The organism is Phaeacidiphilus oryzae TH49 (assembly GCF_000744815.1).
GTDB lineage: Bacteria > Actinomycetota > Actinomycetes > Streptomycetales > Streptomycetaceae > Phaeacidiphilus > Phaeacidiphilus oryzae.
Window position 1 is genome coordinate 5,481,000 of sequence record NZ_JQMQ01000005.1, and the last position, 229,525, is coordinate 5,710,524.

Sequence of the window (229,525 nt, forward strand, 5' to 3'; positions counted from 1 at the left end):
GGCGGGGGAGTTCCAGTCCTCGCCGAGGAGGGAGGCGATGCGGTCGAGGCGCTGCACGACGGTGTTCACATGGACGTGGAGCTCGTCCTTGGCCCGGACCAGGCTCGTCCCGCACTCGAAGTACGCCTCCAGCGTCCGGACCAGCTCCGTGCCCCGCCGCTCGTCGTAGTCCAGCAGCGGCCCCAGCGCCGAGCGCACGAAGCCGGCCGCCCTGGCCGGGCTCTGCCCGTCGCCCAGCAGCACGCCGAGGAAGCCCAGCTCCCCGGCGCACGCGCCGTCTCCCGCGCGCCCCAGCGCCTCCAGCGCGCCCGCGCAGCGCGCGGCCTCCTCGTACGCCGCCGCCAGCGCCGCCGGGCCGGAGGCAGGTTCGGCCGCCGCACCGACCGTGACCGGCGCCCCGGCCTGCGCGGCCAGCCGCTCGGCCGCCCGCCGGGCCGCCTCGCCGGGGGCGACCCCGCGCTCCGGCGGGAGGAGCAGCACCACGTCGCCGCCGTGCCGGGCGCTGATCCCGCCCCGCCGGCCGAAGAGGTACTGGACCGCGGCGGCGGCCAGACCGGCCCGCGCCTCGTCGGGGCAGCGCGCGGCCAGCACCAGCTGCGGCCGCTCCAGCTCGACGCCGAGCCGCCGGGCCCGCTCGACCAGCCCGGCCGGGTCCCGGCCCGGATCGGTCAGCAGGTCGGAGAGCAGCTCCCCGCGGACCCTGTTCTCGGCCTCCGCGACCGAGCGGCGGACCAGGAGGAGCAGGCCGGTGACCATCCCGGCCCGCTCGAAGAGCCGCCGGTCCGCGCCGGCCAGCTCCGGCCGGCCGCGCAGCGCCAGCGAGCCGAGCAGCTCCTGCCCGGCCGTCACCGCGCAGACCCAGCCGCCCCCGCAGGGCACGGACCGGCCGGCCCGCCGCGACTCGGCGACCGCCGCGGCCACCGCGGCCGGGTCCCAGCCTGCCGCCGAGCCGACCGCCGAGCCGGCGTTCCCGCACCGGGCCAGCGTCCGCCCCTCCGGGCCGTGGACGGAGATCGGGCCGCCCAGCAGCCCGGCCACCGCCGCCGCCAGCTCGGGCAGCTCGCCGCCGCCCAGCACCAGGTCGGTCAGCCGGTCGTGGGACTCCTCGGCCCGCTGGACGTCGGCGGCGTGCTCGCGGATCACCCCGTGCGCCTCGGCCAGCTCGGCGTAGGCGGCCCGGGTGGCCTCGGCGACCCGGGCCGAGTCGATGGCGATCGCGGCGTGCGCGGCCAGCGAGTTGAGCAGCGCCACCTCGTCCGGCGAGAAGTGCCGGGGGCTGCGGTCGGCCGCGAAGAGGACGCCGATCACCTGTCCGGAACCGGAGCTCGCGCCGAGGAGCAGCGGCACGCCGAGGATCGCGATCAGCCCCTCGTCCAGCACCCCGGCGTCGATCAGCCGGGTGTGGTGGAAGCGGGCGTCGTGCCGGTAGTCCCGGGTGGCGTACGGGCGGGCGGTCTGCGCGACCAGCCCGCCGAGCCCCTCGCCGAGGTTGAGGTGGAGGGTCTGGAAGAGCGCGGAGACCGAGCCGTCGGTCACCCGCATATAGGTGTCCCCGGCCTCCTCGTCCGGCATCGTGAGATACGCGGTGTCGGTGCCGAGGAGCGCCCGGGCGCGGCGGACGATGGCCTTGAGGACGGCGTCCAGGTCGCGCTGGGCGGCGAGGTCCCCCGCGGTCTCGAAGAGGGCGGTCAGCTCGGCCTCCCGCCGCCGGTGCTGGCGGAGGGTGCGGTGGACGGCGAGGGCGAGCCGGCCGGCCTCGTCGATCCGTCCGGCGCCCGCCGGCCCGGCGGAGGCCTCGGCGGCCGCCCTGGCCTCGGCCACGGCCGCGGCCAGGTCCTCCGCGGGCGCCCCGCCCGCCAGCAGCTCCAGCAGCCGGAACGCCCCCTCGGCCGGGGCCCGCCGGCCGCGGGGCCGACGGGGCCGGCATGGCCGGTGCGGCCGGCGGGAGCGCGCGGTCGGGCGGCGGCGCCGTGCCGACGCGCGCCGGCGCGGAGCGGGCCGGCACCGCACGGCGCGCGCCCGCCGCGGCGGCCGGGTGGGGGGCGTCACGGTTCATCAAGCGGTCATGCTGTCAGCCGACGACCGGCTGGGGGAAGGGTCGGTGATGTCCTGGGCGTCCGGGAGCTCGGCCAGGTCGACCTCGCGGGTCTCCCGGGCGAACAGCATGGCGATCACCGTCAGCACCGCCGAGAGGCAGACGTAGAGGGCGATCGGCGTCGCGCTGCCGTAGCCCTCCAGCAGCGCCACCGCGATCAGCGGGGCCGGGGCGCCGGCCGCCACCGAGGCGAACTGGGCGCCGATCGACGAGCCCGAGTACCGCACCCGGGTCCCGAACAGCTCGGAGAAGAAGGCCGCCTGCGGGGCGTACATCGCGCTGTGGAAGACCAGGCCGACGGTCACCGCCAGGACGAGCAGAGGGAAGGACTTCACGTCCAGCAGCCCGAAGAAGGCCCAGGCCCAGATGCCGGTGCAGACCGCGCCGACCAGGTAGACCGGCTTGCGGCCGACCCGGTCGGAGAGCGCGCCGAAGAGCGGGATCAGGCAGAACTGCACGGCGGAGCCGATCAGCACCGCGTTCAGCGCGGTCTGCTTGGCCAGGCCGAGGTGGTCGACGCAGTAGGTCAGGGTGAAGGCGGTGATCACGTAGTAGGAGATGTTCTCCGCCATCCGCGCGCCCATCGCGACCAGCAGGTCGCGCCACTGCCCGCGGACCACGGTGAGGAGCGGCGAGCGCTCGGCGGCGGCCCGTCCGGCGGCCTTCCGCTCCGCCTGCCGGGCCTCGGCGCGGGCCTGCGCCTCGCGGAACATCGGGGTCTCCTCGACGGAGAGCCGGATCCACAGCCCGATGCCCAGCAGCACCGCGGAGACCAGGAAGGGGATCCGCCAGCCCCAGGCGGCGAAGGCGGAGTCCGACTGGACCGAGGTCATCAGCGAGAGCATGCCGACCGCGAGGAGGTTGCCCGCCGGGGCGCCGCCCTGCGGCCAGGAGGCCCAGAAGCCGCGCCGCTTCGGGTCCCCGTACTCGGAGACCAGCAGCACCGCACCGCCCCACTCGCCGCCCAGTGCGAAGCCCTGGACCAGCCGGAGGACGGTCAGCAGGATCGGCGCGGCCACACCGATCGTCGCGTACCCGGGCACACAGCCGATCAGTGCGGACGAGGCGCCCATCATCACCAGGCTGAGCACCAGCAGCTTCTTGCGGCCGAGCCGGTCGCCGAAGTGGCCGAAGACCAGGGCGCCGATCGGGCGGGCGGCGAAACCGATGGCGTAGGTGAGGAAGGAGAGGAGGGTGCCGGTCAGCGGGTCGCTGTCGGGGAAGAAGGTCTTGCCGAAGACCAGTGCGGCGGCCGAGCCGTAGAGGAAGTAGTCGTACCACTCGATGGTGGTGCCGATCAGGCTCGCTGCGACCACGCGGGCGAGCGAGGCGTCGCCGGATCTGCTGTCCGGCGGGGTGGCTGCGGATGTCGCTGACATGACGTCACTGTCCTTGTCGGGTGGTCGGGTGGTCGGGTGGTCGGGTTGTGGGTTGGTCGGTTGAGCGGTTGGTCGGTTGAGCGGGTGGTCGGGTGATCAGGTGGTATGGCTGTCTGATGGTCGTGCTGTCGGATGGTCTGCTTGTCGGGCTCCGGGCTCCGGGTTTCTGGTTCCGCCCTCCGTGGGCGCGGGGTGCTCAGCCCGCCGTCCAGCCGCCGTCCAGGGGGAGTGAGACGCCGGTGAGGTGGGCGGAGGCCGGTCCGCAGAGCCACACGGCGGCCTCGGCCACCTCCTCCGGCTCGATCAGCCGCTTGACCGCGGTGCGCTGGAGGAGGATCCGCGGCGCGACCTCGTCCCGCGGGATGCCGTGCACCTCGGCCTGCTCGTCGAGCTGTGCCTCGACCAGCGGGGTGCGGACATAGCCGGGGTTGACGCAGTTGCTGGTCACCCCGTGCGCCGCCGCCTCCAGCGCGACCACCTTGCTGAGGCCCTCCAGGGCGTGCTTGGCGGTGACGTAGGCGGCCTTGAACGGGCTGGCCCGGAGACCGTGGACGGACGAGATGTTGACGATCCGCCCCCAGCCGCGCTCGTACATGTGCGGCAGCGAGCCGCGGATGATCAGGAACGGTGCCTCCACCATCACCCGCTGGATCAGCGAGAACCGCTCCGGCGGGAAGTCCTGCACCGGCGCGATGTGCTGCAGGCCGGCGCAGTTCACCACGATGTCGTTGTCGGTGGGCAGCCCGGCCACCTCGTCCGGGTCGGAGAGGTCGGCGACGTGCGCGCTGCCGCCGGTGAGCTCGGCGACCTCCTTCGCGCCCTCGGCGGAGCGGTCGACCACCCGCACGGCGGCGCCGGCCGCGGCCAGGGCCAGCGCGCAGGCCCGCCCGATCCCGCTCGCGCCGCCGGTCACCAGCGCGGTGCGGCCGGCCGGCGGCGGAGGCGGTGCGGGCTCGGGGGAGTGGGGGCCGGGGCGGCCGGCCGGGGAGGATGCGGGACTCGTCATGGGCGGACAGGCTAGGAAGCCCCGATCCCGCCGCCCATGTGCGCCGCATACACGGAACGGGCGCCGGGGGTGTGCCGGCCGCCCACAGGCGGGCGGCGACCGGCTGTCGTGCGGCTGTCGTGCGGTTGTCGTGCGGCTGGGGTCCGGCTGTCGGCCACGGTCGTCCGACGACCCCCGGGCCGGCCCCCGGACGATCCGCTCGGATGATCGAACGGCTCGTCACTTTCCCCACGTGGGTACCGAGTCGGGGCCTCGGGTGTCACCCGTTCGGACGATTGCTGAGCGTGATTCGGTCGCGACCGCCGAATGCTCGCTACATTCGCGCCGTTCCTAACAGGGCGTCGCCGCTGTACCGGTCAGGGCCTCAGAGGTGCGTCGGGCGGCGCCTGGAAGGTGTGACGCCTCATGCCCCAGCGGCCAGTAAGCGACCGAACGCCGATCGAAGCCCGCCTCGACCGATCACAGACGGTCGACGGGCGGCTCGGCGTGCCCCGCGGAGGTGAACCGCAGTCCGGCGGCTCTCATCCGCCGGCCGCGGCCTCCCCGCTTCCCGGTCCGGCGGCGGCCTCCGGGGCCGGCGGGTCCCCACCCCGCCCGTCGCCCTCCTCGCCGTCTGGGTCCGGGTCCGCGTCCACCGCCGCGACCACGGCCTCGACCACCGCCACGGCGTCGCCCTCCGGCCCCTCGGCGACCACCGCGGCGGCACCCTCAACGGCGCCGGCCGGCGCGGCGACCGCGGTGTCCGCACCGCCCGCCGTCACCGACCGGCGCCCCGCCGAGCGCGCGCACAACCAGCGGCTGGCCGCGCTGATCGAGGAGGCCGGCTTCTCCCACGCCGGACTGGCCCGCCGGGTCGACCAGCTGGGCATCGAGCACGGCCTCGACCTGAGGTACGACAAGACCTCGGTCACCCGCTGGCTGCGCGGACAGCAGCCGCGGGGTGCGACCCCGGCGCTGATCGCCGAGGTCTTCACCCGGCGCCTCGGCCGCCGGCTCACCGCCCAGGATCTCGGTCTGGACGCCTGCGCCCCGGTCTACGCGGGGCTCGAGTTCGCCGAGACCCCGGCCGAGGCCGTGGACATCGTCAGCAGCATGTGGCGGAAGGACACCGGCGCCCACAGCGAGCTGCGCCGGATCGCCTTCACCCCGGCCGGCCTGGTCGTCCCCAGCCGGGACTGGCTGATCGGCCGCAGCGACGAGCGGGTCGCCCGGGAGACCCCGCAGGACTTCGGCGCCCCGCCGCCCCCGCCCGGAGCTGCCGGCGCGGGCGGCGGCGCCGTGAGCGCCCCGCGGGTCGGTCTGGCCGGCGGGGTGCGCGCCGCGGGCGGGGGCGCGCTGCGTCCTCCGGGCGCCGGAATCCCGTCCCAGGGGCGTCGTGCGGGCGGCCCGGGGGCGGTGCTGGGCGAGACGGTGACGGCCGCGCCTGTGCCGGCGGTCGCCGGCATCCCGCGCGGGCTGCAGCGGGTCGGCCGCGGCGACGTCTCGGCGGTGCGCGCGGTCGGCGACCTCTTCCGGGCGCTGGACAACGCGTACGGCGGCGGGCACGCCCGGCAGGCGCTCATCCGCTATCTGGAGAGCGAGGCCGAGCCGATGCTCCGGGGCCGCTACGGCGAGGCGATCGGCCGCTCACTCTTCGGCGCGGTCGCCGACCTCACCCGGCTGGCCGGCTGGACCTCGTACGACATCGGCGCCCACGGGCTGGCCCAGCGCTACTTCGTCCAGTCGCTGCGGCTCGCGCAGGCCGCCAACGACCGTCTCTACGGCGGGTATGTGCTGATCACCATGAGCCGGCAGGCGGTCTACCTCGGCCACGGCCGGGAGGCCGTCCAGCTGGCCCGGGTCGCCCAGCAGGGCGTCGGCACCACGGCGCCGGCGCCGGTGCAGGCGCTGCTCCACGCGGCCGAGGCGCGCGGGCACAGCGTGCTGGGGGACGCCCGCTCCTGTACGACCGCGCTGGTACGGGCCGAGCGGACGCTGCAGTCGGCCCGGCCGGGGGACGAACTGCCGGGCTGGGCCCGGTTCTTCGACGAGGCCCAGCTGGCGGACGAGTTCGCCCACTGCTACCGCGATCTGCAGCAGTGGCGCTCGGCGGCGCAGCACGCGGAGCGCTCGCTGCGGCTCCGCCAGCCGGGCTACGCGCGGAGCAAGGTCTTCTGCCGGATCGTGCTGGCGACGGCCCGGCTGGGGATGGGCGAGGTCGACGAGGCGTGCGCGTCGGCGATGGAGGCGCTGCGGGTCGCCACCGAGATGCGCTCCACCCGCACCATCGAGTACCTCCGCGACTACGCCCGCCGGCTGGCCCCCTACCGGGGCAACACCGCTGCGCGGTCCTTCGAGGAGGCGGCGCATGCGGCGGGGGTGATCTAGCGGCGGGGGTGGTCCAGCGGCCGCGGGGGCCCGGGGGTCAGGCCGCCTCCGTTGCGGGGAAGCCCAGGTCGCGGCGGACCGCCGCGGCCGCGCGGAGGGCTGAGTCCAGCGCGCCCGCGACCGTACCGGAGTCGCGGTGCGCGCCGCACGCGTAGAGGCCGCTCAGCAGGCGGACCGGGCGGCCGAAGTGGTGCGGCGGGGTCATCACCGCTACGGCCTCCGGGACCTGGCGCAGCGTCAGGAACTCCCAGCCGGAGGCGGCGCGCCCGTACATCGCCGCCAGCCGCCGCCGCACGGCCGGCTCCAGCTCGGCGCCGGCCTCGCCCAGCACGGTGGTCGCCACCAGCGCCCGCCCGTCCCGTGCGTACCGCGCCGAGACATCGCTCAGCACCAGGGAGTGCGCCACCGGCGAGGACGCCTCCCCGTCCAGCACCAGCAGCGGCTCGCCGCCCAGCGGTGAGGCCGGTGCCGCGTGGTAGTACGTCGTCACCGGGCGGAACGCCGGCTCGTGGAGGCCCGGCAGCAGCCGCACCGCGTCCCGCGCGCCGGTGGCCACCACCACCGCCCGGCAGGCGATCCGGCCGTGCCGCTCGGTCTCCACGCCGTCCGCGGCCACCGCGGTCACCCGCACGCCGGTGCGGACCGCGCCCGGCGGCAGATCCTCGGCCAACTGCTCGGGTATCGCGGCGAGTCCGCGGCTGGGGAGGCAGAGGGCGCCCCGCGCGTAGCGCCGCAGCGCGAGGTCGGCGCTGCGGCTGCTGCCGGCCAGGGCAGGGTCGGAGAGCAGCGCGACCAGCAGCGGTCGCAGGAATCCGTCCACCGTGCGGTCCGGCAGCCCGCGTCCGGCCAGCGCGGACGCGGCGCTGGTCTCCGGACGGGCGAGCAGCCGCTCCACCGGGGTGGCGGCGAGCCGCGCCAGCTGCGCGCTCAGCCGGGCCTTGTCCAGCGGGCCGCCGATCGGTGTGCGGGCGGCGCCGAGCGCCTCCCGCGGGCGCAGCTGCCGTCCGACCCGGTAGCGCCGCCCGTCGGCGGCGACCAGTACCCCCGGCGCGAAGGGCCGGAGTTCCAGCGGGGCGAGCCGCACCGGCGGGCCGAGTTCCGGCAGCGAGCCGTCGACCAGCAGGGCGCCGTTCTCCAGCCGGAAGCCGTCGACTTCGGGCGCGGCCATCCGGCCGCCGATCCGCCGGCTCGCCTCCAGCACGTCGACGACCAGTCCGGCGTGTGCCAGCTGGCGTGCGGCGGCCAGTCCGGCGGCGCCGGCGCCGACCACCACCACGTCGGGGTGCGGCCGGTGCCTGCGGGCGTGGTGCGGCTCCGGGGTCCGTGGCTCGGGGGTCCGCGGCTCGTGCCGGTGCGGCTCGTGCTGGTACGGCTCGTGCTGGTACGGCTCGTGCGTGCGCGTTGCGGGCACGGGTCTCCCTCCCTCGACCCGGCGCGTTCCGTCCCCGCACCGGGGAGTTCCCGTTCACGCCCTACGAAAGGGCTCTCTGAGCCTCTCTGATGCCCGGTCGGTGCGGCGGTCAGACAACCGATTGGGGATGCGATTCGTGGGTGATGACACTCTGTTCGGCCCGGAGTCCGTTCGGGGCGCGGCTGACTGCATGGGGTAGTGACTTCAGGTCCATGCGCCCATCACATGCGCTCGTGCGCCCATGCTGCGCCCGGTCAGCGGCCGAGCGCCGCCCGGATCGCCGACTCCGGCGAGGTGTCCGCGAAGCGGAATCCCGCTTCGGCGAGCCGCCGCGGCAGCACCCGGTGCGAGCCGATCACCTCGACCGCCATCTCACCCAGCGCCAGCTTCAGGGCCGGCCCCGGCACGGCGAAGAGGGTCGGCCGCCCCAGCACCCGGCCCAGCGCCTTGGTCAGCTCGCCGTTGGTCACCGGCGCGGGGCCGGTGAGATTCACCGGGCCCTCCATCGCCTCGTTCTCGACCAGGAAGCGCAGCGCCGCGATCTCGTCCCGCAGCGAGATCCACGACCAGTACTGCCGCCCGTCGCCCAGCCTCCCGCCCAGACCCGCCTTGAAGAGCGGGAAGAGCCGGCCGAACGCGCCCCCGCGCTCGGACACCACGAGTCCGGTACGCGGGTGCACCACCCGCACCCCGACCTCCGCGGCGGGGGCCGCGGACTCCTCCCACTCCACGCACACCCGGGCCAGGAAGTCCCGTCCGGGCGGCGAGAGTTCGTCGATCTCCCGGTCACCGGTCTGGCCGTACCAGCCGACCGCGGAGGCCGAGACCAGCACCCGCGGCGGGGTCTCCAGCTGCGCGCAGGCCTCGGCGAGCGCCGAGGTGCCGAGGACCCGGCTGTCCCGGATCTCCCGCTTGTAGGACTCCGTCCAGCGGCGGTCGCCCACGCCGGCACCGGCCAGGTGGACCACCGCCTCGACGCCGGCCAGCCCGGCGGTGTCCACCCACTGGCGGTTCGGGTCCCAGCCCGACTCGGTGCTGCCGTCCGCCCGGGGGCCCGGACGGACCTCCCGGCGGACGAGCCGCACCACCTCGTGCCCGTCCGCGAGGAGGGAGCGGACGAGGGCCGATCCGATCAGCCCACTGGACCCGGTGATCGCGAAGCGCATGCGGCCATCATCGCAGTCCCGCGCCCCGGATCGCGGTAGGGCCTCGCGGCTAACTCGCGCCGGTCCCGGCCAGCCACTGCTGGGCCAGCCGCGGGTTGGCGTCGAGGAACTTCTTCGCCGCCGCGTCGTCGGACATCTTGTCCACCGCGATCCACTTGGCCACGGTGTTCTGGTCGGCGTTGGTCCACTGGAAGTTCTTGATCAGCTTGTAGGCAGGCCCGCCGGCCGAGGCGAACTTGCTCGACACGATCTTGTCCAGGTCGTACGCCGGGTAGTCGCAGGCGACCTTGGACGGCACGGCGTCGCAACCCGGCGTGTACTTCGGCAGGTTCACCTTCACCAGCGGCACCTCGTTCAGGAACCACTGCGGTGAGTAGAAGTAGGCCAGCAGCGGCTTGTGCTGCGCCTGCGCCGTCCGGAAGGACTCGATCAGCGCGGTCTCGCTGCCGCCCTCGACCACCTTGTAGTCCAGGTGGAGGTTGGTGACCAGGGCGGCGTCGTTGGTGACGTACGAGGGGTCGCCGTCGAGCAGCTGGCCCTTGCCGCCCGACTCCGAGGTGACGAAGAGGTGGGAGTACTTGTCGAGGTTGTGCCAGTCGGTGATGCCGGGATAGGCCTTGGCCATCCACGGCGGCAGGTACCAGCCGATGACGCCCTGGAGGCCGTCCGGGCCCAGCTCCTGAGCGGCGTGCTGGTCGGTGATGAACTGCTTCTTCAGGGCGTCGTGGCCCCAGTTCTCCAGGATCGCGTCCACCTGGCCGGTGGCGAAGCCCTGCCAGGAGACCTGCTCGGTGATGTGCTTGATCTGGACGTCGCAGCCGAGCCTGGTCTTCGCCAGGTACGAGACGACGGCGACGTCGGCCTCGTAGCCGACCCAGGGGTTGTCGGCGAGGTTCACCGTGCCGCAGGCGGCCTTGCCGCTGCCGCTGCCGCCGGCGGCGGTGGTGGACCCCACCTTCGCCCCACTGCAGCCGGCCGCCGCCAGCGCGAGAGCTCCGCCGATGGCCGCGACGGCGACTGCCCGCCCTCTTCGCGCTATCCGCATGCTGTTCCTTTCGTCGTGTCGTCCTGCCTCGGGCCGCTGCCTCGGGGCGTCCTGCCTCGGGGGGCCGCCTGCCTCGGCCCGCGCCCCCGACGTGGCCCCTCGGGCCCGCTGCCGGGGCTCACCCGCGCCCCCGCGCCCGCCGCGCCCTGGGTGATGCGGTCGAGGGTGATGCCCAGCAGGACGACGGCGACGCCCGCTGCCAGCCCCTTGCCGAAGAGGCTGAGCTGGGAGAAGCCCGCGACCACGTCGTAGCCCAGCGCGCCCCCGCCGACCAGGCCGCCGACCACCACCATCGACAGCACGTAGATCAGCCCCTGGTTGACCGCAAGGGCGACGGTCCGCAGCGACATCGGCAGCTGCACCTTGGTGACGATCTGCCAGGGGCTGGAGCCGGAGGACAGCGCCGCCTCCACCGTCTCCGCCGGGACTCCCCGCACCCCGTCCGCAATGATCTTGATGGCCACCGGCGCCGCGTACAGCACCGCCGCGATCACCCCGGTGAACCGAGTCGCCGCGAACAGCGCGATGAACGGCACCAGGTAGACGAACGGCGGCATCACCTGCGCCGCGTCCAGCACCGGGCGCAGTACCCGGTCGGTGCGCCGGCTGCGGCCCATCCAGACCCCGAAGACGAGTCCCAGGACCACCACCGCCACCGTGGCCAGCAGCGTCGCCGCCAAAGTGTCCATCGCGTCCTGCCAGACCCCGCTGCCGATGATCAGGCCCAGGCAGACCACCGAGGTCACCGCCGCCCAGGCGCCGCCCACCAGCAGTGCGATGGCCGCGACGGCGCAGCAGGTCAGCCACCACGGCGAGTCGTCGAGCAGCGACTGCAGCGGGTCGATCCCGGCCGCGCTGACGAAGTCCTTGACCGCCCCGGTCGCTCCGGAGAGGTTGCCCTGCACCCAGCCCGTCACCGAGTCGGCGGCGTGGACGATCGGTGTGCCGAGGTCCACCCCGCCGGGGAACCGGGCCAGCTCCAGATAGGTGTACGAGAGGTAGACGCAGACGAGGGTGGCCACCGCCCCCGCGCCGACCAGTGCCCGCCGCGCGATCCGCGTACGCGCCCAGGCCGGTCCCCTCGCGGGGCCGCCGGCCCCCTCGCCCCGGGCCGCCCCCGCCCGCACGCTCGCCGCTGTGGTCACCCGGTCCAGCACCACCGCGAGCACCACGATCGCCAGGCCCGCGTTGAACGCCGTTCCGACGTCCAGCGACTCCAGAGCCTGGACCACTGTCTGCCCCAGCCCTGGCGCGGCGACCAGTGCCGCGATGGTCACCATCGAGAGAGCCGCCATGATGGTCTGGTTGACGCCGATCACCACCGTCCGGGCGGCCATCGGCAGCAGCACCTTGCGCAGCACCTGCCAGCGGGTGGAGCCCAGCGACTCGGCCGCCTCCCGGGTCTCCACCGGCACCGAGCGGATGCCGTGCGCGGTCAGCCGGATCACCGGCGGCATCGCGTAGATCAGGGTGGCGATCGTCCCGGTGGCCGGTCCGATCAGGAAGAACAGGGTGAGTGGGGCCAGGTAGACGAAGGTCGGCATGGTCTGCATGAAGTCGAGCACCGGGGTGACCACCCGCTCGAACCGCCGGTCCAGTCCCGCCCACACTCCCAGCGGGATCCCGACGACCAGGCAGATCAGCACCGACGCCGAGGTCAGTGCCAGGGTGTCCATGGCCGGCTGCCAGAGCCCCTGGAGGCCGATGAGGACCAGCCCGCCGACGCACAGCAGAGCCACCCGCAGGTTCCCCGCCACCCAGGAGACGAAGCCGCCCACCGCGACCACACCGAGCCAGCCCACCAGTGGCAGCGGACGGCCCAGTGCCGGTTGGGAGACCAGCGCCTGGAAGAAGGTCACCAACTGGCCGACGCCGGTCCGGACGCCGTTGAGGAAGTAGACGAAGAACGGGTTGGAGTCGCGGGTGTCGCTGATGCCGCTGTTGAAGTCGTTGATGTCGTTGTGGAGTGAGGTGGTGTCGGCGGTGGCGAGGGAGAGGGTGTCGTGGCCGTGCAGCAGCACGAAGAGCACCAGCCAGAGGAGTACTACGGCGGCCAGGGCGCCCAGTGTGTATCGCCTCCGCCGCTCCCGTCCCGGCACGCCCCGCAGCCACGCGGGCTGCCACGGCGCCGCCTCGGCGGCCCCGCCCGCCGTGGCCGTCACACCGGGTGACGCTGTGCCGCTGGGCGACGCTGGGCCGCTGGGCATTGCGGTGCCGCCGGGTGACGCGGTGCCGCCGGCCGACGCCGAGCCGTCGGGCATTGCGGTGCCGTCGGCCGACGCTGAGCCGCTGGCCGACGCCGAGCCGCCGGGCGACGCGGTGCCGCTGGCCGACGCCGAGCCGCCGGGTGAGGCCGAGCCGCCGGGTGACGCGGTGCCGCTGGCCGACGCCGAGCCGCCGGCCGACGCCGAGCCGCCGGCCGACGCAGTGCCGCCGGCCGACGCCGAGCCGCCGGGCGACGCCGAGCCGCTCACGCCGCCTCGCTCTCGCGTCCGGCGTGGTCGGCTCCGGCCAGCACGGCCAGCATCTCCTCCTCGCCGACCACCCCGAGCAGCTCCCCGCCCGCGGTCACCCGCACCGGCCGCCCGCCGGAGGCCAGCACGGGCCGGACGGCCTCCCGGATCACCGTGTCCGGCCCCAACTCCGGCCCGTCCAACGGGTCTTCGGGGACGGCCGGACGCATGATCCAGCGCAGGGTGAGGACGTCGGCCCGGGAGACGTCCCGGACGAAGTCCCGCACGTACTCGTCGGCTGGCGCGCCCACCAGCTCGTCGCCGGTGCCGATCTGCACCGCCGCGCCGTCCCGCATGATCAGGATCCGGTCACCCAGCTTCAGCGCCTCGGACAGGTCGTGGGTGATGAAGACCATGGTCTTGCCGACCTCCCGGTGCAGCCGGATCACCTCGTTCTGCATGTCCCGGCGGATCAGCGGGTCCAGCGCGGAGAACGGCTCGTCGAAGTAGAGCACCTCGGGGTCCGAGGCCAACGCCCGTGCCAGGCCGACGCGTTGCTGCATCCCCCCGGAGAGCTGATGCGGATACGACTGCTCGTTGCCGGCCAGCCCGACCAGCTCGGTCACCTCCGCGGCCCGGGCCAGCCGCTGCTTCTTCGGCGTCCCCCGCACCTCCAGCCCGTACGCCACGTTCTCCAGCACCCGCCGGTGCGGCAGCAGGCCGAAGTGCTGGAAGACCATGGAGAACCGGGTGCGCCGCAGCTCGCGCAGCGCGCGCTCGTCCTTGCCGAGGACGTCCTCGCCCTGGAAGCGCACCTCGCCGGCGGTCGGCTCGACCAGCCGGGTCAGGCAGCGCACCAGGGTGGACTTCCCGGAGCCGGAGAGGCCCATCACCACGAAGACCTCGCCGGCCGCCACCTCGAAGCCGATCTCCCGGACCGCCGCCACGCACCCGGTCCTGGCCCGCAGACCGGCCTGGTCCAGTGCGCTCAACTCCGGGGTGCGGGGGACCCGTTCGGCCCGCGGGCCGAAGACCTTCCAGAGATTCCGCACCGTGATCACGGGAACCGACACCAGCCGCACCCCTCTGCTCGTACCTGCTTCGCGCCGCCGACGGCTTGATCGCGCTGTTCCGAGGTAGATCGGGGGTTTCCGGTCCGCGTGCCAGGATTGGCCCCAGCCGGGACGACGTCAACAGGGCCGGTGTTCCGATCGCGTGGAGATCGCGTCTCCTCGCGCGGGGTTAGCATCCGCCCATGGACACCACCCCAGCCCCGCCGGCCTCCCTCGCTATCCGCCTCTCCCGCCCGGAGGACGGCCCGGCGTTGGCCGAGCTGGACCGCCGCAGCTGGTCCCCGGTCAGCGACGTCGGCCCCCGCCGGGAAGCCGGCGCGCCCTTCTTCGACGAGGGCCACCGCCCGGAGGACTATCTGGTCGCCGAGGAGGCCGGGGAGCCGGTGGGCTGGATCCGGGTGGTGCCGCCGACGCCGTTGGCCAGCAACGCCCATGTGCGGGCGATCCACGGCCTGGTGGTGGTCCAGCGGGCCCGCCGCGCCGGGATCGGCCGGCGGCTGGTCGAGGCGGCCTGCGCGCATGCGCGCGGCCAGGGAGCGCGCCGGATCACCCTCCACGTTCTCGCCCACAACCTCGCCGCCCGGCGGCTCTACGAGTCCTGCGGCTTCGCCGTCGAGGGCGTCCAGCCCGAGGAGTTCCTGCTGGACGGTCGCTATGTGGACGACGTGCTGATGGGCCGGCGGCTGCTCTGAGCGGCGCCGTGACGCGGTGTCAGGCGTTCGCGTCCCCGCCGTAGCGGTCCCACAGGCGAGGGAAACGTTCCGCCATCAGGGTCGGATTCTCGAAGTCGAAGGCGGTGCCCTCCGGGTCGGCGGGCTCGGCGCCCAGGCCGAGGTCGGGCAGCGGACCACCGGTCAGGGTCTCGTACGCCTCGTCGGCGGCGTAGCCCAACTCCTCGGCGTCGCCGTCCTGCTCCTCGTCGAAGTCGGGGACCAGCTCGGCCAGCTCGTCGGGGTCGGCGAGGGCGCCCTCGAAGACCTCCCGGCCCTGGCCGATCAGCCAGCAGCGGAACCACTCGAAGGCGTCGTCGTCCGCGGCGCCGAGCAGCAGGTGCGCCGCGCCCCACAGGTCCCAGCGGTAGGCGCGGCGGAAGCGCGCGTCGAAGAGGCGCGCGAAGTCGACGACGTCGTCCGGCTCGCACTGGACGAGGCGGTCGACAAGCAGGTCGGCGTGGTCGACGGGGTCCCCCTCGGCGCGGTCCCGGGTCTCGTCGATGATCTGCCAGAAGTCCGTCTCGTACATCACGCGGTCAAGCGTGCAACGTCGGGCGGTCGCGCGCGAGTCAAATCGCTACGGCGGGCAGGTGATTTCCCCGTGGCCCTTCCCGCACCGGCGACGAGGCGGGTGGGTGGTGGGCTGGGAGCCGAAATCCGGCGCCCCGCGAGTTGCGCAGCAACTCAAGGGGCGCGGGGAACTGCGCGCCCAGCCCACCACCCACCCGCAGACGCCGACGGGGGCCCGGGGCCCTCCCCGGAAGGTGGGGAAGGCAACGGGCGCGGCGGGCGGAGAAACCGAACGGCGCCCCACCCCCCGCGAGGGATGGAACGCCGTCTGACGGCCGGTCAGCCGGCCCTCCCGGCCGAGGCCGGGATCGCTCAGAGCCCGAGGTCGCCCTCGAACGCGCCCTCCTCAAGGCGGGCCTTGAGCGCGCCCAGGAAGCGCGCCGCGTCCGCCCCGTCCACGATCCGGTGGTCGTAGGACAGCGCCAGGTACACCATGTCCCGGACCGCGATCGTCTCGCCCAGCTCCGGCGAGGAGACCACGACCGGCCGCTTCACCGTGGCGCCGATGCCCAGGATGGCCACCTGCGGCGGGGTGAAGATCGGGGTGTCGAAGAGCGCCCCGCGCGAACCGGTGTTGGTGACGGTGAAGGTGCCGCCGGACAGCTCGTCCGGCTTGACCTTGTTGTCCCGGGTGCGCGCGGCCAGGTCCGCGGTCTTCTTCGCGATGCCGGCGATGTTGAGGTCGCCCGCCTCGTGGATGACCGGGACCATCAGGCCCTTCTCGGTGTCCACCGCGATGCCGATGTTCTCGACGCCGTGGTAGGTGATGGTGCCCTCGGCCTCGTTGATCGAGGCGTTGATCACCGGGTGGGCCTTCAGCGCCTCGGCGGCGGCCTTGACGAAGAACGGCATCGGCGACAGCTTGACGCCCTCGCGCGCCTGGAAGTCGTTCTTCGCCTTGGCCCGCAGCCGCATGATGTTGGTGACGTCGACCTCGACGACCGTGGTCAGCTGGGCCGTGGTCTGCATCGCCTTGAGCATGTTGTCGGCGATGACCTTGCGCATGCGGGTCATCTTGACGGTCTGCCCGCGCAGCGGGGAGGCCGCGGCGACCGTGGTCGGGGCCTTCGGCGCGCCGGAGGCGGCCGAGGAACCGGCCGGAGCGGCCGACTTGGCGGCCTCGGCGGCGGCGATCACGTCCTGCTTGCGGATCCGCCCGCCGACGCCGGTGCCCTGCACGGCGCCCAGGTCGACGCCCTGCTCGGCGGCGAGCTTGCGCACCAGCGGGGTCACGTACGGACCCTCCTCGGCCGGAGCCTTCGGCGCGGCCGGCGCGGCCGGGGCCGAGGGCGCGGCCGGAGCCGGCGCGGGCGCCGGAGCGGCAGCCGCCGGAGCCGGAGCGGCCGGAGCGGGAGCGGCGGCCGGGGCCGGAGCCTGGGCGGCCGGAGCAGCCGGAGCGGCGGGCGCCGGGGTCGGCTCGGCGGCGGGCGCCGGCGCCGGGGTCGGCTCGGCGGCGGGCGCCGGCGCGGCCGGGGCCGCGGCAGCCGCCGGAGCGGCACCCGGAGCACCGATCACCGCGAGCTGGGCGCCCACCTCGACGGTCTCGTCCTCGGCCACGCTGATCTTCAGCAGCACGCCGCCGACCGGGGCCGGGATCTCGGTGTCCACCTTGTCGGTGGAGACCTCGAGCAGCGGCTCGTCGGCCTCGACGGTGTCGCCCTCGGCCTTGAGCCAGCGGGTGACGGTGCCCTCGGTCACGGACTCGCCCAGGGCGGGCAGCAGCACCGGGGTGCCGGAGGCCTCGCCACCGGACTGGGCCGGAGCCGCCGGCGCCGCCGGGGCGGCGGGGGCCTCGGCGGCCGGAGCGGCGGCCGGAGCCGGCTCGGCGGCAGGAGCCGGGGCGGCGGGGGCCTCGGCGGCCGGGGCCTCGGCAGCGGCAGCGGCCGGCGCCGGGGAGGCGGCCGGGGCGCCGGAGCCGTCGTCGATGATCGCGAGCTCGGCGCCGACCTCCACCGTCTCGTCCTCGGAGACCTTGATGGAGGCCAGGATGCCGGAGGCCGGGGCCGGGATCTCGGTGTCCACCTTGTCGGTCGACACCTCCAGCAGCGGCTCGTCGGCCTCGACGCGCTCACCCTCGGCCTTGAGCCAGCGGGTGACGGTGCCCTCGGACACGCTCTCGCCGAGCGCGGGCAGTGTTACTGAGACCGCCATGGTTTCAGTTGCTCCTTGTTGATGCGTGCGGGTTGATGGTTGCGTGTCCTGCGCGATCAGTCGTGCGCGTGCAGCGGCTTGCCGGCCAGGGCCAGGTGGGCCTCGCCGAGTGCCTCGGACTGGGTGGGGTGGGCGTGGATCAGCTGGGCGACCTCGGCGGGCAGGGCCTCCCAGTTGTAGATCAGCTGGGCCTCGCCCACCTGCTCTCCCATCCGCTCGCCGACCATGTGCACACCGACCACGGCGCCGTCCTTGACCTGGACGAGCTTGATCTCGCCGGCGGTCTTGAGGATCTTGCTCTTGCCGTTGCCGGCCAGGTTGTACTTCTGGACGACGATCTTGTCGTCGCCGTAGAGCTCCTTGGCCTTGGCCTCGGTGACGCCGACCGACGCTACCTCGGGGTTGCAGTAGGTCACCCGCGGCACGCCGTCGTAGTCGATCGGCACGGTCTGCAGCCCGGCCAGGCGCTCCGCGACCAGGATGCCCTCGGCGAAGCCGACGTGCGCGAGCTGGAGGGTCGGGACCAGGTCGCCGACGGCGGAGATGGTCGGGACGTTGGTCCGCATGTACTCGTCGACGAGGACGTAGCCGCGGTCCATCGCGACGCCGGCCTCCTCGTAGCCCAGGCCCTGCGAGACCGGGCCGCGGCCGACGGCGACGAGCAGCAGCTCGGCCTCGATCTGCTTGCCGTTCTCCAGCGAGGCGCGGACGCCGTTCTCGGTGTAATCCACACCGGAGAAGCGGGCGCCGAGCTCGAACTTGATGCCGCGCTTGCGGAAGGCGCGCTCCAGCAGCTTGGAGGAGTTCTCGTCCTCGAGCGGGGCGAGGTGGGGAAGGGCCTCGACGATGGTGACGTCCACGCCGAAGGACTTCCAGGCGGAGGCGAACTCGACGCCGATCACGCCGCCGCCCAGGATGATCGCGGACTGCGGCACGCGGTCCAGCACCAGGGCGTGGTCGGAGGAGACGACCCGGTTGCCGTCGATGGTCAGGCCCGGCAGGGACTTCGGCACGGAGCCGGTCGCCAGCAGGATGTGGCGGCCCTCGACGCGCTCGCCGTTGACGTCCACCGAGGTCGCGGAGGAGAGCCGGCCCTCGCCCTGGATGTAGGTCACCTTGCGGGAGGCGACCAGGCCCTGCAGGCCCTTGTACAGGCCGGAGACGACGCCGTCCTTGTACTTGTGGACGCCGTTGATGTCGATGCCCTGGAAGGCGGCCTGGACGCCGAACTCGGCGGCCTCACGGGTCTGGTCCGCGACCTCGCCCGCGTGCAGCAGCGCCTTGGTGGGGATGCAGCCGCGGTGCAGGCAGGTGCCTCCCAGCTTGTCCTTCTCGATCAGGGCGACGTTCAGCCCGAGCTGAGCGCCGCGGAGGGCCGCGGCATAGCCGCCGCTCCCGCCTCCGAGAATGACCAAGTCGAAAACGGTGCCGGCGTCGTTCGCCACGTCACGTCCTCCATAGCTGGGTGCGTATGCCCGGCGGATCCCTACCGGGTACTCATGCCGGAAACCCATCTTCGCACCTACCGCTGCCGCGGTTCGTCCCCGGCCCCCCAATGTGATCGATCAGTCAACCAGACGGTCCGCTCCGGGGCCAATCCTGCTGCGCAGGAGGGGCGTCAACGGAGGGTTCGCCGGCGGCTGCGGGCCCGTAGCGGGCTGGACGCGCAGTTCCCCGCGCCCCTGATGCGCAGGCCCTTCGGGCCGCGACTCCGGGGGCGCCCCGGGAGTTGCGAAGCAACTCAAGGGGAGCGGGGAACTGCGCGCCCAGCCGTCCGCCGACCCGCAGCCGCCGACGCACAGTTCCCCGCGCCCCGATCACGCGCAAAGCGTCAGAGCGACAGCTCGCCCTCCGCGGCGGCAGCCGCGAGGCCGACCAGCGTGCGCACCGCGCTGCCCGTGCCGCCCTTCGGGGTGTAGCCCCAGGCGCCGGACTCGTTGAAGGCCGGGCCGGCGATGTCCAGGTGCGCCCAGGTGATGCCCTCGGCGACGAACTCCTGGAGGAAGAGGCCCGCGGAGAGCCCGCCGCCCATCCGCCCGCCGACGTTGGCCAGGTCCGCCACCGGGGACTTCATCCCCTCCAGCAGGTCGGCCGGGAGCGGCATCGGCCAGCTCTCCTCGCCGCCGTCGGCGGCCAGCTCGTGCAGCTGCTCGCGGAACGCGTCCGAGTTGGACATGATCCCGAAGGTGCGCGGGCCGAGCGCCACCATCATCGCGCCGGTCAGGGTGGCCACGTCGACGATGACGTCCGGCTGCTCCTCGCCGGCCTTGACGATCGCGTCGGCCATCACCAGGCGGCCCTCGGCGTCGGTGTTGAGCACCTCGACGGTCTTCCCGCCGTACATCCGCAGGATGTCGCCGGGGCGGGTGGCCGAGCCGGACGGCATGTTCTCGGCGAGCGCCAGCCAGCCGGTGACGTTCACCTGGAGGCCGAGCCGGGCCGCCGAGGAGACCGCGGACAGCACGGCGGCGGCGCCGGACATGTCGCACTTCATGGTCTCGTTGTGGCCGGCCGGCTTCAGCGAGATGCCGCCCGAGTCGTAGGTGATGCCCTTGCCGACCAGTGCGACGGTCCGCTTGGCCTTGGGGTGGGTGTAGGCGACGCGGACCAGCCGCGGCGGGTTCTGAGAGCCCTGCCCGACGCCCATCAGCCCGCCGAAGCCGCCCTTGGTGAGCGCCTTCTCGTCCAGCACCTCGACCTTGAGGCCGTGCGCCTTGCCGACAGACTGCGCGGTGGCGGCGAAGGCCTTCGGGTTCAGGTCGTTGGAGGGGATGTTGATCAGGTCGCGGGCGCGGTTGATCTCCTCGCCCAGGACGACGGCGCGGTCCACGGCGGCCCGGGCCGCCTTGTCGCCGCGCTTGGTGCCGGCCACGGCGATCTCGCCGAGGGGGCCCTTGCCGCCGTCGCCGTTCTTCGGCTCGGCCTTGTACTCGTCGAAGGAGTAGGCGCCCAGCAGCGCGCCCAGGACGACCGCCTCGACCGAGTCGGGGTCGCCGGCGGGCAGCGCGAACGCGGCCTTCTTGGTGCCGGCCAGGGTACGGGCGGCGACACCGGCGGCGCGGCGCAGCGCCTCGGCCGGGTAGACGCCGTCCTCCGCGTCGTCGGCACCGCCCAGGCCGACCGCGAGCACCAGCGGGGCCTTCAGACCGGCGGCCGGGGCGGGCAGCTTGACCGCGTCGCCCTCGGCGCCGGTCGCGCCCAGAGTCTTCAGCACATCGGCGAGCTTCCCGCCGAACGCCTCGTCGACCGTCTCGGCGCCAGGCGCCAGGACGAGGCCCTTCGGGCCCTTGGCCACGGCCACGACGACGGCGTCCGCGCGCAGCGCGGCCGCGGTGGAGGTACTCAGAGAGACAGCAGTCACGGAAACGTCGTCCTGTTCTTTATGGGGTGTGTGCGGGTCCTCCGGCAGGGTGGGCCGGGCCCCGTCGGAGTCCGGCGGTGTCCGGTCGCTCCGCGCTCCGCGCAACTCTAATCCGGGTGTCCGGGGAAATTCTGCGCGACCCCGATCTGAGTACTCGTCAGATCGTTGCCGAAGGCCATCTGACAGGCGCGTATCCGGGCACCCCTGAGCAGGGTGTCAGCCCGTTTCCTGAGGTCAGGAGAGGCCGGCCAGCACGGCCGCGACCAGCGCCGCCGTCGCCGAGGTCTCCACCAGGGCGCCGAGGACGTCGCCGGTGATGCCGCCGAACCTGCGGACGCAGCGGCGGAGCAGAAGACCGGCGCAGGCCGGGCCGGCGAGCGCGGCCGCTCCCAGCGCGAGCGCCCCGCGGGTGCTCCCCGTCCCGTAGCCGAGCGTGGCCAGCGCGGCGGCGCAGAGGAGGGTCGCGGCCGCGGCGGCGGCCGGGCGGACGGTGCCGGCCACGGCGGCGCCCAGCCCCTCGGGGCGGGCGGAGGGTACGAAGGAGGCGCAGCCCCAGGCGAGGGCGGCCCGCCCGGCGACCGCGGCCAGCAGCACCGCGGCGGCCCCGCGCGCGGTCCCGCCGGCGCTGAACTCCTGCTGCACGGCCGCGATCTGACCGCCCATCAGCAGAATCAGCGACAGTACGCCGAACGGGCCGATGTCCGAGGCCTTCATGATCCGCAGGGCGTCCTCGGCGGGCTTGCCGGAGCCGAGCCCGTCCGCGGTGTCCGCGAGTCCGTCCAGATGCAGCCCGCGGGTGAGCGCCGCGGGCACGGCCACCGCCGCGACCGCGGCCAGGGTGGCGGCCCCGGAGAGCGCGAAGATCCCGGCCCCGACGGCGGCGGCGAGGAGGCCGACGGCGAGCCCCGCGAGCGGCGCCAGCAGCATCGCCCGCCCCGCCGCGGGACGGTCCCAGCGGGTGACCCGCACCCGGAAGACGGTCAGCGTGCCGAAGGCGAAACGGAGGCCGTCCGAAAGGCTCGCCCGGGGCTGTTCGCTCACGGAGCGAGCGGCAGCTCGGCCAGCAGGCTGGAGGCGGCCGTCAGCAGGGGCAGCGACATCAGCGCGCCGGCGCCGCCGCCCACCCGGACGGTCTGCGCCTGCAGCGGCTCCAGGTTGAGCCGCTCGTACGCCTTGGCCTGGGCCGGCTCGCCGCTGCTCTGGCCCGCCCGCCACCACTCCGGCGCGCGGAACGCGATCCGCTGCCCGACCAGCGCGCAGGCCGCCGAGACGACCCCGTCCAGAAGCACGGGCAGCCGGCGCACCGCGGCCTGCAGCAGAAAGCCGGTGATCGCCGCGAAGTCCGCGCCGCCGACCGCGGCCAGCAGTTCCAGCGGCTCGCCGAGCAGCGGCCGGGCCCGGCGCATGGAGTCGCGCACGGCGGCGCACTTCACCATCCACACGTTGTCGTCGATCCCGGAGCCGCGACCGGTCACCGATGCCGCGTCCAGCCCGCAGAGCGCGCCGATCAGCGCCGCCGCCACGGTCGTCGAGCCGACCCCGAGGTCGCCGAGGAGCACCAGGTCGGTGCCGGAGTCGGCCTCCTCGTCGGCCAGCCGCATCCCCAGCCGGAAGGCCGCCTCGGCCTCCTCCCGGGTGAGGGCGTCCTCGACGTCGGTACGGCCGGAGCCGCGCCGGACCCGGTCCCGGGAGACGCCGTTCGGCAGCTCCTCCTCCAGATCGACGGCCACGTCGACGACCCGGAGCGAGGCGCCGAACCGGCGGGCGAGGACGGACACCGCCGCCTCCCCGTCCAGCACCGAGCGCACCAGGCGCCCGGTGGCGTCCGGTGCCAGCGCCGATACGCCGAGCCGCGCGACGCCGTGGTCGGCGGCGAAGACCAGCACCTTGGCCCGGTCGATCGGGCGCGGCGGCACCTGGCCCTGTACGGCGGCCAGCCAGGAGCCCAGCTTCTCCAGCTGCCCGAGGCCGGCGCGCGGCCCTTCGAGTGCGGCCCAGCGCTCGTCGGCGGCCTGGCGGTACTCGTCCTCGGGCCGGACCACCAGCGTCGAGAACTCGTCGAGATCGAGAGTCGTGTCCATCGCCCGGAAGGCTATCGCGGCGCACCCGGGCCGCGGAGCGGCAGTACCTGCCCGGCGACCACCAGCAGCACCTGCTCGCTCGCGCCGGCGACCGCCGCGTTCAGCCGGCCGAGCTCGTCGCGGAAGCGGCGGCCGGCGGCGGTCGCCGGCACCACCCCGCTGCCCACCTCGTTGCTCACCCCGACCAGCTCGCGCGGGGACGCCGCCCAGGCCTCCACCAGGGCCCGGGTGCGGGCGCGCAGGGCGTCCCGCGCCCCGCCGCGGTACCAGGCCTCGTCGTCCCAGGCGCCGACCTCGTCCATGACGGCGGTCAGCCACAGCGAGAGGCAGTCCACCAGGACCGGCGCCGGATCGGTGCGGTCGCCGAGCAGCGGCTCGAGGGCGCAGGTCTCGGCGGTGCGCCAGGGCGCCGGGCGGCGCTCGCGGTGGAGGGCGATCCGGCGGGCCCACTCCTCGTCACCCTCCCGGGTGCCGCCGGTGGCCACGTAGAGGACGTCCTGACGATCCGTCAGCATCCGCTCGGCGGTGGCGGATTTGCCCGAGCGCGCGCCCCCGAGCAGCAGCGTCCGCCGGGGTGCGGCCGGCGCCTGCGCCCGCTTCCGCCCGAGCTCGACGCCGAACCGGCGGGTGCCGCTCGGAAGTTGCTCCCAGAAGATCCTCATGACCGCATTCTCGCTGGTAGCCTCCGGGACATGGTGTGGACGTGGCGGTACGAGAAGGCCGACGGCTCTCCGGCGGAGGTGTCCGACGGCGCTGAGGAGTTCCCCACCCAGGGGGACGCGGAGTCCTGGCTCGGCGAGTCCTGGAAGCAGCTCCTGGAGAACGGGGTTGACCAGGTGGTCCTCCTGGAGGACAGCACGAAGATCTACGGTCCGATGCCCCTGGCCGCCGCCGACGGCGACGAGGACGAGGGTGGGGACGGGGACGGGGCCTGAGCTTTCCGCGCTCTCTGTGCCCGCGCGCAGGGTGCCGCGGTCGGCAGCGGCACCGCTGCGCGCGGGCCGCGCGGTTCCCCGCGCCCCCTACGAGCCCTCAGGGCTGATCGGGGAGGCCCGCGACTCCGTCAGGGGCGGGTCTTCGGAGACATCGAGCCGGTGAGGGCCGGGTCCGTCAGGGCCACCGGGGAGAGGATCTCGTCGACCCGGGCGATCAGCTCGGCGTCCAGGCGGACGCCGGCCGCGCCGGCGTTCTCGGCGACCTGCTCCGGGCGCGAGGCGCCGACGATCGCCGCCGACACGTTCGGGTTCCGCAGCACCCAGGCCACCGCCAGCTGCGGCATGGTCAGCCCCGCCTCCTTCGCCAGCGGCACCAGCTGCTGCACCCGCTCCAGCACGTCGTCCCGCAGGAAGCGCTCCACCGCGCCCGCCCCGCCGTTCGGGTCGGTGGCCCGGCTCCCGGCCGGCGCCGGCCGCCCCGGCAGGTACTTGCCGGTCAGCACGCCCTGCGCGATCGGCGACCAGACGATCTGCCCGATCCCGAGCTCCTCGCAGGCCGGCACGACCTCGGCCTCGATCACCCGGTACAGCGCCGAGTACTGGGGCTGGTTGGAGACCAGCTGCACCCGCAGCTCCCGCGCGAGGGCGTGCGCCGCCCGGATCTCCTCGGCCGTCCACTCGGAGACCCCGATGTACAGCGCCTTACCGGCCCGGACCACGTCGGCGAAGGCCTCCATGGTCTCTTCCAGCGGCGTCTCGTGGTCGAAGCGGTGCGCCTGGTACAGGTCGACGTAGTCGGTCTGCAGCCGCTTCAGCGAGGCGTCGATCGAGGTCATGATGTGCTTGCGGCTGAGGCCCCGGTCGTTGCGGCCCTGCCCGGTCGGCCAGAAGACCTTGGTGAAGATCTCCAGGCCGTCCCGCCGTTCGTGCTTCAGCGCCCGGCCGAGCACCGACTCGGCGCGGGTGCCGGCGTAGACGTCGGCGGTGTCGAAGGTGGTGATGCCCTGGTCGAGGGCGGCATGCACGCACGCGGCGGCGATGTCCTCCTCGATCTGCGAGCCGTGGGTGAGCCAGTTGCCGTAGGCGATCTCGCTGATCATCAGGCCGCTGCGGCCGAGGTGACGGAACTCCATGCGGCCGACGCTACCCATCCGGGACCGGAAGATCACGCCTCCGGCGGCCCCGTTCTCCCGGGCCGCCCGAAGGCTACGGCTTCTGGCCGCGCTTCACCTGCGGCTTCGGCAGCCGCAGCCGGCGCATCTGAAGCGTCCGCATCAGGGCGTAGCCGACCGCGCCGCGGAACTCGCCGGGGCCCTTGTCCGGGAACTTGGCGCGCAGCGCCTTGCGCAGCCGGAAGCCGATGAAGGCCGACTGCAGCACGATCACGACGATCATCAGCAGCCACAGCAGCAGGGTGATCGACTGGAGTCCCGGCGCCCGCATCACGCTCAGCAGGAGGATGATCACCGCGAGCGGCAGGAACCACTCGGCGACGGTGAACCGCGAGTCCACGTAGTCCCGGCAGAACCGGCGCACCGGGCCCTTGTCCCGCGGCGGCAGCGCCCGCTCCTCGCCGTTCATCATGGCGAGGCGCTGCTTCTCCCGCTCGGTGCGGGCGCGGGTGCGCTGGTCCCGCGCCGCCTCCTTCCCGGACTTGGCGGTGTAGGCGGCCCGGGTGCGGCGGCTGGCCTCGGCCTCGCTGCGCTTCGGCGTCGGCCTCCCCTTGGGCGCCTGGGGGTCGCGGACAGGCTTATCGGCCTCGTCGGCCACGGCGGTGGCGGAGGAGGCATCCTCGGAACGGCGTCGGAACACGGGTAAAGAGTACGTGCTCGCGGGGGCGAAACCCCAGGGGGTCGGCTGGGTGGGCTATGCGGACGTCCGGTGCTCCGCCCTGGGGCCGAGGGCCCTGGGGGCCGGATCGATCGCGCGGATGACGCCGCTGCCCTCCGGGATGTAGCAGGCTTGTTCCCGGCAGGGTCGCTGCCGTGGATGGTCTGCGCCCCGTAGTCTGAGCAGTACAGCAACCGGCACGCCGGAGAAGGGGGCGCGCGAGGCCCATGGGCGACGGAATCATGAAGCGGATGGGAATGATCTTCCGCGCCAAGGCGAACAAGGCCTTGGACCGCGCGGAGGACCCGCGCGAGACACTCGACTACTCCTACCAGAAGCAGTTGGAACTGCTGCAGAAGGTCCGCCGGGGAGTGGCCGATGTGGCGACCTCGCGCAAGCGTCTGGAACTGCAGCTCACCCAGCTCCAGCAGCAGTCCTCCAAGCTGGAGGACCAGGGGCGCAAGGCGCTCTCGCTCGGCCGCGAGGACCTGGCGCGGGAGGCCCTGACCCGGCGTTCCGGGATCCAGGAGCAGATCAACGATCTGCAGACGCAGTACCAGGCCCTGCAGGGCGAGGAGGAGAAGCTCACCCTCGCCTCCCAGCGGCTGCAGGCCAAGGTGGACGCCTTCCGCACCAAGAAGGAGACCATCAAGGCCACCTACACGGCCGCCCAGGCCCAGACGCAGATCTCGGAGTCCTTCTCCGGCATCTCGGAGGAGATGGGGGACGTCGGCCTGGCCATCCAGCGCGCGGAGGACAAGACCGCGCAGATGCAGGCCCGCGCGGGCGCGATCGACGAACTGCTCGCCTCCGGCGCGCTGGACGACCCGACGGGGATGCGCAAGGACGACATCACCGCCGAGCTGGACCGGCTGGCCGGCGGCAGCGACGTCGAGCTGGAGCTCCAGCGGATGAAGGCCGAGCTGTCCGGCGGCCCCTCCGAGGAGCGGCAGGCGCTGGAGAAGGGCACCGAGGGCGCCGGGAGCGGCAACGGGAACGGCAACGGCGCGGCGCAGGCCTCGCAGGCGCAGAGCCAGTCGCCGGCCCCGTCGCAGGAGCCCCAGGACCAGCCGCGTTACGACAAGTGAGGGAGACTCCGATGATCGTCCGGATCATGGGGGAGGGGCAGTTCGAGATCCCCGAGTCCCTCGTCGAGGGGCTGAACAAGCTCGACGACGCGGTGTTCGCGGCGGTCGAGTCCGGCGACGAGGCGGCCTTCCGGTCGAACCTCACCGCGCTGCTGGCGGCGGTCCGGTCCGGCGGCGAGCCGGTGCCGGCGGAGACCCTGGTCCCCTCGGACGCGAGCCTGCCGTACGAGGAGGCCACCCTCGAGGAGGTACGCGCGCTGCTGCGGGACGACGGGCTGATCCCCGGCTGAGCGAGCAGCGAGCAGCGGGCGCGGACCTGAGCGAGCAGCGAGCGCGGAGCTGAGCGAGCGGACCTGAGCGGCCGCGGTACGGACGGCGGAGGGCCACCCGGATTCCCGGGCGGCCCTCCGCCGTCTCCGCTCGCTCCGCCGTCCGGCTACGGCAGCGCCAGCATCCGGTCCAGCGCGGCCCGCGCGTACTTCTCGGTCTCCGGGTCGACGGTGATCACGTTCGGCACCCGTCCGGCGACCAGCTCCTCCAGGGCCCAGACCAGGTGCGGCAGGTCGATCCGGTTCATGGTGGAGCAGTAGCAGACCGTGCGGTCGAGGAAGACGATCTCCTTGTCCGGGTGCTGCCTGGCCACCCGCCGGACCAGGTTGAGCTCCGTGCCGACGGCCCACTTGCTGCCGGGCTCGGCGGCGTCCAGCGCCTTGATGATGTACTCCGTCGAGCCGACCTGGTCGGCCGCGGCCACCACCTCGTGCCGGCACTCCGGGTGCACCAGGACATTGACGCCCGGGATCCGCTCGCGCACCTCGTTGACCGACTCCAGGGTGAACCTTCCGTGCACGGAGCAGTGTCCGCGCCACAGAATCATCCGCGCGTCCCGCAGTTGCTCCGCCGTCAGGCCGCCGTTCGGCTTGTGCGGGTTGTAGACCACGCAGTCGTCGAGCGAGAGGCCCAGCTCGCGGACGGCGGTGTTGCGGCCCAGGTGCTGGTCGGGGAGGAAGAGCACCTTGGTCTGCGGACCGCGCTGCTCGAAGGCCCACTCCAGGGCCCGCCTGGCGTTGGAGGAGGTGCAGATGGTGCCGCCGTGCCGGCCGGTGAAGGCCTTGATGTCGGCGGAGGAGTTCATGTACGACACCGGCACCACGCTGTCGGCGATCCCGGCGTCGCTGAGGGCGTCCCAGCACTCCGCGACCTGCTCGGCGGTGGCCATGTCGGCCATCGAGCAGCCGGCGGCGAGGTCCGGCAGGACGACCCGCTGGGCGTCGGTGGTGAGGATGTCCGCGCTCTCGGCCATGAAGTGGACGCCGCAGAAGACGATGTACTCGGCCTCCGGCTTGTCGGCGGCGTCCCGGGCCAGCTTGAAGGAGTCGCCGGTGACGTCGGCGAACTGGATGACCTCGTCACGCTGGTAGTGGTGGCCGAGGATGAAGACCCGGTCGCCGAGCTGCTCCTTGGCGGCGCGGGCGCGGGCCACGAGCTCCGGATCGGAGGCGGGCGGCAGTTCGCCCGGGCACTCCACGCCGCGCTCGGTGGCCGGATCGGCGGTCGGCTGCGGGCCGCCGAGCAGGAGCAGGGCCAGCGGCGTCGGCGACGGCTCGTTGAAAGTGGTGGACACGGGCGGTTGCCCCCTTTTCGTCTAACTGACGCAATGTATGATAGCCGCTTCGCGTCAGTCTGACGACTGCGGGCTGCGTCACACCGGCGGGGAAGGGATCCGTGGACGAGATCGATCGCACGCTGCTCGAGCTCCTGGGCAGGGACGGGCGGGCTTCGTACGCCACCATCGGAGCGCGGCTGAACCTCTCCGCCACGGCGGTGAAGCGGCGGGTCGACCGGCTGCGGGAGAAGGGCGTGGTGCGCGGGTTCACCGTGGTGCTCGACCCCTCGGCGCTGGACTGGCGGACGGAGGCGTTCGTCGAGGTGTACTGCCGGGAGCGGACGCCGCCGGAGGAGATCCTGGCGACCCTGCGGCAGTTCCCCGAGGTGGTGGCGGCGTGGACGGTCACCGGCGACGCGGATGCGCTGGTGCATGTGCGGGCGGCGGACGTCCGGCAGGTGGAGTCCGTCATCGAGCGGATCCGCCGCTCGCCCGGCGTGCAGCGCTCCCGCAGCCAGATCGCCCTCACCCGTCTGATCGGGTGACCCCCCGGGGCGCACGGATCGTGCGTGCGGGGGCGGGAACGCGCACGAACGCTGCGTGGGGCTGCGCGTTCCGACGGAGTGCGGCGCGGCCACGCTGCCTAGTGTTCGCGGTGTGACAGCGCGAATGCATCAGTACGACGGTGAACTGGTCGATCTCGTCTTCAAGTACATGCGGGACCGGCTGCAGTACGACCCGGTCCCGCTGGACCACCCCGGTGACGGGGAGGTCCTCCGCGGCGCCCTGGACGGGCTGCTCAACGAGCGCGGAAACGATCCCGCGCAGGTGCTGAAGCTCTACGACCACGAGCTCTCGCGGGCGGTGATCTCCTGCGACAGCCCGCGCTACCTCTCCTTCGTGCCCTGCGCGCCGACCAAGGCCGCGCTGCTCTTCGACATGATCGTGTCCTGCGCCTCGCTGCAGGGGATCTCCTGGCTGGAGGCGGCCGGCGCGATCGCCGCCGAGAACCAGGTGCTGCGGCTGATCGCGGACCGGGCCGGGCTGCCGAAGACGGCCGGCGGGGTGTTCGTCTCCGGCGGGTCGGCGGCGAACCTGTCGGCGCTGGTGGTCGCCAGGGACACCGCCCGGCGCCGGCTCGGCGCCGGCCCCGGCGCGCGGCTGCGGATCGCCGTCTCGGACCAGACCCACTCCTCGGTGACCAATACGCTGAACATCATCGGCGTGGAGAAACTGCTGGTCAGGACCGAGAACCATCGGCTCACCGGCGCCGCGCTGCGAGCCGCGCTGGAGGCCGACCCGGACCCCTCCTCGGTGATCGGCGTGGTCGCCACCGCCGGCACCACCAACGCCGGCATCGTCGACGACCTGGCGGGCATCGCCGAGGTCGCCGAGGAGTACCGGCTCTGGTTCCACGTGGACGGCGCCTACGGCGGGGCCGGGCTGTTCGCCCCGACGGTGCGGGCGAAGTACGCCGGTGTCGAGCGCGCCGACTCTTTCGTGGTGGACCCGCACAAGTGGCTCTTCGCGCCCTTCGACTGCGCGGCCCTCCTCTACCGCGAGCCGCGCCTGGCCAAGGCGGTGCACACCCAGGACGCCTCCTACCTGGACGTCCTCCACGTGGAGGGCGAGGAGTGGAACCCCACCGACTACGCCTACCACCTCACCCGTCGGGCGCGCGGGCTGCCGCTGTGGTTCTCGCTGGCGGTGCACGGCGTCGGCGCCTACACCGAGGCGATCGAGACCGGGCTGCGGCTGGCCCGCGAGACCGCCGAGCTGATCCGCGCCGACGAGCGGCTGGAACTTGTCCGCGACCCGGAGCTGTCGGCGGTGGTCTTCCGCCGCAGGGGCTGGGCGGCCGAGGACTACCACGCCTGGTCGCGCCGGCTGCTCGCGGACCAGACCGGCTTCGTCACGCCGACCGGCTGGGAGGGCGAGACGGTCGCCCGGTTCGCCTTCCTCCACCCCGGGACCACCCTGGAGATGGTGCGGGAGATCCTGGCGACGATGGGCTGATCCGGTTTCAGGGTTTGAGGGTTTTAGGGTCAGTCTGACGAGAACGGGGGGGCGTCAGAGGTAGGCGCCGCTGGGGAGGTACGGGGCCGGCGGGCGCATCCCCCGCAGGGCGAGGTAGCCGCGGTTGCCGACGGTGAGGCCGGCCGCCAGGCCGACGTCCACCGCCCAGTCCTGCTCGGCGGTGAGGTGCTCGACCAGCGCCTCCTCGCCCGGCGGGGTGCGGGAGAGCGCCTCGATCAGCAGCCGTGCGGCCAGCCGCCGAGAGGTCGCGGCCAGCAGGTCGATCCGTCCGCCGGTGCGGTAGCAGTAGCCGCTCCCGGAGAGGGTGTCCACCAGCAGCAGCTCGTCGGCGGCCGCCAGCAGCCGGACGTGGTCGGGGCCGTGCGCCCCGCCGCGGGTCCTGCGGTCGACCGAGTCCAGCAGGTGCTGGTGCTCGATGTCGCCGAGGTGGACGGGGGTCGGCCCGGGGTCCGGCAGCGAGGCGGCGTCGACCGCGCCGGTCAGCCGCATCATCGGATGCAGCCGGAAGCCGGCCCCGTGGTAGCGGCGGGCGGCCCGGGGATCGGCCGAGGAGACGATGATCCCGCGCAGGCAGCCTCTGCCGTACGCGCGCACCTGGTCCAGCAGCATCCTGCCCGCCCCCTTGCCCTGCGCCTCGGGGACGACGGCCAGCAGGGAGAGGCCCCACAGGCTCTCCCGCCGGAGCGCCAGCGCGACGCCGACCGGCTCCCCGTCGTCCCGCTCGGCCAGCCAGCAGCCGTGCGGGTCGGTGTGGACGAGGTGGCGGAGGCGGGCGTCGTTCCGCCGGATCTGGGCAGGGGTCATCGGCGGGGGCGGCGGCTCGCCGCGCTCGGCGGCCAGGGCGGTGAACGCCCGGGTCTTGATCTGGCGGACGGTCAGGGCGTCCGCGGCGGAGGCGTGGATCGGACGCAGGAACATCGCTCCATCGTCGCTCCGCGAGGGCCGACCGGGAGGCGCTTTTCGAGTCGGTGATGTGCGAGCATGAAGCGGACACCGAAACGGACACCGTCAGCCGGCCGATCCCGGAATACATCCGGGGCGCCGCAGGTTTCCGCTGGCGGCAGAGCAGTACGTTGTCAAACCCGGGAGTTAGCAGATGACCGTCCAGGACGAGACCACCACCGACGGCGGGGTCATCCTCACCGACACCGCGGCGGAGAAGGTCAAGAGCCTGCTGGAGCAGGAGGGTCGCGAGGACCTGGCGCTGCGAGTCGCCGTCCAGCCCGGTGGTTGCTCCGGCCTTCGCTACCAGCTCTTCTTCGACGAGCGCGCGCTCGACGGAGACGTGGTCAAGGACTTCGGCGGCGTCCGCGTCGTGGTCGACCGGATGAGCGCCCCGTACCTGGGTGGGGCCACGATCGACTTCGTGGACACCATCGAGAAGCAGGGCTTCACCATCGACAACCCGAACGCGACCGGCTCCTGCGCCTGCGGCGACTCCTTCAGCTGAGCCGCGAGCGCCGGAGGTGATCCGGCGCACCACGCGTACACGGAACGGACGCACGGCCGTCCGCGGACCGGGAGACCGGTCGGCGGACGGCCGTGCGCGTCTGTGCGGGGTCCTCGGGGGTCGGTGGGCTCGTGGGCTCCCGTGGGCTCCCGCGGGCTCTACTGGGCGACCGGGCCGTGGGTGGCCTTGCCGCCGACCTTGGGACTGCCCGTCGCCGGGTGGGTGGGCAGCCGCTTGCCGTTCGAGAGGTCGACGACGGCGCGGGAGCCGAGCGGGGCGTGGAGGGTGGCGGCCAGGCTCTGCATCCGCTCCAGGGTCGGGCACATCTGACCGGCCGGGGGCGCCTTGGTCACCGATACGGTGATCCGGACCTGGCCGGAATGCGACTCGTCGGCGTGCAGTCCGTAGCTCTCGCAGACGCCGGCGACGAAGTAGACCGTGATCTTGTCCCCGGACGCCTGGTACGAGCCGGCGTTGAGGGGGTGCCCGACCGGATAGGCCGAGGAGGACGTGCCGCGCGGCGGGCCGCCGGGCTGGAGCGTCGGGCCGCCGGTGGGGGAGGGGCTCGCGGGGGTGCTCGCGCCGCTGTCCGCGGACCCGCCGCCGGAGCCCGGGGAGACCACCTTGGTGCCGGTGCTTGCGCAGCCGGCGGCCGTGGCGGCGAGGCCGGCGATGACGAGGCCGGAGAGCGCTGCGCCGAGCAGTCGCCGCGCGCCCGGGCCGCGCCGCCGGACGCCGCCGGCGGGGCTGCTGTGGCTGCTGTGGCTGTTGGGGGGTGCCTGTTCGGTCACCGGTGCCGCCTCCGTACTGATGCGTGGTGCTGTGTGCCGGAACGGCGATGGGACGCGGAACGGCCGGCTTCGGTTCCCCCCTCGGCGGTCAGCCGCCGTACTCGGGCATCCGGGCGATCAGGTCGGCCGTGCGGGCCGGGACGCGGAAGCCGCGGCGCGGGCGTTCCGGGCGCTCCGGGCGCTCCTCCGACGGCTCCTCCTCGGAGGGGCGGCCGCCGGGCAGCGGCGGCCAGTGCCGGCCGAGCCGGCGGGAGGAGCGGACCAGGCCCTCCAGGGTGTCCGGATCCGCCTCGCCGAGGAGGTAGGACGGCACGTGCACGGGGTTGTCCTTGGGCATCATGGCCGGCTCCTGGTGTACCGGTGGGCGCGGACGGGCAGCGGTGGTCGCGCGGGTGCGCGCCGCATACCTCCGCATACGTCCGACCGTAGAACGGCGGAGGGCGGCGATCCAGCGGTACCCGCAGGTAGTTCGGGTGATGTGGCGCGGCGGGGAGTTGACGCCGGGTCGGGACGGGGATCCGGTGGCGGCGCCGAGGGGCCGCCGGGGGACCGGTAGCGTGGGGTTCCGCTGGGCCGGATCGCCGGCGCCCGGCCCCGAGACCCTCGACTCGAACGCTCGATTCGAACCACTCGACCCGACCGCAAGGAGAACCCGTCGTGCGCATCGCCGTCACCGGCTCCATCGCCACCGACCACCTGATGAGCTTCCCCGGCCGGTTCACCGACCAGCTCGTCGCCGACCAGCTGCACACCGTCTCGCTCTCCTTCCTGGTCGACGAGCTGGAGGTACGCCGGGGCGGTGTGGCGCCGAACATCTGCTTCGGGATGGGCCTCCTCGGGCTGACCCCGGCGCTGGTCGGCGCGGCCGGCTCGGACTTCGACGAGTACCGGGCGTGGCTGGAGCGGCACCGGGTGGACACCCGCTCGGTGCACATCTCGGAGCTGAAGCACACCGCGCGGTTCGTCTGCACCACGGACTCCCAGCAGAACCAGATCGCCTCCTTCTACGCCGGGGCGATGGCCGAGGCGCGGAACATCGAACTGCGGCCGGTGGCCGAGCGGTTGGGCGGCCTCGACCTGGTGCTGATCGGGGCCGACGACCCGGAGGCGATGGTCCGGCACACCGAGGAGTGCCGGGGGCTCGGCTACCCGTTCGCCGCTGACCCCTCGCAGCAGGTGGCCCGGCTGGAGGGGGAGCAGATCCGGGACCTGGTGGACGGCGCCGCGTACCTCTTCTCCAACGAGTACGAGAAGGCGCTGATCGAGTCGAAGACCGGGTGGAGCGACGAGGAGATCCTCACCCGGGTCGGCGTCCGGGTCACCACGCTGGGCGCGAAGGGCGCCCGGATCGAGCGCAAGGGCGAGCCGCAGATCCTGGTGCCGGTCCCGCAGGAGAAGGCGAAGGTCGACCCGACCGGAGTCGGCGACGCCTTCCGGGCCGGCTTCGTGGCCGGCCTCTCCTGGGAGCTGGATCTGGAGCGGGCGGCGCAGGTGGGTTCGATGATGGCCACCCTGGTGATCGAGACCCTCGGCACCCAGGAGTACGAGCTGGGCGCGGGCCGCTTCCTGGAGCGTTTCGCCCTGGCGTACGGGGAGGACGCGGCCGAGGAGATCCGGGGGCGGATCGCCTGATCCGGCGAATCCTCGGGCGTCGATTCCTGACGCGCCCTCAGACGGGCTAATTCCGGGCTCGTCCTATGCCATGACAGTCATATTTTGAGCAGTTTGTGCAGTCATCTGCGCATTCGCTCGGCCCTGCCGATGTCCAAGCGTCCGGCTACGGGAGGAATGTCATGGCACGAGTCCGCATGGGCCTGGCCGTCGGTGCGGGGGCGGTGGTGCTGGCCGCGGTGCCGGCCGTCGCGGCGGCGGCGCCGGCCGCGCCCTCCGTCCCCGTCGCCCCGGTCGCCCCGGTGAGCGGAATCACCGTCGACCCCGGCGTGGGCTATCCGGGTGGTTCGGTCGACCTGCGGACCTTCGCCGACTGCGGAGGTGGCACCGGGACGGTCCTCTCGGACGCCCTGGCGGCGCCGGCCCGGCTGGCGCCGGCGGCCGACGGAGGGCTCTTCGTGTCGGCGCGGATCGCCCCCTCGGCGGAGGTCGGGCGGCACCGGCTGGTCGAGGTGTGCGGGGAGACCCCGGTCGCCGTCGGCGAGCTGACGGTCCGTTCGCTGGGCGCCGTCCATGCGGGCGGCGGGTATCTGGCGATGCACCCGCAGGCGCGGCAGACGGCCGCCCGGACCGCGGCGTCGGTGTCGTCGGTGTCGTCCGTGTCGTCCGTGTCCAATGACGGGTTCGGCGTCGGGGACGGGGTGGGAGCCCCGCCCGGTGCCGGCGGCGGTGGTGCGAGCGAGGCCGGGGGATCGGCGGACACCCGGGCTGCGGCCGAGGTCGTGGTCGCCGGGGCGGTACTGGCCGCCATCGGCGGGCTGGGCCGGCTGCTCCGCAGGGCGGGGGGTCTCGGTGCGCGCTGACGGCGAGGTGGAGGTCGAGGCCGCGACGGACGCGGGGGCGGCCGGCAAGGCGGCGGTCGGAGAGGCGACGAAGGGCCGTGGGCGGCCTGCGCGGCCCGGAGGGCCCGCTCGGGCTGGTCGGCCCCGGCGATCCGGTCGATCCGGGCGGTCGCTGAGGGCGTTGCGGGCGGCGCAGGTGGCGGGGGCGGACGTGGCCGCACCGCCGGTGGGCGGCTCCAGGGCCCGGCGGGCCTCCGGTTTCGCGGGGCGGGTGCGGCCGCGGGTGCTCCGCGCGCTGCGGCGGCTGCGCAGCGCCCGGGCCCGCAGGCGGCTGGCCAGGAGGCTGCTCGGCGGGGTCTCCGGTGCGGTGCTCGGCGCCGCGCTGCTGGGGACCGCCCATGGCGGGGGCGCCCAGCCGGCGCGGCCCGCCGAGGGCCTGGCGACCGGCGCGCCCGCCGCGGCGGCGCGTACCACCAGTACGGACGCGGTCGGGATGGCGCGGGCCGCCGGGATGCTGGGCTCCGCCGGCGGCCGGCCCGCGGCCCCCGCCGGGCCCGAGCCGCAGCAGCGCCCCCCGGCGGCGGCTTCGCGGGGAAGCGTGCAGCCGCTGCCCGCCTCCACGCCGGTGTCGCTCGCCGTTCCGGCGATCAGGCTGCGGGCGCCGTTGCTGGCGCTGGGGCTGGACAAGACCGGGGCGGTGGAGACGCCGCCGTACGACATGCCGGGGACGGCGGCCTGGTTCCGGGACTCGCCGGCGCCGGGGTCGGCCGGGGCCGCGGTGCTGGTCGGCCATGTGGACACCCCCACCGGGCCGGCGGTGTTCTGGAACCTGGCCGCGCTGCGGGCCGGCGCGCGGATCGAGGTCACCAGGCTGGACGGCAGGGTGGCGGTCTTCACGGTGGAGCGGGTGCGCTCCTACTCCAAGGCGGCCTTCCCCGCCAAGGAGGTGTACTCCGGCTCCGGGCCGGCCGACCGGGCCGAGCTGCGGCTGATCACCTGCGGCGGCGCGTTCGACCGCAAGCGGGCGGAGTACACCGGGAACGTCGTCGTCTACGCGCGGCTGAGCGCGGTGCGCTGACGGCGGTCAGGAGCGGCGGCGGACCGCGTAACCGGTACCGGCCGGGAGGCCGTGCTCAGGACCGGGGGACTCGCCCAGGTACTCCTGCCCGCGCATCTCGCACCAGGCCGGGACATCCAGACGGGCGGCCTCGTCGTCCGAGACGACGAGGATGGTGCCGCCGACCGGTACGTCGGTGAGGTGCTTGGCGAGTTCGATGATCGGGACCGGGCAACGGCGGCCGAGGGTGTCCAGGACCAGCTGCTCCTGGAGTGCCGGTGCGGACGCGGCCGGGGCGTCAGGGGCCAGGTGGGCCCGGACGGAGGCGACGGCCTTCGGGAGCACCTCCAGGAAGCGGTCGACCTCCGACTCGGGCGTCCCCGGCGGGAGGGAGAGGCGGAGGTTGCCCTCGGTCAGCACGCCCATCGCGGCCAGCACATGGCTGGGCGTCAGGGTCGAGGAGGTGCAGGAGGAGCCGGAGGAGAGGGCGAAGCCCGACCGGTCCAGCTCGGTCAGCAGCGCCTCGCCGTCCACATAGAGGCAGGAGAAGGTGACCAGGTGGGGGAGGCGGGCGTCCGGATCGGCCGGCCCGAGGACCGAGACGTCGGGGACGAGCTCGGGGACGCGGGCCCGGAGGCGGTCGGTGAGCGCGCGGAGGCGGGCGTTCTCGGCGGCGGCCTCGGCGCGGACCGCGCGGAGGGCGACGGCGGCGGCGGTGATCGCGGGGATGTCCGGAAAGCCCGGGATGCCGGGGGTGTTGGCGGAGCTCCCGTGGACGCGCTCGTCCGGGGGGAGCGGGCTGCGGTAGCGGGTGCCCTTGCGGACGGCGAGGACGCCGATCCCGGGCGGTCCGCCCCATTTGTGGGCACTCGCGGCGAGGAGTGACCAGCCGTCAGGGGTGGGGAGGCGCCCGGCGGTCTGGGCGGCGTCGACCAGGAGGGGGAGGCCGCGCTCGGCGCAGGCCGCCGCCGCGTCGGCGACCGGCTGGAGGGTGCCGACCTCGTGGTTGGCGGACTGGAGGCAGGCCAGCGCGGTGTCCTCGCGGAGGGCGGCGGCGAAGTCCTCGGGGGAGACGCGGGCGTGGCGGTCGACGGGGACGGAGGTGATGTCGGCGTCGGCGTCGGCGGACGCGGCGGCGTGGAGGACCGCGGAGTGCTCGACGGCCGAGTGGACGAGGTGGCGGCCGACGCGCCGGCGGGCGGCGAGGGTGCCGAGGACGCCGAGGTGGAGGGAGTGGGTCCCGGAGGTGGTGAAGGCGAGCTCGTCGGGACGGGCGCCGAGTTCGGCGGCGAGGGACTCTCGGGCGGCGTCCAGCAGTTGCCTGGCCTGGCGGCCGGCGCGGTAGAGGCGGGCGGGGTCGGCCCAGCCCTCGTCGGCGGCGGCGAGGTAGGCCTCGCGGGCGAGGGGGTGGAGCGGGACGGCGGAGGCGGCGTCGAAGTATCCGCGCGGCGGGACGAGCATGAGTCCTCACGGTAGCGGTCTCTTCGCTTGCCCCGGCCCCCGCGTAGTTGCGCGGCAACTCAAGGGGCGCGGGGAACTGCGCGGCTGGCGCCGCAGTCTGCCGCACTCGGCAGCGGGGTTCGGGTTGCAACCCTCCCCCACGCCTTAAGGGCGCGGGGGGACCCCCATGCCGTTGCCGGGTGCGGCGCCGTGGTGGGCTGGTCGCGCAGTTCCCCGCGCCCCTGACTTGCGCCTGCGGCGCTGCGCTCGGGGCGCCGGCGCCGCCGGGGTGGAGCCCGCAGGGCTAATCCAGGGGCGCGGGGAACTGCGCGGCTCGCCGCTAACGGTTCGCACTCGGCAGCGGGGGCCGGGTTGCAACCCGTTGGCCGTCGCCGGGTGCGGCGCCGTAGTGGGCTGGCCGCGCAGTTCCCCGCGCCCCTTGCTTGCGCCTGCGGCGCTGACGGGCCGTCAGGGCGGTGTCCGGTGTGGGGGGCGCGTAAAGGCCGCGGGGGTCGGTCTGAGATAGTCGGCGGTGCTGTCGACGTGGCGTCAGGAAGCCTTGTCGGGAGGGGGAGATGGGATCGCGCGAAAGGCCGCTTTGGCCAGCGTGACCTGGGAATCCACCCGATCGGGGGCCATCCGGGGGCCCGTTCGGCGCGTTAGCCGGACCTGCCCGCGAGAGCCCTGAGGGGCTGGAGTAGGGTTTGGGCCGCATAAACATCCAAACCGAGCCCGTGACCGGGCCGCCGGATCGTCCGGAGGCCGCGTTCGCGGGCGAGACTTCGGGAAGGCGCTACGTGAGTCCCAACGGCTCCGGCCGCTCGCCGCGGCGCACGAGGCGGAAGCTGCTTTCAGCGCTGACACTGGGCCTCGTCCTTGCGACCGCCACCGGCTGTTCGTCCCAGGACCTGCCCAGGCTCGGCCTGCCGACCCCCGTCACCACGACGGGGCCGATCGTCCTCCACCTCTGGCAGGGATCCTGGATCGCCGCGCTGATCGTCGGCGTGATCGTCTGGGGCCTGATCCTGTGGAGTGTGTTCTTCCACCGGCGCAGCCGCTCGGGGGTCGAGGTACCTCCGCAGTTCCGGTACAACCTCCCCCTCGAGGCGCTGTACACGGCTGTTCCGATCGTCATCGTCTCGGTGCTGTTCTACTTCACCGCGCGGGACGAGAACACGATGCTCAAGGTGTCGAAGCACCCTGACCACATCGTCAACGTGGTGGGCTTCCAGTGGAGCTGGGCGTTCAACTACGAGCACTCGGTGACCAACACCACCATGAACACCGTGTCCAAGGACCAGAGCGGTGCCTACGACGTCGGCACCCCGGGCACGCCGCCGACCCTGTGGCTGCCCGAGGGCCAGTCCACGGAGTTCCAGCTGACCTCCCGCGACGTCATCCATGACTTCTGGCCCATCAACTTCATGATGAAGATGGACGTCATCCCGGGCATGGTCAACAAGTTCCAGGTGACGCCCACCCACTACGGGACCTTCCGCGGCAAGTGCGCGGAGCTCTGCGGCGTCGCCCACTCGCGGATGCTCTTCAACGTCAAGGTGGTGACCCCGGCTCAGTACGAGGCGCACCTCAAGGAGTTGAGGGCCAAGGGCCAGGGCGGTGCGGTGCTCTCCGGCATCACGACCACGGGAAGTGACAACGCAAAGTGACCATCCTCAACGAGCCTCTCGGGGCCGCCGGAGGAGCCGGGACATCCGCTGACAGCGGGGGTAGCACCGGCACCGTGAAGCGGCGCTCACCCGGGGCACAGATCATCAAGTGGCTGACCACCACTGACCACAAGACCATCGGCACACTCTACCTGGCGACCTCGTTCGCCTTCTTCCTGATCGGCGGCATCCTCGCCCTGGTCATGCGTGCCGAGCTGGCCCGGCCCGGGCTGCAGATCCTCACGGACGAGCAGTTCAACCAGGCCTTCACCATGCACGGCACGATCATGCTGCTGATGTTCGCGACCCCGCTCTTCTCCGGGTTCACGAACTGGATCATGCCGCTGCAGATCGGCGCCCCCGACGTCGCCTTCCCGCGGCTGAACATGCTGGCCTACTGGCTGTACCTGTTCGGCTCGATCATCGCGGTCGGCGGCTTCGTCACCCCGCAGGGCGCGGCCGACTTCGGCTGGTTCGCGTACTCCCCGCTGTCGGACGCGGTGCGCTCGCCCAGCGTCGGCGCCGACATGTGGATCCTCGGTCTGGCCATGTCCGGCTTCGGCACCATCATGGGTGCGGTCAACTTCATCACCACCATCATCTGCATGCGCGCCCCCGGCATGACGATGTTCCGGATGCCGATCTTCGTCTGGAACGTGCTGCTGACCTCGGTGCTGGTGCTCTTCGCCTTCCCGGTGCTGGCCGCCGCGCTGCTCGCGCTGGAGGCGGACAGAAAGTTCGGGGCGCACGTATTCGACGCCGCCAACGGCGGAGCGATCCTCTGGCAGCACCTCTTCTGGTTCTTCGGCCATCCAGAGGTGTACATCATCGCGCTGCCGTTCTTCGGGATCATCTCCGAGATCATCCCGGTGTTCAGCCGCAAGCCGATGTTCGGCTACTCCGGCCTGATCGCGGCGACGATCGGCATCGCCGGCCTGTCCGTGACCGTGTGGGCCCACCACATGTACGTCACCGGCGCCGTCCTGCTGCCGTTCTTCTCCTTCATGACCTTCCTGATCGCGGTACCGACCGGTGTGAAGTTCTTCAACTGGATCGGCACGATGTGGAAGGGGTCCCTGAGCTTCGAGACACCGATGCTATGGACGGTCGGCTTCCTGATCACCTTCGTCTTCGGTGGTCTGACGGGTGTCCTGCTGGCCGCCCCGCCGATCGACTTCCACGTCTCGGACTCGTACTTCGTGGTGGCGCACTTCCACTACGTGGTCTTCGGCACCGTGGTCTTCGCGATGTTCGCGGGCTTCCACTTCTGGTGGCCCAAGATGACCGGGAAGATGCTGGACGAGCGGCTCGGCAAGATCACCTTCTGGACGCTGTTCATCGGCTTCCACACCACCTTCCTGGTGCAGCACTGGCTGGGCGCCGAGGGCATGCCGCGCCGTTACGCGGACTACCTGGCGAGTGACGGCTTCACCACCCTGAACACCGTCTCCACCATCGGCTCCTTCCTGCTGGGCGCGTCGATCCTGCCGTTCCTCTACAACGTCTGGAAGACCGCCAAGTACGGCAAGAAGGTCACCGAGGACGACCCGTGGGGCTGGGGCCGTTCGCTGGAGTGGGCGACCTCCTGCCCGCCGCCGCGGCACAACTTCACCTCGCTGCCCCGGATCCGCTCCGAATCCCCGGCCTTCGACCTCCACCACCCGGAGATCGCCGCGGCCGAGAACTACGAGCACTTCCTGCAGCACGCCGAGGCCGACCAGGCCGACGCCGTCTCCGCCGGCAACTCGACCTCGGAGGAGAACGACCGATGAGGGCACAGGGCAAGATCTTCGCCGGGTTCGCCATCTTCGTTCTGGGGATCGCGATCTGGTACGGCCTGTGGTCGAAGGACCCGACCGGCACCACCGCGCTCTTCCTGGCCTTCGGGCTGTGCGCGTTCATCGGGTTCTACCTGCTCTTCACCGCCCGCCGGGTGGACACCGGCGCCGGGGACAACCCCGACGCCGAGGTCTCCGACGACGCCGGTGAGATCGGGTTCTTCAGCCCGCACAGCTGGCAGCCCCTGATGCTCGGGGTCGGCGGATCCTTCGCCTTCCTCGGCCTGATCTTCGGCTGGTGGCTGATGTACTTCGCCGCCCCGATCATCGCCGTCGGGCTCTTCGGCTGGGTCTTCGAGTACTACCGCGGAGAGAACCAGCGCTACTGACCTACGGGCAGTAGGCGGTAAGCAGTAAGCAGGCAGCAGCTACGGACAGAGCGGCCGGGCCGCGCGTCCTGAGCGATCGTCAGAGGATCGCCAGGGCCGCGGCCCGGCCGCTTCTCTCATCCGTTCTCCCGGTGGAAGCCACTCTCGTGGGTCAATCCAGGGCTTTTCGGCTGGGGGCCGGAGTGCCGTCTTCCATACGCTATGTGACAGTCCGTCGAATCATCAGAAATCGGACTCCAGTCACCAGTCACTCGGGAGGCGCATGGTGGCCAGGCAGCACCAGGACTCGATCCGCCGAAGGCGGCTCACCGCACTGGCCGTGGGCACGGCCCTGGCCTGCACGGCGCTGCCCGCCCTCAGCGCCTGCTCCGGAGGCGGAGGCGGTGACGCCGCGGCCGGCTCGGTCTCGATCAGCCCGGAGCAGGGCGGCCAGGTGGACGCGAGCAGCCCGGTGGTGGTGAGCGCCACCGGCGGCGGCCACCTCTCGGACGTCACCGTCTACGACGCGGACGGCGCCCGGGTGCCGGGCGAGCTGGCGTCGGACGACAAGAGCTGGCGCACCACCGAGCCGCTGGGCGCCGGGCGGAAGTACACCGTCCAGGTCCTCAGCGATGGCGGCGGCAGCGGCTTCTCCAGCTCGGTACGGACGTTCACCACCAAGAGCGCGTCCAATCTCCTCACCGCCCAGCTGGGGCCCGCGGACGGGGCCGTGTACGGCGTCGGCGAGCCCATCACGGCCACCCTGAGCGCGCCGGTGCACGACCCGGAGGCGCGGAAGGAGGTGGAGAGCGGACTGGTCGTCAAGTCCAACCCCTCGGTCACCGGGGGCTGGTACTGGGTGGACGACCGGACGCTGCACTTCCGCCCGCAGGGCTACTGGCCGGCGCACGCGGCGATCAGCGCCTCCTTCGACCTCCACGGGCGGCGGATCGGCCCGCCCTCGTCGAAGCTGTACGCGGGCTCGCCCACGAAGATCGCCTTCCGTACCGGGGACTCGATGGTCTCGGTGACGGACGTGGCCTCCGACTACATGAAGATCTACCGGAACGGGAACGTGATCCGCACCCTTCCGGTGACCACCGGCAAGGCCGGGTTCAGGACCAGGGGCGGGATCAAGGTGGTCCTGGAGCAGGCGCCCGAGGTGTTCATGAACTCCGAGACGGTGGGGATCGCGGCCGGCAGCTCCAACGCGTACCACATGAACGTCTACTGGGACACGAGGGTGACGTGGAGCGGGGAGTACGTCCACGCGGCGCCGTGGTCGGAGGGCTCGCAGGGGGTGGCGAACGTCAGCCACGGGTGCACGGGGATGTCCACGGAGAACGCGCGCTGGTTCTACGAGAACTTCCGCAAGGGGGACGTGGTGCAGGTCGTCCATGCGGACGGCAAGCAGATGGAGCCGTTCGGCAACGGCTTCGGCGACTGGAACCTCAGCTGGTCGCAGTGGCGGTCCGGGAGCGCGCTGGGGCGGCCGGTGGTGACCGCGACGGATGTGGACGGCGGAAGCGGCGCTTCGGCGCAGCAGGTGGGCTACCTGCGACCGCAGGCGTCGTAGCAGCCCCGCCCCGGAAGTCGGCCCGAAGGGCCACTTCAGGGGCGCGGGGAACTGCGCGCCCAGCGTGAAACGGCGCCGCACACGGCAGCGACCACCGGGTTGCAACTCGGTCACCGTTGCCGTGTGCGGCGCCGCTTTCCGCTGGGCGCGCAGTTCCCCGCGCCCCTTGATTCGCTGCGCGAATCCGGGGCGAACAGCCGGGCCCGGTGCCCCCCGAGGGGGGAACCGGGCCCTTGTGGCGAGCTACGCGCGCTTCGCGCGTCAGTGGTGGCCGTGGCCGGAGGTGATCTCCGCGTGCTCCTCTGCGGTCGGCTTGGGGATCTGGCCGGTCTCGCCGAAGTACCCGCGGGACAGCTTCGCCCGCAGCTTCTGACTGGCCGTCACCTTGCGCTTGACGCCGTTCTCGTCCACCGCCGCCGGCAGCTCGGCGGGCTTCAGCTGCTCGTGCGCGGTGAGGGTGTGGAGGTCCGCCTGGTCCAGCGGGGCGTGCACCTCGATGAACTCACCGTGCGGCAGGCGCTTGATGACGCCGGACTCGCGGCCGTGGAGGACCTTCTCCTTGTCCCGCCGCTGGAGGCCGAGGCACCAGCGCTTGGTCACCATGAAGACGATGACCGGCAGGACGAAGAAGCCGATCCGGCTGACCCAGGTGATCGCGTTGATCGACAGGTGGAAGTGGGTGGCGAAGAGGTCGTTGCCACCCGCGACCAGCAGCAGGATGTACTCGGCGGCCCAGGCGGCGCCGATGCCGGTGCGGACCGGGGCGTTGCGCGGGCGGTCCAGGATGTGGTGCTCGCGCTTGTCGCCGGTGATCCAGCCCTCGATGAAGGGGTAGACACCGATCGCGACCATCACAAGACCGAAGACCACCAGCGGGATGAAGACGCCCAACTCCCAGGTGTGGCCCCAGGTGTGGAGCTCCCAGCCCGGCATGATGCGGATCAGGCCCTCGGAGAAGCCCATGTACCAGTCGGGCTGCGCGTCGGTGGACACCTGGTCCGGCCGGTAGGGGCCGAACATCCAGATCGGGTTGACCGTGGCGACCGCGGAGACCGCCGCGATGACGCCGAAGACCAGGAAGAAGAAGCCGCCCGCCTTCGCCATGTAGACCGGCATCAGCGGCATGCCGACGACGTTCTTCTCGCTCTTGCCGGGGCCCGCCCACTGGGTGTGCTTGTGGTAGAAGACCAGGATCAGGTGGGCCACCAGCAGGCCCAGCATGATGCCCGGGATCAGCAGCACGTGGATGGTGAAGAACCTCGGGATGATGTCCGTGCCGGGGAACTGGCCGCCGTACAGGAACATCTGGATGTACGTGCCGACGATCGGCACGGACAGGATCGCGCCCTCCATGAAGCGGATACCCGTACCGGACAGCAGGTCGTCCGGGAGGGAGTAGCCCATGAAGCCGTCGAACATGCCGAGGAACAGCAGCAGGAAGCCGAACAGCCAGTTGATCTCACGCGGCTTGCGGAACGCACCGGTGAAGAAGATGCGCATCATGTGGACGACCATGGCCGCCACGAAGACGATCGCCGCCCAGTGGTGGATCTGGCGGATCAGCAGGCCGCCGCGGACATCGAAGCTGATGTCCATCGCCGACTTGAAGGCCTCCGACATCCGGATGCCGTCCAGCGGGGTGTAGGAGCCGTGGTAGACGACCTCACCCATGCTGGGGTTGAAGAACAGCGTCAGGTAGACGCCGGTCAGGATGATGATGATGAAGCTGTAGAGGCAGATCTCGCCCAGCATGAAGGACCAGTGGTCCGGGAAGATCTTCCGCAGGTTGGACTTGGCCAGGGTGTAGATCCCCAGCCGGCCGTCCAGCCAGTCCGCCGCCTTCTCGCCCGGCGAGGCCGGCTTCGTGGGGGCCGCTGCCGACGAAGAGCCGTTCGTGGCGGCAGCACCGTGTGTCCCGTGTGTCGTGGTCATGCGCTGCGCTCCCAGTAACCGGGGCCGACGGGCTTGCTGAAGTCCCCGAGCGCCTCCAGGTAGCCCTGGTCGTTCACCGCGATCCGCAGCTGCGGCAGCGGGTGGCCGGCCGGGCCGAAGATCACCTTGCCGCCGTCCGAGAGGTCGAACGTCGACTGGTGGCACGGGCAGAGGACGTGGTGGGTCTGCTGCTCGTAGAGGCTGATCGGGCAACCCACGTGGGTGCAGATCTTGGAGTAGGCGAGGACGCCCTGGTAGCCCCAGTCAGCGGTCTGACGGGACTTGATGTCCTCCGGCTGGATCCGGACGAGCATCAGGGCGGCCTTGGCCATGACCTCCTGGAAGTCCTCCTGGTCCTCCTCCACGCCCTGCGGCTTGGCGAAGGTCAGGGAACCGGTCTCGATGTCCGAGGCCTTGATCGGCTCGTCGGTGTTCATGTTGACCAGCAGCTTGCCGCGGCTCCAGGCGGTCTGCTCGAGCTTCTTCTCGGGCAGCGGGCCCAGGTCGCGGAAGAGGAAGAGCGCGCTCAGCGGCAGCAGGCCCATCGCACCGATCATGGTGTTCCGGATCAGCTTGCGGCGGCCGAAGCCGCTCTCCTCGGCGCCCTGCTTGAAGTCCGCGAAGACCTTCGCGCGGACGTCCTCGGGGGCCTCGATCGGGTGCCGCTCGGAGGGGTGCTCCTCGTCGGACATCAGGGTGCGGGCCCAGTGGACCGCGCCCGCGCCGATGCAGAACAGCGCCACGCCCAGGGTCAGACCCAGCGTGAAGTTCATCGCGAGGACGTGGCCGAACGGCCAGACGTAGATGATCTTCGAGTTGCCGAGCGTCGCGTATGCGACCAGGAAGGCGATGGTCGCCAGCATGGAGATGACGAAGAGGAACGCCACCTGGCGCTCGGCCCGACGGGCCGCACGCTCATCGATGTCGGTGCGGCGGGGCTCGTGAGGGGGCAGACCCGGGTCGGCGAACGGGTCGTCGCTCACCGCGACGCCGTCGCCGTGTGGCTCTACGGCCTCAGGCAGGTTGTCTTCAGACATGTTGTCCTGGCTACTCATGACTTCTTGGCCTTGGTGGTCCGGGCGGCGATCCAGATGGCGACGCCGATCAGCGCGCCCAGAGCGAAGATCCAGCCGAACAGGCCCTCGGTCACGGGGCCGAGCCGTCCCAGGCTCAGACCGCCGTAGTTGGGGTTGTCGGTGGACGTGGTGTGCTCGACGAAAGCGATGATCTGCTGCTTCTGCTTCTGCGGCATCGTGCTGTCCGGGAAGGACGGCATGTTCTGCGGCCCGGTCAGCATCGCCTCGTACATGTGCTTGGGGCTGACGCCCTTGAGGGACGGCGCGAACTTGCCTCCGCTCAGCGCACCGCCCTCACCGGCGAAGTTGTGGCACTGCGCGCAGTTGGTGCGGAACAGCTCTCCGCCCTGGGAGACCGCCTGCGGGTCCGTCGTCGTGTAGTCCGACTTGGACGGGATGGACGGACCGGGGCCGAGGGAGGCCACGTAGGCCGCCATCTGGTCGATCTCGGCCTGGGAGTAGATGTTCTTCTTCTTCTCCACCTGCGGGCCGGGCTGCTGCGCCGGCATGCGGCCGGTGCCGACCTGGAAGTCCACCGCCGCGGAGCCGACGCCGACCAGGCTGGGCCCGTCGCTGCTGCCCTGTCCGTTCAGGCCGTGGCAGCTCGAGCAGCCGGTCGCGAAGAGCTTCTTGCCCTGCTCGATCGCGAGTGACTGCGAGGAGGTGTCTGCCTGAGCCGAGCCGGCGGGCGCGAAAGCGGCATACAGCCCCCCGGTGGCCGCGAGCGCGAAGAGTAGGACGACGAGCGCCGCCAGTGGGTGGCGCCGTCGTGCGGAGAGCTTTTTCACGGATTAACCCCGGTTGAGGATCTGAGCGTCTGGTGTCTGGGTGACCGTCAGGTCGGTCGGTCGGGACCGCCCGCGGTCGCCGGGGGACGGTCCAATCGGCCCGCTGCCTACTTGATGAGGTAGATCGTCGCGAAGAGTCCGATCCAGACCACATCGACGAAGTGCCAGTAGTAAGAGACCACGATCGCGGCCGTGGCCTGCTCATGCGTGAAGCGCTTCGCCGCGTAGGTCCGGGCGAGGAGGAGCAGGAAGGCGATCAGACCACCTGTCACGTGCAGCCCGTGGAACCCGGTGGTCAGGTAGAAGACCGATCCGAACGGGTCCGAGGACAGCGAGATGCCGTCCTTCTTCACCAGGTCCGTGTACTCGTAGATCTGACCGCCGATGAAGATCGCGCCCATCATGAAGGTGACGATGAACCAGGCGCGCAGCTTCTTCACGTCGCCGCGCTCGGCGGCGAAGACACCCATCTGGCAGGTGAGTGAAGAGAGCACCAGGATCGTCGTGTTCACCGACGCGAACGGCACATCGAGATGTTGATTGTGCTCGTGCCAAAACGCCGTGCCGGTCACCGATCGGAGCGTGAAGTACATCGCGAAGAGGGCCGCGAAGAACATCAGCTCGGAAGCCAGCCAGACGATGGTTCCGACGCTGACGAGGTTCGGCCGGTTGACCGACCCGTGTGCGTGCCCGGTTTCTACTGCAGTTGCTGTCGCCACGACCGACATTATGTCGGTCCCTTATTCCGCCTTCACGCCGGGGGTCCTTCCCGGGTGTGTCCCGGGTGTGGCGTACCCTCCGGCCACCGCTCCGCCGCCGGTCGTCGGCCCGGAGGCCGCTCAGGGCCCGGGGCGGGCCAGGAAGCTGACGCCCCTTCAGGTTTCCGGAGGGCCTGTCAGGGCGTCCTGGAGGGCGCTCGGGGCCGGGGGCCGGGCGCGACGCGCCGGGGGAGCGCCGGGCTCACCGTACCGGCCGTCCCTCTAAATGATGAAGAGATGCCGCCGTACGCGCCAGGACTGACGCCGCGTCGGAGATCGGCGTAGCATCGCTCGGCAGTGCAGGTGCAGGGTGCGACCGCCGTCACACTGGGCGAGCGGGGGCACACGAGTCACAGACCCCAGGGGGTTGTCCGCATGGCAGCTGCGTCCGGCGCGAGCGCGGGGATGCCCGCGCAGGCCACCGTCCTCGTGTACAGCGACGACCGGAACACCCGTGAGCAGGTCCGGCTGGCCCTGGGGCGCCGCTCCGCGGCCGGGGGCGCGGGCGGAGTCGAGTTCCGCTATATCGAGTGCGCCACCGTGCCGGCCGTCCTCCGCTCCATGGACCTCCACGCCAAGGGCGAAGTGCCGGTGCACCTGGTGGTGTTGGACGGCGAGGCGGTGCCGGCCGGCGGAATGGGCGTCTGCCGGCAGCTGAAGGACGAGATCTACGGCTGCCCGCCGGTGCTGCTGCTGATCGGGCGGCCGCAGGACGCCTGGCTGGCCGGCTGGAGCCGGGCGGACGCTGCGGTGCCGGCCCCGGTGGACCCGTCGGTGCTGGCCTCCACGGCCGCCGAGCTGCTGGGGCGCTCCGCACGATCATTCGCCGCGGCGGGCTGAGGCCGGGGCGGGGCGGGCCGTCGGGTGGATAGGGTGGAGGGTGTAGTCCCCGTCCCCTTTCTATAGGGGCCCGTCCGCTGGAGAGAAGCCATGGCTGAGTTGCGACCTGCGAAGAGCGGCATCGAGCCCGCGCAGGTGCGCAACTGGCCCGACCTGCTGACCTCGCTGATCCGCGGAGAGGACGTCTCCGAGGAGACCACCGCCTGGGCGATGGACGAGATGATGACCGGGGCCGCCACTCCGGTGCAGATGGCCGGCTTCCTGGTGGCGCTGCGCGCCAAGGGGGAGACGGTCGCCGAGGTCGCGGGCCTGGTCCGGTCGATGTACGGGCATGCCACGACGATCGAGGTGCCCGGCGAGACCGTGGACATCGTGGGCACCGGCGGCGACCGGGCCAAGACGGTGAACATCTCCACCATGTCCGCGATCGTCGCCGCCGGGGCGGGCGCCCGGGTGGTCAAGCACGGCAACCGGGCGGCGTCCTCCCGGAGCGGCGCGACGGACGTGCTGGAGAAGCTCGGGGTGAACCTGGCGGTTCCGGCCGAGAAGGTGGCCGGGATCGCCGTCGAGGCGGGGATCACCTACTGCCCGGCGCCGGTCTTCCACCCCTCGATGCGCAACGCCGGGCCGGCCCGCGGCGGGCTCGGGGTGCCGACCGTCTTCAACTTCCTCGGCCCGCTGACCAACCCGGCCCGGGTGCGGGCCTCCGCGATCGGCGTCTTCGACCGGCGGATGGCCGGGATCATGGCGGGGGTGCTGGCCGAGCGGGGCTCGTCCGCGCTGGTCTTCCGGGGCGACGACGGCCTCGACGAGCTGACCACGACCGGGACCTCCCGGGTGTGGATCGTCCGGGACGGGGACGTCCGGGAGACCGTCTTCGATCCGCGGGACGTGGGGATCCCGCTGGTGGACATCGAGGCGCTGCGGGGGGCGGATCCCGCGTTCAACGCGGAGGTCGCGCGGAAGGTGCTGGCGGGGGAGCGGGGGGCGGTGCGGGACGCGGTCGTGCTGAACAGCGCGGCGGCGCTGGTCGCGCTGGCGCCTGCGGCGACGCCGTTGGAGGAGCAGTTGGCCGCGGCGATGGAGCGTACGGCGAAGTCCATCGACTCCGGCGCGGCGCGGGAGGTCCTCGCGCGCTGGAGCGCGGCGACGGCGCGCGCGGCGGGGTGATCCCCGGGAGTTGCGAAGCAACTCGAGGGGCGCGGGGAACTGCGCGCCCAGCGCTGCGGGCTGCCGCGTCCGGCGACGGAGTCCGGGTTGCAACCGGGCGGCCGTTGCCGGGTGCGCCGCCGTGGCTGCCCGGGCGCGCAGTTCCCCGCGCCCCTCGATTCGCCCTTCGGGCTCATAGCGGGGCGTAGCCCCGGCGGCATCTCGAAAAGTGGGACGCGCGTCCCAGCGCGGGAGCCCTGTGGCATACTTCCCAGCAGGTCACGAGTGACAGCGAGAAGGCCCCGGCCGGCTGTCCGGCAACCCTCCGTCCGTGGCGGGGTGCCCCGGGTGATGACCAGGTCGAGCGGAAACACGTCCGCATCGGCAAGCGCGGACCCTGCTCTCGGGGTCCTGGGTCTCCGAGGAGTGCTGTTGATGATCAAGCGAATGCGTTAGAGGCCGAGGCGCCTCCCACTTCGCCGTACCCCCCGCGTCGCCGCCCCCGGTATCCGCGCGTTCCGCCGTACCCCCGCGCGTGCTGACGCGATGTCATCTCTTACCGCCGCCGCCGCGGTACCTCACGCCCTGGAGTGCCCGTTATGTCGTCTTCCTCCGCTTCTGTCGCCGCCTGTACCCCGCTCCCCGTCCTCGGTCGCGACGTCGAGGTCCCGCTGGTCACCGGTGAGAAGGTGGTCTACGCCGCGCTGGACTACGCCGCCAGCGCCCCCGCGCTGCAGCGCGTCTGGGACGACGTCGCCGCGTACGCCCCCTACTACGGCAGCGTCCACCGCGGGGCCGGGTACCTCTCGCAGCTCTCCACCGACCTCTTCGAGCAGAGCCGGGCCGCCGTCGCCGAGTTCCTCGACCTCCGCGAGGGCGACCAGGTGGTCTTCACCCGCGCCACCACCGACTCGCTCAACCTCCTCGCCTCCGTGCTGCCGGCCGGCACGGCCGTCTTCGCCTTCGAGACCGAGCACCACGCCTCGCTGCTGCCCTGGCGGCGCGCCGGACTGACCGTCGACTACCTGCGCGCCCCGCGCTCCCCCCGGCAGGCGGTCGCCGCGCTGGAGGAGGCGCTGCGCGGCACCGAGGGGCCGCGGCTGGTGTGCGTGACCGGGGCGTCCAACGTCACCGGTGAGATCTGGCCGGTCGCCGAGCTCGCCGAGGTCGCCCACCGGCACGGCGCGCGGATCGTCCTGGACGCCGCCCAGCTCGCCCCGCACCACCGGGTGTCGGTGCGCGAGCTGGACGTGGACTGGGTCGCCTTCTCCGGGCACAAGCTCTACGCGCCCTTCGGGGCGGGCGTGCTGGCGGGCCGTCAGGACTGGCTGGACGCGGCCGAGCCCTATCTGGCCGGCGGCGGCGCCTCGCGCAGCGTGGCCAGGGAGGCGGACGGCTCGGTCGTCGTCGAGTGGCACCAGGGCGCGGCCCGGCACGAGGCCGGCTCGCCGAACGTGATCGGCGCCTACGCCATCGCCTCGGCCTGCCGGGCGCTGACCGAGGCCGGGCTGGACACGCTGGCCGCGCGCGAGCAGGAGCTGCTGGCGCGGCTGCGGGCGGGGCTGGCGGAGGTGCCGGAGGTGAAGGTGCTCTCGCTCTTCGGGGACGGGCACCCCCAGGTCGGCGTCCTCTCCTTCGTCGTCTCCGGCTGGAACTCCTCGCACTTCGCCGCCGCCCTGTCGGCGGAGTACGGGATCGGCGTGCGGGACGGGCTGTTCTGCGCCCACCCGCTGGTGCGGCATCTCCTCGGCGCGGAGGAGGAGGCGCCGTCCGAGTGCGGGGCGCCGGAGGGCAGGGACGGCGAGCGCTCGCTGAACGCCATCCGGGTCTCCTTCGGCGCCGGCACCCCGACCGAGCACGTGGACCGCTTCGTCACGGCCGTCAAGGAGCTCGTCTCCGACGGCGCGCGCTGGTCCTACCGGACGGAAGCCGGCCGCTGCGTCCCCGACACCCGCATCCACGCCGCCTGAGCCCCCGGACGCAGCGCCGCAGGCGCCCCTGAGGTGCGCCTGCGGCGCCGGCGCTCCGCTACTCGTCGAGGCCCAGCGCGAACGCGGCCTCCAGGTCGTGCTCGGAGTATGTGCGGAACGCGATGTGCGTCTCGGTGTGGGCGACGCCCGGGATCTTGTTGACCTTGCCCGGGATGACGTCCGCGAGGTCCTCGTGCGCCCGTACACGGACCATCGCGATCAGGTCGTAGCCGCCGGCCACCGAGTACACCTCGCTGACGCCGTCCAGTGCGGCGATCGTCTCGGCGATCTCGGGGATCCGGTCGACATCGGTCTTGATGAGGACGATCGCGGTGATCACATGGGCTCCTGGGCAACACCTGAGCGGGGGTTCGGTCAGAGCCAGCGTAGCCGCCGCGGCAGACCGACATATCTCAGCCAGGCCCAGAGGAATCCGACCGTGAAGCCGATCAGGTGCGCCGGGTAGGCGACCCCGGAACCGCTCCCGGACGAGACCCACTGCAGGACGAACCACAGCCCCAGCACCAGCCAGGCCGGGAAGCGCAGCGGGATGAAGAAGAAGAGGGGGATCAGGCTGGTGATCCTGGCCTTCGGATAGAGGCGCAGATACGCGCCGAGGACGCCGGCGATCGCGCCGGACGCGCCGACCAGCGTCTGGCTCGCGTTCGGCGTCCCCATCTCCACCAGCGCGTAGCCGTACGTGGCCAGGTAGCCGACCGCCAGATAGAAGAGGAGGAACGGCGCCCGGCCCATCCGCTCCTCGGCCATCGCGCCGAAGACGAAGAGGAAGAGCATGTTCCCGGCCAGGTGGAGCCAGCCGCCGTGGACGAACATGGCGGTGAGGACGGAGAGCGCGGGGATCTTCGGCTCGGCGTGCGGCGAGCTCGGGCAGGCGGCCGTGCCGGCCAGCGCGGCGGGCTGGTTGTTCAGCAGCTCGCTGGGGATGACCCCCCACTCCCGGAAGTAGTCCTGCTGCACGCAGGCCGAGGAGTGCCCGTAGTAGAGCGGATTGAGCCCGGAGACCGGCCCGATCACGAACACCGCCACATTGACGGCGATCAGGCAGTACGTCATCACGGGGATGAAGGGGCTGCGGCGTACGCAGCGCACGAATTCCTCCACCGGGCGGGGGAGCCGGGGAAGCCGGAGACGCTGCACCATAGGGAGATCATTCCGTGGCGGGGGGAGCCGGGCATCGTGCGTGCGGCGTGTGGGGGAACGGGCGTGCTCACGACCGGTCTACGGGGGTGGAGTGTGGGATGTCGGCAGCAGGCTCTAAGGTGCAGGTCACAACAGCCGGTTTGCCTGGTTCGACCGAGGAGTCACCCATGCCCGTCCCCGCGCCCACCGATGCGACCCGCTGGCGCTGCACCCTGTGCGGCAATCTGACCCGTTTCGACGTCACCCGTACCACCCACGCCGTGGACTTCGTCCACCTCGACCTCGCCGGGGAGCCGAAGGTCGAGGAGACCCAGGTGCTGAGCGAGACCGTGGAGTCCGTGCGCTGCCGCTGGTGCAACGCGGTGGACCAGGTGGAGCTCGTCGACCGCCCCGGCCCGGAGGCCGCCTCGGTCGCCGAGTAGGCGCCGGGGCCGCAGGGCTGACGGGCCGTCGGGCCGGCCGGGGCCGCCCGGTGGCCCCCCGCCCGGCCCTGCCTCGCCCGGGCAGGCACCGTTTCGCGAGACAATCGTCTGGACGGGCCGCACGGAAGGGAACGCGGACGATGGATCGGAGCAGGGAACGTGGTGGACAGAGACCGGCCGAGCCCCGCCCCCGCGCCTCTGCCCGAAGACCCGCCGACTGACGCGGCAGCACCGCCGACTGACGCGGCGGCACCGTCTGCTGACGCCGCGGCACCGTCGGCTGCCACTTCGGCGCCGCGGACCGACGCCGCCGCGCCCCCCGTCGCGCGGCAGGAGGAGCAGCCGGGCGTCGGCCCCCTGGTCGAGGGGGTGCGGCGGCGGGTCGTCGGGCTGGCCTCGGACGGGCTGGCCGCCGTGCCCTTCGCCGAGCTGCCGATCGGCCTCCGCCGGTACGTGAAGTTCACCCCTTCCCGTCGGATGAAGCACGCCGCCAACGCGCTGGCCGCCGCCCTGGAGGCGGAGCCCGCCTTCCGCTCCCGGATCGCCGATCTCCTCCGCGCCGCCCAGCCGGAGCTGGTGGCCGCGCTGGAGGAGGGCGCCCCGCCGGCCGCCGCCGATCCGCTGGACGTCGCGGCCGCCGCCTATCTGCTGCGCACCCCCGGCTGGGAGCGGCTGGTCAACGAGACCGGCGAGCGGGTGGAGCGCGCGGAGGCGGAGGGCGCCGCCGTCGAGGCCAACCGCCTGGTGGAGAAGCTGCACGCGGAGATCGCCGCGCTGCGCTCCGCCCACCGCTCCGACCAGGACCGGGCCCGCGCCGAGACGGACGCGGCCCGCAAGGAGATCGAGTCCCTCCACCGCCGGCTGCGCCGGCTGGAGGCGGACACCCGCCGCGCCGAGGCCGCCGCCCGCCGGGCGGTCGCCGATCTGGAGGCGGTACGGGCCGCGGCCGCCGCCGAGCGCAGCACGGCCGACGCCGAGGCGCGCCGGCTGCGCAACCGCCTCGCCGACGCCGAGGCCTCCGTGGAGGCCGCCCGCCGGGCCGCCCGCGAGGGCCGCAGCGTGGAGGACATGCGGTTGCGCCTGCTGCTGGACACCGTGCAGCAGGCGGCCGCCGGGCTGCAGCGCGAGCTGGGCCTGCCGCCGTCCACGATGCGTCCGGCGGACACCGTGGACGCGGTCGCCCCGGCCTCCGCCTCCCCGCACGACGTCGCCCGCCGGGCGCTGGCCGGCGACGACCCGGAGCTGCTCGACCAGCTGCTGGCGCTGCCCCAGGCGCATCTGGTGGTCGACGGTTACAACGTGACCAAGACCGGCTATCCGCAGATCCCGCTGGAGAAGCAGCGGCTGCGGCTGCTGGGCGGGCTGTCCCATCTGGCCTCGCAGTCCGGGGCCGAGGTCACCTGCGTCTTCGACGGCAAGGATCTGGACGTACCGGTGCTGCTGGCCCCGCCACGGGGGGTACGGGTGCTCTTCAGCCGGTCGGGGGAGACGGCGGACGAGCTGATCCGCCGACTGGTCCGGGCCGAGCCGGCGGGCCGGGCGGTGACGGTGGTCTCCTCGGACCGGGAGGTCGCGGACGGCGTGCAGAGGGCAGGCGCACGCCCGGTGCCGTCCACCATGCTGCTGAAGCGTCTCGCCAGGGGCTGAGCCGGCCGGGGCGCGCCGCCGGGAGCGGGCGGCCCGTCGACGCCGCCGGTCAGGGGCGGGGGCCGGCGGTGGTCCGCAAGCCGTTCGAAGTCGACAAGACGTCAAAGCGCCCCCAACTCACCCCTGTTGGCGCCGGGGCTTCTGTGAAGAACGAGGCGGATTCGTATGACTGACATGACAGTCGTACACCGCTCCCACTAGTGTCTCCGCCGAACCTCCGGAAGTTGGTCGGCCAAACGGGACGACCAGGGAGGTTCCCGCCGAATCCGGCCCGGCAAGCGGGGGGTGCCGCCCCGGAGCCAGGATCCGCGGCTGGTTGGTCCGCGCGGGCGCGCATGCCCGTGGCGCCCTCCGGTCTTCCGCGGCAACCTCCTCGGCAGGCGGCCAGGAGTAAGGAAGCGATGCAGCTTGTCGCAGTTGCCGGAGACCCCGGAGATACCGGAGATGCCGCGTAAGCCGCGTGGAGCCCAGCACCGCCGCCCCGCACCCCCGAGCCGTGCGCGAGCCGGCGTGGTCACCGCGGCGGCGGCCGCGGCGGTGGCCCTGTCCTCGGGAGCGGGGTCCGGGACCGCCGAGGCCGACACCGCCACCCAGCTGGCCCAGGTGCAGAAGCAGGTGGACAGCCTGCGCCAGCAGGCCGGCGCCGCCGATGAGCAGTACAACGGCGCCCTGGCCAGGCGCCGGCAGATGCAGCAGCAGGTGAACGCCGCCCAGAACGACGTGGCCGACCAGCAGGACGCGGTGAACAAGCAGGTGGAGGGGATCGGCGCGATCGCCGCCGCGCAGTACCGGGACGGCGGCCTCGACCAGACCGTCGGCATGCTCACCGCCAAGGACCCCACTGACTACCTCAGCCGCGCCTCCACCGTGCAGCAGGTGGACCGGGCCCAGGCCGGGATGCTCCGCCAGCTCCAGTCCCAGGAGCAGACCCTGCGGGCCGCCCGGGACAAGGCCGGCAGTGCCCTGGAGGCCCAGCAGCAGCAGACCGAGGCGATGGCAGCCGCCCGGCAGACCGCGCAGCAGAAGCTGGCCCAGGCCCAGCGGATGCTGCAGAAGCTGACCGCGCAGCAGCGCGCGGAGCTGGCCCGCAAGGCCGCGGCCGAGCGGGCGGCGCAGGAGGCCGCGGCCCGCAAGGCGGCCCAGCAGGCCGCCGCCCAGCAGGCCGCGGCGGAGAAGGCGGCCCGGCGGAAGGTCGCGCAGTCCTCCTCGGGTTCGGGCTCGGGCTCGACCACGGGGTCGGGGTCCACCGCCTCCGGGTCGGTCGGCGCGCGGGCGCTGGCGGCCGCGGAGACCAAGATCGGCTCTCCGTACGTCTGGGCCGCCTCCGGGCCGAGCTCCTTCGACTGCTCGGGCCTGGTCCAGTGGGCCTACGCGCAGGAGGGCATCTCGCTGCCGCACTACTCCTACTCGGACGAGACGGTCGGCAGCGCGGTGAGCGGTCTGGCCGACGCGCAGCCCGGGGACATCGTGGTGATGCTCGGCGGTGAGCACGTGGGGCTCTACGCCGGGAAGAACTCCTCGGGGCAGTACATGATCCTCCACGCCCCCTATCCGGGGGCGTACGTCCGACTCGAGTCCATCGACACGATCGGGTCGGTGACCGCCGTTCGGCGTATGTGATCCCGTCGTGAACCCGAGATGAGGGAGAATCAGGCGTCCGTGTGACGCGTCTCACGGGCCGTCAGGCAATCCGGTGAGATGTCCGAATTCGCCCTCCGTGAGCCGAAGATGGCGGTAGCGTGGTCGCGCCTCGGTAGGGGCGCGGCTACGCCGTGTCGTGATTTCCGACCGGAGTTGCAACTAGGGAGACTTTTTACTTTCGGGGATTTGAAGGGATCACATTCCTGTTACTAGTCTCTGGCTCCGAACCTGCGCCAAGTCGATCACCCGCCCGGGTGGCAGCGCCGGTTACCGCCGAGTCTGGTGGAGGATGCGGAGCGAGGCCCGGGACGAGAGTCCAGGCGGCGCTCGGGGGAGCATCGGACACCGGAGCCGGGGAACCAATCTCCCCGGGGTGAATCGGCGCCAGGTCGCCCCCAGGCGGCCCGGGACACGCGAGCGCCTCACCGCGCTAGAGCGGCTTCCGGGTCGGGGACGTGAGGCGTCGTAGGGCAGTCTTCCAGCCCGAACCCGTCAGCTCACCCGGTAGGCGGTCGTAGGAAGAAGGAGCTCGCCTTCGTGGCGTCCCACCGCCGACCCAAGAACCCCAACCGCCGCGCCCGGGCCGCCGTGCTCGGTGTCACGGCGGCGGCCGCCGTCGCGATGTCCGCGAACACGGCCGCCCAGGCCGCGCCCAAGGAATCCCTGTCGCAGGTCAAGGCCGACGTCAACAAGCTCAACGACCAGGCGGACGGCGCGATCCAGAAGTACGACGGCGCGAAGGCCCAACTCGCGCAGGAGCAGAAGCAGGTCGATCTGCTCGAGAACGAGGTCGCCAAGCAGCAGTCGCAGGTCAACACCTCGCTGGAGAACCTCGGTTCGCTCGCCGCCTCGCAGTACCGCACCGGCGCCGTCGACCCCACCGTCCAGCTGATGATGTCCTCGGACCCCTCCAGCTACCTGCAGAAGGCCTCCTCGCTGGACCAGCTGACCACCCAGCAGACCGACATGCTGAACCAGCTGAAGCAGCAGCAGGCCGGTCTCGCCCGCGAGAAGGCCCAGGCCGAGGCCAAGCTGGCCGGCCTGCAGTCCACCGCCAAGCAGCTGGCGTCCGCCAAGAGCGACGTGCAGAAGAAGCTGGCCGCCGCGCAGGCCAAGCTCAGCTCGCTGACCGCGGCCGAGCGTCAGAAGCTCCAGCAGCAGGAGGCCTCCGCGGTCAACGACGCCGCGAGCCACGTCGGCGGTACCGCCTCCTCCGGCGCCGCTGCCGCCGCCTTCGCCGCCGCCAAGACCCGCCTCGGCGACGCCTACGTCTTCGGCGCGACCGGCCCGAGCAACTTCGACTGCTCCGGCCTGATGATGTGGGCCTACGAGCAGGCCGGCGTCTCGCTGCCGCGCACCTCGTACGCCCAGGAGAACGTCGGCACCTCGGTGCCGCTCTCCGAGGCCCAGGTCGGCGACCTGGTCATCTTCAACGGCGGTGAGCACGTGGGGATGTACGCCGGCAACGGCGTGGTCCTCCACGCCCCGCACACCGGCGCCGTGGTCCGCTACGAGTCGATCTCCACGATCGGCAGCGTGGTCACCGTCCGCCGCGTCTGAGCCTCCCCCGCTCGACCACCCGGCCCGGTCCTCCTCGCGGAGGGCCGGGCCGCGCGCGTCTCCGCGTGCCGCCCCTGCCGCGGATTTCCGCTCGGGCCCGGAGACCCGCGCTGAGCTGGCAGATCGTCAATTCGTACGTGTGCCGCCCGAATTTTCGCCCGGTGGGGGGTTTGGACCAGGCGCCCTCTTCTCGCTAACGTCAGCGCTCGTACCCACGGGGCTCACGGGTGAAGGGAGTTCGCGCGATGGCGTCGCATCGACGGGCCAGGGCCCGAGCCGTTCCCTTCCTTGGCGGCGGGGCCGGGCGCACCCTCGCCCTCACCGTGGCCGCGGCCGCGGCGGCGCTGGCCGGCGGCGGCAGCGCGCTCGCCGCCCCGGGCGGGCCGGGGGCGGCGGCGGGCGCCGGCGACCCGGCGCAGCGCCTCCAGTCGCTCTACGAGCAGGCCGAGCGGTCCGGTCAGCGCTACGACGCCGTGCAGGAGGAGAGCGAGCAGGTCCAGGACCGGGTCGCGGACGTCCAGCAGCGGATCGCCGTCGAGCAGGAGCAGCTCAACGGCGCGGTCGACGAACTCGGCGCGCTGGCCGGGGCGCAGTACCGGGACGGCGCCGTCCCGCCCACCCTCCAGCTGATGCTGGACAGCCGGCCCGAGGAGTACCTCGACCGGGCCGACGCCCTGGACCGCGCCGACGCCCGCACCGCCGACCGGGTGCACGCCATCGAGGAGCGGCAGCGGCGCCTCGACCGCGACCGTGACCTGGCGGAACGTCAACTCGCCGAGCTCCAGCGGCTGCGCGGGCAGCTGGCCGGGGCGAAGTCCGCCGTGCAGGGCCGGCTCGCCGCGGCACGGGCGCTGCTCTCCTCGCTGGACGCCCGGCAGCGGGCGGCGGTGGAGGCAGCCGTCAACGGCAGGGCCGGGGGCGCCGACGGCCTCTCCGACCCGGCCGCCCAGGCCGCCGACGCGGCGCTGGCGAACGCGGGCGGCGCCGGCGCCCCGGATCCCCGGGCCGCCGCGGCGGTCGCCGCCGTGCGCGCCGCGCTGGGCCGCCCGTACGTCTACGGCTCCACCGGTCCCGGCTCCTTCGACTGCTCCGGGCTGATGTACTGGGCCTGGCGGCACGCCGGGGTGACCCTGCCGCGCACCTCGCAGGGCCAGGCGGGGGCCGGGCAGCGGATCCCCCTCTCCCAGGCCCGCCCCGGCGACCTGGTCATCTACTACGGCGACCGGCACCATGTCGGGATGTACATGGGCAACGGCATGGTCGTCCACGCACCGCACTCCGGCTCCTCGGTCCGCTACGACCGGGTGACCGCCATGCCGGTGGAATCCGTGGTCCGGGTATGAGCGCGGAACCGAGCGCCTCCGACGAGGACGAGAATCGCGAGCGGGAGCGCGAGCGGGATCGGAGCCGCGAGCCCCTTCCCGGTCAGCGGGGCGGCACGCCCCCTGCCGGGCACCCCTCGCGCCGCCGGGCGCTGCTCCTCGGCGCCGGCATCGCGGGCGGTCTCGCCGTCGGCGCGGCCGGGGCGTACGCGGCCCGGGCGCTGCCCGACTCGGCCGACGGCCCCGCGTCGGACGGCCGACTCGGCCCGGACACCGACGCCGCCGCCCCGCTGGCCCTGGACGAGACCGACCGCTCCGGCGTCGACGCGCTGCTCCGCGAGCGCGCGGCGGCGGTGCTGGCGCACGACCGCGGGCGGCTGCTGGCCACCGTCGACCCCCAGGCGGAGCCCAGGTTCCGGGCGGCGCAGGGCGCGTTGACCGCGAACCTGGCGGCCGTGCCGCTGGCCGAGTGGCGGTACCGGCTGGTGGCCGTGGACGCCTTCCCGCTGCCCGCGCTGGCCCAGGCCGCGGCACCCGGCCAGCCCGCGGAACGGCGGCTGGCCGCGCGGATCGAACTCGACCACCGGTTGCGCGGCTACGACACCCGCCCGCTGACCTCGACCCAGTACCTCACCCTGGTCCGGCGGTCCGGCCGGTGGCTGGTCTCCTCGGACAGCGACGGCGCGGCCGCCGGCCTCCACGGCGACGTCCAGCTCTGGGACCAGGGCGCGGTACGGGTGGTGCGCGGCCGGCGCTCACTGGTGCTGGGGCTGCGGCCGGTGCCGCTGCTGCGGGCGCTCGCCGAGGTCGCCGACGCGGCCGCACCGATGGTCGAACGGGTCTGGGGGAGCGGCGCGAGCAGCGGCGGCTGGCCGGGGCGGACGGTGCTGCTGGCCCCCGCGGACCTCGACCAGTTCGCGGACCTGCTGAGCGCCGAACCGCGGGCCTACCAGTCGATCGCCGCGGTCACCACCGGCGAGCTGGGCGCCGGGACGGCGCCGGCCGACCGGGTGATCGTCAACCCGCAGGCGTACGACGGGCTGAGCGCGCTGGGGCAGCAGGTCGTGATCACCCACGAGACCACCCACGCGGCGACCCGGGCCATCACCGAGCCGTGGACCCCGCGCTGGCTCGCCGAGGGCGCGGCGGACTGGACCGCGTACGCGGCGACCGGCCGCAGCGCGCGCCAGATCGCGCCGGAGCTGGCGGCGGACATCCGCGCGGGTCGCGCGCCGCGGGCGCTGCCCACCGACGCGGAGTTCGCGTCCACGGCGCCGCGGCTGCCGCAGGCCTATGAGGAGGCCTGGCTCGCCTGCCGCTACGTGGCCGACCGCTGGGGCGAGCCGCGGCTGCGCGCGCTCTACCGCGCGGTGGCGTCCTCCGCGCGGCATACGCAGAGCGCGGCGGTCTCCTCGGCCCTCCACGCCGAACTGGGCGTCTCGCCGGCCGAGTTCACCTCGGCGTGGCGCGCGTACGTCCGCACGGCGATGGGCTGAGCTTCCGCTGGGCGCGCAGTTCCCCGCGCCCCGGATTGCAGCGCCGAAGGCGCGAAAACAGGGGCGCGGGGAACTGCGCGCCCAGCCGACCCTAGCCCGCAGACGCCGACGGTCGGCGAGCCGCCGCCCGCCCCGCGCTACCGCCGCGCTCCGCCCCGCGCCCAGCCGCGCGCCAGCGCCACCCGCTGGGACGGCGTCGGGTGGGTGCCGAAGAGGACGCTGAGCCAGCGCGGGGGGTCCGGCTCGGCGACGTTGGCCACGGTCAGCGCCCGCTGCATGGCGATGAAGCCCTCCGGATCGCGCGTCGCGTCCAGCGCGAAGACGTCCGCCCGCCGCTCGATCCGCCGGCTCACGGCGCACTGCACGGGCCCCGCCACCGCGCCCCCCAGCGCGGCCAGCGCCATCAGCAGCGCCATCGACCGCGGGTCGGAGACCGTCCAGTCGCCCGCGAGCGGCCCCGCCACCGGGCCGGCCAGCACCCCCGCCAGCGGCCCGACCACGCACACCGCGGCCGCCGCGCCGAGCGCGCCCAGCAGCATGCCCCGGGTGACGTCCCGGTGGACGACATGCCCCAACTCATGTGCCACGACCAGCTCGACGTCCCGCTCGGCAGCGGTCGCCAGCAGCGTGTCGTAGACCACGATCCGCCGCGTCGCGCCCAGCCCGGAGACGTAGGCGTTCAGCGCGGTCGTCCGCCGGGACGCGTCAGCGACCAGCACGTCCCGCACCCGTACGCCCTGTCGCTCCGCCAACTCCAGCAGCCGGCCGCGCAGTCCGCCCTCCGGCATCGGCGTGAAGCGGTTGAAGAGCGGCTCCACCAGCAGCGGCCAGAGGAAGGACATCACCACGGCCAGCACCGCCGCCGCGCCCGCGGCCGGCAGCCACCACCACCGCTCCGACCACCCGGCGAGCGCGTACACCCCCTCCGCGGCGGCGATCCCGAGCACCGCGCTCAGCGCGAAGCCCCGCGCCACGTCCACCCACCAGCCGGCCCAGCCCTGGGTGACCAGCCCGAACCGCTGCCGCACCACCCGGCCGCGGGCCGCGAACGGCAGCCCCAGCAGCTGCCCGGCCAGCAGCAGCACCACGGCGCCCGCGACGATCCGCGCCTGCCGCCCGCCGCCGAGGAGCTCCCCGGCCCGGACCGTCAACCACGGCCCGGCCCCGGTGAATCCGAGCAGCGCGCTGAGCGCCAGCCCGGCCGTCCGCCCGCCCAGCGCGACCGGCACGGCGGCCCGCCGCAGGGCGCGCGCCCGGGCCGTCTGCTCGGGGGTGAAGTCGGCTTCGTCCGCCCCCGCGGCAGGCCCTCCCCCCGGGCCGGCGCCCGCGCCGCTGCCCGCGCCCGCGCCTGCCCCCGCCTCCGCCCCCGCGTCGGTCACAGCAGCGCCGCCAGCCGCTCCGCCAGGATGTTCCAGCGCCAGGTGCCCTCCACCCAGGCCCGCCCGGCCTCGCCCATCCGCCGCCGCAGCCCGGCGTCGAGCAGCAGCTCGGCGACCCGGGCGGCCACCGCCCCCACGTCCCGTCCGCCCACCACGTAACCCGTCTCGCCGTCCAGCACCGCGTCCGGCGCCCCGCCCGAGTCGCCGGCCACCACCGGCAGGCCGGTGGCCGAGGCCTCCAGGTAGACGATCCCCAGCCCCTCCACGTCCAGCCCCCCGCGCCGAGTCCGGCAGGGCATCGCGAAGACGTCCCCGGCGCCGTAGTACGCGGGCAGCTCGTCCCACGGCACGGCCCCGGTGAACCGCACGCTCTCCGACACCCCCGTCTCCGCCGCCAGCTTCTCCAGGTCCGCACGATACGGCCCGCCACTGACAATCAGCAGCACCGTCTCCGGCACCCGCCGCAGGATCTCCGGCAGCGCCCGGATCAGGGTGTCCTGCCCCTTCCGCGGCACCAGCCGGGAGACGCAGACGACGACCGGGCGGTCGGTCAGCCCCAGCCGCGCCCGCACCTTGTCCCCGCCCGAGTCCGGCCGGAAGACCGAGTCGTCCACCCCCGGCGGGACGTGCGCCATCCGGGCCGCCGCCTCCGGTCCGATCGCCGAGGCGATCCGGGAGCGGGTGTACTCGCCGAGGTAGGTGAGGGTGTCGGTGCCGGCGCCGATCCGGCGCAGCAGCTGCCGCGAGCCGGGCAGCTGCGCCCAGGCCGCCTCATGGCCGTGGGTCATGCCGACGATCCGCCGCGCCCCGGCCCTCCGCAGGGCCGGCGCCATCAGCCCGAGCGGCGCCGCCGCGCCGAACCAGACCGAGGTGCAGCCCTCGGCCCGGAGGATCTCCGCGGCCCGCCGGGTCACCCGGGGCGTCGGCACCATCATCCGGGTCCGGTCCCGGATCACCGGGAACGGCTGCACCGCGTCGAACCGCGCGACCTCGGCGCCGTCCTTCCAGGTGGAGGCGTAGACGACCAGCTTCTCCGGGGGCAGTTGGAGGGCCATCGAGTGGACGAAGGTCTGGATCCCGCCCGGCCTCGGCGGGAAGTCGTTCGTGACGATGAGCGTCTTGTCCATGCGCGGCGGCGCGTCCCCTCGGATGCTCGGTTCGCAGATCGCTGGTCCGTACGATAGGGCAGCGTTCTCAGCTGTTCTTGAACATTGTCTGCTACGAATCGGTCCGTCGGCGTCGATGCCGTTCACCGACACCCTCCTCCCCGCAAGGAGCCCGCCGTGCCGCCCGAACCCGCCCACCGTTCGGTACTCGGCGGGGTCGCACGCTCGGCCTGGGTCTACTGGCCGCTGTGGTGCGCGACCCGCGCGCTGGTCGTGGCGATGGCGGTCGGCCCGCTGCGGATCTCGGCGATGGACGTGACCAGCGACGTCTCGGTGATCTATCGCGGCTGGTTCGAGGTGCTGCGCTCGGGGACGTTCCCGATGGACGACGTCACCTGGCAGTACCCGCCGGCCGCGGCGGTGGTGATCATCCTCCCGGGGGCGCTGGCGGCCGCCCTCGGCTGCTCCTACCTGACCGGCTTCCTGGCCCTGGTGGCGGCGTTCGACGCGGCGGCGGCCTGGCTGCTGCGCCGCGCCTCGCGCGGCAGGCGCGCCGCCGGGGCCTGGTACTGGCTCATCGGCGTACCGCTGCTGGGCCCGACCGTCTACGCCCGGTACGACCTGGTGGTGACCGCGGTCGCGGTGGCCGCGCTGCTCCTCTCGGTCCGCCGGCCGGCCGTCGGCGGCGCGCTGGCCGGGCTGGGCGCGATGCTCAAGGTGTGGCCGGTGCTGACGGTGCTCGGCCTGCCGCGCGGACGGCGCTTCCGGGACGCGGTGGTCGCCTGCGCGGCGTCGGTGCTGGCGCTGGGCTTCTTCTTCGCCGTGGCGGCGCACGGGGCGTACGCGTTCCTCGGGTTCCAGGAGAACCGCGGGGTGGAGGTGGAGTCGCTCGGCGGGATCGTCTTCCAGATCGCGCGGGCCTTCGGCTGGCCGGGCTCGGTGAGCATGAACTACGGCTCGCTGGAGTTCCTCGGGCCGGGGGTCGGGGTGGTGGCCAAGGCGTCGGTGGCGCTGACCGCGGCCGCCTTCGGCTGGCTGCTGCTGTGGCGCTGGCGCGCGCGGCGGTGGTCGGCGGCGACGCCGTTCGACGCGGCGCTGGTCGCGCTGCTGCTCTTCACCGCGACCAGCAGGGTGATCAGCCCGCAGTACCTGGTCTGGCTGCTCGGGCTGGCGGCGGTCTGCCTGCTGATGCCGGGGAGCAGCCAGCGGCCGGTCGCCTGGCTGCTGCTGCCGGCCGCGGCGCTCACCACCGTCGAGTTCCCGGTCCTCTTCGGCGACGTGGTCTCCGGGCATCCGCTGGGCGTCGTCGTGCTGACCGTCCGCAATGCGCTGCTGGCCGTCGCGACGCTGTGGGGCGCGAGGCGGCTGTGGCGCGCGACGACGTCGGCTCCCCCCACCCAGCCGCCCGTCACCGCGCAGCGGCGTGCGCCCCAGGCCCGGGAATTCGCGCCGTAGGCGCAGCGCCGCAGGCGCAGGTAAGGGGCGCGGGGAACTGCGCGCCCAGGCATCTACGGCGCCGCGCCTGGCAACGGCGACTGGGTTGCAACCCGTACTCCGTTGCCGGGTGCGGCGCCGTTCGCGGCGGGCCGCGCAGTTCCCCGCGCCCCTAATTCGCCCTACGGGCTCACCGCCCCGCCGTCAGCGCGCGTACAGCGCTTCCACCTCGCCCGCGAAGTCCCGCATCACGACCGCGCGCTTCAGCTTCATCGACGGGGTGACGTAGCCGCCCTCCTCGGTCCACTCGGTGTCCAGCAGGCGGAACTTCTTCACCGCCTCCGCGTGCGACACCGCGCGGTTGCCGTCGTCGATCGCCTCCTGGACGCCGGCCAGCACGTCCGGGTCGGACATCAGCGCGGCCCCGCTCAGCGTCTCCGGCTTGTCGTGGAGCTTCAGCCAGGTCGGGAGGAACTCCCGGTCCAGCGTCACCAGGCAGCCCACGAACGGCTTGCCGTCCCCGACCACCATGCACTCGCCGACCAGCGGATGGGCCCGCACCCGGTCCTCGATCACCGCGGGCGCGACGTTCTTGCCGCCCGCCGTGACGATGATCTCCTTCTTCCGCCCGGTGATCTTCAGGAAGCCCTTGTCGTCCAGTGTCCCGATGTCCCCGGTGTGGAACCAGCCGCCGCGCAGCGCCTCGGCCGACGCCTCCGGGTTGTTCCAGTACCCGGTGAACACCTGCGGCCCGGCCAGCAGCACCTCGCCGTCGTCCGCGATGGCCACCGCCGACCCCGGCAGCGGGCGCCCGACCGAGCCGATCACCGGCCCGTCGGCCGGGTTGTACGCGGTCGCCGCGCAGGTCTCGGTGAGCCCGTAGCCCTCCAGCACGGTGAAGCCGATGCCGCGGTAGAAGTGGCCGAGCCGCTCGCCGAGCGGCGCTCCGCCGGAGATCGCGTGGGTGGCCCGGCCGCCCAGCGCCGCCCGCAGCTTGCTGTAGACCAGCTTGTCGAAGGTCTTGTACTCGACCTTGAGCCGCAGCCCCGGCTTGCCCTCGTCGAGCGCCCGGCTGTGGTCCATGGCGATCTTCGCCGCCCGGTCGAAGATCTTGCCCTTCCCCTCGGCCTGCGCCTTGGCCCGCGCGGTGTTGTAGACCTTCTCGAAGACCCGGGGGACGCCGAGGATCAGGGTCGGCTTGAAGGCGCCCAGCTCCGCGGTGACCTCCTTGACGTCCGAGAGGTGGCCCAGCCGGATCGGCGCGACCGCGCAGGCGATCTCCGCGATCCGCCCCAGCACGTGCGCCTGCGGCAGGAAGAGCAGCACCGAGGCCTCGCCGGTGCGGAAGAGCTGCGGCAGGTCGGCGACGATGTTGCCGCACTCGTGGAGGAAGTTGCGGTGGGTCAGCGCGCAGCCCTTGGGCCGCCCGGTGGTGCCCGAGGTGTAGACGATGGTGGCGATGGAGTCGGCGCCCAGGGTGGCCCGGCGCTGGTGGACCAGTGCGGAGTCCAGGTCGTGGCCCTCCGCCTGGAGGTGCTCGACGGCGCCGCCCTCGATCTGCCAGACCTGCTTCAACTGCGGCAGCCGGTCCCGGACCTGGTTGACCGTCCGCTCGTGGGCGGCGGTCTCGGTGACGCAGGCCACCGCGCCGGAGTCGCCGAGGATCCACTCCACCTGCTCGGCGGAGGAGGTCTCGTACACCGGGACGGTGATCGCCCCCGCGCACCAGATGGCGAAGTCCAGCAGGGTCCACTCGTAGCGGGTGCGGGACATCAGGGCGACCCGGTCGCCGGCCTGCACACCGCCGGCGATCAGGCCCTTGGCGGTCCGGTGGACCTCGGCGAGGAACTGGGACGCGGTCAGATCCCGCCAGGACCCGCCCAGCTTGCGGCTGATCACGGCCGCGTCGGGAGTCCGCTCGGCGTTCCGGTGGATCAGATCGGTGAGGTTCGCTTCGGGCGCTACCTCGTAGAGAGCCGGAAGGCTGAACTCGCGCAAGACTGCTCCTAGTCTGCTGCGGCGGGGGACGTTGCGACCCGTGGACGTTACTGCCCAGTAAAGCGGTTTCGATAGGCATGACCGGCAGGTGTTAGCTGCGTCTCACCGAAACTCACGAAGTCCGCACAAATGATCAGCGCCCGGTGCAAGGGAGTTGACACACCGTGATCGGACCGGGGTTTGATGGACTCCGCTGCAGTGCTACTAACCAGACTAGTACCGAACCGGCACTAAACTGCGCCCATGCGGGTCCACGTGGTGAGTGACGTACACGGCAACGCCGAAGCGCTGGCCCGCGCCGGTGACGGCGCCGACGCCCTGCTCTGCCTCGGCGACCTCATCCTCTTCCTGGACTACGCGGACCACTCGCGCGGCATCTTCCCCGACCTCTTCGGCGCCGAGAACGCCTCCCGGATCGTCGCGCTGCGTACCGCCCGCCGCTTCGAGGAGGCCCGGGAGTTCTCCCGTGAACTGTGGGCCGGGATCACCGCCGATGGCACGGACCGCGCCCAGGTGATGCGGGACGCCGTCCGCCGCCAGTACGCCGAGCTCTTCGCCGCCTTCCCGGCCCCCACCTACGCCACCTACGGCAACGTCGACATCCCGCCGCTTTGGCCGGAGTTCGAGCGGGACGGGGTGACCGTGCTGGACGGCGGCACGGCCAAGATAGGCGGCCGCACCTTCGGCTTCGTCGGCGGCGGGCTGCCCAGTCCGATGCGCACCCCGTACGAGGTCGACGAGGAGGAGTACGCGGCGAAGGTGGCCGCGGTCGGCGAGGTGGACGTCCTCTGCTGCCATATCCCGCCCGCCGTGCCGGAGTTGACCTATGACGTGGTGGCCCGCCGGTTCGAGCGCGGGAGCGAGGCGGTGCTGGACGCGGTCCACCGCGTCCGCCCCCGGTACGTCCTGTTCGGCCATGTCCACCAGCCGCTGGTGCGCCGGCTGCGGATCGGCGGCACCGAGTGCGTCAACGTGGGCCACTTCCGCTCCACCGGCCGCCCCTGGGCGATGGAGTGGTGAACTCCCGCAGGCCTCCCAGGGGGCGCGAGGCGGGCCGCCGCGGCGAGCGGTGACCAGGAGATACCCGCACGGTAGCCTTCGGTTGCACGGTTACGCGGGTGCACAGTACGGGTGCAGACAACCTGCCGTCCCAGAAACAACGCGGAGGCCACCGACGATGGCGGAGCACACCAGGTCGAGCACGACGATCGGCGCGACCCCGGCCGAGGTGATGGCGGTGATCGCCGATTTCGCCGCGTACCCGCAGTGGACCGGAGAGGTGAAGGAGAGCGAGGTCGTCTCCGAGTTCCCGGACGGCCGCGCCGAGCAGGTGCGCTTCCTCCTGGACGCCGGCGCGATCCGCGACGAGCACACCCTGGAGTACACCTGGGAGGGCGACCGCAAGGTCAGCTGGACCCTGGTGAAGAGCCAGATGCTGCGCTCGCTGGACGGCGTCTACGCGCTGGACCCGGCGGCCGGCGGCGGCACCCAGGTCACCTACCAGCTCGCGGTGGACGTCAAGATCCCGATGCTCGGCATGATCAAGCGCAAGGCCGAGAAGGTGATCATCGACCGCGCGCTGGCCGGCCTGAAGAAGCGCGTCGAGGAACTCAAGGGCTGAACCAGGCATACCGGAAGAAACCGGACGACCCCGGGAGGAACGCGAGTTGAGCACCGCCGCGGAGACGCCCCCGCACACGGTCGTGATCACCGGGCGCGGTGGCGCCGGGCGCACCACCGTCGCCGCGGCCACCGCGCTGCGCTCGGCCCGCGCCGGCCGCCGCACCCTCCTGGTCGCCGCCGACGACCCGCACCGCGGCCTCGACGAGCTGCTCGGCACCCGCCTGGGCCCGGTCCCCGGCGCGGTCGGCCCGGACGGCGTCACCGGCCGCCTCCACGCCATGCGCCTGGACCCGCAGGCGGCCTTCCGCGAGGAGGCCGGCCGGCTGCTCGGCCGGGCCAAGACGGTCTTCGACCTGTTCGGCGTGGAGCCGCTGGAGGAGGACGAGTTGACCGCCCTCCCGGGCGCCGGGAAGCTCACCCTCCTCCGCGCCCTGCGCGAGCACACCGCCTCGGGGGAGTGGCAGACGGTGGTCGTCGACGCCCCCTCCGCCGCCGAGACGATCGGCGCCTTCGCGCTGCCCGAGCAACTCGCCCGCTATGTCGCCCGGCTGCTGCCCCAGGAGCGCCGGGCCGCCCGTTCGCTCCGCCCGATCCTGGCCGCGGTCGCCGGGGTCCCGATGCCCGCCGACTGGCTGTTCGAGGGCGCCGCCTGGGCCGAGGCCGAGCTCGGCGAGCTGCGCGCCGCCGCCGAGTCCCCGGAGCTCTCGGTCCGCCTGGTGGCCACCCCCGGCTCCGCCTCGGCCCCCGAACTCCGGCTCGCCCGTGCCGGCTTGGCGCTCTACGGCCACCGGGTGGACGCGGTGATCGCCAACCGCGTCGTACCGGCCCCGCCGGCGGAGGCATCCGGCCGGGAGGACGGCTTCCTGGGCCGCCTCCACGCCGCGCAGCGCGAGGAACTCGCCGCCATGCGCGAGGAGTTGGCCGCCGGTGCGGCCACGCCGCTGCTGGAGCTGCCGCACCTCGGCCGCGACCCGCGGGGCTGGGAGGACCTGGCCCGACTCGCCGACGCCGCCGACGCCGACGCCGCCGACGGCTCCGGCCTCGGCGCCGACGGCTCCGCCGATCCGCCCCCGCGCTCCCACGTCGAGGACCGGCTCGCCGCCGACGGCCTGCTGGTCTGGCATGTGCCGCTGCCCGGCGCCGCCCGCCCCGACCTCGACCTGGTCCGCCGAGGGGACGAACTCCTGGTCGCCGTCGGCCCCTACCGCCGGACCCTGCCGCTGCCCTCCGCGCTGCGCCGGTGCACCGTCGCGGGCGCCGGGCTGCGCGACGCCGTGCTCTCCGTGCGCTTCCGCCCGGACCCGGGTCTCTGGCCCGCGGCGCGCCCGCAAACCTGATCCCGGGCGGCCGCTTCGGGTAGCGTCGCAGGCGAGGGCCCAGAGTTGGGCAAGGCGTGAGAGGGGAGCCCCGCCATGAACGCTTCGAGTGGTTGGCCCGGCCGGGACGAGCCGGAGGACGTCTGGGCGGAGGCCGTCGCCGAGGATGCCGCTGAACAGCGGCGCCGGGCGCGCGAGGCAGCCGCCCGCGCCGAGGAGTGCGCGCGGGCCGAGGCCGAGGCGGGCGGTGAGTCCGGTGCCGGGCCCGAGGACGCGGAGCGGGCCGGGCGGCCGGGGTCGGCCGAGCCGTCCAGTCCCTTCGGCCCCGATCTCAGCAACCTCGTGGACGAGGTGCGCCGCCTCGCCGGCACCGTGGGCGAGCGGCTGCAGCAGGCCTCCGACGCGGTCACCGCGACCCATGAGGCCACCGACGGGCTGCAGCGGCTCACCGCCCCGCTGCGCGAGAAGCACCCCGAGGTGTACCGCCATCTCGCCGCCGCGGGAGGCGAGTTGCTCGCCGCCTACCGGGCGGCCGTCACCGGCCACGAGCGCCGCTGGACCTCCGGAACGAGCGGTTCCGGGCCCGGCGAGGACGACGGCGAAGGGCCCGGCAACGCGGGCGAACACATCGACCTCGACTGACAGCACCGTCCCGCCGGGACGCCCCCTGACACCCTGCCTACAAGTTCTGAAGAGGGTGTTGCCATCCCGTTACGTATTCCCTTCGGTTAATGTAAGGGCGAGTGTGTACGGGCAGGCTGTCGGGCCAGTACGGTACCGGCCTGGATCCAGCGATCAGTTGAGGGACACATGGGACTCACCATTGGCGTCGATGTCGGAGGCACCAAGATTGCGGCGGGTGTCGTCGACGAGCAGGGTGCGATCCTCGCCCGTACGCGCGTGCCGACCCCGGCCGACCCGCAGTGGGCGGTCGGCGCCATCGCCGACGCGATCAAGGAGCTGCGAGGGCAGTACCCCGACGTCGAGGCGGTGGGCGTGGGCGCCCCCGGCTACGTCGACCGGGCCCGCTCCACGGTGCTGATGGCGCCGAACATCGACTGGGAGAACGAGCCGCTCAAGGTCCGCATCGAGGACCTGGTCGACCTCCCGACCGTGATCGAGAACGACGCCAACTCGGCCGCCTGGGGTGAGTTCCGCTTCGGCGCCGGCGCCGAGTACGAGGACATGGTGCTGATCACGGTCGGCACCGGCATCGGCGGCGGCATCGTCCTCGACGGCCGGCTGCACCGGGGCGCCTTCGGCGTCGCCGGCGAGATCGGCCACATCAACATGATCCCGGACGGCCTGCTCTGCGGCTGCGGCAAGCACGGCTGCTGGGAGCAGTACGGCTCCGGCCGCGCGCTCCGCCGCTACGGCCGTGAGCGCGCCGCGGCCGACCCGGTGCGCGGCAAGCGGATGCTGGAGCTGAACGAGGGCGTCGCCGAGACGATCCGCGGGGTGCACATCACCCAGGCCGCGGAGGAGGGCGACCCGCTGGCCCTGGAGTGCTACGACGAGCTCGCCGACTGGCTGGGCCGGGGCCTCGCCGACCTGGCCGCCTCCTTCGACCCGTCGGTCTTCGTCCTCGGCGGCGGCGTCGCCGACTCCGGCGAGCTGCTGCGGGCGCCGGTCGCGAAGAGCTTCGAGAAGTACGTGGTGGGCGGCCCCCACCGCCCCCGCGCGGACATCACCCTCGCCACGATGGGCTCCGAGGCGGGCATCGCCGGCGCGGCCGACCTGGCCCGGGTCTGAGCCCGGGTCGCGCGGCGACTCGAGGGCGCGGGGAACCGCGCGATTCCCCGAGCCCCGGAGGCAGCCCCTGCGGGCCCACCTCCGGGGCCCGGGGGGCGGAGTGAAGGGAGTCCGCGGATGACGCAGGCCAGGATCGCGAGCTACAACATCCGCTCGCTGCGCGACGACCGCGCCGCCCTCGCCCGCGTGATCCGCGCCCTCGCCCCTGACGCCCTCTGCGTCCAGGAGGCCCCCCGCTTCTGGCGCCCCAACCACCAGGCCCGGCGACTGGCCCGCAGAACCGCCCTGGAGGTCCTCAGCGGCGGCGCGGACACGGCCTCCGGCCCGCTGCTCCTCGGCCGGCCGCAGCCGCGCCTGCGGACCCTCTCCACCCACGACCGCCTGCTGCCCCGGACCCCCGGCCTCCACCGGCGCGGCTTCGCCACCGCCGTGGTGCGGATCGGCGGCTCCGCCCCGTTCTCCCTGACGAGCTGCCATCTGTCGCTCAACCCGGCCGAGCGCTACACCCAGTGCGAGCTGCTCCTCGAACACCTCGCCGAGCTGCCGGCCGAGCACGCCGTCGTCGCGGGGGACTTCAACGAGCACCCCGAGGACCCCGGCTGGCGCCTCCTGGCCCGGCACCTCCAGGACGCCTGGGCGACCGCGCCGTGGGGCGGCGAGTACACCTCCGTGCCCCGCGACCCCTACCAGCGCATCGACGCCGTCTTCTGCAGCCCCGGCGTCCGGGTGGTCCGCTGCGGGGTGCCGTCCGGACTGCCCGGGGTCGACCCCGCGGACCTGGTCGCCGCCACGGACCACCTCCCGGTCCTCGCCGAGCTGGAGCTGCCCGCGCCCTGACCCGAGCCAGGGGCAGCGCCCGGGCCCGGGGGTCCGGGCTCAGACCACGGCGCCCGCCTGCGGATCGTCGTCGTCCTCGTCCCGGTCCTCCTTCAGCCGGGAGACCAGCGCGACGAACCCGCCCACGAAGAGCGCCCCGGCGACCATCCCCCACCAGCCGCCGACGTCCTGTCCCGTTATCCACAGGATCAGCAGCAGCACCGGACCCGCGGCCATCACGCCCCAGGCGACCTTGGTGGCGGCCTCGGGCTGCGGCAGCGGCGGAGGCTCGGGGGGAGTGAAGTGCTCGTCCTCGGCCTCCGCGCCGGACGGCAGCAGCCAGTCCCGCGGTCCGGAGCCGTTGCCCAGCACGGTCTCGGCGCCCGGCCCCGAGCCGCCCGACGGCGGTGCGGCAGAGGAGAGGGGGCCGCTCGCGGGGGCGGCCGGAGCCGCCGGGGCGGCCGACGCGGGCGAGGCGGGGGGAGGCGGCGAAGGCGACAGCTCCTCCGCCTCCGGCCAGCTCCGCAGCGTCAGATCCACCGGCGCGTCGAACGACGCCACGAGCTCGGCGAAGACCTCGTCGTCGCTGCGCGACTCGCGGTCCTGGCCGTCCCGCTCCGGGCCGTCTTCCTCACGCATCCCGCTCACCCCCTGGTCGCCTCACTGCCCCGGTCCTCCGCATCGGCGTCCGGACCCCCGCTGCTCCCGCCGTCGGACTCGGCCGAAGCCGAAGCCGAGGCCGAGGCCGAGGCCGAATCCGCCGCCTCCGGCGCGAGCCGGCGTACGAACTCCCAGGAGCCCTCGAAGATCTGCTCCGCCTCGTGGTCCAACGTCGCGACGTGGTAGCTGCGTTCCAGGGTGCGCTCGGTGATGTCCCGGCTGCCCGCGTGGGCCAGGATGTAGTCGCTGCTCGACCCGGGGACGACGTGGTCCACCCGGCTCCGGAAGAGCAGCAGCGGCTGCGTCACCCGCGGCAGCTCGTCCCGGACGGTGCGGAACAGCTGCCCGGTGGAGTACGCGGCGTGCAGCGGGGTGCGGTCGTAGCCGCCCTCCAACTGGCCCGGCTTGGCGATGTCGTCGGTCAGCCCCGGCACGCTCGGCACCAGGTGGCGGAGTATCGGCAGCGCCGCGGCCTGCACCGCGCTCGGCATCTTCACCGCCGGGTTGACCACCACCAGCCCGGTCAGCTCCGAGCCGTGCTGGGCGGCCAGGTGGAGGCAGAGGGCGCCGCCCATCGAGAGGCCGAAGGCGAAGACCTTGTCGCAGCGCTCGCGGAGCCGGGCGAAGGCCCGGTCCACCTCGGCGTACCAGTCCGGCCAGCGGGTGGCGTTCATCTCACGCCAGTCCGTGCCGTGCCCGGGGAGCAGCGGCAGCGAGACGGTGAGCCCGCGCTCGGCGGCGTGCTCCGCCCAGGGCCGCATCGACTGCGGGGAGCCGGTGAATCCGTGGCAGACGAGGACGCCGACGGGTCCCCCCTGGTGGCTGAACGGCTCGGCTCCGGGTAGCAGCGGCATGTCGGCTCCTCGCGGCGCGGGCGAAGCCCGACCGAGGCTCGCTCGGTCGGAAGTCGGTGGGAACGGGTCGGCAGGAACAAAACGGCGGAGTCGACGCATCGTCCCACGCCCGCGCGCCGCCGTACAGCATCGGCGGGACCCGGCGGAGCACCGGGCGGGGCCCGGGACGAGGGGGCTCCAGGCGGTCGGCGGGGGCGCGCGGAGGGCTTGCGCCGGGGCCGTCGCGCGGACCGGTGGCGTGGACACCCCCCGGTCGGCACTAGAGTGCTACCGGATTGATGCTCCATGGAGGTCTGGGTTGTCCGGGACGTTCTACCGATTGATGAAGATGACCGTCGCGCCGTCGCTGCGGGTCGCCTTCCGCCCCTGGGTCGAGGGGCTGGAGAACATCCCCGAAACCGGCCCCGCGATCATCGCGAGCAACCACCTGTCCTTCTCGGACTCGTTCTTCCTGCCCTCGGTGATGAAACGGCCGGTGACCTTCATCGCCAAGGCCGAGTACTTCACCGGTTCGGGTATCAAGGGGAAGTTGACGGCCGCCTTCTTCAAGGGGGTCAACCAGCTCCCGGTCGACCGCACCGGCGTCCGCGGCGCCGGCGAGGCCGCGATCAAGGCCGGTACGGAGGTCATCGAGCGCGGCGAGATCTTCGGCGTGTACCCGGAGGGCACCCGCTCCCCGGACGGCAAGCTCTACCGCGGCAAGGTCGGCGCGCTGGCCCGGATCGCGCTGGCCACCGGCGCGCCGGTGATCCCGGTCGCGATGATCGACACCGAGAAGCTCCAGCCGCCCGGCCAGGTCTGGCCGAACTGGGGCGTCCGCCCGGGGATCCGGATCGGCCAGCCGATGGACTTCTCCCGCTACCAGGGCATGGAGAGCGACCGCTTCATCCTCCGCTCGGTCACCGACGAGGTGATGTACGAGATCATGAAGCTCTCCGACCAGGAGTACGTCGACATCTACGCCACCGCCGCCAAGCGGAAGCTCGCCGAGGCGGCCAAGGCCAAGGAGAAGGCGGAGAAGGCGGAGAAGGCGGAGAAGGCGGAGTCGTCGGAGAAGGCGCCGGAGCCGGAGAAGACGCAGCAGCCGGAGAAGACGCAGCAGGCGGAGGAGACCGCCGACCCGGGGCCCGCGGAGGGGGAGAAGTAGCTTGCCGTCGACGGGGGGAGACGGGGCGTCGGCCGCGGTCCGCGACGCGGCGGACCGCTCCAGCGGCTCGCGGATACGCCTGGCCCACTCGGTCGAGCGGCCACTGTGGACGGCGGTCCTCGCCTTCCGCCTCCTCGGCCTCGCCTACGCGGTGGTCCGCTACACCGGCAACTCGGCCCACTACGACCGCCCCGGCTGGGGCTGGGCGTACCTGGCGCTGCTGACCGGGTGGGTGCTGGCCACCCTGCCGTTCTTCCTCTCGTCGCGGCGCTGCCGCTGGTGGGTGCTGTGCACCGACCTGGCGATCACCGTCCTCGGCATCATCCTCACCCGGGTGCTGGACGACCCGGCCCGGCTGGACTCCGAGATCACCCTGCCGACGATCTTCGCGGCGGCGTCCATCCTCGGCTTCTCGGTCAAGGGCGGCTGGCGGCCGGGCGCCGCCGCGGTGGTGGTGGTCGCGGTCGCCGACAACCTGGAACACGGCCGGGTCGCCATGGTCAACGTCCACAACGGGATCATCCTGCTGATCGCGGGCTGCGCCATCGGCTACGTCGTCGAGGTGGCCAGGGCGAGCGAGGCGGCACTGGCCCGCGCCCTGCGGATCGAGGCGGTGACCCGGGAGCGCGAGCGGCTGGCCCGGGACATCCACGACTCCGTCCTCCAGGTGCTCGCCATGGTGAAGCGCCGGGGCGCCGAGGTCGGGGGAGAGGCGGCCGAGCTCGGCCGGCTGGCCGGCGAGCAGGAGGTGGCCCTCCGGGCGCTGATCGCCGAGGGCCTCGCCGACCCGTCCGCCGCGGACCTCCCCCCGTCGACCGCGGACCTCTCTGCCGGTCCCGAGGACGCCCCGTCCCCGGCCGTCGACCTGCGTACGGCGCTCAACGGCCTCTCCGCGCCCGGCGTGACCGTCTCCGCGCCCGGTGACCCCGTCCTCCTCCAGCGCCGGGTGGCGCAGGAGCTGACCGCCGCCGTGGCCGCCGCGCTGGACAACGTCCGCCGGCACGCCGGGGCGGAGGCGCGGGCGTGGATCCTGCTGGAGGACTCACCCGAGGACGACTCGGTGATCGTCGGCGTCCGCGACGACGGGCCGGGCATCCCCGAGGGCCGGCTCCTCGCCGCCGAGCAGGAGGGCCGGCTCGGCGTGGCCCAGTCCATCCGCGGCCGGCTCCGCGACCTCGGCGGCAGCGCGGAGATCAGCTCCGTGCCCGGCGAGGGCACCGAGGTCGAGCTGCGCATCCCCCGCCCCCGGGAAGGAGAGCCCGCGTGACACCCGACCAGGACGCCGCCGCCCAGGGCCCCGGCGAGCCTCTGCGCGTGATGGTGGTCGACGACCACCCGATGTGGCGGGACGCCGTCTCCCGCGACCTGGCCGCCGCCGGCTGCGAGGTGGTGGCCACCGCCGGCGACGGACCGGAGGCCGTCCGCCGGGCGCACGCGGTGCGGCCGCAGGTGCTGGTCCTCGACCTCAACCTGCCGGAGCTGCCCGGCGTCGAGGTCTGCCGCCAGGTGCTGGCCCGGCATCCGGCCACCCGGGTGCTGGTGCTCTCCGCCTCCGGCCAGCACGCCGACGTCCTGGAGGCGGTGAAGTCCGGCGCGACCGGATACCTGGTGAAGTCGGCCAGCCGCGAGGAGCTGCTGGCCGCGGTGCGCTCGACGGCGGCCGGGGACCCGGTCTTCACCCCCGGCCTGGCCGGGCTGGTGCTCGGCGAGTACCGCAGGCTGGCCGCCGCCGCGGGCGGCCCGGCCGCCGTCCCGGACGAGTCCGCCGCGGACCCGGCGGCGGCCGGGCAGGACGACGTCCCGCGGCTGACGGAGCGGGAGACCGAGGTGCTGCGGCTGGTCGCCAAGGGTCTGACGTACAAGCAGATCGCCGGGCGGCTGGTGCTCTCCCACCGGACCGTGCAGAACCACGTCCAGAACACCCTGAACAAGCTCCAGCTGCACAATCGCGTGGAACTCGTCCGCTATGCGATGGAGCGCGGACTGCACCGCGAGGACCCGGGGGAACCGGAGGGCGCGCTGCCCGCCGGGTGACCCGTGAGTAGCGTCCTGCAGACGCCTATCCAGCCGGGCCGCCCCGTGGCACCGTGGTGGCCATGCGTGTCGGAGTGCTCACCGGCGGCGGAGACTGCCCCGGCCTGAACGCGGTGATACGAGCGGTCGTCCGCAAGGGCGTCACCGCCTACGGCCATGAGTTCATCGGCTTCCGGGACGGCTGGCGCGGGCCCATGGAGGGCAGGGCGGTCCCGCTGGACATCCCGGCCGTGCGCGGTCTGCTGCCGCGCGGCGGCACGGTGCTCGGCTCCTCCCGCACCAACCCGCTCAACGAGCCGGACGGCGAACGCCGGGTCAAGGAGCAGCTCTCCGGCCTCGCGGTGGACGCGCTGATCGCCATCGGCGGCGAGGACACCCTGGGCGTGGCCGCCTACCTGGCCGAGCAGGGCGTCAACGTGGTCGGCGTGCCGAAGACCATCGACAACGACCTCTCCGGCACCGACTACACCTTCGGCTTCGACACCGCCGTGAACATCGCCACCGAGGCCATCGACCGGCTGCACACCACCGCCGAGTCCCATATGCGCACCCTGGTGGTCGAGGTGATGGGGCGTCACGCCGGCTGGATAGCGCTGCACTCCGGGATCGCCGGCGGCGCCAGCGTGATCCTGATCCCCGAGCAGCCCTTCGACATGGACCAGGTCTGCCGCTGGGTGGAGAGCCGCTTCCGCACCCACTACGCGCCGATCGTGGTGGTGGCGGAGGGAGCCGTCCCCACCGAGGGCCGGATGGTCACCAAGGACGACTCGCGGGACGCCTTCGGCCACGTCCGGCTCTCCGGGATAGGGGAGTGGCTGGCCGCCGAGATCGAGCGGCGCACCGGCACCGAGGCCAGGACCATCGTCCTCGGCCACGTCCAGCGCGGCGGCACGCCCAGCGCCTTCGACCGCTGGCTGGCCACCCGCTTCGGGCTGCACGCCATCGACGCCGTGCAGGAGGGCGCCTTCGGCACGATGGTCGCCCTGCGCGGCACGGACATCGTCCGGGTGCCGCTCTCCACCGCGACCGCCCGGGCCAAGACCGTCGACCCCGCCCTCTACCAGGAGTTCGACGTCTTCTTCGGCTGAGGCCGCTGGCTGGCTCCGGGCTGGCTCCGGGCTGGCTGCGGGCCGCTCCGGGCCGCCCGGAATGAGGCATACCTCACCAGAAGCGGCTGTAGGTTGCACCTTTTGTCCGAACGGCCCCTATGCTGGCGCCCGTTTGTCCCCTGCCCATCCCCCGAGCCGACCGGAGCCGCCCAAGGACCACCCGCCCGAACGTCCCCGAAAAGGAACACCACATCACTCCATGTCTTCGGTAATCGAGAACGCCCCCTACACCCGGTTCCACAAGCGCCTGGCGCTCGCCTGCTCGGGCGGCCCCCTGCTGGACGGATACATCCTCAGCATCGTGGGCGTGGCGCTGATCACCATGCAGCCCCAGCTCCACCTCAGCACCGCCGAGGTCTCCCTGATCGGCGCGGCGGCCCTGATCGGCATGTTCGTCGGCGGCGCCGTCTTCGGCGTGCTGACCGACAAGATCGGCCGGGAGGTGATGTACACCGCCGACCTGGTCGTGATGATCGCCTGCTCGGTGCTCTCCTTCTGGGCCACCGGCGTCTGGGAGATCGTCGCCCTGCGCTTCGTCCTCGGCATGGCGGTTGGCGCGGACTACCCGATCGCCACCTCGCTCCTCGCCGAGTGGCTGCCCACCAAGCACCGCGGCCGACTGCTCGGCAAGCAGATCATCGCCTGGTACGCGGGCTCGGTGCTGGCCTACCTCGTCGGCTGGGCGTTCATCCAGTTCGGCGGCGCGGACAGCTGGCGCTGGATGCTCTCCTCCTCGGCGCTGCTCTGCGTGGTCTTCCTGGTGATCCGCCGGGGCTCCCCGGAGTCCCCCCTCTTCCTCGCCCAGCACGGGCGCGGCGAGGACGCGGTACGGGTGGTGAAGAAGCACCTCGGCGTGGACGTCACCGCGCGGGAGCTGCTGGCCGGCGAGCCGGAGGGCGACGAGCGGCTCTCGGCGGGCCGGATCCGGGTGCTGTTCCAGCCGGAGTACCGGAAGCGGACGATCTTCTGCGGGCTGTTCTTCCTCTGCCAGGTGGGTCCGCTGTTCGCGATGCTGACCTTCGGGCCGCAGCTGCTGGAGTCCTTCGGCTTCCCGAGCGGCAACGTGATGTCCACCCTGGGCACCGGACTGATCAGCGCGGTCTTCCTGATCGGCTGCTATCCGGCGCTGCGGGCGATCGACACCAAGGGCCGCCGGCCCACCATCGTCTGGTCCTTCGGGCTGATGATCGTCCCGCTGCTGCTCCTCGGCGTCTGGCCGGCGGCTCCGGCCGCGGTCGCGCTCCTCGCGCTGTGCGCCTACGCGTTCTTCTGCGGCGGCCCCAACGTCCTCGACTGGACGTACCCCAATGAGCTGTTCCCCACCTCGGTCCGGGCGACGGCGGTCGGCTTCGCCACCTCCATCAGCCGGATCGGCGCGGCGATCGGCACCTACCTGCTGCCGATGTCCCTCACCGGTCTCGGCACCGGCCTGACGATGATCCTCGCCGCGGCGGTCACCGCCGCCGGCTTCGTCGCCTGCCTCCTCTGGGCGGTGGAGACGCGAGGCGTCGGCCTCCAGGCGGCGGCCCGCGCGCCGGAGCCGGGGCCGGCCGCCGCCCAGCGCGCGGAGGACCGCGTCCCCGCGTCGGTCTGACCCTCTGGCCGGGCCCGCCCGGAAGTAGGTCCGAAGCCGCTTCAGGGGCGCGGGGAACAGCACGGCCCGCGCCCCACGGCGCCGCACTCGGTAGCGACCCCTGGGTTGCGCCCCCCGGGTTGCGACCCAGCCGCCGCCGCCGACTGCGACTCCGTTCGCGGCGGGCCGCGGAATTCCCCGCGCCCCTCATTCGCTCCCCGAATCGGGGTCAGACCCACCGTCCTGCCGCGGCAGCCGCAGCGTGAAGGCGGTGCTGCCCGGGCGGGAGCTGAGGTCGAGGGAGCCCCCGTGCGCCTCCGCCACCGCGCGGGCGATCGCCAGCCCCAGCCCCGCGCCCCCGCCGCCCGCGCCCGCCCGCCGTCCACCCGGGTGAAGCGGTCGAAGATCGCCGGCTGCATCTCCTCCGGAATCCCCGGCCCCTCGTCCCGGACGACCAGCTCCACCGGGCCCCCGTCGACCGGCGCCGCCACCGACACGGTCACCCGCGTCCCGGCAGGGGTGTGCCGGGCGGCGTTCGCCAGCAGGTTGGCGACCAGCTGGTGGAGCCTCCCCTGGTCCCCGGTGACCACCACCGGCTCCTCCGGCAGCTCCAGCACCCACCGGTGCTCGCGTCCCGCCGCCCGCGCGTCCGCCGCCGCGTCGATCGCCAGCACGGTCAGGTCCACCGGCTCCCGCTCCAGCGGCCGCCCCGCGTCCAGCCGCGCCAGCAGCAGCAGGTCCTCGACGATCGCCCCCATCCGCTCGGACTCGGAGCGGATCCGCTCCAGCGCCCGCTCCACCACGGGGTCCCGCAGCTCCGCCCGCCGCTCGTCCAGCCGCGCGCCCGCCAGCTCCGCGTGACCCCGGATGGCCGCCAGCGGGGTCCGCAGCTCATGGCCGGCGTCGGCGGCGAACCGGCGCAGCCGCTCCTCCACCCGGTGCCGCCGGCCCAGCGCGTCCTCCACGTGCCCCAGCATCCGGTTGAACGAGGAGGAGAGCCGCCCCACCTCGCTCTCCGGATCGGCCTCGTCCTCCACCGCGGTCTGCGGCACCGTCACCTCCCCGCTGGCCAGCGGCAGCCGGGTGACCCGCTCGGCGGTGGCGGCGACCCGGCGCAGCGGCCGCAGCGCCGCCCGCACCCACAGCCCGCCGCCGACTCCGGCCGCGATCAGCATGCAGCCGAAGACCACCGCCTCGACCGCCACCAGCCGGTGGACGGTGTCCTCGACCGAGGCCAGCCGCAGCCCGGTGACCAGCTGGTCGCCGTCCCGCCCCGGCAGTTTCCGCATCCGGTACGGGCCGAGCGCGGAGATCCGCACGGTGCGGCAGTCGCCGTCCGCCGGCAGGGCGGCCAGCGCCGCGCGGTCGGCCGCGGTGAGCCGCACCCGGTCGTCGCCGTCCCGGCCGTGGCCGGAGGCCGAGTCGTCGAAGTCGTCGCCGTCCCCGTCCACCACCCCGGTCTGGGTGACCTGCCCGTCCAGCAGCCGGGCGCCGAAGGTGCCGTCGGCCTGGGCGCGGGTGTCGCCCGGTTCGACCGAGCCGTGCTCCAGGCTCTGCGCGTACCGGGTGCCGGTCTGCACCAGGGCCTCGTCCAGGCGCCCCATCAGAAAGCTGTTCAGCGCGGCCGTGGTGGCCACCCCCACCGCCGCCGAGGCGACCGCGAGGAGCACCAGCAGGCCCACGATCAGCCGCCCGCGCAGCGTCCGCGGTCGCAGCCGCGGCCTGGGCGGCCTCACCGCAGCGCGGGCCGCAGCACATAACCCACCCCGCGGACGGTGTGGATCATGGGCGTCCGGCCGGCGTCGACCTTCTTCCGCAGATAGCTGATGTACAGCTCGACCACATGCGCCTGGCCGCCGAAGTCGTAGGACCACACGTGGTCGAGGATCTGGGCCTTGCTCAGCACCCGCCGCGGATTGCTCATCAGGTACCGCAGCAGCTTGTACTCGGTCGGGCTGAGCTGGATCAGCTCGCCGTCGCGGAGGACCTCGCGGGCGTCCTCGTCCATCTCCAGGTCGCCCACCACCAGCCGCGGGGAGGGCGGCGGCCCGCCCGCTCCGTCGGCGGCGGCCGCCGCCATCCCGGCGCGCCGGAGCAGCCCGCGCAGCCGGGCGACCACCTCGCCGAGGCTGAACGGCTTGGTGACGTAGTCGTCGCCGCCGGCCGTGAGCCCGGCGATCCGGTCCTCGACGGCGTCCCGCGCGGTGAGGAAGAGCACGCAGACCCCCGGGGCCAGCTCCCGCAGCCGGCGCAGCACGGTCATCCCGTCGGTGTCCGGCAGCATGATGTCCAGGACGACCGCGTCCGGCTGGAGCTCCCGCGCGGCGGCGACCGCGGATCTGCCGTCCGCGGCGGCGCGCACCTCCCAGCCCTCGTAGCGGAGGACGTCGCCGAGCACCTCGGTGAGCGCGGGTTCGTCGTCGACGACGAGCACGCGTACCGGGGTGCCGTCCGGGCGCAGCAGTCGGGGGGCGGCCTCGGGGGCCGCGGGCTGGCTCTGTCGCATAGTGGGCTCATCCTCGGACGCCAGGGTGAGGGCAGGCCAGGGTCAGTTCTGAAGCCCCTGAGAACTGGATGAGTTTTCCCGTCCGCCCTGAGGCTTTTCCTGGGTTCTGTCCTGTTTCGGGGCCCCGGGGAGGCCGCACTGACAGAGACCTGAGAGGATCCGCTGTCAGAGTTGGCGCCCGATCGAGGCGGGTCGAACGTCCGGGTGCGGACGGCCGGATCCGCCCCGGCAACGGTCGCCGAGCAAGAGGAGAAGACCGAGATGAGCACCACCGCCGGAGCACACCGGGCCACCGGTCCGGACGGCCGTGGCGCGGCCCGGGGCCGGCCGGCGCCGCCCCCGGCGCCCCGCTGCGGCTCTCGCCCGTGGCGGCGCGGACCGCGATCGCGCTCGGCGCCCTCGGCGTCCTGCTGATGTGGTGGTCCGACACCAGCGCCGTGGTCTCCACCGGCGCCTGGGTCACCGACGCCGGCCGGCTGCTCGGACTCCTCGGCGGGTACGGGATGGCGGTGCTGCTCCTGCTGATGGCCCGGATCCCGGCGGTGGACCGCGGCGTCGGGACGGACCGGCTGGCCCGCTGGCACTCCTTCGGGGGCCGCTACGCCATCGGCCTGGTCGTCGGCCACATCGTCCTGATCACCTGGGGCTATGCGATAACCGCCCACAAGGGCCTGCTGAACGAGGGCGTGGAGCTGGTCTTCCACTACCCTGACCTGCTGATCGGCACCATCGGCGTGCTGCTGGTCTTCCTGGTGGGCCTGGTCTCCGCGGGCGCGGTCCGCCGCCGGGTCCGCTACGAGACCTGGTACTACCTCCACTTCCTCACCTACCTGGCGATCTACCTGACGTTCTGGCACCAGCTCGCCAACGGCGCCCAGTTCGTCCTGGACGGCAAGTTCCGGGCCGCCTGGTATCTGCTGTACGGCGGCAGCGGCGCGCTGCTGGTCTGGTTCCGCTGGCTGGTGCCGTGCCGGCGGGCCCTCCGGCACCGCCTCCAGGTCGCCGAGGTCCGCCGGGAGGCCCCCGGCGTCGTCTCCATCCTGCTGACCGGCCGCCACCTCTCCGAGCTGGCCCGGATCACCGAGCCCGGCCAGTTCTTCCGCTGGCGCTTCCTCGCCCCCGGCCTGGTCTGGGCGGCCAACCCGTACTCGCTCTCCGCGCCCGCGGACTCGCGCTTCCTGCGGATCACCGTGAAGAAGCTCGGCGGCCACAGCGCGGCGCTGGCCCGGCTGAAGCCGGGCACCCGGGTCTTCGCCGAGGGCCCGTACGGCGGCCTGACGGCGGCCCGCCGGAGGCAGTCCAAGGTGCTCCTCATCGCGGGCGGGGTGGGCATCACGCCGCTCCGGGCGCTCTTCGAGACCCTGCCGGCCCGGCCCGGCGACCTCACCCTCCTCTACCGGGCGAGCCGCGCCCGCGACCTCGTCTTCCGCGAGGAGCTGGAGGCCATCGCCCGCGACCGCGGCGCCCGGGTGCACTACCTCCTCGGCAGCCGCGACAAGGACCCGCTGGACGCGCGCGCCCTGATGGCGGCCGTTCCGGACATCCGCGAGCACGACGTCTACCTGTGCGGTCCCCCCGGGATGACGGAGCGCGCCCACGAGGCGCTGACCACGGCCGGCGTGCCGAAGCGCAGCATCCACCACGAGTCCTTCGCCTTCTGAGCACCTTCTGAGCCGTCCCAGCTGGAGAACCCCATGAGCGTCCGCCGGACCGTCCTCGCCGGTGGCGGCACCGCCGCCGTAGTCGCCCTCCTCCTCGCGGCCAAGCCGCACCACATCGCCGCCCCGACCGCCGCGGCGCAGCCGCCCGCGGCCACCGCGGGGGCCACCCCCGGGGCCGGCTCGTCCTCGTCCTCCTCGTCGTCGTCCTCGACGTCTCCCCGGGTGGTGGACGGCGACATCGAGCAGACGCCCTTCGGGCCGTTCCAGGTCGCCGTCCACCTCACCGGCAAGAAGATCACCGCGGTGGACGTCCTCCAGGAGCCCACCGACCGCCCCCGCGACCAGGAGATCAACTCCTACGCCGTCCCCGTCCTCAACCAGGAGGCCCTCTCCGCCCAGGGCGCGAAGATAGACGCCGTCTCGGGCGCGACCTACACCAGCGAGGGCTACATCACCTCCCTCCAGAGCGCCCTGGACCGCGCAGGCCTCTAGCCCCGAACGCGGCGACGAGGTCGCAGTTGAGGGGCGCGGGGAACCGCGCGGCCAGCGCACTACGGCGCCGCACTCGGCAACGGCCCCCGGGTCGCAACCCGTACTCCGTTGCCGGCTGCGGCAGCCTGCCTCGGGGGTCAGCCCCCGACGCGCGGCGCCCCCGCCCCCGCGCGGGCATGCGCCAGCGCCGCGGCGACGATCTCCACGCCCTGGGTGGTCAGGACCGACTCCGGGTGGAACTGGAGGGTCGCGAAGCCAGGGCCGCGCAGTCCGTGGACCTCGCCGGTCTCCGGATCGCGCGCGACCTCGACGCCCTGCCCGCGCAGCCGCTCCGCCGCCGCCTCGTCGCAGACCGCGGCGAAGGTGTTGTAGAAGCCGACCGTCCGCCGCTCGCCGAACAGGTCGACGGTCTCCTGGGCACCCTGGAACGGCACCGCCTTGCGCCGCACCGGCAGCCCCAGCTCGGCGCAGACCAGCTGGTGGCTGAGGCAGACCGCGAGGACGTCCGTCCGCCCCGCCGCCCGCAGCCGGCCGACGATCCGCCGCATCACCCGCATCCGCGGGTCCTCGGCGTCCGCCGGGTCGCCCGGGCCCGGGCCGAGCACCAGCGTCCCCTGATGCTCCGTCACCTTCCGCTCCAGCTCCGGGTCGGAGCAGGGGAGGACGGTGACCCGGTTGCCGAGCGAGCGCAGCAGGTGGGCCAGCATGGTGGTGAAGGTGTCCTCGCAGTCGACCACCAGCGCGTGCGGGGCGTCGGCCGGCAGCCGCGACTCCGGGCGGAGCTCCGTCTGCATCCGCAGCCAGAACGGCGCCAGGTCGGCCCGGCGGGCGTCCAGGGCGGACTGCACGCGGTGGTCGTCCGCGAGCCGGGGCCGGCCGTCCGCGGCGGGGGCGGTGCCGCCCGCCGCCGCGCCGCCCGCCGCCGCGCCGTCCCTCGTGCCGTCCGTCGTGGTCGTCGCGCCGAGCGCCCGCAGCACCCCCGCGGCCTTCGCGTGGGTCTCGGCCACCTCGGAGCGCGGGTCGGACTTGCGCACCAGGGTCGCGCCGACCCCCACCCGGAGCCGGCCGGAGGCCGCGTCGATGTCCGCGGTGCGGATCAGGATGGGGGAGTCGAGGGTCTGCTCGCCCCCGGCCGTGCGGCCGATCAGCGCCAGTGCGCCCGCGTAGTAGCCGCGGCCGTCCGGCTCGTGCCGGTTGATCACCCGGGTCGCGTTCTGCAGCGGGCTGCCGGTGACGGTGGCCGCGAACATCGTCTGCCGCAGCACCTCCCGGACGTCCAGCGAGGTGCGGCCGCGCAGCTCGTACTCGGTGTGGGCGAGGCGGGACATCTCCTTGAGCCGCGGCCCCAGCACCTGGCCGCCCAGGTCGCCGACCGCGCACATCATCTTCAGCTCCTCGTCCACCACCATGGACAGCTCCTCGCGTTCCTTGGGGTCGGAGAGGAAGGCGAGGAGGGAGCCGAGGTCCGGCCCGGCGGCCGGGTAGCGGTAGGTCCCCGAGATCGGGTTCATCACCACGGTCCCAGCGGTCTGCCGGACGTGCACCTCCGGGCTGGCCCCGACCAGCACCCGGTCGCCGGTGTGGACGAGGAAGGTCCAGTAGGCGCCCCGCTCCTGCCGGAGCAGCCGGCCGAAGAGCAGCAGCGCGAGCTCGGCGGAGTGCTCGGCGAACTCCGGCAGGACGCCGGTGAAGTCCCGTCGGATCACGAAGTTGGCGCCCTCGCCGCGCCCGATCTCCTCGGACAGCACCCGCTCCACGATCGCCGCATAGGCGTCGTCGTCGGTCCTGAAGCCGGCCCCGCGCAGCTCCACCGGGCGCTCCGGGGCCACCTCGGCCAGCGCCCCCAGCGCCTCGCCCACCGGCAGCGCGTACGACTCCTCGACCCGCAGCGCGCGCAGCGGGGTGCCGTCGTGGCGGGCCGGGAAGCCGCGCTCGCGGATCTGCCGGTAGGGGACGAGGGCGAGGAGGTCGTGCTCGGGCCGCCCGCTGCCGCCCTCCTCCGAGACCGGCAGCTCGGCGAGGGTCTGGTAGGTCCCGACCGGGCCGAGCAGCACCTCGACGGTCTCCGGCGCGAGCCGCGGGGTGCGGCGGTGCAGCAGAGCGAAGGGGCCGGCCTCGCCGGAGGCGAGTCGGCGGAGGAGTGAGCCGGCGTCGGACGCGGATGCGGGCATGTCGGGGGGTCCTCTCGAAGTCCTGGGACTGGGGGATCGGGGAGGACGCCCGGTGAAACCGCGACGGCCGCCCCGTGGGGCGGCCGTGGTGTCGTCGTTAGGAACGCACGAGGAGTGGGCCGCCTCGGGAAGCGGGCCACCACCAGGAGAAGGTGCGGAGTGCGTTCACGGCCCCGACTCTAGCGGATCGGGGGCCCGTGCCGCGGTGTGTGCTTCGAATCTCACCCTTCGGGCGCGGCCGAGATCGCCGGTCGCCCTGCCTTAACCTTGTCCCCGTGACCGTGAACGACGTATTCCCCTGGCGAACCCTTCCGGCGGTGCAGCAGCCCGAGTACCCGGACCAGGACGCACTGCACGGCGTCCTGACCGAACTCGCGTCGTATCCGCCGCTGGTCTTCGCCGGCGAGTGCGATCAACTGCGGGACCGGCTGGCGGCCGTGGCGCGCGGCGAGGCCTTCGTCCTCCAGGGCGGCGACTGCGCGGAGGCCTTCGACGGCGTCTCCGCCGAGCACATCCGCAACAAGCTCAAGACCCTGCTGCAGATGGCGGTCGTCCTCACCTACGCGGCCAAGGTGCCGGTGGTGAAGATCGGCCGGATCGCCGGCCAGTACTCCAAGCCGCGCTCCAAGAACGTGGAGACCCGGGACGGCGTGACGCTCCCGGTCTACCGCGGCGACTCGGTGAACGGCTTCGAGTTCACCGAGGAGTCCCGGGTCCCGGACCCGGAGCGGCTGAAGCGGATGTACCACGCCTCCGCCTCCACGCTGAACCTGGTCCGCGCGTTCACCACCGGCGGCTACGCCGACCTGCGGCAGGTGCACGCCTGGAACCAGGACTTCGTCCGCAACTCCCCGGCCGGGCAGCGCTACGAGCGGCTGGCCAAGGAGATCGACAACGCCCTGGCCTTCATGAACGCCTGCGGGGTCGACCCGGAGGAGTTCCGCACCGTCGAGTTCTACTCCTCGCACGAGGCGCTGCTGCTGGACTACGAGACGGCGCTGACCCGCACCGACTCGCGGACCGGCAAGCTCTACGACGTCTCGGGGCACATGGTCTGGATCGGCGAGCGCACCCGCCAACTCGACCACGCCCACGTGGAGTTCGCCCGGAACATCCGCAACCCGATCGGCGTCAAGCTCGGCCCGACGACCTCCGCGGACGACGCGCTGACCCTGATCGACAAGCTGGACCCGGAGCGCGAGCCGGGCCGCCTGACCTTCATCACCCGCATGGGGGCCGGCCGGATCCGGGACGTCCTCCCGGGCCTGGTGGAGAAGGTCACCGCGACCGGGGCGCAGGTCGCCTGGATCTGCGACCCGATGCACGGCAACACGTTCGAGGCGACCAGCGGGCACAAGACCCGCCGCTTCGACGACGTCCTCGACGAGGTCAAGGGCTTCTTCGAGGTCCACCGGGCGCTGGGCACCCACCCGGGCGGCGTCCACATGGAGCTGACCGGCGACGACGTCACCGAGTGCATCGGCGGCGGCGACGAGGTCTTCGTCGACGACCTCCACCAGCGCTACGAGACCGCCTGCGACCCGCGCCTCAACCGCAGCCAGTCCCTGGACCTGGCGTTCCTGGTCGCGGAGATGTACCGCAGCCAGAGCTGACCGGTTGTGACGAAGGACTCCCCGGCGGACGGCCGGGGAGTCCTTTCGCGCTCCCGCGACGGTGGGTAAGGTAAGCCTTAGCTCACCTGCCACCGTCCTCGGGAGATCCGCACGATGTACGTCTGCATGTGCCACGCGGTGACCGAGGAGCGCGTCAGGGAGGAGATCGGCGCCGGGGCCTGCAGCCCCCGCCAGATCGCCAAGGGCTGCGGCGCCGGCACCGACTGCGGCTCCTGCGTCCAGCGGATCCAGGTCCTCCTCGGCGCCGAGGGCGCCCGCCCCTGCCCCACGGCGAGGCTCGCCACCCGCCTGGGCCTGGCCCCCACCCCACCGGACCCGGACGCCGAAGCAGCCTGAGGCGCGCCCAGCCCCCGCGTCCCGGGCGCAGCGCCGTAGGCGCAAGCAAGGGGCGCGGGGAACTGCGCGGCCGGCCGACCATGGCGCCGCACCCGGCGACGGCGGCCGGGTAGCGACCCGATCTCCGTTGCCGACGGCGGCAGGCTGCAGCGCTCGCCGCGCTGCGTCCGGGGCTCAGCTGTCCGGTTGCTCGATCTGCTGCGCGAGGTACAGCGGCTCGCCCAGCTTCTCGATGAGCTCCAGCTGCGTGTCGAGGTAGTCGATGTGGTGCTCCTCGTCCTCCAGGATCGACTCGAAGATGTTCGCCGAGGTGACGTCGCCCTTGGCGCGCATCACGGAGATCCCCCGGCGCAGCCGGTCGATCGCCTCGACCTCCACCTGCCGGTCGGCCTGGAACATCTCGGTCACCGTCTGCCCGACCCGCAGATGGAACAGCCGCTGGTAGTTCGGCAACCCCTCCAGGAAGATGATCCGGTCGGTCAGCACCTCGGCGTGCTTCATCTCGTCGATCGACTCGCGCCTGGTGACGGCGGCGAGCTTCAGCCAGCCGTAGTTCTCCTGCAGCTTGGCGTGGAGGAAGTACTGGTTGATCGCCGTCAGTTCGCCCGTGAGCTGCTCGTTGAGGAACTCGATGATCTCGGGGTCGCCCTGCATCGCCGGCCTGCCTTCGAAAGTCGCGGGGTCGTAACGAACGCGGGCATCGTTCCACTCAGGCGTCCCGACTTCCAGTAAGTTCACACTCACCACGGTTTGTCCGTTTGCCCCCAGGCCGACCGCAGGTTCGGAGCACAGGCCGGTCTCTGACACCATGGAGTCATGGGGCAGGAAGAGAACAAGCAGGCCAGCGGCGTGGACGGGCTTCCCCCTGGGCAGCACCCGCAGCGCGGGTGGCCGGTTCTCCACTACGGCCCGGTGCCGCGTTTCCGCCCCGAGGCGTGGGACTTCCAGGTCTTCGGCGCCACCGCTTCGGGTGAGAAGTACAGCTGGGACCACGCCGGGTTCTCCGCGCTGCCGCGGGTGACCGTCCACGGCGACTTCCACTGCGTCACCCGCTTCACGATGGTCGGCAACGAGTGGGCCGGGGTGACCCCCGCCACGATCCTCGGACTCGCCCCGCCGGCGCCCTCCGTCACCCATGTGATGGTCTGGGCCGAGTACGGCTACAGCGCCAACCTGCGGATGGCCGACTTCACCGCCCCGGACACGGTCCTCGCCACCCACCGCAACGGCGAGCAGCTCACCGTCGAGCACGGCTTCCCGCTGCGCCTGGTGGTCCCCCGGCTGTACGCCTGGAAGGGCCCCAAATGGGTGCGCGCCATCGAGTACATGACGGCGGACCGCCGGGGTTTCTGGGAGGAGCGCGGCTACCACAACCTGGCCGACCCCTGGACCGAGCAGCGCTACACCTACCAGGAGTCCCCGGGCGACGGCCCGGAGCACTGACCCCCGGCGGGCCTCAGGGGGACCCGGCCCCGAGCGGCTGTCGGGCACCCGGCCCCGAATGGCTGTCGGGCACCACGCCCCGACGCCGGCTCAGCCCTGCCGGGCGCGCAGCTTCGCCAGCGTGGCGACGTCCTCCGCGTGGCCGAAGCCCTCCGGGGAGGAGCGGTCCGGGGTCTCCAGGATCAGCGGGACGCCCTCCGTGCTCGGGTGGCGGAACAGCTCCGCGAACGGCTCGGCGCCGATCTCGCCGGCCCCGATGTTGGCGTGCCGGTCTAGGTGGGAGCCGCAGCCGGCCTTGGAGTCGTTGGCGTGGACCAGCCGGAGCCGGTTCGGGCCGGCGACGGAGGCGAGCTGGTCGAGCGCGGCCGCCGTGCCGCCCTCCGCCGCCAGGTCGTGCCCGGCCGCGAAGGCGTGGCAGGTGTCCAGGCAGATGCCGACCCGCGGGTGGTGGTCGAGGGCGTCCAGGTACTCGGCGAGGTCCTCGATCCGGGAGCAGAGCGAGCTGCCCTGCCCGGCGGTCGGTTCCAGCAGCAGCTCGGGCGGGTCGCCGCCGAACTCGTCCAGCGCGTCGGCCAGCGGCAGCATCGCCTCCCGCACCTGCCGCAGGGCCTCCGCCCGGGTCCGCCCCGAGGTCGCCGAACCGGTGTGGACGACCACGCCGAGCGCCCCTATCGCCGTGCCGCGCACCAGCGAGTGCCGCAGCGACTCGACCGAGCGCTCCAGCGTACGGGCGTCCCCGGAGCCGAAGTTGATGAGGTACGGCGCGTGGATGTACGCCGGGACGCCGCGTGCGGCGCAGGCCTCGCGGAACTCCGCGTCCTTCCGCGGATCGCCGGCCGGGGTGGCCCAGCCGCGCGGGTTGGCGACGAAGACCTGGACCGCCTCGGCGCCGACCTTCTCGGCGTAGGCGAGGCCGGTCCCGACCAGACCGCGGCCGGCGACCGGGACATGGGCGCCGATGGGGTTCCTGTGCATGGAGGGGCCGATCAGTAGGTCAGCAGGGTGATCTTGGTGTTGTGCGGCTGCTGGGTGCCGCCGCCCGGGCTCTCCGAGTGCACGGCCGGGTTGCCCGCCAGCGGGTTGAGGTTGACCACCGACACCTGGAAGCCGGCCGCCTGGAGGGCCGCCGTCGCCTGGTCCGCGGTCTGCCCGGTGACGTCCGGCACCGGGAACAGCTGCGGGCCCTTGGAGAGGGTGAGGGTGACCGTCGAGCCCTGTGGGGCGGTCCCGCCGGCCGGGCTCTCCTGGGCGACCTGCCCGGCCTGGACGGTGTCCGAGTACACCTGCTCAGGGGAGACCTGGACGGTGAAGCCGGCCGCCGAGAGCTGCTGCTGCGCCTGGTCCACCGGGAGCCCGGTGACCTGCGGCAGCGGCACCGGCTGCGGGCCCTGGCTGAGGGTCAGCGCGACCGGGGTGCCCGGCTTGAGGCTCTGCCCGGCGGCCGGCTGGGTGGAGACCACGGAACCCTTCGGCACGGTCGCCGAGTACTGCTGGGTGGTGGTGCCGACGGCGAGCTTGGCGGCGGTGATGGCCTGCCGGGCGGCGGCCAGCGTCCGGCCGGTGACGTCCGGCATGACATGCCGCTCGGGGCCCTGGGAGACCAGCAGGGTGACCGTGCCGTCCTTGCTGATCCGGCTGCCCGGGCCGGGGTCGGTGGAGATCACGTCGCCGCGGGTGACCGTCTCGCTGTAGGCGCGGGTGACCCGGGTGGAGAGGCCGTCCTGGTGCAGCTTCTGCTCGGCGGCGGAGGCGGAGAGGCTGAGGACGCCGGGCATGGTGGTGTACAGCGCGCCGTTCAGGGTCCAGGTCAGCCCGCCGACCAGGACCGCGACCAGCGCTCCCGCGGCGGTCCAGAGCGCGGCCCGGCGCGGCCGCCGGCGGCGCGGCGCCGGGCGCGCCGGGACCGGCTGCCGGGTGGTCGGCTCGCTCTCGCCGAACTGGCCGCGTCGGGGCATCACCAGGTCGGCGGGGAGGTCGGCGAGGACGCTTGTGGGTTCGGTCCCGCTGCGCGCGGCGGCGGCGAGGACGCTTGTGGGCTCGGTCCCGCTGCGCGCGGCGGGGCCGGCGGGCCGCTCGGTCCGCTGCCGCCGCTTCCTGCGGCCGCCCAGCATGGCGGTCGGCTCGTCCCGGCGGACCGGGCGGCTGGACTCCGGCGGCTCGGCGTCCAGCTGGTCCGGCGTCAGCCCGGCGCGGCAGCGCCGCAACAGGACCAGCAGCTCGGCGGCGTCGGCGGGCCGCCGGCCCGGCTCGCGGGCGGCGGCCGCGGCGGTGAGGGCGTCCAGCTGCGGGGCCAGCCCGGGGACGGCCGCGGACGGCGGCGGCGCGTCCTCCTCCAGCTTGCGGTAGATCACCTGCACGGGGGTGCCGCCCGGGTAGGGCTTTCCGCCGGTCAGCATCTCGTAGAGGAGCACGCCCGCGGCGTAGACGTCGGTGCGCGGATCCGCCTCACCCTGCTGGATCTGCTCCGGCGCCAGATACGAGACGGTGCCCAGGACCTGGCCGGTCGAGGTGCTCCCGGCCTCCCCGGTCACCGCCCTGACCAGCCCGAAGTCCGCGACCTTGACCAGGCCGCCGTGGGTCAGCAGCACGTTCTCCGGCTTGACGTCCCGGTGGACGAGCCCCGCCCGGTGGGCGGCGCCGAGCGCGGCCAGCACGGGCTCCAGGATGTCCAGCGCGGTACGGGGGTTGAGGGCGCCCCGGTCGTTGAGGAGGTCGCGCAGGGTGCAGCCGGGCACGTACTCCATGGCAAGGAAGACGGCCTGGCCGTCGGCGCCCTGGTCGAAGACGTTGACCACGTTGGGGTGGGCGAGCCGGGCGACGGCCTTGGCCTCGCGGATGAAGCGGTCGGTGAACTCGGGGTCGGCGGCCAGCGCGGGGTGCATGACCTTGAGCGCGACCGTCCGGTCCAGCCGGGTGTCCACCCCGCGGTAGACGGTGGCCATGCCGCCGACGGCGAGCCGCTCGTCGACCCGGTAGCGGCCGTCGAGCTCCCGGCCGATCAACGGGTCCTGCAGGGTGGTGTCCACGCAGGGGATTTTACGGGCCATCCCTCGCGACTCGGACCGCTCCGGTTCAGGTCGCACCCAGGTCGTGACAGAAGCGCCGCCGGGCGCCCGGCCTGTCTCAGTCCTGCTCGGCGGAGATCAGCGCGGCGAGCTCGTCCAGCACGGCGGCCGCGCCGGCCTCGCCGTCGGTGCTCAGCAGCAGCTCGTCGCCGTGCTTGGCGGCCAGGCCCAGCACGGAGAGGAGCGAGCGGGCGTCCACCGGATCCTGGCCGGGCCGTCCGACCGTGACCCGGACCGGCTGCCGGGCGGCGGCCTGCACGAACTGGGCCGCAGGCCGGGCGTGGAGGCCGCCGCGCGCGCCGACGGTGGCGGTGAGGGAGAGCCGATTCGGCTGAGACATCGTCAGAACCTTCCGAATGCGTCTGTCTGCGCCCGTTGGGGGCCGATGGGGCTTGGTTCTACGTCCGAATCGCCGAAGCTGTCAACACATTCGGGCATCCAAGGGGTTTGCATTCGGCCCTCCACGGCCTACGCTCTCGGTCAGCGCCCGCGACCGGGCAGAAACAGACAGCGATCCCGCGGCAAACAGAAGCGAACCCACATGTACCCACCCGAGCGCCAGCAGCGCATCGTCCTCCTCGCCCAGGAGCGCGGCCGGGTCGACGTCCCCTCCCTCGCCGAGGAGTTCGACGTCACCCAGGAGACCATCCGGCGCGACCTCTCCGCGCTCGACCGGGCGGGGCTGATCCGCAGGGTGCACGGCGGCGCGCTCCCGGTCGGCGGCCTCCACATCGAGCCGGGCCTCGCCGAACGCGACTCCACCGCCGCCGACGAGAAGGAGCGGATCGCCAAGGCCGCGCTCGCCCTCCTCCCCGAGGCCGGCAGCGTCCTGCTGGACGCCGGCACCACGATCAGCCGGCTGGCCGCGCTGCTCCCGCAGGACAGCGCGCTCACCGTGGTCACCAACGCCCTGCCGGTCGCCGCCCGGCTGGCCGACCACGCCGAGCTCACCCTCCACCTGGTCGGCGGCCGGCTCCGGCACCGCACCCATGCCGCGGTCGACGCCTGGGCGCTGCGCGACCTCGCCGACGTCCACGCCGACCTCGCGGTGATCGCCACCAACGGCTTCAGCGCCGGACACGGCCTCTCCACCCCCGACCTGGCGGAGGCCGCGGTCAAGCGGGCGATGGTGGCCGGGGCGGACCGGGTGCTGCTGGTCGCCGACTCGGGCAAGTACGGCCACCGGCACTTCGCCCGCTTCGCCTCGCTGGCCGAGATCCACACCGTGGTCACCGACTCCGGCCTCTCCGACGAGGACGCGGCGGCCGTCGCGGCGGCCGGGCCGGAGGTGATCCGGGCATGAGCGGGAGCGCCGGGCGGATCGTCACCGTCACCCCCAACCCCAGCCTGGACCGCACCTACGAGCTGCCCGCCCCGGCCCCGCTGGTCCGCGGCGGGGTCAACCGGGCCGCCGGCGACCGGCTCGACCCCGGGGGCAAGGGCGTCAACGTCTCCCGGGCGCTGACCGCCGCCGGGCACGCCACCCGCGCCGTACTGCCGCTCGGCGGCCCGGGCGGCCGGCTGCTCGGCGAACTGCTCGCCGAGCAGGGCATCGAGGTCCGCGCCGTCCCCGTACGCGGCGGCACCAGGATCAACGTCGGCGTCGCCGAGCCCGGCGGCCCGCTGACGAAGATCAACGCTCCGGGGCCCGAGCTCACCCCGGCCGAGTCGGCGGCGCTCCTCGCCGAGGTGCGCGACTCGGCGCGGGCCGGCACCGGCTGGCTGGCCTGCTGCGGCTCGCTGCCGCGCGGCCTCCCCGACGACTGGTACGCGCGGGCGGTCGCCGCCGTGCACGGGGCCGGCGCCCGAATCGCCCTGGACACCTCGGGCCCGGCGCTGGCCGCCGCCCTGGCGGCCGGACCCGACGTGCTGAAACCCAACCTGGACGAGCTGGCCGAGGCGGTCGGCGGCGAGCTCCGGACCCTCGGCGACGCCGTCGACGCCGCCAAGGAGCTGCGCAAGCGCGGCGCCGTCGCGGTGCTGGCCAGCCTCGGGGCCCGGGGGATGCTGCTGGTCGCCGAGGACGGCTGCTGGTACGGCACCGCGCCGGTCGACCCGGCGGAGGTCCGCAGCGACGTGGGCGCCGGAGACGCCTCGCTGGCCGGTTTCCTGGGCGCCGGCGGCGCCGGCGGTGCGGCGGGCGGCGCTGCGGGGCCTGCGGCGCTGGCGGCGGCGCTCGCGCACGGCGCGGCGGCGGTGCGGCTGCCCGGCAGCGCCATGCCGCGCCCCTCCGACCTCCGCCCGCAGGACGTCACCGTCACCCCCGACCTCTCCCCGGACCTGCGCCTCCGCTGATCCCGCCCCTGATCCGACCCCACCCGCGAAGGACCACTCGACGATGAGCGATCTGGGAACCACCGACAGAACCGCGGACGCCTCCGCGGGCGCCACCCTCACCACCCCGGCACTGGTCGACCTCTACCTCGCCCCCGGCGACACCCCGGACGCCCTGCGGGCGCTGGCCCAGCGGCTCGCCGCGGCGGGCCGGGTCACCGACCTGGAGGGCTTCCTCGCCGACATAGCCGCGCGCCAGGAGCAGGCGCCCACCGGCATGGGCGACGGGATAGGCGTCCCGCACTGCCGTTCCGCCCACGTCACCCAGCCCTCGCTGGCCTTCGGCCGCAGTGTCGGCGGCCTGGACTTCGACGCTCCGGACGGCCGTCCGGCGGACCTGGTCTTCATGATCGCCGCCCCGGCCGGCGCCGACGACGCCCACCTGGAGATCCTGGCCGCGCTGGCCCGCCGCCTGGTCCGGGAGGACTTCACCCGCGCCCTGCGTGCCGCCACCGACCCGACGGCCGTGGCGGCCCTCCTCAACTCGACCGGAGGGGCGGCAGTCGAGCCGGCCGCCGAGCCGACCGCCGCAGCGGCGGCGCCGGCCCCCGCGGCGGCGCCGGCGGCGCAGTCGGCCCCCGCGGCCACCCTCCGCCTGGTCGCGGTGACCTCCTGCCCCACCGGGATCGCCCACACCTACATGGCCGCCGAACGGCTGGAGCAGGCCGCCGCCCGGGCCGGGGTGGAGATCGCCGTGGAGACCCAGGGCTCGGCGGGGTCCACCCCGCTCGACCCGGCGGTGATCGCCGCCGCGGACGCCGTCGTCCTCGCCCACGACGTGGAGATCCGCGACCGGGCGCGGTTCGCCGGCAAGCCGGTGGTGGACGTCGGGGTCAAGGCGGCGGTCAACCGCCCGGACGAACTGATCGCCCGGGCAAGGGAGTCGGCGGGGTCCGCGCCGGCGGCCGGCGACCGCCCCGCGCCGGAGCCGCGCCCGGTCGAGGCGCCCCCGCACTGGGCGACCCGGCTGCGCCAGTACCTGATGTCCGGGGTCAGCTACATGATCCCGTTCGTCGCCGCCGGCGGGCTGCTGATCGCGCTCGGCTTCGCCGTCGGCGGGTACCAGATCAAGTCCGCGCCCTCGGTGGTGGGCCACTTCGACTGGACGGCGAGCAGCAGTTGGGCCGCCCTCCTCTTCCAGGCCGGATCGGCGGCCTTCGGCTTCCTGGTGCCGATCCTGGCCGGCTTCATCGCGTACGCCATCGCCGACCGGGCGGCGCTGGCCGCCGGCATCGTCGGCGGCGCGGTGTCGGTGACGGTTGGGGCGGGCTTCCTCGGCGGCATCGTGGCCGGTCTGCTGGCCGGGGTGCTGGTGCGGTGGATGGTCCGCTGGAAGGTGCCCAAGGGCGTCGCCGGGATCATGCCGGTGGTGGTGATCCCGCTGATCTCGGTGGCGGTGATCGGGTTCCTGATGTTCGTGGTCCTCGGCCAGCCGATCGCCACCGCGATGAGCGGCCTCACCCACTGGCTGAACGGGATGTCCGGCGGCAACGCCGTCATCCTGGGCGTGGTGCTGGGCGCGATGATGGCCTTCGACATGGGCGGCCCGCTCAACAAGGTGGCCTACACCTTCGCGGCGGGCGCGCTGACGACCGCGGGCAGCGACCCGGGCGCGGGCAGCCTGAAGGTGATGGCGGCGGTGATGGCCGCCGGGATGACGCCGCCGCTGGGGCTGGCGCTGGCGACCGTGGTGCGGCGGCGGCTGTTCTCCGCGGAGGAGCGGGAGAACGGGAAGGCCGCGTGGGTGCTGGGCGCCTCCTTCATCACCGAGGGCGCGATCCCGTTCGCCGCGGCGGATCCGCTGCGGGTGATCCCGTCGGGGATGCTGGGCTCCATGGTCGTCGGCGGCCTCTCGATGTGGTTCGGCGCGACGCTGCGTGCTCCGCACGGGGGGATCTGGGTGCTGCCCCTGATCGGCCGCCCGCTGCTGTATGTCCTCGCGATCGCCGCCGGTACGGCGGTGACGGCCGCCGCGGTCATCACCCTCAAGTCCCTCCGCGGCACCCCCGGAGCCCGGTGAGCCCCAAGGGCTCGTCGAGGGCGCGGGGAACTGCGCGCCGGCAGTGGCCACTGGGCTGCAACCCGTACTCCGTTGCCGGCTGCGGACCGTAGCCGCTTCGCCGCGCAGTTCCCCGCGCCCCTTATGTCGCTGCGCGACTTCGCGGGGCCGGGTGAGCCCGAAGGGCTCGTCGGGGGCGCGGGGAACTGCGCGCCGGCAGTGGCCACTGGGCTGCAACCCGTACTCCGTTGTCGGCTGCGGATCGTAGTCGCCTCGGCGCGCAGTTCCCCGCGCCCCTTAAGTCGCTGCGCGACTTCGCGGGGCCGGGGGCAGAGAACTAGAACGCCGGTGCCTCGGGGTCGAAGCTCGCGCGTCCTGCCATCGGGCTGGACGCCTCCGCGTGGTAGCGCTTCGGCACGCGGCCGGCGAGACGCGCCAACCGCCCCGCCTCCACCGCCCGCCGCATCGCCTCGGCCATCAGCACCGGGTCCTGCGCCCGGGTCACCGCGGTGGCCAGCATCACCGCATCGCACCCCAGTTCCATCGCCAGCGCGGCGTCGGACGCCGTGCCGGCCCCGGCGTCCAGGATCACCGGCACCCCCGCCTGCTCCACGATCAGCTGGAAGTTGTGCGGGTTGCGGATCCCCATCCCCGACCCGATCGGCGACCCCAGCGGCATCACCGCCGCGCAGCCGACCTCCTCCAGCCGGCGGGCCAGCACCGGGTCGTCGTTGGTGTAGGGCAGCACCGTGAAGCCGTCGTCGACCAGCGTCTCCGCCGCGTCCAGCAGCTCGACGGCGTCCGGCAGCAGCGTCCGCTCGTCGGCGACGACCTCCAGCTTGATCCAGTCGGTGCCGAGCGCCTCCCGCGCGAGCCGCGCGGTCAGCACCGCCTCGCCGGCGGTGAAGCAGCCGGCGGTGTTGGGCAGCGGATCGATCGCGTTCCGCTGGAGCACCTCGAAGACGGAGCCCCGCGCCGACGGGTCGATCCGCCGCATGGCGACCGTGGTCAGCTCGGTGCCGGAGGCGATCAGCGCCCGCTCCAGTACCTCAAGGCTCGGCGCCCCGCCGGTGCCCATGATCAGTCGGGAGCCGAAGCTCCGTCCCGCAAGGGTGAAGACATCGTCAGCCATGGCAATCGTTCTCCTCAGCCGCCCTGAACCGCCGTCAGGACCTCGACCCGGTCCCCGTCCTGGAGTGTCGCCGTCGCCCACGAGCCGCGCGGGACCACGGACTCGTTGAGCGCGGCGGCGACCCCGCGCGGGGCCCGGCTGAGTTCGGCGACCACCTGGTCCAGGGTGGTGCCGGCGGTGAACTCCCGCCGCTCGCCGTTGACGGACACGATCATGACGCGCGCACCTCCGCGGATTCCGGGCGCCGGAAACGAGTGGGGGAGAAGGGGGCGGCGAGCTCCGGCACCCGTCCGGTCGCCAGCAGTTCGGCGACCAGCTCGCCGGTGACCGCGGTGAGGAGGACGCCGTTGCGCCCGTGCCCGGTGGCGGCGACCAGGCCTGGCACCCCGGTCGGCCCGATCATCGGGGCGTTGTCGGGCGAGCCCGGCCGCAGCCCGGCGCCGGTCTCGGCGAGCGGAAGCTCGGTGATGCCGGGCACCAGCTCGTGGGCGTCGCGCAGCAGTTCGTACACCCCGCCGGCGGTGACGGTGGTGTCCCAGCCGCGCTCCTCGGTGGTCGCGCCGATCACCAGCTCGCCGTTCTCCCGGGGCACGAGGTAGATGTGCACCCCGCGGACGACCGCCCGGACGTTCCGCCCGAGGAACCCGGCGAACGGGCCGTCCATCCGCAGCCGCAGCACCTGGCCCTTCACCGGGCGGACCGGCAGCCCGTCGTAGAGCTCGCCGGAGCGCGAACCGGCGGCCAGCACGGTCTGCCCGGCGCGCAGCAGCCGCCCGTCGCCGGTGCGCGCGCCGACCACCTGGCGCTCGCCGCCGGCATCCGCGCCGTCCGCGCCGTCCGTGCCATCCGTGCCGTCCGCGTACGTCAGTTCCGCCGCCCGGGCTCGGTCGATCACCACCCCCGACCGTTCGCAGGCCGCGGTCAGCGCCGCGCCCAGCCGGCGGCCGTCCACCTGGTGGTCGTCCCGGGCGAGCAGCCCGCCGCGGACCCCCGGCGCCAGCATGGGTTCGAGCCGGCGGCATTCGCGGCCGGTCAGCCACTCCGCGTCCAGGCCCAGCCGCCGCTGGAACGCGTGGACCTCGCGCAGCTCGGCGCGGTCGTCCGCGTCCAGCGCGACGGCGAGGGTGCCGCACCGGCGGTAGCCCAGGTCCATCCCGCCGGAGGCCTCGGCCAGCTCGGCGGCGAACTCCGCGTACCGGGCGTTGGATTCGAGTCCCAGCCTGAGCAGCGGCTCCTCGCCGTACTGCAGCTCGGTGACCGGGGCCAGCATCCCCGCGGCCACCTGGTTGGCGCCGCGCCCCGGATCGGGGTCCAGCACGGTCACCGAGAGGCCGCGCCGGCGCGCCCGCCAGGCCGAGGCCAGGCCGATGATCCCGCCGCCGACGACGAGGACGTCGACGGCCGCGTCAGCGTCGCTTCCAGCCATGGGTTCCCAGAACCTCCCTTCGCCGGCATGACCCGGATCAGGTTCGGACGGTCGGAGGCCGCGAACGCCTCCCTCTCAGCCCGGCGCGCCGGGCTCCCGCGATACCCTCCCCACCGTACAGGTGATCGCTTCGCAAGGGTGGGGGTGGACCGGGGATGCCGGAAGCGCCGGGAACGGAGCGGGCGTCGGCCGCTGAACAGCGGGTCGTCGTGGTCGGCGCCGGGCTGGCCGGCCTGCAGATCGCGCTGGGCCTGCGGGAGAACGGCCACCGCGGACCGATCACCCTGGTCGGCGAGGAGCTCCACCCGCCGTACGACCGCCCGCCGCTCTCCAAGGATCTGCTGCTGGGCACCACCGAGCATTCGGCCTTCGAGTTCGACGCGGTCGGCCGGGAGATCGAACTCCGGCTCGGCACAAGGGCGTCCGGCCTCGACCCGGTCGCCCGTGAGCTCCGGGTGACCGGCGGCGACGGCGAGGAGAGCATCCTCCGCTACGACAGCGTGGTGCTGGCCACCGGCGCCGCCCCGGTCCTGCTGCCCGGCACCGCCCCGGGCTCCGGGGTGCACCTGCTGCGCACCCACGACGACGCCCTCGCGCTGCGCTCGGCGCTCCGCCCCGGGGCCCGGGTGGTGATCGTCGGGGCGGGCTGGATCGGCGCCGAGGTGGCCACCGCCGCCCGCAAGTCGGACTGCGAGGTGGTCGTCCTGGAGGCGGCCGACCGCCCGCTGGCCGGCGCCCTGCCCGCCGAGTACGGGGAGCGCACCCGCCCCTGGTACGCCGAGGCCGGCGTCGAGCTGCGCACCGGCTGCCGGGTGGCGGAGCTCTCCGCCGACCGGGTCCGGCTGGCGGACGGCGAGGAGCTGCCGGCGGACGCCGTGGTCCTCGGCGTCGGCGCCCGCCCGGCCACCGACTGGCTGGCCGGCAGCGGCGTCGCCCTCCACGACAACGGCGCCGTGCTGGCCGACGACCGGCTGCGGGCCTCCGTCCCCGGCGTCGAGGACGCCGGGGTGTGGGCGGTCGGCGACTGCGTCTCCTTCCCCTCCACCCGCTACGGCGCCCGGCTCACCGTCCACCACTGGGACAACGCCCTGAACGGCCCGCGCACCGTGGTCACCAACATGCTGGGCGCCGACGACGCGTACGACCCGGTGCCGTACTTCTGGTCGGACCAGTTCGGCCGGATGATCCAGTACCTCGGCCACCACCCGGCCGGCGACCTGGTCGTCGAGCGCGGCGAGCCGGACGGGCCGGAGGGCTGGTCGGTGCTCTGGCTGCGGGAGAGCGACGGGGTGCCGATGGCGTTGCTCGCCGTCAACCGGCCGCGGGACGTCGCCCAGGGCCGGCGGCTGCTCGCCCTGGGCTCCCCGATCGACCCGGTGGCGGCCTCGGACTCGGCGGTTCCGCTGAAGTCCGCGGTGCGGCGCTGACCCAGGCGCATCGGGATCGTAGGCTGTCCCCTGTGAGTGAGATTGATCCCAAGATCGACGCCCTGGTCCCCTCCTGGATGTACCTGCCGGACATCTCCGAGAAGTGGGGGGTGGAAGTCACCCGGGTCCGGCAGATGGTCAAGGAGGGCGATCTGCTCGCCGTCCGACGGGGTGAGAACAACAGCCTCCAGGTGCCCGCCGCCTTCATCGGGGACGAAAAGCCGGTGAAGGGCCTGGTCGGCACGCTCACCGTGCTGAAGGACGCGGGCTTCACCAAGGAGGAGGCCATCGAGTGGCTCTTCACCCCCGACGACACCCTGCCCGGGACGCCCATCGACGCGCTGCGCGAGAACCGCGGCACGGAGGTCAAGCGGCGCGCCCAGGCGATGGCCGTCTGAGCGTCCGAAGATCCGAGCCGAAGGTCTGAGCCCAAGGTCTGAGGGGACGTCAACAACTGTGGAAACCCGTGAGGAGCGTGCGTCGGCGCTCGCCGACGCACGGCTCTACCTGTGCACGGACGCCCGCCGCGCGCAGGGCGACCTGCCCGACTTCCTGGACGCGGTGTTGTCCTCCGGAGTCGACATCATCCAACTGCGCGACAAGGGTCTCGAGGCCAGGGAGGAGCTGGCGCATCTGCGGCTGTTCTCCGAGGCCTGCCGCCGGCACGGCAAGCTGCTCGCCGTCAACGACCGCGCCGACGTGGCGTGGGCGGCCCGGCCGGACGTCCTCCATCTGGGCCAGGACGACCTGCCGGTCCCGGCGGCCCGCGGCATCCTCGGCGACGGGGTGCTGATCGGCCGCTCCTGCCACGCGGAGGAGGAGGTGGACGCCGCCGCGGCGGAGCCGGGCGTCGACTACTTCTGCACCGGGCCGGTCTGGCCCACCCCGACCAAGCCGGGGCGCCCGGCGCCGGGGCTCGGCCTGGTCTCCTACGCCGCCAAGCTCGGCACCGACCGCCCGTGGTTCGCCATCGGCGGTATCGACGCCGAGAACATCGAACAGGTCCTGGACGCGGGCGCCCGCCGGGTGGTGGTGGTCCGGGCGATCACCGCGGCCGATGACCCCGCGGCGGCCACGGCCCGCCTGGCCGCGCTGGTACGCGAACGCGACTGAGCGCCGCCGCTCGGTTCCCGCGCCCCGGATCCGCCGCCCCCGCGGGGCGCGGATCCGGGCGCCTCAGCGGCGGGTGAACGCCGGTTGCGCGAGGCCCGCGACGCGCGTCGGGCGGCCCAGCAGCGCGACCTCGCGGAACTGGTAGAGCAGCGCGCCCGTCGGCGCGTGGATGGTCATGTCCTCGGCCAGCGGCATCTGCAGCAGCCGCGTCCCGTCCGGCAGCCGCGCCCACCGCGGCACGCCGTCCGCCAGCAGTGCCGAAAGCGGCACCAGGTGCAGCGACTTGACCTCGTGGTTCGGCCGCAGCTCCGGCGCCCGCTCCGGAACCAGCACCACCACCGGGGTGATCACGAAACCCGAGTCGGTGGCGAAGTCGTCCAGCAGGCCGGCCACGCAGGACCCCGGGCAGACCAGCCCGACCTCCTCGGCCAGCTCGCGCAGCGCGGCCTCGACCGCCGTCTCCCCGGCCTCGACCCGCCCGCCGGGCAGCGCCCACTGCCCCGGGTTGCGCCCCCGGTCGGCCCGGCGCATCAGCAGGACCTCGGGCTCCGGCTCGCATGGGATGACGCACAGGCAGACCGCCGCCGAGCGCCCGCCGGGAGGGACCGCCAGGGCGCGGCGCGGAAAGCCCGCCAGGTTGCCGCGGATGTCGGTCTCCGTGCTCACGGGCTCTGCCTCGCTCGGGGTCAGTGCGACTGCCAGGCTTCCTCGCGTGCGGTGCGCACGGTGACCTCCTCGGGGAGGGCCCGGTCGGCGAGCTGGCCGATGGAGACCTGCTCCAGCACCTCGCGGAGGGAGTCCCGGGCGGCGATCCAGACGTGCTGGAGCACCTCGGCGTGCTCGTTGTAGGTGACCGCCTCCGGGCGCAGTCCGTGCACCGAGACGAGCGGACCGTCGACGGCGCGGGCCACGTCCGCGACCGACACCTCGTCCGCCCGGCGGGCCAGCCGCCAGCCCCCGGCGGGGCCCCGCTGGGAGGTCACGATGCCGGCCTTGCGCAGGTCGGCGAGGATCGCCTGGAGGAAGCCGTGCGGGATCCCCTGCGCACGCCCGAGCTCCTCGGCGCTGACGGCGGAGCCCGCGCTCCCGCCCTCGCGCGAGGCCATCTCGATGAGCGCGCGCAGCGCGTAATCGGACTTCGCTGTGACTCGCACCCGAAGATTCTCGCAGACCGGCGTAGGCCATAAAGTTGACTAAATTTATAGACTTACTGGCTATAGTCCGGCCCATGGACTTCTCGTGGCCGCTCGTCCTCGCCGGAGCGCTCACCGGAGCCGCGGTCGGACTGACCGGGATGGGCGGCGGCGCCCTGATGACGCCGCTGCTGGTGATGATCTTCGGAGTGGATCCGACGGCGGCGGTCGGCAGCGACCTGCTGGCCTCGGTCGCGATGAAGCCGGTCGGCGCCGCGGTCCACCACCGCGCCGGGACGGTGCGCTGGGACTTCGTCCGCTGGCTGCTGCCGACCGCCGTGCCGGCGGGGTTCGCCGGCGCCTTCGCGATGCATCTCCTCGGCCGGGGCGACGAGCTGACGAGCCGTCTGAAGTACGTGATCGGCGGCGCGCTGCTGCTGGCGGTACTCGGGCTGGCGGCGCGGGCACTGCTGGACCGCCGCCGCGCCGCGCTCCCCGCGGCCGCTCAGGACACCGGGACGCAGCGGGTACGGCCGGTGCCCACCCTGCTGATCGGCCTGGTCGGCGGGCTGATCGTGGGACTCACCTCGGTCGGCGCCGGGACGCTGATCATCGTGCTGCTGATGCTGACCCATCCCCGGCTCCAGGCGCGCGAGCTGGTGGGCACCGACCTGGTGCAGGCGGTCCCGCTGGTGGCCGCGGCGGCGGCCGGGCACCTGGTCGCGGGCGACACCAGCCTGTCGCTGGCCGGGGTGCTGCTGCTGGGGGCGATCCCCGGCATCTACCTCGGGGCCCGGGTCTCCGCCAAGGCCCCGAACCGGCTGCTCCGCGGGGTCCTGGCGATCCTCCTGGTCGGCTCGGGCCTCGCCCTGTGGAACGTCCCCACCAGCGTGATCGTCGCCGCGTCGGCGGGGCTGGCCGTGCTGGGCGTGGCCACCGCCCTCGTGCGGGGCGGCCGCCGCCGTGCCGATCCGGTTCCTGTTCCCACCGAGGGGGCAGAGGCGGCGAGCGCGGCGCCGTAGGCGCAGGTAAGGGGCGCGGGGAGCTGCGCGCCCAACCGTCTACGGTGCCTCGGCCGGCAACGGACATCTGGTGGCAATCCGGACCCCGGACCCCGTACCCCGTACCCCGTACCCCGTACCGGCGCGCCGGACTGCGCCGCGCCCGCGGCTTACGCCGTAGCGGCCAGCGCCATCCGCCGCAGCGCCGCCCGCGCCGCCGGCACGGCGATCGGCGCCGCGGTGAGGACCGCGAGGGCGCCCGCGCGCAGCGTGGCGACGCGGGACTCCGGCGGCTCGCCGGCCAGCGTCGCGAGGAGGCTGGGGCGCCCGTCCCTGGCGTCCTCCCCGGCGTCCGAGACGTCGTCCCGCAGCTGGAAGGCCTCCCCGATGGGAAGCCCGAACTCGCCCAGCGCGGCCAGGAGTTCGGGCGACCCGCCGGCCAGTGCGGCACCCAGCTGCAGCGGCCGCTGGACGGTGTACCGGGCGGACTTGTACTGGGCGATCAACCGCTCCTGCCCGCGCGCCCCGGACCGCGCGGCGGTGCCGACGGTCTCCAGCAGCTGTCCGGCCATCACCTCGGTGCGCAGCACGTCGAAGTAGTCCCTGGCGCTGCTGACGCCGCTTCCGCTGATGCCGCTTCCGCTGACGTCGCCGCAGCCCGCGCCGCGTGCGAACAGCTCGTCGCACCAGGCCAGCAGCAGGTCGCCGACGATCAGCGCGGCCGAGTCGCCGAACCGCTCGGAGTCGCCGCGGAGCCCGGCCCGCGCGTGCTCCTCCGCGAAGCGGCGGTGGATGGACGGGGCCCCGCGCCGAGTCGGCGAGCGGTCCATCAGGTCGTCGTGGACCAGCGCCGCCGCCTGCAGCAGCTCCAGCGAGGCCGCCGCGGTCAGCGCCGCGGGCGCGTGCCGGGCGCCGCCCGCCGCGCGCCAGCCCCAGTAGCAGAAGGCCGCCCGCAGCCGTTTCCCGCCGCCCACCACGAACTCCTGTGCGGTCCGCGCCGCGGGCCCGAGTTCGGGGGAGATGTCGGTGAGCAGCCGGACCTTGCCCGAGAGGAACTCCGCGAGCAGCGTCTCGACCTGGTCCCGCACGCCCTCGTCGTCCACGGGCTCCACGGCCACCACCGCCGGGGCGGCGGGCGTACGGGCGACGATCGGACTCACGGCGTCAGCGTAACCGACCGCCCCCGGCGCGCCCGGACGCGCCCCGCGCCCCCGGTCGGCGACACGGCGTATCACCCTGTGGACATTCGGTTTCGGTCCGCGTCGGGATCGCGGATACCCTTCCCCCCATGGCTCTCGGACTACCCACCACCAGGAACGACCGGACGGTCTCGATCCGCGGTCAGCTGGCGGCCGGGAACCCCACGTACTCCTTCGAGTTCATGCCCCCGCGCAGCGAGGAGGAGGAGCGGCGGCTGTGGAACTCGGTCCGCCGGATCGAGGCCCTGGCTCCGACCTTCGTCTCCGTGACCTACGGCGCCGGCGGCTCCACCCGCGGCCGCACGGTGAACGTCACCGGCCGGATCGCCTCCGAGACCACCCTCACCCCGGTCGCCCACCTCACCGCCGTCGACCACTCGGTGGCCGAGCTGCGGAACATCATCGGCCACTACGCCGACCAGGGCGTCCGCGACGTCCTCGCGCTCCGCGGCGACCCGCCGGGCGATCCCCTCGGCGCGTGGGTCTCGCATCCGCAGGGCATCGACTACGCCGCCGAACTCGTCCGGCTGGTGAAGGAGTCGGGCGACTTCAGCGTCGGCGTGGCGGCCTTCCCCGAGATGCACCCGCGCTCCGCCGACCGGGAGAGCGACATCCGGCACTTCGTCGACAAGTGCCGGGCCGGCGCCGACTACGCCATCACCCAGATGTTCTTCCGGCCCGAGACCTACCTCCGCTTCCGCGACCGGGTCGCCGCGGTCGGCTGCGACGTCCCGATCATCCCGGAGATCATGCCGGTCACCACGGTGCGGATGCTGGACCGGCTGCCGACCCTCTCCACCGCCGAGATCCCGGCCGAGCTCAGCGAGGCGCTGCTGGCCCACGCGGACGACAGGAAGGCGGTCCGCGCCATCGGCATCGACTGGGCGACCCGGATGTGCCGGACCCTGCTCGACGAGGGCGTCCCCGGGCTGCACTTCATGACGATGAACTTCTCCACCGTCACCTCGGAGATCTACCAGAACCTGGGCCTTCACCGCGCCGGGTGACAAGGGGGTGACCGGACAGGCCGAGGGACTAGGGTGACCCCCACCGCATCACGCGGACCACCCCCTCCACCCCTGCCCGGCTGTCCCCCGGAGGCCCCGATGAACCTGGGATTCGCGGTTCTCTACGCCGCCTTCGCGGTGGTCGCGGCCTGGCTGCTCGCCGAGGTGCTGCTGCAGCACCGGGCACCACTCCACTGGCGGTTGCTGGCCCTGGCCGGATTCCTCGGCGTGGCCGGCGGGGTGTACCTGCGGAACGTGCCGGTGATCGTGGCCGGGGTGGCCGCCTTCGGCGCCGGGCAGCTGATGGTCGGCCGGATGCACAAGCTCCCCGGCGCGGAGGGCAGGTACTGGGCGCTCCGCCGCCCGTACCCCGCCGAGGACTTCGAGGACGGGCCGCACCCGGCGGAGGACCGCCCGGTCGGCGAGGTCGGCCCGGTGGAGCCGGTCGAGCCGGTGGAGTCGAGCGAGCCGCTGGAGCCGGCCGCCCTCGCCGAGCCGCTCCCGCCGCTGGTGCCCGGATACCCGCACGAGCAGCCGCCGCCGCTCTACGAGCAGCAGCCCGACTACGCCCAGCCGGTCTACGACCTCGGCGGCTACCAGCAGCCGGACGGCGCCACGCCGGTCTACTCCATGGAGCCGCTGCCCGAGGACAGCGACAACTACGGCGTCTACACCGGCCTCGCCGCCCAGCAGGTCCGCGAGCAGTACGCCGCCGAGGGCTACCAGCAGCCGTACCAGCAGCAGCCCTACGAGCAGCCGCAGTACGACCAGGCGGCCTACGACCAGCAGCAGTACGCGCAGTACCAGCAGCAGTACGCCCACGACTACCCGTACACCCCGGAGCAGCAGCAGTACGCGCAGTACCAGCAGCAGTACGCCGAGCAGGGCTACTACGTCGACGAGTACGGCCAGTACCAGCCCTACCAGCCGCAGCCGCAGTCCCACCAGCAGCCGGCCGCCGAGGGCTACTACGCCCCGGAGAGCTGACGCTCCACCAGCTCAGCCGCCAGCGCCGCGGACATCCCGGCCCGGGGCAGTCCGCCGCCCGGATGCGCCCAGCCGCCGATCCGGTACCGGCCGGGCACCGCCGGGTCCCCGTTCGGCGCCGCCAGCAGCGCGCCCGAGGCCCCGGCCAGGGCCGGGGGCGGCAGCGCGCCGCCCGGCGCCCCGGTCTCCCGCTCCAGGTCGGCCGGGGTGCGGACGACCCGCCACAGCAGCCGCTCGCCGAGGCCGAGTTCGGGGCCGAGGGCGTCGGCGGCCCGGGCGAGCAGCGCGTCCGCGTACCTCTCGGCGGTGGCCGGGTCCCCGGCCCAGTCGACCCGCCCCTGGGCGGGGACGGTGACCGTCAGCGAGGCGGCCTCGTGGCCCTCGGGCGCGAGCGAGGCGTCGTCCGGGCGCAGCAGCTGGAGGGTGGGCCGGGGGCAGGGCCGGGGCTCCGGCCCGAAGAGGGCCTCGCGCTCCTCCTCCGGATCGGCGGCGTGGAGCACGGTCCGCTCGGGCGTCCCCTCGGGGCGCGCCCCGCGCAGCGCCAGCAGCACGGTGAACCGCCCGGTGGCGGGCACCGGGCCGGAGGGGGCGGCGGGCGGTGCCGGTGGCGGGGAGGAGTCCAGTACCGCGTCCGCCTCGATCAGCTCCCCGCCGGCGGTGCGCACCCCGGCCGCCCGGCCGGACTCCACCGCCGTCTCCTCGACCCGGGTGCCGAACCGGAACTCCACGCCCAGCTTCCGGCAGCGGGCCAGCAGATCGTCGGCGAGGCTCCGCATCCCCCCGTCGGCCAGGTACCAGACGCCGAAGGTCTGCTCCATGTACGGGAGCACGGCGAGCGAGGCCGGGGCGGTGCGCGGATCGAGGCCGAAGCGGACGGCGTACTCGTCCAGCAGCGCGGCGAGACCGGGGTGGCGCAGCTCGCGCGCGCCGATCCCGGCGACGGTCCTGGCCGGCGCGCGGAGGCGGCGCCGCACCGCCGGGTACGGGTCGGTGTGCAGCGGCCGCGGATCGGCCGGCAGCGGCTCCTCCAGCAGCGGACGCCTGGTGGCCTCCCAGACCGCCCGGCCGCGGTCCAGGAACGCCGCCCAGCGCTCGCCCGCGCCGGGGCCGAGCGCGGACTCCAGGGCCGCGACCACCCCCGCCCGGGAGGCGTTGGCCAGGTCGAACCGGGTGCCGTCGGGCAGGACGTGGTGGCTGCCGGGGGAGACCGGGCGCAGTCCGAGGTTGTCCTCCAGTCGGTCCTTCCCCGACTTGAGGTAGAGGTCGCGGTAGACCGCGGGCAAGGTCATCAGCGTCGGGCCGGTGTCGAAGGCGAAGCCGTCCCGCCGGTACCGGCCGAGCTGGCCGCCGTGCGCGGGAGCGGACTCGCAGACCACCACCTCGTGCCGGCGCCGGGCGAGCCGGGCGGCGGCGGCGAGACCGGAGATCCCGGCCCCGATGACGACGATGCGTCCCATCACGCTCCCTTTCCCGGCCGCGGGCGGAGCAGCCCCGGCCGGCCGACGATCCTATGCGGTCGCCCCCCGCCGGTGCGGCAGCACCCGGCCGCCGCCCGCGGGGGCGGACGCACGTGGCCGCAGTCCCTCGGTGAGCAGCCGGAGGAGCCGGTCCGCGTCCGCCTCGGCGCCGCCGGCCTGGTCGTTGACGTAGGCGATGCCGCTGAGGAGGCGGAGGACGTCGCGGGCCGCGATGTCGTGCCGAACCGTTCCTGCGGCCTGAGCGCGGCGGATCACCGAGACGGCGATCTGGTGGATCTCCTCGCAGGACGGGCGCAGTTCGGACTGCTCGTCGGAGAAGGCCGCGATCAGCGCCGAGGAGAGGCCGCGGTAGGTGTTGATGTACCGGACCAGTACGCGCATCCAGTCGTCCATCGCCTGCCCGGGCGGCTCGGCCAGCAGCCGGTCGGACTCGGCCCGCAGCTCGGCGAGCCACTCCCTGGTCACCGCCTGGAGGAGCGCCTGCCGGGTGGGGAAGTGGCGGTAGAGGGTGCCGGGACCGACGCCGGCCCGGCGGGCGATGTCGTCCAGCGAGGCGCCCGCGCCGTGCTCGCCGAAGGCGGACCTGGCCTCGGCGAGCAGCCGTTCGTTGTTGCGCCGGGCGTCGGCGCGCAGGGGGCGGTCGCGGGATGTCGGTTTCGCCATGGTCGGTGAAGCCCCTCTCTGCCGTGGTCGGCGGCTCTCGGCTCTCGGCACGCGCACTCGTCCCGCGACCATCATCGCGCCGGGGCCTGTGGACGATGCGGAGCGGGGTCCGCTGAGTACGGGTACTCAGGCGGTCGCCGGTCACGATTGAGTATGTGTGCGGGTACCGACAGTGCTCGGCGAGCGGCAGAGTATCGGTCAACGGAGAGCGGCTCCCCGGGGCGAAGAGGCACGGGGGATCCACGGGGGAGGCCACGGGGGCTTCGCGACGGGGCCCGGGGGCCGCTCTCCAGGGGGGAAGCGGGGGAAGCACGGGGAACACGGGGGCACGCCGCAGGGGGCGGCCACCGGTTGGAGACCGCGGGAGGGACGGTCTCCAACCGGTGGCCGCCCCTTCGGCGTTCGCGCCCGCCGCGTCCGGGGCGGCCGCCGCCCGCCGGGTACACCCCGGGTTCCCCTACCTACTGCGTCCACCTGGGCGAATGAGTAGCCGCGCGGATGTCTCCGGGCCTGTTTCTACTGCAGAGTAGGAACCACCGGGAAGGACGGGGGCGTTCGCACCGCCGACACGGGGCGGCGGAGCGAGCGCCCCTCGCCTCCGGTGGGGTTCCGTGGGGTGCCACGGAACCGGGGGGCCGCGCGTCAGATCACCAGCGGCTCGCGTACCGGCGCTCCCGGCGCCTCCGCGCCGCCCCCGCCGCCCGCGCCGCGGGCCCGCGCCAGGCGGCGGACGGCCTCCTCGGCGACCGCCTCCGGCTGGGTGAACGGCAGCCGCAGGAAGCGCTCCAGGGTCCCGTCCACGCCGAACCGCGGCCCCGCCGCCAGCCACAGCCCGTACCGGGCGGCGTCTGCGGCCAGTGCCGATCCCGACTCCCCGTCCTCGGTGCGCACCCACAGGCACAGCCCGCCCTCCGGCACCCGGAAGGTCCAGCCGGGCAGCTCCCGCCGGACCGCCGCGACCAGGGCGTCCCGCTGCCTCCGCACCCGCTCCCGCTGGTGGCGGAGGACCGCCGGCAGCGGCTCGCCCAGCAGCCGGGCCACCGCCAGCTGCTCCACCACCGGTGAGGAGACGTCGGCGCTGGCCCGGTCCGCGGCGAGCCGGCGCACCAGGTCGGGAGCGGCCCGGATCCAGCCGATCCGCAGGCCGCCCCAGAACGTCTTGCCGGCCGAGCCCACCGTGATCACCGTCGACCCGCCCGGGTCGTACGCGGCCAGCGGCAGCGGGGGCGGCCCGTCCCCGTCCGCCTCCAGCGGGTACTCCGCCATCGTCTCGTCGGCCAGCAGGACGGTCCCGGTCGAGCGGGCCAGCCGGACCAGCTCGCGGCGCAGGCCGGCCGGCATCAGCAGCCCGGTCGGGTTGTGGAAGTCCGGGATGACGTACGCCAGTTGGGGGGCGGCCGCGCGCAGGGCGTCGGACCAGGAGCGGATCGACCAGCCGCCGTCCTCCCCCTCCGGCGCCAGCGGCACCGGCAGCGGCCGGGCGCCGTTGAAGCGCAGCGCCTGCAGCGCGTTGGCGTAGCTGGGGGAGTCCACGGCGACCCTCTCGCCCGGCCTCAGCAGCTGGCGGAAGAGGAGGTTGAGCGCCCCCGCCGCGCCGCTGGTGATCATGATCTCCTCGGCGGAGGTGGGCAGTCCGCGCTGCTCGTACCGGGCGGCCACGGCCTCCCGCAGCACCCGCAGCCCGGCCGGGAAGTCGCCGTGGGTGCGGGTGTAGGCGGGGAGCTCCGCGACCGCCTCGGTCATCGCCGCCGAGAGCCAGGGCTCGGGCGCGGACATCGCGGCCACCCCGAGATCGATCACCCCGCCGCCGTCGGTGGGGAAGGGGCTCAGACCGGCGGACGGCATCGGCCGCCCCTCGGGCAGCGCGACATAGCTGCCGGAGCCGCGGCGGCTGGTCAGGAAGCCCTCCTCCCGCAGGAGTTGATAGGCCGCCGCGATGGTGGTGCGGCTCACCCCGAGGGCGGTGGCGAGCTCGCGCTCGGCGGGCAGCCGGCTGCCGACGGCCACCCGGCCGTCCCCGACGAGGGTGCGCACCCCCTCCGCGAGGGCGCGGTACGCGCTGCCGCCGGGGCCGGCCCCCGTCTGCCGCTCCTGCCAGCCGTCCCCGAGCAGCCGCGCCAGGCTGCCGGCGGCCACCGCCGTGGTCGGCATCGGCATCGGCATGGCAGTCCACCTCTCTCCGATTGGCCATGGAAAACGGGTCCGCTTCCGATGAACATCATCGTATTGGACCGCTCAACCTCTTCAAGGGGGAAGGAAACACCGTGCTCCGCCGACTCGTCCAGCTCTACCTCGGACTCGCCCTCTACGGATTCAGCATGGCCCTGATGATCAGGGCCGACCTGGGGCTGGACCCCTGGGACGTGTTCCACCAGGGGCTGAACTCCCTGATCGGCGTCTCCTTCGGCACCGTGACCATGATCGTCGGGGCGGTGGTGCTGCTGCTGTGGATACCCCTCCGGCAGAAGCCGGGCCTCGGGACGGTGAGCAACGTGGTGGTGATCGGCCTCTCGGTGGACGCCGGGCTCGACGTCCTGCCGGCCGTCCACGCGCTGGCTCCGCGGATCCTGCTGATGGTGGCCGCGATCGTGCTGAACGGCCTGGCCGGCGGGGCCTACATCGGCGCCCGGCTCGGGCCGGGGCCGCGGGACGGGCTGATGACCGGCATCTGCGCGCGCACCGGCCGCTCGGTGCGGCTGATCCGTACGGCGATCGAGATCAGCGTGCTGCTCACCGGCGTCGCCCTCGGCGGGAGCTTCGGCGTCGGCACGGTCGCATACGCCCTCTCGATCGGCCCGCTGGTGCAGTTCTTCCTGCCGCGGCTGACCGTGGGCGAACCGGCTCCCCGCTCTTCGGCCTGGTCGGAGGCCTGAGAGGAGTCGAGAAGGCTGGATTGTCAGTGGTCCCGTTCACCATGGCGTCGTGGGCGACTCACGGGTTACCCTGGCGATGTTCGAACATTGGTTCGAACGACTGGAAGGAGGACGAGACCATGGCCCGACGGCAAGCCGACCCGGTCGAGGTCCGCGGCGAGGGCGGCCCCGGCGGCCGGCCCACCCACTTCCTCTGGCGGGACCGCGTCTACGCGGTCCGCGAGGTGCTGGGGCACTGGCGCGAGGGGGGCGCCTGGTGGGACGCGCCGGCTCAGGCCGCGCCCGCGCCGCTGGACGCGGCGGAGCGCGAGGTCTGGCGGGTCGAGGCCAGCCGCGGCCGCTGCTACGCGCCGGGGGTGTACGAGCTCAGCCTCGACCGCGCCGGCCGGCGCTGGACCCTCAGCCGGGCAGCCGACTGACCGCCGGTGGCCGCCGCCCACGACTCCACCAGCCGAACGGGAGGGAACGCACGATGACCGTCTCCATCCAGCCGAAGGCACGTGTACTCCAACTGCCGCTCCAGGCGCAGGACTCCGCGAGCGGCGCGCGTGGCGCGAGCCTGCCGCAGCGACCGCCCGGAGACATCCATCCGGTGCCGCGCCGCTCGGCGGCCCCGCCCGCCGCCCTCGACCTGCTGGCCCAGGCCGAGCGCAGCCTCGCCGAGGCCCGCGGCCAGGAGCAGCCGCTGGAGCGGTACGCCATCGCCCACCTCGCCGCGCTGCGGGCGACCGCCGCGGTGCTCGCCGTCCGCGGGCGCCCGGAGAAGACGGACGCCCGGGGGCGGCGGCGGATCCGCAGCGCCTGGGACGTCCTGCCGGAGGTCGCCCCCGAGCTGGCCGAGTGGTCCGCGTACTACGCGGCCGGCGCGGGGAAGCGGGCCGCGGCGGAGGCGGGCATCGAGTCCGCGGCGACCATGCGGGACGCGGACGACCTCATCCGCAACACAGCGCTCTACCTGCGCATCGTCCAGCGCCTGCTGTCGCTGCGGCCGCAGGTCGCCCCGCCGGCCCAGCTGTTCGACGAGCCCGAGGAGCCCCCGGAGGTCCCCCGCACCGGCTGATCCGCGCGGGGCCGGGGCCGGCCGCCGGGGGCGCGCACCTCGCGCGGACGGCGGGCGGCGGTGCCGGGCGCATCGGTGGCCGCCGGGGCCGCCGCCGACTCGTAAGCTGGTCGCGCTCGGAAAACCACCCCCGTCGAGGAGTTCTGTCGTGTACCCGACGCGTCCCCGCAGTTCACTTCGGACCGCCGTGGTCTGGGAGGTGCTGCGCGAGGCGCTGGAGCGCCGCGCCCAGCAGACCGGCCGTACCGCTCTGGACGTCCTCGACACCGGCGGCGGCACCGGCAACTTCGCCGTGCCGGTCGCCAAGCTGGGCCACCGGGTGACCGTCGTCGACCCCAGCCCGGACGCCCTCTTCGCGCTGGAGCGCCGAGCCGCCGAGGCCGGCGTCACCGACCTGGTCAACGCCGTGCAGGGGGACGCCCAGACGATCGGCGACCTGGTCCAGCCGGAGAGCGTGGACGCGGTCCTCTGCCACGGGGTGCTGGAGTACGTGGACGACCCGGCGGACGCCGTCGCCCGGATCACCGCCGTGCTGCGCAAGGGCGGCGCGCTCAGCCTCCTTGCCTCCAACCGCAACGGGGCCGCCCTGGCCCGGGCCATCGCCGGCCACTTCGCCGAGGCCCAGCACGCGCTGGAGGACGCCGACGGGCGCTGGGGCGAGGGGGACCCGATGCCCCGCCGGTTCACCGAGGACGAGCTGGTCGCCCTCGCCGACGGCGCCGGGCTGCGGGTGGACTCCGTGCACGGCGTGCGGATCTTCGCGGACCTCGTGCCGGGTGTCCTGGTGGACACCGAGCCGGGGGCGCTGGACGCCCTCCTCAAGCTGGAGCAGTCGGCGGCCGGACGGGCCGCCTTCCACGCCATCGCCACCCAGTTGCACCTTCTCGCCACGCTGGGCTGACCCGCCGCCGCGGACCGCTCCGGGGCCTTCGAGGGGGCTTCGAGGGGGCTCCGGCGGGGGCTCCGCTGTCCGACCCCGGACGATGGCCGCGAGCCCCCCGCGGAGGGCCCTTCGACCGTATGATCTGAGTGAGGGCTCCGCAGGCTCTCATGGCGCTCTCATGGCGCGTGACCGGCGCATGGTCGGGAAGCGCGCGGGGCATACGGTTCTCTGTGAGATCCGGGGGAGAGGCTCTCCGGATCGAGCGGCGGGGCGTGTGCCAAGGGTGGGTTTCCCGGAGGCGACTCCCTACCTATCCTGAGAGGACCACCTTCCCCCGGGCCTTGACGGCGCGGGGGGACCCCCTGCGTCGCCGGGACGGAGGCGGTGAGGCGGTCGCCTGGCGACCGACTGAGTAGGAGGACTCCGTGCCGCTCTCGGATCACGAGCAGCGACTGCTCGAACAGATGGAGCGAGCGCTGTACGCCGAAGACCCCAAGTTCGCGTCGGCGCTTGAGGGCACAGCGTCGCGTACGCATGCTCGTCGGCGGATCTACCAGTCCGCGGCGGGGTTCCTGGTCGGGGTCGCGCTGCTGATGGGCGGGCTTGTGGCCCACATGCTGTGGCTGAGCGTGCTGGGATTCCTGGTGATGCTGGCCTGTGCGGTGTTCGCGGTGGCGAGTTGGCGGAAGCCGCGGTTGAAGGTGGTCGATCCGCGGACCGGGCGGCCGGTCGCGGCGAAGAAGCGTGCCAAGCCGGTGAAGAGCGGGGGGTTCGTCGACCGGATGGAGGCGCGCTGGCAGCGTCGCCGGGACCAGCAGACCGGCTTCTGAGCCGCCAGACCTCCTCCTCGTTCTCCGGCCCGCCCACCCGCCCTCCCGGGTGGGTGGGCTTTTCCGTCTCCGCCCAGGCCCGCGCTTTCGCGTTCCTCCGGGGCTCCCCGCCCCGGGCCCCGGGCCCCGCCTGCGCCGCAGGGGCCGCGCCTGGGGCGCTATCTGCGGGGTGGCAGCAGGGAGCGGGGGCCACCGCCGCGCGGACGCGGGCCGCGCGGGGCGCGGGGCGCGGAGGGCCGCCAGGGCGGTGTGGACGTCGGCGCGGAGGGACGCCGGGGGAGGCGGCGGCTCCGGGGACCACAGGGCGCGTTCCGTCGCGCGGGCGACCCGGTCCGCCGCCTCGCGGCCGGGGCCGGGCGGCAGGGGGAGCCGGCGGGCGGCCGCCCGCGGGGTCTCCGCGGGGTCCGGTGGCCCGCCGCTGCCGAGGTCCCAGGCGGAGTCGAGGATCTCCCGCCAGGCCTCCGGCGGCTGACGCCGCCTCAGCCGGCGGGCCCGGCGGCCGGCACGCAGCAGCGCGGGCAGCGCGAGCAGCAGCAGGACCGCGCCGCCCACCGCGATCCAGGCCAGCGCCAGTGAGGACGGGCCCCGTTCGGGCGTGCTGACGGTGATCGGCGTCTGCGGGCCGGAGTTGACGCAGTCGGCCAGCGGGTGGTGCGGCGGGCAGGCGCTGGACGGCCGGGTCCCGGCGCTGGGCTCGCTGGTCGGGACGCTGCCGCTGACCCCGCCCCCGGCCCCGCTCCCGGTCGGCGAGGAGATGGTGTACGAGGGGCTGATCCCGCGGGACGGCGTCGGTTCGAAGCGCAGCCAGCCGGCGCCGGAGAAGTACAGCTCGGGCCAGGCGTGGGCGTCCTTGCTGCCGACCACCCAGCTGCCGTCGCCCTGCTGGGTGCCGGAGGTGAAGCCGACCGCGACCCGCGCGGGGATGCCCAGCGAGCGGGCCATCGCCGCCATGGTGGCCGCGAAGTGGACGCAGAAGCCCTGCTTGGAGCGGAGGAACTGGACGATCGCCGGCACCCCGGTGGAGGAGCGCACCCGGGTGTTGTAGGTGAACTCCCCGGAGTCGGCGAACCAGGTCTGCAGGGCCACCGCCTTGTCGTACGCGGTGGGCGCGTTCCTGGTGACGGCGCGGGCGTCCTGGGCGACGATCGACGGCAGGTCGGGGGGCAGCGCGAGGAAGTGCCGGCGGATGCTGGTCGGCGCCGGGCCCGCGTTGCGCAGCTGCTCCGCGGTGGGGTGGACGGCGTCGCTGGTCACCGAGTAGGTGAGGCCGCGGGTGGTCTGCCCCTCGGAGCCGACCAGGTTGCGCCCGCCCGGCTCGTACTGCCAGCTGCCCGAGGCGTTGACCTGGACCGCCGGGTACGGCATCGGCAGCCAGCTCTCGGCGAAGTTCCCGTCGGCGGTGACCTGGGTGCGGACGGTCGTGGTCTGGGTCTCGGGGGAGAGGCCCTCCGGGGCGGGCAGCCGCTTGGGGACGTCCACGGCGGCCTGGGTGGAGGCCTGCCAGGAGGTGCCGTCGAAGCTGTCCAGATCGACGATGCGCAGGTACAGGTCGCCGGCGTCGGGGTCGGTGGTGCGGTAGCGCATCAGCGGGGTGTCGGTGTTGTCGTTGAGGCTCTGCTGGAGGGAGGCCAGCGGGTCGACGGTGTTGATCACCGCTCCGCCGGTGCCGGTGGCGTCGATCAGGCCGCGTCCGGTGGCCGGCAGCAGGGCCGGGGTGATCAGCGCGGCGACGAGCGCCAGCAGGGCCACCCGCTGCCCGGTCCGGGAGAGCGGCCGGGCGCCCGAGCCGTAGGGGGAGGAGGCCAGCGCGGAGGGGGTGCCGCGGAAGACCCGGCCCCAGCGGGAGAGCCGGTCGTTGCCCTCGGCGAGGAGGAGGGCGAGGAAGCCGAAGGCGGAGAGGAGGAACCAGAACCACGAGGTGTCGTGGGGGTGCATCCCCGTGCCCACGGAGAAGACGGCGAGCAGCGGCAGCCCGGCGAGGGCGGCCCAGCCGCAGGTGGCGGCCAGCGCGTCGACCGCGACGCCGACCACCAGCACGGTGAGGACCAGGATCAGGGTCAGCCCGGGGGTGGCCGGGGCCGGAGAGGAGTACTGGGTGACGTCGGTGAGCCCGCCGCGGACCAGGTCGGCCAGCTGGGCGAGGGCGGCGGGGCCGGGCAGTATCCCGGCGACGGCCTGGCTGGAGGCGGCGGAGGCGGTCACCAGCAGCAGCGCGAGCAGCAGTTGGGCCAGCACGGTCGCGGGGCGCGGCAGGCCGAGCCGGCGCAGGCCGCCGCCGAGGAGCACGGCGGCGGCGAGCATCAGCAGCGCCTCGACGTACCAGGCGGCCGGGTGGACCAGGGGGGTGAAGCAGAGGGTGGAGAGGGCGGTGGCGAGGAAGCCGAGGCCGGCGACGCGGAAGCGGGAGGGGGAGTTCATGCCCTGGGGCCGCCTTCCTCTGCGGGGCGGGGGCCTCTGCGGCCCGGCCGGCTCCGTCGGCCCCCTTGGCTCCGTTGGCTCCGTTGCCCCCCTTGGTTCCGTTGGCCCCGGCGGCTCCGTTGGACGCTGCGGGCTGCGCCGGGCCTGCCGTCTCCGGGGTGCGGGGCCGCGTGGAGTAGTCGGCGGCGGGCCGGGCGAGGGTGGCCCAGAGGGCCGGGAGGGAGTCGCCGTGCCGGGCCCGGAGGACGGTCCAGCCGCTGTTGCGGAGCAGCCGGTGCCGGGCGGCGGCGGGGTCGGCGGGTGCGGCCGCCGCGGTCGGGGCGGAGGCGGCGGCCGGGCCGGCGCCGTTCGTCCCGGCGGCGGGGTGCGGGGACGAGCCGTTCGCCCCGCCCGAGCCGCCGGCGCCGTTCGCGGCCTGCTGCGGGTCGGCCCAGGAGTCGGTGGCGAGGTGGAGGGCGAGGGCCGCGCCGGTCCGGCGGCGGAGCCGGGAGAGGGTGGCCACCTCCTCTCCGCCGAGTTCGCCGAGGACGGCCACCACCAGGCCCTCGCCGCCGAGCCGCAGCACGTCCTCGGCGCGGTCGAGCCCGGCGCTGTCGGAGAGCCGCACCCCGGCGAGGGTGTCCAGCAGCAGACCGCTCTCGTCGACGGTGTCGCCGTTGCCGGTGGTCTCGACGGACTCGCCGGTGTCGGTGAGCAGCCGGATCGCGTAGCCGCGGGCGCGCAGGTGGAGGGCGATCGAGGCGGCGGCGGAGACCGCCCACTCGAAGGAGGAGGCGGCGCCCCGCCCGCGGTGGGCGATCGCCCGGGTGTCCAGCAGGACGGTGGCCCGGGAGCGCAGCGGCTGCTCCTCCCGGCGGACCATCAGCTCGCCGTACTTGGCGGTGGACCGCCAGTGGACCCGGCGGAGGTCGTCGCCCTGCCGGTAGCCGCGGGGCACCACGTCGTCCTCGCCGGCCAGGGCGAGGGCCCGGGAGCGGCTGTCGCCGTAGCCGGTCCACTGCCCGGCCAGCCGGACCGGCGGGAGGTGCTCCACCGCCGGAACGACGGTGAGGACGTCGGAGGCGGAGAACGAGCGGGTCAGCTCGCAGAGCCCGAAGGGGTCGCTGAGGCGCAGCTGGAGCGGGCCCAGGCGGTAGCGGCCGCGCAGGTCGGAGCGCACCCGGTAGGTCACCTCGCGGTGGCCGCGCGGCTCCACCCGGTCCAGGACGAAGCGCGGGCGCGGGCCGAGGACCTGCGGCATTTGGTCCTCCAGCATCAGCACGCCGGTGGGCGTCCGGGAGACGTTGTCCACCCGGAGGAAGGCGCGGGCCTCCTGCCCGGCCGGGACCCGACGGGGCGTCAGCCGCCGTCCGCCGGCCACCCGGAAGCGGGTGCGGACCAGCAGCACGGCTGCCGCCGGGGGCAGCGCGGCGAGGAGCACCCCGACCCGCAGCAGGGCCGGCTGGCCGAGCGCGTAGGCGCAGACCACGGCGGTGATGCCGGCCGCGGCGAAGGAGCGCCCGCGGGTGGTGAGGCCGCGCAGGGCCATCCGGAAGGCCCGCCAGGTCAGGGCGGGGTGCTGGGACTCGGTCGCCGGGGTCGCGGCGGTCGCGGTGCCCGCAGTGGCCGCGGGCGCCCCGGGGGCCGCCGGCGCCGGCCGGCCCGCGGGGGCGCGGGAGGCCGTCGCGGCCGCGGGGCCGGCGGCTCCCCGCGCCCTCGGCCGCGGGCCTTTCGGGCCGCGGTCATGGGCGCGGGGCGTGGTCCGGGCCATCTCAGAGGTGTCCGCGGGAGGCCGGCGCGGGGGCGCCCGGGACGGGCAGGTGGCGGACCAGGTCGGTGACGACCTCCTCGGGGCTGCGCCGGGTCAGCTGCGCCTCGGCGGTCGGCAGCAGGCGGTGGGCCAGGACGGGGACGGCCAGCTCCTGGAGGTCGTCGGGGAGGACGTAGTCGCGGTCGTCGAGGGCGGCGGCGGCGCGGGCCGCGCGCAGCAGGTGGAGGGTGGCCCGGGGGGAGGCGCCGAGCCGCAGCTCGGCGTGGGTGCGGGTGGCGGCGACCAGGGAGACCGCGTACCGGCGGAGGTCGTCGGCGACGTACACCTGGCGGACCACGCGGATCAGCCGGAGGACGTCCTCGGCCCGGGCGACCGGCCGGAGGTCGTCCAGCGGGGAGGCCCCGCCGTGGACGTCCAGCATCGCCAACTCGGCCTCGGGGCCCGGGTAGCCGATGGAGATCCGGGCCATGAAGCGGTCCCGCTGGGCCTCCGGCAGCGGATAGGTGCCCTCCATCTCCACCGGGTTCTGGGTGGCCACCACCATGAAGGGGGAGGGCAGCGGGTAGGTGGTGCCGTCCACCGTGACCTGGCGCTCCTCCATCGACTCCAGCAGCGCCGACTGGGTCTTGGGCGAGGCGCGGTTGATCTCGTCGCCGAGCACCACCTGGGCGAAGATCGCGCCCGGCTTGAACTCGAAGTCCCGGCGGTTCTGGTCGAAGACGCTGGTGCCGGTGATGTCCGAGGGCAGCAGGTCGGGGGTGAACTGGATGCGGCGGACGCTGCAGTCCAGGGAGCGCGCGAGCGCCTTGGCGAGCATCGTCTTGCCGACCCCGGGGACGTCCTCGATCAGCAGGTGGCCCTCGGCCAGCAGGACGGTGAGGGCCAGCCGCACGGCCTCCGGCTTGCCCTCGAGGACCGTCTCCACGCTGGCCCGGACCCGGTCGACGACGGCGCCCAGCGGCTCGCCGGCCGTGCCGCTCTGCGACTCGCCGTCCGCGTCCGGGTCCGCGGCGGCCTCCTGGGACTGGGGCTCCCCGCCGGCTCTGCGGCCGCCGCCGGCGGCCCGTCCGGAGAGACTCGTGCGCTCGTTGTAGGTCGTCACCCGCTGCTCCTCGGCGATCCCGGTGCGCCGCGGCGACGGCCCACCCGGCCGCACCCGGACTCTCCGGATGCGGCTCCGCTGTGAGCATTCTTCCTTGTGGGTGGGACGTAAGTCACCCGTTCGGGTGGGTGCGCCCGCTCAGACGACCTCGTTGAGGAGTCCGGTCGAGACGTCGAAGACGAAGCCCCGGACCTCGTCCCGGTGCGGGATGAAGGGCGAGGTGCGGACCCGGGCCAGCGACTGGCGGACGTCCTGCTCGGCGTCGGTGAAGGCCTCGACGGCCCACACCGGGCGGATCCCGACCTCGTCCTCCAGCTCCTGGCGGAAGTCCTCGGTGATGCTCTGCATGCCGCAGCCGGTGTGGTGGATCAGCACCACGGCCCGGGTGCCCAGGGCGCGCTGACTGATGGTCAGGGAGCGGATGGTGTCGTCGGTGACGACTCCGCCCGCGTTGCGGATGACATGGGCGTCGCCGAGGCGGAGGCCGAGCGCCGCGTGGGCGTCGATGCGGGCGTCCATACAGGTGACGACGGCGACGTGTTCGACGGGCCGGGCGTCCAGGCCCGCGGTGTCGAAGTTCGCGGCGTACTCGCGGTTCGCCGCCACGAAGCGGTCGATGACGCTGGGCTGCGCCTGCTCGGTGCCCTGGCCCCCGGTGCTCGCCGCGAGGCCGGCGAGAGACGGAGTCGGTCGTTGGCTGGAGCCGGAGGATGTGGTCATAGCCATGACGTTATCCGCCCCCGGGGGCGCGTACCCGCGCGGAGGGGGCGCTTGGCGGCCGTTGTGAGCAGCGGCACAGTCCGGTGCGACGGGTCGGCGCGGGCGCGGAGTCGACGCCGGCCGCGCGGGCCGCGCCTGGACAGGACCGGAGGTGGGCCCCGACACGGCCCGGGGCGTGCTCCGTTCGCGTGGGGCGCGGGAGTCGTCGAACGCGCCTCAAACCCCGTCTGAGCTGTGACGATGTCTCAAGCGCACCCGTTCGGCGGGTGATTGACCGGGGCAGGCCGTGGAGTAGAGTGACGCCGCACGGTCAGCGAGGCCGAGAAGGGCCTGGTGAGGCCGGTGATGAGGAACTGACGGCCTGTCAATGCGGCCCCGGCACGCACGGCTTGGCCTCCTCCCGCTCAACCTCCGGCTGACGTCCCTTCCCCGGCGCCAGACGGCGGGCCTTCCCCGGATGAGCGGGCGGGGACCTGGCAGTACGTACCCTGGTCGCAGCCTACGTACCCTTCCCCAGCTCTCGGACCCGCTGGAGCAGGGACACCCCATTACGCACCGAGGGGCCACCGAACCCATGATGAGCCCATGACCAGCAGCGGCAGCAGTACCAGCAGTGGCGCCGGCGGCGAAGGCCGCCCGGAGGCCGCGGAGGGGCCCCGGCACGTCCCGGTGATGCTGCAGCGCTGCCTCGACCTCCTCGGCCCGGCGCTGGCCGAGCCCGGGGCGGTGGTGGTCGACGCGACCCTCGGCCTGGGCGGGCACAGCGAGGCGCTGCTCTCCACCTTCCCCGCCGCACGGCTGGTCGGCATCGACCGTGATCCGGCCGCGCTGAAGCTGTCCGCCGAGCGGCTCGCGCCGTTCGGCGACCGGGCGACCCTGGTGCACGCCGTCTACGACGAGATCCCGGAGGTGCTGGCCCGCCTCGGGATCGCCCGGGTGCAGGGCGTGCTGATGGACCTCGGCGTCTCCTCCATGCAACTGGACGAGGCGGACCGGGGGTTCGCGTACGCCCAGGACGCGCCGCTGGACATGCGGATGGACCAGACGCGGGGGATCAGCGCGGCCGAGGTGCTCAACACCTACTCGCACGGCGACCTGGCCCGGATCCTGAAGGTGTACGGCGAGGAGCGGTTCGCCGGGAAGATCGCCAGCGCGGTCCTCAGGGAGCGCGAGAAGGAACCGTTCACCACCAGCGCGCGTCTTGTCGAGCTGGTGCGGAACTCGATTCCGGCGGCGGCCAGGCGCACCGGGGGGAACCCGGCGAAGCGCACCTTCCAGGCGCTGCGGATCGAGGTCAACGGGGAGCTGGCGGTCCTGGACCGGGCGGTCCCGGGAGCACTGGACGCGCTGGCGGTGGGGGGCCGGATCGTGGTGATGTCCTATCAGTCCCTCGAGGACCGGCTGGTGAAGCAGTACTTCGCGGTCGGCGCGCGGAACTCCGCGCCGCCGGACCTGCCGGTGGTCCCGGAGGAGCACATGCCCTGGCTCAAGCTGCTCACCAGGGGTGCCGAGCTGCCCTCCGAGGAGGAGCTGGCGGAGAACCGGCGGGCGGCGCCGGCGCGGCTGCGCGCGGCCCAGCGGGTCCGTGAGACACAGCGGGTGCGCGAGGCGTAGGGAGCGGGGGCGGCGGGTGACGGACGGCGTGACGCAGGGGACGGCGGGCCCGGTGCGGCGGACGCGGCAGGGCGCGACCGGGACCCGGGGAGCGACGCGGGGGCGGGCCCCGTTCATGCTGCTGGTGATGGTGCTGCTGGCCGGCGGCCTGATCGGGCTGCTGATGCTGAACACGGCGCTGAACCAGGGCTCCTTCCAGCTGACCAGGCTGCAGAAGCAGACCAGCCAGTACACCGACCAGCAGCAGGGGCTGCAGCAGCAGTTGGACCAGAAGTCCGCGCCGGGGGCGCTGGCCTCGCAGGCGCGCCGGCTGGGGATGGTGCCGGGCGGGGACCCGGCCTTCCTCTCCCCGGACGGCTCGGTCGCCGGGGAGGCGGGCCGGGTCAGCGGATCCGGGGTGCCGGCGGCGCGGCTGAGCGGACCGGCGTCCGCGCCTGCGGCCGGGTCAGGGTCCGCGTCCGCGTCCACCTCCGCTGCGGCGTCCGGGTCCGCCTCGGTGGCGCCCTCCGCCTCGGCCACCGCGCGGCCCGGCGCCTCGCCCGGCGCCGGCGCCTCCGCCGCGCCGGCGCATCCGATCCGCCAGCCCGCGACCGCCCCGTCCGCGACCCCGCAGGGGAGCCCCGTCCGATGACCCCGCCGAACCGCCCCGGCCCGCCCTGGGACCCCGAGGACTGGGAGCCCCAGGCCTCCCCCCGCGAGGACGCGCCCCGGCCCCGCCGTTCCGGCCCGCGCCGGACTCCGGCCTCCGATGCCTCGCCGGCCGAGGGCCCTCGCAGGGAGCCGCCCGCCCGCCCGCCCTCGTCCGAGCGCCGCCCGCGCCGGGCGGCGGACGGCGAGGCCCCGCCGCCGCGCCGCCCGAGTCCCCGCCGGGGCCAGGACCGGCCGCCACGCCCTCGCCCGGCGACGCCGGCGCGCCCCGGCGCCGGAGCCCCGGCCGCTCCGGGCCCGCCGCCTCCTCCGCCGGCGGCCGCTCGCGCCCGGCCGAGGGCGGCCAGGCCGCCACGCCGCCGCGCCGGCCGGCTGCGAACCGGGGCTCCGCCTCCGGGGCCGGTGGGTCCGGGCGGTCCGGGCCGGGGCGGCGGAGCGACGGCCGGGGCCCGCGGGCGGTGCCCGGAGCGCGGCAGGAGAAGGCCGGGGCCGGCACGGTGTACCGGCGGGGGCGCCCGGTCGCGGCCGCGGCCCGGCTCGCTCGGGCCCCGCGCACGGTGGTGCTGGCGGATCCGCGGAAGCGGCTGCGGGCCGCGCTGATCGTCTTCGGCCTCGTGCTCTCGCTCTTCGTGGGCCGGCTGGCGCAGCTGCAGTTCCTGGACGCCTCGGCGCTCGCCGCGGACGCCGCGGTCAACCGGTATGTGGAGGTCGCGCTGCCCGCGCAGCGCGGATCGATCACGGACGCCTCGGGCGCGGTGCTGGCCGCCACCGTCGACGCCTACGACGTCACCGCGGACCCGTACTACTTCTCGGCCGCGCAGGCGCATGTGGACGACGCGCCCCAGCGCGCGGCGGCGCTCCTCGCGCCACTGCTCAAGGTCGACGCCGCGACCCTCGCCCGGAAGCTGACCTACGACGGCCCCGGCGACCGCTACCAGCTGCTGGCCCGTCAGGTGGACCCGCAGACCTGGAACAAGATCAAGGCCCTGGTGGTCCAGGAGCAGACGAACGCCGGCACCGGCAGCTGCCTGGTGCAGCAGAACGCCGCCGCGAAGGCCGGCGCCGCGGGCCGGCTGACCGACCCCTCCTGCGCGAACCTGCTGGCCGGCCTCGTCCCGCAGGACGACCCCAAGCGGGTCTACCCGGAGGGCGGCCTCGCCTCCAACCTCCTCGGCTTCGTGGACTCCACCGGCAGCGGCGCCGGCGGGCTGGAACTGCAGTTCCAGAAGGAGCTGGCGGGGCAGCCGGGCAAGCTCCACTACGCCCAGTCCAACGGCCGCGAGGTGCCGACCGCGGGCCAGCAGCGGCAGGCCCCGGTACCCGGCACCGACTACCGGCTGACGATCGACCAGGACATCCAGTGGGCCGCCCAGCAGGCGATCAGCGGCGAGGTGGCCAAGGCCGGCGCCCAGTCGGGGTACGTGGTGGTACAGGACGTCACGACCGGGAAGGTGCTGGCGATGGCCACCGCACCCGGATTCGACCCCAACGACCTCACCCACGCCAGCGCCGCCGACCTGGGCAACCCCGCCCTGAGCGACGCCTACGAGCCGGGCAGCGTCAGCAAGCTGATGACGATGGCCGCGCTGCTGGAGCAGAACGCGGCCACCCCCACCACCCATGTCACCGTCCCGGGCGCGCTGCCCCGGGCCGGCCGCTACTTCCACGACGACGTACCGCACGACACCTGGCACCTCACCCTCAACGGGGTGCTCGCCAAGTCCTCGAACATCGGCACCATCCTGGCCTCCGAGCACCTGGGCAGGACCCAGCAGCAGGCGGACGCGGTGCTCTACAGCTATCTGAAGAAGTTCGGCATCGGCTCGCCGACCGGTCTCGGCTTCCCCGGCGAGACCCCCGGGATCCTCGCCAAGCCGCAGAACTGGAACGCGGCCCAGCAGTACACCATCCCGTTCGGCCAGGGCCTGAGCGTGAACGCCCTGCAGACCACCTCGGTGTACTCGACCATCGCCAACGGCGGGGTGCGGATCCAGCCCTCGCTGGTGGAGGGCAGCACCGGGCCGGACGGTCGGTACGTGCCGGCGCCCGCGCCGGCCAGGACCAGGGTGGTCAGCGAGAAGACCGCGAAGAGCCTGGCCGAGATGCTGGAGTCGGTGGTGTCCAGCGAGGAGGGCACCGGCGCCGCGGCCCAGATCCCCGGCTACCTGGTCGCGGGCAAGACCGGGACGGCCAACCGGGTCGATCCGCAGACCGGCCGGTACAAGGGCTACACCTCCTCGTTCATCGGCTTCGCTCCGGCGGACAGGCCGCGGGTGACCGTCTCCTGCGTCATCCAGAACCCCAAGAACGGACATTTCGGCGGCCAGTTGTGCGGACCGGTCTTCAAGAAGGTGATGGAGTTCGCGCTGCAGAGTTTGGACGTGCCGCCGACCGGGGCGACCCCGCCGAACCTTCCGGTGGACTGGTGAGCGGCGTGCGGGCGGGCGGCCCGGCAGCGGACCCCGGGACGGGCCGGACGGCCCCGGCGGCGACGGCATCGGGGGCTGACAGCGTGACCTCACTTGGCTCTCACGGGGTGGGTCCGGGTAACCTCACCGCCGTGCCGAAACGTGATCACGACGATCTCTCCAAGACCTCCGTACCGCCGCGTCCCGCGTTCGTGCGGGCGACGGCGCTGAGCGAGATCGCGGCGCGGCTCGACCTTCCGGCGCCCGCGGTACCCGCTGACGGCGAGTCGACCGGCGAGTCGGCCCGCGAGCCGGCCGGGGGGCCCGCGGCGGCCGGGCAGGACGTGCTGGTCTCCGGGATCACCCACGACTCGCGCGCGGTCCGCCCCGGCGACGTCTACGCCGCCCTGCCCGGAGCCAACGTCCACGGCGCCGACTTCGCCGCGCAGGCCGCGAAGAGCGGCGCGGTGGCCCTGCTGACCGACGAGGAGGGCGCCCGCCGGGCCCGCGAGGCCGGCGTCCGGCTGCCCGCCCTGGTCCTCCCCGAGCCGCGCCGGGCGCTCGGCGCGATCGCCGCCGAGGTGTACGGGCGGCCGGCGGACCGGCTGCTCTCCATCGGCATCACCGGCACCAACGGCAAGACCACCACCGCGTATCTGGTCGAGGGCGGCCTTCTCGGCGCCGGCCGCACCCCCGGGGTGCTCGGCACGGTCGAGATGCGGGTCGGCTCCTCCCGGATCAAGAGCGAGCGCACCACCCCCGAGGCCACCGACCTCCACGCGGTCCTCGGCGTGATGGCGGAGAGCGGCGCGGACGCGGTGGCGATGGAGGTGTCCAGCCACGCCCTGGTCTTCGGCCGGGTGGACGGAGTGGTCTACGACGTCGCCGTCTTCAACAACCTGACGCCGGAGCACCTGGACTTCCATGCCGACATGGAGGACTACTTCCAGGCCAAGGCCTCGCTCTTCACCCCCGGGCGCAGCCGCCGAGGGGTCGTCAACCTCGATGACGGGTACGGCCGGAGGCTCGCCGAGGGGGAGTCCAAGGTGCCGGTGGTGACCTTCTCCGCGACCGGCGACCCGGCCGCCGACTGGCGCGCCGAGGACGTCCGGCTCGGGCCGCTGGGCTCGGACTTCACCGTCATCGGACCGGACGGCGCGCGCGCCGAGGCGCACGCGCCGATCGCCGGGCCGTTCAACGTGGCCAACGCGCTGGCCGCGATCGCCGCCCTGGTCGAGGCCGGGCTGCCGCTGGAGCAGGTCGCCGCCGGGGTGGCGGCCGTGCCCGGGGTGCCCGGACGGCTGGAGCGGGTGACCGTCGAGGGCATGGCCCAGCCCTACCTGGCCGTGGTCGACTACGCGCACAAGCCGGACGCCCTGGAGGCGGTGCTGCGCTCGCTGCGCGAGGTCACCAAGGGAGAACTGCACGTGGTGATCGGCTGCGGCGGCGACCGCGACCCGCACAAACGCGGGCCGATGGGCGCCATCGCCGCGCGACTCGCCGACACCGCCGTGCTGACCAGTGACAACCCCCGGTCCGAGGACCCGCTGGCGATCCTCGCCGCGATGCTCGCCGGGGCTGTCGACGTACCGGAAGAGGAGCGGGGCGCGGTCCTGGTCGAACCCGACCGGGGCCGGGCCGTCGCCGCCGCCGTCGCCCGCGCCCACGCGGGGGACACCGTACTGGTGGCCGGAAAGGGCCATGAGCTGGGCCAGTACGTGCGCGGCGAGACCCGCCCCTTCGACGACCGGGCGGTCCTGCGCGAGGCGATCCGCTCACACGGGCACCCGCACGCCCACGACCGCCCCCGACACGCCGGATACGGCGTCCGACCTGCCGAATGACGGCCCGTCAGCCCCGTGCTGGCCGGCGGACGCCGCGGCGCGCACCACGCCAAGGAGTAGAGACCACGTGATCCCATTCACCCTCGCCGAGGTCGCGCAGACCGTCGGGGGGACGCTCCACGACGCACCGGATCCGGAGAACATCACCGTCTCAGGACCGGCGTTCCGGGACTCCCGGCAGGTCGTGCCGGGCGGGCTGTTCGTGGCGATCGTCGGCGAACGCGCCGACGGCCACGAGTTCGCGGCGCGGACCGTCGCGGACGGAGCCGCGGCCGTACTGGCCGCCCGACCGGTCGGCGTCCCGGCCGTGGTGGTGGACGACGTCGTGGCGGCGCTGGGCCGGCTGGCCCGTGCCTCCGTGGCGCGGCTCGCCGCGGGCGAGCCCGGCGGGGCCGGGCTGACCGTGACCGCGCTGACCGGTTCGTCCGGCAAGACCAGCACCAAGGACCTGATCGCCCAGCTGCTTCAGCGGCTCGGCCCGACGGTGTTCACCCCGGGCAGCCTCAACAACGAGATCGGCCTTCCGCTGACCGCCCTGGAGGCGGACAAGGAGACCCGGAACCTGGTGCTGGAGATGGGAGCCCGCGGGAAGGGCCACATCGCCTACCTCACCGGGATCGTGCCGCCCCGGATAGGCCTCGTGCTCAACATCGGCTCGGCGCACGTCGGGGAGTTCGGCAGCCGGGAGGCGATCGCCGAGGCCAAGGGCGAGATCGTCGAATGCCTGCCCGAGGACGGCGTCGCCGTGCTCAACGCGGACGACGCGATGATCCGGCCGATGGCCGAGCGGACCAGGGCCCGGGTGCTCTGGTTCGGCGAGGCCGAGAGCGCCGACATCCGGGCCACCGACGTCCGCGCGGACCAGGTCGGCCGCCCCTCCTTCACCCTCACCACCCCCACCGGTTCCGCCCCGGTGACCCTGCGGCTGTACGGTGAGCACCACGTCTCGAACGCCCTCGCCGCGGCGGCGGTCGCGCATGAGTGCGGCATGCCCGCCGCCGACATCGCCACCGCGCTCGGCGAGGCCGGTGCCCTCTCCCGCTGGCGGATGGAGGTCTCCGAGCGCCCGGACGGTGTGACGGTCGTCAACGACGCCTACAACGCCAACCCGGAGTCCATGCGGGCCGCGCTTCGCGCCCTCGCGGCCATCGCCGGCCGCGGGCCGGACCGCCGCCGCAGCTGGGCGGTGCTGGGCGAGATGGCCGAGCTGGGCGAGTCCTCGCTGACCGAGCACGACGCGATCGGGCGGCTGGCCGTCCGGCTCGACGTCACCAGGCTGGTGGCGGTCGGCGGCAACGAGGCCGCCTGGCTGGAGCTGGGGGCCAGGAACGAGGGTTCGTGGGGTGAGGAGTCGGTGCACGTGTCCGACGCCGATGCGGCGATCGCACTGCTGCGGGAGCAGGTCGAGCCGGGCGATGTGGTCCTGGTGAAGGCATCCCGTTCGAAGGGACTCGAACGGGTGGCCGAGGCGCTCCTCGCGGACGGCGCCGCCGGCGCCGCGCCGGCCGGGGCCGGGAAGTAGGGGCGGACAGATGCGGCAGATCCTCTTCGCCGGAATGTTCGGCCTGTTCTTCTCGCTGGTCGGCACCCCGGTGCTGATCCGCTTCCTGGCCCGGCAGGGCTACGGCCAGTACATCCGGGACGACGGCCCCAAGGCGCACCACAGCAAGAAGGGCACGCCCACCATGGGCGGCATCGCCTTCATCCTGGCGACCCTCCTCGCATACGCGCTGACCAAGGTGGCGACCGGCAGCAAGCCGACCGCCTCCGGGCTGCTGGTGCTCTTCCTCTTCGCCGGGATGGGCCTGGTCGGCTTCCTGGACGACTACATCAAGATCGTCAAGCGGCGGTCGCTGGGCCTGCGGGCCAAGGCCAAGATGGCCGGGCAGCTGATCGTGGGCATCGTCTTCGCCGTGGGCGTGCTGCGCTTCCACGACATCCACGGCTGGACGCCGGCCTCCACCCGGCTCTCCTTCGTCCAGGACTTCGGCTGGTCGCTGGGGCCTGTGCTGTTCGCCATCTGGGCGATCTTCATGATCCTGGCGATGTCCAACGGCGTGAACCTGACGGACGGTCTGGACGGCCTGGCCACCGGCGCGTCCGTGATGGTCTTCGGCGCGTACGTGTTCATCGGCATCTGGGAGTACGGCCAGAGCTGCGCCAACGTGCTGACCGCCGGCGCGAACTGCTACGAGGTCCGGGATCCGCTCGACCTGGCGGTGGTCGCGGCCGCGCTGATGGGCGCCTGCTTCGGCTTCCTGTGGTGGAACACCTCGCCGGCGAAGATCTTCATGGGCGACACCGGCTCGCTGGCCCTCGGCGGCGTGCTGGCCGGCCTGGCGATCTGCTCGCACACCGAGATGCTGCTGGCCATCCTCGGCGGCCTCTTCGTGATCATCACCCTCTCCGTGGTGATCCAGGTCGGCTCGTTCCGGATGACCGGCAAGCGGGTCTTCAAGATGGCGCCGCTCCAGCACCACTTCGAACTCAAGGGATGGAGCGAGGTACTGATCGTCGTCCGGTTCTGGATCATCCAGGGCCTGTGCGTGGCGGTCGGCCTCGGCCTCTTCTACGCGGGATGGGTCACCCGATGAACGAAGCCGCCGCCGACGACACCCCCGACTTCAAGGGCCTGCCGGTCACCGTCGCCGGCCTCGGGGTCTCCGGGCCTCCGGCCGCCCGGGTGCTCCGCGACCTGGGCGCCGAGGTCACCGTCGTCGACGGCGGCGACGGGGAGCGGCAGCGCGCCCAGGCCGCCGAGCTGCGCGCGATCGGCGTGCGGGTACGGCTCGGTGACGGCTCGTCACTCCCCGAGGGCACCCGGCTGGTCGTCACCTCGCCCGGCTGGCGCCCGGACTCGCCGCTCCTCCTCGCCGCGGCCGAGGCGGGCCTCCCGGTCTGGGGCGACGTCGAGCTGGCCTGGCGGCTGCGCCGGCCGCTGCCGGAGACCGGCGAGCCGGCCCCCTGGCTGGCCGTCACCGGCACCAACGGCAAGACCACCACCGTGCAGATGCTGGCCGCGATCCTGGCGGCGGACGGCAGGCGCACGGCCGCCGTCGGCAACGTCGGCGTCTCCGTCCTGGACGCCGTGACGGCCGAACCGCCGTACGAGGTACTGGCGGTGGAGCTCTCCTCGTACCAGCTGCACTGGGCGCCCTCGCTGCGGCCGTACTCCGGGGCGGTGCTCAACCTCGCCCCGGACCACCTGGACTGGCACGGCTCGATGGAGGCCTACGCCGCCGCCAAGGGCCGGATCTACCAGGGCAACCGGGTCGCCTGCGTCTACAACACCGCCGACCCGCTCACCGAGCGGCTGGTGCGCGAGGCGGACGTCGAGGAGGGCTGCCGGGCCATCGGCTTCACCCTGGAGACCCCGCGGCCCAGCGAACTCGGCGTGGTGGACGGGCTGCTGGTGGACCGCGCCTTCGTGGCGGACCGGCAGCGCAGCGCCGCCGAGCTGGCCGCGGTCGAGGACGTCCACCCGCCGGCGCCGCACAACGTCGCCGACGCGCTGGCGGCGGCGGCCCTCGCGCGCTCCTACGGCGTCGAGCCGGCGGCCGTGCGGGAGGGCCTGCGCGGCTTCCGGCCGGACGCCCACCGGGTGGCCGAGGTCGCGGTGGTGGACGGCGTGCGGTGGGTCGACGACTCCAAGGCCACCAACACCCATGCGGCGGCGGCCTCGCTGCGCGCGTACGAGCCGGTGGTGTGGATCGCCGGCGGCCTGGCCAAGGGCGCGGAGTTCGACGAACTGGTGGCGGAGGCCGCCGGGCGGCTGCGCGCCGTCGTGCTGATCGGGGCCGACCGGGACGTGATCCGGGCCTCGCTGGCGCGACACGCGACGGAGGTGCCGGTGGTGGAGGTCGCGGACGGGGAGACTGGGGCGACGGCGATGGCGTCCGTCGTGCGTGCGGCGCGGGGGCTCGCTCATGAGGGTGACACGGTGCTGTTGGCGCCTGCGTGCGCGTCGATGGACATGTTCACCAACTACGGTGAGCGCGGCGATCTCTTCGCCGAAGAGGTCCGTCGACTCTGACTCCGAGGGAGGGTGGCTGGTGCCCGGATCCTTTTTCTGCCCCGGCCCCACCCCTTCCCGTTTCCCGGGGCTGCCGCCCCGGACCCCGCAAAGTCGCGCAGCGACTTCAGGGGCGCGGGGAACTGCGCGGCCAGGCCGCTACGGTCCGCACTCGGCAGCGGAGTTCGGGTTGCAACCCGGTGGCCGTTGCCAGCTGCGGCGCCGTAGTGAGCTGGGCGCGCAGTTCCCCGCGCCCCTTGTTCGCCCTCCGGGCTCACCGGGGCGCCGGGGGCGGAGCCCCCGGGAGACGGGCAGGGCCGGGGCAGAAGAGACCAGGGGGCGTCGTGGCTAAGCCGCGCGCAGCGCAGGAGCCGAGGACCACCGTCACCGTCTTCAGCGCGCGCACCTTCCGCTCGCCCCGCGTCGCCCGCGCCCTCCGGCACGGCAAGCGGACCCTGGACCGGCCCCTCACCCCGTACTACCTGATCCTCGGCGCCGCCGCGCTGATCATCGCGCTCGGCCTGGTGATGGTCTTCTCCGCGTCCCAGATCACCGCCCGCTTCTACGGGCTGCCGTTCGCCTACTACTTCGAGAAGCAGCTGATCGCGGTCCTGATCGGGGCCGCCCTCGCCTTCGCGGCGATCCGCGTGCCGGCCCGCACCCACCGGCTGCTGGCCTACCCGCTGCTCCTGGTCACGGTGCTCCTGCTGCTCGCCGTGATGATCCCCGGCGTCGGCCTCACCGTGAACGGCAACCGCAACTGGATCTACCTGGGCGGCCCGTTCCAGATCCAGCCCTCGGAGTTCGCCAAGCTGGCGCTCGTCCTGTGGGGCGCGGACCTCCTCACCCGCAAGCGGCAGCTCGGCACCCTCGGCGAGTGGAAGCACCTGCTGATCCCGCTGGTCCCGGTCGCGGGCCTGCTGCTGATGCTGGTGCTGGCCGGCGGCGACATGGGCACCGCGATGATCATCTGCGCCCTCCTCTTCGGCCTCCTCTGGTTCTCCGGTGCGCCGCTGCGGCTCTTCGGCACCAGCGCCGCCGTCGCCGCCGTACTGGCAGGCATCGCCATCGCCGCCGTCCCCCACCGGCTCTCCCGGCTGTTCTGCATCGGCGCCACCAAGGTCGGCGCGGACGGCGCCTGCTACCAGGCGGTCCACGGCGTGTACGCGCTGGCCTCCGGCGGGCTGTTCGGCACCGGGCTCGGCGCCTCGGTCGAGAAGTGGGGACAACTCCCCGAGCCGCACACCGACTTCATCTTCGCGGTGACCGGCGAGGAGCTCGGCCTGGCCGGCACCCTCTCCGTCCTGGTGCTCTTCGCCGCCCTCGGCTACGCCGGCATCCGGGTGGCCGCCCGGACCAAGGACGACTTCGTCCGGTACGCCGCCGGCGGGGCCACGACGTGGATAATCTCTCAGGCGATCATCAACGTCGGGGCCGTGCTCGGCCTGCTGCCCATCGCCGGCGTCCCGCTGCCGATGTTCTCCTACGGCGGTTCGGCGCTGCTGCCCACCATGTACGCGGTGGGGATGCTGCTCTGCTTCGCCCGGAACGAACCGGCCGCGCGGGCCGCGCTGACCGCCCGCCGGGACCGGTCGGGCGGGCTGCGGGCCCGCTTCGGCCGCCCCGGACGGCAGTCCGGCCGCGGGCCCGGCCGGGAGGACGGGCCGCCCAGGCCGCGCGACGGTGGCGGTATGCGTCCCGTCGGTGGCAGCCGATAAGGTCGGTCCGGTCAACGCCCAGAGGGAACAGGTGGATTTCGGTGCATGTCGTTCTCGCCGGCGGGGGGACCGCCGGTCACATCGAGCCCGCGCTCGCCCTCGCGGACGCACTCCGCAGGCGCGACCCGACCGTGGGGATCACCGCGCTCGGTACGGAGCGCGGCCTGGAGACGCGCCTGGTCCCGGAGCGCGGGTACGAACTCGCCCTGATCCCCGCCGTCCCGCTGCCGCGCAAGCCCACGCCGGAGCTGATCACGGTGCCCGGCCGGCTGCGCGGCACGGTCAAGGCGGTCCAGGACGTCCTGGAGCGGACCAAGGCGGACGCGGTGGTCGGCTTCGGCGGCTATGTGGCCATGCCGGCCTATCTGGCCGCCAAGCGGGCCGGGGTGCCGATCGTGGTCCATGAGGCCAACGCCCGCCCGGGCCTGGCCAACAAGATCGGCGCCCGGTACACGGACTTCGTGGCGGTCTCCACCCCGGACAGCAAGCTGCGCGACTCCCGCTACGTCGGGATCCCGCTCCGCCGGTCGATCGCCACCCTGGACCGGGCCGCGGCCCGCCCGGAGGCGCGCCACTACTTCGGCCTCGACCAGCGGCTGCCCACCCTGCTGGTGACCGGCGGCTCGCAGGGCGCCCGCCGGCTCAACGAGACCATCCAGGCGGTGGCGCCCCGGCTCCAGCAGTACGGGGTGCAGATCCTCCACGCGGTCGGCCCGAAGAACGAGCTGCCGATGATCCAGGACGTCCCCGGCATGCCCCCGTACCGCCCGGTGCCGTACCTGGACCGGATGGATCTGGCGTACGCCGCCGCCGACATGATGCTCTGCCGGGCCGGCGCGATGACCGTCGCCGAGCTCGCTGCGGTGGGCCTGCCGGCCGCCTTCGTACCGCTGCCGATCGGCAACGGCGAGCAGCGTCTCAACGCCCAGCCGGTGGTCCGGGCGGGCGGCGGACTCCTCGTCGACGACGCCGAGTTGACGCCGGAGTGGGTGCTGGCGCATGTGCTGCCGGTGCTCACCGACCAGCAGCGGCTGTGGGACATGAGCCGGGCGGCCGCCGAGTTCGGCCGCCGGGACGCCGACGAGCTGCTGGTGGGGATGGTGTACGAGGCGATCGCCCGCAACCAGCAGGGGAGCCGGCGGGTCCGTGGCTGACCTCAGGTACGGCGAGCGGCCGGCGGGGGACGCCGGCGGCTCCGCCCTGCCCGGGGCCGCGGCGGCCCGGGCGGCCCCGGGGGCCCGTCCGAGGACGGCGAGGCCCCCCGCCCGCCCCGGCTGCGGCTCTCCCGGCGGGGCCGGGCCGTGGTGGGGGTCCTGGCGCTGGCGGTGCTCGGACTGATCGCCTGGGCGGTCCTCCTCTCGCCGCTGCTGGCCCTGGACTCGGTCGCGGTCTCCGGCACCGGCCCGGGGCTGACGCGGGCCCAGGTGCTGGCCGCGGCCCGCCCGCCGTACGGCACCCCGCTGCCCCGGGTGGGCACCGACGCCATCCGGCAGCGGGTGGCGAGGCTGCCCCGGGTGGCCTCGGTGACGGTCTCCCGGGGGTGGCCGACCGGGCTCAGAATCGCGGTGGTGCGGCGTACCGCCGTGGCCGCGCTGGACTCCGGCCGGGCCGGGAGCGCCGGCCGGTACGCGCTGGTGGACTCCACCGGCGTGCGGTTCGCCACCGAGGACCGGCCGCCGGCCGGAATCCCGGTGCTCCGGATGGAATTGACCGCCGCGGGCCGGAACGAGCTGGACGTCATCCCGGAGCGGGAACTGGTGGACGGAGCGGTGCGGGTGGCGGGCGATCTGCCGGCCGCGGTGCGCGGCAAAGCCTCGTCCGTAGAAGTCCGTTCATATGACGATATTGAACTGCGGTTGCCCGGCGGGGTGTTGGTCAAGTGGGGGAGCCCGGCGGCGGGTTCGCGCAAGGCGCAGGTGCTGACCGCGTTGATGCGCAGTCAGAAGTCCTCCGTTCGGAATACGTTCTACGACGTATCGGCTCCGGACGCGCCGGCCGTCGGAGGCTGAGCGGACGTCCTCGAATGGACTTTCCCGAGTGTTCGCGACACCTCGGAAAGACCGGGCACGATCTGTTGCCATTGTGCCAAGGCAAGGCCAACTCCCTTGGCACGATTGCCTGGTGAGGCGGCATGTGCCAGTGGACGGGCGGGGTGTTGACGGGACCGGGGTGGCTCCCCGAGTCTTGTCAGTCACCCCGGGTACGCATACGGGTCATTGATCACATAGGCTCAAGAAAAAACGGGAGACTCGGCGTGTCCGTTGCTACGGACTCTTGCCGCGACCTACTGTCCTGTACCAACAAGCGTGCTGGAGCAGGGCACCTGAGTAGGCATAACCCTAAACCTCAGGGTTAGGGTCCGGGTCGGGACTCCCGCCCCAGTCGGCAACTGCCGATCCGGCTCCATCACGGGGGACCGGACGGCATAGAACATCCGAGGCGAGAGGCCTTCGACGTGGCAGCACCGCAGAACTACCTCGCAGTCATCAAGGTCGTCGGCATCGGCGGCGGCGGCGTCAACGCCATCAACCGGATGATCGAGGTCGGGCTCAAGGGCGTCGAGTTCATCGCGATCAACACCGACGCCCAGGCGCTGCTGATGAGCGACGCCGACGTCAAGCTGGACGTCGGCCGGGAGCTCACCCGGGGCCTCGGCGCGGGGGCCAACCCGGACGTCGGCCGCAAGGCCGCCGAGGACCACCGGGAGGAGATCGAGGAGGTCCTCAAGGGGGCCGACATGGTCTTCGTCACCGCGGGCGAGGGCGGCGGTACCGGCACCGGCGGCGCGCCCGTCGTGGCCAACATCGCCCGCTCGCTGGGCGCCCTGACGATCGGCGTGGTGACCCGTCCGTTCACCTTCGAGGGCCGGCGCCGGGCCAACCAGGCCGAGGACGGCATCGCGCAGCTGCGCGAAGAGGTCGACACCCTCATCGTCATCCCCAACGACCGGCTGCTCTCCATCTCCGACCGCCAGGTCTCGGTCCTGGACGCGTTCCGCTCGGCCGACCAGGTCCTCCTCTCCGGTGTCCAGGGCATCACCGACCTGATCACCACCCCGGGCCTGATCAACCTGGACTTCGCGGACGTCAAGTCCGTGATGTCGGACGCCGGTTCCGCGCTGATGGGGATCGGCTCGGCGCGCGGCGAGGACCGGGCGAAGGCGGCGGCCGAGATGGCCATCTCCTCGCCGCTGCTGGAGGCGTCCATCGACGGCGCCCGCGGCGTCCTCCTCTCCATCTCCGGCGGCTCCGACCTCGGCCTCTTCGAGATCAACGAGGCCGCCCAGCTGGTCAGCGAGGCGGCGCACCCGGAGGCCAACATCATCTTCGGCGCGGTGATCGACGACGCCCTCGGCGACGAGGTCCGGGTGACCGTGATCGCCGCCGGCTTCGACGGCGGGCAGCCGCCGGCGATCCAGCGCGACCCGGTGGTCAAGTCGGAGCGCTCGCAGAGCGATCGGGGCGCCGGCGCGGGAGCCGACCGCGGCAACGGGTACGAGCGCGCCGGCTCGACCGCCGCCGGCGGAGCCTCGGCCTCCCGTTCGTACACCCTCGGCAGCGTGCCGCGGCCGGAGGAGCAGCAGCCGGCGCAGCCCCCGGCGAGCCCGCGCCCGGTCGAGCCGGTGGCCGGCCCGGTCCCGCCGCAGCCGGCGGTCCCGCCGTCCCGCCCGGCGTACGTGGACACCCCGGCCGAGGAGCTGGACGTCCCCGACTTCCTGAAGTGACCGCGCCCGAAGTGATCGGGGAGCGGGCCGACCTCGCAGGTGCTCACTTCGCCGCCACCAACCGGTGGGGCGGGGTGAGCACTTCGCCGTGGGGGGAGCTGAACCTCGGCGGGGCCGTCGGCGACGAGCCGGCCGCGGTACGGGAGAACCGGCGTCGGGCGGCCTCGGCGCTGGGCCTCGACCCCGCGGCCGTGGTCTGGATGAACCAGGTGCACGGGCGGGAGGTCGCCGTGGTGACCGAGCGTCAGCCCGAGGGCAGCGCGCCCGAGGTGGACGGAATCGTCACCGATCGTCCCGGTCTGGCGCTGGCCGTGCTGACCGCCGACTGCACCCCCGTCCTGCTGGCCGACCCGGACGCGGGCGTCACGGGCGCCGCCCACGCCGGGCGCCCGGGGCTGGCCGCGGGGGTCGTCCCGGCCACCGTCGAGGCGATGGTGGCGCTGGGCGCGCGGCCCGGCCGGATCGTGGCCAGGACCGGGCCGGCGATCTGCGGCCGCTGCTACGAGGTGCCGGCGGAGCTGCGGGCGGCCGTGGCGGAGGCGGTGCCGGCGGCGTGGTCCACCACCTCCTGGGGGACGGCCGCACTGGACATCCCGGCGGGTGTCCGGGCCCAGCTCACCGCCGCCGGGGTGGCGGACATCCGGCTCTCCCCGGTGTGCACCCTGGAATCCGAGGGGTATTTCTCCTATCGGCGGGCCTCCGCGACGGGGCGTCTGGCGTCCTATGTGTGGCTGGCTCCCTGAGGCGGATCCCCACCGGCTCCGGGGCGCCCGCATGGCGCGGGAATCGCGCGCGCATGCGAAAATCCTTGCACTGTGAGTGAGATGACACCCGACAGGGACCCCGCCGCGCGCCTCGCGGAGCTGCGCGGCAGCCTCGCCGCCGTGCGGCGGCGGATCGACGAGGCCTGCGACACCGCCGGCCGCCCCCGCGACGAGGTCGCGCTCATCGTCGTGACGAAGACCTATCCGGCCTCCGACGTCCGCCTCCTCTCCTCGCTCGGGGTGACCGAGGTCGCCGAGAACCGCGACCAGGAGGCCGCAGGCAAGGCCGCGGCGACCGCTGATCTCCCCCTCCGCTGGCATTTCGTCGGCCAATTGCAGACCAACAAGGTGCGTTCGGTGGCGGGTTACGCCGACCGAGTGCATTCCGTGGACCGCCTCCGGCTCGTCGAGGCCCTTTCGAACGCGGTGGAGAAGAGCGGGCGCGAACGGCCTCTCGGCTGCCTGGTGCAGGTCGCACTGGAGAAGGAGGGGGCCGTCGAGGGCGACCCCGTGCACCATCGCGGCGGAGCCGCTCCGAACGAAGTCGCACAACTCGCCGATGCCCTTGCTGCCGCACCAGGACTGCGACTTGACGGTGTGATGGCTGTCGCACCGCTCGTCGGCCGGTATGCCGGTAATCCGCGCGCCGCGTTCGAGAGGTTGGCGGAAATCGCAACCGCCGTACGGGAGGCGCATCCGACTGCCACGATGGTTTCGGCTGGCATGAGCGGTGACCTTGAGGAGGCCGTTCTTGCTGGTGCGACACATGTGCGCGTCGGGAGCGCGGTACTCGGCGTGCGCCCGCCCCTCGGGTAACGTCACCGGTTAGAAGATCAGACTACTGACAGACCAGTACAAAACAGACAACTTGATGCCCCATCGGATGTGGGGCAGCTAACCGTGGATCGTGGGAACCGCCCCTGCCGGGGCGGGGTCTGTGCCGGTGACGGAGCCGATCCACCACAGAGCGGAGGACAGGAGTATGGCCGGCGCAATGCGCAAGATGGCGGTCTACCTCGGCCTCGTGGAGGACGATGGTTACGACGGCCAGGGGTACGACCCCGACGACGAGGACTACGGTCCCGAGCCGGAGCCGGTGCGCACCGGACCGACCGAGGAGATCCCGCAGCAGCAGCCGGCCGCCCAGCCGCGCCCCGCGGCCGCGCCCGCTCCGGTGGCCGCCGCCCCAAGTGCCGCAGTTGCCCCGGTTCGTAGCGAATCGCCCAGGATGGCTCCCGTGTCATCCATCACACCAGAACGCCGCCACATCGAGAAGAGCGCATCGGTGATCATGCCCAAGGCCAGCTCGGAACGGGACGCGTACCGCATCACCACGCTGCACCCACGCACATACAACGAGGCCAGGACCATCGGGGAGCATTTCCGCGAAGGTACACCGGTGATCATGAATCTGACGGAGATGGACGACATCGACGCCAAGCGCCTCGTAGACTTCGCGGCTGGACTGGTCTTCGGCTTGCATGGAAGCATCGAGCGGGTGACACAGAAGGTCTTCCTGCTGTCTCCTGCTAACGTCGATGTCACGGCGGAGGACAAGGCCCGTATCGCCGAGGGTGGGTTCTTCAACCAGAGCTGACCCCGGCGCTGCGGAACGATCAACCCGCGTGGTTCGTCAGACATCGAGGACTGCGGAACCGCGAGGGGCCAAAGCCGGACGCGCAGCGTCAAACTGACAGACCGACAGCAAGGCAGCAAGGCAGCTTATGATTCCGCGGGCGGGTGGAACCCACGGGCGGAGCAGGGAGAGGGGTGAGCGATGAACGTCTTCCTCGAAGTCGTGTACATCGCGCTTGAGGTCTTCCTGATCCTCCTGCTGTTCCGCCTGGTGGTGGACTGGGTGTTCCAGTTCGCCCGCGGCTGGCGGCCGAAGCGGGGCATGGTGGTCGTGCTTGAATCCACCTATACCGTGACGGACCCGCCACTCAAGCTTCTGCGGCGGTTCATTCCGCCGTTGCGTCTCGGGGGCGTGGCGCTCGACCTGTCCTTCTTCGTACTGATGATCATTGTCTGGATCCTGATCTCCGTCGTAGGCGGGCTGTGACCGAATGACCGAAGCGATGCACAGAAACCGAGCAGCCCGCCGTTGTGCCGACGATCACGTTGAGGTGAAGAGATGCCGTTGACCCCCGAGGACGTTCGGAACAAGCAGTTCACGACCGTCCGCCTCCGCGAGGGCTATGACGAGGACGAGGTCGATGCCTTCCTCGATGAGGTCGAGGCGGAGCTGACCCGGCTTCTGCGGGAGAACGAGGACCTGCGCGCCAAGCTGGCCGCGGCGAGCCGTGCGGCCGCCCAGAACCAGCAGCGCAAGCCCGAACCGCAGGACCAGCACCAGCGTCCGGGCGGTGCCCCCGTCCCCGCCGCCATATCCGGCCCGCCGGCCCCGGGCCAGCAGGCCGGGCAGCCGACCCAGGCGATGCCGCAGATGCCGCAGCAGATGGGCCACCCCGGCCCGCCGCAGCTGGCCGGCCCGCCCCAGCTTCCGGGCGCCCCGCAGCTGCCCGGCCCCGGCGGCCACGGCCCCGGCCCGATGGGCGGCCCCGGCGGTCCCGGCCACCACGGTCCGGGCCCGATGGGCGGCCCCATGGGCGGCCCTGGTCAGCAGCACCAGCAGCAGCTTCAGCAGCACCAGCAACACCAGCAGCCCCACCTGCCGCAGCAGCAGCAGGGTGGCGGTGACAGCGCCTCCCGCGTGCTCGCCCTCGCGCAGCAGACCGCGGACCAGGCCATCGCCGAGGCGCGTTCCGAGGCCAACAAGATCGTCGGCGAGGCCCGCAGCCGCGCCGAGGGTCTGGAGCGGGACGCCCGCGCCAAGGCCGACGCGCTGGAGCGGGACGCGCAGGAGAAGCACCGCGTCGCGATGGGCTCCCTGGAGTCCGCCCGCGCCACGCTGGAGCGCAAGGTCGAGGACCTGCGCGCCTTCGAGCGCGAGTACCGCACGCGGCTGAAGTCCTACCTGGAGACCCAGCTGCGCCAGCTGGAGAACCAGGCGGACGACTCGCTCGCCCCGCCGCGCACCCCGGCCACCGCCTCGCTGCCCCCGGCGGCCTCGTCCATGTCGTCGATGTCTCCGGTCGGAGCGTCCCCGATGGGCGGCCAGACCTTCGGTGGCAACCAGAGCTTCGGCGGCGGCTCGGCCTCCGGCCCGAACGCGGGCGGCAACGGCGGTCCCAGCTTCGGCGGCTTCTCCGGCGCGGGCTCCTCCGCGCAGCAGCACGGGGCGGCCGGCGGCAACGGTCGCGGCGGCGTCGGCGCCCAGAACGGCGGCGGCCCGACCGGTGGCGGCCAGCAGCAGATGGCTCCCACCATGACCCAGCCGATGGCGGCGGTCCGCCCGCAGCCTCCGCAGCCGATGCAGCAGGCCCCGACGCCGATGCGCGGCTTCCTCATCGACGAGGAGAACGACAGCTGAGGACGTCGCCCCGACCCCTCACCGAAGCGCCCCGGCCTCCCCGGCCGGGGCGCTTCGGCGTTCCCGGTACCGCCGCGAGGCAGCGCCGCAGGCGCGAGTATGAGGCGCGGGGCTGTGACATCAGCGACTCTGCCGCGGGACGTGCCCGGTAGCGCCCCGGGCGCGGCGCCGCAGGCGCGAGTAAGGGGCGCGGGGAACTGCGCGCCCAGGCGGCTACGGCGCTGGACTCGGCAACGGCCACCGGGTTGCAACCCGAACTCCGTACCCGACTGCGGCGCTGCGCCCGGGGCGGGGCGCCGCAGGCGCGGGTAAGGGGCGCGGGGAACTGCGCGCCCAGGCGGCCGCGGCGCTGCACTCGGCAACGGCCACCGGGTTGCAACCCGAGCTCCGTACCCGGACTGCGGCGCTGCGCCCGGGGCGGCCAGGCGGGGTCCGGGGCGGCCAGCCCCGGGAAACGGGAAGGGGCGGGGCCGGGGCGAGGCGCAAGATACCCCGGCCCCGCCCCGCCCCAGTGGCTACGCCTTGCGCAGCCAGAAGGACACCGCGAGCCCCTCGTCGGAGAACTCCCGCTCGGCCCAGTCCGGCCGGCCCTCCGCGCCGGAGAACTCCACCGCCAGCACCTCCTCCGCGATCAGCGCGGAATGTGCCGCCAGCGCCTCGCCGGTCTCCTGCGACGCCGCCCGGTACCGCAGCACGATCCTGTCCGCGACCTCGAGACCGCTGCCCTTCCGCGCCTCCTGCACCTGCCGGATGAAGTCCCGGGCCAGCCCCGCCAGCCGCAGCTCCGGCGTGACCGCCAGGTCGAGCGCCACCGTCGCGCCCGCCTCGCTGGCCACGGCCCAGCCCTCCCGCGGGGTCTCCGTGATGAAGACCTCCTCCGGGGAGAGCGAGACCGTCTCGCCGCCGACCAGGACCTCCGCCGCCCCCGACTCCCGCAGCGCCGCGCTCAGCGCCGCCGCGTCGGCCGCCGCGACCGCCTTGGCCACGTCCTGCACGCCCTTGCCGAACCGCTTGCCCAGCGCCCGGAAGTTCGCCTTGGCGGTGGTGTCGACCAGCGACCCCCCGACCTCGGCCAGCGACTCCAGCCGCTCGACGTTCAGCTCCTCGGCGATCTGCGCCCGCAGCTCTTCGCCCAGCGCCTCGTACCCCTGGGCGGAGACCAGCGCCCGGCTGAGCGGCTGCCGGGTCTTGACCCCGGACTCCGCCCGGGTCGCCCGCCCCAGCTCGACCAGCCGTCGCACCAGCGCCATCTGCTGCGACAGCGAGCGGTCCACCAGCGTCTCGTCGGCCTCCGGGTACGCGGCCAGGTGCACGGACTCGGCGGCGTTCGGCGCCACCGGCACCACCAGGTCCTGCCAGACCCGCTCGGTGATGAACGGGGTGAGCGGCGCCATCAGCCGGGTCACCGTCTCGACGGCCTCGTGGAGGGTGGCGAGCGCCGCCGGGTCGCCCTGCCAGAAGCGCCGCCGGGCCCGCCGGACGTACCAGTTGGAGAGGTCGTCGACGAAGCCGGAGAGCAGCTTGCCGGTGCGCTGGGTGTCGTAGTTCTCCAGCGCCGCGTCGACCTCCTTGACCAGCTGGTTGAGCTCGCTGAGCACCCAGCGGTCGAGCACCGGCCGCTCGCTCGGAGCCGGGTCGGAGGCGCTCGGCGCCCAGCCCGCCGTACGGGCGTAGAGCGCCTGGAAGGCGACGGTGTTCCAGTAGGTCAGCAGGGTCTTGCGGACGACCTCCTGGATCGTCCCGTGCCCGACCCGCCGGGCCGCCCAGGGGGAGCCGCCGGCGGCCATGAACCACCGCACCGCGTCGGCCCCGTGCCGGTCCATCAGCGGGATCGGCTCCAGGGTGTTGCCCAGGTGCTTGGACATCTTCCGGCCGTCCTCGGCCAGGATGTGCCCGAGGCAGACCACGTTCTCGTACGAGGAGCGGTCGAAGACCAGGGTCCCGACCGCCATCAGGGTGTAGAACCAGCCGCGGGTCTGGTCGATCGCCTCGCAGATGAACTGCGCCGGGTAGCGCCGCTCGAACAGCTCGGTGTTCCGGTACGGGTAGCCGTACTGGGCGAACGGCATCGAGCCCGAGTCGTACCAGGCGTCGATCACCTCGGGGACGCGCACGCTGGTCTCGGCGCAGCCGGCCGCCGGGCAGGTGAACGTCACGTCGTCGATGAACGGCCGGTGCGGGTCCAGGTCGGTCAGGTCGCGGCCGGCCAGCTCGCCCAGCTCGGCCAGCGAGCCGACGCAGGTCAGGTGGCCCTCGCCGCAGCGCCAGATGGGCAGCGGGGTGCCCCAGTACCGGTTGCGGCTGAGCGCCCAGTCGATGTTGTTGTTCAGCCAGTCGCCGAAGCGGCCGTGCTTGACCGTCTCCGGGAACCAGTTGGTCCGCTCGTTCTCCCGCAGCAGCTCGTCCTTGACCGCGGTCGTCCGGATGTACCAGGACGGCTGCGCGTAGTAGAGGAGCGCGGTGTGGCAGCGCCAGCAGTGCGGGTAGCTGTGCTCGTACGGCAGGTGCTTGAAGAGGAGGCCGCGCGCGTCCAGGTCGGCGACCAGGTCCTCGTCCGCCTTCTTGAAGAACTTGCCGCCCACCAGCGGGAGTTCGGGCTCGAAGGTGCCGTCGGGCAGCACCGGGTTGACCACCGGCAGACCGTAGGACTTGCAGACCCGCATGTCGTCCTCGCCGAAGGCGGGGGACTGGTGGACCAGGCCGGTGCCGTCCTCGGTGGTGACGTAGCCGTCGTTGACCACGAAGTGGGCGGGGGAGTCGAAGGAGATCAGCTCGAACGGCCGCTGGTAGGTCCAGCGCTCCATCTCGGCGCCGGTGAAGGACTCGCCGGTGGCGGTCCAGCCCTCGCCGAGCGACTGCGCCAGCAGCGGCTCGGCGACGACCACCTTCTCGTTCCCGTCCGTGGCCACCACGTAGCGCACCTCGGGGTGGGCGGCGACGGCGGTGTTGGAGACCAGGGTCCACGGCGTGGTCGTCCAGACCAGCAGCGCGGCCTGCCCGGCCAGCGGGCCGGAGGTGAGCGGGAACCGCACGTACACCGAGGGGTCGACGATGGTCTCGTAGCCCTGGGCCAGCTCGTGGTCGGAGAGGCCGGTGCCGCAGCGCGGGCACCACGGGGCCACCCGGAAGTCCTGGACCAGCAGCCCCTTGTCGAAGATCTGCTTGAGCGACCACCACACCGACTCGACGTAGGACGGGTTCATCGTCCAGTACGCGTTGTCCAGGTCGGTCCAGTACCCCATCCGGCGGGTCAGCGCCTGGAAGGCGTCCACGTGCCGGGAGACGGACTCGCGGCACTTCTCGTTGAACTCGGCGACGCCGTAGGCCTCGATGTCCGGCTTGCCGCTGAAGCCGAGCTCCTTCTCCACCGCCAGCTCGACCGGCAGGCCGTGGCAGTCCCAGCCGGCCTTCCGGGGGACGTGGTAGCCCTTCATGGTGCGGTAGCGGGGGAAGACGTCCTTGAAGACCCGGGCCTCGATGTGGTGGGCGCCGGGCATGCCGTTGGCGGTCGGCGGGCCCTCGTTGAAGATCCACTCCGGACGCCCCTCGGTCTCCTCCAGGGTGCGCTGGAAGATCTTGTTCTGCTCCCAGAAGGCGAGGATGCCGTGCTCCAGCTCCGGCAGGTCGACCTGCGCCGGAACGGCGCGGTAGCCGGGACCGCTGGGGGTGGGGGTCGGGTCGCTGGTGGTCATGGGCGCTGATCTTCCTCCGGCGGACGAACTCTGCTCCGACGGAGGGACGAGAACACCGCTCCTGCAGCGGCGGGCCCGCGGTACCACCCTCCTTGACCGCGATACGGGCCGATGCCCGGTCACGGCCCCCTCATTGGGGTTTGCGGTCGGTTCTACTCGCCCCGGGCGGGGCTTTCCTCCGACGGCTCCGGGGTGATCTTCCCGCCCGCGCACGCCCCCGGGCTCACACCGTCCCCGGGTCGCTCATGGCTGCGTTCGGAGGTACTCCTCCCCATCCACGCCTCGCACGGGCAGTCTACAGGTGCGCGGGGCGTGCGCCTGACGCGCCGTCCGATGATCGTGACTCGGGGCGATTATCGGGTCACGATCTGGGCACAAACTCGTCAGGTCGCAGACGGGGCCTGCCGGATGCCCGCCACGGATGGCTAGGGGGATGTCCGGTATGTCTCGTTGTGATGCGATTTCCAACGAATTATCGTTCCGGCACTGCGTCGCGCATCGCTGCGCGGCGTTCAGCAGTGTCCGGAGCCAGTGCGAAGTCGTCTAAGGGGTCGTGAAAAGCCATGGCGGACAAGGCAATGAGCGGTTGCGCGGCAGGCCGTGCGGGGACGCCTTTGGTCGACCCGGGGGAGGGGACCGTGACCCGGCGCAAGACCAGTACCAGCACGAGCAGGCCGACGGCGCGCAGTCGTACGACACGCGCCGCCACCGGCGCCCGTGCCGGGAGGACGGCCGCGGGAGCGGCCTCCTCCGGCGCCGCCGCCCCGGCCCAGCCGCTCGCCGAGCGGCCGTCGGATCCGGCGGCGCTCCCGGTCCGTCCCGGGGAGGACCCCTGGACCCAGACCGAGATCGACGAGCTGATCGCCGGGCTCACCGGCGAGGCCGACCGGCTGCGCGAGGAGATCCGCACGGCGGAGCTGGCGATCAGCGGGCTGATGCGCGACTCCGGCGACGGGGCGGGCGATGACCAGGTGGACGCGGGCACCAAGAACATCTCCCGCGAGCACGAGCTGGCGCTCACCAACAACGCGCGGGACATGCTGGCGCAGACGGAGCGGGCGCTCACCCGCCTCAGCACGGTCGCCTTCGGCGCCTGCGAGTCCTGCGGCGGCCCGATCGGGAAGGCCCGCATGCAGGCGTTCCCCCGGGCGAGCCTCTGCGTGGAGTGCAAGCAGAAGCAGGAGCGCCGCTGACCACGCCCGCCCCGGCGCAGCGCCGAAGGCGCAAGTAAGGGGCGCGGGGAACTGCGCCGCCGACCAGGCAGGCTGCCGCACCCGGCAACGGAGAGTGGGTTGCAACCCAGTCGCCGTCGCCGGGTGCGGCGCCGTGGCCGGCCGGGCGCGCAGTTCCCCGCGCCCCTGGGTTTTGCGGCTGCGCCGCGACAACCCCGGGGCGCAGCCCCGCGGCGCCCGCCGCCCGCGCAGCGCACCGCGCTCGCGCTACCCTTGCCGCACCACCCGATACGTCTCGCGGAGCGCATCATCAGTACGCCAGGCACACCGGATTCGGATCAGCAGGCGCCCGAAGACGCCCCGGCACCCCCCGCCGGCGCGTCCCGCGCCATACTGCGGCGCCGCCGGATCGGCATCCTTCTCGCCGTCGCCGCCTTCGCCTACCTCCTCGACCTCGGCAGCAAGATGCTCGTGGTCGCCAAGCTGGAGGGGCACGACCCGATCCGGGTGATCGGCGACCTCCTCGAGTTCCAGGTCATCCGGAACTCCGGAGCGGCGTTCAGCATGGGCCAGGCGATGACCATCGTCTTCACCGCGATCGCCGCCGCCGTGATCGTGGTGATCTGCCGGCTCGCCCGCAAGCTGTACAGCCTGCCCTGGGCGATCGCCCTCGGCCTGCTGCTCGGCGGCGCCTTCGGCAACCTGACCGACCGGGTCTTCCGCTGGCCGAGCGTCTTCCGCGGCGAGGTCGTCGACTTCATCTCGGTGAAGCACTTCGCGGTCTTCAACCTGGCCGACTCGGCCATCGTCTGCGGCGGCATCCTGGTGGTCCTGCTCTCCTTCCTCGGCACCAACCCGGACGGCTCCACCCACCGCGAGGCCGGCAAGCCGGGCGACCAGCCGGGGCAGTCCGACGGCCCCTCCGCACAGAGCAAGGACTCCGGCGGGGCGGCCTCCGCCGAAGCCGCGGGCTGACCTCTCCGCCCACCTCCGCGACGGGACGTCCCAGCTCTCCGGCATACTCGACCGGGTGAGCACCGTTCCGCAGATCCGGTCCCTACCCGTGCCCGACGGCCTCGAGGGCGAGCGTCTCGACGCCGCCCTCGCCCGCATGTTCGGCTTCTCCCGCACCAAGGCCGCCGAGCTCGCGGCATCGGGCAAGGTCACCCTGGACGGTGCCCAGGCGGGCAAGTCCGAGCGGGTCACCGCCGGCTCCTGGCTGGAGGTCGAGATGCCGGCCGAGGCCGCCCCGGTGGAGGTCGTCGCCGAACCGGTCGAGGGAATGCGGATCGTCCACGACGACGACCACCTGGTGGTCGTCGACAAGCCGGTCGGCGTCGCCGCCCACCCCAGCCCCGGCTGGACCGGGACCACCGTGGTCGGCGGGCTGGCCGCGGCCGGCTACCGGATCGCCACCTCGGGCGCCGCCGAGCGCCAGGGCGTCGTCCACCGCCTGGACGTCGGCACCTCGGGGCTGATGGTGGTCGCCAAGTCCGAGCTGGCGTACGCGAACCTCAAGCAGCAGTTCCGGGACCGGGTCCCGGACAAGCGCTACCACACCCTGGTCCAGGGCCACCCGGACCCGCTGAGCGGAACGGTGGACGCGCCGATCGGCCGGCACCCCAGCAACGACTGGAAGTGGGCGGTGACCGCGGCCGGCAAGCCCTCCGTCACCCACTACGACCTGATCGAGGCGTACCGCGCGGCCTCGCTGCTCGCGGTGAAGCTGGAGACCGGCCGCACCCACCAGATCCGGGTGCACATGTCCGCCCTCCGCCACCCGTGCGTCGGCGACCTCACCTACGGCGCCGACCCGACCCTGGCCAAGCGCCTGGGCCTCTCCCGGCAGTGGCTGCACGCCGTCCACCTCGGCTTCGAGCACCCGGGCGACGGGGCGTGGGTGGAGTTCGACAGCCCCTACCCGGACGACCTCCAGCACGCCCTCGACGCCATCGCCTCGGAGAGCTGACACCGTGCCGAACCCCGCCACATCCGTTACCTCCACCCCCACCACCGCCACCCCCACCACCGCCGCGCCGGCCGCGCCCGCCGTGCCCGCCGCCCGCGCGGAGATCCGGATCCGCGAGATCGCGCCCGGGGAGCTGCCGGTGGTGCACGCCATCCGCCGCGAGGTCTTCATCGTCGAGCAGGGCGTCCCCGAGGAGGACGAGTGGGACGACCTCGACGGCGGGTGCGTCCACCTCCTCGCCGAGGACGCCGACGGCTCCCCGCTCGGCACCGCCCGGCTGATCCACGGCGACCAGGCGTACAACCTCACCGGACGGGACGACGTCGTCCTCCTCGGCCGGCTCGCCGTGCGGCTCGGCGCCCGCGGCACCGGGCTCGGCGCCGCCCTGGTCCGCGCGATCGAGCGGGCCGGCGTCGAGCGCGGCGCGCGCGAGCTGGAACTCCACGCCCAGGTCGACGCGATCGGCTTCTACCAGCGGCTCGGCTACGCCGCCCACGGCCCCGAGTACCTGGACGGTGGTATCCCGCACCGCACCATGACCCGCGTCCTGACAAGCTGAACTCTGCCGGGCGCGGCAGGCACAGCAGGTACGACACCACGGAGAGGAACCCTTCCCGATCCATGGCGCAGCTCAGCCTTCTCTTCGCGATCCTGGTCGCCGGGGTGTTCACGATGCCCCTCTCCGAACGGATCCGGATCCCGCAGCCGGTGCTGATGACCGTGTTCGGGATGGTGCTGGCGCTGCTCCCGTTCGTGCCCAACATCTCGGTCGAACCGGACCTGATCCTGCCGCTGGTCCTGCCGCCACTGATCTACGCCGCCGCGCAGCGCTCCTCGGTGCGCTACTTCAAGGCCAACGCCAAGGTCATCCTGCTGCTCGCGGTCGCCCTCGTGCTGGTCACCACGGGGGTGGTGGCCTGGGTCTTCCACGGCATCCACCCGGCACTGCCGCTGGGCGCGGCGGTCGCCCTGGGCGCGCTGGTCTCCCCGCCCGACCCGGTCGCCGCGGCGGCGGTGGCCGGGCAGGTCGGGATGCCGCGCCGGCTGCTCGGCATCCTGGAGACCGAGGGACTCTTCAACGACGTGGTGGCGCTGGTGGTCTACGGCCTCGCCATCGGTGCCGTGGTGACCGGCGAGTTCTCCGCCGGCGCGGCCGCCCTGGAGCTGGTGCTCTCGGCGGTGGTCGCGCTGGCCGTCGGCATCGGCCTGGGCTGGCTGACCGGCAAGCTGATGGGCTATCTGGACGACTCCACCCTCCAGGTGGCGATCAGCCTGCTGGTGCCGTTCGCCGCGTACGTCCTCGCCGACGAGTTCCACGGCTCCGGGGTGCTCGCGGTGCTGGTCGCCTCGCTGGTGATCGGCCAGCGGGTGGAGGCCGACGACGTGGGCTTCCGGCTGAGCGGGGCGGCCTTCTGGGACGTGGTCGAGCTGCTGGTCAACGGCATCGCCTTCGGGCTGATCGGGCTGGAACTGGCCAGCGTGGTCAGCTCCGGGATCGAGTGGCGTTCGATGCTCGGGGACGCCTCGATCGTGCTGGCCGTGGTGATCGGCGTGCGGCTGCTCTGGCTGCTGCCGGGCGCCTGGCTGGCCAACTGGCTGGACCGCAGGCGCGGCTCCAAGGAGGACGCGGCCCCGCTGAACTGGCGGGAGTCGATGGTGCTGTGGTGGTCCGGGATGCGCGGGGTGGCGTCGATCGCGCTGGCCCTCGCCGTTCCGTTCTCCGTCCACGGGGGGAAGGACTTCCCGGGGCGGGACCGGATCATAGTGATCGCCTTCGCGGTCGTCCTCTTCACCCTGCTGGTGCAGGGGCTGACCCTGCCGCTGGTGGTGCGGGTGCTGGGGCTGACGGCCGATCAGGACGCGGAGAACGCGGCCGAGCGGAGGCTGTGGCTGCGCGCCACGAAGGCCGCGCTCCGGCGCCTCAAGGAGATCGACGAGGACGAGGAGCTGCCGGAGGACATGGTCGAGCGGCTGCGCCTGCGGCACGCGGACCGGCTGGCCCGGTTCCGCCCGGACGTCTACGACGAGGAGCAGCGCGCCGAGGCGAAGGCGCGGGTGCTGCGGATCCGGGAGTTCCGCCGGGTGGAGGACGAGATGCTGGCCGCCTCCCGCGCGGAGATGGTCGACGCCCGCAGCGAACCCGGAGCCGACCCCGAGCTGGTCGACCGCGTCCTCCGCAGCCTCGACCTCCGCTCGAACCCCCGCTGACGCCGCTCACGCGCCCTTCGGGGGACACTGGACCCTCGCCCACCGAGAAAGGCCCCCTCACCCCATGGCCCGCATCCTCCTCCTGCACTCCGTCTTCGGCTTCCGGCCCGCCGTACGCGACGCCGCCGAGCGCCTCCGCGCGGCCGGCCACGAGGTGCACACCCCCGAGTACCTGGACGGCAAGCTCTTCGAGGACGTCGAGGAGGGGCTCGCCTACGTCGAGGATGTCGGCAAGGAGCAGCTGATGCGGCGGGTCCTCAGGACCGCGCTGCCGCTGATGGAGGACGGCCGGGGCCCGCTCACCTACGCCGGGTTCTCGCTCGGCGGCTCGCTCGCCCAGAACCTCGCCCTCAACGACGAGAACGCCTCCGGCCTGCTGCTCTTCCACGGCACCTCGGACATCCAGGAGGACGCCCACACCGAGATGCCGGTCCAGCTGCACGTCGCCGAGCCGGACCCGTTCGAGCCGGAGGACTGGCTGAACGCCTGGTACCTCAACATGCTCAAGGCCGGGGCGGACGTGGAGATCCACCGCTACCGGGGGGCGGGCCACCTCTTCACCGACCCGTCGCTCCCGGACTACGACGAGGCGGCCGCCGAGCGCGCCTGGCTGATCGCCGACGCCTTCCTCGCCGAACTCGACTGAGCCTCCTGGGCCTTGGGTCTACCTGTTGCGGGACCACGACGCCGACCCGGTGCCGGAAGGGCTGGATCCGGATCCCTATGACCCGGCCTGGGTGTTCCAGGTGTCGCCCGGGCAGTTGCAGGAGTGGTACTCCAGCCGCCGGACGTTCCGCTGGCGCGGAGAGCTGTTCGATCTCGCCGGGGAGTCCGAGGGGACGGTCACGGGCTACCACGCCGGCAGGCACCTCGACCGGGTCATCGACCACGTGGAACAGGTCGAGCAGCACTCGTTCATGGGCACCTTCCCCCTCAGCCCCACCCGAAGGGATCCCCCTACGATGACCTCCGCGATCCCTACCCCCGACCTCTCGCCGCAGACGATCATGCAGTTGCCCGTCACCCGCGAGGCCGCCGAGCGGTACGTGGCCAACCAGGCCCTGCCCGGGCTCTTCGAGTGATCTGAGAACGCCGGCGCAGCTGCGCGAGGGGCTGGCACTGGACGACCACGGCGCCGGCTGGTCCCCCGTTCCGGAAGGCGCGTCCCACGCCTACCAGCTGCGCTTTCGCGCTCCTGACGACCTCGTGGCCCCCACGACGTTCGGCGCGGTGGATGATCCCGCACTGGCGGACCGTGTCGCGCACATGGCCGGTCAGGACAAGGGCCGCCCGTGGCAGGACCCGTTCACCGGGACCGGATATACCGGGGGAGGTGTCCCCGAGTGGGATGCCAGGCCCGTCGAGTTCCAGGGCCGGGCGGAGATCTGGAAGATCACGCCGGACGGCCGGGAGGCCATGGCGGGCTACTTTCACGAGGGGAGATGGTGGAGGACCGATGGGTGACAGCGGGCAGTACAGGCCAGGGCGGTACGCCGTGTACCGAGGGGTGGCCTACCAGGCGCACGGGAGCACCCACGCCGAGGAGATCGTGCTGAGCGCGGAGGAGGGGCAGCCTGCCCCCGAAGGCCTGGAGTCCGACGTCCAGGATGACGTGCGCTACTACCTCGTCCGGCCCTCGCAGCTCGACGCGTGGTACTCCTCCCGCTGGGAGTTCCGCTGGCACGGCGGGGAGTTCGCGAGCGTCGGCGCCCGGGACGGCCGCATCACCGGGCAACTCGTGGGCGGATCGGTACCGGAGGGGCTCACCCGCAGCGGGCCCACCGACTATGACGGCGCCTTCCCACTGGAAGAGGTCACCGACCTCACCGAGCACCGCACCGACCTCCTCGCCAAGTGGAAGGCCCAGCACGGCGGGTGACGTCGCTTCACCCGTCCCGAACCGAAGGGACGTCCCTGTCCATGACCTCCGCGATCCCCACCCCCGGCCTCTCGCCGCGGACGATCATGCAGTTGCCGGTCACCCGCGAGGCCGCCGAGCGGTACGTGGCCAACCAGGCCCTGCCCCGGCTCTTCGAGCCCACCCGGATGTGGGGGCTCTGCTCGCGGATGGTGGACGTCGCCCGCGCGGAGTCCGGCGCCGACGCCCGCGCGCGGCACGGACTCGCCGAGGACGAGGCGGGCTTCCCGCCCGGCGACGGCCTCTTCGTGCTGCGCTTCCTCGCCTCCTGGCCGGGGCTCTTCCAGGCCTCCTTCGGAGGGCAGACCACCGCCGGCGCCGCCCGCCTCGACTCCACCCTCGTCCTGCCGCCGCCCTTCCTCGGCACCGGCTACACCAAGTACGCCCCCGCCGCCGTCCCCGAGTACTGGCTGGAGCTCACCGAGATCCCGATCGGCACCGAGCTGTGGCACCTCGCCGAGGCGTCCGGAGAGGAGCACGCCCAGGGCCTCGCCCGCTACGCCGGCCGGCACTCCGGCTGGCATGCCTTCCCCGCCGCCGCCGAGCGCGGGCTCGCCCCGCCGCGAGCGGCCCCGCCGCCCCCGCCGGCGCGATCGCCCGCGGACTGCTCGCCACCCTCGGCGGCGCCCGGTATCCCGCCGACTTCGGCCCCGAAGCCGGCTCCCTCACCGCCTACCGCGAGGCCCCCGACGGCACGATGACCTCCCGTCAACTCGACGAGGGCGCCGCCGAGGCGGTCGAGTACCGCCGCCTCCTCGCCACCTGGCGCGACACCCGGTTCGAACTGCTCGCCGTCCATGAGGAGACCGCCACCCTGGCCCACATCACCGGCAACGCCGAGCAGGCCGCCGAACTCGGCCTCACCCCGGCCGGCCGCCACGCCTGGCGCATCCAGCTCCCCACCGCCGAGCTCGGCGAGATCGTCGAGGAGACCCGGCGCCTCCCGGCTCCCCAACCGCACTTCGCCGACCAGGGCTGACCTCCGCGGCAGCCGCCCGCACACCCTCACGGCGCGCTGCGCTCCACCTCGACCTGCGGGTACGGCGAGGACCGGCCGGCCAGCAGCGGTTCCGGCAGGCCGCGGGCCACATGGTCGAGGAACGCGGCCAGGTAGGCGTCGGTGATGGTCAGCGCCTCGTCGCCGTCGATCGACCCCAGCCCGACCGCGGACCGGATCGGCGCGGCCAGGTAGTAGGCGCCGTAGTCGCTGAAGTTGAAGTGCGCGGCCCCGTGGAGCCGGTAGATCCAGACGGGCCCGGTGCAGGCCGCCAGCAGCGCGCGGGCGGCGTCGCGCTCGGACCGCTCGTCGGTGCCGTTCGGCCGGCAGCTTCCGGTGATGCAGGAGCCCTGGCCGGCCAGCAGCATCATCGGCTTGCCGAGTCCGGAGTGGACGACCGTGCCGAACTGGGTTCCGTCCAGGTCGGCCGCGCCGGCGCAGCGCGGGTCGTCGTGGCAGGCCTGCAGCGCCGCGGCTCCGCCGAAGGAATGGCCCAGGTACACGGTGGTGGCCGCGTCGACGTGCCCGGCGAACCGGCCCGCGGCGTCCAGCGCGGCGACGCGGGTGGCGGCGAAGCGGTCGTCGGCCGCCCATACGCCGACCAGCCGGTCGTCCACCGGGCGCATGGCGGCCGCGTCGGAGCCCTGCGGGTTTCCGGCGGGTGTCGCGGTCACCGGCCGCCCGTTCAGCACGGTCAGGTTCGCGCTGTAGGTGGGGGTGACCCCGGCGACCAGGTATCCGTGGCTGGCCAGGTTCTCCGCGAGCGTCGTGTACTGCGGCGCGGCCAGGCCCAGGCCGGGTTCGAGCACCACCACGGGGAACCGGCCGGCGGCGACGGGGGCGTCGGCGACGGCGTGCACCCGGATGCGGTCGAAACCGGTCTCGCCCAGCCCGGGCAGGCCGCCCACGTGCAGCTTCGACCAGGCGCCCGGGGCGTACGGCGCGGGTGGCGCGGGTGGCGCGCCGGGGGCGGGTGCGGCCGGGTACCAGAGCCACCCGGACAGTTCCCGCGGCAGGCCCGGCCGCGGGGCGAGCGGGTCGGTGCGCGCGGGGTCGGTCCAGTCCGCGATGGTCCGGCCGACCGGATAGCGCCCGGTCGGGGCGGGCAGGGTGACCCGCTGTCCCCGCCGGACCGCCACATAGCCGGTGTAACCGCCGAGCGTCACCAGCAGCACGGTCACCAGGACGAGCAGGGTCCTCAGGGTGCGGCGCGGCCACCGGCGGTCAATGCGCATCGACGTCGCCCCGGGCGCGTGCGAAGGCGGCCCGCAGGCCGCGTGCGGAGGAGGTCGCCGCGACCGCCAGGCTGCCCGCCATGACCATGCCGTAGGCGGTCAGTGCCGCGGACCCGGGCCGGTGGTCGGCGGAGGTGACGAGGCCGCAGCCGACGCCGGCGGAAACGGCCACCGCCATGAGTGCCGTGGCGACCGCGCCGGCCAGGGTCGCGAGGCGCAGCCCCGCTCCGCTCGGCGTGACCTGCCGCAGCGCGCCGGCCGGTCCGGCGGCGCAGACGGCGCCGGCGAGCAGACCGAGCCCGACCAGGACCAGAAAACCGGTGCGGCCGACACCGGCCCCGTGGGTGATCAGCCCGAGTACCGCCGCAGCGCCGAGGAAGGCCGATACGGCGACCAGCGGGGCGAGCAGCAGCAGGCGGGCACGGCGGCGGCCGGGACGGCATCGCGGGGCGCGCAGTACGGCGGCCACCGGGGGCAGCCAGCCGACCGCGATGGCCAGCGCCGATGCGGTCGAGGCCAGCGCGTGGACGTCGTACCACCCGGCGGCCGGGTCGGTGTGCCCGGTGACGTACCAGGCGCCGTCCCGGCTGGTCTTGGCGAACAGGACTGCTCCGGCCGCCAGCGCGGTCCACGCGCACAGGGTCACCGCGACGGTGGCGCGCATCCGTCCGGTCCGGTCGTGCAGGTGCGTGCTGGGGCGGGCCCAGGCGCGCACCGCAGCGGCCGCGACGTCGATCATCTGCCGGACCCCGACGCCGCTCTCCTCCAGCAGGGCCGTGAACTCCGTGGCGTACCGGTGCCGCCACGCGGGCGGGTACAGCCCGGCCAGTGCGCGCGCCCGCCAGTCGGGCCTGTCCTCGGCGGCGTCCGGGGTCCTCACGGCGTGGCCCCCGCGGCCCGGAGTCTGCGCAGCCCCAGGTCGGCCACCCGCCGCATCTGCCGCGCCTGCTCGGCCAGCGTGCGCTCGCCGAGTGCGGTGATCCGGTAGGGGCGGCGACGGCCTTGCGCGGGCAGCGCCTCGATCAGCCCGTCGGCCTCCAAGCGGGCCAGCACCCCGTACAGCGTGCCGGCGCCGAGGACGACGCCCACCGCCTCCGCGATGTCCTGGGTGATCGCGTAACCGTGCCTGGGCTCGTCGGCCAGGCTCGCCAGCACGAGTACGGCCGGATCGGTTTCGGACGCCATGACTCCCCTCTCGGTCGGCCCTCGCGGGAGGATATAGCGCACCACGATGTATCGCCAGACGTAGTACTGAGCGACGTGATGTCGCGGCCCCGGGTGTCGCGGCGCAGCCGCAAACCCAGGGGTGCGGGGAACTGCGCGCCCAACCGACCACATCGCCGCACCCGGCCACGGCGCCTGGGTTGCAACCGGGACTCCGTACCCGGCCGCGGCACCGTAAGTGGCTGGCCGCGCAGTTCCCCGCGCCCCTGGGTTTGCGGCTGCGCCGCGCCACCCCAGGGGCCCGCGGCAACATCGCGCCGTGCGCCCGGGGCTTGCTAGGTGGAGCAGTGTTCCGTATCGTCTATGTTGAACGTTGTTCCGTTTAGCTTGTCGCCAGTTGCGAGGAAACCCATGAAGTACCGCACGCTCGGCCGGACCGGAATCAAGGTCAGCCCCTACTGCCTCGGCGCGATGATGTTCGGCGGCGCGGCCAACGCCGACCACGAGGACGCGATCCGGCTCATCCACAAGGCGCTGGACGCCGGGATCAACTTCGTCGACACCGCCGACGCCTACTGGCGCGGCGAGTCCGAGGAGATCCTCGGCAAGGCGCTCAAGGGCGGCCGCCGCGACGAGGTGGTGCTCGCCACCAAGGCCCACCTGCCGATGGGCGAGGACCCCAACCAGCAGGGCAACTCCCGGCGCTGGATCGTCCGCGCGCTGGACGACTCGCTCCGCCGCCTGCAGACCGACCATGTCGACCTCTTCCAGATCCACCGCCCGGCGCCGGACACCGACGTCGAGGAGACCCTCTCCGCCCTCACCGACCTGATGCGGGCCGGCAAGGTACGGGCGATCGGCTCCTCCACCTTCCCCGCCTCCGAGATCGTCGAGGCGCAGTGGGTCGCCGAGCGCCGCGGCCTGCAGCGCTTCCGCACCGAGCAGCCGCCGTACTCGATCCTGGACCGCGGGATCGAACGCGAGGTGCTGCCCGTGGTCGAGCGGTACGGGATGGGGGCACTGGTCTGGAGCCCACTGGCGCAGGGGATGCTGACCGGCCGCTACCGCAAGGACGGGAAGCGCCCGGAGAGCGTCCGGGCGAACTTCGGATTCAGGCACCTCAGTGACGAGCGCCGGCTGGACGCTGTCGAGCGGCTGATCCCGGTCGCCGAGGAGGCCGGACTGTCGCTCACCCACCTGGCGATGGGCTTCGCCGTCGCGCATCCCGCGGTCACCTCGGCGATCCTCGGCCCGCGCACGATGGAGCAGCTCGACGACCTCCTCGCGGGCGCGGAGACCGAGTTGAGCGACGAGGTCCTCGACCGGATCGACGAGATCGTGCCGCCCGGCACCGGTGTCGGCGCGCTCGACATGGACTACGACACCCCGGCCGTCCAGCAGGCCCGCCTCCGCCGCCGCCCGCCGGGGGAGCGCGCGGCGGCCTGAACGGCGTACCCGCCCCCCGGTGTGGGTAGCCTGACCGGCGATGTCGGCGGGAGGGCGGGCGGGAACGATGGCTGACGGCGCTGCCGGGCAACGGCTGGTCCTCTGGGACATCGACCACACGCTGCTCGACGGCGGCGGCGTGAGCCGCGAGGCCTACGCCGCCGCCTTCGCCCGGCTGGTCGGCCGGCCGATGCGCCGGCTGGCACCGATGGCCGGCCGCACCGATCTGCTGATCGCCCTGGAGACGCTGGAGCTCAACGGGGTCGAGCCCGGTGACGACCTGGTCGAGCGGTTCAACCTCGCGGTCGCCGACGAGATGGACGCCCGGGCCGACGCCCTACGGGCCCGCGGCACCGCCCTCGCCGGGGCCAAGGCCGCGATCGCCGCCCTCACCGCCACCGCGACCACCGCTGCCACCGCGACCACCGCCGCCACCGGAGCCGGCGTCGAGCCCGTCGTCCGGCAGACGGTGCTCACCGGCAACATGCGCCGCCTCGCCGAGCTGAAGCTCGCCGCCTTCGACCTCGCCGACGGTCTCGACCTCGCCGCCGGCGCCTACGGCGACGACGCCTACGACCGCGCCGACCTGCTGCCGGTGGCCCTCAAGCGCTCCGCCGACCGGTTCGGCCACCCGTTCACCGGCCGGGACGCGGTCATCGTCGGCGACACCCTGCTGGACGTGGCGACCGCGCGGTCCGGCGGCGCGGCGATGATCGCGGTGGCCACCGGCGCCACCCCCGCCGCCGACCTGGCCGCCGCCGGGGCCGACCTCGTGCTGCCGGACCTCGCCGACACCGCCGCCCTCGTCGACGCCGTATCCGCCCGCCTCGCCTGACGCCCCGTCAGCAGCCGCAACACAGCGGTAATCAGGGCGCCGCCGGCTGCCCGCCGCCGGCCATTAGGATTCGCATCCTTGATCGCTCTTGGAGGATGGATGCGAATTCGGTCGCGCCGAATAGCCGCGGGGGCCGCCGCCCTCGCCCTGCTCGCCGCCGTCGGGGACGCGGTGACCGCAGCGGGCGCCGCCCAGGCGGAACCGCGGACGGCCCCGGTGGGCATCGTCAGCGCGGACGGCGCCGAGCAGGCCGCCGTCCTGGCCCGGATCCATGTGACCGGCCACCACGACATCGCCGGCTACCGCTACTGGACCGGCACCGTGGACGGCCACCCGGTGGTCGACGTCGCGGCGGGGGAGAAGGACGAGAGCGCGGAGCTGGCCACCTGGCTGCTGGACGAGACCTTCCATCCCCGCGCGACCCTCTTCTCCGGCACCGCCGGCTCCCAGAACTCCCGGATCGACGTGGGCGATGTGACGCTGGCCGGCTACGTCGTGGACAAGTCCGACATCCACTACCAGTCCGGCGGCTACCAGACCGCCTACTCCGGCATCGAGATCCACCGCACCGCGGGCAGCGACACCGCGGGCGCCGTGGTCAACGGCTACGGCGAGCACTACCCGACGCCCGCGAACGCGGGCTCGTACCAGAGCACCACCGACAAGTCCTGGCTGTACGTCGCCGCCTTCGCGGGCAGCCGGGACGTGGTCCGGGCCGGCGCCCCGACGGCCCTCGGCAGCACCAGCAAGGCCGTCGCCACCGGCGACCCCTCCGCCACCGGGCAGGTCGCCAACAAGGTCGTGGTCGGCACCGTGGGCGACGCCAACGTCTGGACCGAGCCGCTGAGCTGGGTGGAGGCGCAGAACCTCCTCTACCAGAGCGACGCCGAGGAGAACGAGGGCACCGGCTTCGCCTACGCCAATGCCGCCGCCGGCGTGCCGTGGACCCTGGTCCGCGGCATCTCCGACACCCCCTGGTACCCGAAGGCCTTCAGCGAGTCCGCCGCGGTGGAGCACGCCGCCCGGGTCGTCGAGCGGATCGTGGACACCCTGCCGGCCGAGGTCTCCCGCACCCCGGTCACCGAGTCCGGGCTCTCCCCGCTGGCGAACGCCACCCGCGCCGGCTACCTGATCGCCGGCCAGGCCTACTTCTCCGTCTCGCCGGTCACCGAGGTCCGCTACCAGGACTCCGCGGGCGGCTCCCACACCCTCACCGGAGCGGCCCTCAAGCGCCTGGAGTCCGAGTACGCGCCGGGCTCCGGCGACCTGGGCTGAGCAGCGGGGGCCGGCAGGCGCGGAGGAGGCCCGCGGAGCGACTAGGCTCGTACCGCACCCATCCCGCGTCCCCCGGAGGCCTCCTGCCGTGAGCGAGGCGAAGAGCAGCGCCGAGCAGCCGTTCGCGCATCTCCACGTCCACACCGAGTACTCGATGCTGGACGGAGCCGCCAGGCTGAGCCAACTCTTCGCCGAGGCGGACCGGTTGGGCATGTCGCACGTCGCCATGACCGACCACGGCAACATGTTCGGCGCCGCCGAGTTCCACCGGCAGGCCGCCGCCGCCGGCATCACCCCGGTGATCGGCATCGAGGCGTACGTGGCCCCGGAGCACCGCGGCAACACCAAGCGGGTGCTCTGGGGCCAGCCGCACCAGAAGCGGGACGACGTCTCCGCCTCCGGCGCCTACACCCACAAGACCCTCTGGGCCCGCGACAAGCAGGGGCTGCACAACCTCTTCAAGCTCAGCTCCCGCTCCTACGCCGAGGGCTGGCTGGTGAAGTGGCCGCGGATGGACAGGGAGCTGATCGCCGAGCACGCGGCCGGGCTGATGGCCTCCACCGGCTGCCCCTCCGGCGAGGTGCAGACCCGGCTCCGCCTCGGCCAGTTCGACGAGGCGCTGCGCGCGGCCGGCGAGTACCAGGAGATCTTCGGCCGGGAGAACTACTTCCTGGAGCTGATGGACCACGGCCTGGAGATCGAGAAGCGGGTCCGGGACGGCCTGGTCGAGATCAGCCGCAGGCTCGGCATCCCGCCGGTGGTCACCAACGACTCGCACTACACCACCGAGGCCGACGCCGCCGCCCACGACCTCCTCCTCTGCATCCAGACCGGCAGGAACCTCAGCGACCCGGACCGCTTCCGCTTCGACGGCACCGGCTACTACCTGAAGTCCGCCGCCGAGATGTACGCCCTGGACTCCTCCGAGATCTGGCAGGAGGGCTGCCGCAACAGCCGGCTGCTGGTCGCCGAGCGGGTCGACACCTCGGGGATGTTCGAGTACCGCGACCTGATGCCGCGCTTCCCGGTGCCGCCGGAGTTCGCCTCGGAGGCCGAGTTCTTCCGCGCCGAGGTGGAGAAGGGCCTGGCCCGCCGCTTCCCGCAGGGCGTCGACGAGGCCCACCGCCGGCAGGCCGACTACGAGATGGACACCATCGTCCAGATGGGGTTCCCGGCCTACTTCCTGGTCGTCTCCGACTTCATCATGTGGGCCAAGGACAACGGCATCGCGGTCGGCCCCGGCCGCGGCTCCGCCGCCGGCTCCCTGGTGGCGTACGCCCTCGGCATCACCGACCTGGACCCCCTCCCGCACGGACTGATCTTCGAGCGCTTCCTCAACCCCGAGCGGGTCTCGATGCCCGACATCGACGTGGACTTCGACGAGCGCGGGCGGGCCGAGGTGATCCGCTACGTCACCGAGAAGTGGGGCGCCGACAAGGTCGCCCAGATCGTCACCTACGGCACCATCAAGGCCAAGGCCGCGATCAAGGACGCCTCCCGGGTCCTCGGCTACCCGTACGCGATGGGCGACCGGATCACCAAGGCGATGCCGCCGGACGTGATGGGCAAGGGCATCCCGCTCTCCGGCATCACCGACCGCGACCACCCCCGCTACGGCGAGGCCGGCGAGGTCCGCGGGCTGTACGAGAACGACCCGGACGTCCGCAAGGTCATCGACCACGCCCGCGGCATCGAGGGCCTGATCCGCCAGCCCGGCGTCCACGCGGCCGGTGTGATCATGTCCGCCGAGCCGCTCACCGACCACATCCCGGTCTGGACCCGGCACAGCGACGGCGCCGTCATCACCCAGTTCGACTACCCCACCTGCGAGGGGCTCGGACTGCTCAAGATGGACTTCCTGGGCCTGCGCAACCTCACCATCATGGAGGACGCGGTCCGGCTGGTCCGGAAGAACAAGGGCATCGACCTCAAGCTCCTCGACCTCCCCCTGGACGACCGGGCCACCTACCAACTCCTCTCCCGCGGCGACACCCTGGGCGTCTTCCAGCTGGACGGCGGCCCGATGCGGGCCCTCCTCCGCCTGATGAGGCCGGACACCTTCGAGGACATCTCCGCCGTCCTCGCCCTCTACCGCCCCGGCCCGATGGGCGTGAACTCGCACACCAACTACGCCCTCCGCAAGAACGGCCAGCAGGAGATCACCCCGATCCACCCCGAGGTGGCCGAGCCGCTGCGCGAAGTCCTGGAACCCACCTACGGCCTGATCGTCTATCAGGAGCAGGTGCAGAAGGCCGCCCAGATCCTGGCCGGCTACTCGCTCGGGCAGGCGGACCTCCTCCGCCGCGCGATGGGCAAGAAGAAGAAGGAGATCCTGGACGCCGAGTTCGTCCCGTTCCAGAAGGGCTGCCGGGAGCGCGGCTACTCGGACGAGGCGATCCAGGCGGTCTGGGACGTCCTGGTCCCGTTCTCCGGCTACGCCTTCAACAAGGCGCACACCGCGGGGTACGGCCTGGTCTCCTACTGGACGGCGTACCTCAAGGCCAACCATCCCGCCGAGTACATGGCCGCCCTCCTCACCTCGGTCCGGGACGACAAGGACAAGATGGCGCTCTACCTCAACGAGTGCCGCAAGATGGGCCTCCGGGTCCTCCCGCCCGACGTCAACGACTCGGACGCGGACTTCACCCCGCAGGGCGCGGAGGAGATCCGCTTCGGGTTGACGGCCGTCCGCAACGTCGGCGCCAACGTGGTCGACTCCATCGTCCGCTGCCGCCGCTCCAAGGGCCGCTACACCTCCTTCCCGGACTTCCTGGACAAGGTCGAGTCCGTCGTCTGCAACAAGCGCACCGTCGAGTCGCTGATCAAGTCCGGCGCCTTCGACTCCCTCGGCCACACCCGCAAGGGCCTGACCGCGGAGTTCGAGCCGATGGTGGACAACGTGGTCGGCCTCAAACGCAAGGAGGCCGAGGGCCAGTTCGACCTCTTCGGCGGCGACCCGGGCGAGGCCGCGGACGAGGCCGCCTTCGGCCTGGACGTCGTCTTCACCGACCAGGAGTGGGAGAAGGGCTACCTCCTCGCCCAGGAGCGCGAGATGCTCGGCCTCTACGTCTCCTCCCACCCCCTGCACGGGATCGAGCACGTCCTCGCCGACCGGGCGGACTGCGCCGTGGCCGAGCTGACCTCCGGCGACCGGCCGGACGGCACGGTGGTCACCATCGGCGGCATCATCTCCGGCCTCCAGCGCAAGATGACCAAGCAGGGCAACGCCTGGGCCATCGCCACCGTCGAGGACCTGGCCGGCTCGATCGACTGCATGTTCTTCCCGGCGACCTACCAGCTGGTCTCCACCCAGCTCCAGGAGGACGCGATCGTCTTCGTCAAGGGCCGCCTCGACAAGCGCGAGGACGTCCCCCGGCTGATGGCGATGGAGCTGGAGGTCCCCGACCTGTCCACCGCCGCGGCCGCGCAGCCGGTGGTGATCTCCGTCCAGGAGGCCAAGGTCACCCGCGACATGGTGGCCCGGCTCGGCGAGGTGCTGGGCTCCCACCGCGGCAGCACGGAGGTCCGGCTCCGGGTCGAGGACCCGGCCCGCACCACCGTCCTCCGCCTCGACCGGCACCGGGTCAAGCCCGCCCCTGAGCTCTTCGGCGACCTCAAGCAGCTGCTCGGCCCCGGCTGCGTGATCGCGGCGGCGCCGGAGGCCGAGCCGGCGTGATTCTCGTCGCATTCCGCCGGGGAACTTCCCCCTGAGCGCCTCTGACCTGCGTATCCTTCGGGACCTTGGTCCCGCGCCCCGGGCCGGAGGTCCCAGCGGCTGGTGTTCAATGGGGGCGCGGGAGGGGTCCGGCATTTCGGTTTGCGAGGAGGCGCGTCGTGCTCCATACCGCTCTCGTGGGGCTGCAGGTGGCAGCTCTGATCCTGGTCTCCCTGATGGCCCTGCTGTGGATCGTGCTGGGTCTGCGGCTGATCCTCCGCGAGACGCAGATAGTCCGGCGGTTCCTGACGGACGGTCAGCGCGGCATGGTCCAGCGGATGATGCACGACATGGAGACCGTCCGCCTCTCCGACGCGGAGGAGCAGGCGTTCGACGCCACCGTCTCCCAGTTCAAGGTCCGCCCCTCCGGTCTGCGCTTCCGGTAGCCGCGCCGGACGCGGCCCCTCAGCCGACGGTGACCTGGGCGTCCGTGGAGCGGGACGAGGCCGTGTAGGTGGAACCGGCGTAGAACCACGCGTAGCTGCCGGTGCCGGTGATCGTCACCGTGGCCGACATCGTCCCGTCCGGCTGGTTCCCCACCTTCGCCACCGTCTGGTAGGCGTCGCTTCCCCGGGGCTTGAACCTCAGCACCACCTGCTGGGCCCCCGCCGGCACCATCTGGTGGTGCGGCCAGTCCGCCTCGGTCAGCTGCCCGCCCACGCTGACCCGCTGACCCGCCTTCGCCTGCTGCGGCACCCCGTACACCACGGTCTCGGTGGACCGCCGGAGCAGGAAGTACCCGGCCTTGTCGTTGGCGTAGTGGTCCCCGTCGTTCGCGTTGGCCTGGGCCTGGATGTGCCACCAGCCGGCGTTGTCGTTCCACAGCGCCCGCTCGGTGCTGTCCGCCACGGCCGTTCCCCTGCACACCGAGGTGGTTTTGGAGACCGCCGTGCAGACCGCCTTGGAGGCCTTGATCAGCCCGTAGTTGCGCGACCACATGCCGACCGGCCCGACCGACCTGATCCCGGAGTCGTCCTCCGCGGTGATCGCCCAGTGCAGCGTGACCTTGGCGGCGGGACCCAGGGTGACCGGGGTCTCGTCCACCACCACATGAGTGATCTTCGTGTCGCCGACGGCCTGCTTGGTCTGGATCGAGGGCAGGGCGATCGCCGCCGCCGCGCCCACCGCGGACACCAGCAGAATCGCTGACCTTCTGCGCATACCTCTAGAACTCCGCCGGCACTGGGTTGGCTGGGGCAGGCGCCCCGGATGACCGGTCCATTGTGACCCGACCCCCGGGGGGGGACGCGCAGCACCCCCGTTCGGGTTCGATCCGACGCGGTGGGCTCCCAAGATCTCCCATGGTGGATACGCTGCGCCAAGAGGGGGTAAGGGGTCCGGAACACTTCGGAACACGCGACACACGCACACCCAGAAGACCGCACTGACAACTCGAGACACGGTAGGACGGGCTCCTCCGCGCCCGCCCGGCGCCCGCCGGAGCCGAGCCGACGGGCGGTACGCCGCGAGAGCAGAAGAAAGAGGTGCCGACGTGGATCGCTGCGTCGTCCTGGTGGACGCCGGATATCTGCTGGGCGCCGCGGCCAGCCTGCTCGCCGGGGAGTCCTCCCGGTCGCGGATCACCGTGGACCACACCGAGCTGATCAAGAACCTGCGGGAGCGCGCCGAGGCCGAGACCGGCCTGCCGCTGCTCCGCATCTACTGGTTCGACGCGGCCCCCGACCGCCGTCCGATGCCCGAGCACCGCCGGCTGCGGGTGACCCCCCGGGTCACCGTCCGGCTCGGCGCCCTGACCAGGGCCGACGGCCGCTGGGTGCAGAAGGGCGTGGACGCCGCCATGCACGCCGAGCTCTCCGAGCTGGCGCGCAACCGGGCCTGCGCGGACGTGGTGCTGGTCACCGGCGACGGCGACCTCCTACCCGGGATGATGTCCGCCAAGGAGCACGGGGTCGCCGTCCACCTGTGGGCGGTGCAGGCCGCCGACGGCGACTTCAACCAGTCCGAGGACCTGGTGGCGGAGGCCGACGAGCGCCGGGTCCTGGACCGGGACTGGATCACCCGGGCGGTGGAGGTGCGCGAGATCACCCCGCCCTGCCCGCCGCCGATGCCGCGCCCGGAGATCGCCAAGATCCTCTCCGCTCCGCATCCCAGCGCCTCGTCCGCGGTCCCGCCCCCGCCGGTCGAGCCGGGCGCGGGCGGCGCCGAGAACGGCACCCGCCCGGAGCCCGGTCCGGCCGGCCCGGCCGGTGCCGCCCGCCCCACCGGCGAGCCCGGCCCGGCCGGGGGCGGCCCGGAGGAGGACCCGGAGTGCGCGGCCAAGTCCGCCGCCCCCGGCGGCCGCTCGGTGCCCACCCCCAAGGAGATCGCGGCCGGCCTGGCCTCGGGCAAGGCCGGCGCCGCCACCAGTGCCGGCGCCGGTGCCCCCGGCGCGGGCGCGCCGCCCGGAGCGCCGGCCCCCTCGCTGCTCCGCTGGTCCTCCGACAAGGGCTGGATCGAGCGCTCCGGCGACTCCGCGGGTCCCGCCGAGCTGCTGCCGACGCTCGCCCAGCTGACCACCGCGGAGCAGCGCTGGGCGGACCGCGAGGAGGACATCACCGCGATCGGCGGTGACCCCCACGAGGTCGGGCAGGTCTTCGCCAAGCGCTGGAGCGACCGGCTGGGCGACCGGGAGCGGCTGCCGGTGCTGTGGGCCGAGTACCCGCGGGTGCCGCACCGCATCGACGGCGAGCTGCTGCGCTACGCGGCCCGCTTCGGCCTCCTCGCACACAAGGACGACCAGATCGACGAGCACGACCGCTACGCGATCCGGGCCGGCTTCTGGCGCGAGATCAGCGCCCGCGTCCCGGGCGCCTCCCTGGTCGACGACTGACCCCGCGCCGGGCGGCGTCGCGGGGCTCGGCGCCGGGCGGTGTCCCGGGCTCCGCGCCGGGACGGGACCGCCTGAGACCTCGGCCACCCCGCACGCCCGCTCACCGTTCGATCCCGGTACCCTCGCAAGGTGACGACCAGCACCACCCCCGCGGGCCAGCACGCGGGGTCCGTCGGACGTGCCGCCATCGCCGTCCGCGGACTGACCAGGCGTTACCGGGTGCGCAAGGCGGACCCGGTACTGGCCAACGACAGGATCGACCTGGACGTCGCCCGCGGTGAGATCTTCGGCCTCCTCGGGCCGAACGGCGCCGGCAAGTCCACCCTCGTCCGCCAGCTCACCGGCCTGCTGCGGCCGGACGAGGGGCGGATCGACGTGCTGGGCCACGACATCGTCCGGCACCCCGAGCGGGCCCCCCGCCTCCTCGCCTACCTCGGCCAGGACTCCACCGCCCTGGACGAGCTGACGGTGGCGCTGGCCGCCGAGACCAGCGGCCGGCTGCGCGGCCTGCCGCTGCGGGAGGCCCGCGCGGCCCGCGACGAGGTCCTCGCCGAGCTGGGCCTGGAGCCCCTCGCCGACCGGCCGCTGGCCAAGCTGTCCGGCGGCCAGCGGCGGCTGGCCTGCTTCGCGGCGGCGCTGGTCGGGGAGCGACCGCTGCTGGTCCTGGACGAGCCGACCACGGGGATGGACCCGGTGGCCCGGCGGGCCGTCTGGTCCGCGGTGGACCGCCGGCGCGCCGAGCGCGGCACGACCGTCCTCCTGGTCACCCACAACGTCATCGAGGCCGAGACCGTGCTGGACCGGGTCGCCGTCATCGACGAGGGCCGGGTGATCGCCTGCGACACGCCCGGCGGGCTCAAGTCGATGGTGGACGGAGCCGTACGCCTCGACCTGGTCTGGCGCGAGGCCGCGCCGACCGACCTGCCGCTGATCGCCGCCCTCGCCGAGCGCGCGGGCGCGGCCGGGCGGCGCTGGACGCTGCGCGCCGAGCCGGAGGAGGCACGCGAACTGGTCGCGGAGATCACCTCCGGGCCGGCCTTCACCGCGCTCGACGACTTCTCCCTCTCGACCCCCAGCCTGGAGGACGTCTACCTGGTCCTCGGCGGACGCCACGAAGGGTGGGCCAAGCAGTGACCCTGGCCGATACCAGCCGTCCGGCGGCGGTCGCCGGGGCTGTTCCCGCCGACGCCACCGCGGCCGAACTCGCCCCCGCGGCCCGGTTCCTCCCCTCCCTCGCGGCGGTCTACCGCTCCCAGCTGTCCCGGGCCAGGGTGGCCCGGATGCCGCTGATGTTCGTGGCCGCGTTCCAGTCCATCGGCATCATGATCATGATGCGCGGAGTGGTCTCCGCCGGGAACTCCGAGGCCTCGCGGGACGTCGTCGCCGGATCCGCCGTCCTGGTCCTCGCCTTCGTCGCCCTCAACCTCCTCGCGCAGTACTTCGGCAAGCTGCGGGCCGGGGGAGGGCTGGACTTCTACGCGACGCTGCCGGTGCCGCCGGCCGCGGTGGTGCTGGGCGCCGCGGGCGCGTACGCGTCGTTCACCGTGCCCGGCACGATCGCCACCGCGGCGGTCGGCTGCGGGCTGTACGGGCTGGCCTGGAGCCATCTGTGGATCCTGCTGGCGGTCATCCCGCTGGCCGGGGCGGCGCTGTCGGGTCTCGGCGCGATCTTCGGCCTGCTGGCGCCCAAGCCCGAACTGGCGACGCTGCTCGGGCAGTTGGGGATGTCCGCGGCGCTTCTGCTGGGCGTACTGCCGGCCAGCCACTTCCCGCCGGTGATCGCCTGGGCCCGCGACCTCCTCCCCTCCACCTACGGCGTGGAGGCCTTCGCCCGCACCTTCACCAGCCACCCCGACTGGCCCGCCGTCCTCCTCGACCTGGCCGTCTGCGCGGCGGTCGGCGCGGTCACCCTGACCCTCTCCACCCTGGCCTACCGCCGAGCGGCGCGGGAGCGCTAGAGCACGGCGCGCCGGCCCCGGAGACAGCGTCGTGTTCCCGCGGCTCCCCAAGGCCCCGCGGGCGCCGCCGGGGCGGAAAACCCGGCGCACAGCGGCGCATGCAAGGATGGCCCGGTGAGCAGCGCACCGGACCCCCGCCCCGCGAACGCCGAAGAAGAGTCGCAGCCCCAGGCGCCCACGCCGCCCGCGCAGGAACCCCCCGCCGCGACCGCGAGCCCCCGCCGCCGCGACCTCCGGGCGCTCCTCCCGGACCTCCGCCTCGCCGCCGCGATCGTCCTCGGCTGCGCCCTGCTCGGCCTCGCCCTCGGCGCCGTCTGGTGCGCCATCGCCCCCCGGGTGGCCCTCTACGCCGACACCTCCGCCGTCTATCTGAAGTTCCCGGAGGGCGAGGAGTCGGCCGCCACCGACGGCTGGTTCGCCGTCCTCGGCGCCATCGCCGGCCTGCTGACCGGCGCCCTCGCCTACTGGCTGACCCGCCGGCGGGACGGCGGCGCCGCGGTGCCGGTGGCCCTGGTGATCGGCGGCCTGGTCGGCGGGATCGTGGCCTGGCGGCTCGGCGTGGCGCTCGGCCCCGAGCAGAACATCGTGGCGCACGCCAAGTCGGTCCCGGTCGGCCACGTCTTCGACGCGCCGCTCGCGCTCAACGCCAAGGCGGCGCTGCTCACCTGGCCCTTCGTGGCCTGCCTCGCGGTCCTGCTGGCGACCCTCGCCTTCACCCCGCGCGAGCCGGACGCCGCACCGCAGCCCGACTGGACGGCCGCGCAGCAGTCCCAGGCCCAGCCCCGGCCCCAGGCGCCCGAGCAGGCCGAGCAGGCCCAGCAGGCCCAGGAGCCCCAGCAGACCCAGGAGCCCGAGCAGCCCCGCCGACCCGAGTGATCAGCTTTCGAACGCGCTGAGCCCGCACCGGTGGGCGAAGACCACCAGCTGCGCCCGGTCGTGCGCGCCGACCTTCAGCATCGCCCGGTTCGCATGCGTCTTGACCGTCGCCGGGCTCAGCACCAGCCGCGTTGCGATCTCGTCGTTCGACAAGCCGGTCGCGACCAGTGCGGTGATCTCCCGCTCCCGCTCGGTGAGCGACTCCAGGCCCCGCCGCGCCGCCTCGTCCATCGGCCGCGGCGCCTCCGGCGCGGCCAGGAAGCGGCTGATCAGCGTGCGGGTGGCGACCGGCGAGAGCAGCGCGTCGCCCCGGCTGACCGTGCGGACCGCGGCCAGCAGCTCCTCCGCGTCGGCGGTCTTCCCGAGGAAGCCGCTCGCCCCCGCCCGCAGCGCCTCGAAGACGTACTCGTCGATCTCGAAGGTGGTCAGGATGAGGACCCGCACCCCGGCCAGGTCCTCGTCCCCGGTGATCAGGCGGGTCGCGGCCAGCCCGTCCAGGACCGGCATCCGGATGTCCATCAGCACCAGGTCGGCCCGCGCGGACCTGGCCAGCCGGACCGCCTCCCGCCCGTCGCCGGCCTCGCCCACCACCTCCAGATCGGGCGCGGCCTGGATCAGGGCCTTGAAACCGGTGCGCACCAGCGGCTGGTCGTCGGCGATCACCACGCGGATGGTCATGGCAGGCGCTCCGGGGCGAGGGGGAGACGAAGGGGCTGGCAGGGCAGGTCGGCGGTGACCCGGAAGGTGCCGTCGGGGCGGGGGCCGGCGTCGAAGGCGCCGCCGATGGCGAGGACCCGCTCCCGCATCCCCACGATCCCGTGCCCCCCGCCGGCCTCCTCGCGGCCCTCCCGGACGGCACCCGCCACGCCGTCCCCGAGGTCCTCGACGGTGATCCGCAGCCGCTGCCCCGCATACCCGAGGGAGAGCCGGGCCCGCCGCTGCCGGGAGTGCTTGCGGACGTTGGTCAGCGACTCCTGGACCACCCGGTACGCCGTGAGGTCGGCGGCCGGCGCCAGCGCCGCCGGCTCCCCGTCCACCCGCTGCTCCACCTTGAGGCCGGACGCGCGCAGCGAGGCCAGCAGGTCCGGCAGGCCGTCCAGGCCGGAGGCCGGGGTCGCGGTCGGCGCGACCGGGTCGCCCGGCTGCCTCAGCAGCCCGACGGTGTCCCGGAGTTCGCCCATCGCCCTGCGGGTGGCGGACTTGACGTGGGCCAGCGCCTCCTCGGCCGCCGCCAGGTGGCCGGCACCCACCGCCCGTCCGGCACCTTCCACCGCCTGTCCGGCACTGTCCACCGCCTGTCCGGCGACGTTTGCCTGCACGCTGATCAGGGCCAGCTGGTGGCCCACGCAGTCGTGGAGGTCGCGGGCGATCCGCAGGCGCTCCTCGGCCACCCGGCGCCGGGCGTCCTCCTCGCGCTCCGACTCGGCCCGCTCGGCCCGCCGCTCGACCTCGGCGAGGTAGGCGCGGCGGTTGCGGGAGGAGTCGCCGGCGGCGATCGCCAGCCCGCCGAGTGCGATGAACGCCAGGTTCTCCGGCCCGAGCATGGCCGGGCGGTGGACCGCGTGCGCCAGCGCGAGCAGCAGCACCGCGCCCCCGCCCACCAGCAGCCCGCGCCGCCGCTCGACCTGGTCGGCGACGGTGTAGAGGGCGATCAGCGGGGCCAGCAGGACCAGCACCCCGCGACTGCCGCCGACCGCGGCCAGGAAGAGCTCCGCGGCCGCCCCGCTGGCCACCAGCACCGGCAGCGGCCACCGCCGCCGTACGGCCAGTGCGCCGCAGCCGAGCAGCGCCGCGGCGATCGCCGCGGAGCCGCCGCCGGCCTTCGGCAGCGTGTGCCCGTGCCCGCCGAAGGCGGTGATCGCCGTGGCGGCCAGGACCGCGGCGGCGATCGCCGCGTCCGCCAGATGCGCGTGCCGGCGCACGGCTCCGCGGAGGTGGGCGATCGGGTTCATGGATTCACGATAAGCGGGCCCCGGGCGCCCGCCGTCCGCCTTGGGCAGCAGCCTCGACTACCGCGTTCGCGGTATGCCGCCGCCGTCCCACCGCCCCCGCGGTACGCGGGATTGCCGTGGCCGGGCGACGACACCGGGCGGGCCCGGCGGCGAGGGTGGCAGCGCACTCAGCGACACCGCTCTTCAGGAGGGGAGCCCATGACCGCCACGACCGCGAGCGGCGGCATCACCGTGGACGGACTCACCAAGCGCTACGGCGCGGTGACCGCCGTCGACCGGTTGTCCTTCCGGGCCGAGCCCGGACTGGTGACCGGATTCCTCGGCCCGAACGGGGCCGGCAAGACCACCACCCTGCGGATGCTCCTCGGCCTGGTCCGCCCGACCGCCGGCAGCGCCCTGATCGGCTCCCGCCGGTACGCCGAACTCCCGGAGTCCAGGCGGGAGGTGGGGGCGGTACTCGAGGCGACCGGCTTCCACCCGGGCCGCCGCGGCCGGGACCATCTGCGGATCCTGGCCCGGGCCGGGGGCGTCCCGCCGGCCCGGGTGGACGAGGTGCTGGAGCGGGTCGGCCTCTCGGACGCCGGCGACCGCCGGGTCGGCGGCTACTCGCTCGGCATGCGCCAGCGCCTCGGCCTGGCCTCGGCGCTGCTCGGCGACCCGGCGGTGCTGGTGCTGGACGAGCCGGCCAACGGGCTGGACCCGGCCGGCATGGCCGAGCTGCGCGAACTGCTGCGCGGGCTGGCGGCCGAGGGCCGCACGGTGCTGATGTCCAGCCATGTGCTCAGCGAGGTGGCGCAGACAGTGGACCGGGTGGTCATCGTCGCCGGCGGTACGCTGCGCCACCAGGGCCCGCTGGCCGAACTCACCGCGGGCGGGGGCGAGTCCCTGGAGGCCGCCTTCCTCCGCCTGACCGGTGGCCCCGGCCGGGCCGGCGACCCCGCCGACCTCGCCGACCCCGCGGACCCCGCCGCGAGCGCCCGTACCCCCCGACCCGCCGACTCCGAGGACCTGCTCCGATGAACGTACTGATCCGCATCGAGCTGCTGAAGCTGCGCACCGTGCGCAGCCCCTGGCTGCTGGTCTCCGCCGCCCCGCTGCTGGTGGTCGCCGGGATCAGCGGGCTGGTGATGTCGGACAAGAAGCCGCTCGGCCCGGCCGAGCAGAGCGGCGCCCTGGCCCATGTCGGTCTGGCCGCGCTCTTCATGCTGCTCTTCGGCATCCTGGCGGTGGCCGGCGAGTACCGGCACCGGACGATCACCGACACCTGTCTGAGCACCCCCGCCCGCGGCCGGGTGGTCACCGCCAAGATCGCCCTGTGCGCGGTGCTCGGAGCCCTCTCGGGGGTGCTCTCCGGCCTGGTCGGGGTGGCCGTGGCGGCCGCCTGGTGGGCCGACAAGGGGGCCTCCTTCGCCTGGGGCGACTCCGGGATGTGGACCACCGTGGGCGGCGGGATCGCCGAGAACGCGGCCTTCGCCGCCATCGGGGTGGGCGTCGGCGCGCTGATCCGCAGCCTGGTCGGGGCGATCGCCGTCGCCCTCGCCTGGATCGCACTGGTCGAGGGCATCGTCGGGCAGCTCGTCGGCGGCCTCGCCCGCTGGCTGCCGTTCAACGCGGGCCGGGCGCTCGGCGCCGGTGCCAAGGCGCTGGCGGCCGGCACCCAGCTGCTTCCGCGTTGGGGCGGCGGGGTGGTGCTCGCCGGGTACACGCTGTTGTTCGCGGCGGCAGCGATCGCCGTCTCCGTCCGGCGCGACGTCAGCTGACACCGGCCCGGAAGCCGAGAGAGGAAGCCCGAGATGGACCAGACGGACCAGACGGACCACCAGGAGTCGCAGCCCATGGGCCACCCGCCCGGGCAGCGGCCCGACGACCTCTACGCCGCCGCCCCGCCGCCCTGGGACATCGGCCGCCCGCAGCCGGCCTTCCTGGCGCTTGCCGAGGGCGGCGCCCTGCGCGGCCGGGTGCTGGACGCCGGCTGCGGCACCGGGGAGCACGCCCTGATGGCGGCCGCCCTCGGCCACCCGGCGACCGGATTCGACCTGGCCGGCAACGCCCTGGAGACCGCCCGCCGCAAGGCCGGGGAACGCGGCCTGGACGCCCGCTTCCTCCGCCAGGACGCCCTGCGCCTCGCCGAGAAGGGCGAGTTGGCCGGGTCGGGGGAGTACTTCGACACCGTCCTCGACTGCGGCCTGCTGCACACCTTCTCCGCCGCCGACCGCGCGGTCTACCTGTCCGGTCTGCGCACCCTGATGCCCGCCGGGGCCCGCTGCCTGATCCTCGCCTTCAGCGACCGCCAGCCCGGTGATTTCGGCCGCCCGCACAAGTTCGCCCGCGCCGAGCTGGAGGAGGCCTTCTCCGCGGAGGCGGGCTGGCGCCTGGACTCCCTGGAGCCGTCCACCATCGACGTCACCATCGACCCGGGCGCCGTCAGCGCCTGGCTCGTCCAGGCCACCCGGCTGTGATCCCGGAACGAGAGCCCACTGCTGAGAGGAACCCCTCATGCCGAGCGCCCAGGCCCGGGTGGCGACCACCAGGGCCGACCGCTATCTGCGCCAACTCTGCGAGCACGCGGGCCGGATGGGCCACCCGAGCGGCCACCTCGGCGCGCTGCTCGGCCACGCCTCCGGCGAGGCCCATCGCACGCCGGGCCGGCTTCGCGGCGCCGCCATGCCGAAGGTCCTGCGGGCCGAGTCCCCGGCCGCCGGGGCGGACGACACGCCCGAGGGCCTGATCGAGTTCGACTCCGGCCGCTGCCGGCTGCGCGCCGAGCCCGATCTCCTGCTGCTCACCGTGGACGCCGGGGACGCCTCGCAGCTGGCCCGGATCACCGACGCGCTGGCCGCCCGTCTGGAGCGGATCGGCCGCCGTGCCGGCCTGGCCGTCACCTGGCGATCGGTGCCGTCGTCGCCGACGTCAGCTTGACCAGGTCGGTGGGGGCGAGTTCGACGTCGAGGCCGCGGCGGCCGCCGGAGACGAAGACGGTCTCCGCTGCCAGCGCGGACGCGTCCACCACGGTCCGCAGCGGGCGCCGCTGGCCCAGCGGTGAGATCCCGCCGCGGACGTAGCCGCTGCTGCGCTCCGCGGCGGCCGGGTCGGCCATCGCCGCCCGCTTGCCGCCGACCGCGGCGGCCAGCGCCTTCAGGTCCAGCGAGCCGCTGACCGGGACCACCCCGACCACCAGCTCCCCGTCGACCTCCGCGACCAGGGTCTTGAACACCCGCTCTGCGGCCACCCCGAGCGCCCGCGCGGCCTCCTCGCCGTAGGAGGGGGCGGCCGGATCTTGCTCGTACGGGTGGACCTGGAACTCCACCCCGGCCGCGGCCAGCGCGACGGTCGCCGGGGTGCCCTGGCCGCCGCCTCTGTTCTTCGTCTTCTTCGCCATCGCCTCTGTCGTTCGTCCTTCGTCGGGCCGGCGGCCCGCCCGTCGGTTCGGGCTGATCGCCCGTGGGTTCGGGCCGGTCGCCCGTCAGTTCGGGCTGAATGCCCGCCTGGTGAGGTCGACCGCGGGCAGCGAGGGCAGCCAGCCCAGTACCGCCGTCTCCCTGCGGAGCAGCTCCAGCTCCTGCGACAGCCGCTCGGCGCTCCCCGCCGCCGCCAGCAGCCGCTGCTTCACCGGCACCTCCAGCACCGAGGCCGCCGCCACCAGATAGGAGAGGACGGTCGGGTCGTCCGGCAGCTCCTGGGACTCGGCGAGGCTCGCCTCCCGCGCCCCGGCCAGCCGCTTCTGGTACTCCCGGAAGGCCCGCAGCACCGCGCCGACCAGCGCCTGCGGCACACCGGAGCCGTCCGCCGGCTCCTCCCAGGGCTTGCCCTCCTCCCGGACCTCCGGATCCTCCGGGATCGGCTCCGTCTCGGCCACCAGGTAGTCGCCGGTGGTGTCGATCGACAGCACCCGGAACCGGGTGGTCCCGCTGGCCAGCAGCTCGTAGCCGCCGTCCGGCTGCGGGCGGACGGTCGCCACCTCGGCCACGCAGCCGACGGTGTGGAAGGCCTGCGCCGGATCCTGCCCGAAGCCGGCCATCGGTCCGGAGGAGGAGCCGTCGGGTACGCCGGGGCCGGTGGGGGCGACCTCGCGCCCGTCCCTGATCGCCACCACGCCGAACCTGTGGGGCTCGGGTCCGGCCTCCAGGTCGGCGACCAGACGCCGATAGCGCTCCTCGAAGACGTGCAGCGGGAGCAGCAGGCCCGGGAAGAGCACCGAGCCGAGGGGGAAGAGCGGCAGCCGTTCGGTCACGGCCGCAAGCGTACGGCGCCCGGTCCCCGCTGGTCCCGCAGGTTGCGCAGAGGGGTCCGCCGGACGGAACACGACTGCCCGTACCGGGGGACGCTCGCGGCAGCTCCCCGGTACGGGCTCGCGCACCACCCTGGCAGCGCCCGACACGGAGGGCCAGCGGCGGGCGACCGAACGTGTCCGCCTGGTGGGCGGGCGTCAAACGGCGCCCGCGCCTTCTCTACACTGGCAGGGTGATCTCCCGAATCGACCTGCGCGGCTCCACCGACGACCCGCGCGCCCTGCTGCCCCGTGCCGAGCTCGACGTCGAGGCCGCCCTGGAGAAGGTGCGCCCGATCTGCGAGGACGTGCACCATCGCGGGGTCGAGGCGCTGATCGAGATCACCGAGCGCTTCGACGGTGTGAGACTCACCACGACCCGGGTCCCGGTCGAGGAGCTGCACAAGGCCCTGGCCGAGCTGGACCCGAAGGTCCGGGCGGCGCTGGAGGTCTCCATCGAGCGCGCCCGCAAGGTCCACCGCGAGCAGCGCCGCACCGACCACACCACCCAGGTGGTGCCGGGCGGCACGGTGACCGAGCGCTGGGTCCCGGTCGAGCGGGTCGGCCTCTACGTCCCCGGCGGGCGCGCGGTCTACCCGTCCTCCGTGGTGATGAACGTGGTCCCGGCCCAGGAGGCCGGCGTCGAGTCCCTCGCCGTCACCTCGCCCCCGCAGCCGGACTTCGACGGTCTGCCGCACCCGACGATCCTCGCCGCCTGCGCCCTCCTGGGCGTGGACGAGGTGTACGCGGTCGGCGGGGCCCAGGCGGTGGCCATGTTCGCCTACGGCACCGAGGAGTGCCGTCCGGTCAACCTGGTCACCGGACCCGGCAACATCTGGGTGGCCGCGGCCAAGCGGCTGCTCAAGGGGCGGATCGGGATCGACGCCGAGGCCGGCCCGACCGAGATCGCCATCCTGGCGGACTCCACCGCCGACCCCCGCCATGTCGCGGCGGACATGATCAGCCAGGCCGAGCACGACCCGCTGGCCGCCGCCGTCCTGGTCACCGACTCCCTCGCACTCGCCGACGCGGTGGAGAAGGAGCTGGAGCCGCAGGTCCGGGCGACCAAGCACAGCGAGCGGATCGCCACCGCGCTGGACGGCCGGCAGTCCGGCATCGTCCTGGTCGACGACATCGACCAGGGCCTGAAGGTGGTGGACGCCTACGCCGCCGAGCACCTGGAGATCCAGACCGCCGACGCCCACGCGGTCGCCGCCCGGGTGCGGAACGCCGGCGCGATCTTCATCGGCGCCTGGGCCCCGGTCTCGCTGGGCGACTACGCGGCCGGCTCCAACCACGTGCTGCCGACCGGCGGTTGCGCCTGCCACTCCTCCGGCCTGTCCGTGCAGTCCTTCCTCCGCGGGATCCACGTGGTGGACTACTCCCGCGAGGCGCTGGCCGAGGTGGCCGGGCATGTCGTCAACCTGGCCAACGCCGAGGACCTCCCCGGGCACGGGGACGCCATCCGCGCCCGCTTCGAATGGGAGGTTCCCGGACAGTGACCGACAGGACCACGACGATCGACGACCTGCCGATCCGGGACGAGCTGCGCGGCAAGTCCCCTTACGGCGCCCCGCAGTTGGACGTCCCCGTCCGGCTGAACACCAACGAGAACCCGTACCCGCTGCCCGAGCCGCTGGTGGCGCGGATCGCCGAGCGGGTCGCCGAGGCGGCCCGCGAGCTCAACCGCTACCCGGACCGGGACGCCGTCGAGCTGCGCACCGCGCTGGCCGCGTACCTGACCCGGACCACGGACTTCCCGGTCCGGCTGGAGAACGTCTGGGCGGCCAACGGCTCCAACGAGGTCATCCAGCAGCTGCTGCAGACCTTCGGCGGTCCTGGCCGCTCGGCCATGGGCTACGCCCCCACCTACCAGATGCACGACCTCATCTCGCGCGGCACCGGCACCCGCTGGCTGCCGGGGCCGCGCCGGGACGACTTCACCATCGACCTGGACGAGGCCCGCCGCTCGATCGAGACCGAGCGGCCCGACGTCCTCTTCCTCTGCTCGCCGAACAACCCCACCGGGACGGCCCTCGACCCGGAGACCGTCCTCGCGCTGCACGACGCCGCTCAGGCGGTCAAGCCGACCATGGTGATCGTCGACGAGGCCTACGGGGAGTTCTCCCACCACCGCTCGCTGGTGCCGCTGATCGAGGGCCGGCCGCATCTGGTGGTCACCCGCACCATGTCCAAGGCCTTCGGCGCGGCCGGCCTGCGCCTCGGCTATCTGGCCGCCGACCCGGCGGTGGTGGACGCGGTGCAGCTGGTCCGGCTGCCGTACCACCTCTCCTCGGTGAACCAGGCGACCGCGCTGGCCGCCCTGGAGTTCACCGACACCCTGCTCGGCTACGTCGAGCAGCTGAAGGGCGAGCGCGACCGGGTGGTCGCGGAGCTGCGCTCGCTCGGCCTTGCCGTCACCGAGTCGGACGCCAACTTCGTCCAGTTCGGCGTCTTCGCCGACGCGCAGGCCGCCTGGCAGGCGCTGCTGGACCGCGGGGTGCTGGTCCGCAACCTCGGTGTGGCCGGCAGGCTGCGGGTCAGCACCGGGACCCCCGAGGAGAACGACGCCTTCCTGGACGCCCTCCGCAGCGTCCTCAAGGAGCCCGAAGGAGCAGTGAGTTGACCCGCACCATGCTTAACCGAGTGGGCAAGGTGGAGCGCACCACCAAGGAGACCTCGGTCTCGGTCGAGATCGACCTCGACGGCACCGGCCAGGTCAACGTCCACACCGGCGTCGGCTTCTACGACCACATGCTCGACCAGCTCGGCCGGCACGGGCTCTTCGACCTCACCGTGAAGACCGACGGCGACCTCCACATCGACACCCACCACACCATCGAGGACACCGCCCTCGCCCTCGGCGCCGCCTTCCGGCAGGCGCTCGGCGACAAGAAGGGCATCTACCGCTTCGGCGACTGCACCGTCCCGCTGGACGAGTCGCTCGCCCAGGTCACCGTCGACCTCTCCGGCCGGCCGTACCTGGTGCACACCGAGCCGGAGAACATGGCCCCGATGATCGGGACCTACGACACCACGATGACCCGGCACATCCTGGAGTCCTTCGTGGCGCAGGCGCAGATCGCCCTCCACGTCCACGTCCCGTACGGGCGCAACGCCCACCACATCGTCGAGTGCCAGTTCAAGGCGCTCGCCCGGGCGCTGCGGTACGCGTCGGAACGCGACCCGCGCGCCGAAGGCCTCATCCCCTCCACCAAGGGCGCCCTGTGAAACTGTCCACCGCCACCATCGCGCTGATCTTCGTCGGACTCTTCCTCGCCGGCGGGGTCTTCTCCTTCATCAAGCAGAAGCAGTCCAAGGGCCTGATCGCCCTGCTGGCCATCGGCTCAGGCCTCTGCCTGATCTCCGGCATCCTGCGGCTCTGACCGCAGCGACCCTCTGAAAGGCCGTCAACCATGGCTAAGCGCGTGGTCGTCCTCGACTACGGCTCGGGCAACGTGCGCTCCGCGCAGCGGGCGCTGGAGCGCGTCGGCGCGGAGGCCGAGGTGACCTCCGACTTCCAGGCCGGGCTGGACGCCGACGGGCTGCTGGTCCCCGGCGTGGGCGCGTTCGCCGCCTGCATGGCCGGACTGCGGTCGGTCAAGGGCGACCGGCTGATCGGCCGCCGGCTGGCCGGCGGCCGCCCGGTCCTCGGCATCTGCGTCGGGATGCAGATCCTCTTCGCCCGCGGCGTCGAGCACGGGGTGGAGTCCGAGGGCTGCGACGAGTGGCCCGGCACGGTCGAGCACCTGGAGGCGCCGGTCGTCCCGCACATGGGCTGGAACACCGTCCAGGCCCCGGAGGAGAGCAGGCTCTTCGCCGGCCTGGACGCCGACACCCGCTTCTACTTCGTCCACTCCTACGGGGTGCGGAAGTGGGAGCTGGAGCCGGCCGCCCACCTCAGGCCGCCGCTGGTGAGCTGGACCGAGCACGGCACCCCGTTCGTCTCCGCGGTCGAGAACGGGCCGCTCTCCGCGACCCAGTTCCACCCGGAGAAGTCCGGCGACGCCGGAGCGGAGCTGCTCCGCAACTGGCTGAACACCTTCTGAGGCCCCGTCCACCGACGCCCCGTCCACCGACGTCCCGTCCACCGACGCCCCGTCGAACCACCGGAGAACCCACCCCCATGAGCAAGCTGATCCTGCTGCCCGCCGTCGACGTCCGGGACGGCCAGGCCGTCCGCCTGGTCAAGGGCGCCTCCGGCTCGGAGACCTCGTACGGCGACCCGCTGGCCGCCGCGCTGGACTGGCAGTCGCAGGGCGCCGAGTGGGTCCATCTGGTCGACCTGGACGCGGCCTTCGGCACCGGCAGCAACTACGAGCTGCTCAAGGAGGTCACCGGCCGTCTCGACGTCAGGGTCGAGCTCTCCGGCGGCATCCGCGACGACGAGTCGCTGAACCGCGCGCTGGCCACCGGCTGCGCCCGGGTCAACCTCGGCACCGCCGCCCTTGAGGCCCCGGAGTGGGTGGCCAAGGCCATCGCCGAGCACGGCGACCGGATCGCGGTCGGCCTCGACGTGGTCGGCACCACCCTCCGCGGGCGCGGCTGGACCAGCGAGGGCGGCGACCTCTTCGAGGCCCTGGCGCGGCTGGACCGCGAGGGCTGCGCCCGCTACGTCGTCACCGACGTGGACAAGGACGGCATGCTCTCCGGCCCCAACCTCGACCTCTACCGGCGGGTGTGCTCGGCCACCGACCGCCCGGTGGTGGCCTCCGGCGGCGTCTCCTCCCTGGACGACCTGCGTGCGCTGCACGGCCTGGTCCCGGAGGGTGTGGAGGGCTCCATCGTGGGCAAGGCCTTGTACGCGCAGGCGTTCACCCTCACCGAGGCACTGGAGGCGGTCTCATGACGGATGCCCGACCGGGAGTCGAAGGACCGCGGGGACGGCGGGTGGCCGGCTTCTCCCCCTGGGAGGACGAGTTCGGCTACTCCCGGGCCGTCGTGGCCGGGCCCTTCGCCCTGGTCTCCGGCTGCACCGCGTGGGACGACGGGCGGGTGCAGCACGAGGGCGACCCGTACGAGCAGACCCGCTCCGCCTTCGGGGTGGCCTTCCAGGCCCTGGCCAAGCTGGGCCTGGAGCCCCGGCATGTGGTCCGCACCCGGATGTTCATCACCCACGCCCGCGACGCCGACGACGTCGGGCGGGCGCACAAGGAACTCTTCGACGGCGTCCGGCCGGCCGCCACCATGGTCGTCGTCAACGGACTGATCGACTCCCGGATGGTGGTCGAGGTGGAGGTCGACGCCTACCACCCCGGCCTGACCCCCGGTCAGTGACATCAGGTGACAACTGGTGACAACAGGAGCACAACGCAGATGAGCCTCGCCGTACGCGTCATCCCGTGCCTGGACGTCGACGCCGGGCGCGTCGTCAAGGGCGTCAACTTCCAGAACCTGCGGGACGCCGGCGACCCGGTCGAGATGGCCAAGGTGTACGACGCCGAGGGCGCCGACGAGCTGGTCTTCCTGGACATCACCGCCTCTTCCGGCGACCGGGAGACCACCTACGACGTGGTCCGGCGCACCGCCGAGCAGGTCTTCATCCCGCTCACCGTCGGCGGGGGAGTGCGCTCCGTGGACGACGTGGACAAGCTGCTGCGGGCCGGCGCGGACAAGGTCGGCGTGAACACCGCGGCGATCGCCCGGCCCGAGCTGGTCCGGGAGATCGCCGAGCGGTTCGGCAACCAGGTGCTGGTCCTCTCGGTCGACGCCCGCCGGGCCCCCGAGGGGACGGAGACCCCGTCCGGCTACGAGGTCACCACCCACGGCGGTCGCCGCGGTACCGGCCTGGACGCCGTCGAATGGGCGGTCAGGGCCGCCGAGCTGGGCGCCGGCGAGATCCTCCTCAACTCGATGGACGCGGACGGCACCAAGGACGGCTACGACATCGAGATGATCCGCGCGGTGCGCGAGCGGGTGCACATCCCGGTGATCGCCTCCGGCGGCGCCGGCCGGCTGGCCGACTTCCCGCCGGCCATCGAGGCCGGTGCGGACGCGGTGCTGGCCGCCAGCGTCTTCCACTTCGGCGACCTCCGCGTCGGCGCGGTCAAGAAGGAACTCGCCGACGCCGGCTACCCCGTCCGCTGAAGCGGCGCCCCGAGCGCAGCGCCGCAGGCGCAAGTAAGGGGCGCGGGGAACTGCGCGCCCAGGCGTCTACGGCGCCGCGCTCGGCAACGGAGACCGGGTTGCAACTCGGACTCCGATGCCCTGATTCGCCCTTCGGGCGGCAAGCTCCGGCTACGCCGAGCCGTTCAGATAGGCCAGCACCGCCAGCACCCGCCGGTTGGTGTCGTCCGACGCGCCGATCCCCAGCTTGCCGAAGATGCTCGCGGAGTGCTTGCCCACCGCGCTCTCGCTGACGAACAGCCGCCCCGCGATCGCCGCGTTCGAGCAGCCCTCCGCCATCAGCCCCAGCACCTCCCGCTCGCGCGGGGTGAGCGTCGCCAGCGGGTCGTCCCGGCGCCGTCCGCCCAGCAGCTTGGCGACGACCTCCGGATCCATCGCCGTCCCGCCCTCGGCCACCCGCCGCACCGCCGCCACGAACTCCTCGACGCCGACCACCCGGTCCTTGAGGAGATAGCCGATCCCGCCCGCGCCGTCCGCCAGCAGCTCGCGCGCGTACAACTGCTCCACGTGCTGGGAGAGCACCAGCACCGGCAGCCCCGGCCGCGCCCGCCGCGCCTCCAGGGCCGCCTGCAGGCCCTCGTCGGTGAAGGTGGGCGGCAGCCGGACGTCCACCACGGCCACGTCCAGCTCCTCCTCGGCCAGCGCCCGCCGCAGCTCGGGCCCGCTGGTCACCGCGGCGGCGACGGTGAAGCCGTGCGCGGTCAGGAGGTTGACGAGCCCTTCCCGGAGGAGGAAGAGGTCCTCGGCGATGACAACACGCAAGGCAGCTCCATCGACACCAGGGTCGGCCCGCCGGCCGGGCTCTCGACCGTGAGACTACCGTCGAAGGCCGCGAGCCGGCGGCGCACACCGCGCAGCCCGCTGCCCCCGCCCCCCGCACGGGGCCGTCGACCTCCTGGGCGCCGCCGAGGCCGTCGTCCCAGACCGTGCAGCGCAGCCGCCCGGCGGAGTGCCGCAGCTCGATCCGGGCCCGGGTGGCCTCGCCGTGCCGGGCGGCGTTGGTCAGCAGCTCGGCGACGGCGAAGTACAGCGCGGCCTCGATCGGGCCCTCCGGGCGGCCGGAGAGGCCGTCCGCGTCGACCTCGGCCTCCAGCGGCGCGTCCAGGGCCAGCGCCCGCAGGGCGTCCACCAGGCCGCGCTCGGCGAGCACCGGAGGATGGATGCCGCGCACCAGGTCCCGCAGCTCGGTGAGGGCCCGGGTGGAGCTCTCCCGGGCCTGCCGCACCAGCTCGCGGGCCCGTTCCGGATCGGTGTCGAGCAGCGCCTCGACGGTGCCCAGGGCCAGGCCCATCGCCACCAGCCGGGCCTGCGCGCCGTCGTGGAGGTCGCGCTCGATCCGGCGCAGCTCCGCCTCCCGGCTGTCCAGGGCCGCGGTCCGGGTCTCGGTGAGCTCCTCCACCCGCTCGGCCAGCCGGCGCCGCTCCACCTCGGCGGCCACCGACGGGGCCGGGGCCAGCAGCCGGGGCAGCCAGCGCCGTGCGTGCAGCCGGGACGCCGGCCCGCAGAGCAGCAGCGAGGCGCAGTAGACCAGCAGCCCGGCGGGCACCGCCGCGTACGCGGGCTGCAGGGGTCCGGGGACGGAGGGGTCCGACCCGCCGAAGAGCACGGCGAGGCCCGGCGCGAACAGGCCGAAGAGCCCGTACCAGGCCATCGCGGCCGGGACCAGCAGCACCAGCAGGGCCACCAGCGGCTCCAGCGCCAGGAAGCGGAGGTCGCGGCGGTCGGCCGGGTCCTCGCCGGGCGGGCGGTCGCGGAGATAGGGGCTGGGGATGGCGGTCCCGCCCCAGCGGCCGGGGATCCGGCGGTAGGCGTCGGCCACCTTGGCCGCCACCTCCCGGCCCCGGGCGGACAGGGCGAAAGGCAGCACAGCGAGCGGCACCACCGCGAGCCAGCCGATGGCCCAGCAGTATCCGAGCGCGCGGTGCGCCCGCCCCACGGCGCGCAGCGCGCCCCCGCGGGCCGGGCGGCGGTCGTCGTCATCCCTGCCTCCTTCCCGACTGCCCCAAGTGTGGCCGCAGCGGCGGCCGGACGGCATGCGTCTGGGGCCACCGGGGGGTGGGTCCAGCCCCACCCCACCTCGGCGTCTGGGCCCAATGGCCGCGCCCCCGCCGGTCCGTAGCGTCGAAGACATCGGGAGCGGCGCCGCCCGGGCGCCGGCCGAAACGAGGGAGACGGACATGAACGGGACGGCCACGGCCCAGGTCGCGAGCGGAAAGCGCGCCGCGGGGCCGTCGAACAAGCTGCTGCTGCAGAACCTCGGCCTGAACGTGGCCGGGCCGCTGGCCGTCTTCTACGGCCTGCGGGCGGCCGGGGTGGGCCTCTGGTGGGCGGTGCTGGCGAGCGCCTTGCCGCCGCTGGCGGACGCGGTCCTGACGGTGGTCAGGGAACGGCGGATCGGGGCGCTCGGCGTACTGGTGCTGAGCATGGTGGCGCTGGGCGCGGGGCTCTCGGTGCTGACCGGAAGTCCGCGGTTCATGTTCGCCAAGGACGGCTGGATGACCGGCGTCGTCGGAATCGTCTTCCTGGCGACGCTGCGCGGCCGGCCGATCATCTACCGGATCGTCTCCTCGGTCACCAAGGGCGGGCAGCGCGCCCAGGTGGAGCGCTACTGGCAGGCCTCGCCGACCTTCCGGCGGCTGATGCGGCTGCTCACCGTCGTCTGGGGGATCGGCCTGCTGATCGACTCCGGGGTGCGGGTGGCACTCGCCTACACCCTGCCGGTCGACTCGGTGGTGCTGGTGACGACCCTCCAGTACGTGGTGCTCTTCGCCGGTCTGGAGATCTTCAGCCGCCGCTACGGCCGTCGCCCGGCCCGCCTGGCGGCGATCCGCGCCGAGTCCGGGCAGCGGGACGAGACCGAGGAGCAGGTGTGATGCGGCAGCAACGAGAGCAGGGGCAGCAGGGGCGGCGGCAGGTGGTCGTGGTCACCGGGGCCGCGAGCGGGATCGGCGCGGCGGTGGCACGGCACTACGGCGCCCTCGGCGCCCGGGTGGTCGTGGCGGACATCGACGAGGCGGGCGGCCGGGCGGTCGCCGAGGAGGCCGGCGGGCTCTTCGTCCGCACCGACACCACCAGCGAGGCCGACAACCAGGCCCTGATCGCCGCCGCCGTCGAGGCCTACGGGGGACTGGACCTGGTCCACCTCAACGCCGGGGTCGGCGACGGCGGCCAGTTCGGCGAGGACGACTACGACGCCGAGCGGCAGCACCGGGTGCTGGCGGTCAACCTCCACGGCGTCATGTACGGCCTCCACGCGGCGCTGCCGGCGCTGGCCGCGCACGGCGGGGGCGCCCTGCTGGTGACCTCCAGCATGGCGGGGGTGGGGATGGCGCCCTTCGACCCGGTGTACGCGGCCACCAAGTACGCGGTGATCGGCCTGGTCCGCTCACTGGCCCCGACCTGGCGGGAGCGGGGCGTGCGGATCAACGCGATCTGCCCCGGCATCGTCCGCACGCCGATCCTCGCCCCCGAGGCGATCGACTACGTCCTCGGGCAGGGCCTGGCGGTCGCCGAGCCCGAGGAGATCGCGGCCTCGGCGGCCGAGATCGCGGCCGGAGACACGGCGGGCCAGGCCTACGTCCTCCAGGCCGGCCGGGAACCGGAGCGGGTGGAGTTCCCCCGGCTGACGTTGGCTCAGATGCCCAGCTTGGCCGACCGGGCGGCGGCGACGTCCTCCTCCGCGCCCTCCAGCCGTACGTCGGCGTGCTCCTGACGCCCCATCGAGAAGAGCAGCAGCTCGGCGGGCTCGCCGGTGACCGTCACGGTCGGCGCGGCCTGCCGGGCCACCGCCGTCTGCCCGTTGGGCCGGCGCAGCACCAGGCCGACCGGGGACTTCCGGCCGGTCATCCGCGCCGAGGTGACCAGGCGCTTCCACAGCGCCTCGGAGAACTCGTCGTCCAGCTCCCGGGACTTCCAGCCCTCCTGGGCGCGGCGGACGTCCTCGCCGTGGACGTAGAACTCCACGGTGTTCGCCGCCTCGTCGGCGCCGGGGATGGCGAACGGGGAGAGCTTGGGCGGGCCGGTCTTGATCAGCTCGACCAGCTCCTCGTAGGGGCGGTCCGCGTACGACTGCTGGACCCGGCCGAGCCGGCCGGCCAGCGGCTTCACCACCAGGCCGGCCACCGCGTCCGGCCGGCGCTCCCGCACCACCAGGTGGGCGGCCAGGTCGCGGGTCTTCCACCCCTCGCAGAGCGTCGGCGCATCGGGGCCGACGGAGCTGAGGAGATCCGCCAGCAGCAAACGTTCACGTCGCGCGAAAGCCATGAGGCCCAGCGTACGTCGTCGGGCTGACAAAGCGTCAGCGCAGCGGCGCGTCGAGTTTCGCGCCGTGCGGGGCGTCGGAGGCGGCCAGGGCGCAGAGCACCTGGTGCTGCCCGGAGCGGTACTCGGCGAGCGTCGGATAGTGCCGGTACGGGAACAGCCCCGAGGCGCGGTGCTGGCGGGCGTACGCGCTGTTGATCGGCTTCTCGCAGACGCGCTCCCCCGCGGCGTAGACCTTCCCGATCGTCGAGAGCCCGGCGGGCAGCGGGAAGTGCCCCACCGACTCGGCGTCGTGCGCCACCCGGCAGGACCTGACCGTGATCCGCGAGACCCCCGACAGCCCCGGCGCGTCGAAGCAGACCCCCGCCGCGAGCGGATCCCGCGCGACGCTGGGCGACGCCGAGACCCTGGCCCTCGCCGTGACCGGCGGCGCCGCCGCCCTCCGCTTCGGCCCTCCGCCCCCCTCGACGAGCACCACGACCACGATCGCCGCGATCACCACGACAACCCCACCCACAACCCACCAACGCCCCCTCATCCCCCCACCCTCAGCCATCCCCCCACCCCGTCAACGCCCCCACCCGCTGGGCCTGTCGGAGCCCCGAAGGGGCACGGGGCCCCGCAGCCGCCCGCAGCCGCCCGGTTGGCGGGTGGGGCGGAGCCCCCAGGGGGCGCGGGGAACTGCGCGCCCGGCCCGTCTCGCGTCCGCAGCCGCCCGCGGCGCGCCCGTTGCCGTCCGGTGGGCGGGGGGTGGGGCGGAGCCCATAGCGCGCGCGGGCGGCCGGGAAGGGCCGTCGCCCGACGAGGTGGGAACGGAAGGAGCCCGCACCCCCCGCCCCGCGCATGCGAAAATGCCCGGCATGACCCGCAGCAGCCTCGCCCCCGCCATCGCCGAACGGCTGAAGCGCACCGCGGACGGCCTCGTCCCCGCCATCGCGCAGCAGTACGACACCGGTGAAGTCCTCATGCTCGCCTGGATGGACGACGAGGCCCTGCATCGCACCCTGACCACCGGCCGGGCCACCTACTGGTCCCGCTCCCGCCAGGAGTACTGGGTCAAGGGCGACACCTCCGGCCACACCCAGGCCGTGAAATCCGTCGCCCTCGACTGCGACGGCGACACCATCCTCGTCAAGGTGGACCAGCACGGCCCCGCCTGCCACACCGGCACCCGCACCTGCTTCGACGGCGACGACAGGGAGCTCGCCCAGCGATGACCACCGGAGCCGTCACCCCCGACCTCGACCACTTCCGCAAGCTCGCCGTCGACCGCCGGGTGATCCCGGTGACCCGGCGCCTCCTCGCGGACGGCGACACCCCCGTCGGCCTCTACCGCAAGCTCGCCGCCGAGCGCCCCGGCACCTTCCTCCTGGAGTCCGCCGAGAACGGCCGCTCCTGGTCCCGCTACTCCTTCGTCGGCGTCCGCTCGGCGGCCACCCTCACCGTCGACCCGGCCGACGGCAGCGCCCGCTGGACCGACGGCGCGCCCCCCGTCGGCGTCCCCACCGCCGGCGACCCGCTGGCCGTCCTCCGCGAGACGATCGAGCGGCTGCACACCCCGCGCGACCCGGACCTCCCGCCGTTCACCGGCGGGATGGTCGGCTACCTGGGCTACGACATCGTCCGCCGCCTGGAGAAGGTCCCGCCCCACCCGGACACCGTGGACGACCTCCACCTCCCCGAGCTGACCATGCTCCTCGCCACCGACCTGGCGGTGCTGGACCACGCCGACGGCAGCGTGCTGCTGATCGCCAACGCGGTGAACCACAACGACCTCCCCTCGGGGGTGGACGAGGCCTACGCCGACGCCGTGGCCCGCCTGGACGCGATGACCGCGGACCTCACCCGTCCCGTCGACACGGCCCCGGCCGCGTTCACCCCGACCGCCCCCGAGGACCCCCGCTCGCCCTTCGGCGGGGAGCCGTACCGTGCGGCCGTCGAGGACGTCAAGGAGCGGATCCGGGCCGGCGAGGCCTTCCAGGTGGTGCCCTCGCAGCGGTTCGAGGCGCCCTGCCCGGCCAGCGCGCTGGACGTCTACCGCGTCCTCCGCGCCACCAACCCCAGCCCGTACATGTACCTGTTCCGGCTGGCCGACGCCGAGGGGAAGCCCTTCGACATCGTCGGCTCGAGCCCGGAGGCGCTGGTCAAGGTGGAGGCCGGGTCGGCCCTCCTCCACCCGATCGCCGGCACCCGCCCGCGCGGCCTGACCCCCCAGCAGGACGCCGACCTGGCGACGGAGCTGCTCGCCGACCCCAAGGAGCGCGCCGAGCACCTGATGCTGGTCGACCTCGGCCGCAACGACCTCGGCCGGGTCTGCGAGCCGGGCAGCGTGGAGGTGGTCGAGTTCATGAAGATCGAGCGCTACAGCCACGTCATGCACATCGTCTCGACCGTCACCGGCCGGCTCGCCCCCGGGCGCACCGCCTTCGACGTCCTCACCGCCTGCTTCCCCGCGGGCACCCTCTCCGGCGCGCCCAAGCCGCGCGCGCTGCAGATCATCGAGGAGCTGGAGCCGGTCCGCCGCGGGGTCTACGGCGGCTGCGTCGGCTATCTGGACTTCGCCGGCGACTCGGACACGGCGATCGCCATCCGCACCGCGCTGATCCGCGACGGAGTCGCGTACGTGCAGGCCGGAGCGGGTGTGGTGGCCGACTCCGACCCGATCTCCGAGGACACCGAGTGCCGCAACAAGGCCGCCGCCGTCCTCCGCGCGGTGGCCACCGCGGGCACCCTCCGCCCGGGAGCGGCGGCGGGGGACCACCCCCAGGGGAAGCCCGCCGGAGGCGACAGGGGATAGTGGACGGGTGAGCGCCGCACCCACCCCCCGAAGCGAAACCGCCGACCCGGCAGCCGACCCCGCGGAGGCCGCGGAGGCCCGTTCGTCCGCGGACGCCCCGGCGCCCGCGGACGCCGACGGCCCGGCGCCCGCCTCCGCCGCGCCCCCGGAGCGTCGCGGCCGTTCCTCGCGGGGCAGCCTGATGCTGATGCTCCTGCTGCTGGTGGTCGGCGCCGCGCTCGCGCTGGTCGCCGCCGGCCAGAGCTGGGCGCACGGCTCGGTCGACCTGGAGGGGACCCCGATCTCGATCCAGGTCTCCGGCAGCGACGTCTCCGGGGTGCCCAGCGCCCTGGCCCTGGTCGGCCTGGCCGCCGCGGTGGCCGTCTTCGCCACCCGCAGGGCGGGCCGGTACGCCATGGGCGTGCTGGTCGTCCTGGCCGGCGCGGGCACCGCGTTCAGCGCGGTCTCCGGCTCCGGCGGCGGGGCGGCGCTGGACGACAAGGCCGGCAACGCCATGGGCATCACCACCGCCACCGCCTCCCACGTCGGTCACACCGCATGGCCGTGGGTTTCCGCCCTCGGCGGAATCCTGCTGCTGCTCGCGGGGGTCGTCATCCTCCTCGCCGGCCGCCGCTGGCCGGGGATGTCCGCCCGGTACGACGCCCCGGGAAAGGACGTCCGCCCCGGTGGCAAGGGGGGCCAGGCGGGCGCCGCCGGCACCGGCGACACCGGCGGGAAGGGTGCTCCCGGCACCCCCGCGGACATCTGGAAGGCCCTCGACCGCGGCGAGGACCCGAGCCTCTAGCACCCCGTCCCGCACCCCCTGGTGTGAGACCCCCCACCCCGGCGCCCGGCCACCGGGGGCGTCGGGGACAATGGGGGTGACGACCGTTTAGAAGGAGCAGTACGAATGTCAGCACGGGAGCACGGCCACACCGTCGCCAACTGGACCGGTGTCACCATCAGCTTCGTCGGTTTCGTGATCGCCGCTTTCGGAATGGTCGCGACCCTCTGGGCCATCCTGATCGTCGGCCTGGTCATCGCCCTGGCGGGCGCCGTCATCGGCAAGATGCTCTCGCTCGCCGGCAAGGGCCAGGTGTACAACCGCAAGGGCGCCTCCGACCCGCGGGTCGACGCGATCAACAAGGCGACCGCCGCCGCTGCCAACCGCAAGGCGGCCGCCACCGCCGCCGGCACCCCGGCCGCGGTCTCCGGCACCGCCCACCACTGATCCCCGCCGTGCCTCTGGACCGCCGCCCGTAGGGCCGCGGTCCAGGGGCACGGGCGTCCGCGCGCCGGGCCGCCGGTGTGTCGGGCCGCCGGTGTGTCGGGGCGCCGGTGTGTCGGGCGCCGGTGTGTCGAGGCGCGGGGTGTCCCTCCGGACTGCCACCCTCGTCCGCATGGCACCGTCCCCCGCGCTCCGCGCCCCCGCCGCGCTCGGCGCGGGCTTCGCCGCGGCCGTGGGCTGCGTCGCCGGGTACGACCCGGCCGCGCCCGGGAACCACTACCCCGGCTGCCCGCTGCTGGCGCTCACCGGCGAGCTCTGCCCGGCCTGCGGCGGGCTGCGCTGCGTCCATGCCGCCGCCCACGGCGACCTCGCCGCGGCCGCCCACGACAACCTGCTGGTCCTGGTCGCCGGGGCGTTCGCCGTCCTCGCCTGGGCCCGCTGGGCCGTTCGGGCCGCCCGCGGCCTGCCCACCCCGGTACGCCGTCCGCCGCCGGCCGTCCTTTGGGCGGTGGCCGCACTGGTGCTGGTCTTCACCGTGCTGCGGAACCTCCCCCTCCCGTTCGGCCGGGAGCTCGCCCCGTAGGCCCCGTCCGCCCGGGTAATCGGCGGTGGATTCGAGACCGGGACCGACCTGCGGATACCATCTGAATACCGGCCGGAACCCCCGGTCCCCGGAAGCCAGCGATTGGGAGTGGACCGCGTGAGCGTGCTCGACGAGATCATCGAGGGAGTCCGCGAGGACCTCGCCGAGCGTCAGGCCCGGGTCTCCCTGGACGAGCTGAAGGAACAGGCCGCGAAGGCCCCGGCCGCCAAGGACGGCGTGGCGGCCCTCCGCGGCGACGACGGCGTCAAGGTCATCTGCGAGGTGAAGCGCTCCAGCCCGTCCAAGGGCGCGCTGGCCGCCATCGCCGACCCGGCCTCGCTCGCCGCCGACTACGAGGCCGGCGGCGCCGCCGCGATCAGCGTCCTCACCGAGCAGCGCCGCTTCGGCGGCTCACTGGCCGACCTGGACGCGGTCCGCGCCAAGGTGGACGTCGCCGTCCTGCGCAAGGACTTCATCGTCACCTCCTACCAGCTGTGGGAGGCGCGCGCGCACGGCGCCGACATCGCGCTGCTGATCGTGGCCGCGCTGGACCAGCCCGCGCTGGTCTCGCTGATCGAGCGGGCCGAGTCGATCGGCCTCACCCCGCTGGTCGAGGTGCACGACGAGGACGAGGTGACCCGAGCGGTGGACGCCGGCGCCCGGATCATCGGTGTCAACGCCCGCAACCTGAAGACCCTCCAGGTCAACCGGGACACCTTCGCCGAGGTCGCCCCGGCGATCCCGAAGGGCATCGTCAAGGTCGCCGAGTCCGGCGTCCGGGGCCCGCACGACCTGATCACCTACGCCAACGACGGCGCCGACGCGGTGCTGGTCGGCGAGTCCCTGGTGACCGGACGCGACCCGAAGACCGCGGTGGCCGACCTGGTCGCCGCCGGCGCCCACCCCGCCCTCCGGCACGGTCGGTAGGCCGCGGCCGCTAGGCTGGACCCACCATGCATCAGGAGCGCGCGTACGCAGAGTCCTCCCCGGCGGAGACGGTCACCGTCCCGCCGCGGCTCGGCGCGCGCTTCGCGCCCGGCTGCCGCCCGCGCGGCTGCCGGGCCCCGGCCCGGCGAGTCCTCGGCCGCCGGGTGCGCTATGTGATCGGTGCCGAGCCCGGTCAGATCCCGGGGCGGCGATGGCCGTCCCGGAAGCGGTGCGCCGTCCGCCCTGTGCGCTGACGGTGCGTCACCCTGTCCGGAGGGGGACGGCGGCGCGAGCCCGCCGTACCGCAAGCAGCTGACAGTCACTGCCGGCTACGCACCCGACGAGGGACAACAACACCATGTCTTCGAACATCCCCGATTCCCGGGGCTACTTCGGCGCGTTCGGCGGCCGCTTCATCCCCGAGGCGCTGGTCGCCGCGGTCGAGCAGGTCGCCGACGAGTTCGACAAGGCCCAGGCCGACCCGGACTTCAAGGCCGAGCTGGACCGGCTGCTGCGGGACTACACCGGTCGGCCCAGCCCGCTCACCGACGTGCCCCGCTTCTCCGCCGAGGCAGGCGGAGCCCGGATCCTCCTCAAGCGGGAGGACCTCAACCACACCGGCTCGCACAAGATCAACAACGTGCTGGGCCAGGCCCTCCTCACCCGCCGGATGGGCAAGACCCGGCTGATCGCCGAGACCGGCGCGGGCCAGCACGGGGTGGCCACCGCCACCGCCGCCGCCCTCTTCGGCATGGACTGCACCATCTACATGGGCGAGGTGGACACCGAGCGCCAGGCGCTCAACGTCGCCCGGATGCGGATGCTCGGCGCCGAGGTGGTGCCGGTGCGGACCGGCAGCCGGACGCTGAAGGACGCCATCAACGAGGCCTTCCGGGACTGGGTCGCCAACGTCGACTCCACCCACTACCTCTTCGGCACGGCCGCCGGACCGCACCCCTTCCCGCGGCTGGTCCGCGAGTTCCACCGGGTGATCGGCCAGGAGGCCCGCGCCCAGATGCTGGAGCGGGTGGGCCGGCTGCCGGACGCCGCCGTGGCCTGCGTCGGCGGCGGGTCCAACGCCATCGGCCTGTTCTACGACTTCATCCCGGACAAGTCGGTCCGGCTGATCGGCGTGGAGCCGGCCGGCGAGGGCCTGGACACCGTCCGCCACGGCGCCACCCTGACCAAGGGCGACCCGGGGGTGCTCCACGGGATGCGCACCTACGTCCTGCAGGACGAGGACGGGCAGACCATGGAGTCGCACTCCATCTCGGCCGGCCTGGACTACCCGGGCGTCGGCCCGGAGCACGCGTACCTCAAGGACAGCGGCCGGGCCGAGTACCGCTCGGCCACCGACGACGAGGCGATGCAGGCGCTGCGGCTGCTGTCGCAGACGGAGGGGATCATCCCCGCGATCGAGTCCGCGCACGCGCTGGCCGGTGCGCTCCAGCTGGGCCGCGAGCTGGGGCCGGAGGGCCTGATCGTGGTCAACCTCTCCGGTCGGGGGGACAAGGACATGCACACCGCGGCCGAGTACTTCGGCCTGCTGGACGACGCCCAGGGGGACGCCAAGTGAGCGCGCAGACAGGTGAGCAGACAGGTGGGGCGACGAAGCTGACCGCGACCCTGGCGGCGGCGCGGGCGGAGGGGCGGGCGGCCCTGGTCGGCTACCTGCCGGCCGGGTTCCCGACCGTGGACGGCGGGATCGCCGCGGTGAAGGCCCTGCTTGAGGGCGGTTGCGACGCGGTCGAGATCGGGCTGCCGCACTCCGACCCGGTGCTGGACGGCGCCACCATCCAGACCGCGGACGACATCGCCCTGCGGGCGGGAGTCCGCACCAAGGACGTGCTGCGCACGGTGCGCGAGGTGGCCTCGGCCTTCCCGCAGGCGCCGGTGCTGGTGATGACCTACTGGAACCCGGTGGACCGGTACGGGGTGGACCGCTTCGCGGCGGACCTCGCCGAGGCCGGCGGGGCCGGCGTGATCCTGCCGGACCTGCCGGTGGAGGAGGCCGGTCCGTGGCTCGCCGCGGCCGAGCGGCTCGGTCTGGACACCGTCTTCGTGGTGGCCCCGAGCAGCCGGGACGAGCGGCTCCGGCTCGTCACCGCCGCGGGCACCGGGTTCGTCTACGCGGCCGCGGTGATGGGCGTGACCGGCACCCGGGAGCAGGTCGGCGATCTGGCCGAGGACCTGGTGAAGCGCACCCGGGCGGTCACCGACCTGCCGGTCTGCGTGGGCATCGGCGTCTCCAACGAGAAGCAGGCGGCGGAGGTGGCCGGCTTCGCGGACGGGGTGATCGTGGGCTCCGCGTTCGTCAAGCGGATCCTGGAGTCGGGGGACGATCTGGAGTCCGGTCTGGCCGGCATCCGCGAGACGGCGGCGGCGCTGGCCCGGGGCGTCCGCGCCGGCGGCTGAGCCTTCCGTCCGGCACCTTCCGACCGGCACCTTCTCCCTGGCGCCCCGCGCCCCGAACCACGGCCCCGAGGGCCAGGCGGTTCAGGGGCGCGGGGCGTCTCCCATGCGTCGACTCCCATGCGTCAACGAAATCGAAGAAGCTCACTCGTTCGCAGGCAAAGCAGCCGCGCCCCGTAGCCCCGCCCCGCGGCACGCGTTCTCAGGATGAACCCCGTCCCTGCGGAACAAGGAGCGTGTGTGACCGCCTCGCCGCCGTCGGCCATCGCGGTGCTGGCCCTGCTGGCCCTGCTGGCAGCCCTCCTCGCGGAGGCGTTCGTCGATCATGCCCTGGCCGACGGCGCCGGCCGCCGGCTGCGGCCGCCCGCACGGGCCGGCGCGGCCGCCGTGGTCCGCCCCCGGGGAGGCGTCGACTCATGGCGCTGACAAGGGAGTCGGCCACCGCCGCGCCGACCGCGGTGGGCCGGCGGGAGGTCGTCGCGCAGTGGCTGGGCACGGCGGCGCGGCTCGGCCTCGCCGCCGTCTGGGCCTGGGCCGGTGCGGCCAAGATCAGCGATCCGGCGGCCGCCGCGCAGGCGGTCCGGGCCTACCGGATCCTCCCCGAGGGGCTGGTCAGGCCCTTCGGCTACGGACTGCCGTTCGTCGAACTGGCGATCGCCCTGCTTCTGCTGGTCGGCCTCGGAGTGCGGATCGCCGCCGCCGTATCGGCCCTGCTGCTGCTGGTCTACATCGCCGCGATCGGCTCGGTCTGGGCCCGCGGGATCTCGATCGACTGCGGCTGCTTCGGCGGGGGAGGGGCGGTCGCCGCCTCCAAGACCGCCTACCTGCAGGAGATCCTGCGCGACGCGGGGTTCCTGCTGCTCGCGGGGTGGCTGCTGTGGCGGCCTCGCGGGCGTTTCGCCGTCGACACCTGGCTTGCGGAGAACTGATGGGCCGTCAAGAGAGCACGATCAGCGAGAACAAGAACCCCGCGAAGCGCGCCGCGCGCGAACGCCTCGCGGAGGAGCGCGTGCGGGAGGCCGCGAGCCGCCGACGACGGCGGAACCTGACGGTGGTCGGTGTGGCCGTGGCGGTCCTCGCGGCCGCCGGGGTGACCGGGTACCTCGTGCAGAACAGCCGCTCGGCGCCGAGCCGGCACGCCGCACCGGCCGGCACCACCGGCCAGGGCGACGTCGTCGTCCCGGTGGGGAACCAGGCCGCCAAGGCCACCCTCACCATCTACGAGGACCCCCGCTGCCCGGCCTGCGGCGAGTTCGAGAAGGACATGCACACCACGATCAACCGGCTGGAGAAGGCCGGAAAGGTCAAGATCCAGTACCACGTGGTCTCGTTCATCGACCGGCACGACAACGGCACCGGCTCCAAGAACGCGGCCAACGCCCTCGGCTGCGCGCAGACCGCCGGGCGGTTCCACGACTACCACGATGTCCTCTACGCCAACCAGCCCGAGGAGACCGACGACGCCTGGGCCGACCAGAGCCGGCTGACCGCCCTGGCCAAGAGGGTCCCCGGGCTGTCCACCCCGGCCTTCGACGCCTGCGTGGCCAAGGCGGAGTACGCGGGCTGGGTCTCCGGCGTGGAGGAGAACTTCGACAAGTCCGGGTACTCCTCCACCCCGACCGTGCTGCTCAACGGCACCTCGGCGTTCCCGACCTACAACGGCGAGCAGATCAGCCCGGCCACCCTGACCAAGTGGGTGGAGGCCGCGGACGCCGCCTGAGCCTCCGCGCGGCGGCTCCCCGCAGAGCCGCCCCGGCCCCCGCCAGGCAAGGTTAGCCTTAGCTGTTTTCGCAGGTCAGAGCCTAGGTTAGGCAGTACGACCTTGCTGGCGGGAGGCCTCCGCCGACGGCTACCGTCGGCGCCATGAGCACCCCCGTGGACGATAAGAACGACGCCCTCCTGGCCGAGTGGGACCGGGCGATGGAGGCCGCCGCCCGCCGCCCGCAGACCGCCGAGTCGATCGCCGGGACCGCCGCCAAGCACGCCCACACCCACCGCGACGTGAACGGCGGCTGGCTGCGCCCGGCGGTCTTCGGCGCGATGGACGGCCTGGTGTCCAACTTCGCGCTGATGGCCGGCGTGGTCGGCGGCTCGGCGTCGAACGGCACCGTGGTGCTCACCGGTCTCGCCGGGCTGATCGCCGGCGCCTGCTCGATGGCCGCCGGGGAGTACACCTCGGTGGCCTCGCAGCGCGAGATGGTCCAGGCCGAGCTGGAGACCGAGCGGACCGAGCTGCTCCGCAACCCCGAGGCCGAGCTGGCCGAGCTGGCCCAGCTGTATGTGGAGCGGGGGGTCGAACCGGAGCTGGCCTTCGAGGTGGCCCGGCAGCTCTCCAAGGACCCGGACCGGGCGCTGGACGTCCACGCCCGCGAGGAGCTCGGGGTGGACCCGGAGGATCTGCCGTCGCCGCTGGTGGCCGCGGTCTCCTCGTTCGGTTCCTTCGCGCTCGGCGCGCTGCTGCCGCTGCTGCCGTACCTGCTGGGGGCGAGCAGCCTGCTGCCGATGCTGGTGCTCGCCCTGATCGGGCTGTTCGTCTGCGGTGCGGTGGTGGCCAAGGTGACCGCGCGCAGCTGGTGGTTCAGCGGGATGCGCCAGCTGGTGCTGGGCGGGGCCGCCGCCGGGGTCACCTTCCTGCTCGGCCACCTGATCGGCGCCGGCATCGGGTGACGCGCAGGCGTCTGTCCGGATACCGGACGCAAACCCGCCGTATGACGTGCGGTTACTCACACCCGGCAAGGGCGTTTCCACTCTGTTTCGAGGGAGCGTCGATCGGGCACACTTGCGAGAGCGTGCAGGCATCCTGTCCCACCGGAGCCTGACGTCGAGGGGACGACCAAGCACAGGCCGGCGGGGAACCGGGCACGGCCCTACTGCACGGTAAGTCCGCATGGTGGACGCGGAAATCCGCTTCCCGGAAAGACGTCCATCATGTAACCTGCACGAAATCGCAGAGGGCCAACGTCGTCCCTGTTGCGCATCCACTCGATATTTAGTGTGACGCTCATATAAGACGACGGGAGAGCCGATGCGCTCAGCATCTCCGCGGTCCTCGCGTCCCGCCGCCGATGAGCCCCAGGGAACGGCGTTCGCCAACCCCTACCGGGCCCTCGCGGATGGACGGCCTGCCAAGCAGGGCCTCTACAACCCCCGTGATGAGCACGACGCCTGCGGCGTCGGCTTCGTGGCGACGCTGAACGGCACGGCTGATCACAAGATCGTCGAGCAGGCCCTGGCGGTGCTGCGCAACCTGGAGCACCGGGGAGCCACCGGCGCCGAGCCCGACTCCGGCGATGGCGCGGGCATCCTCGTCCAGATCCCGGACGCCTTCCTCCGCGGCCAGGTCTCCTTCGACCTCCCCGAGCAGGGCGGGTACGCGGTCGGCATCGCCTTCCTCCCCGACGACGACGTCGCGGAGGGCGAGGCCGTCTCGCAGATCGAGACGATCGCCGTCGAGGAGGGCCTGAAGGTCCTCGGCTGGCGCGAGGTCCCCACCGCCCCCGCACTGCTCGGCGCCACCGCCCGCTCGGTGATGCCGCGCTTCCGCCAGCTCTTCGTCGCCGACCGCAAGGACGGGCGCAGCGGAGTCGAGCTGGACCGGGTCGCCTTCGTGGTGCGCAAGCGCGCCGAGCGCGAGGCCGGGGTCTACTTCCCGTCGCTCTCCTCCCGGACCCTGGTCTACAAGGGGATGCTGACCACCGGCCAGCTGGAGCCGTTCTTCCCGGACCTCTCGGACCGGACCTTCGCCTCCGCCCTCGGCCTGGTGCACTCCCGGTTCTCCACCAACACCTTCCCGAGCTGGCCGCTGGCCCACCCCTACCGGTTCGTCGCCCACAACGGTGAGATCAACACCGTCCGCGGCAACCGCAACTGGATGCGGGCCCGCGAGTCCCAGCTCGCCACCGACCTGATCCCGGGCGACCTGGACCGGATCTTCCCGGTCTGCACCCCGGACCACTCGGACTCCGCCTCCTTCGACGAGGTGCTGGAGCTCCTCCACCTCGGCGGGCGCTCGCTGCCGCACGCGGTGCTGATGATGATCCCGGAGGCGTGGGAGAACCACGCCACCATGGACCCGGCCCGCCGCGCCTTCTACCAGTTCCACTCCAACCTGATGGAGCCCTGGGACGGTCCGGCCTGTGTGACCTTCACCGACGGCACCCAGATCGGTGCCGTGCTGGACCGCAACGGCCTGCGCCCGGCCCGCTACTGGGTCACCGACGACGGCCTGGTCGTCCTCTCCTCCGAGGTCGGCGTCCTCGACATCGAGCAGGACAAGGTGGTCCGCAAGGGCCGCCTCCAGCCGGGACGGATGTTCCTGGTCGACACCGCCGAGCACCGCATTGTCGAGGACGACGAGATCAAGTCCGCGCTCGCCGCGGAGCACCCGTACCAGGAGTGGCTGCACGGCGGCTCGATCAAGCTGGGCGACCTGCCCGAGCGCGAGCACATCGTCCACACCCACGCCTCGGTGACCCGCCGCCAGCAGACCTTCGGCTACACCGAGGAGGAGCTGCGGGTCATCCTGGCCCCGATGGCGAAGGCCGGCGCCGAGCCGATCGGCTCGATGGGCACGGACACCCCGGTGGCCGCGCTCTCCGACCGGCCGCGGCTGCTCTTCGACTACTTCACCCAGCTGTTCGCGCAGGTCACCAACCCGCCGCTGGACGCGATCCGGGAGGAGCTGGTCACCTCCCTGGGCTCGAACCTGGGCCCGGAGGGCAACCTGCTGAAGGCCGAGCCGGCCTCCTGCCGCTCGGTCCGGATCCCCTTCCCGGTGATCGACAACGACGAGCTGGCCAAGCTGGTCCACATCAACGCGGACGGCGACCAGCCCGGACTGAAGGCCGTCACCCTCTCCGGCCTCTACAAGGTCGGCGGCGGCGCCGAGGCGCTGGCCGCCCGGCTGGACGAGATCTGCGCCGAGGCGGACGCGGCGATCGCCGACGGTGCCCGCATCGTGGTCCTCTCCGACCGCCATTCGGACGCCGAGCATGCGCCGATCCCGTCGCTGCTGCTCACCGCGGCCGTCCACCACCATCTGATCCGCACCAAGCAGCGGACCCACGTCAGCCTGATCGTCGAGGCCGGCGACGTCCGCGAGGTGCACCACACCGCGCTGCTGATCGGCTTCGGTGCGGGCGCGGTCAACCCGTACCTCGCCATGGAGTCGGTCGAGGACCTGGCCAGGAACGGCGCCTTCGTGCAGGGCCTGGAGCCCGAGAAGGCGATCGCGAACCTGATCAAGGCGCTGGGCAAGGGCGTCCTCAAGGTGATGTCCAAGATGGGCATCTCCACCGTCGCCTCCTACCGCGGAGCCCAGGTCTTCGAGGCCATCGGGCTCTCCCAGGAGCTGATCGACGCCTACTTCACCGGCACGACTAGCAAGCTCGGCGGCATCACCCTGGAGGAGATCGCCAAGGAGACCGCCGCCCGGCACGCCAAGGCGTACCCGGCCTCCGGCATCTCCGCGGCCCACCGCCGACTGGACATCGGCGGCGAGTACCAGTGGCGCCGCGAGGGCGAGCCGCACCTCTTCGACCCGGAGACGGTCTTCCGGCTGCAGCACTCCACCCGCACCAAGCGGTACGACGTGTTCAAGCAGTACACGTCGCGGGTGAACGAGCAGTCCGAGCGGTTGATGACGCTGCGCGGCCTCTTCAGGCTCAAGGAGGGTGAGCGCCCCTCGATCCCGATCGACGAGGTCGAGCCGGTCTCCGAGATCGTCAAGCGGTTCTCCACCGGCGCCATGTCGTACGGCTCCATCTCCCAGGAGGCGCACGAGAACCTCGCCATCGCGATGAACCGGCTGGGCGGCAAGTCCAACACCGGTGAGGGCGGCGAGGACCCGGAGCGGCTGTACGACCCCGAGCGCCGCTCGGCGATCAAGCAGGTCGCCTCCGGCCGCTTCGGCGTCACCAGCGAGTACCTGGTCAACGCGGACGACATCCAGATCAAGATGGCGCAGGGCGCCAAGCCCGGCGAGGGCGGCCAGCTGCCCGGGAACAAGGTCTACCCGTGGGTGGCCAAGACCCGGCACTCGACGCCCGGCGTCGGCCTGATCTCGCCGCCGCCGCACCACGACATCTACTCGATCGAGGACCTGGCCCAGCTGATCCACGACCTGAAGAACGCCAACCCGGCGGCTCGGGTCCACGTCAAGCTGGTCTCCGAGGTCGGCGTCGGCACCGTCGCGGCGGGCGTCTCCAAGGCGCACGCGGACGTCGTCCTGGTCTCCGGCCACGACGGCGGCACCGGCGCCGCCCCGCTCACCTCGCTGAAGCACGCGGGCGGCCCCTGGGAGCTCGGCCTGGCCGAGACCCAGCAGACCCTGCTGCTCAACGGGCTGCGGGACCGGATCGTGGTGCAGACCGACGGCCAGCTGAAGACCGGCCGGGACGTCGTCATCGCCGCCCTGCTGGGCGCCGAGGAGTTCGGCTTCGCGTCGGCGCCGCTGGTGGTCTCCGGCTGCATCATGATGCGGGTCTGCCACCTGGACACCTGCCCGGTGGGCGTGGCCACGCAGAACCCGGTGCTGCGCGAGCGGTTCAACGGCAAGCCCGAGTTCGTGGTGAACTTCTTCGAGTTCATCGCGGAGGAGGTCCGCGAGCTCCTCGCGGAGCTGGGCTTCCGGTCCATCGACGAGGCCGTCGGCCACGCCGAGCTGATCGACGCCGAGCGGGCGATCGACCACTGGAAGGCCGCGGGGCTGGACATCACCCCGCTGCTGCACGTCCCGGAGCTGCCGGACGGCGCCTCGCTGCGGAACACCACCGGGCAGGACCACGGCCTGGAGAAGGCGCTGGACAACGAGCTGATCCGGCTCTGCGCCGACGCCCTCTCCGCGCCCACCCCCGAGGACGCCGAGGCGGTCCGCGCCCAGCTGCAGATCCGCAACGTCAACCGGACCGTCGGCACCATGCTCGGCCACGAGGTGACCAAGCGGTTCGGCGGCAACGGGCTGCCGGACGGCACCATCGACATCACCTTCACCGGCTCGGCCGGCCAGTCCTTCGGCGCCTTCGTGCCGCGCGGCATCACCCTCCGCCTGGAGGGCGACGCCAACGACTACGTCGGCAAGGGCCTCTCCGGCGGCACCCTGGTGGTCCGCCCGGCCCGGGAGGCGGACGCCTCCTTCGGCCAGGAGGCCGCGCAGCACGTCATCGCCGGCAACGTGATCGCCTACGGCGCCACCAGCGGCCGGATCCACCTGCGGGGCAAGGTCGGCGAGCGGTTCTGCGTCCGCAACTCGGGCGCCACGGTCGTCGCCGAGGGCGTCGGCGACCACGGCTGCGAGTACATGACCGGAGGTCACGCGGTGGTGCTCGGCGAGACCGGGCGCAACTTCGCCGCCGGCATGTCGGGCGGCGTGGCCTACGTCCTCGACCTGCGGCCGTCCAACGTGAACACCGAGCTGGTCGGCATCGAGGCCCCGGACAAGGCCGACCGCAAGTGGCTGCACGAGGTCGTGCAGCAGCACTTCGAGGAGACCGGTTCGCAGGTCGCCGAGGAGCTGCTGGCCGACTGGGGGACGGGCGTCGCCCGGTTCACCAAGATCATGCCCACCAACTACAAGGCAGTGCTCGCCGCCAGGGTTGCCGCCGAGCGCGACGGACTCAGTGAGTCCGAGACCGTTGCGAAGATGATGGAGGCGGCAAATGGCTGACCCCAAGGGCTTCCTGACCACCGGGAAGCAGCTGGCCGAGCGCCGTCCGGTCGCCGAGCGCGTCCAGGACTGGCAGGAGGTCTACGTCGAGCGCAGCCTGCTGCCGATCATCACCAAGCAGGCCGGGCGCTGCATGGACTGCGGCATCCCCTTCTGCCACAGCGGCTGCCCGCTCGGGAACATCATCCCCGAGTGGAACGACCTGGCCTGGCGGGAGGACTGGACGGCCGCGATCGAGCGGCTGCACGCCACCAACAACTTCCCGGAGTTCACCGGGCGGCTGTGCCCGGCCCCGTGCGAGTCGGCGTGCGTCCTCGGCATCAACCAGGACCCGGTGACCATCAAGAACGTCGAGGTCACCATCATCGACAAGGCCTGGGAGGCCGGGGCCGTCACCCCGCAGATCCCGGACCGGCTCTCCGGCAAGACCGTGGCCGTCATCGGCTCCGGCCCGTCCGGGCTCGCGGCCGCCCAGCAGCTGACCCGCGCCGGCCACACCGTGGTGGTCTACGAGCGGGCCGACCGGATCGGCGGGCTGCTGCGCTACGGCATCCCCGAGTTCAAGATGGAGAAGCGGCACATCAACCGGCGCATCGAGCAGATGCGCGCGGAGGGCACCCGCTTCCGTACCGGGGTCGAGGTGGGCGTCGACGTCACCGCCCAGTCGCTGCGCGACCGGTTCGACGCGATCGTGGTCGCCGCGGGCGCCACCACCGCGCGGGACCTGCCGGTCCCGGGACGCGAGCTGGACGGCATCCACCAGGCGATGGAGTACCTGCCGCTGGCCAACAAGGTGCAGGAGGGCGACTACGTCGACGCTCCGATCACGGCCAGGGACAAGCACGTCATCGTGATCGGCGGCGGCGACACCGGCGCGGACTGCCTGGGCACCGCCCATCGGCAGGGCGCGAAGTCGGTCACCCAGCTGGAGATCATGCCGCAGCCGGGCGAGGACCGGCCGGCCCACCAGCCGTGGCCGACGATGCCTATGGTGTACAAGGTCACCTCGGCGCACGAGGAGGGCGGGGAGCGCCTGTACAAGGTCTCCACCACCCACTTCACCGGGGACGACGAGGGCCGGGTCAAGGAGCTCCACCTGGTCGAGGTGGAGTTCAAGGACGGCAAGTTCGAGCCGGTCGCCGGCACCGAGCGGGCCATCCCGGCCGAGCTGGTGCTGCTGGCGATGGGCTTCACCGGGACCGATCAGCAGAACGGCCTGGTGGAGCAGCTGGGCGTGGAGCTTGACCCGCGCGGTAATGTTGCCCGGGACTCGAAGTACGCCACCACTGTGGACGGCGTCTTCGTCGCGGGCGACGCGGGTCGTGGCCAGTCGCTGATCGTCTGGGCCATCGCCGAGGGCCGCTCGGCGGCCTCCGCCGTGGACCGGTACCTCACCGGTGCCGTGGACTCCTCGCTGCCCGCCCCCATTCGCCCGACCGACCGTCCGTTGGCGGTCTAGGCCGGGTTGCCCCACAGGGGCCGGGTCCGCCAGAGCCGCCGGGCCCGGCCAGCAACGCTCGCCACCCAGGTCCCCGACCAGGAACAGGGTGGCGGGCGTTCCCTTTTCTGCGGGCCCCGGAACGCGGCGCCGCAGGCGCAAGTGAGGGGCGCGGGGAACTGCGCGCCCAGCGCGAAACGGCGCCGCACGCGGCAACGGAGTCTGGGTTGCAACCCAGTGGCCGTTGCCGGGTGCGGCGCCGTCATGGGTTGGCCGCGCAGTTCCCCGCGCCCCTGATTCGCCCTGCGGGCTCACCGGGGCGCCGGGGCGGTTAGCCCCGCCTGCGGCGCATGCCCAGGAACAGGGCGCCGCCGACGGCGATCGCCGCGCCCGCGCCGAGGCCGGCGGAGGAGGCCCAGGAGGAGCCGGTCGAGGTGGTGGAGGCGGCCAGGTCCATCGCCGCGCCGGAGGCGTCCGGCAGGTGGGGGGTGCGGCCGATCGGGGTGATCGACTTCACCGAGCCGTCAGAGCCGAGGATCACCCGCTTGTTGTTCGAGTGGGAGAAGTCGAACGCCGAGTTCAGCGATCCTGCCGTGGCGTCGAAGGAGCCGTTCCCGATCCGCCCGGTCCGCCAGTTGTCCTCGATGAACCGGGTGATCGAGGACTGCGTGGTGAGGCCGTGGTCCACGTGGTCGGTCTTCGCGTAGGGCGAGATCACCAGCAGCGGCAGCCGCGGCCCGGGGCCGCACCGGTCCTGCTGGCCGGCCAGCACCGCGGTCTGCGCCTGGCAGCCGCTCGCGTCCTGCGTGGAGTCCTGCGAGCCGTTGGTCGGCGCGTGGTAGACGTGGTCGTACCAGCCGTCGGAGTCGTCGTAGGAGATCACCACGGCGGTGGAGGACCACTCGGGCGACTTCTGCAGCGCGTTGATCTCGTCGACCAGGAAGTGCTGCTCGTCCGTCGGGTCCGAGTAGCCCGCGTGGCCGTCCTGGTACGCGCCGGCCTTGAGGAAGCTGACCGCGGGCAGGTGGCCGGCGTCCAGTGCCTTGTTGAAGTCGGACAGGTCGTACTGGTGGTTCGCCTGGTCCGTGGAGCCGATCGCGGCCGTGCTGGACGGCGGCAGGTGGTGCGGGTTGGACGTCGACTTGTAGTACTCGAACGGGTTGTGGTGGGGGCTGTAGTCCACCACCGAGGAGCCGCCGACGTTGGTGTGGCTGGTGTCGCACTTGGCGTAGTCGCCGGACTTGCCGTCCCAGGCGGTCGAGGGCTTGAAGCCGCCCTGGAACCAGCCCCAGGTGACCTTGCGCTGGTTGAGGAGGTCGCCGATGTTCTTGCCCTGGGTGACCGCGGCCAGGTTGCTGGTCGCGGTGTGGTCCGAGTCGGCGCAGTCGTCGTAGGCCGGGTCGGGGTCGCGGATGATGGTGCCCACGCCCGAGGCGTTCGGCGAGGAGACCACCGAGCTGTCCGGCGTCGCGGTCTGCTTGGGGTCGGTGGTGCCGGAGGTGGAGGAGACCGAGACGGCGCCGTGGGTCTGCCCGGCGACCAGGTTGAGCGCGCCCGGCGTGGACGGGCCGTAGGTCGACCCGTACGAGTTGTCGGACATCGTGTACTGCTGCGCGTAGTTCCACAGCGCGGTGACGGAGTTGCCGTCGTAGTAGTCCATGGCCAGGCCCGGCTCGCCGAAGAGGCCGCCGGAGCACTTGTCGACCGAGGTGTTCTGGACGAACTGGTCGGCCTTGCCGCCGTCGTAGGCCTTCTGCTCGGGCCCGTAGCTGTGGTTCTGGTCGCAGGTCATGGCCTGCGAGGGGGAGAGGCGCTGCGGGCTGTAGAGGTTCGGGTTGCTCTTCAGCAGGCCTGCGCTCGCGGCGGTGTTCGCCTTCGGGGTGCCCGGCTTCGCGGTGAACCTGGTGCCGTCGGTGTTGGCGGCCTTCGGGTACGTCGCGAAGTAGTGGTCGAAGGAGACGTTCTCGTCGAAGAGGACGACGAGGTGCTTGATCGGGGTGGCCGTCGAGACGGCGGGCGCGTGCCCGTGCCGCGCGCCGGCAGGAGCCGCCGCCCAGGCCGCCGAGGTGCCGGCCGCACCCGCGGCCAGTACCGCGGTGAAGGCGGCGGCACCGCGGGCGAGGCGGCGTGTCCGGGACGGGGTCCTGGACGTGGATCGGGACGAAGTCATCTGTTCTGATCCTCCACTGACGGCGCGTCAGGCGCCGCTGTCGTCGGTCGGACGCACCGCGCGCCGATGCGGTCACCACCGGCCCCGCGCGTCCCGCGGGGAGCGTAGGCAGTGTGTGCGAGCGCTGATCCCCGCCCGGATGACGCGGCGGTGAACGGCCGACGTCCGCTTGGCATCGTGTCATGCACTCGGCGGTTCATCAGGTGAGGAGGGCCCTTCCGTACCAGTCCGAGCGGTCGGCCACACCCGGCAGCGCGAAGAAGTAGCCGCCGCCGTACGGCGAGACGTAGTCCACCAGCGGCTCGCCGGCCAGGCGCTTCTGGACGGTGACGAACTGCCGGTCCAGGTCCTGCTGGTAGGCGCAGAAGACCAGGCCCATGTCGAGGTCGCCGTTGGCGTCCGTGCCGCGGTCGTAGTTGTAGCCGCGGCGGAGGAAGCGGGAGTCGGCGGTGGCCGCGGTGCGCGGATCGGCCAGCCGCATATGGGCGTCCAGCGGGATCACCGAGCCGGTGGGGTCGGCCGCGTAGTCGGGGGTGTCGAACTCGGCCGAGCCGTCCAGCGGGGCCCCGCTGTCCCGGCGGCGGCCGAACATCCGCTCCTGCTCGGAGATGGTCACCCGGTCCCAGAACTCGACCAGCATCTTGATCAGGCGGACCGCCAGATAGCTGCCGCCGACCGCCCAGGAGGGCTCGCCCTGGCCGCGGCCGACCCAGATCAGGTCGCTCATCAGCCGGGCGTCGGTGGTGGCCGGGTTGGCCGTGCCGTCCCGGAAGCCGAAGAGGTTGCGGGGCGTACCGGACGGGCGGGGCGGGGAGTTGAAGCCGTCCACCCGCCAGCGGACCTGCATCCCGCCGCGGGTGTGCCGGGCCAGGTCGCGCAGCGCGTGGCTGACGGTGTCCGGGTGGTGGGCGCAGAGCTGGAGGAGCAGGTCGCCGTGGCACCAGGCGGGGTCGAGGTCGTCGTCCGGGAAGGTGTCCATCGGGCGCAGCCGGTGCGGGGCCCGCCCGGACAGGCCGTAGCGGCCGTCGAAGACCGAGGAGCCCAGGGCGACGGTGGCGGTCAGGCCGTCCGCCGGGACGACCGGGCCGAGCAGCCCGGAGTCGGGCGGGGGAGCGCCGATGCCCAGCGGGTCGGGCAGGCCGCCGGTGCTGAGGAAGCGCAGCCGCTGCGTCAGGGTCTTGAGGAGGTCGGTGAGTTCGGCGCGGCCGGTGGCGGTCAGGTCGAAGGAGACGAAGGCCGCGGCGGACTGCTTCGGGGTGGTGATCCCGGCCTGGTGCGCGCCGTGGAAGGGGTATGCCGCGGCGCCGGCCGCCGCGCCCGGGGCGGCCGCTCGGGCCTTCTCGTCCGCCTGGGTCGCCTGCGCCTGCGACTCGCCGGCCAGCAGGCCGACGCCGCCGGCCGCGGCGGCCGCGGCCGCGGTGGTCAGGGCGCCGCGCAGCAGGCGGCGGCGGGGCAGCCGGCCGCGGGCTGCGCTGCGGTCGTTGCCGTTGCCGCGGTCGCCGATGTCACCGCGGTCGCTGGCGTCTCTGCCGTCGCCGATGACGCGGCCGTCGCGGCCCTCGCGGCCCTCGCCCAGGTCGCTCACGTCGCTCACGTCGTCCTCCGTATGTCGCAGACCGCGGCCACCGCGGCGAGGCGCTCGACCAGGTCGCCGAAGGCGGCGTTCAGCGACTCGCGCTGACGCTGCGTCAGATCGCTGAGCGCGGTGGATGCCGCGGTGTTCCCGCTCGGCAGTGCGGCCCGCGCGCGGGCCAGTGCCGCCTCGATGCCCGGCAGTTCGGCCGCCATCCGGGTGCTGAGCACCGGCTTGAGCACCGCCAGCGCCTCCGCCGTGCCGTCCAGGTTGGCCCGTGCGGTGGCCAGATTGCTGTGCGAGCCGTAGTCGGTGCGGCCGGTGAGTTCGAAGCGGATGGTGTTCTCGGTGATCTCGTGCGCCCGGACGCCCAGCACCTGGGGGTCCATCCGGGTGGTCGCCCAGTGCCGCTGGAGCTGCCGCACGTCGGCGACCAGCCGCGCCGCCGCCCCGCGCAGTCCGGCGGCCGGCTGGCCGTGCCAGAGGCCGTACTCGATGCGGTGGAAACCGGTGAAGCCGCTGTCCGAGGTGCCCTTGGGGAGGCCGGCGGCGGTGCCGTCGATGGCACTGTCCAGCGCGCCGAAGGCGCCGTACGCCGCGCCCAGGCGCTCGTAGCCGAGATGCGCGGGCAGCCAGGCGGCGCGCGCCCCCGCCAGGTCGCCGGAGTCGATCGCCGACTGGAGCGCGGTCACCTGCCGCAGCAGCAGCGGCAGCCGGGAGGCGACCCAGTGCTGGTAGGCGAGGGTGGGCGCGATCAGGTCCTGCTGGGTCACCGGGGCCACCGCGGGGGCCGATCCCGCGGTGCCGTCGCCGCTCGTCCCCGGCACCTTCACCACCGGGCCCAGCACCGCGTCCGCGTCCGCCGGCAGGCAGCGGAAGCGGTACGAGCCCGCGGGCAGCCGGACGCTCAGCACGGCGCTCGCCCCGGGGCCCAGCCCCTCCAGCTCGCCCAGCACCGCGGCGTCCGAGGCCCGCTCCAGATAGAGGTCCTCGGGGTTGGCGTCGGAGTTGTGCGCGGTGAACAGCTGGAGCCCGGGGCGGGGATCGGTCCAGCCCCGCCCGCAGGCGCTCGGCGAGACCTCCACGGTGTGGTCGGCCACCCCGGCCTTGGCGTACGAGTCGGCGGCCGGCCCGGCGGCGGCCGGCCGATGTCCGCCGAACGAGCCGCAGCCGGCCGCGCCGGCCGCCAGCAGCGCCAGTACGAGCGCGGACCCCGCCACCCGGCCGCGCACGGTTCCCGGTCGCACCGCGTCGCCCTCCTGTGCTTTTCCGGTCATCGGTACGGCGCCGATGTTAGGCGTGCCTCACTTCCCGCGGCCGCCGCCGGCCGCGCCCGGCGGGGAAGTTCGCCGCGAATTCACCCGGGCTTACCCACCCCGACGAACAGATCCGGACAAACCGGTCGCGCTACCCTCGCGACCTGGCACCATGCGAGCGTGACCAGCACGCCCGCCCAGCATCCGGCCCAGCGCCCCGCTCAGCACCCGGCCCACCCCGCCACCTACGACCTCGCCGACCGGCCGACCGACCTGCCGCTCACCACCCTCGTCCTCCACGACACCGAGGAGACCCACGCCGACACCCTGCGGATCTTCACCGACCCCGCCTCCCGGGTCTCCGCCCACTACCTGATCCGCTCCCAGGACGGGGCGCTCACCCAGCTCGTCCCGGACCGCCACGTCGCCCGGCACGCCGGCAACTGGTACGTCAACCAGCACTCCCTCGGCATCGAGCACGAGGGCTACGCGGACGCCGGGCACACCTGGTACACGGACGCGATGTACCGCGCCTCGGCCGCCCTGATCGGCGGACTCGCCGCCCGCTACGGCATCCCGCTGGACCGCTTCCACCTCCTCGGCCACGACAACGTGCCGGCCCCCACCCCCGCCCACCTCGCCGGAATGCACGTCGACCCCGGGCCGCTCTGGGACTGGGCGCGCCTCCTGGAGCTGCTCGGCCGCCCGGTCGTGCCCACCGCGGAACCCGGCTCACCGCTTCGCGAGATCGCCCACAACTCCGTTCTCCACAAGGATCCTGACGGGTCGTCACCCATCGCGGGGGCGGTCTCCGCAGGGCAGCGGTTCGCCCTCGTCGAGCGTGCGGGGGAGTGGACCGCGCTCTGGTACGAGGGCTCCCGGGCCTGGCTGTACGACCCCGGCCACGACCCGGCCGCCCTCCCCGCGGCGGGCGGCCTCCTCCGCCCGCGCGGCGACCGGCCGATCCAGGTCTTCGGCCGGCCGCTGCCCGCTCCCGAGTGCTTCCCGCCCGGCGTCCCGCGTCCCGAGGCGGTGCCGCTGCCCTTCCGGCTCGCCCCCCACCAGGCGTACGCCCACGGCGGTTTCGCGCCGGCCGTGCATCTGTACGCCCCCGGCGACCGGCCGGCCGACCGGGCCGTCGTCCGGGATCCGGAGACGGCCGCTCGGCGCTGGCTGATCGTGCAGACCGGGCACCGGATCGGCTATGTCCGCGCGGCCGAGGCGGAACTGTTCGAAATCCCCGCCGGCCCCTAACTCACCGACTGCCTCGAACAGTTGACGACCACCCAGATTCACCTGGGCTTTCCTCGCTACCCGGGGGTACCGAATAGGCTCGTGCCATGCGCCGAGCAAAGATCGTCTGTACTCTCGGGCCGGCCACCGACGGCTATGACCAGATCAAGGCTCTGGTCGAGGCCGGAATGGACGTCGCCCGATTCAACCTGAGCCACGGCTCGTACGCCGAACACGAGGAGCGCTACCGCCGGGTCCGCAAGGCCGCGGACGAGACCGGCCGCAGTGTGGGAGTCCTCGCCGACCTCCAGGGCCCGAAGATCCGCCTGGAGACCTTCGCCGAGGGCCCCGTCCTCCTCGAACGCGGCGACGAGTTCACCGTCACCACCGAGGATGTGCCCGGGGACCGGCACATCTGCGGTACCACCTACAAGGGCCTCGCCGACGACCTCGCCCCGGGCGAGCGGATCCTCGTCGACGACGGCAGGGTCGGCCTCCAGGTCACCGAGGTGGACGGGCCGCGGGTCCGCTGCCTGGTCACCGAGGGCGGCATGGTCTCCGACCACAAGGGCCTCAACCTCCCCGGAGTGGCCGTCTCCGTGCCCGCGCTCAGCGACAAGGACGTCGCCGACCTGCGCTGGGCGCTCCGCATCGGGGCGGACCTGATCGCCCTCTCCTTCGTCCGCAGCGGCGCCGACGTCGAGGACGTCCTGCGGATAATGGCCGAGGAGGACCGCCGGGTCCCGGTCATCGCCAAGGTCGAGAAGCCGCAGGCGGTGCGGAACCTGGCGGAGATCGTGGACGCCTTCGACGGCGTCATGGTCGCCCGCGGCGACCTGGGCGTGGAGATGCCGCTTGAGCAGGTCCCGCTGGTGCAGAAGCGTGCCGTCAGCCTGTGCCGGCGCAACGCCAAGCCGGTCATCGTCGCCACCCAGATGCTGGACTCGATGATCAACGCCTCCCGGCCCACCCGCGCCGAGGCCTCCGACGTCGCCAACGCCGTCCTGGACGGCACCGACGCGGTGATGCTGTCCGGGGAGACCTCCGTCGGCAAGCACCCCACCGAGACCGTGCGGACCATGGCCCGCATCGTCGAGGCCGCCGAACAGGAGGACCTGGCGAACGGCCTGCCGCCGCTGACCGAGGCGAGCAAGCCGCGCACCCAGGGCGGGGCGGTGGCCAGGGCCGCCGCCGAGATCGGGGACTTCCTGGGGGCCAAGTACCTGGTCGCCTTCACCCAGTCCGGGGACACCGCGCGCCGGCTGACCCGCTACCGCTCGCCGATCCCGGTGCTCGCCTTCACCTACGAGCCGGCGGTGCGCAGCCAGCTGGCGCTGACCTGGGGGGTGGAGACCTTCATCGGCCCGTTCGCCGAGAACACGGACGAGATGGTCGACCAGGTCGACCGGCAGCTGCTGAAGCTGGGGCGCTGCCGCAAGGGCGACATCGTGGTCATCACCGCGGGCTCCCCGCCCGGCCTGGCCGGATCCACCAACCTGGTCCGGGTCCACCACGTGGGCGAGGACGACGCCCCCCACCGGGGCTAGTGGGTGGATTCCCCCCGGCGCCCCGCCGCGCCGCAGGCGCCCCTCCTCGCGCCTGCGGCCGCCCCCACCCGCCTTCGGCGCCGTACGGGCTGCCTGGCGGGGCCGGGAGTCGTAGCGTGGAGGCGGGCGCAGGGACGGCCGCTCGCGCGGTCCGATGCCGCGCCGGACCGGAAGGAACGAGGCCATGAGCGGACCCGAGGAGTTCGACGAGTTCGCCGCCGACGTGGGCGAACTGCGTGAACAAGAGGCCACCGACCAGTTGGACACCGCCGACACGCTGATCTCCGACCGGCTCGGCGACGACCCGCTGGACACCGGCTACATCGCCGCCGACCGCTGGTCCCCGCCCACCGACGACACGCAGTTCCAGTCCCTGGACGAGCAGCTCGCCCAGGAGGAGCCGGACGTCGGCTCCGACGGCGAGGCCCCGGTCTCCGACGAGTGGGCGGACGGTCCCGACCCCCGCGCCGGCCGGCTGACCGCCGCCGACGAGGGCTGCCGCGGAGTCGAGCAGCCCGAGACCTACGCCTACGACCAGGGCATCGACGGCGGCGCGGCGGGGGCCGAGGAGGCCGCCGTCCACGTCATCCAGGACGCCGACGTGATCGAGGACTTCGGGGCCTACGAACGCGGAGACCGGCCGAGCGGCCCGGATGACCCGGAGACGCTCGACCGGCCTTGGGAGACGGAGACCTGACGGCTGACGCCGCCCGGTGTCAGTGTCCGACGTTCTCCACGACCTCGACGTCGGAGATCTGCTCCTCGATCTCCTCGGCCCCCAGCGAGACCGAGCGGGCCCAGTAGTAGACGCCGAGCGAGAAGACGACGATCAGGGCGATGTCCCACCACAGCGGCAGGTTGCCGGCGCCGCCGAAGCCGCCCTGCCAGGAGATGATCCCCAGCCCGATCAGGTAGACCGGCAGCCACTGGGCGGCCCGCCAGTTCAGCTTGGGCGCGTTCGGCAGCTCCTTCTTGGTCGCGTAGGCCGCGTACGAGCCCAGCAGGGCGTAGCCCAGCAGGATCGCCAGGCCGAGGCGCCACAGGATGTCCCAGCCGGCCCAGTAGATGACCAGGCTGGCGATGGCGAAGGAGATCGGCGAGATGATCTTGCCGCCGGGCAGGCGGTACGGCCGCTCGCGGCCCTCCAGCTGCTTGCTGAAGACGCCGTAGGCCAGCGGGGCGCCGGCGTACATCAGGACGCTCGCCGAGGTGATGAAGGAGACCAGCTGCTGCCAGCTCGGGAAGGGCAGGAAGCAGATCACGCCGGTGATGAAGGAGACCAGCACGCCGAACCACGGCACGCCGCGCTTGTCGGTGGACTCGAAGACCCGCGGCGCGTAGCCGTTGCGGGCCAGGCCGTAGGAGATCCGGGAGGTCGAGGCGGTGTAGATGAGGCCGGTGCCGCCGGGGGAGACCACCGCGTCGACGTAGAGCACCCAGCCCAGCCAGCCGAGGCCGACCAGCACGGCGAGGCCCGCCCACGGACCCTCGATGCCCTTGTACGCCAGGTTCGCCCAGCCGTGGACGAAGGCCATCTTGGGCAGCGCGCCGATGTAGAAGACCTGCAGGGCGGTGTAGATCAGGGCGCCGATGGCCACCGAGCCGATGGTCGCCCGGGGCAGGTCGCGCTTGGGGTTCTTGCTCTCACCGGCCAGCTGGATCGCCTGCTCGAAGCCGAGCAGCGCGAAGATGATGCCGGAGGTCGAGATCGCGGAGAGGACGCCCTTGGCGCCGAAGGGGGCGAAGCCGCCGCCCGCGGTGAAGTTGCCGCCGTGGAAGTTGGTCACCGCGATGATGAAGATGGTCGCCAGCGGGACGGCGATCTTCCACCAGGTGGCGGCCGAGTTGGTGTGCGCCATCACGCGCACGCCCAGGAAGTTGATCGCCACGAAGACGGCCATCAGCAGCACGGCCACGAAGAACCCGGAGACGGTCAGGGTTCCGTCGGCGTGGAGGAAGCCCTTGGCGAAGTTCCAGTGACCGGCGTAGCCGATCATCGCCTCGACCTCGATCGGGGCCACGGTCGCCGCCTGCAGCCAGGAGAACCAGCCGAAGGACATGCCGGCGAAGCCGCCGAAGGCGTAGTGCGGGTAGCGCGCGGTGCCGCCGGCGACCGGGAACATGCCGCCGAGCTCCGCGTGCACCAGCGCGAGGAGGGTGATCGCGATCGCACCGATGATCCAGGAGATGATCGCCGCGGGACCGGCCGCGACCACCGCCTTCTCCGCACCGTAAAGCCAGCCGGACCCGATGATCGAGCCCACTGAGGCCCACATCAGTCCGATCAGGCCGACATCTCTTCTGAGTGTGCTGCGGCCACCGGCTGTACCGGTGCCGCTGCCGGCGGAGAGTTGGTCGACTCCTGCCATGGGGAGGCCTCTCGTTTTTCGTCGTGCGCGTAGGTCATGCGTTAACGCTGTTGAAGTGGCCACATGTTAGGGCCGCGACAAGACGATGCGAAGAGTCGATTACTGAATAGTTATGTACTGACTGTATGTATTCATGCGATTACAGCCGTGATCATGCCAGGGGCAGCCGTGAATGTCCGCTTTGCGGGCGGCCGGGAAAAGCGGCACGGGGAGGCGGGGAAGAAGTCGGGCTCCGGCCTGCGGTGAAAGGAAGTGGTTCACCTGAGGTGACGAAGATCGCCGAGCGAAAGGCAACCTTGGAATTGAAGGCAAAGTGCCCTAGGTGGGATTCGAACCCACACTGTACGGTGTTTGAGACCGCTCTCTCTGCCGGTTGGAGTACTAGGGCGGGCTTGACTTTGAAGGCGAGTCGGGGCCCGGCGCGCCTCAAACATACCGTGTCCAGGTAGCCTCTTGCACGTAGACCCCTGGAACGAGGAGCCCCGTGAGCGCCGCCGACGAGCAGCCGCAGCAGGAAGTCAGCACGGAGACCACGCGCGTCGTCATCGCCGAGGACGAGGCGCTGATCCGCCTTGATCTCAAGGAGATGCTGGAGGAGGAGGGCTACACCGTGGTCGGCGAGGCCGGCGACGGGGAGACCGCGGTCAGGCTGGCCGAGGAGCTGAAGCCCGACCTGGTGATCCTGGACGTCAAGATGCCCGTGCTGGACGGGCTTTCCGCGGCCGAGCAGATCCATGAGGCGCGGATCGCACCGACCCTGATGCTCACCGCCTTCTCGCAGCGCGAGCTGGTGGAGCGGGCCCGGGACGCCGGCGCGATGGCCTATGTGGTGAAGCCTTTCAGCAAGACCGACCTGGTCCCCGCGATCGAGATGGCCACCTCCCGGTACAGCGAGATCCGGCTGCTGGAGGACGAGGTCTCGGACCTCAATCTGCGGCTGGAGACCCGGAAGCTGGTCGACCGTGCGAAGAGCGTCCTGCAGACCAAGTTCGGCCTGAGCGAGCCGGACGCCTTCCGCTGGATCCAGAAGACCTCGATGGACCGCCGGATGACGATGAAGGCCGTCGCCGAGGCGGTCATCGAGGAGGGCGAGGCGCAGGACGCCAAGAAGAAGTCCTGACCCCGGCCGATCCCGCTGCGCCGGAAGGGGCGCCGCCTGACGAGCAGTCAGGCGGCGCCCCTTCCGTGTAAGGGGATCGGCCGGGGTCAGTCCTCGCCGAGGTAGGCCTTGCGGACCGACTCGTCCTCCAGGAGGTTCGCGCCGGAGCCGGAGAGGACGATCCGCCCGGTCTCCATCACATGGCCGGTGTTCGCCAGCGACAGCGCGGCCTGGGCGTTCTGCTCCACCAGCAGGATCGTGGTCCCGCCGGAGCGCAGCTCCACGATGGTCTCCATGATCTTCTGCATCATGATCGGCGAGAGCCCCATCGAGGGCTCGTCGAGCATCAGCAGCTTGGGCCGGGACATCAGCGCCCTGCCCATGGCGAGCATCTGCTGCTCGCCGCCGGAGAGGGTGCCCGCGGCCTGCCTGCGGCGCTCGCCGAGGATCGGGAAGAGGTTGTAGGCCCGCTCCACGTCCTTCTGGATGCCGTCGGCGTCGCGCCGCAGGAACGCTCCCAGCAGCAGGTTCTCCTCGATGGTCATCCGGGGGAAGATGTGCCGCCCCTCGGGGGAGTGGGCCAGGCCGAGCTCGACGATCCGGTGCGCCGGGACGCCGACCAGCTCGCGGCCCTCGAACCGGATCCGTCCGGCGATCGGCTTGAGCAGCCCGGAGAGGGTGCGCAGGGTGGTCGTCTTGCCGGCGCCGTTGGTGCCGATCAGGGTGACCACCTGGCCGGCGTCCACGCTGAACGAGATCCCCTTGACGGCCTCGATCTGGCCGTAGGCGACGTGCAGGTCCTCGACTTCGAGCAGGGCGGTCATGAGGCCTCCTCCTCGGTGGTCCCCTCGGCGTTCTGGGCGCGTTCCGCGGCCACCACCTCGGCCTCGGCCTCGTCGGGGGGAGCGCCCTCGTACGGGGTGCCCAGGTAGGCGGCGATGACCCGCTCGTCCGCCTGGACGGTCTCCGAGCTGCCCTCGACCAGCAGTTGGCCCTGGACGAGGACGGCGACGCGGTCGCAGAGGTTGAAGATGAAGCGCATGTCGTGCTCGATGACGAGGACCGCGATGCCGCGGGCGCGGATCGCGAAGACCAGCTCCTCGGTGGCCCGGGTCTCCTGCGGGTTCATCCCGGCGGTGGGCTCGTCGAGGAGCAGCAGTCCGGGCTCGCTGGCCAGCGCCCGGGCGATCTCCAGCTTCCGCTGCTCGCCGTAGGGGAGGTTGCGGGCCAGGTGCTCGGCCTTGGCCTCCAGGCCGACGAACTCCAGGATCTCCATGGCGTGCCGCCGGGACTCGCGTTCCGCGCGGCGGTAGCCGGGGCCCCGCACCAGGGCGGAGAAGAGCCCCTCGCGGGTCCGGGTGTGCCGGCCGACCAGGACGTTCTCCAGTACCGTCATGTTGTTGAAGAGCCGGATGTTCTGGAAGGTGCGGGCGATCCCGGCCTGGGTGACCTTGAAGGGCTTGGGCGGCAGGGTCCGCCCGCGGTAGCTGACCCGTCCCTCGGTGGGGACGTAGAGGCCGGTCAGGCAGTTGAAGAAGGTGGTCTTGCCGGCGCCGTTGGGTCCGATCAGGCCGAGGATCTCACCGGGCCGGACGCCGAGGCTGACGTCGTTGACGGCGGTGAGTCCGCCGAACCGCATGGTGACGTGGTCGGCCTCGAGGAGCGGCCCGGTGGCCGGGGTCTCCGAGGGCGCCGGGGCGGAGGTGGGAGTCGTCATCGGGGTCACGCTCCCGCGGGGGTCGGGTCGTCGGGGGCGGGGGTCGCGGCGGCGGGCTGCGCGGGCAGCGCCGCGGCCGTCACGGGCGGTGCCCCGGACTCGTGGAACTCCAGCTGGCGGCGGCGGTTGGCGATGATGCCCTCCGGCCGGAACCGCATGATCAGGACCAGGGCCAGGCCGAACGCCAGCAGCTTGTAGTCCTGGAGGAACTGGAGCTTCTCCGGGATCAGGTAGAGGAGGGCGGCGCCGAGCACCGGGCCGCCGATCGTGCCCATGCCGCCGAGCACCACCGCGGCCAGCAGGAACGCCGAGTTGGGCGCGACCGGGCCGGCGAACTGGTAGGGGTCGGGCACCACGTTGTATGTCACATGGGCGCTGACCGTGCCGGCCAGCCCGGCCAGGCAGGCGCCCAGGGCGAAGGCGGTGAGCTTGACCCGGAAGCCGTTGATGCCCATCGCCAGCGCGGCCGTCTCGTCCTCGCGGATGGCCACCCAGGCGCGGCCGATCCGGGAGTTGGCGGCCCGGCTGAAGACCGCGATCACGAACACCGTGGCGAGGACCATCAGCAGGTAGTAGTTGGCGAACCGGCCGAGGGTGAACGACCCGATCTGGTGCGGCATGCCGAGGTTGAAGCCGAAGATGCTGAGGTCGGGGATCTGCGGAATGCCGTTCGGGCCGTTGGTGACGTCCGGACCCGAGGTGCCGTCCAGGTTCTGCACGGTGATCCGGAAGATCTCGCCGAAGCCCAGGGTGACGATGGCCAGATAGTCGCCGCGGAGCCGCAGCGTGGGCGCGCCGATCAGCACGCCGAAGAGCAGCGAGGCGGCGGCCCCGGTGAGGGCGGCCGCCCAGAACGGAAAGGTGGTGCCGTGGATCGAGGAGTACGGCGAGCCGGAGACCAGGGCGGCGGCGTAGGCGCCGACGCCGAGGAAGGCGACGTAGCCGAGGTCGAGGAGGCCGGTGAGGCCGACCACGATGTTCAGGCCGAGCGCCACCGTGGCGAAGATCAGGATGTTCACCCCGACGTTGGCGTCGTGGTCGTTGTTCTGGGTGAACGGGAAGGCCACCGCGGCCAGCGCGCAGAGGGCCAGCGTCCAGGCCTGGTGGCGGCCGTAGAGGTCGTGCCAACGGGAGGTCAGGCCCGCCGAGTTGAGGGCCCAGACGGCGAACGCCACGGTGATCAGGAAGCCCACGAAGAGCTCTCCGTACGAGGTGTCGATCCCGTAGGCGAAGAGCAGCAGGGCGAGGGCGATCATCACCAGGATGATCAGGTACTCGGCGGCGGTCGGCAGCGGGCGTGCGGCCGCCGGCCGCACCGTCTGGCCGGTGAGCCGCTGGAGCACCGAGCGGCCGCGGCTGCCGAGCGCCGTGACCCGTCCCGAGGCGGGCAGGCCGAGGGCGCCGAGGAAGCAGACCAGGCTGCCGGCGCCGGCCACCCAGCCGCCGGCGGTCAGGTTGGCCAGCCCGCCGAGCTCGGCGGCGATGGCGATCAGGGTGTACCAGGTGGTGGCCAGGGCGCCGGTGGCGAGCAGCAGGGTGGCGGCGTTGCCGCGGGCCGGGTTGAGCCAGGCCAGTCCGCGGATCCGGCCGCCGCCGTAGCCGGCCAGGGCGTAGACGGCGGCGAGCAGACCGGCGACGAAGGTCTCCCACTGGAGCCCGCCCGGGTAGCCGCTGACGGTCAGGTCGCCGGGGAAGGCGGAGGTCCAGGTCCAGGCGAGCCAGGCGCTGGCGGCCGTGGCCACCGCGCCGACGAGGGCGATGGCGCGGGCCGCCGAGGGCGGCAGCGGCAGCACCGGGCGCGCGGGGGCGCCGGCGGCCGGGGCGGCGGTGGTGGCGTCGGTGGCGTTGATGTCGGTCATGGTGTCCCTCACGCCCTGTCCGCTACGCGTTCGCCGAGGAGGCCCTGCGGCCGCAGCAGCAGCACCAGGATGAGGAGGACGAACGCCCACACGTTGGCCCAGCTGCTGCCGCCGAACTGGTGCATCCCGGGGATGTTGGCCACATAGGCGGTGGCCAGCGTCTCGGCGATGCCGAGGACCAGCCCGCCGAGCATGGCCCCGTAGATGTTGCCGATGCCGCCGAGGACGGCCGCGGTGAAGGCCTTGAGCCCGGCGTCGAAGCCCATGTTGTACATGACCTGGCCGTACTGCAGGCCGTAGCCGACCGCCGCGACGGCGGCGAAGAGGGCGCCGATGGCGAACGCGGCGGCGATGATCCGGTTGATGTTGATGCCCATCAGCTGGGCGGTGTCCGGGTCCTGGGCGGTGGCCTGCATGGCGCGGCCGGTGCGGGTGCGGCGGACGAACCAGGCGAGACCGCTCATGCAGACGATCGCCGACACCAGCACGAAGATGTTGCCGGCCTGGATGTTGATCGAGCCGAGTTTCCACGGGCCGGCCGGGATCTCGGGGAAGACCCGGGCACTGGTGGCACCGGGGTAGAGGTTGCGGACGAGTTCCTGGAGGGCCAGGGAGAGGCCGATGGCCGTGATCAGAGGCGCGAGCCGGGGTGCACCGCGGAGCGGCCGGTAGGCGAAGCGCTCGGCGAGCAGGGCGATGACGACGGAGACGATGGCCCCGCCGAACAGCATCAGCGGGATGGCGACCCAGAAGCTGGTGTGCGGGGGAAGGTTGAGGTAGACGGTGAGGGCGCCGAAGCCGCCCGTCATGAAGATCTCGCCGTGGGCGAAGTTGATGAGCTGGACGATGCCGTAGACCATCGTGTAGCCGATGGCGATCAGGCCGTACATGGAGCCGAGGAACAGCCCGTTGGCCAGCTGTTGCGGCAGGGTGTGCACCGCAGGGCCTCCAGTGGTCGGGTGCGCGGCGCGGTCGCCCGCGCCGAGGTGCGCCGGTGTCGGAAGTGCGCCGGGCCGCGCGGAGGTCGGTTTTTCCGCGCGGCCCGGGGCTGTGCGTGGGTGCCGGCCGGGGCCGGCCGGGCGGCGGCGCCGCCGGGGCGGCTCAGCCGGTGTAGTTGCCGGTCTTGACCGCGACCCACTTGCCGTTCTTGACCTGGTACACCGTCAGCTGCTTGTTGGTGGTGTCGCCGTACTTGTCGAAGGAGACGTGGCCGCTGATGCCGTCGAAGTTCGCGGCCTGCACGCCCTGGACGACCTTGGAGCGGAGGTCGGTCATGCTGGGGAGCTTGCCGTTGTTCGCAGCCACCACGGACTTCACCGAGTTGATGATCGCGTTGGCGGCGTCGTAGGAGTAGCCGCCGTAGGTGCCGTAGTCGCCGGGGTAGTTCTTGGACTTGTAGGTGGCGATGAAGTCCTTGGCGGTGGGCACGGTGTCCAGCGGCTGGCCGACCGAGGTGGCGAGGTCGCCCTCGGCGGTGGTTCCGGCGACCTTGATATAGGTGTCGGAGAACATGCCGTCGCCGCCGAAGAGCGGGATCTTCACGCCCGCGTTCTTCATCTGCTTGGTGATCAGCTCGGACTGGTCGTACTGGCCGCCGTAGTACAGCATGTCCGCGCCAGAGGCCTTGATCTTGGACACCAGCGAGGAGAAGTCCGTCTGCGGCGGGTTGGCGGTGACGTGGTCGGTGCCGACCACTGTGCCGCCGCGCTTCTTGAAGTCCTGGCCGAAGATCGTCGCCAGGCCCTTGCCGTAGGTCTGCTGGTCGTCGACGACGAAGACCTTGCGGTGGCCGGTCTGGTACGCGTACTGGGCCGCGTAGGCGCCCTGCAGGATGTCCGTCGTGGCGGTGCGGAAGTAGGTGTTGTAGGTCCGCTTGTAGGCACTGGCGCCCTGCTGCCAGTTCGCGCCCAGGGTCAGTGCCGGGTTGGTGTTGGAGGGCGAGATCTCGACCATGTTCGCTGCCGCGAAGACCTGCTGCATCGACTGCGCCACACTGGAGTTGAGCGGCCCCACCGTGCCCACCACGGAGTTGTCGGCGACCAGTGCGGTCGCGTTCTGCTGTCCGGTGGCGGGCTGGGCCTGGTCGTCCTTGGCCTCCAGCTTGAAGGTGACGCCGGGGACGGTGTGGTCGGCATTGGCCTGGTCGACGGCGATCTTCACGCCGTACTGGATGCCGAGACCGGTGGCGGAGTTCTGACCGGAGAGCGGGGCGTCCACACCGATGGTGACGGTGTTCCCGGAGGAGGAGCTGCCGCCTCCGCCTCCGTTGCCGTTGTTGCGGGACCCGCAGGCGGTGAGTGTGAGAGTGCCGGCCGCCAGCACGGCTCCCGTGGCGAGCAGATAGCGATGGCGCACGTTCAGTCCTTTCCTCGGCCGGCTGCGATCTCGTTGATCTCGTCGGATCTCGTGATCCGATGATCCGACGGTCCGTCCGGCGTGGTGACTGGCCGTGACTTTAAGCCCGTTGATGGAAGCCGGGCAGGCCCAATGACCCTGCTGTGATGGGGTTGTTATGCCCTGAGGAAAATTTGAGGTTGCGCGATGTCCAGCGTGAATGCGGATGCGGCTCGAACTGGAGCAGAGGAAATCGCGCAGTGGATTGCCGTCGTGTTACGGAACGTCACGCCTTTTTCGGGTAAAGCCGCGTGGCCCCCCGTCAACTGCGCATTCGCCCGCCCCGGAGTGCCGGGGCGGGCACGCTGAGCTGCCGTCAGCTGTCCCGCAGCATGCAGGTGAGCCGGCAGCTGGTGATCCGGCGGCCCTGGTCGTCGGTGATCGCGATCTCATAGGTGGCGGCGGTCCGGCCGCGATAGACGGCGGTGGCCACTCCGGTCACGGTGCCGGAGGTGGCCGAGCGGTGGTGGGTGCAGTTGAGGTCCACGCCCACCGCGTACCGGCCGGCGCCCGCGTGGAGGGCCGCGCCGACCGAGCCCAGGGTCTCCGCCAGGGCGGCCGAGGCGCCGCCGTGCAGCAGCCCGTACGGCTGGGTGTTGCCCTCCACCGGCATGGTGCCCACCACCCGCTCCGGGGAGGCCTCCACCAGGCGGATGCCGAGGCGGGCGCCCAGCCTGCCGCCGCCGTAGGTCGCCGGGTCGTCGCCGAGCTCGGGGAAGCGCTCCAGCAGCTCGGCGGGGAGACCCGGGGTGTCGGGCGTGGTGGCGGGGGTGGTCTGCTCGGGCATCGGGGGCGCTCCGCTGGTCTTCCGGTTCAGGTCTCTGCTCGCCGGGCCTTTTTCCGGCCTTCTGTCGGCTGATCGTACGACGTGACCGGCGCCGAGCTGCGGGAACCTGCCCCCGGACGCACCAGGAGGTGCCGTTTTCGTCCGTTGTCGGTGCCGGGCCATAGGATTCCCGGGTAGCGCGAGAAGGCTGTGGAGCTGAGGAGTGGGGTCGACCGTGGCGAGCGAGAAGCAGGCCGGACGCAAGGGCCGTGCGGACGGCGGGGGCGGCGGTCCGCGGCCCCGTCTGCTGCTGCTGGACGGGCACTCGATGGCGTACCGCGCCTGGTACGCGTTCCCGGTGGAGAACTTCGCCACCTCCACCGGCCAGCCCACCAACGCCGTGTACGGCTTCACCTCGATGCTCGCCAACATCCTGCGGGACGAGCAGCCGACCCACTTCGCGGTCGCCTTCGACGTCTCGCGCAAGACCTTCCGGGCCGAGAAGTACCCGGACTACAAGGCGAACCGGGCCAAGACGCCGGACGAGTTCCGCTCCCAGGTCGAGCTGATCAGCGAGCTGCTGGACGCCCTCCAGGTGCCGCATCTGCGGGTGCCCGAGTTCGAGGCCGACGACATCATCGCCACCCTCGCCAGCCAGGCCGAGGAGGCCGGCTACGAGGTGCTGATCCTCACCGGCGACCGGGACGCCCTCCAGCTGGTCGACGAGAACATCACCGTCCTCTACCCGACCAAGGGCGTCTCCGAGATGACCCGCTACACGCCTGACAAGGTCGAGGAGAAGTACGGCGTCCCGCCGGTGAACTACCCCGACCTGGCCGCGCTGCGCGGCGACCCCTCGGACAACCTGCCGGGGATCCCCGGGGTGGGCGAGAAGACCGCCGCCAAGTGGATCCTGCAGTTCGGCTCCTTCGAGCAGCTGATCGAGCGGGCCGACGAGATCAAGGGCAAGACCGGCGAGAAGCTCCGGGCCGGCCTGGACGACATCCGGCGCAACCGGGAGCTCACCGAGCTGATCCGGAACGTCGAACTGCCGCTCCAGGTCGAGGAGTTGTCCCGTCGCCCGTTCGACCGCGAGGCCACCGCGGTGCTGCTGGACGCGCTGGAGTTCCGCAACCAGGCGCTGCGCGACCGGCTCTTCGCCGTCGACCCCGGCGCGGGCGAGGGCGAGGCCGAGGTGGTCGCCGCGGCGGAGGGCGTCCAGCTCAACGGGCTGCGGGCGACCGAGCCCGGCCAGCTCGCCGACTGGCTGGCGGAGAACGCGGCGGCCGAGGGCGCGGAGCCGCAGTGGCTCGGCCTCGCCGCCGAGTACGCCTGGTCGAAGGGCGAGGGCGGCGTCTCCGCCGTGGCGCTGGCCGCCGCCGACGGCGCGGCGGTCTGGTTCGACCCGGCCCGGCTCGCCGAGGAGGACGAGCGCGCCTTCGCCGACTGGTCGGCCGACCGCCGGCGGCCCAAGGCCGTGCACATCGCCAAGCACCTCCAGCGGGTCTTCGCCGAGCAGGGCTGGCAGCTGGACGGGATCGTCGCGGACGACGCCCTCGCCGCCTACCTGGAGAAGCCGGGCCGGCGGACCTTCGGCCTGGACGCGCTGGCCGAGGAGTACCTGGGCCGCCAGCTGGTCGCCGCCCCGGCGCCGGCCGCGGACGGCCAGGGCCAGCTGGCCTTCGGCGTCGAGGCCGCGGAGGCGGACGAGGACGACGCCGCTGCGGCCGCCGCCGACCAGCTGATGCTGGAGGCCCGCACGGCGCTCGACCTCGGCGCGGTCTTCGAGGAGCGGCTGGCCAAGGACGGCGCGGACTCCCTCCTCCGCGACGTCGAGCTGCCGACCTCGGCGCTGCTGGCCCGGATGGAGCGGGCCGGGATCGCCGCCGACGAGCAGTGGCTGCGGAAGCTGGAGGCGCAGTTCGCGGCCGCGGTGCAGCAGGCCGTGGAGGCCGCCCACGACCTGGTCGGGCACGAGTTCAACCTCGGCTCGCCCAAGCAGCTGCAGGAGGTGCTCTTCGGGGAGCTGGCGCTGCCCAAGACCAAGAAGATCAAGACCGGGTACACCACCGATGCGGACGCGCTGGCCTGGCTGGCCGCGCAGACCGACAACGAGCTGCCGGTCGTCCTGCTGCGCCACCGCGACCAGACCAGGCTGCGGACCACGGTCGAGGGCCTGATCAAGACCGTCGGCGCGGACGGGCGGATCCACACCACCTTCAACCAGATGGTCGCCGCGACCGGCCGGCTCTCCTCGCAGGACCCCAACCTGCAGAACATCCCGGTGCGGACGGAGGAGGGGCGGATGATCCGCCGCGCCTTCGTGGTGGGCGAGGGCTACGAGTCCCTCCTCACCGCCGACTACAGCCAGATCGAGCTGCGGGTGATGGCCCACCTCTCCGAGGACGAGGGGCTGATCGAGGCCTTCACCGGGGGCGAGGACCTCCACACCACGGTGGGCTCGTACGTCTTCGACGTCCCGGCGGGGGAGGTGGACGCGGAGATGCGGCGGAAGGTCAAGGCGATGTCCTACGGGCTCGCGTACGGGCTCTCCGCGTTCGGGCTGTCCCAGCAGCTGGGGATCGAGGCGGCCGAGGCGCGGCGGCTGATGGACACCTACTTCGAGCGCTTCGGCGGCGTCCGGGACTATCTCCGCCGGGTCGTCGACGAGGCGCGGATCACCGGGTACACCGAGACCCTCCTCGGGCGGCGGCGCTATCTGCCGGACCTGACCAGCGACAACCGCCAGCGGCGGGAGATGGCCGAGCGGATGGCGCTGAACGCGCCGATCCAGGGGTCGGCGGCGGACATCGTCAAGATCGCCATGCTGCGGGTCGAGGAGGGCCTGCGGGAGGCGGGGCTGCGCACCCGGATGCTCCTCCAGGTGCACGACGAGATCGTCCTGGAGGTGGCCCCCGGCGAGCGGGACCAGGTCGAGGAGCTGGTACGGGAGCGGATGGCGGGCGCGTACCCGCTGCGCGCGCCGCTGGACGTCTCCGTGGGCTTCGGCGAGAACTGGGAGGCGGCCGCGCACTAGCTCTCCGGGCGCGGGCGGCCGTCTGCCTCGGTTCCCGCCCCACGCGGGCGGCCTGGGATCGGGGCGGAGGGCTGCTGCGGCCGGGCCGCTGCGTAAGGGCGGCGGTCGCGCACCAGCCCTCCGGGCGCGGCGGCGATCTGCCCCGCTTCGGAGCCCACGGCGGCCGGCCTGGAGCCGGGGCGGAGGGGTCCTGCGGGAGGGCCGTTGCGTAAGGGCGGTCGCGCACTAGTCCTCCGGGCGCGGGCGGCCATCTGCCTTGCTCCGGAGTTCACGGCGGCTGGCTTGGGGCCGGGGCGGAGGGCTGCTGCGGGCGGGCCGCTGCGGGCCGGTGCTGCTGGTGGGCGGCGGTGGGGCGCTGGGGGGTCCGGGCTGGGCTGTTGGGATGGGGCCGGGCGGGGGTGAATCCCCCCGCTCGGATCCGGTGGGATCTCGGGTGCGACCGGGCCCCTTGTGCCCATTCTGTGAATCCGCTACGTTTCCACCGCCCCTGCGTTCACCCCAAGCAGTGGTGTCACTCGGCTTTTGGCATGTCCATTCCCCTCACGAAGGGCATCACCATGTCCCGAAGACTGATCGCCTTAGCGGGTGCAGGCGCCCTGGCCGTACTGGGCCTCGCCGCCGCCCCCGCGACCGCCGCCTCCGCGAGCACCGCCCGTGCCGCCACTGCCGCGACCACCGTCGCCGCGCATCCGTCCGTCCGCCATCTCTGCGCCGCTCACGCGCACCTGATGGCCTGTCAGGCCATCGCCCGCACCGACGTGACCGAGCCGCAGGCCCTCGCCGCCCACGCGGTCACCCCGGACGCGACCCCCTCCGGCTACGGCCCCACCGACCTGCGCAGCGCCTACAACCTTCCGTCCAACGGCGGTTCCGGCCAGACGGTGGCCATCGTGGACGCCCAGGACGACCCCAACGCGGAGTCCGACCTGGCCGCCTACCGATCGCAGTACGGTCTGCCGTCCTGCACCACGTCGAACGGCTGCTTCAAGAAGATCGACCAGAACGGCGGCACCAACTACCCCAGTGCCGACTCGGGTTGGGCCGGTGAGATCTCCCTCGACCTGGACATGGTCTCGGCCGTCGCCCCCAATGCCCACATCCTGCTGGTCGAGGCGAGCAGCGCGAACATGAGCGACCTGGGCACCGCGGTCAACCAGGCCGTCAGCCAGGGCGCCAAGTTCGTCTCCAACAGCTACGGCGGCTCCGAGGACTCCACCGACACCTCGGCCGACAGCTCCTACTTCAACCACCCCGGCGTCGCCATCACCGCCTCCGCGGGCGACTCCGGCTACGGGGCGGAGTACCCGGCGGCCTCCCGTTACGTCACCTCGGTCGGCGGCACCAGCCTCAGCCGGGCGTCCAACACCCGCGGCTGGACCGAGTCGGTCTGGAACACCAGCTCCACCGAGGGCACCGGCTCCGGCTGCTCGGCCTACGACGCCAAGCCGAGCTGGCAGACCGACACGGGCTGCTCGAAGCGGACCATCGCGGACGTCTCGGCGGTGGCCGACCCGGCCACCGGCGTCGCCGTCTACGACACCTACGGCGCCTCCGGCTGGAACGTCTACGGCGGCACCAGCGCCTCCTCGCCGATCATCGCCTCCGTCTACGCCGACGCCGGCACTCCCGGCAGCAGTGACGTCCCGGCCAAGTACCCCTACGCCCACACCTCCGCGCTCAACGACGTGACCAGTGGCTCCAACGGGTCCTGCTCGCCGAGCTATCTGTGCACCGCCGGCGCCGGCTACGACGGCCCGACCGGCCTCGGCACCCCCAACGGCCTGACCGCCTTCACCGCGGGCGGCACCACCGGCAACACGGTCAGCGTCACCAACCCGGGCAGTCAGAGCGGCACCGTCGGCACCGCCGCCTCGCTGCAGATCCAGGCCAGCGACTCGGCCTCCGGCCAGACCCTGACCTACAGCGCCACCGGCCTGCCGACCGGGCTGAGCATCAACTCCTCCAGTGGCCTGATCTCCGGCACGCCCACCGCCTCGGGCACCTACTCGGTGACCGTGACCGCCAAGGACGGCACCGGGGCCACCGGCAGCACCTCGTTCACCTGGACCGTGGCCGGCTCCGGCGGCGGAGGCGGCTGCACCGCGGCCCAGCTGATCGGCAACCCCGGCTTCGAGACCGGTTCGGCCTCGCCCTGGACCGCCAGCTCCGGGGTCGTCAACAGCGACACCGTCGACGAGCCCGCCCACTCGGGCAGTTACGACGCCTGGCTGGACGGCTACGGGGCCACCCACACCGACACCCTCTCCCAGGCGGTCACCGTCCCGGCCGGCTGCACCACCGCGGCGTTCTCCTTCTGGCTGCACGTGGACACCTCCGAGACCACCGGCAGCACCGCCTACGACACCCTGAAGGTCCAGGTGGTCAGCGGCGGCACGACCAGCACCCTGGCCACCTACTCCAACCTCAACGCGGCGACCGGCTACGCCCAGCACAGCTTCAACCTCGCCTCCTACGCGGGGAAGAGCGTCACGCTGAAGTTCACCGGCACCGAGGACAGCTCTCTCCAGACCAGCTTCGTGATCGACGACACCGCCCTCCACGTGCAGTAGTTCCGGCGGCGGCAACCGCGGCTGCGGCTGCGGCTGCGGCCGGAGCCGCGCCCGGGCCCCTCCGCGCCTCCCTCGGGAGCGGGCGGAGGGGCCCGGTCCGTTTCGGACCGCCAGGTGCCCGCCTGTTCTCATCTGACGAGGAAGGGGCTACCTTCTGACGACCCGTCAGATGAGAGTGGGGGTGAGGACCGTGCGTGCTCTTGTGGCCGCGGTGGTGGGAGTGGCGCTGGCCTTCGGGCTGGCCGTGCTCGCCGTGCCGCTGGCCCAGCAGGGAGGGCCGACGTCGCCCAGACCGCTGGTCACCACCGACCCCGCGCACCCGTGACCGAGGGAGGGCAGGGCGGCATGCGGAGGAGAGCCAGCCTGGTGCTGATCGGCCTGGCGGCCTTTCTGGCCGCCTTCGGCCTGCTGATGCACTGGTACGTCTACCCGAGGGTGGCCGCGATCCCGGACAACCAGTACCAGGTGGAGGTGCTCACCGCCGACGACGCCACCCTCATCGACTACTCGACGATGACGTCCAGGCCGCACCAGAAGGTCACCATCGTCCAGACCCTCAAGGGCGACGCGGCGGCCGCGCAGAGGTACCGGAAGCAGACCGGCCGGGACGTCGTCGTCTGGGACTCGCTCTCCTACATCCTGGACACCCACAAGAAGATGCTCTCCGCCATTCCGGAGACCTATGTCTTCGACGCCCGCACCCAGGTGCCGGTGCACTGCTGCGGAGAGAGCGTCGACGGCGACCGGGTGAGCCGCAGCGGGATCGAGTTCAAGTTCCCCTTCGGCACCCAGTGCCGGGACTACCAGTACTACGACCCGCAGACCCGGTCCTCCGCGCCCATCCACTGCAGGGGCAGGACCACCTACGACGGGGTGCCGGCGCTGCTGTTCGAGGAGACCGTGCCGTGGACCCGGGTGCCCTTCCCCAAGCACGTCGCCGTCGCCGGCATCACGCCGGCGCAGATCAACGCGATGGGGATGCAGCGCTGGTACACCACGGTCCGCCGGTTCTGGATCGACCCGGTCACCGGCGCGCCGCTGCAGGGCACCGAGCAGCACGACGAGGAGATGCGGTTCGCGGCTGCGGCCGGCCAGCCGGCGAAGCCGCCGGTCACCATCTTCAAGGGCTACGTCCACATCCGCCCCGACTTCCTGGCCTCCACCGACGCGCTGGTGAAGAAGGAGCGGACGCTGGTGCTGGCGCTCTCGGCCTATGTGCCCTGGGGGATGGGCGCAGCGGCCCTGCTGGTGCTCGCCCTCGCGCTGTGGCTGGAGGCCAGGGACCGGCTGCGGCGGGCGCCGGCCGTGGAGGCCGTGGAAGGGGTGGTCGTCTCAGCGGCGGGGGTTGGTCCGCCGGGTGGGGACGGCGGTTGAGGGATCCTCTGGCCACGGGTGGCGGGGGTAGCGGCCGCGGAGGTCCGCGCGGACCGCGCGGTAGCCCTGCTGCCAGAAGGACGCCAGATCGCCGGTGACGGCCGCCGGGCGGCCCGCCGGGGAGAGGAGGTGGACGGTGAGCGGGACCCTGCCGCCGGCCAGGGCGGGGGCCGCCGACCAGCCGAACAGCTCCTGGAGCTTGGCGGCGAGCACCGGGCGCTCCGGGTCCGAGTAGTCCACCCGGATCCGGGAGCCGCTCGGCACCTGGATCCGCTCCGGGGCCAGCTCGTCCAGGCGGGTCGCCTCGCCGGTGGCCCAGGGGAGGAGGCGGGTCAGGGCGTCGGCGGTGCGGATGCGCTCCAGGTCGGCGCGGCGGCGGGCGGCGGAGAGCTCGGGCTCCAGCCAGTCGGGCGCGGCGGCGGCCAGGGCCGCCGAGGACACGTCGGGCCAGGGGGCGCCGAGGGCGTGGTGGAGGAAGGCCAGCCGGCGGCGGAGCGAGACGGCCGGCTCCGGCCAGTGGAGGACGGCGTCCACGCCCTCCTCGCCGAGGCCCTGGAGAAGGGCGGAGCGGAGGGCCTCGGGGGAGGGGCGGCTCAGGGGGCGGGCGGAGAGTTCGATCGCGCCGAGGGCGGTGACGCGGCGGGCGACCACGTCGCCGTCGCGCCAGGTCACCTCGTCGGTGTCGGCGCGGAGGAGGTGGGCGGCGGCGACGCGGGCGGTCTCCTCGTCGACGGGGGCGGCGGAGCGGATGCGGGCCGAGGCGCGGCCGAGGGGCCGGTCGGCGGCGGCGATCGCCAGCCAGGGGGCTGCGCTGAGGCCGCTGCTGTCCGCGGTGGCCGCGGTGCCTGAGGCCATCAGGTAGTCGTTCTGGGCGGGGGTGTCGCGACGGCGGGCGATCCGCTCGGGGTAGGCGAGGGCGACGACCAGGCCCATGTCGCCTTCGGCGGTGTTCCCGCTCCGGCCCCGCCCCTTCCCGGCACCGGGGCTCCGGGGATCCGACTGCTGGGGAGCGCCCTCGGCCGGGCGCGCCCGCGCGGCGGAGCCGCTTGCGTCGGAGTCCCGCGCGCCGGACCCGCGGCTGTGGCGCTCCGCCAGGGGCGTGGCCACCGCTGCCGCGGCCGCGGCTTCGAGGCGGCGGGCTTCGGTGCGCCAGCGGTGGGTGTAGGGCGCGAGGGAGTCCGGGGAGTGGCGGAGGGTGCGGAGGAGGGCGGAGAGGTCCGGGGGGAAGGAGGACGGGGGCTCCTCGGAGAGGAGGGCGACGGATTCGGCGGCGGCGCGGAGGCCCAGTTCGGGGGCGGCGTCGAGGAGGGCCCTGGCCAAGCGCGGGTGGGCGCCGACGGTGGTGAGGGCGCGGCCGCGCGGGGTGGCCCGGCCCGCCCCGTCCACGGCGCCGAGGTCGGCGAGGAGCTCGCGGGCCGCCGTCATCGCGCCCGCCGGGGGCCGGTCGAGGAGGGCGAGGCCGCCCGCGTCCGGATCGCCCCAGCAGGCGGCCTGCAGGGCGAAGGAGGTGAGGTCGGCGAGGGTGATCTCGGCGGACGGGCGGGCCGCCAGGCGGTCGTGGTCGGCCTCCGACCAGCAGCGGTAGGCGGCGCCGGGGGCCTCGCGGCCGGCCCGGCCGGCGCGCTGCTCGGCCGCCGCCCGGGACACCCGCACGGTGGCGAGGGCGGAGAGCCCCCTGGCATGGTCGGTGCGCGGCTCCCGCGCCAGGCCGGAGTCCACCACCACCCGTACCCCGGGCACGGTGAGGCTGGACTCTGCGACCGAGGTGGAGAGGATCACCCTCCGCCCGCCGCCCGGGTCGGCCGGCGCCAGCACCGCGTCCTGCACGGACTGCGGGGCCCGGCCGTGCAGTTGCAGCACCTCCGCCCGGACGCCCGCCAACTGCCCTGCCACCCGGGCGATCTCGCCGACGCCGGGCAGGAAGCAGAGGACGTCCCCGTCCGGCCGCTCGGCGAGCGCCCGGCGCAGTACGGCGGCCACATGCGCCAGTCGGTCGGGGTGCACCCGGGTGCCGTGCGGCGGCGGCAGCGGGCGCTCCGGCGGGCACCACACCGTCTCCACCGGGTGCCCGGTGCCGGTCGCGGCCACCACCGGCGCCCCGCCCAGGAGCGCGGACCACTG

200 protein-coding genes, 1 tRNA gene, 6 pseudogenes and 3 riboswitches (2 of these 210 only partly in view) are annotated in these 229,525 nt (G+C 73.5%); of the genes and pseudogenes, 128 read left to right on the top strand and 79 right to left on the bottom strand.

Features of this window, described 5'->3' with window-relative positions; translation table 11 throughout:
- The 4 genes from BS73_RS28145 to BS73_RS38425 all read right to left on the bottom strand — a co-directional run.
- Positions 1–1,872, bottom strand: partial view of a helix-turn-helix domain-containing protein gene (locus BS73_RS28145; RefSeq protein WP_051941575.1) — the 5' portion only. The gene continues 63 nt to the left of window position 1, outside the view; the window shows 1,872 of its 1,935 coding nt (coding positions 1–1,872); the start codon lies at positions 1,870–1,872; its stop codon lies beyond the left edge, outside the window.
- Between the two features lie 183 nt (positions 1,873–2,055).
- A complete protein-coding gene (locus BS73_RS28150; protein WP_037577170.1) occupies positions 2,056–3,474 on the bottom strand; it encodes an MFS transporter in 1,419 nt (472 codons plus the stop codon).
- Positions 3,475–3,670: 196 nt separating this feature from the next.
- A complete protein-coding gene (locus BS73_RS28155; RefSeq protein WP_037577171.1) occupies positions 3,671–4,480 on the bottom strand; it encodes a 3-hydroxybutyrate dehydrogenase in 810 nt (269 codons plus the stop codon).
- A gap of 521 nt (positions 4,481–5,001) precedes the next feature.
- A complete protein-coding gene (locus tag BS73_RS38425) occupies positions 5,002–5,241 on the bottom strand; it encodes a hypothetical protein (RefSeq protein WP_161789714.1) in 240 nt (79 codons plus the stop codon).
- Here BS73_RS38425 and BS73_RS28160 point away from each other — a divergent pair.
- Complete coding sequence (locus BS73_RS28160) at positions 5,219–6,847, top strand: hypothetical protein (RefSeq protein ID WP_037581469.1); 1,629 nt, start codon at positions 5,219–5,221, stop codon at positions 6,845–6,847. The genes BS73_RS38425 and BS73_RS28160 overlap by 23 nt on opposite strands.
- A 37-nt stretch (positions 6,848–6,884) precedes the next feature.
- Here the strand turns inward: BS73_RS28160 and BS73_RS28165 are convergent, their stop codons facing one another.
- From BS73_RS28165 to BS73_RS28185, 5 genes are all read right to left on the bottom strand, one after another.
- On the bottom strand, positions 6,885–8,123 hold the full coding sequence (locus tag BS73_RS28165; protein ID WP_037581472.1) for an FAD-dependent oxidoreductase: 1,239 nt from the start codon (positions 8,121–8,123) through the stop codon (positions 6,885–6,887).
- Positions 8,124–8,512: 389 nt separating this feature from the next.
- On the bottom strand, positions 8,513–9,424 hold the full coding sequence (locus tag BS73_RS28170) for a TIGR01777 family oxidoreductase (protein ID WP_037577173.1): 912 nt from the start codon (positions 9,422–9,424) through the stop codon (positions 8,513–8,515).
- 49 nt (positions 9,425–9,473) lie between these two features.
- Positions 9,474–10,463, bottom strand: coding sequence for an ABC transporter substrate-binding protein (locus BS73_RS28175; RefSeq protein WP_235215741.1), 990 nt, complete (start codon positions 10,461–10,463; stop codon positions 9,474–9,476).
- Positions 10,460–12,568 carry an ABC transporter permease gene (locus tag BS73_RS28180; RefSeq protein ID WP_235215742.1) on the bottom strand — a complete coding sequence of 703 codons (2,109 nt, stop codon included), beginning with the start codon at positions 12,566–12,568 and terminating at the stop codon, positions 10,460–10,462. Before BS73_RS28180 ends, BS73_RS28175 begins: the two co-directional genes overlap by 4 nt.
- 371 nt (positions 12,569–12,939) lie before the next feature.
- Entirely contained in the window at positions 12,940–13,995 is a 1,056-nt protein-coding gene (locus BS73_RS28185) for a quaternary amine ABC transporter ATP-binding protein (protein ID WP_407675071.1), read from the bottom strand.
- A 182-nt stretch (positions 13,996–14,177) separates the two neighbouring features.
- Between BS73_RS28185 and BS73_RS28190 the strand changes: the two genes are divergently transcribed.
- Complete coding sequence (locus tag BS73_RS28190) at positions 14,178–14,687, top strand: GNAT family N-acetyltransferase (protein WP_037577178.1); 510 nt, start codon at positions 14,178–14,180, stop codon at positions 14,685–14,687.
- A 19-nt stretch (positions 14,688–14,706) separates the two neighbouring features.
- Here the strand turns inward: BS73_RS28190 and BS73_RS28195 are convergent, their stop codons facing one another.
- From BS73_RS28195 to BS73_RS28225, 7 genes and pseudogenes are all read right to left on the bottom strand, one after another.
- On the bottom strand, positions 14,707–15,237 hold the full coding sequence (locus tag BS73_RS28195; protein WP_037577180.1) for a DUF4240 domain-containing protein: 531 nt from the start codon (positions 15,235–15,237) through the stop codon (positions 14,707–14,709).
- A gap of 353 nt (positions 15,238–15,590) precedes the next feature.
- Positions 15,591–17,429, bottom strand: a complete 1,839-nt coding sequence (sucB, locus tag BS73_RS28200) for a 2-oxoglutarate dehydrogenase, E2 component, dihydrolipoamide succinyltransferase (RefSeq protein WP_037577182.1) — start codon at positions 17,427–17,429, stop codon at positions 15,591–15,593.
- Positions 17,430–17,485: 56 nt separating this feature from the next.
- Positions 17,486–18,874 carry a dihydrolipoyl dehydrogenase gene (lpdA, locus tag BS73_RS28205; protein ID WP_037577184.1) on the bottom strand — a complete coding sequence of 463 codons (1,389 nt, stop codon included), beginning with the start codon at positions 18,872–18,874 and terminating at the stop codon, positions 17,486–17,488.
- 386 nt (positions 18,875–19,260) lie between these two features.
- Positions 19,261–20,790, bottom strand: a complete 1,530-nt coding sequence (locus BS73_RS28210) for a leucyl aminopeptidase (RefSeq protein WP_037577186.1) — start codon at positions 20,788–20,790, stop codon at positions 19,261–19,263.
- Positions 20,791–21,024: 234 nt separating this feature from the next.
- On the bottom strand, positions 21,025–21,831 hold the full coding sequence (locus BS73_RS28215; protein WP_037577188.1) for an adenosylcobinamide-GDP ribazoletransferase: 807 nt from the start codon (positions 21,829–21,831) through the stop codon (positions 21,025–21,027).
- Positions 21,828–22,871, bottom strand: a complete 1,044-nt coding sequence (gene cobT / locus BS73_RS28220) for a nicotinate-nucleotide--dimethylbenzimidazole phosphoribosyltransferase (protein WP_037577190.1) — start codon at positions 22,869–22,871, stop codon at positions 21,828–21,830. The genes BS73_RS28215 and cobT overlap by 4 nt, the downstream gene beginning before the upstream one ends.
- An 11-nt stretch (positions 22,872–22,882) precedes the next feature.
- Positions 22,883–23,455: pseudogene (locus BS73_RS28225) on the bottom strand (bifunctional adenosylcobinamide kinase/adenosylcobinamide-phosphate guanylyltransferase); the annotation flags it as partial.
- 108 nt (positions 23,456–23,563) lie between these two features.
- Between BS73_RS28225 and BS73_RS28230 the strand changes: the two are divergent.
- A complete protein-coding gene (locus tag BS73_RS28230) occupies positions 23,564–23,806 on the top strand; it encodes a hypothetical protein (RefSeq protein WP_051940966.1) in 243 nt (80 codons plus the stop codon).
- Between the two features lie 128 nt (positions 23,807–23,934).
- On the opposite strand, the gene BS73_RS28235 is transcribed toward BS73_RS28230, so the two are convergent.
- Together BS73_RS28235 and BS73_RS28240 are read right to left on the bottom strand one after the other, a co-directional pair.
- Complete coding sequence (locus BS73_RS28235; RefSeq protein ID WP_037581484.1) at positions 23,935–24,939, bottom strand: aldo/keto reductase family protein; 1,005 nt, start codon at positions 24,937–24,939, stop codon at positions 23,935–23,937.
- A 73-nt stretch (positions 24,940–25,012) separates the two neighbouring features.
- The gene (locus tag BS73_RS28240; RefSeq protein ID WP_037577192.1) at positions 25,013–25,618 is read right to left on the bottom strand and encodes a DUF3043 domain-containing protein; all 606 of its coding nucleotides are present in this window, start codon (positions 25,616–25,618) and stop codon (positions 25,013–25,015) included.
- Between the two features lie 260 nt (positions 25,619–25,878).
- Here BS73_RS28240 and BS73_RS28245 point away from each other — a divergent pair, with 260 nt between their 5' ends.
- Positions 25,879–26,724, top strand: a complete 846-nt coding sequence (locus tag BS73_RS28245; protein WP_037581487.1) for a PspA/IM30 family protein — start codon at positions 25,879–25,881, stop codon at positions 26,722–26,724.
- Between the two features lie 11 nt (positions 26,725–26,735).
- Positions 26,736–27,014: a PspA-associated protein PspAA gene (pspAA, locus tag BS73_RS28250; protein WP_037577194.1), complete on the top strand. Its 279-nt coding sequence runs from the start codon at positions 26,736–26,738 to the stop codon at positions 27,012–27,014.
- 146 nt (positions 27,015–27,160) lie between these two features.
- Here pspAA and nadA read toward each other — a convergent pair whose 3' ends face one another.
- Positions 27,161–28,348, bottom strand: coding sequence for a quinolinate synthase NadA (gene nadA / locus BS73_RS28255; protein ID WP_037577196.1), 1,188 nt, complete (start codon positions 28,346–28,348; stop codon positions 27,161–27,163).
- A gap of 101 nt (positions 28,349–28,449) precedes the next feature.
- On the opposite strand from nadA, the gene BS73_RS28260 reads away from it, so the two are divergent.
- Positions 28,450–28,875, top strand: coding sequence for an Lrp/AsnC family transcriptional regulator (locus BS73_RS28260; protein WP_037577198.1), 426 nt, complete (start codon positions 28,450–28,452; stop codon positions 28,873–28,875).
- Between the two features lie 112 nt (positions 28,876–28,987).
- Complete coding sequence (locus tag BS73_RS28265; protein ID WP_235215568.1) at positions 28,988–30,346, top strand: pyridoxal phosphate-dependent decarboxylase family protein; 1,359 nt, start codon at positions 28,988–28,990, stop codon at positions 30,344–30,346.
- A 54-nt stretch (positions 30,347–30,400) separates the two neighbouring features.
- Here BS73_RS28265 and BS73_RS28270 read toward each other — a convergent pair whose 3' ends face one another.
- Positions 30,401–31,285, bottom strand: a complete 885-nt coding sequence (locus BS73_RS28270) for a GNAT family N-acetyltransferase (RefSeq protein ID WP_037577202.1) — start codon at positions 31,283–31,285, stop codon at positions 30,401–30,403.
- A gap of 178 nt (positions 31,286–31,463) precedes the next feature.
- Between BS73_RS28270 and erpA the strand changes: the two genes are divergently transcribed.
- Positions 31,464–31,817: an iron-sulfur cluster insertion protein ErpA gene (gene erpA / locus BS73_RS28275; protein WP_037577204.1), complete on the top strand. Its 354-nt coding sequence runs from the start codon at positions 31,464–31,466 to the stop codon at positions 31,815–31,817.
- Positions 31,818–31,975: 158 nt separating this feature from the next.
- On the opposite strand, the gene BS73_RS28280 is transcribed toward erpA, so the two are convergent.
- Together BS73_RS28280 and BS73_RS28285 are read right to left on the bottom strand one after the other, a co-directional pair.
- Complete coding sequence (locus BS73_RS28280; RefSeq protein ID WP_037577209.1) at positions 31,976–32,608, bottom strand: hypothetical protein; 633 nt, start codon at positions 32,606–32,608, stop codon at positions 31,976–31,978.
- Positions 32,609–32,696: 88 nt separating this feature from the next.
- Positions 32,697–32,948: a hypothetical protein gene (locus tag BS73_RS28285; RefSeq protein ID WP_037577211.1), complete on the bottom strand. Its 252-nt coding sequence runs from the start codon at positions 32,946–32,948 to the stop codon at positions 32,697–32,699.
- A 317-nt stretch (positions 32,949–33,265) separates the two neighbouring features.
- Between BS73_RS28285 and BS73_RS28290 the strand changes: the two genes are divergently transcribed.
- The 3 genes from BS73_RS28290 to BS73_RS37800 all read left to right on the top strand — a co-directional run bounded on the left by BS73_RS28290 (position 33,266) and on the right by BS73_RS37800 (position 36,139).
- A complete protein-coding gene (locus BS73_RS28290; protein WP_037577217.1) occupies positions 33,266–34,240 on the top strand; it encodes a carbohydrate kinase family protein in 975 nt (324 codons plus the stop codon).
- A 161-nt stretch (positions 34,241–34,401) separates the two neighbouring features.
- Positions 34,402–35,082, top strand: a complete 681-nt coding sequence (locus BS73_RS37795; protein WP_152617752.1) for a hypothetical protein — start codon at positions 34,402–34,404, stop codon at positions 35,080–35,082.
- 190 nt (positions 35,083–35,272) lie between these two features.
- Positions 35,273–36,139, top strand: coding sequence for a class F sortase (locus BS73_RS37800; RefSeq protein ID WP_152617753.1), 867 nt, complete (start codon positions 35,273–35,275; stop codon positions 36,137–36,139).
- A gap of 6 nt (positions 36,140–36,145) precedes the next feature.
- Here the strand turns inward: BS73_RS37800 and BS73_RS28305 are convergent, their stop codons facing one another.
- A complete protein-coding gene (locus tag BS73_RS28305; protein ID WP_037577218.1) occupies positions 36,146–37,579 on the bottom strand; it encodes a cysteine desulfurase/sulfurtransferase TusA family protein in 1,434 nt (477 codons plus the stop codon).
- 776 nt (positions 37,580–38,355) lie between these two features.
- Here BS73_RS28305 and ctaC point away from each other — a divergent pair.
- The 4 genes from ctaC to BS73_RS28325 all read left to right on the top strand — a co-directional run bounded on the left by ctaC (position 38,356) and on the right by BS73_RS28325 (position 42,947).
- Positions 38,356–39,225 carry an aa3-type cytochrome oxidase subunit II gene (ctaC, locus tag BS73_RS28310; RefSeq protein ID WP_037577220.1) on the top strand — a complete coding sequence of 290 codons (870 nt, stop codon included), beginning with the start codon at positions 38,356–38,358 and terminating at the stop codon, positions 39,223–39,225.
- Entirely contained in the window at positions 39,222–40,997 is a 1,776-nt protein-coding gene (gene ctaD, locus BS73_RS28315) for an aa3-type cytochrome oxidase subunit I (protein WP_037577222.1), read from the top strand. The genes ctaC and ctaD overlap by 4 nt, the downstream gene beginning before the upstream one ends.
- On the top strand, positions 40,994–41,392 hold the full coding sequence (locus tag BS73_RS28320) for a cytochrome c oxidase subunit 4 (protein WP_037577224.1): 399 nt from the start codon (positions 40,994–40,996) through the stop codon (positions 41,390–41,392). The genes ctaD and BS73_RS28320 overlap by 4 nt, the downstream gene beginning before the upstream one ends.
- Positions 41,393–41,654: 262 nt before the next feature.
- Positions 41,655–42,947: a L,D-transpeptidase gene (locus BS73_RS28325; protein WP_037577227.1), complete on the top strand. Its 1,293-nt coding sequence runs from the start codon at positions 41,655–41,657 to the stop codon at positions 42,945–42,947.
- 261 nt (positions 42,948–43,208) lie between these two features.
- Here BS73_RS28325 and qcrB read toward each other — a convergent pair whose 3' ends face one another.
- From qcrB to ctaE, 4 genes are all read right to left on the bottom strand, one after another.
- Positions 43,209–44,879: a cytochrome bc1 complex cytochrome b subunit gene (gene qcrB, locus BS73_RS28330; protein WP_037577229.1), complete on the bottom strand. Its 1,671-nt coding sequence runs from the start codon at positions 44,877–44,879 to the stop codon at positions 43,209–43,211.
- Positions 44,876–45,934 carry a cytochrome bc1 complex Rieske iron-sulfur subunit gene (gene qcrA, locus BS73_RS28335; protein WP_037577231.1) on the bottom strand — a complete coding sequence of 353 codons (1,059 nt, stop codon included), beginning with the start codon at positions 45,932–45,934 and terminating at the stop codon, positions 44,876–44,878. Before qcrA ends, qcrB begins: the two co-directional genes overlap by 4 nt.
- A complete protein-coding gene (gene qcrC, locus BS73_RS28340) occupies positions 45,931–46,743 on the bottom strand; it encodes a cytochrome bc1 complex diheme cytochrome c subunit (RefSeq protein ID WP_037577234.1) in 813 nt (270 codons plus the stop codon). Before qcrC ends, qcrA begins: the two co-directional genes overlap by 4 nt.
- 107 nt (positions 46,744–46,850) lie before the next feature.
- Entirely contained in the window at positions 46,851–47,471 is a 621-nt protein-coding gene (ctaE, locus tag BS73_RS28345; RefSeq protein ID WP_037577236.1) for an aa3-type cytochrome oxidase subunit III, read from the bottom strand.
- Positions 47,472–47,906: 435 nt separating this feature from the next.
- On the opposite strand from ctaE, the gene BS73_RS28350 reads away from it, so the two are divergent.
- From BS73_RS28350 to BS73_RS28360, 3 genes are all read left to right on the top strand, one after another.
- On the top strand, positions 47,907–48,341 hold the full coding sequence (locus BS73_RS28350; RefSeq protein ID WP_037577238.1) for a response regulator transcription factor: 435 nt from the start codon (positions 47,907–47,909) through the stop codon (positions 48,339–48,341).
- A gap of 90 nt (positions 48,342–48,431) precedes the next feature.
- Entirely contained in the window at positions 48,432–49,511 is a 1,080-nt protein-coding gene (trpD, locus tag BS73_RS28355) for an anthranilate phosphoribosyltransferase (protein WP_037577241.1), read from the top strand.
- A gap of 256 nt (positions 49,512–49,767) precedes the next feature.
- Positions 49,768–49,887, top strand: a riboswitch (SAM riboswitch).
- A gap of 202 nt (positions 49,888–50,089) precedes the next feature.
- Entirely contained in the window at positions 50,090–51,460 is a 1,371-nt protein-coding gene (locus tag BS73_RS28360) for an aminotransferase class V-fold PLP-dependent enzyme (protein ID WP_037577243.1), read from the top strand.
- A gap of 58 nt (positions 51,461–51,518) precedes the next feature.
- Here BS73_RS28360 and BS73_RS28365 read toward each other — a convergent pair whose 3' ends face one another.
- Together BS73_RS28365 and BS73_RS28370 are read right to left on the bottom strand one after the other, a co-directional pair.
- Positions 51,519–51,800 carry an Lrp/AsnC family transcriptional regulator gene (locus BS73_RS28365; RefSeq protein ID WP_037577246.1) on the bottom strand — a complete coding sequence of 94 codons (282 nt, stop codon included), beginning with the start codon at positions 51,798–51,800 and terminating at the stop codon, positions 51,519–51,521.
- A 35-nt stretch (positions 51,801–51,835) separates the two neighbouring features.
- Positions 51,836–52,621: a rhomboid family intramembrane serine protease gene (locus BS73_RS28370; RefSeq protein ID WP_084704417.1), complete on the bottom strand. Its 786-nt coding sequence runs from the start codon at positions 52,619–52,621 to the stop codon at positions 51,836–51,838.
- 167 nt (positions 52,622–52,788) lie between these two features.
- Between BS73_RS28370 and BS73_RS28375 the strand changes: the two genes are divergently transcribed.
- From BS73_RS28375 to BS73_RS28400, 6 genes are all read left to right on the top strand, one after another.
- A complete protein-coding gene (locus BS73_RS28375) occupies positions 52,789–53,043 on the top strand; it encodes a hypothetical protein (protein WP_037577249.1) in 255 nt (84 codons plus the stop codon).
- Positions 53,044–53,400: 357 nt separating this feature from the next.
- The gene (locus BS73_RS28380; RefSeq protein ID WP_037581493.1) at positions 53,401–54,690 is read left to right on the top strand and encodes an NYN domain-containing protein; all 1,290 of its coding nucleotides are present in this window, start codon (positions 53,401–53,403) and stop codon (positions 54,688–54,690) included.
- A gap of 408 nt (positions 54,691–55,098) precedes the next feature.
- On the top strand, positions 55,099–56,310 hold the full coding sequence (locus tag BS73_RS40765; protein WP_152617754.1) for a C40 family peptidase: 1,212 nt from the start codon (positions 55,099–55,101) through the stop codon (positions 56,308–56,310).
- A 354-nt stretch (positions 56,311–56,664) separates the two neighbouring features.
- Positions 56,665–56,858, top strand: a riboswitch (cyclic di-AMP (ydaO/yuaA leader).
- 10 nt (positions 56,859–56,868) lie between these two features.
- Positions 56,869–57,891: a C40 family peptidase gene (locus BS73_RS28390; protein WP_037577251.1), complete on the top strand. Its 1,023-nt coding sequence runs from the start codon at positions 56,869–56,871 to the stop codon at positions 57,889–57,891.
- Between the two features lie 245 nt (positions 57,892–58,136).
- Positions 58,137–59,234, top strand: a complete 1,098-nt coding sequence (locus BS73_RS40510) for a C40 family peptidase (RefSeq protein WP_037577253.1) — start codon at positions 58,137–58,139, stop codon at positions 59,232–59,234.
- A complete protein-coding gene (locus tag BS73_RS28400; protein WP_152617755.1) occupies positions 59,231–60,709 on the top strand; it encodes a hypothetical protein in 1,479 nt (492 codons plus the stop codon). The genes BS73_RS40510 and BS73_RS28400 overlap by 4 nt, the downstream gene beginning before the upstream one ends.
- A 137-nt stretch (positions 60,710–60,846) precedes the next feature.
- Here the strand turns inward: BS73_RS28400 and BS73_RS28405 are convergent, their stop codons facing one another.
- Both BS73_RS28405 and BS73_RS28410 read right to left on the bottom strand, forming a co-directional pair.
- Positions 60,847–62,088, bottom strand: a complete 1,242-nt coding sequence (locus tag BS73_RS28405) for a M48 family metalloprotease (protein WP_084704418.1) — start codon at positions 62,086–62,088, stop codon at positions 60,847–60,849.
- Positions 62,085–63,215: a glycosyltransferase family 4 protein gene (locus BS73_RS28410; RefSeq protein WP_037577256.1), complete on the bottom strand. Its 1,131-nt coding sequence runs from the start codon at positions 63,213–63,215 to the stop codon at positions 62,085–62,087. Before BS73_RS28410 ends, BS73_RS28405 begins: the two co-directional genes overlap by 4 nt.
- 156 nt (positions 63,216–63,371) lie before the next feature.
- Between BS73_RS28410 and BS73_RS28415 the strand changes: the two genes are divergently transcribed.
- A complete protein-coding gene (locus tag BS73_RS28415; RefSeq protein WP_051940977.1) occupies positions 63,372–64,649 on the top strand; it encodes a glycosyltransferase family 87 protein in 1,278 nt (425 codons plus the stop codon).
- Between the two features lie 183 nt (positions 64,650–64,832).
- Here the strand turns inward: BS73_RS28415 and BS73_RS28420 are convergent, their stop codons facing one another.
- Positions 64,833–66,626, bottom strand: a complete 1,794-nt coding sequence (locus BS73_RS28420) for an AMP-dependent synthetase/ligase (protein ID WP_037577259.1) — start codon at positions 66,624–66,626, stop codon at positions 64,833–64,835.
- A gap of 243 nt (positions 66,627–66,869) precedes the next feature.
- Between BS73_RS28420 and BS73_RS28425 the strand changes: the two genes are divergently transcribed.
- The 6 genes from BS73_RS28425 (at position 66,870) to BS73_RS28450 (ending at position 72,154) form a co-directional block, all read left to right on the top strand.
- A complete protein-coding gene (locus tag BS73_RS28425) occupies positions 66,870–67,646 on the top strand; it encodes a metallophosphoesterase family protein (protein WP_037577261.1) in 777 nt (258 codons plus the stop codon).
- A 157-nt stretch (positions 67,647–67,803) separates the two neighbouring features.
- Positions 67,804–68,247 (top strand): SRPBCC family protein, encoded by a 444-nt coding sequence (locus BS73_RS28430; RefSeq protein WP_037577262.1) that lies wholly within the window; start codon positions 67,804–67,806, stop codon positions 68,245–68,247.
- 46 nt (positions 68,248–68,293) lie between these two features.
- Positions 68,294–69,586, top strand: a complete 1,293-nt coding sequence (locus tag BS73_RS28435; protein WP_037577264.1) for an ArsA family ATPase — start codon at positions 68,294–68,296, stop codon at positions 69,584–69,586.
- A 75-nt stretch (positions 69,587–69,661) separates the two neighbouring features.
- Positions 69,662–70,207: a DUF5304 family protein gene (locus BS73_RS35190; RefSeq protein WP_051940980.1), complete on the top strand. Its 546-nt coding sequence runs from the start codon at positions 69,662–69,664 to the stop codon at positions 70,205–70,207.
- A 168-nt stretch (positions 70,208–70,375) separates the two neighbouring features.
- The gene (locus BS73_RS28445) at positions 70,376–71,317 is read left to right on the top strand and encodes an ROK family glucokinase (protein ID WP_037577266.1); all 942 of its coding nucleotides are present in this window, start codon (positions 70,376–70,378) and stop codon (positions 71,315–71,317) included.
- A gap of 117 nt (positions 71,318–71,434) precedes the next feature.
- Positions 71,435–72,154, top strand: a complete 720-nt coding sequence (locus BS73_RS28450) for an endonuclease/exonuclease/phosphatase family protein (RefSeq protein ID WP_037577268.1) — start codon at positions 71,435–71,437, stop codon at positions 72,152–72,154.
- 39 nt (positions 72,155–72,193) lie between these two features.
- Here BS73_RS28450 and BS73_RS28455 read toward each other — a convergent pair whose 3' ends face one another.
- Together BS73_RS28455 and BS73_RS28460 are read right to left on the bottom strand one after the other, a co-directional pair.
- The gene (locus tag BS73_RS28455) at positions 72,194–72,772 is read right to left on the bottom strand and encodes a hypothetical protein (RefSeq protein WP_037577269.1); all 579 of its coding nucleotides are present in this window, start codon (positions 72,770–72,772) and stop codon (positions 72,194–72,196) included.
- Positions 72,773–72,777: 5 nt separating this feature from the next.
- On the bottom strand, positions 72,778–73,647 hold the full coding sequence (locus tag BS73_RS28460; protein WP_051940981.1) for an alpha/beta hydrolase: 870 nt from the start codon (positions 73,645–73,647) through the stop codon (positions 72,778–72,780).
- Positions 73,648–73,969: 322 nt separating this feature from the next.
- Between BS73_RS28460 and BS73_RS28465 the strand changes: the two genes are divergently transcribed.
- From BS73_RS28465 to BS73_RS28485, 5 genes are all read left to right on the top strand, one after another.
- Entirely contained in the window at positions 73,970–74,794 is an 825-nt protein-coding gene (locus BS73_RS28465; protein ID WP_051940984.1) for a lysophospholipid acyltransferase family protein, read from the top strand.
- A gap of 1 nt (position 74,795) precedes the next feature.
- Complete coding sequence (gene macS, locus BS73_RS28470) at positions 74,796–76,061, top strand: MacS family sensor histidine kinase (protein WP_407675073.1); 1,266 nt, start codon at positions 74,796–74,798, stop codon at positions 76,059–76,061.
- 50 nt (positions 76,062–76,111) lie between these two features.
- The gene (locus BS73_RS28475) at positions 76,112–76,828 is read left to right on the top strand and encodes a response regulator (RefSeq protein ID WP_051941579.1); all 717 of its coding nucleotides are present in this window, start codon (positions 76,112–76,114) and stop codon (positions 76,826–76,828) included.
- A gap of 62 nt (positions 76,829–76,890) precedes the next feature.
- Entirely contained in the window at positions 76,891–77,916 is a 1,026-nt protein-coding gene (locus BS73_RS28480) for a 6-phosphofructokinase (RefSeq protein ID WP_037577270.1), read from the top strand.
- A 220-nt stretch (positions 77,917–78,136) separates the two neighbouring features.
- Positions 78,137–79,531: an MFS transporter gene (locus BS73_RS28485; RefSeq protein ID WP_037577274.1), complete on the top strand. Its 1,395-nt coding sequence runs from the start codon at positions 78,137–78,139 to the stop codon at positions 79,529–79,531.
- Between the two features lie 186 nt (positions 79,532–79,717).
- On the opposite strand, the pseudogene BS73_RS28490 reads toward BS73_RS28485, so the two are convergent.
- Together BS73_RS28490 and BS73_RS28495 are read right to left on the bottom strand one after the other, a co-directional pair.
- Positions 79,718–81,114 (bottom strand): annotated as a pseudogene (locus BS73_RS28490) (sensor histidine kinase).
- 128 nt (positions 81,115–81,242) lie between these two features.
- Positions 81,243–82,016: a response regulator transcription factor gene (locus tag BS73_RS28495; protein WP_051940987.1), complete on the bottom strand. Its 774-nt coding sequence runs from the start codon at positions 82,014–82,016 to the stop codon at positions 81,243–81,245.
- Between the two features lie 365 nt (positions 82,017–82,381).
- On the opposite strand from BS73_RS28495, the gene BS73_RS28500 reads away from it, so the two are divergent.
- Positions 82,382–83,677, top strand: coding sequence for a ferredoxin reductase family protein (locus BS73_RS28500; RefSeq protein WP_407675074.1), 1,296 nt, complete (start codon positions 82,382–82,384; stop codon positions 83,675–83,677).
- A gap of 33 nt (positions 83,678–83,710) precedes the next feature.
- The gene (locus BS73_RS28505; protein ID WP_037577276.1) at positions 83,711–84,169 is read left to right on the top strand and encodes an FMN-binding protein; all 459 of its coding nucleotides are present in this window, start codon (positions 83,711–83,713) and stop codon (positions 84,167–84,169) included.
- Between the two features lie 137 nt (positions 84,170–84,306).
- On the opposite strand, the gene BS73_RS28510 is transcribed toward BS73_RS28505, so the two are convergent.
- Positions 84,307–86,340: an anthranilate synthase family protein gene (locus tag BS73_RS28510; RefSeq protein WP_037577277.1), complete on the bottom strand. Its 2,034-nt coding sequence runs from the start codon at positions 86,338–86,340 to the stop codon at positions 84,307–84,309.
- Between the two features lie 275 nt (positions 86,341–86,615).
- Here BS73_RS28510 and BS73_RS28515 point away from each other — a divergent pair, with 275 nt between their 5' ends.
- A complete protein-coding gene (locus BS73_RS28515; protein WP_037577279.1) occupies positions 86,616–87,953 on the top strand; it encodes a class II 3-deoxy-7-phosphoheptulonate synthase in 1,338 nt (445 codons plus the stop codon).
- A gap of 114 nt (positions 87,954–88,067) precedes the next feature.
- The gene (locus BS73_RS28520; protein WP_037577281.1) at positions 88,068–88,310 is read left to right on the top strand and encodes a (2Fe-2S)-binding protein; all 243 of its coding nucleotides are present in this window, start codon (positions 88,068–88,070) and stop codon (positions 88,308–88,310) included.
- Between the two features lie 174 nt (positions 88,311–88,484).
- On the opposite strand, the gene bfr is transcribed toward BS73_RS28520, so the two are convergent.
- On the bottom strand, positions 88,485–88,964 hold the full coding sequence (gene bfr / locus BS73_RS28525; RefSeq protein WP_037577282.1) for a bacterioferritin: 480 nt from the start codon (positions 88,962–88,964) through the stop codon (positions 88,485–88,487).
- 162 nt (positions 88,965–89,126) lie between these two features.
- On the opposite strand from bfr, the gene BS73_RS28530 reads away from it, so the two are divergent.
- Positions 89,127–89,753, top strand: coding sequence for a molybdopterin-dependent oxidoreductase (locus tag BS73_RS28530; protein ID WP_037577283.1), 627 nt, complete (start codon positions 89,127–89,129; stop codon positions 89,751–89,753).
- Between the two features lie 90 nt (positions 89,754–89,843).
- On the opposite strand, the gene BS73_RS28535 is transcribed toward BS73_RS28530, so the two are convergent.
- The 3 genes from BS73_RS28535 to BS73_RS28545 all read right to left on the bottom strand — a co-directional run bounded on the left by BS73_RS28535 (position 89,844) and on the right by BS73_RS28545 (position 93,158).
- Positions 89,844–90,728, bottom strand: a complete 885-nt coding sequence (locus BS73_RS28535; protein ID WP_037577284.1) for a deoxyribonuclease IV — start codon at positions 90,726–90,728, stop codon at positions 89,844–89,846.
- 11 nt (positions 90,729–90,739) lie between these two features.
- Positions 90,740–92,779, bottom strand: coding sequence for a Stk1 family PASTA domain-containing Ser/Thr kinase (gene pknB / locus BS73_RS28540; RefSeq protein WP_037577286.1), 2,040 nt, complete (start codon positions 92,777–92,779; stop codon positions 90,740–90,742).
- A 97-nt stretch (positions 92,780–92,876) separates the two neighbouring features.
- On the bottom strand, positions 92,877–93,158 hold the full coding sequence (locus BS73_RS28545; protein ID WP_037577287.1) for an HPr family phosphocarrier protein: 282 nt from the start codon (positions 93,156–93,158) through the stop codon (positions 92,877–92,879).
- Positions 93,159–93,359: 201 nt separating this feature from the next.
- On the opposite strand from BS73_RS28545, the gene BS73_RS28550 reads away from it, so the two are divergent.
- Genes BS73_RS28550 through BS73_RS28560 form a run of 3 tightly spaced genes read left to right on the top strand, consistent with a single transcriptional unit; the run spans position 93,360 to position 97,172 of the window.
- The gene (locus tag BS73_RS28550; RefSeq protein ID WP_037577289.1) at positions 93,360–94,121 is read left to right on the top strand and encodes a DeoR/GlpR family DNA-binding transcription regulator; all 762 of its coding nucleotides are present in this window, start codon (positions 93,360–93,362) and stop codon (positions 94,119–94,121) included.
- The gene (pfkB, locus tag BS73_RS28555) at positions 94,118–95,113 is read left to right on the top strand and encodes a 1-phosphofructokinase (protein WP_037577290.1); all 996 of its coding nucleotides are present in this window, start codon (positions 94,118–94,120) and stop codon (positions 95,111–95,113) included. Before BS73_RS28550 ends, pfkB begins: the two co-directional genes overlap by 4 nt.
- A 43-nt stretch (positions 95,114–95,156) precedes the next feature.
- The gene (locus BS73_RS28560; RefSeq protein WP_051940990.1) at positions 95,157–97,172 is read left to right on the top strand and encodes a PTS fructose transporter subunit IIABC; all 2,016 of its coding nucleotides are present in this window, start codon (positions 95,157–95,159) and stop codon (positions 97,170–97,172) included.
- Positions 97,173–97,488: 316 nt separating this feature from the next.
- On the opposite strand, the gene BS73_RS28565 is transcribed toward BS73_RS28560, so the two are convergent.
- From BS73_RS28565 to thiO, 3 genes are all read right to left on the bottom strand, one after another.
- Entirely contained in the window at positions 97,489–98,283 is a 795-nt protein-coding gene (locus BS73_RS28565; RefSeq protein WP_037577292.1) for a thiazole synthase, read from the bottom strand.
- Positions 98,284–98,297: 14 nt separating this feature from the next.
- A complete protein-coding gene (thiS, locus tag BS73_RS28570) occupies positions 98,298–98,498 on the bottom strand; it encodes a sulfur carrier protein ThiS (protein WP_037577293.1) in 201 nt (66 codons plus the stop codon).
- Entirely contained in the window at positions 98,495–99,709 is a 1,215-nt protein-coding gene (thiO, locus tag BS73_RS28575; protein WP_037577295.1) for a glycine oxidase ThiO, read from the bottom strand. Before thiO ends, thiS begins: the two co-directional genes overlap by 4 nt.
- Positions 99,707–99,819: riboswitch (TPP riboswitch) on the bottom strand. (Overlaps the previous gene by 3 nt.)
- Positions 99,820–99,864: 45 nt before the next feature.
- On the opposite strand from thiO, the gene BS73_RS28580 reads away from it, so the two are divergent.
- Genes BS73_RS28580 through thiE form a run of 3 tightly spaced genes read left to right on the top strand, consistent with a single transcriptional unit; the run spans position 99,865 to position 102,249 of the window.
- Entirely contained in the window at positions 99,865–101,136 is a 1,272-nt protein-coding gene (locus BS73_RS28580; protein WP_037577297.1) for an NAD(P)/FAD-dependent oxidoreductase, read from the top strand.
- A gap of 32 nt (positions 101,137–101,168) precedes the next feature.
- Complete coding sequence (locus BS73_RS28585) at positions 101,169–101,534, top strand: Rv2175c family DNA-binding protein (RefSeq protein WP_037577299.1); 366 nt, start codon at positions 101,169–101,171, stop codon at positions 101,532–101,534.
- A gap of 58 nt (positions 101,535–101,592) precedes the next feature.
- Positions 101,593–102,249 carry a thiamine phosphate synthase gene (thiE, locus tag BS73_RS28590; protein WP_037577301.1) on the top strand — a complete coding sequence of 219 codons (657 nt, stop codon included), beginning with the start codon at positions 101,593–101,595 and terminating at the stop codon, positions 102,247–102,249.
- Between the two features lie 63 nt (positions 102,250–102,312).
- Here thiE and BS73_RS28595 read toward each other — a convergent pair whose 3' ends face one another.
- Both BS73_RS28595 and BS73_RS28600 read right to left on the bottom strand, forming a co-directional pair.
- Positions 102,313–102,915, bottom strand: a complete 603-nt coding sequence (locus BS73_RS28595; RefSeq protein ID WP_037577302.1) for an NUDIX hydrolase — start codon at positions 102,913–102,915, stop codon at positions 102,313–102,315.
- Positions 102,916–102,935: 20 nt separating this feature from the next.
- Positions 102,936–103,403 (bottom strand): RrF2 family transcriptional regulator, encoded by a 468-nt coding sequence (locus BS73_RS28600; RefSeq protein WP_037577303.1) that lies wholly within the window; start codon positions 103,401–103,403, stop codon positions 102,936–102,938.
- Positions 103,404–103,477: 74 nt separating this feature from the next.
- Between BS73_RS28600 and BS73_RS28605 the strand changes: the two genes are divergently transcribed.
- Positions 103,478–104,404, top strand: coding sequence for a sulfite exporter TauE/SafE family protein (locus BS73_RS28605; RefSeq protein WP_051940993.1), 927 nt, complete (start codon positions 103,478–103,480; stop codon positions 104,402–104,404).
- Between the two features lie 149 nt (positions 104,405–104,553).
- On the opposite strand, the gene BS73_RS28610 is transcribed toward BS73_RS28605, so the two are convergent.
- Complete coding sequence (locus BS73_RS28610; RefSeq protein WP_051940995.1) at positions 104,554–105,543, bottom strand: polyprenyl synthetase family protein; 990 nt, start codon at positions 105,541–105,543, stop codon at positions 104,554–104,556.
- A gap of 128 nt (positions 105,544–105,671) precedes the next feature.
- Here BS73_RS28610 and metF point away from each other — a divergent pair, with 128 nt between their 5' ends.
- Positions 105,672–106,589, top strand: a complete 918-nt coding sequence (gene metF, locus BS73_RS28615) for a methylenetetrahydrofolate reductase [NAD(P)H] (protein ID WP_037577305.1) — start codon at positions 105,672–105,674, stop codon at positions 106,587–106,589.
- Between the two features lie 99 nt (positions 106,590–106,688).
- Positions 106,689–107,576: a hypothetical protein gene (locus BS73_RS28620; RefSeq protein WP_051940998.1), complete on the top strand. Its 888-nt coding sequence runs from the start codon at positions 106,689–106,691 to the stop codon at positions 107,574–107,576.
- On the opposite strand, the gene BS73_RS28625 is transcribed toward BS73_RS28620, so the two are convergent.
- From BS73_RS28625 to yczR, 3 genes are all read right to left on the bottom strand, one after another.
- Entirely contained in the window at positions 107,558–109,033 is a 1,476-nt protein-coding gene (locus BS73_RS28625) for a phytoene desaturase family protein (protein WP_037577307.1), read from the bottom strand. The genes BS73_RS28620 and BS73_RS28625 overlap by 19 nt on opposite strands.
- 51 nt (positions 109,034–109,084) lie before the next feature.
- A complete protein-coding gene (locus tag BS73_RS28630; protein ID WP_063837082.1) occupies positions 109,085–109,717 on the bottom strand; it encodes a TetR/AcrR family transcriptional regulator in 633 nt (210 codons plus the stop codon).
- Positions 109,718–110,359: 642 nt separating this feature from the next.
- Positions 110,360–111,874, bottom strand: a complete 1,515-nt coding sequence (gene yczR / locus BS73_RS28635) for a MocR-like transcription factor YczR (protein WP_037581525.1) — start codon at positions 111,872–111,874, stop codon at positions 110,360–110,362.
- Positions 111,875–111,942: 68 nt separating this feature from the next.
- Here yczR and yczE point away from each other — a divergent pair, with 68 nt between their 5' ends.
- The 5 genes and pseudogenes from yczE to BS73_RS38430 all read left to right on the top strand — a co-directional run.
- Positions 111,943–112,590 carry a membrane protein YczE gene (gene yczE, locus BS73_RS28640; RefSeq protein WP_235215747.1) on the top strand — a complete coding sequence of 216 codons (648 nt, stop codon included), beginning with the start codon at positions 111,943–111,945 and terminating at the stop codon, positions 112,588–112,590.
- A 119-nt stretch (positions 112,591–112,709) separates the two neighbouring features.
- Positions 112,710–113,009, top strand: coding sequence for a DUF6504 family protein (locus BS73_RS28645; protein ID WP_037577311.1), 300 nt, complete (start codon positions 112,710–112,712; stop codon positions 113,007–113,009).
- 53 nt (positions 113,010–113,062) lie between these two features.
- Positions 113,063–113,650 carry an SAV_6107 family HEPN domain-containing protein gene (locus BS73_RS28650; protein ID WP_051941001.1) on the top strand — a complete coding sequence of 196 codons (588 nt, stop codon included), beginning with the start codon at positions 113,063–113,065 and terminating at the stop codon, positions 113,648–113,650.
- Positions 113,651–113,798: 148 nt separating this feature from the next.
- Positions 113,799–114,551, top strand: a complete 753-nt coding sequence (locus tag BS73_RS28655) for a methyltransferase domain-containing protein (protein WP_037577314.1) — start codon at positions 113,799–113,801, stop codon at positions 114,549–114,551.
- A 407-nt stretch (positions 114,552–114,958) separates the two neighbouring features.
- Positions 114,959–115,225: pseudogene (locus BS73_RS38430) on the top strand (DUF3040 domain-containing protein); the annotation flags it as partial.
- Positions 115,226–116,164: 939 nt separating this feature from the next.
- Here the strand turns inward: BS73_RS38430 and BS73_RS40020 are convergent.
- From BS73_RS40020 to BS73_RS28675, 4 genes and pseudogenes are all read right to left on the bottom strand, one after another.
- Positions 116,165–117,781 (bottom strand): annotated as a pseudogene (locus BS73_RS40020) (DUF3488 and transglutaminase-like domain-containing protein); the annotation flags it as partial.
- 430 nt (positions 117,782–118,211) lie between these two features.
- Positions 118,212–119,309 (bottom strand): annotated as a pseudogene (locus BS73_RS36625) (DUF58 domain-containing protein); the annotation flags it as partial.
- 223 nt (positions 119,310–119,532) lie between these two features.
- Entirely contained in the window at positions 119,533–120,489 is a 957-nt protein-coding gene (locus BS73_RS28670) for an AAA family ATPase (protein ID WP_051941581.1), read from the bottom strand.
- Positions 120,490–120,771: 282 nt separating this feature from the next.
- A complete protein-coding gene (locus BS73_RS28675; RefSeq protein WP_084704419.1) occupies positions 120,772–121,353 on the bottom strand; it encodes a beta-class carbonic anhydrase in 582 nt (193 codons plus the stop codon).
- Positions 121,354–121,938: 585 nt separating this feature from the next.
- Between BS73_RS28675 and rsmH the strand changes: the two genes are divergently transcribed.
- From rsmH to BS73_RS28755, 16 genes are all read left to right on the top strand, one after another.
- Positions 121,939–122,967, top strand: coding sequence for a 16S rRNA (cytosine(1402)-N(4))-methyltransferase RsmH (rsmH, locus tag BS73_RS28680; RefSeq protein ID WP_084704420.1), 1,029 nt, complete (start codon positions 121,939–121,941; stop codon positions 122,965–122,967).
- Positions 122,968–122,983: 16 nt separating this feature from the next.
- The gene (locus BS73_RS28685) at positions 122,984–123,598 is read left to right on the top strand and encodes a hypothetical protein (RefSeq protein ID WP_152617757.1); all 615 of its coding nucleotides are present in this window, start codon (positions 122,984–122,986) and stop codon (positions 123,596–123,598) included.
- A gap of 475 nt (positions 123,599–124,073) precedes the next feature.
- Positions 124,074–126,044, top strand: a complete 1,971-nt coding sequence (locus tag BS73_RS28690) for a peptidoglycan D,D-transpeptidase FtsI family protein (protein ID WP_235215570.1) — start codon at positions 124,074–124,076, stop codon at positions 126,042–126,044.
- A gap of 83 nt (positions 126,045–126,127) precedes the next feature.
- Complete coding sequence (locus BS73_RS28695; protein WP_084704421.1) at positions 126,128–127,867, top strand: UDP-N-acetylmuramoyl-L-alanyl-D-glutamate--2,6-diaminopimelate ligase; 1,740 nt, start codon at positions 126,128–126,130, stop codon at positions 127,865–127,867.
- Between the two features lie 67 nt (positions 127,868–127,934).
- On the top strand, positions 127,935–129,389 hold the full coding sequence (locus BS73_RS28700) for a UDP-N-acetylmuramoyl-tripeptide--D-alanyl-D-alanine ligase (protein ID WP_037577319.1): 1,455 nt from the start codon (positions 127,935–127,937) through the stop codon (positions 129,387–129,389).
- A 10-nt stretch (positions 129,390–129,399) separates the two neighbouring features.
- Positions 129,400–130,461: a phospho-N-acetylmuramoyl-pentapeptide-transferase gene (mraY, locus tag BS73_RS28705; RefSeq protein WP_037577321.1), complete on the top strand. Its 1,062-nt coding sequence runs from the start codon at positions 129,400–129,402 to the stop codon at positions 130,459–130,461.
- Entirely contained in the window at positions 130,458–131,900 is a 1,443-nt protein-coding gene (murD, locus tag BS73_RS28710; RefSeq protein ID WP_037577324.1) for a UDP-N-acetylmuramoyl-L-alanine--D-glutamate ligase, read from the top strand. The genes mraY and murD overlap by 4 nt, the downstream gene beginning before the upstream one ends.
- A gap of 506 nt (positions 131,901–132,406) precedes the next feature.
- Positions 132,407–133,597 carry a putative lipid II flippase FtsW gene (ftsW, locus tag BS73_RS28715; protein ID WP_407675151.1) on the top strand — a complete coding sequence of 397 codons (1,191 nt, stop codon included), beginning with the start codon at positions 132,407–132,409 and terminating at the stop codon, positions 133,595–133,597.
- Between the two features lie 41 nt (positions 133,598–133,638).
- Positions 133,639–134,751 carry an undecaprenyldiphospho-muramoylpentapeptide beta-N-acetylglucosaminyltransferase gene (gene murG, locus BS73_RS28720; RefSeq protein ID WP_037577327.1) on the top strand — a complete coding sequence of 371 codons (1,113 nt, stop codon included), beginning with the start codon at positions 133,639–133,641 and terminating at the stop codon, positions 134,749–134,751.
- Between the two features lie 147 nt (positions 134,752–134,898).
- Complete coding sequence (locus tag BS73_RS28725) at positions 134,899–135,606, top strand: cell division protein FtsQ/DivIB (RefSeq protein WP_051941010.1); 708 nt, start codon at positions 134,899–134,901, stop codon at positions 135,604–135,606.
- A 446-nt stretch (positions 135,607–136,052) separates the two neighbouring features.
- A complete protein-coding gene (ftsZ, locus tag BS73_RS28730; RefSeq protein ID WP_037577329.1) occupies positions 136,053–137,321 on the top strand; it encodes a cell division protein FtsZ in 1,269 nt (422 codons plus the stop codon).
- Positions 137,318–138,064: a peptidoglycan editing factor PgeF gene (gene pgeF / locus BS73_RS28735; protein ID WP_407675076.1), complete on the top strand. Its 747-nt coding sequence runs from the start codon at positions 137,318–137,320 to the stop codon at positions 138,062–138,064. Before ftsZ ends, pgeF begins: the two co-directional genes overlap by 4 nt.
- Before the next feature lie 81 nt (positions 138,065–138,145).
- Positions 138,146–138,901, top strand: a complete 756-nt coding sequence (locus BS73_RS28740) for a YggS family pyridoxal phosphate-dependent enzyme (protein ID WP_037581553.1) — start codon at positions 138,146–138,148, stop codon at positions 138,899–138,901.
- Between the two features lie 166 nt (positions 138,902–139,067).
- On the top strand, positions 139,068–139,682 hold the full coding sequence (locus BS73_RS28745) for a cell division protein SepF (RefSeq protein ID WP_037581555.1): 615 nt from the start codon (positions 139,068–139,070) through the stop codon (positions 139,680–139,682).
- A 180-nt stretch (positions 139,683–139,862) separates the two neighbouring features.
- Entirely contained in the window at positions 139,863–140,147 is a 285-nt protein-coding gene (locus BS73_RS28750) for a YggT family protein (protein ID WP_037577330.1), read from the top strand.
- A gap of 72 nt (positions 140,148–140,219) precedes the next feature.
- Positions 140,220–141,518, top strand: a complete 1,299-nt coding sequence (locus BS73_RS28755) for a DivIVA domain-containing protein (protein ID WP_037577332.1) — start codon at positions 140,220–140,222, stop codon at positions 141,516–141,518.
- Between the two features lie 515 nt (positions 141,519–142,033).
- Here the strand turns inward: BS73_RS28755 and ileS are convergent.
- Positions 142,034–145,210: an isoleucine--tRNA ligase gene (gene ileS / locus BS73_RS28760; RefSeq protein WP_037577334.1), complete on the bottom strand. Its 3,177-nt coding sequence runs from the start codon at positions 145,208–145,210 to the stop codon at positions 142,034–142,036.
- A gap of 638 nt (positions 145,211–145,848) precedes the next feature.
- Between ileS and BS73_RS35605 the strand changes: the two genes are divergently transcribed.
- The 11 genes from BS73_RS35605 (at position 145,849) to BS73_RS28815 (ending at position 153,456) form a co-directional block, all read left to right on the top strand.
- Positions 145,849–146,403, top strand: a complete 555-nt coding sequence (locus tag BS73_RS35605; RefSeq protein WP_322987299.1) for a TraR/DksA family transcriptional regulator — start codon at positions 145,849–145,851, stop codon at positions 146,401–146,403.
- A 267-nt stretch (positions 146,404–146,670) separates the two neighbouring features.
- Positions 146,671–147,357: a signal peptidase II gene (gene lspA, locus BS73_RS28770; RefSeq protein WP_084704929.1), complete on the top strand. Its 687-nt coding sequence runs from the start codon at positions 146,671–146,673 to the stop codon at positions 147,355–147,357.
- A 55-nt stretch (positions 147,358–147,412) separates the two neighbouring features.
- Positions 147,413–148,351, top strand: coding sequence for an RluA family pseudouridine synthase (locus BS73_RS28775; RefSeq protein ID WP_037577340.1), 939 nt, complete (start codon positions 147,413–147,415; stop codon positions 148,349–148,351).
- Between the two features lie 4 nt (positions 148,352–148,355).
- Positions 148,356–148,910 carry a GNAT family N-acetyltransferase gene (locus tag BS73_RS28780; protein ID WP_235215572.1) on the top strand — a complete coding sequence of 185 codons (555 nt, stop codon included), beginning with the start codon at positions 148,356–148,358 and terminating at the stop codon, positions 148,908–148,910.
- A 62-nt stretch (positions 148,911–148,972) separates the two neighbouring features.
- Entirely contained in the window at positions 148,973–150,559 is a 1,587-nt protein-coding gene (locus BS73_RS28785) for a Na+/H+ antiporter (RefSeq protein WP_037577343.1), read from the top strand.
- Positions 150,560–150,623: 64 nt separating this feature from the next.
- Positions 150,624–151,205, top strand: a complete 582-nt coding sequence (locus BS73_RS28790; protein ID WP_037577347.1) for a dienelactone hydrolase family protein — start codon at positions 150,624–150,626, stop codon at positions 151,203–151,205.
- Positions 151,206–151,230: 25 nt separating this feature from the next.
- Complete coding sequence (locus BS73_RS28795; protein ID WP_037577349.1) at positions 151,231–151,641, top strand: hypothetical protein; 411 nt, start codon at positions 151,231–151,233, stop codon at positions 151,639–151,641.
- Positions 151,642–151,789: 148 nt separating this feature from the next.
- Entirely contained in the window at positions 151,790–152,023 is a 234-nt protein-coding gene (locus BS73_RS28800; RefSeq protein ID WP_152617760.1) for a hypothetical protein, read from the top strand.
- Entirely contained in the window at positions 152,016–152,438 is a 423-nt protein-coding gene (locus BS73_RS28805) for a hypothetical protein (protein ID WP_152617761.1), read from the top strand. The genes BS73_RS28800 and BS73_RS28805 overlap by 8 nt, the downstream gene beginning before the upstream one ends.
- Before the next feature lie 41 nt (positions 152,439–152,479).
- Entirely contained in the window at positions 152,480–153,178 is a 699-nt protein-coding gene (locus BS73_RS28810) for a hypothetical protein (RefSeq protein WP_037577356.1), read from the top strand.
- On the top strand, positions 153,175–153,456 hold the full coding sequence (locus tag BS73_RS28815) for a hypothetical protein (RefSeq protein WP_037577359.1): 282 nt from the start codon (positions 153,175–153,177) through the stop codon (positions 153,454–153,456). Before BS73_RS28810 ends, BS73_RS28815 begins: the two co-directional genes overlap by 4 nt.
- A gap of 26 nt (positions 153,457–153,482) precedes the next feature.
- Here the strand turns inward: BS73_RS28815 and BS73_RS28820 are convergent, their stop codons facing one another.
- From BS73_RS28820 to BS73_RS28830, 3 genes are read right to left on the bottom strand one after another with little or no spacing between them, the layout of a single operon-like run.
- Complete coding sequence (locus BS73_RS28820) at positions 153,483–154,709, bottom strand: alpha/beta hydrolase (protein ID WP_051941013.1); 1,227 nt, start codon at positions 154,707–154,709, stop codon at positions 153,483–153,485.
- Positions 154,699–155,589 carry a hypothetical protein gene (locus BS73_RS28825; protein WP_051941016.1) on the bottom strand — a complete coding sequence of 297 codons (891 nt, stop codon included), beginning with the start codon at positions 155,587–155,589 and terminating at the stop codon, positions 154,699–154,701. Before BS73_RS28825 ends, BS73_RS28820 begins: the two co-directional genes overlap by 11 nt.
- Entirely contained in the window at positions 155,586–155,894 is a 309-nt protein-coding gene (locus tag BS73_RS28830) for a PadR family transcriptional regulator (RefSeq protein WP_037577362.1), read from the bottom strand. The genes BS73_RS28825 and BS73_RS28830 overlap by 4 nt, the downstream gene beginning before the upstream one ends.
- A 390-nt stretch (positions 155,895–156,284) precedes the next feature.
- Between BS73_RS28830 and BS73_RS28835 the strand changes: the two genes are divergently transcribed.
- The 5 genes from BS73_RS28835 (at position 156,285) to BS73_RS28855 (ending at position 163,530) form a co-directional block, all read left to right on the top strand.
- Positions 156,285–157,319 (top strand): aldo/keto reductase, encoded by a 1,035-nt coding sequence (locus BS73_RS28835; protein WP_037577365.1) that lies wholly within the window; start codon positions 156,285–156,287, stop codon positions 157,317–157,319.
- Positions 157,320–157,386: 67 nt separating this feature from the next.
- Positions 157,387–158,154, top strand: a complete 768-nt coding sequence (locus BS73_RS28840) for an HAD family hydrolase (protein WP_037577370.1) — start codon at positions 157,387–157,389, stop codon at positions 158,152–158,154.
- Between the two features lie 99 nt (positions 158,155–158,253).
- Entirely contained in the window at positions 158,254–159,429 is a 1,176-nt protein-coding gene (locus BS73_RS28845; RefSeq protein ID WP_051941018.1) for a 5'-methylthioadenosine/S-adenosylhomocysteine nucleosidase family protein, read from the top strand.
- Positions 159,430–159,517: 88 nt separating this feature from the next.
- On the top strand, positions 159,518–163,105 hold the full coding sequence (gene dnaE, locus BS73_RS28850; RefSeq protein ID WP_037577373.1) for a DNA polymerase III subunit alpha: 3,588 nt from the start codon (positions 159,518–159,520) through the stop codon (positions 163,103–163,105).
- Positions 163,106–163,263: 158 nt separating this feature from the next.
- Positions 163,264–163,530, top strand: coding sequence for a hypothetical protein (locus tag BS73_RS28855; protein ID WP_152617762.1), 267 nt, complete (start codon positions 163,264–163,266; stop codon positions 163,528–163,530).
- Between the two features lie 19 nt (positions 163,531–163,549).
- Here the strand turns inward: BS73_RS28855 and BS73_RS28860 are convergent, their stop codons facing one another.
- A complete protein-coding gene (locus tag BS73_RS28860; protein WP_152617763.1) occupies positions 163,550–164,305 on the bottom strand; it encodes a hypothetical protein in 756 nt (251 codons plus the stop codon).
- A 331-nt stretch (positions 164,306–164,636) separates the two neighbouring features.
- Between BS73_RS28860 and BS73_RS28865 the strand changes: the two genes are divergently transcribed.
- The 4 genes from BS73_RS28865 to BS73_RS28880 all read left to right on the top strand — a co-directional run bounded on the left by BS73_RS28865 (position 164,637) and on the right by BS73_RS28880 (position 168,808).
- Positions 164,637–165,974 (top strand): NYN domain-containing protein, encoded by a 1,338-nt coding sequence (locus tag BS73_RS28865; RefSeq protein ID WP_051941022.1) that lies wholly within the window; start codon positions 164,637–164,639, stop codon positions 165,972–165,974.
- Positions 165,975–166,103: 129 nt separating this feature from the next.
- Entirely contained in the window at positions 166,104–167,108 is a 1,005-nt protein-coding gene (locus BS73_RS28870) for an ABC transporter ATP-binding protein (RefSeq protein WP_084704425.1), read from the top strand.
- Positions 167,109–167,110: 2 nt separating this feature from the next.
- Positions 167,111–167,932, top strand: coding sequence for an ABC transporter permease (locus BS73_RS28875; protein WP_051941586.1), 822 nt, complete (start codon positions 167,111–167,113; stop codon positions 167,930–167,932).
- 114 nt (positions 167,933–168,046) lie between these two features.
- The gene (locus tag BS73_RS28880; RefSeq protein WP_063837086.1) at positions 168,047–168,808 is read left to right on the top strand and encodes a GlsB/YeaQ/YmgE family stress response membrane protein; all 762 of its coding nucleotides are present in this window, start codon (positions 168,047–168,049) and stop codon (positions 168,806–168,808) included.
- Here the strand turns inward: BS73_RS28880 and BS73_RS28885 are convergent, their stop codons facing one another.
- Both BS73_RS28885 and BS73_RS28890 read right to left on the bottom strand, forming a co-directional pair.
- Positions 168,809–169,486, bottom strand: coding sequence for a response regulator transcription factor (locus BS73_RS28885; RefSeq protein WP_037577384.1), 678 nt, complete (start codon positions 169,484–169,486; stop codon positions 168,809–168,811).
- Positions 169,483–170,760, bottom strand: coding sequence for a sensor histidine kinase (locus BS73_RS28890; RefSeq protein WP_051941025.1), 1,278 nt, complete (start codon positions 170,758–170,760; stop codon positions 169,483–169,485). The genes BS73_RS28885 and BS73_RS28890 overlap by 4 nt, the downstream gene beginning before the upstream one ends.
- Before the next feature lie 198 nt (positions 170,761–170,958).
- On the opposite strand from BS73_RS28890, the gene BS73_RS28895 reads away from it, so the two are divergent.
- Genes BS73_RS28895 through BS73_RS28910 form a run of 4 tightly spaced genes read left to right on the top strand, consistent with a single transcriptional unit; the run spans position 170,959 to position 173,679 of the window.
- Positions 170,959–171,780: an ABC transporter ATP-binding protein gene (locus tag BS73_RS28895; protein ID WP_084704426.1), complete on the top strand. Its 822-nt coding sequence runs from the start codon at positions 170,959–170,961 to the stop codon at positions 171,778–171,780.
- Complete coding sequence (locus BS73_RS28900; protein WP_051941028.1) at positions 171,777–172,520, top strand: ABC transporter permease subunit; 744 nt, start codon at positions 171,777–171,779, stop codon at positions 172,518–172,520. Before BS73_RS28895 ends, BS73_RS28900 begins: the two co-directional genes overlap by 4 nt.
- Before the next feature lie 33 nt (positions 172,521–172,553).
- On the top strand, positions 172,554–173,219 hold the full coding sequence (locus BS73_RS28905; RefSeq protein WP_235215573.1) for a class I SAM-dependent methyltransferase: 666 nt from the start codon (positions 172,554–172,556) through the stop codon (positions 173,217–173,219).
- A gap of 37 nt (positions 173,220–173,256) precedes the next feature.
- Positions 173,257–173,679, top strand: coding sequence for a DUF2218 domain-containing protein (locus tag BS73_RS28910; RefSeq protein ID WP_037577387.1), 423 nt, complete (start codon positions 173,257–173,259; stop codon positions 173,677–173,679).
- On the opposite strand, the gene ybaK is transcribed toward BS73_RS28910, so the two are convergent.
- Both ybaK and BS73_RS28920 read right to left on the bottom strand, forming a co-directional pair.
- A complete protein-coding gene (gene ybaK, locus BS73_RS28915; protein ID WP_037577390.1) occupies positions 173,639–174,139 on the bottom strand; it encodes a Cys-tRNA(Pro) deacylase in 501 nt (166 codons plus the stop codon). The genes BS73_RS28910 and ybaK overlap by 41 nt on opposite strands.
- Before the next feature lie 84 nt (positions 174,140–174,223).
- Positions 174,224–174,991, bottom strand: coding sequence for an LON peptidase substrate-binding domain-containing protein (locus BS73_RS28920; RefSeq protein ID WP_037577393.1), 768 nt, complete (start codon positions 174,989–174,991; stop codon positions 174,224–174,226).
- A gap of 230 nt (positions 174,992–175,221) precedes the next feature.
- Between BS73_RS28920 and hisD the strand changes: the two genes are divergently transcribed.
- The 8 genes from hisD (at position 175,222) to hisF (ending at position 181,114) form a co-directional block, all read left to right on the top strand.
- Positions 175,222–176,529 (top strand): histidinol dehydrogenase, encoded by a 1,308-nt coding sequence (gene hisD / locus BS73_RS28925; protein ID WP_037581586.1) that lies wholly within the window; start codon positions 175,222–175,224, stop codon positions 176,527–176,529.
- Complete coding sequence (locus BS73_RS28930; RefSeq protein ID WP_037577396.1) at positions 176,526–177,653, top strand: histidinol-phosphate transaminase; 1,128 nt, start codon at positions 176,526–176,528, stop codon at positions 177,651–177,653. Before hisD ends, BS73_RS28930 begins: the two co-directional genes overlap by 4 nt.
- Positions 177,654–177,661: 8 nt before the next feature.
- On the top strand, positions 177,662–178,258 hold the full coding sequence (gene hisB / locus BS73_RS28935; protein ID WP_037581589.1) for an imidazoleglycerol-phosphate dehydratase HisB: 597 nt from the start codon (positions 177,662–177,664) through the stop codon (positions 178,256–178,258).
- Complete coding sequence (locus tag BS73_RS38940; protein ID WP_200886854.1) at positions 178,255–178,413, top strand: hypothetical protein; 159 nt, start codon at positions 178,255–178,257, stop codon at positions 178,411–178,413. The genes hisB and BS73_RS38940 overlap by 4 nt, the downstream gene beginning before the upstream one ends.
- A 30-nt stretch (positions 178,414–178,443) precedes the next feature.
- Complete coding sequence (gene hisH / locus BS73_RS28945) at positions 178,444–179,076, top strand: imidazole glycerol phosphate synthase subunit HisH (RefSeq protein WP_037577398.1); 633 nt, start codon at positions 178,444–178,446, stop codon at positions 179,074–179,076.
- A 77-nt stretch (positions 179,077–179,153) separates the two neighbouring features.
- On the top strand, positions 179,154–179,876 hold the full coding sequence (gene priA, locus BS73_RS28950) for a bifunctional 1-(5-phosphoribosyl)-5-((5-phosphoribosylamino)methylideneamino)imidazole-4-carboxamide isomerase/phosphoribosylanthranilate isomerase PriA (RefSeq protein ID WP_037577401.1): 723 nt from the start codon (positions 179,154–179,156) through the stop codon (positions 179,874–179,876).
- Positions 179,873–180,304: a RidA family protein gene (locus BS73_RS28955; protein ID WP_051941030.1), complete on the top strand. Its 432-nt coding sequence runs from the start codon at positions 179,873–179,875 to the stop codon at positions 180,302–180,304. The genes priA and BS73_RS28955 overlap by 4 nt, the downstream gene beginning before the upstream one ends.
- 39 nt (positions 180,305–180,343) lie before the next feature.
- On the top strand, positions 180,344–181,114 hold the full coding sequence (gene hisF / locus BS73_RS28960; RefSeq protein ID WP_037577407.1) for an imidazole glycerol phosphate synthase subunit HisF: 771 nt from the start codon (positions 180,344–180,346) through the stop codon (positions 181,112–181,114).
- Positions 181,115–181,264: 150 nt separating this feature from the next.
- Here hisF and BS73_RS28965 read toward each other — a convergent pair whose 3' ends face one another.
- Complete coding sequence (locus tag BS73_RS28965; protein ID WP_037577410.1) at positions 181,265–181,915, bottom strand: response regulator transcription factor; 651 nt, start codon at positions 181,913–181,915, stop codon at positions 181,265–181,267.
- A 442-nt stretch (positions 181,916–182,357) separates the two neighbouring features.
- Positions 182,358–183,332, bottom strand: a pseudogene (locus BS73_RS40775) (histidine kinase); the annotation flags it as partial.
- On the opposite strand from BS73_RS40775, the gene BS73_RS28975 reads away from it, so the two are divergent.
- Both BS73_RS28975 and BS73_RS28980 read left to right on the top strand, forming a co-directional pair.
- The gene (locus BS73_RS28975; protein ID WP_051941032.1) at positions 183,331–184,026 is read left to right on the top strand and encodes a VC0807 family protein; all 696 of its coding nucleotides are present in this window, start codon (positions 183,331–183,333) and stop codon (positions 184,024–184,026) included. The pseudogene BS73_RS40775 and the gene BS73_RS28975 overlap by 2 nt on opposite strands.
- Entirely contained in the window at positions 184,026–184,865 is an 840-nt protein-coding gene (locus tag BS73_RS28980; protein WP_063837087.1) for an SDR family NAD(P)-dependent oxidoreductase, read from the top strand. The genes BS73_RS28975 and BS73_RS28980 overlap by 1 nt, the downstream gene beginning before the upstream one ends.
- Here BS73_RS28980 and BS73_RS28985 read toward each other — a convergent pair.
- Both BS73_RS28985 and BS73_RS28990 read right to left on the bottom strand, forming a co-directional pair.
- On the bottom strand, positions 184,787–185,416 hold the full coding sequence (locus BS73_RS28985; RefSeq protein WP_037577416.1) for a TIGR03085 family metal-binding protein: 630 nt from the start codon (positions 185,414–185,416) through the stop codon (positions 184,787–184,789). The genes BS73_RS28980 and BS73_RS28985 overlap by 79 nt on opposite strands.
- 34 nt (positions 185,417–185,450) lie before the next feature.
- The gene (locus BS73_RS28990; RefSeq protein WP_037577419.1) at positions 185,451–185,915 is read right to left on the bottom strand and encodes a hypothetical protein; all 465 of its coding nucleotides are present in this window, start codon (positions 185,913–185,915) and stop codon (positions 185,451–185,453) included.
- 349 nt (positions 185,916–186,264) lie between these two features.
- Between BS73_RS28990 and hisI the strand changes: the two genes are divergently transcribed.
- From hisI to BS73_RS29060, 15 genes are all read left to right on the top strand, one after another.
- Positions 186,265–186,630, top strand: coding sequence for a phosphoribosyl-AMP cyclohydrolase (gene hisI, locus BS73_RS28995; protein WP_037577422.1), 366 nt, complete (start codon positions 186,265–186,267; stop codon positions 186,628–186,630).
- Entirely contained in the window at positions 186,627–188,210 is a 1,584-nt protein-coding gene (locus BS73_RS29000) for an anthranilate synthase component I (RefSeq protein WP_051941036.1), read from the top strand. Before hisI ends, BS73_RS29000 begins: the two co-directional genes overlap by 4 nt.
- Positions 188,211–188,217: 7 nt before the next feature.
- Entirely contained in the window at positions 188,218–188,994 is a 777-nt protein-coding gene (locus BS73_RS29005) for a TIGR02234 family membrane protein (protein WP_407675080.1), read from the top strand.
- A 105-nt stretch (positions 188,995–189,099) separates the two neighbouring features.
- A complete protein-coding gene (locus BS73_RS40030) occupies positions 189,100–189,420 on the top strand; it encodes an HGxxPAAW family protein (protein WP_051941039.1) in 321 nt (106 codons plus the stop codon).
- A gap of 169 nt (positions 189,421–189,589) precedes the next feature.
- The gene (locus tag BS73_RS29015; protein ID WP_037577425.1) at positions 189,590–190,000 is read left to right on the top strand and encodes a DUF2752 domain-containing protein; all 411 of its coding nucleotides are present in this window, start codon (positions 189,590–189,592) and stop codon (positions 189,998–190,000) included.
- A 117-nt stretch (positions 190,001–190,117) separates the two neighbouring features.
- The gene (gene trpC / locus BS73_RS29020; protein ID WP_037581605.1) at positions 190,118–190,927 is read left to right on the top strand and encodes an indole-3-glycerol phosphate synthase TrpC; all 810 of its coding nucleotides are present in this window, start codon (positions 190,118–190,120) and stop codon (positions 190,925–190,927) included.
- 26 nt (positions 190,928–190,953) lie between these two features.
- A complete protein-coding gene (trpM, locus tag BS73_RS41035; protein ID WP_084704428.1) occupies positions 190,954–191,181 on the top strand; it encodes a tryptophan biosynthesis modulator TrpM in 228 nt (75 codons plus the stop codon).
- 104 nt (positions 191,182–191,285) lie between these two features.
- Positions 191,286–192,503 carry a tryptophan synthase subunit beta gene (trpB, locus tag BS73_RS29025; protein WP_037577428.1) on the top strand — a complete coding sequence of 406 codons (1,218 nt, stop codon included), beginning with the start codon at positions 191,286–191,288 and terminating at the stop codon, positions 192,501–192,503.
- Positions 192,500–193,342 carry a tryptophan synthase subunit alpha gene (gene trpA, locus BS73_RS29030; RefSeq protein WP_051941042.1) on the top strand — a complete coding sequence of 281 codons (843 nt, stop codon included), beginning with the start codon at positions 192,500–192,502 and terminating at the stop codon, positions 193,340–193,342. The genes trpB and trpA overlap by 4 nt, the downstream gene beginning before the upstream one ends.
- Before the next feature lie 237 nt (positions 193,343–193,579).
- Positions 193,580–193,765 carry a hypothetical protein gene (locus BS73_RS29035; protein WP_037577430.1) on the top strand — a complete coding sequence of 62 codons (186 nt, stop codon included), beginning with the start codon at positions 193,580–193,582 and terminating at the stop codon, positions 193,763–193,765.
- The gene (locus BS73_RS29040) at positions 193,756–194,268 is read left to right on the top strand and encodes a MauE/DoxX family redox-associated membrane protein (RefSeq protein ID WP_084704429.1); all 513 of its coding nucleotides are present in this window, start codon (positions 193,756–193,758) and stop codon (positions 194,266–194,268) included. Before BS73_RS29035 ends, BS73_RS29040 begins: the two co-directional genes overlap by 10 nt.
- The gene (locus tag BS73_RS29045; protein ID WP_051941044.1) at positions 194,268–195,059 is read left to right on the top strand and encodes a DsbA family protein; all 792 of its coding nucleotides are present in this window, start codon (positions 194,268–194,270) and stop codon (positions 195,057–195,059) included. Before BS73_RS29040 ends, BS73_RS29045 begins: the two co-directional genes overlap by 1 nt.
- Before the next feature lie 200 nt (positions 195,060–195,259).
- Complete coding sequence (locus tag BS73_RS29050; protein WP_051941587.1) at positions 195,260–196,006, top strand: VIT1/CCC1 transporter family protein; 747 nt, start codon at positions 195,260–195,262, stop codon at positions 196,004–196,006.
- 358 nt (positions 196,007–196,364) lie between these two features.
- Positions 196,365–201,002 carry a glutamate synthase large subunit gene (gltB, locus tag BS73_RS29055; protein WP_037577432.1) on the top strand — a complete coding sequence of 1,546 codons (4,638 nt, stop codon included), beginning with the start codon at positions 196,365–196,367 and terminating at the stop codon, positions 201,000–201,002.
- Positions 200,995–202,461, top strand: a complete 1,467-nt coding sequence (locus BS73_RS29060; RefSeq protein ID WP_037577435.1) for a glutamate synthase subunit beta — start codon at positions 200,995–200,997, stop codon at positions 202,459–202,461. The genes gltB and BS73_RS29060 overlap by 8 nt, the downstream gene beginning before the upstream one ends.
- A gap of 310 nt (positions 202,462–202,771) precedes the next feature.
- Here the strand turns inward: BS73_RS29060 and BS73_RS29065 are convergent, their stop codons facing one another.
- The 3 genes from BS73_RS29065 to BS73_RS29075 all read right to left on the bottom strand — a co-directional run bounded on the left by BS73_RS29065 (position 202,772) and on the right by BS73_RS29075 (position 207,460).
- Positions 202,772–204,610: a phospholipase C gene (locus BS73_RS29065; RefSeq protein ID WP_051941047.1), complete on the bottom strand. Its 1,839-nt coding sequence runs from the start codon at positions 204,608–204,610 to the stop codon at positions 202,772–202,774.
- A 199-nt stretch (positions 204,611–204,809) separates the two neighbouring features.
- Positions 204,810–206,066 (bottom strand): iron uptake transporter deferrochelatase/peroxidase subunit, encoded by a 1,257-nt coding sequence (gene efeB, locus BS73_RS29070; RefSeq protein ID WP_084704933.1) that lies wholly within the window; start codon positions 206,064–206,066, stop codon positions 204,810–204,812.
- A 134-nt stretch (positions 206,067–206,200) separates the two neighbouring features.
- Positions 206,201–207,460: an EfeM/EfeO family lipoprotein gene (locus tag BS73_RS29075; protein WP_037577438.1), complete on the bottom strand. Its 1,260-nt coding sequence runs from the start codon at positions 207,458–207,460 to the stop codon at positions 206,201–206,203.
- 159 nt (positions 207,461–207,619) lie between these two features.
- Between BS73_RS29075 and BS73_RS29080 the strand changes: the two genes are divergently transcribed.
- From BS73_RS29080 to BS73_RS29090, 3 genes are all read left to right on the top strand, one after another.
- A complete protein-coding gene (locus BS73_RS29080; RefSeq protein WP_051941050.1) occupies positions 207,620–208,693 on the top strand; it encodes an N-acetylmuramoyl-L-alanine amidase in 1,074 nt (357 codons plus the stop codon).
- 86 nt (positions 208,694–208,779) lie between these two features.
- Positions 208,780–210,219 (top strand): pyruvate kinase, encoded by a 1,440-nt coding sequence (gene pyk / locus BS73_RS29085; protein ID WP_037577440.1) that lies wholly within the window; start codon positions 208,780–208,782, stop codon positions 210,217–210,219.
- Positions 210,220–210,403: 184 nt separating this feature from the next.
- A complete protein-coding gene (locus tag BS73_RS29090) occupies positions 210,404–210,916 on the top strand; it encodes a DUF5709 domain-containing protein (RefSeq protein ID WP_063837088.1) in 513 nt (170 codons plus the stop codon).
- A gap of 19 nt (positions 210,917–210,935) precedes the next feature.
- Here the strand turns inward: BS73_RS29090 and BS73_RS29095 are convergent, their stop codons facing one another.
- Together BS73_RS29095 and BS73_RS29100 are read right to left on the bottom strand one after the other, a co-directional pair.
- Complete coding sequence (locus BS73_RS29095) at positions 210,936–212,588, bottom strand: APC family permease (protein WP_037577443.1); 1,653 nt, start codon at positions 212,586–212,588, stop codon at positions 210,936–210,938.
- Between the two features lie 314 nt (positions 212,589–212,902).
- Positions 212,903–212,976, bottom strand: a tRNA-Leu gene (locus BS73_RS29100).
- A 96-nt stretch (positions 212,977–213,072) separates the two neighbouring features.
- On the opposite strand from BS73_RS29100, the gene BS73_RS29105 reads away from it, so the two are divergent.
- On the top strand, positions 213,073–213,708 hold the full coding sequence (locus BS73_RS29105; RefSeq protein ID WP_037577446.1) for an ANTAR domain-containing response regulator: 636 nt from the start codon (positions 213,073–213,075) through the stop codon (positions 213,706–213,708).
- Positions 213,709–213,794: 86 nt separating this feature from the next.
- On the opposite strand, the gene BS73_RS29110 is transcribed toward BS73_RS29105, so the two are convergent.
- From BS73_RS29110 to BS73_RS29135, 6 genes are all read right to left on the bottom strand, one after another.
- Positions 213,795–214,511, bottom strand: coding sequence for an ABC transporter ATP-binding protein (locus tag BS73_RS29110; protein WP_037577450.1), 717 nt, complete (start codon positions 214,509–214,511; stop codon positions 213,795–213,797).
- Positions 214,508–215,404, bottom strand: a complete 897-nt coding sequence (locus BS73_RS29115; protein ID WP_037577453.1) for an ABC transporter ATP-binding protein — start codon at positions 215,402–215,404, stop codon at positions 214,508–214,510. The genes BS73_RS29110 and BS73_RS29115 overlap by 4 nt, the downstream gene beginning before the upstream one ends.
- 5 nt (positions 215,405–215,409) lie before the next feature.
- Positions 215,410–217,263, bottom strand: a complete 1,854-nt coding sequence (locus BS73_RS29120; RefSeq protein ID WP_037577454.1) for a branched-chain amino acid ABC transporter permease — start codon at positions 217,261–217,263, stop codon at positions 215,410–215,412.
- An 8-nt stretch (positions 217,264–217,271) separates the two neighbouring features.
- Positions 217,272–218,201: a branched-chain amino acid ABC transporter permease gene (locus BS73_RS29125; RefSeq protein WP_037577457.1), complete on the bottom strand. Its 930-nt coding sequence runs from the start codon at positions 218,199–218,201 to the stop codon at positions 217,272–217,274.
- A 163-nt stretch (positions 218,202–218,364) separates the two neighbouring features.
- On the bottom strand, positions 218,365–219,618 hold the full coding sequence (locus BS73_RS29130) for a branched-chain amino acid ABC transporter substrate-binding protein (protein ID WP_235215575.1): 1,254 nt from the start codon (positions 219,616–219,618) through the stop codon (positions 218,365–218,367).
- 355 nt (positions 219,619–219,973) lie between these two features.
- Positions 219,974–220,444, bottom strand: coding sequence for a PaaI family thioesterase (locus BS73_RS29135; RefSeq protein WP_051941053.1), 471 nt, complete (start codon positions 220,442–220,444; stop codon positions 219,974–219,976).
- A 214-nt stretch (positions 220,445–220,658) separates the two neighbouring features.
- Here BS73_RS29135 and polA point away from each other — a divergent pair, with 214 nt between their 5' ends.
- The 4 genes from polA to BS73_RS29150 all read left to right on the top strand — a co-directional run bounded on the left by polA (position 220,659) and on the right by BS73_RS29150 (position 227,404).
- Complete coding sequence (gene polA / locus BS73_RS29140; RefSeq protein ID WP_037577459.1) at positions 220,659–223,460, top strand: DNA polymerase I; 2,802 nt, start codon at positions 220,659–220,661, stop codon at positions 223,458–223,460.
- 527 nt (positions 223,461–223,987) lie between these two features.
- Positions 223,988–226,030: a putative Ig domain-containing protein gene (locus tag BS73_RS29145; RefSeq protein WP_200886738.1), complete on the top strand. Its 2,043-nt coding sequence runs from the start codon at positions 223,988–223,990 to the stop codon at positions 226,028–226,030.
- 190 nt (positions 226,031–226,220) lie between these two features.
- Positions 226,221–226,355, top strand: a complete 135-nt coding sequence (locus BS73_RS37810) for an SPW_0924 family protein (protein ID WP_152617765.1) — start codon at positions 226,221–226,223, stop codon at positions 226,353–226,355.
- A gap of 20 nt (positions 226,356–226,375) precedes the next feature.
- Positions 226,376–227,404, top strand: a complete 1,029-nt coding sequence (locus tag BS73_RS29150) for a DUF3068 domain-containing protein (RefSeq protein WP_051941056.1) — start codon at positions 226,376–226,378, stop codon at positions 227,402–227,404.
- On the opposite strand, the gene BS73_RS29155 is transcribed toward BS73_RS29150, so the two are convergent.
- A protein-coding gene (locus BS73_RS29155) for an ATP-dependent RNA helicase (protein ID WP_051941589.1) crosses the window boundary here: on the bottom strand, positions 227,363–229,525 show its 3' portion. The gene runs 489 nt beyond the window's last position; 2,163 of the gene's 2,652 nt are visible here — the last part of the coding sequence; the start codon falls outside the window, past its right edge; it ends in the stop codon at positions 227,363–227,365. The two genes, BS73_RS29150 and BS73_RS29155, sit on opposite strands and share 42 nt — an antisense overlap.

Bases quoted from the DNA above. Each gene is read 5' to 3' on its own strand.
- qcrB (WP_037577229.1), bottom strand. From the start codon at position 44,879: ATGACCACGACACACGGGACACACGGTGCTGCCGCCACGAACGGCTCT.
- BS73_RS28150 (WP_037577170.1), bottom strand. From the start codon at position 3,474: ATGTCAGCGACATCCGCAGCCACCCCGCCGGACAGCAGATCCGGCGAC.
- rsmH (WP_084704420.1), top strand. From the start codon at position 121,939: ATGACCAGCAGCGGCAGCAGTACCAGCAGTGGCGCCGGCGGCGAAGGC.
- ybaK (WP_037577390.1), bottom strand. From the start codon at position 174,139: ATGGCGAAGAAGACGAAGAACAGAGGCGGCGGCCAGGGCACCCCGGCG.
- BS73_RS28845 (WP_051941018.1), top strand. From the start codon at position 158,254: ATGCGAATTCGGTCGCGCCGAATAGCCGCGGGGGCCGCCGCCCTCGCC.
- BS73_RS28815 (WP_037577359.1), top strand. From the start codon at position 153,175: ATGACCTCCCGTCAACTCGACGAGGGCGCCGCCGAGGCGGTCGAGTAC.
- BS73_RS28410 (WP_037577256.1), bottom strand. From the start codon at position 63,215: ATGGACAAGACGCTCATCGTCACGAACGACTTCCCGCCGAGGCCGGGC.
- BS73_RS28155 (WP_037577171.1), bottom strand. From the start codon at position 4,480: ATGACGAGTCCCGCATCCTCCCCGGCCGGCCGCCCCGGCCCCCACTCC.
- BS73_RS28370 (WP_084704417.1), bottom strand. From the start codon at position 52,621: ATGGTGCAGCGTCTCCGGCTTCCCCGGCTCCCCCGCCCGGTGGAGGAA.
- BS73_RS28245 (WP_037581487.1), top strand. From the start codon at position 25,879: ATGAAGCGGATGGGAATGATCTTCCGCGCCAAGGCGAACAAGGCCTTG.
- qcrA (WP_037577231.1), bottom strand. From the start codon at position 45,934: ATGAGTAGCCAGGACAACATGTCTGAAGACAACCTGCCTGAGGCCGTA.
- bfr (WP_037577282.1), bottom strand. From the start codon at position 88,964: ATGCAGGGCGACCCCGAGATCATCGAGTTCCTCAACGAGCAGCTCACG.
- BS73_RS28195 (WP_037577180.1), bottom strand. From the start codon at position 15,237: ATGTACGAGACGGACTTCTGGCAGATCATCGACGAGACCCGGGACCGC.
- BS73_RS29050 (WP_051941587.1), top strand. From the start codon at position 195,260: ATGGAGGCCGCCGCCCGCCGCCCGCAGACCGCCGAGTCGATCGCCGGG.
- BS73_RS28285 (WP_037577211.1), bottom strand. From the start codon at position 32,948: ATGATGCCCAAGGACAACCCCGTGCACGTGCCGTCCTACCTCCTCGGC.
- BS73_RS29120 (WP_037577454.1), bottom strand. From the start codon at position 217,263: ATGACCGACATCAACGCCACCGACGCCACCACCGCCGCCCCGGCCGCC.
- pspAA (WP_037577194.1), top strand. From the start codon at position 26,736: ATGATCGTCCGGATCATGGGGGAGGGGCAGTTCGAGATCCCCGAGTCC.
- BS73_RS28230 (WP_051940966.1), top strand. From the start codon at position 23,564: ATGGTGTGGACGTGGCGGTACGAGAAGGCCGACGGCTCTCCGGCGGAG.
- BS73_RS29095 (WP_037577443.1), bottom strand. From the start codon at position 212,588: ATGGCAGGAGTCGACCAACTCTCCGCCGGCAGCGGCACCGGTACAGCC.
- BS73_RS28360 (WP_037577243.1), top strand. From the start codon at position 50,090: ATGTCGTCTTCCTCCGCTTCTGTCGCCGCCTGTACCCCGCTCCCCGTC.
- BS73_RS28605 (WP_051940993.1), top strand. From the start codon at position 103,478: ATGGACTTCTCGTGGCCGCTCGTCCTCGCCGGAGCGCTCACCGGAGCC.
- BS73_RS28485 (WP_037577274.1), top strand. From the start codon at position 78,137: ATGTCTTCGGTAATCGAGAACGCCCCCTACACCCGGTTCCACAAGCGC.
- BS73_RS28790 (WP_037577347.1), top strand. From the start codon at position 150,624: ATGGCCCGCATCCTCCTCCTGCACTCCGTCTTCGGCTTCCGGCCCGCC.
- BS73_RS28675 (WP_084704419.1), bottom strand. From the start codon at position 121,353: ATGACCACATCCTCCGGCTCCAGCCAACGACCGACTCCGTCTCTCGCC.
- BS73_RS28305 (WP_037577218.1), bottom strand. From the start codon at position 37,579: ATGCTCGTCCCGCCGCGCGGATACTTCGACGCCGCCTCCGCCGTCCCG.
- BS73_RS28885 (WP_037577384.1), bottom strand. From the start codon at position 169,486: ATGACCATCCGCGTGGTGATCGCCGACGACCAGCCGCTGGTGCGCACC.
- BS73_RS28455 (WP_037577269.1), bottom strand. From the start codon at position 72,772: ATGCGTGAGGAAGACGGCCCGGAGCGGGACGGCCAGGACCGCGAGTCG.
- BS73_RS40030 (WP_051941039.1), top strand. From the start codon at position 189,100: ATGTCAGCACGGGAGCACGGCCACACCGTCGCCAACTGGACCGGTGTC.
- hisF (WP_037577407.1), top strand. From the start codon at position 180,344: ATGAGCCTCGCCGTACGCGTCATCCCGTGCCTGGACGTCGACGCCGGG.
- BS73_RS28320 (WP_037577224.1), top strand. From the start codon at position 40,994: ATGAGGGCACAGGGCAAGATCTTCGCCGGGTTCGCCATCTTCGTTCTG.
- BS73_RS28425 (WP_037577261.1), top strand. From the start codon at position 66,870: ATGCGGGTCCACGTGGTGAGTGACGTACACGGCAACGCCGAAGCGCTG.
- BS73_RS28400 (WP_152617755.1), top strand. From the start codon at position 59,231: ATGAGCGCGGAACCGAGCGCCTCCGACGAGGACGAGAATCGCGAGCGG.
- BS73_RS28450 (WP_037577268.1), top strand. From the start codon at position 71,435: ATGACGCAGGCCAGGATCGCGAGCTACAACATCCGCTCGCTGCGCGAC.
- ileS (WP_037577334.1), bottom strand. From the start codon at position 145,210: ATGACCACCAGCGACCCGACCCCCACCCCCAGCGGTCCCGGCTACCGC.
- BS73_RS28620 (WP_051940998.1), top strand. From the start codon at position 106,689: ATGAACCTGGGATTCGCGGTTCTCTACGCCGCCTTCGCGGTGGTCGCG.
- BS73_RS28905 (WP_235215573.1), top strand. From the start codon at position 172,554: ATGGACCAGACGGACCAGACGGACCACCAGGAGTCGCAGCCCATGGGC.
- BS73_RS29115 (WP_037577453.1), bottom strand. From the start codon at position 215,404: ATGACGACTCCCACCTCCGCCCCGGCGCCCTCGGAGACCCCGGCCACC.
- gltB (WP_037577432.1), top strand. From the start codon at position 196,365: ATGCGCTCAGCATCTCCGCGGTCCTCGCGTCCCGCCGCCGATGAGCCC.
- BS73_RS28495 (WP_051940987.1), bottom strand. From the start codon at position 82,016: ATGCGACAGAGCCAGCCCGCGGCCCCCGAGGCCGCCCCCCGACTGCTG.
- BS73_RS28890 (WP_051941025.1), bottom strand. From the start codon at position 170,760: ATGAACCCGATCGCCCACCTCCGCGGAGCCGTGCGCCGGCACGCGCAT.
- ctaE (WP_037577236.1), bottom strand. From the start codon at position 47,471: ATGTCGGTCGTGGCGACAGCAACTGCAGTAGAAACCGGGCACGCACAC.
- mraY (WP_037577321.1), top strand. From the start codon at position 129,400: ATGCGGCAGATCCTCTTCGCCGGAATGTTCGGCCTGTTCTTCTCGCTG.
- BS73_RS28560 (WP_051940990.1), top strand. From the start codon at position 95,157: ATGAGCGATCTGGGAACCACCGACAGAACCGCGGACGCCTCCGCGGGC.
- BS73_RS28980 (WP_063837087.1), top strand. From the start codon at position 184,026: ATGCGGCAGCAACGAGAGCAGGGGCAGCAGGGGCGGCGGCAGGTGGTC.
- BS73_RS28460 (WP_051940981.1), bottom strand. From the start codon at position 73,647: ATGCCGCTGCTACCCGGAGCCGAGCCGTTCAGCCACCAGGGGGGACCC.
- BS73_RS28955 (WP_051941030.1), top strand. From the start codon at position 179,873: ATGACGGATGCCCGACCGGGAGTCGAAGGACCGCGGGGACGGCGGGTG.
- BS73_RS40510 (WP_037577253.1), top strand. From the start codon at position 58,137: ATGGCGTCGCATCGACGGGCCAGGGCCCGAGCCGTTCCCTTCCTTGGC.
- BS73_RS37795 (WP_152617752.1), top strand. From the start codon at position 34,402: ATGGCACGAGTCCGCATGGGCCTGGCCGTCGGTGCGGGGGCGGTGGTG.
- BS73_RS28580 (WP_037577297.1), top strand. From the start codon at position 99,865: ATGCCGGAAGCGCCGGGAACGGAGCGGGCGTCGGCCGCTGAACAGCGG.
- BS73_RS28820 (WP_051941013.1), bottom strand. From the start codon at position 154,709: ATGCGCATTGACCGCCGGTGGCCGCGCCGCACCCTGAGGACCCTGCTC.
- hisH (WP_037577398.1), top strand. From the start codon at position 178,444: ATGGCTAAGCGCGTGGTCGTCCTCGACTACGGCTCGGGCAACGTGCGC.
- BS73_RS28530 (WP_037577283.1), top strand. From the start codon at position 89,127: ATGGGGCAGGAAGAGAACAAGCAGGCCAGCGGCGTGGACGGGCTTCCC.
- sucB (WP_037577182.1), bottom strand. From the start codon at position 17,429: ATGGCGGTCTCAGTAACACTGCCCGCGCTCGGCGAGAGCGTGTCCGAG.
- BS73_RS29000 (WP_051941036.1), top strand. From the start codon at position 186,627: ATGACCACCGGAGCCGTCACCCCCGACCTCGACCACTTCCGCAAGCTC.
- BS73_RS29135 (WP_051941053.1), bottom strand. From the start codon at position 220,444: ATGCCCGAGCAGACCACCCCCGCCACCACGCCCGACACCCCGGGTCTC.
- BS73_RS28975 (WP_051941032.1), top strand. From the start codon at position 183,331: ATGAACGGGACGGCCACGGCCCAGGTCGCGAGCGGAAAGCGCGCCGCG.
- BS73_RS28745 (WP_037581555.1), top strand. From the start codon at position 139,068: ATGGCCGGCGCAATGCGCAAGATGGCGGTCTACCTCGGCCTCGTGGAG.
- priA (WP_037577401.1), top strand. From the start codon at position 179,154: ATGAGCAAGCTGATCCTGCTGCCCGCCGTCGACGTCCGGGACGGCCAG.
- BS73_RS28190 (WP_037577178.1), top strand. From the start codon at position 14,178: ATGGACACCACCCCAGCCCCGCCGGCCTCCCTCGCTATCCGCCTCTCC.
- BS73_RS28350 (WP_037577238.1), top strand. From the start codon at position 47,907: ATGCCCGCGCAGGCCACCGTCCTCGTGTACAGCGACGACCGGAACACC.
- BS73_RS29060 (WP_037577435.1), top strand. From the start codon at position 200,995: ATGGCTGACCCCAAGGGCTTCCTGACCACCGGGAAGCAGCTGGCCGAG.
- BS73_RS28235 (WP_037581484.1), bottom strand. From the start codon at position 24,939: ATGGAGTTCCGTCACCTCGGCCGCAGCGGCCTGATGATCAGCGAGATC.
- cobT (WP_037577190.1), bottom strand. From the start codon at position 22,871: ATGGACACGACTCTCGATCTCGACGAGTTCTCGACGCTGGTGGTCCGG.
- BS73_RS29110 (WP_037577450.1), bottom strand. From the start codon at position 214,511: ATGACCGCCCTGCTCGAAGTCGAGGACCTGCACGTCGCCTACGGCCAG.
- BS73_RS28985 (WP_037577416.1), bottom strand. From the start codon at position 185,416: ATGGCTTTCGCGCGACGTGAACGTTTGCTGCTGGCGGATCTCCTCAGC.
- BS73_RS28475 (WP_051941579.1), top strand. From the start codon at position 76,112: ATGGTGGTCGACGACCACCCGATGTGGCGGGACGCCGTCTCCCGCGAC.
- BS73_RS29065 (WP_051941047.1), bottom strand. From the start codon at position 204,610: ATGACTTCGTCCCGATCCACGTCCAGGACCCCGTCCCGGACACGCCGC.
- hisB (WP_037581589.1), top strand. From the start codon at position 177,662: ATGCTTAACCGAGTGGGCAAGGTGGAGCGCACCACCAAGGAGACCTCG.
- BS73_RS28505 (WP_037577276.1), top strand. From the start codon at position 83,711: ATGAGCGTCCGCCGGACCGTCCTCGCCGGTGGCGGCACCGCCGCCGTA.
- BS73_RS28645 (WP_037577311.1), top strand. From the start codon at position 112,710: ATGGCCCGACGGCAAGCCGACCCGGTCGAGGTCCGCGGCGAGGGCGGC.
- BS73_RS29145 (WP_200886738.1), top strand. From the start codon at position 223,988: ATGTCCATTCCCCTCACGAAGGGCATCACCATGTCCCGAAGACTGATC.
- BS73_RS29040 (WP_084704429.1), top strand. From the start codon at position 193,756: ATGGCGCTGACAAGGGAGTCGGCCACCGCCGCGCCGACCGCGGTGGGC.
- thiS (WP_037577293.1), bottom strand. From the start codon at position 98,498: ATGATCGTGTCCGTCAACGGCGAGCGGCGGGAGTTCACCGCCGGCACC.
- BS73_RS28565 (WP_037577292.1), bottom strand. From the start codon at position 98,283: ATGGCTGACGATGTCTTCACCCTTGCGGGACGGAGCTTCGGCTCCCGA.
- BS73_RS28900 (WP_051941028.1), top strand. From the start codon at position 171,777: ATGAACGTACTGATCCGCATCGAGCTGCTGAAGCTGCGCACCGTGCGC.
- murD (WP_037577324.1), top strand. From the start codon at position 130,458: ATGAACGAAGCCGCCGCCGACGACACCCCCGACTTCAAGGGCCTGCCG.
- BS73_RS28445 (WP_037577266.1), top strand. From the start codon at position 70,376: ATGGGACTCACCATTGGCGTCGATGTCGGAGGCACCAAGATTGCGGCG.
- BS73_RS28835 (WP_037577365.1), top strand. From the start codon at position 156,285: ATGAAGTACCGCACGCTCGGCCGGACCGGAATCAAGGTCAGCCCCTAC.
- BS73_RS28630 (WP_063837082.1), bottom strand. From the start codon at position 109,717: ATGGCGAAACCGACATCCCGCGACCGCCCCCTGCGCGCCGACGCCCGG.
- BS73_RS29075 (WP_037577438.1), bottom strand. From the start codon at position 207,460: ATGACCGGAAAAGCACAGGAGGGCGACGCGGTGCGACCGGGAACCGTG.
- thiO (WP_037577295.1), bottom strand. From the start codon at position 99,709: ATGGCTGGAAGCGACGCTGACGCGGCCGTCGACGTCCTCGTCGTCGGC.
- erpA (WP_037577204.1), top strand. From the start codon at position 31,464: ATGACCGTCCAGGACGAGACCACCACCGACGGCGGGGTCATCCTCACC.
- trpD (WP_037577241.1), top strand. From the start codon at position 48,432: ATGGCTGAGTTGCGACCTGCGAAGAGCGGCATCGAGCCCGCGCAGGTG.
- metF (WP_037577305.1), top strand. From the start codon at position 105,672: ATGGCTCTCGGACTACCCACCACCAGGAACGACCGGACGGTCTCGATC.
- BS73_RS28480 (WP_037577270.1), top strand. From the start codon at position 76,891: ATGCGTGTCGGAGTGCTCACCGGCGGCGGAGACTGCCCCGGCCTGAAC.
- BS73_RS35190 (WP_051940980.1), top strand. From the start codon at position 69,662: ATGAACGCTTCGAGTGGTTGGCCCGGCCGGGACGAGCCGGAGGACGTC.
- BS73_RS28650 (WP_051941001.1), top strand. From the start codon at position 113,063: ATGACCGTCTCCATCCAGCCGAAGGCACGTGTACTCCAACTGCCGCTC.
- BS73_RS28545 (WP_037577287.1), bottom strand. From the start codon at position 93,158: ATGTCTCAGCCGAATCGGCTCTCCCTCACCGCCACCGTCGGCGCGCGC.
- BS73_RS28520 (WP_037577281.1), top strand. From the start codon at position 88,068: ATGTACGTCTGCATGTGCCACGCGGTGACCGAGGAGCGCGTCAGGGAG.
- BS73_RS29015 (WP_037577425.1), top strand. From the start codon at position 189,590: ATGGCACCGTCCCCCGCGCTCCGCGCCCCCGCCGCGCTCGGCGCGGGC.
- pfkB (WP_037577290.1), top strand. From the start codon at position 94,118: ATGAGCGGGAGCGCCGGGCGGATCGTCACCGTCACCCCCAACCCCAGC.
- BS73_RS28755 (WP_037577332.1), top strand. From the start codon at position 140,220: ATGCCGTTGACCCCCGAGGACGTTCGGAACAAGCAGTTCACGACCGTC.
- BS73_RS28895 (WP_084704426.1), top strand. From the start codon at position 170,959: ATGACCGCCACGACCGCGAGCGGCGGCATCACCGTGGACGGACTCACC.
- trpB (WP_037577428.1), top strand. From the start codon at position 191,286: ATGTCTTCGAACATCCCCGATTCCCGGGGCTACTTCGGCGCGTTCGGC.
- yczR (WP_037581525.1), bottom strand. From the start codon at position 111,874: ATGCCGATGCCGACCACGGCGGTGGCCGCCGGCAGCCTGGCGCGGCTG.
- BS73_RS28325 (WP_037577227.1), top strand. From the start codon at position 41,655: ATGGTGGCCAGGCAGCACCAGGACTCGATCCGCCGAAGGCGGCTCACC.
- BS73_RS28625 (WP_037577307.1), bottom strand. From the start codon at position 109,033: ATGGGACGCATCGTCGTCATCGGGGCCGGGATCTCCGGTCTCGCCGCC.
- BS73_RS28270 (WP_037577202.1), bottom strand. From the start codon at position 31,285: ATGTTCCTGCGTCCGATCCACGCCTCCGCCGCGGACGCCCTGACCGTC.
- ftsW (WP_407675151.1), top strand. From the start codon at position 132,407: ATGGTCTTCTCCGCGTCCCAGATCACCGCCCGCTTCTACGGGCTGCCG.
- BS73_RS28830 (WP_037577362.1), bottom strand. From the start codon at position 155,894: ATGGCGTCCGAAACCGATCCGGCCGTACTCGTGCTGGCGAGCCTGGCC.
- BS73_RS28170 (WP_037577173.1), bottom strand. From the start codon at position 9,424: ATGCGCTTCGCGATCACCGGGTCCAGTGGGCTGATCGGATCGGCCCTC.
- trpM (WP_084704428.1), top strand. From the start codon at position 190,954: ATGCATCAGGAGCGCGCGTACGCAGAGTCCTCCCCGGCGGAGACGGTC.
- BS73_RS28740 (WP_037581553.1), top strand. From the start codon at position 138,146: ATGACACCCGACAGGGACCCCGCCGCGCGCCTCGCGGAGCTGCGCGGC.
- BS73_RS29090 (WP_063837088.1), top strand. From the start codon at position 210,404: ATGAGCGGACCCGAGGAGTTCGACGAGTTCGCCGCCGACGTGGGCGAA.
- BS73_RS28840 (WP_037577370.1), top strand. From the start codon at position 157,387: ATGGCTGACGGCGCTGCCGGGCAACGGCTGGTCCTCTGGGACATCGAC.
- BS73_RS28785 (WP_037577343.1), top strand. From the start codon at position 148,973: ATGGCGCAGCTCAGCCTTCTCTTCGCGATCCTGGTCGCCGGGGTGTTC.
- BS73_RS29045 (WP_051941044.1), top strand. From the start codon at position 194,268: ATGGGCCGTCAAGAGAGCACGATCAGCGAGAACAAGAACCCCGCGAAG.
- BS73_RS28375 (WP_037577249.1), top strand. From the start codon at position 52,789: ATGCCCGTCCCCGCGCCCACCGATGCGACCCGCTGGCGCTGCACCCTG.
- hisI (WP_037577422.1), top strand. From the start codon at position 186,265: ATGCCCGGCATGACCCGCAGCAGCCTCGCCCCCGCCATCGCCGAACGG.
- BS73_RS28810 (WP_037577356.1), top strand. From the start codon at position 152,480: ATGACCTCCGCGATCCCCACCCCCGGCCTCTCGCCGCGGACGATCATG.
- BS73_RS28910 (WP_037577387.1), top strand. From the start codon at position 173,257: ATGCCGAGCGCCCAGGCCCGGGTGGCGACCACCAGGGCCGACCGCTAT.
- BS73_RS28430 (WP_037577262.1), top strand. From the start codon at position 67,804: ATGGCGGAGCACACCAGGTCGAGCACGACGATCGGCGCGACCCCGGCC.
- BS73_RS28750 (WP_037577330.1), top strand. From the start codon at position 139,863: ATGAACGTCTTCCTCGAAGTCGTGTACATCGCGCTTGAGGTCTTCCTG.
- BS73_RS28465 (WP_051940984.1), top strand. From the start codon at position 73,970: ATGAAGATGACCGTCGCGCCGTCGCTGCGGGTCGCCTTCCGCCCCTGG.
- BS73_RS29150 (WP_051941056.1), top strand. From the start codon at position 226,376: ATGCGGAGGAGAGCCAGCCTGGTGCTGATCGGCCTGGCGGCCTTTCTG.
- pyk (WP_037577440.1), top strand. From the start codon at position 208,780: ATGCGCCGAGCAAAGATCGTCTGTACTCTCGGGCCGGCCACCGACGGC.
- BS73_RS28535 (WP_037577284.1), bottom strand. From the start codon at position 90,728: ATGCACAGGAACCCCATCGGCGCCCATGTCCCGGTCGCCGGCCGCGGT.
- BS73_RS28860 (WP_152617763.1), bottom strand. From the start codon at position 164,305: ATGCGCAGAAGGTCAGCGATTCTGCTGGTGTCCGCGGTGGGCGCGGCG.
- BS73_RS28510 (WP_037577277.1), bottom strand. From the start codon at position 86,340: ATGCCCGCATCCGCGTCCGACGCCGGCTCACTCCTCCGCCGACTCGCC.
- BS73_RS28550 (WP_037577289.1), top strand. From the start codon at position 93,360: ATGTACCCACCCGAGCGCCAGCAGCGCATCGTCCTCCTCGCCCAGGAG.
- BS73_RS28805 (WP_152617761.1), top strand. From the start codon at position 152,016: ATGGGTGACAGCGGGCAGTACAGGCCAGGGCGGTACGCCGTGTACCGA.